The 223,790-nt window shown below is 70.0% G+C and carries 215 protein-coding genes, 1 tRNA gene and 1 pseudogene (2 of these 217 cut by a window edge); 102 read left to right on the forward strand and 115 right to left on the reverse strand.

The genetic code is table 11. The annotated features are described in order from the left end of the window. From ygfZ to QSK34_RS18890, 4 genes are all read right to left on the reverse strand, one after another. Positions 1-301 carry the 5' portion of a CAF17-like 4Fe-4S cluster assembly/insertion protein YgfZ gene (gene ygfZ / locus QSK34_RS18875; protein WP_285585550.1) on the reverse strand. The gene continues 728 nt to the left of window position 1, outside the view, so the window shows 301 of its 1,029 coding nt (coding positions 1-301); the start codon lies at positions 299-301; the stop codon falls past the left edge of the window. A 20-nt stretch (positions 302-321) separates the two neighbouring features. After that, positions 322-732, reverse strand: coding sequence for a Fur family transcriptional regulator (locus QSK34_RS18880; protein WP_030451606.1), 411 nt, complete (start codon positions 730-732; stop codon positions 322-324). Between the two features lie 283 nt (positions 733-1,015). Then, positions 1,016-1,306, reverse strand: coding sequence for a DUF2470 domain-containing protein (locus QSK34_RS18885; protein ID WP_285585551.1), 291 nt, complete (start codon positions 1,304-1,306; stop codon positions 1,016-1,018). A gap of 11 nt (positions 1,307-1,317) precedes the next feature. Then, positions 1,318-1,800: a heme-binding beta-barrel domain-containing protein gene (locus QSK34_RS18890; protein WP_030451608.1), complete on the reverse strand. Its 483-nt coding sequence runs from the start codon at positions 1,798-1,800 to the stop codon at positions 1,318-1,320. Positions 1,801-1,834: 34 nt separating this feature from the next. Here QSK34_RS18890 and QSK34_RS18895 point away from each other — a divergent pair, with 34 nt between their 5' ends. Together QSK34_RS18895 and QSK34_RS18900 are read left to right on the forward strand one after the other, a co-directional pair. Then, positions 1,835-2,197 carry a DsrE family protein gene (locus tag QSK34_RS18895; RefSeq protein WP_030451609.1) on the forward strand — a complete coding sequence of 121 codons (363 nt, stop codon included), beginning with the start codon at positions 1,835-1,837 and terminating at the stop codon, positions 2,195-2,197. Between the two features lie 70 nt (positions 2,198-2,267). Then, complete coding sequence (locus QSK34_RS18900) at positions 2,268-3,785, forward strand: WD40 repeat domain-containing protein (protein WP_285585552.1); 1,518 nt, start codon at positions 2,268-2,270, stop codon at positions 3,783-3,785. Here QSK34_RS18900 and QSK34_RS18905 read toward each other — a convergent pair. From QSK34_RS18905 to QSK34_RS18920, 4 genes are all read right to left on the reverse strand, one after another. Then, positions 3,775-4,482, reverse strand: a complete 708-nt coding sequence (locus tag QSK34_RS18905) for a type 1 glutamine amidotransferase (protein ID WP_285585553.1) — start codon at positions 4,480-4,482, stop codon at positions 3,775-3,777. The two genes, QSK34_RS18900 and QSK34_RS18905, sit on opposite strands and share 11 nt — an antisense overlap. After that, positions 4,472-5,713: a MurT ligase domain-containing protein gene (locus QSK34_RS18910; protein ID WP_161482482.1), complete on the reverse strand. Its 1,242-nt coding sequence runs from the start codon at positions 5,711-5,713 to the stop codon at positions 4,472-4,474. Before QSK34_RS18910 ends, QSK34_RS18905 begins: the two co-directional genes overlap by 11 nt. A 9-nt stretch (positions 5,714-5,722) precedes the next feature. Next, positions 5,723-8,746, reverse strand: coding sequence for an ATP-binding protein (locus QSK34_RS18915; protein ID WP_161482481.1), 3,024 nt, complete (start codon positions 8,744-8,746; stop codon positions 5,723-5,725). 85 nt (positions 8,747-8,831) lie between these two features. After that, a complete protein-coding gene (locus QSK34_RS18920; protein ID WP_285585554.1) occupies positions 8,832-10,745 on the reverse strand; it encodes a hypothetical protein in 1,914 nt (637 codons plus the stop codon). A 157-nt stretch (positions 10,746-10,902) separates the two neighbouring features. Here QSK34_RS18920 and QSK34_RS18925 point away from each other — a divergent pair, with 157 nt between their 5' ends. The 3 genes from QSK34_RS18925 to QSK34_RS18935 are packed head-to-tail and all read left to right on the forward strand — an operon-like array spanning position 10,903 to position 13,009. Continuing rightward, positions 10,903-11,541 carry a hypothetical protein gene (locus QSK34_RS18925; RefSeq protein WP_285585555.1) on the forward strand — a complete coding sequence of 213 codons (639 nt, stop codon included), beginning with the start codon at positions 10,903-10,905 and terminating at the stop codon, positions 11,539-11,541. Further along, on the forward strand, positions 11,541-12,119 hold the full coding sequence (locus QSK34_RS18930) for a DUF4352 domain-containing protein (protein WP_285585556.1): 579 nt from the start codon (positions 11,541-11,543) through the stop codon (positions 12,117-12,119). Before QSK34_RS18925 ends, QSK34_RS18930 begins: the two co-directional genes overlap by 1 nt. Beyond that, positions 12,116-13,009, forward strand: coding sequence for a hypothetical protein (locus QSK34_RS18935; RefSeq protein WP_285585557.1), 894 nt, complete (start codon positions 12,116-12,118; stop codon positions 13,007-13,009). Before QSK34_RS18930 ends, QSK34_RS18935 begins: the two co-directional genes overlap by 4 nt. Here QSK34_RS18935 and QSK34_RS18940 read toward each other — a convergent pair. Further along, positions 12,971-14,215, reverse strand: coding sequence for a hypothetical protein (locus QSK34_RS18940; protein ID WP_285585558.1), 1,245 nt, complete (start codon positions 14,213-14,215; stop codon positions 12,971-12,973). The genes QSK34_RS18935 and QSK34_RS18940 overlap by 39 nt on opposite strands. A gap of 124 nt (positions 14,216-14,339) precedes the next feature. Here QSK34_RS18940 and QSK34_RS18945 point away from each other — a divergent pair, with 124 nt between their 5' ends. Beyond that, positions 14,340-14,780, forward strand: a complete 441-nt coding sequence (locus QSK34_RS18945; protein ID WP_285585559.1) for a MarR family winged helix-turn-helix transcriptional regulator — start codon at positions 14,340-14,342, stop codon at positions 14,778-14,780. A 44-nt stretch (positions 14,781-14,824) separates the two neighbouring features. On the opposite strand, the gene QSK34_RS18950 is transcribed toward QSK34_RS18945, so the two are convergent. The 8 genes from QSK34_RS18950 to QSK34_RS18980 form a co-directional block, all read right to left on the reverse strand. Further along, complete coding sequence (locus QSK34_RS18950; RefSeq protein ID WP_202610564.1) at positions 14,825-15,130, reverse strand: DUF1416 domain-containing protein; 306 nt, start codon at positions 15,128-15,130, stop codon at positions 14,825-14,827. Further along, positions 15,127-15,966, reverse strand: a complete 840-nt coding sequence (locus QSK34_RS18955) for a sulfurtransferase (RefSeq protein WP_161482476.1) — start codon at positions 15,964-15,966, stop codon at positions 15,127-15,129. Before QSK34_RS18955 ends, QSK34_RS18950 begins: the two co-directional genes overlap by 4 nt. Positions 15,967-16,235: 269 nt before the next feature. Then, positions 16,236-16,349 (reverse strand): putative leader peptide, encoded by a 114-nt coding sequence (locus tag QSK34_RS37800; RefSeq protein WP_353051402.1) that lies wholly within the window; start codon positions 16,347-16,349, stop codon positions 16,236-16,238. 3 nt (positions 16,350-16,352) lie between these two features. Further along, entirely contained in the window at positions 16,353-16,667 is a 315-nt protein-coding gene (locus QSK34_RS18960) for a thioredoxin family protein (RefSeq protein WP_407929424.1), read from the reverse strand. Between the two features lie 57 nt (positions 16,668-16,724). Beyond that, positions 16,725-17,645, reverse strand: coding sequence for an anti-sigma factor family protein (locus QSK34_RS18965; RefSeq protein WP_285585560.1), 921 nt, complete (start codon positions 17,643-17,645; stop codon positions 16,725-16,727). Continuing rightward, positions 17,642-18,199, reverse strand: coding sequence for a sigma-70 family RNA polymerase sigma factor (locus QSK34_RS18970; protein ID WP_081898317.1), 558 nt, complete (start codon positions 18,197-18,199; stop codon positions 17,642-17,644). Before QSK34_RS18970 ends, QSK34_RS18965 begins: the two co-directional genes overlap by 4 nt. Continuing rightward, positions 18,180-18,869 (reverse strand): LmeA family phospholipid-binding protein, encoded by a 690-nt coding sequence (locus QSK34_RS18975; RefSeq protein ID WP_161482473.1) that lies wholly within the window; start codon positions 18,867-18,869, stop codon positions 18,180-18,182. Before QSK34_RS18975 ends, QSK34_RS18970 begins: the two co-directional genes overlap by 20 nt. A 35-nt stretch (positions 18,870-18,904) precedes the next feature. Further along, positions 18,905-19,153, reverse strand: a complete 249-nt coding sequence (locus QSK34_RS18980) for a MoaD/ThiS family protein (RefSeq protein WP_062345258.1) — start codon at positions 19,151-19,153, stop codon at positions 18,905-18,907. 269 nt (positions 19,154-19,422) lie between these two features. Between QSK34_RS18980 and QSK34_RS18985 the strand changes: the two genes are divergently transcribed. Next, positions 19,423-20,136, forward strand: coding sequence for a winged helix-turn-helix transcriptional regulator (locus tag QSK34_RS18985; protein ID WP_161482472.1), 714 nt, complete (start codon positions 19,423-19,425; stop codon positions 20,134-20,136). 55 nt (positions 20,137-20,191) lie between these two features. On the opposite strand, the gene QSK34_RS18990 is transcribed toward QSK34_RS18985, so the two are convergent. Next, positions 20,192-21,931 carry a bifunctional metallophosphatase/5'-nucleotidase gene (locus QSK34_RS18990; RefSeq protein ID WP_285585561.1) on the reverse strand — a complete coding sequence of 580 codons (1,740 nt, stop codon included), beginning with the start codon at positions 21,929-21,931 and terminating at the stop codon, positions 20,192-20,194. 110 nt (positions 21,932-22,041) lie between these two features. On the opposite strand from QSK34_RS18990, the gene mshD reads away from it, so the two are divergent. Beyond that, positions 22,042-22,950, forward strand: coding sequence for a mycothiol synthase (gene mshD / locus QSK34_RS18995; RefSeq protein ID WP_285585562.1), 909 nt, complete (start codon positions 22,042-22,044; stop codon positions 22,948-22,950). 154 nt (positions 22,951-23,104) lie between these two features. Here the strand turns inward: mshD and QSK34_RS19000 are convergent, their stop codons facing one another. The 3 genes from QSK34_RS19000 to dcd form a co-directional block, all read right to left on the reverse strand. Then, entirely contained in the window at positions 23,105-24,103 is a 999-nt protein-coding gene (locus tag QSK34_RS19000) for an inorganic phosphate transporter (RefSeq protein WP_030451630.1), read from the reverse strand. Continuing rightward, a complete protein-coding gene (locus tag QSK34_RS19005) occupies positions 24,104-24,721 on the reverse strand; it encodes a DUF47 domain-containing protein (protein WP_062345265.1) in 618 nt (205 codons plus the stop codon). A gap of 134 nt (positions 24,722-24,855) precedes the next feature. After that, the gene (gene dcd, locus QSK34_RS19010; protein WP_161482469.1) at positions 24,856-25,431 is read right to left on the reverse strand and encodes a dCTP deaminase; all 576 of its coding nucleotides are present in this window, start codon (positions 25,429-25,431) and stop codon (positions 24,856-24,858) included. Between the two features lie 67 nt (positions 25,432-25,498). Between dcd and QSK34_RS19015 the strand changes: the two genes are divergently transcribed. Then, positions 25,499-25,569 (forward strand) — tRNA-Gly (locus tag QSK34_RS19015). Positions 25,570-25,681: 112 nt separating this feature from the next. Here the strand turns inward: QSK34_RS19015 and QSK34_RS19020 are convergent. The 10 genes from QSK34_RS19020 to QSK34_RS19065 form a co-directional block, all read right to left on the reverse strand. Beyond that, a complete protein-coding gene (locus QSK34_RS19020) occupies positions 25,682-26,851 on the reverse strand; it encodes a tyrosine-type recombinase/integrase (RefSeq protein WP_285585564.1) in 1,170 nt (389 codons plus the stop codon). Beyond that, positions 26,851-27,090 (reverse strand): excisionase family DNA-binding protein, encoded by a 240-nt coding sequence (locus tag QSK34_RS19025; protein ID WP_285585565.1) that lies wholly within the window; start codon positions 27,088-27,090, stop codon positions 26,851-26,853. The genes QSK34_RS19020 and QSK34_RS19025 overlap by 1 nt, the downstream gene beginning before the upstream one ends. Then, positions 27,087-28,697 (reverse strand): replication initiator, encoded by a 1,611-nt coding sequence (locus QSK34_RS19030; protein ID WP_502875531.1) that lies wholly within the window; start codon positions 28,695-28,697, stop codon positions 27,087-27,089. The genes QSK34_RS19025 and QSK34_RS19030 overlap by 4 nt, the downstream gene beginning before the upstream one ends. An 8-nt stretch (positions 28,698-28,705) precedes the next feature. After that, a complete protein-coding gene (locus QSK34_RS19035; RefSeq protein ID WP_285585566.1) occupies positions 28,706-28,855 on the reverse strand; it encodes a hypothetical protein in 150 nt (49 codons plus the stop codon). Next, the gene (locus tag QSK34_RS19040) at positions 28,848-29,036 is read right to left on the reverse strand and encodes a hypothetical protein (protein WP_285585567.1); all 189 of its coding nucleotides are present in this window, start codon (positions 29,034-29,036) and stop codon (positions 28,848-28,850) included. Before QSK34_RS19040 ends, QSK34_RS19035 begins: the two co-directional genes overlap by 8 nt. Further along, positions 29,033-30,487: an FtsK/SpoIIIE domain-containing protein gene (locus QSK34_RS19045; RefSeq protein ID WP_285585568.1), complete on the reverse strand. Its 1,455-nt coding sequence runs from the start codon at positions 30,485-30,487 to the stop codon at positions 29,033-29,035. The genes QSK34_RS19040 and QSK34_RS19045 overlap by 4 nt, the downstream gene beginning before the upstream one ends. A gap of 86 nt (positions 30,488-30,573) precedes the next feature. Beyond that, positions 30,574-30,900 (reverse strand): hypothetical protein, encoded by a 327-nt coding sequence (locus tag QSK34_RS19050; protein ID WP_285585569.1) that lies wholly within the window; start codon positions 30,898-30,900, stop codon positions 30,574-30,576. Continuing rightward, a complete protein-coding gene (locus tag QSK34_RS19055; protein WP_285585571.1) occupies positions 30,897-31,328 on the reverse strand; it encodes a plasmid replication, integration and excision activator in 432 nt (143 codons plus the stop codon). The genes QSK34_RS19050 and QSK34_RS19055 overlap by 4 nt, the downstream gene beginning before the upstream one ends. A gap of 109 nt (positions 31,329-31,437) precedes the next feature. After that, positions 31,438-32,130, reverse strand: a complete 693-nt coding sequence (locus QSK34_RS19060; RefSeq protein WP_285585572.1) for a GntR family transcriptional regulator — start codon at positions 32,128-32,130, stop codon at positions 31,438-31,440. A gap of 255 nt (positions 32,131-32,385) precedes the next feature. Next, the gene (locus QSK34_RS19065; RefSeq protein WP_285585573.1) at positions 32,386-32,670 is read right to left on the reverse strand and encodes a hypothetical protein; all 285 of its coding nucleotides are present in this window, start codon (positions 32,668-32,670) and stop codon (positions 32,386-32,388) included. 349 nt (positions 32,671-33,019) lie between these two features. Here QSK34_RS19065 and QSK34_RS19070 point away from each other — a divergent pair, with 349 nt between their 5' ends. Beyond that, complete coding sequence (locus QSK34_RS19070; RefSeq protein WP_285585575.1) at positions 33,020-34,276, forward strand: NsdA family TPR-like regulatory protein; 1,257 nt, start codon at positions 33,020-33,022, stop codon at positions 34,274-34,276. 113 nt (positions 34,277-34,389) lie between these two features. Then, entirely contained in the window at positions 34,390-34,587 is a 198-nt protein-coding gene (locus QSK34_RS19075; protein ID WP_285585576.1) for a hypothetical protein, read from the forward strand. A gap of 1,320 nt (positions 34,588-35,907) precedes the next feature. Here the strand turns inward: QSK34_RS19075 and QSK34_RS19080 are convergent. From QSK34_RS19080 to QSK34_RS19090, 3 genes are all read right to left on the reverse strand, one after another. Beyond that, positions 35,908-36,804 carry a hypothetical protein gene (locus tag QSK34_RS19080; protein ID WP_285585577.1) on the reverse strand — a complete coding sequence of 299 codons (897 nt, stop codon included), beginning with the start codon at positions 36,802-36,804 and terminating at the stop codon, positions 35,908-35,910. Between the two features lie 632 nt (positions 36,805-37,436). Further along, a complete protein-coding gene (locus QSK34_RS19085; protein ID WP_285585578.1) occupies positions 37,437-39,104 on the reverse strand; it encodes a UvrD-helicase domain-containing protein in 1,668 nt (555 codons plus the stop codon). Further along, positions 39,101-41,053, reverse strand: coding sequence for an ATP-dependent nuclease (locus tag QSK34_RS19090; RefSeq protein ID WP_285585579.1), 1,953 nt, complete (start codon positions 41,051-41,053; stop codon positions 39,101-39,103). The genes QSK34_RS19085 and QSK34_RS19090 overlap by 4 nt, the downstream gene beginning before the upstream one ends. A gap of 2,403 nt (positions 41,054-43,456) precedes the next feature. On the opposite strand from QSK34_RS19090, the gene QSK34_RS19095 reads away from it, so the two are divergent. The 4 genes from QSK34_RS19095 to QSK34_RS19110 all read left to right on the forward strand — a co-directional run bounded on the left by QSK34_RS19095 (position 43,457) and on the right by QSK34_RS19110 (position 45,823). Then, positions 43,457-43,885, forward strand: a complete 429-nt coding sequence (locus tag QSK34_RS19095) for a hypothetical protein (protein ID WP_285585580.1) — start codon at positions 43,457-43,459, stop codon at positions 43,883-43,885. 29 nt (positions 43,886-43,914) lie between these two features. Then, complete coding sequence (locus tag QSK34_RS19100; RefSeq protein WP_285585581.1) at positions 43,915-44,391, forward strand: hypothetical protein; 477 nt, start codon at positions 43,915-43,917, stop codon at positions 44,389-44,391. A 507-nt stretch (positions 44,392-44,898) separates the two neighbouring features. Further along, positions 44,899-45,279: a hypothetical protein gene (locus QSK34_RS19105; protein ID WP_285585582.1), complete on the forward strand. Its 381-nt coding sequence runs from the start codon at positions 44,899-44,901 to the stop codon at positions 45,277-45,279. A 313-nt stretch (positions 45,280-45,592) separates the two neighbouring features. Then, positions 45,593-45,823 (forward strand): hypothetical protein, encoded by a 231-nt coding sequence (locus QSK34_RS19110; RefSeq protein WP_285585583.1) that lies wholly within the window; start codon positions 45,593-45,595, stop codon positions 45,821-45,823. Positions 45,824-46,510: 687 nt separating this feature from the next. Here the strand turns inward: QSK34_RS19110 and QSK34_RS19115 are convergent. Beyond that, positions 46,511-47,809 carry a tetratricopeptide repeat protein gene (locus tag QSK34_RS19115; RefSeq protein ID WP_285585584.1) on the reverse strand — a complete coding sequence of 433 codons (1,299 nt, stop codon included), beginning with the start codon at positions 47,807-47,809 and terminating at the stop codon, positions 46,511-46,513. Positions 47,810-48,141: 332 nt separating this feature from the next. On the opposite strand from QSK34_RS19115, the gene QSK34_RS19120 reads away from it, so the two are divergent. Beyond that, entirely contained in the window at positions 48,142-48,672 is a 531-nt protein-coding gene (locus tag QSK34_RS19120) for a DUF1707 SHOCT-like domain-containing protein (RefSeq protein WP_285585585.1), read from the forward strand. A 624-nt stretch (positions 48,673-49,296) separates the two neighbouring features. On the opposite strand, the gene QSK34_RS19125 is transcribed toward QSK34_RS19120, so the two are convergent. Further along, positions 49,297-49,845, reverse strand: a complete 549-nt coding sequence (locus QSK34_RS19125; RefSeq protein WP_285585586.1) for a hypothetical protein — start codon at positions 49,843-49,845, stop codon at positions 49,297-49,299. 106 nt (positions 49,846-49,951) lie between these two features. On the opposite strand from QSK34_RS19125, the gene QSK34_RS19130 reads away from it, so the two are divergent. From QSK34_RS19130 to QSK34_RS19140, 3 genes are all read left to right on the forward strand, one after another. After that, on the forward strand, positions 49,952-50,521 hold the full coding sequence (locus tag QSK34_RS19130) for a TetR/AcrR family transcriptional regulator (protein ID WP_285585587.1): 570 nt from the start codon (positions 49,952-49,954) through the stop codon (positions 50,519-50,521). Between the two features lie 443 nt (positions 50,522-50,964). After that, positions 50,965-51,351 (forward strand): hypothetical protein, encoded by a 387-nt coding sequence (locus QSK34_RS19135; RefSeq protein ID WP_161482446.1) that lies wholly within the window; start codon positions 50,965-50,967, stop codon positions 51,349-51,351. A gap of 248 nt (positions 51,352-51,599) precedes the next feature. Then, on the forward strand, positions 51,600-52,295 hold the full coding sequence (locus tag QSK34_RS19140; RefSeq protein WP_285585588.1) for a class I SAM-dependent methyltransferase: 696 nt from the start codon (positions 51,600-51,602) through the stop codon (positions 52,293-52,295). A 68-nt stretch (positions 52,296-52,363) separates the two neighbouring features. On the opposite strand, the gene QSK34_RS19145 is transcribed toward QSK34_RS19140, so the two are convergent. After that, entirely contained in the window at positions 52,364-53,323 is a 960-nt protein-coding gene (locus QSK34_RS19145) for a DUF1152 domain-containing protein (RefSeq protein WP_285585589.1), read from the reverse strand. Positions 53,324-53,376: 53 nt separating this feature from the next. On the opposite strand from QSK34_RS19145, the gene QSK34_RS19150 reads away from it, so the two are divergent. Next, complete coding sequence (locus QSK34_RS19150; RefSeq protein WP_285585590.1) at positions 53,377-54,057, forward strand: NADPH-dependent F420 reductase; 681 nt, start codon at positions 53,377-53,379, stop codon at positions 54,055-54,057. 165 nt (positions 54,058-54,222) lie between these two features. On the opposite strand, the gene QSK34_RS19155 is transcribed toward QSK34_RS19150, so the two are convergent. After that, on the reverse strand, positions 54,223-54,648 hold the full coding sequence (locus tag QSK34_RS19155) for an HIT family protein (protein ID WP_285585591.1): 426 nt from the start codon (positions 54,646-54,648) through the stop codon (positions 54,223-54,225). Further along, a complete protein-coding gene (locus QSK34_RS19160; protein WP_285585592.1) occupies positions 54,639-55,457 on the reverse strand; it encodes a sugar nucleotide-binding protein in 819 nt (272 codons plus the stop codon). The genes QSK34_RS19155 and QSK34_RS19160 overlap by 10 nt, the downstream gene beginning before the upstream one ends. Positions 55,458-55,516: 59 nt before the next feature. Between QSK34_RS19160 and QSK34_RS19165 the strand changes: the two genes are divergently transcribed. Then, on the forward strand, positions 55,517-56,413 hold the full coding sequence (locus QSK34_RS19165; RefSeq protein WP_285585593.1) for an aminoglycoside phosphotransferase family protein: 897 nt from the start codon (positions 55,517-55,519) through the stop codon (positions 56,411-56,413). Between the two features lie 2 nt (positions 56,414-56,415). Here the strand turns inward: QSK34_RS19165 and QSK34_RS19170 are convergent, their stop codons facing one another. After that, a complete protein-coding gene (locus QSK34_RS19170) occupies positions 56,416-56,571 on the reverse strand; it encodes a hypothetical protein (protein WP_285585594.1) in 156 nt (51 codons plus the stop codon). A 104-nt stretch (positions 56,572-56,675) separates the two neighbouring features. Between QSK34_RS19170 and QSK34_RS19175 the strand changes: the two genes are divergently transcribed. Together QSK34_RS19175 and QSK34_RS19180 are read left to right on the forward strand one after the other, a co-directional pair. Continuing rightward, entirely contained in the window at positions 56,676-57,449 is a 774-nt protein-coding gene (locus tag QSK34_RS19175; protein ID WP_285585595.1) for a HEAT repeat domain-containing protein, read from the forward strand. After that, on the forward strand, positions 57,425-58,111 hold the full coding sequence (locus QSK34_RS19180; RefSeq protein WP_285585596.1) for a phosphatase PAP2 family protein: 687 nt from the start codon (positions 57,425-57,427) through the stop codon (positions 58,109-58,111). The genes QSK34_RS19175 and QSK34_RS19180 overlap by 25 nt, the downstream gene beginning before the upstream one ends. On the opposite strand, the gene QSK34_RS19185 is transcribed toward QSK34_RS19180, so the two are convergent. After that, entirely contained in the window at positions 58,053-59,306 is a 1,254-nt protein-coding gene (locus QSK34_RS19185) for an SGNH/GDSL hydrolase family protein (protein ID WP_285585598.1), read from the reverse strand. The genes QSK34_RS19180 and QSK34_RS19185 overlap by 59 nt on opposite strands. Before the next feature lie 146 nt (positions 59,307-59,452). Between QSK34_RS19185 and QSK34_RS19190 the strand changes: the two genes are divergently transcribed. Together QSK34_RS19190 and QSK34_RS19195 are read left to right on the forward strand one after the other, a co-directional pair. Further along, entirely contained in the window at positions 59,453-59,662 is a 210-nt protein-coding gene (locus tag QSK34_RS19190) for a hypothetical protein (protein WP_161482436.1), read from the forward strand. A gap of 5 nt (positions 59,663-59,667) precedes the next feature. Beyond that, positions 59,668-60,588 carry a phosphotransferase gene (locus tag QSK34_RS19195; protein WP_285585599.1) on the forward strand — a complete coding sequence of 307 codons (921 nt, stop codon included), beginning with the start codon at positions 59,668-59,670 and terminating at the stop codon, positions 60,586-60,588. A gap of 205 nt (positions 60,589-60,793) precedes the next feature. Here QSK34_RS19195 and QSK34_RS19200 read toward each other — a convergent pair whose 3' ends face one another. From QSK34_RS19200 to QSK34_RS19225, 6 genes are all read right to left on the reverse strand, one after another. After that, on the reverse strand, positions 60,794-67,375 hold the full coding sequence (locus tag QSK34_RS19200) for a discoidin domain-containing protein (protein ID WP_285585600.1): 6,582 nt from the start codon (positions 67,373-67,375) through the stop codon (positions 60,794-60,796). Beyond that, positions 67,372-69,885 (reverse strand): glycoside hydrolase family 2 protein, encoded by a 2,514-nt coding sequence (locus tag QSK34_RS19205; protein WP_285585601.1) that lies wholly within the window; start codon positions 69,883-69,885, stop codon positions 67,372-67,374. Before QSK34_RS19205 ends, QSK34_RS19200 begins: the two co-directional genes overlap by 4 nt. Next, the gene (locus QSK34_RS19210; protein WP_285585602.1) at positions 69,882-70,694 is read right to left on the reverse strand and encodes a carbohydrate ABC transporter permease; all 813 of its coding nucleotides are present in this window, start codon (positions 70,692-70,694) and stop codon (positions 69,882-69,884) included. The genes QSK34_RS19205 and QSK34_RS19210 overlap by 4 nt, the downstream gene beginning before the upstream one ends. Then, positions 70,691-71,560: a carbohydrate ABC transporter permease gene (locus QSK34_RS19215; RefSeq protein ID WP_285585603.1), complete on the reverse strand. Its 870-nt coding sequence runs from the start codon at positions 71,558-71,560 to the stop codon at positions 70,691-70,693. Before QSK34_RS19215 ends, QSK34_RS19210 begins: the two co-directional genes overlap by 4 nt. Before the next feature lie 65 nt (positions 71,561-71,625). After that, entirely contained in the window at positions 71,626-72,906 is a 1,281-nt protein-coding gene (locus QSK34_RS19220) for an ABC transporter substrate-binding protein (protein ID WP_285585604.1), read from the reverse strand. 122 nt (positions 72,907-73,028) lie between these two features. Next, positions 73,029-73,871 carry a LacI family DNA-binding transcriptional regulator gene (locus tag QSK34_RS19225; protein WP_285585605.1) on the reverse strand — a complete coding sequence of 281 codons (843 nt, stop codon included), beginning with the start codon at positions 73,869-73,871 and terminating at the stop codon, positions 73,029-73,031. Between the two features lie 77 nt (positions 73,872-73,948). Here QSK34_RS19225 and QSK34_RS19230 point away from each other — a divergent pair, with 77 nt between their 5' ends. Continuing rightward, the gene (locus tag QSK34_RS19230; protein ID WP_285585606.1) at positions 73,949-75,151 is read left to right on the forward strand and encodes an ROK family transcriptional regulator; all 1,203 of its coding nucleotides are present in this window, start codon (positions 73,949-73,951) and stop codon (positions 75,149-75,151) included. Here the strand turns inward: QSK34_RS19230 and QSK34_RS19235 are convergent. Further along, positions 75,148-75,648, reverse strand: a complete 501-nt coding sequence (locus tag QSK34_RS19235) for a hypothetical protein (protein WP_285585607.1) — start codon at positions 75,646-75,648, stop codon at positions 75,148-75,150. The two genes, QSK34_RS19230 and QSK34_RS19235, sit on opposite strands and share 4 nt — an antisense overlap. A 56-nt stretch (positions 75,649-75,704) precedes the next feature. Here QSK34_RS19235 and QSK34_RS19240 point away from each other — a divergent pair, with 56 nt between their 5' ends. Then, entirely contained in the window at positions 75,705-77,087 is a 1,383-nt protein-coding gene (locus QSK34_RS19240; protein WP_285585608.1) for a WD40 repeat domain-containing protein, read from the forward strand. Here the strand turns inward: QSK34_RS19240 and QSK34_RS19245 are convergent, their stop codons facing one another. The 7 genes from QSK34_RS19245 to QSK34_RS19275 all read right to left on the reverse strand — a co-directional run bounded on the left by QSK34_RS19245 (position 77,088) and on the right by QSK34_RS19275 (position 83,881). Continuing rightward, positions 77,088-78,443: a sensor histidine kinase gene (locus QSK34_RS19245; protein WP_285585609.1), complete on the reverse strand. Its 1,356-nt coding sequence runs from the start codon at positions 78,441-78,443 to the stop codon at positions 77,088-77,090. Further along, positions 78,440-79,123 carry a response regulator transcription factor gene (locus tag QSK34_RS19250; RefSeq protein ID WP_285585610.1) on the reverse strand — a complete coding sequence of 228 codons (684 nt, stop codon included), beginning with the start codon at positions 79,121-79,123 and terminating at the stop codon, positions 78,440-78,442. Before QSK34_RS19250 ends, QSK34_RS19245 begins: the two co-directional genes overlap by 4 nt. 42 nt (positions 79,124-79,165) lie before the next feature. Next, entirely contained in the window at positions 79,166-79,696 is a 531-nt protein-coding gene (locus QSK34_RS19255) for a hypothetical protein (RefSeq protein WP_285585611.1), read from the reverse strand. Positions 79,697-79,772: 76 nt separating this feature from the next. Continuing rightward, a complete protein-coding gene (locus QSK34_RS19260; protein WP_285585613.1) occupies positions 79,773-80,522 on the reverse strand; it encodes a neutral zinc metallopeptidase in 750 nt (249 codons plus the stop codon). Positions 80,523-80,567: 45 nt separating this feature from the next. Further along, positions 80,568-81,341, reverse strand: coding sequence for a neutral zinc metallopeptidase (locus QSK34_RS19265; protein ID WP_285585614.1), 774 nt, complete (start codon positions 81,339-81,341; stop codon positions 80,568-80,570). 63 nt (positions 81,342-81,404) lie between these two features. Further along, positions 81,405-82,187: a neutral zinc metallopeptidase gene (locus tag QSK34_RS19270; protein ID WP_285585615.1), complete on the reverse strand. Its 783-nt coding sequence runs from the start codon at positions 82,185-82,187 to the stop codon at positions 81,405-81,407. Positions 82,188-82,273: 86 nt separating this feature from the next. Beyond that, positions 82,274-83,881: a glucuronyl esterase domain-containing protein gene (locus QSK34_RS19275; protein WP_285585616.1), complete on the reverse strand. Its 1,608-nt coding sequence runs from the start codon at positions 83,879-83,881 to the stop codon at positions 82,274-82,276. Positions 83,882-84,096: 215 nt separating this feature from the next. Between QSK34_RS19275 and QSK34_RS19280 the strand changes: the two genes are divergently transcribed. Beyond that, positions 84,097-84,648, forward strand: a complete 552-nt coding sequence (locus tag QSK34_RS19280; protein WP_285585617.1) for a hypothetical protein — start codon at positions 84,097-84,099, stop codon at positions 84,646-84,648. Between the two features lie 19 nt (positions 84,649-84,667). On the opposite strand, the gene QSK34_RS19285 is transcribed toward QSK34_RS19280, so the two are convergent. Both QSK34_RS19285 and QSK34_RS19290 read right to left on the reverse strand, forming a co-directional pair. After that, positions 84,668-84,826, reverse strand: coding sequence for a hypothetical protein (locus QSK34_RS19285; RefSeq protein ID WP_285585618.1), 159 nt, complete (start codon positions 84,824-84,826; stop codon positions 84,668-84,670). 71 nt (positions 84,827-84,897) lie between these two features. Next, a complete protein-coding gene (locus tag QSK34_RS19290; RefSeq protein ID WP_285585619.1) occupies positions 84,898-85,653 on the reverse strand; it encodes an inositol monophosphatase family protein in 756 nt (251 codons plus the stop codon). A gap of 45 nt (positions 85,654-85,698) precedes the next feature. Between QSK34_RS19290 and QSK34_RS19295 the strand changes: the two genes are divergently transcribed. Beyond that, positions 85,699-87,546 carry an AMP-binding protein gene (locus QSK34_RS19295; RefSeq protein ID WP_285585620.1) on the forward strand — a complete coding sequence of 616 codons (1,848 nt, stop codon included), beginning with the start codon at positions 85,699-85,701 and terminating at the stop codon, positions 87,544-87,546. A gap of 99 nt (positions 87,547-87,645) precedes the next feature. On the opposite strand, the gene QSK34_RS19300 is transcribed toward QSK34_RS19295, so the two are convergent. Next, on the reverse strand, positions 87,646-88,194 hold the full coding sequence (locus QSK34_RS19300; RefSeq protein ID WP_285585621.1) for an NUDIX domain-containing protein: 549 nt from the start codon (positions 88,192-88,194) through the stop codon (positions 87,646-87,648). Positions 88,195-88,352: 158 nt separating this feature from the next. Between QSK34_RS19300 and QSK34_RS19305 the strand changes: the two genes are divergently transcribed. The 3 genes from QSK34_RS19305 (at position 88,353) to QSK34_RS19315 (ending at position 92,575) form a co-directional block, all read left to right on the forward strand. Next, on the forward strand, positions 88,353-91,505 hold the full coding sequence (locus QSK34_RS19305) for an amidase family protein (protein ID WP_285585622.1): 3,153 nt from the start codon (positions 88,353-88,355) through the stop codon (positions 91,503-91,505). A 189-nt stretch (positions 91,506-91,694) separates the two neighbouring features. Next, positions 91,695-92,018 (forward strand): ArsR/SmtB family transcription factor, encoded by a 324-nt coding sequence (locus QSK34_RS19310; RefSeq protein ID WP_285585623.1) that lies wholly within the window; start codon positions 91,695-91,697, stop codon positions 92,016-92,018. Beyond that, entirely contained in the window at positions 92,015-92,575 is a 561-nt protein-coding gene (locus tag QSK34_RS19315; protein ID WP_285585625.1) for an SRPBCC family protein, read from the forward strand. The genes QSK34_RS19310 and QSK34_RS19315 overlap by 4 nt, the downstream gene beginning before the upstream one ends. Before the next feature lie 9 nt (positions 92,576-92,584). Here the strand turns inward: QSK34_RS19315 and QSK34_RS19320 are convergent, their stop codons facing one another. Then, entirely contained in the window at positions 92,585-93,304 is a 720-nt protein-coding gene (locus QSK34_RS19320; protein WP_285585627.1) for an SDR family NAD(P)-dependent oxidoreductase, read from the reverse strand. Between the two features lie 10 nt (positions 93,305-93,314). Between QSK34_RS19320 and QSK34_RS19325 the strand changes: the two genes are divergently transcribed. Continuing rightward, positions 93,315-94,166, forward strand: a complete 852-nt coding sequence (locus tag QSK34_RS19325; RefSeq protein ID WP_285585856.1) for a 3-methyladenine DNA glycosylase — start codon at positions 93,315-93,317, stop codon at positions 94,164-94,166. Positions 94,167-94,316: 150 nt separating this feature from the next. Here the strand turns inward: QSK34_RS19325 and QSK34_RS19330 are convergent, their stop codons facing one another. Continuing rightward, a complete protein-coding gene (locus QSK34_RS19330; protein WP_285585628.1) occupies positions 94,317-95,063 on the reverse strand; it encodes an NAD(P)H-binding protein in 747 nt (248 codons plus the stop codon). Positions 95,064-95,132: 69 nt separating this feature from the next. Continuing rightward, positions 95,133-96,056: an ankyrin repeat domain-containing protein gene (locus tag QSK34_RS19335; RefSeq protein ID WP_285585629.1), complete on the reverse strand. Its 924-nt coding sequence runs from the start codon at positions 96,054-96,056 to the stop codon at positions 95,133-95,135. 177 nt (positions 96,057-96,233) lie between these two features. On the opposite strand from QSK34_RS19335, the gene QSK34_RS19340 reads away from it, so the two are divergent. After that, positions 96,234-97,106: a hypothetical protein gene (locus QSK34_RS19340; protein WP_285585630.1), complete on the forward strand. Its 873-nt coding sequence runs from the start codon at positions 96,234-96,236 to the stop codon at positions 97,104-97,106. A 162-nt stretch (positions 97,107-97,268) separates the two neighbouring features. Here the strand turns inward: QSK34_RS19340 and QSK34_RS19345 are convergent, their stop codons facing one another. Further along, positions 97,269-99,878, reverse strand: a complete 2,610-nt coding sequence (locus tag QSK34_RS19345; protein ID WP_285585631.1) for a glycoside hydrolase family 3 protein — start codon at positions 99,876-99,878, stop codon at positions 97,269-97,271. Between the two features lie 335 nt (positions 99,879-100,213). On the opposite strand from QSK34_RS19345, the gene QSK34_RS19350 reads away from it, so the two are divergent. Next, the gene (locus QSK34_RS19350) at positions 100,214-102,946 is read left to right on the forward strand and encodes a glycosyl hydrolase family 95 catalytic domain-containing protein (protein WP_285585632.1); all 2,733 of its coding nucleotides are present in this window, start codon (positions 100,214-100,216) and stop codon (positions 102,944-102,946) included. A gap of 207 nt (positions 102,947-103,153) precedes the next feature. Then, a complete protein-coding gene (locus tag QSK34_RS19355) occupies positions 103,154-103,720 on the forward strand; it encodes a hypothetical protein (RefSeq protein WP_285585634.1) in 567 nt (188 codons plus the stop codon). Here the strand turns inward: QSK34_RS19355 and QSK34_RS19360 are convergent. After that, a complete protein-coding gene (locus tag QSK34_RS19360) occupies positions 103,717-104,901 on the reverse strand; it encodes an FAD-dependent monooxygenase (protein WP_285585636.1) in 1,185 nt (394 codons plus the stop codon). The genes QSK34_RS19355 and QSK34_RS19360 overlap by 4 nt on opposite strands. Positions 104,902-104,969: 68 nt before the next feature. Between QSK34_RS19360 and QSK34_RS19365 the strand changes: the two genes are divergently transcribed. Both QSK34_RS19365 and QSK34_RS19370 read left to right on the forward strand, forming a co-directional pair. After that, positions 104,970-105,494 carry a TetR/AcrR family transcriptional regulator gene (locus tag QSK34_RS19365; protein WP_285585637.1) on the forward strand — a complete coding sequence of 175 codons (525 nt, stop codon included), beginning with the start codon at positions 104,970-104,972 and terminating at the stop codon, positions 105,492-105,494. 50 nt (positions 105,495-105,544) lie between these two features. Then, on the forward strand, positions 105,545-108,382 hold the full coding sequence (locus tag QSK34_RS19370; protein ID WP_285585638.1) for an AfsR/SARP family transcriptional regulator: 2,838 nt from the start codon (positions 105,545-105,547) through the stop codon (positions 108,380-108,382). Here QSK34_RS19370 and QSK34_RS19375 read toward each other — a convergent pair. After that, the gene (locus QSK34_RS19375) at positions 108,310-108,729 is read right to left on the reverse strand and encodes a DUF1877 family protein (protein ID WP_285585639.1); all 420 of its coding nucleotides are present in this window, start codon (positions 108,727-108,729) and stop codon (positions 108,310-108,312) included. The two genes, QSK34_RS19370 and QSK34_RS19375, sit on opposite strands and share 73 nt — an antisense overlap. 32 nt (positions 108,730-108,761) lie before the next feature. On the opposite strand from QSK34_RS19375, the gene QSK34_RS19380 reads away from it, so the two are divergent. Further along, on the forward strand, positions 108,762-109,385 hold the full coding sequence (locus QSK34_RS19380) for a hypothetical protein (protein WP_285585640.1): 624 nt from the start codon (positions 108,762-108,764) through the stop codon (positions 109,383-109,385). An 18-nt stretch (positions 109,386-109,403) separates the two neighbouring features. Here QSK34_RS19380 and QSK34_RS19385 read toward each other — a convergent pair whose 3' ends face one another. The 4 genes and pseudogenes from QSK34_RS19385 to QSK34_RS19400 form a co-directional block, all read right to left on the reverse strand. After that, the gene (locus tag QSK34_RS19385) at positions 109,404-109,934 is read right to left on the reverse strand and encodes a tetratricopeptide repeat protein (RefSeq protein ID WP_285585641.1); all 531 of its coding nucleotides are present in this window, start codon (positions 109,932-109,934) and stop codon (positions 109,404-109,406) included. 227 nt (positions 109,935-110,161) lie between these two features. Further along, entirely contained in the window at positions 110,162-110,287 is a 126-nt protein-coding gene (locus QSK34_RS19390; RefSeq protein ID WP_285585642.1) for a hypothetical protein, read from the reverse strand. A gap of 24 nt (positions 110,288-110,311) precedes the next feature. Beyond that, entirely contained in the window at positions 110,312-110,929 is a 618-nt protein-coding gene (locus tag QSK34_RS19395) for a hypothetical protein (protein WP_285585862.1), read from the reverse strand. A 404-nt stretch (positions 110,930-111,333) separates the two neighbouring features. Continuing rightward, positions 111,334-111,387 (reverse strand): annotated as a pseudogene (locus tag QSK34_RS19400) (hypothetical protein); the annotation flags it as partial. Positions 111,388-111,498: 111 nt separating this feature from the next. Here QSK34_RS19400 and QSK34_RS19405 point away from each other — a divergent pair. After that, a complete protein-coding gene (locus QSK34_RS19405; protein WP_285585643.1) occupies positions 111,499-112,485 on the forward strand; it encodes a DUF4279 domain-containing protein in 987 nt (328 codons plus the stop codon). A gap of 588 nt (positions 112,486-113,073) precedes the next feature. Here the strand turns inward: QSK34_RS19405 and QSK34_RS19410 are convergent. Next, complete coding sequence (locus tag QSK34_RS19410) at positions 113,074-113,202, reverse strand: hypothetical protein (protein WP_285585645.1); 129 nt, start codon at positions 113,200-113,202, stop codon at positions 113,074-113,076. 111 nt (positions 113,203-113,313) lie between these two features. On the opposite strand from QSK34_RS19410, the gene QSK34_RS19415 reads away from it, so the two are divergent. From QSK34_RS19415 to QSK34_RS19425, 3 genes are all read left to right on the forward strand, one after another. Next, the gene (locus QSK34_RS19415; protein ID WP_285585646.1) at positions 113,314-114,297 is read left to right on the forward strand and encodes an AraC family transcriptional regulator; all 984 of its coding nucleotides are present in this window, start codon (positions 113,314-113,316) and stop codon (positions 114,295-114,297) included. Between the two features lie 101 nt (positions 114,298-114,398). Further along, the gene (locus QSK34_RS19420; RefSeq protein WP_285585647.1) at positions 114,399-115,622 is read left to right on the forward strand and encodes a styrene monooxygenase/indole monooxygenase family protein; all 1,224 of its coding nucleotides are present in this window, start codon (positions 114,399-114,401) and stop codon (positions 115,620-115,622) included. Then, on the forward strand, positions 115,619-116,104 hold the full coding sequence (locus QSK34_RS19425) for a flavin reductase family protein (RefSeq protein WP_285585648.1): 486 nt from the start codon (positions 115,619-115,621) through the stop codon (positions 116,102-116,104). Before QSK34_RS19420 ends, QSK34_RS19425 begins: the two co-directional genes overlap by 4 nt. Here QSK34_RS19425 and QSK34_RS19430 read toward each other — a convergent pair. Together QSK34_RS19430 and QSK34_RS19435 are read right to left on the reverse strand one after the other, a co-directional pair. Then, entirely contained in the window at positions 116,101-116,862 is a 762-nt protein-coding gene (locus QSK34_RS19430; RefSeq protein ID WP_285585649.1) for an SDR family NAD(P)-dependent oxidoreductase, read from the reverse strand. The genes QSK34_RS19425 and QSK34_RS19430 overlap by 4 nt on opposite strands. A 69-nt stretch (positions 116,863-116,931) precedes the next feature. Then, entirely contained in the window at positions 116,932-117,693 is a 762-nt protein-coding gene (locus QSK34_RS19435) for a helix-turn-helix transcriptional regulator (protein ID WP_285585650.1), read from the reverse strand. A 124-nt stretch (positions 117,694-117,817) separates the two neighbouring features. Between QSK34_RS19435 and QSK34_RS19440 the strand changes: the two genes are divergently transcribed. Beyond that, the gene (locus QSK34_RS19440) at positions 117,818-118,531 is read left to right on the forward strand and encodes a calcium-binding protein (protein ID WP_285585651.1); all 714 of its coding nucleotides are present in this window, start codon (positions 117,818-117,820) and stop codon (positions 118,529-118,531) included. 4 nt (positions 118,532-118,535) lie between these two features. Here the strand turns inward: QSK34_RS19440 and QSK34_RS19445 are convergent, their stop codons facing one another. After that, on the reverse strand, positions 118,536-119,624 hold the full coding sequence (locus QSK34_RS19445) for a winged helix DNA-binding domain-containing protein (RefSeq protein WP_285585857.1): 1,089 nt from the start codon (positions 119,622-119,624) through the stop codon (positions 118,536-118,538). A 64-nt stretch (positions 119,625-119,688) separates the two neighbouring features. Here QSK34_RS19445 and QSK34_RS19450 point away from each other — a divergent pair, with 64 nt between their 5' ends. Then, complete coding sequence (locus QSK34_RS19450; RefSeq protein ID WP_285585653.1) at positions 119,689-119,943, forward strand: hypothetical protein; 255 nt, start codon at positions 119,689-119,691, stop codon at positions 119,941-119,943. Continuing rightward, positions 119,940-120,104: a hypothetical protein gene (locus QSK34_RS19455; RefSeq protein WP_285585654.1), complete on the forward strand. Its 165-nt coding sequence runs from the start codon at positions 119,940-119,942 to the stop codon at positions 120,102-120,104. Before QSK34_RS19450 ends, QSK34_RS19455 begins: the two co-directional genes overlap by 4 nt. A gap of 47 nt (positions 120,105-120,151) precedes the next feature. Here the strand turns inward: QSK34_RS19455 and QSK34_RS19460 are convergent, their stop codons facing one another. After that, positions 120,152-125,170: a PxKF domain-containing protein gene (locus QSK34_RS19460; protein WP_285585655.1), complete on the reverse strand. Its 5,019-nt coding sequence runs from the start codon at positions 125,168-125,170 to the stop codon at positions 120,152-120,154. After that, positions 125,167-126,585, reverse strand: coding sequence for a hypothetical protein (locus QSK34_RS19465; RefSeq protein WP_285585656.1), 1,419 nt, complete (start codon positions 126,583-126,585; stop codon positions 125,167-125,169). The genes QSK34_RS19460 and QSK34_RS19465 overlap by 4 nt, the downstream gene beginning before the upstream one ends. 145 nt (positions 126,586-126,730) lie before the next feature. Between QSK34_RS19465 and QSK34_RS19470 the strand changes: the two genes are divergently transcribed. Beyond that, a complete protein-coding gene (locus tag QSK34_RS19470; protein ID WP_285585657.1) occupies positions 126,731-127,423 on the forward strand; it encodes a Clp protease N-terminal domain-containing protein in 693 nt (230 codons plus the stop codon). A gap of 56 nt (positions 127,424-127,479) precedes the next feature. Continuing rightward, positions 127,480-128,985 (forward strand): serine/threonine-protein kinase, encoded by a 1,506-nt coding sequence (locus tag QSK34_RS19475; RefSeq protein WP_285585658.1) that lies wholly within the window; start codon positions 127,480-127,482, stop codon positions 128,983-128,985. Here QSK34_RS19475 and QSK34_RS19480 read toward each other — a convergent pair. Together QSK34_RS19480 and QSK34_RS19485 are read right to left on the reverse strand one after the other, a co-directional pair. Continuing rightward, positions 128,972-129,646: a FadR/GntR family transcriptional regulator gene (locus QSK34_RS19480; protein ID WP_161482393.1), complete on the reverse strand. Its 675-nt coding sequence runs from the start codon at positions 129,644-129,646 to the stop codon at positions 128,972-128,974. The genes QSK34_RS19475 and QSK34_RS19480 overlap by 14 nt on opposite strands. Before the next feature lie 17 nt (positions 129,647-129,663). Continuing rightward, a complete protein-coding gene (locus QSK34_RS19485; RefSeq protein WP_285585659.1) occupies positions 129,664-130,737 on the reverse strand; it encodes a C45 family autoproteolytic acyltransferase/hydrolase in 1,074 nt (357 codons plus the stop codon). Positions 130,738-130,942: 205 nt separating this feature from the next. On the opposite strand from QSK34_RS19485, the gene QSK34_RS19490 reads away from it, so the two are divergent. From QSK34_RS19490 to QSK34_RS19560, 15 genes are all read left to right on the forward strand, one after another. After that, positions 130,943-131,695, forward strand: a complete 753-nt coding sequence (locus QSK34_RS19490; protein ID WP_285585660.1) for an SDR family NAD(P)-dependent oxidoreductase — start codon at positions 130,943-130,945, stop codon at positions 131,693-131,695. Between the two features lie 169 nt (positions 131,696-131,864). Then, positions 131,865-132,323 carry a GlcG/HbpS family heme-binding protein gene (locus tag QSK34_RS19495; RefSeq protein WP_285585661.1) on the forward strand — a complete coding sequence of 153 codons (459 nt, stop codon included), beginning with the start codon at positions 131,865-131,867 and terminating at the stop codon, positions 132,321-132,323. Then, entirely contained in the window at positions 132,324-132,749 is a 426-nt protein-coding gene (locus QSK34_RS19500; protein WP_161482389.1) for a DJ-1/PfpI family protein, read from the forward strand. Positions 132,750-132,754: 5 nt separating this feature from the next. Continuing rightward, a complete protein-coding gene (locus QSK34_RS19505) occupies positions 132,755-133,795 on the forward strand; it encodes a phosphotriesterase family protein (protein ID WP_161482388.1) in 1,041 nt (346 codons plus the stop codon). A gap of 8 nt (positions 133,796-133,803) precedes the next feature. Further along, positions 133,804-134,469 (forward strand): type 1 glutamine amidotransferase domain-containing protein, encoded by a 666-nt coding sequence (locus QSK34_RS19510; protein WP_285585662.1) that lies wholly within the window; start codon positions 133,804-133,806, stop codon positions 134,467-134,469. 2 nt (positions 134,470-134,471) lie between these two features. Continuing rightward, positions 134,472-135,407, forward strand: a complete 936-nt coding sequence (locus QSK34_RS19515) for an amidohydrolase family protein (protein ID WP_285585663.1) — start codon at positions 134,472-134,474, stop codon at positions 135,405-135,407. Between the two features lie 4 nt (positions 135,408-135,411). Continuing rightward, complete coding sequence (locus QSK34_RS19520; protein WP_285585664.1) at positions 135,412-136,365, forward strand: acetylxylan esterase; 954 nt, start codon at positions 135,412-135,414, stop codon at positions 136,363-136,365. Between the two features lie 108 nt (positions 136,366-136,473). Continuing rightward, complete coding sequence (locus QSK34_RS19525; protein ID WP_285585665.1) at positions 136,474-137,490, forward strand: alcohol dehydrogenase catalytic domain-containing protein; 1,017 nt, start codon at positions 136,474-136,476, stop codon at positions 137,488-137,490. After that, on the forward strand, positions 137,487-138,260 hold the full coding sequence (locus QSK34_RS19530) for a class I fructose-bisphosphate aldolase (RefSeq protein ID WP_285585667.1): 774 nt from the start codon (positions 137,487-137,489) through the stop codon (positions 138,258-138,260). The genes QSK34_RS19525 and QSK34_RS19530 overlap by 4 nt, the downstream gene beginning before the upstream one ends. Before the next feature lie 41 nt (positions 138,261-138,301). Continuing rightward, on the forward strand, positions 138,302-139,345 hold the full coding sequence (locus tag QSK34_RS19535) for a zinc-dependent alcohol dehydrogenase (RefSeq protein WP_285585669.1): 1,044 nt from the start codon (positions 138,302-138,304) through the stop codon (positions 139,343-139,345). 15 nt (positions 139,346-139,360) lie between these two features. Then, positions 139,361-140,671: a xylulokinase gene (locus QSK34_RS19540; RefSeq protein ID WP_285585671.1), complete on the forward strand. Its 1,311-nt coding sequence runs from the start codon at positions 139,361-139,363 to the stop codon at positions 140,669-140,671. 83 nt (positions 140,672-140,754) lie between these two features. Next, positions 140,755-142,062 carry an extracellular solute-binding protein gene (locus QSK34_RS19545; RefSeq protein ID WP_285585672.1) on the forward strand — a complete coding sequence of 436 codons (1,308 nt, stop codon included), beginning with the start codon at positions 140,755-140,757 and terminating at the stop codon, positions 142,060-142,062. Continuing rightward, complete coding sequence (locus QSK34_RS19550; RefSeq protein ID WP_285585674.1) at positions 142,059-143,003, forward strand: carbohydrate ABC transporter permease; 945 nt, start codon at positions 142,059-142,061, stop codon at positions 143,001-143,003. The genes QSK34_RS19545 and QSK34_RS19550 overlap by 4 nt, the downstream gene beginning before the upstream one ends. Beyond that, positions 143,000-143,815, forward strand: a complete 816-nt coding sequence (locus tag QSK34_RS19555) for a carbohydrate ABC transporter permease (RefSeq protein ID WP_161482378.1) — start codon at positions 143,000-143,002, stop codon at positions 143,813-143,815. The genes QSK34_RS19550 and QSK34_RS19555 overlap by 4 nt, the downstream gene beginning before the upstream one ends. A 16-nt stretch (positions 143,816-143,831) precedes the next feature. Then, the gene (locus QSK34_RS19560; RefSeq protein WP_161482377.1) at positions 143,832-144,947 is read left to right on the forward strand and encodes a Gfo/Idh/MocA family protein; all 1,116 of its coding nucleotides are present in this window, start codon (positions 143,832-143,834) and stop codon (positions 144,945-144,947) included. Here QSK34_RS19560 and QSK34_RS19565 read toward each other — a convergent pair. Genes QSK34_RS19565 through QSK34_RS19580 form a run of 4 tightly spaced genes read right to left on the reverse strand, consistent with a single transcriptional unit; the run spans position 144,934 to position 148,389 of the window. Then, positions 144,934-146,199: a PP2C family protein-serine/threonine phosphatase gene (locus QSK34_RS19565; protein WP_285585676.1), complete on the reverse strand. Its 1,266-nt coding sequence runs from the start codon at positions 146,197-146,199 to the stop codon at positions 144,934-144,936. The genes QSK34_RS19560 and QSK34_RS19565 overlap by 14 nt on opposite strands. Then, entirely contained in the window at positions 146,196-146,966 is a 771-nt protein-coding gene (locus tag QSK34_RS19570; RefSeq protein WP_285585677.1) for an anti-sigma factor antagonist, read from the reverse strand. The genes QSK34_RS19565 and QSK34_RS19570 overlap by 4 nt, the downstream gene beginning before the upstream one ends. A gap of 50 nt (positions 146,967-147,016) precedes the next feature. After that, a complete protein-coding gene (locus tag QSK34_RS19575; RefSeq protein ID WP_285585858.1) occupies positions 147,017-147,610 on the reverse strand; it encodes a TetR/AcrR family transcriptional regulator in 594 nt (197 codons plus the stop codon). After that, complete coding sequence (locus QSK34_RS19580; RefSeq protein WP_285585678.1) at positions 147,610-148,389, reverse strand: class I SAM-dependent methyltransferase; 780 nt, start codon at positions 148,387-148,389, stop codon at positions 147,610-147,612. Before QSK34_RS19580 ends, QSK34_RS19575 begins: the two co-directional genes overlap by 1 nt. 55 nt (positions 148,390-148,444) lie before the next feature. On the opposite strand from QSK34_RS19580, the gene QSK34_RS19585 reads away from it, so the two are divergent. Further along, positions 148,445-149,752 carry a glycosyltransferase family protein gene (locus QSK34_RS19585; protein WP_285585679.1) on the forward strand — a complete coding sequence of 436 codons (1,308 nt, stop codon included), beginning with the start codon at positions 148,445-148,447 and terminating at the stop codon, positions 149,750-149,752. Between the two features lie 30 nt (positions 149,753-149,782). Here QSK34_RS19585 and QSK34_RS19590 read toward each other — a convergent pair whose 3' ends face one another. Next, positions 149,783-150,496, reverse strand: coding sequence for a choice-of-anchor P family protein (locus QSK34_RS19590; protein ID WP_285585680.1), 714 nt, complete (start codon positions 150,494-150,496; stop codon positions 149,783-149,785). 169 nt (positions 150,497-150,665) lie between these two features. Here QSK34_RS19590 and QSK34_RS19595 point away from each other — a divergent pair, with 169 nt between their 5' ends. Genes QSK34_RS19595 through QSK34_RS19605 form a run of 3 tightly spaced genes read left to right on the forward strand, consistent with a single transcriptional unit; the run spans position 150,666 to position 152,566 of the window. Continuing rightward, complete coding sequence (locus QSK34_RS19595; protein WP_285585681.1) at positions 150,666-151,325, forward strand: LuxR C-terminal-related transcriptional regulator; 660 nt, start codon at positions 150,666-150,668, stop codon at positions 151,323-151,325. Beyond that, complete coding sequence (gene wecB / locus QSK34_RS19600) at positions 151,322-152,401, forward strand: non-hydrolyzing UDP-N-acetylglucosamine 2-epimerase (RefSeq protein WP_285585682.1); 1,080 nt, start codon at positions 151,322-151,324, stop codon at positions 152,399-152,401. Before QSK34_RS19595 ends, wecB begins: the two co-directional genes overlap by 4 nt. A gap of 9 nt (positions 152,402-152,410) precedes the next feature. Beyond that, positions 152,411-152,566: a hypothetical protein gene (locus QSK34_RS19605; RefSeq protein WP_285585683.1), complete on the forward strand. Its 156-nt coding sequence runs from the start codon at positions 152,411-152,413 to the stop codon at positions 152,564-152,566. A 20-nt stretch (positions 152,567-152,586) separates the two neighbouring features. Here QSK34_RS19605 and QSK34_RS19610 read toward each other — a convergent pair whose 3' ends face one another. Together QSK34_RS19610 and QSK34_RS19615 are read right to left on the reverse strand one after the other, a co-directional pair. Next, positions 152,587-153,954 carry an XrtP-associated glycosyltransferase gene (locus QSK34_RS19610; protein ID WP_285585684.1) on the reverse strand — a complete coding sequence of 456 codons (1,368 nt, stop codon included), beginning with the start codon at positions 153,952-153,954 and terminating at the stop codon, positions 152,587-152,589. Next, positions 153,954-154,457: an archaeosortase/exosortase family protein gene (locus tag QSK34_RS19615; RefSeq protein ID WP_285585686.1), complete on the reverse strand. Its 504-nt coding sequence runs from the start codon at positions 154,455-154,457 to the stop codon at positions 153,954-153,956. The genes QSK34_RS19610 and QSK34_RS19615 overlap by 1 nt, the downstream gene beginning before the upstream one ends. 170 nt (positions 154,458-154,627) lie before the next feature. Between QSK34_RS19615 and QSK34_RS19620 the strand changes: the two genes are divergently transcribed. From QSK34_RS19620 to QSK34_RS19640, 5 genes are all read left to right on the forward strand, one after another. After that, complete coding sequence (locus QSK34_RS19620; RefSeq protein WP_285585687.1) at positions 154,628-155,359, forward strand: septum formation family protein; 732 nt, start codon at positions 154,628-154,630, stop codon at positions 155,357-155,359. Further along, the gene (gene wsfD / locus QSK34_RS19625) at positions 155,356-157,005 is read left to right on the forward strand and encodes a glycan biosynthesis hexose transferase WsfD (protein ID WP_285585688.1); all 1,650 of its coding nucleotides are present in this window, start codon (positions 155,356-155,358) and stop codon (positions 157,003-157,005) included. Before QSK34_RS19620 ends, wsfD begins: the two co-directional genes overlap by 4 nt. Before the next feature lie 132 nt (positions 157,006-157,137). Further along, a complete protein-coding gene (locus tag QSK34_RS19630) occupies positions 157,138-157,875 on the forward strand; it encodes a FadR/GntR family transcriptional regulator (protein WP_030451737.1) in 738 nt (245 codons plus the stop codon). Between the two features lie 177 nt (positions 157,876-158,052). Beyond that, entirely contained in the window at positions 158,053-158,406 is a 354-nt protein-coding gene (locus QSK34_RS19635) for a DUF6247 family protein (protein WP_285585689.1), read from the forward strand. Beyond that, positions 158,399-158,662, forward strand: coding sequence for a hypothetical protein (locus tag QSK34_RS19640; RefSeq protein ID WP_285585691.1), 264 nt, complete (start codon positions 158,399-158,401; stop codon positions 158,660-158,662). Before QSK34_RS19635 ends, QSK34_RS19640 begins: the two co-directional genes overlap by 8 nt. Before the next feature lie 69 nt (positions 158,663-158,731). Here the strand turns inward: QSK34_RS19640 and katG are convergent, their stop codons facing one another. After that, positions 158,732-160,939 carry a catalase/peroxidase HPI gene (gene katG / locus QSK34_RS19645; protein WP_285585693.1) on the reverse strand — a complete coding sequence of 736 codons (2,208 nt, stop codon included), beginning with the start codon at positions 160,937-160,939 and terminating at the stop codon, positions 158,732-158,734. A 20-nt stretch (positions 160,940-160,959) separates the two neighbouring features. Further along, positions 160,960-161,394 (reverse strand): Fur family transcriptional regulator, encoded by a 435-nt coding sequence (locus tag QSK34_RS19650; RefSeq protein WP_030451740.1) that lies wholly within the window; start codon positions 161,392-161,394, stop codon positions 160,960-160,962. A gap of 71 nt (positions 161,395-161,465) precedes the next feature. Here QSK34_RS19650 and QSK34_RS19655 point away from each other — a divergent pair, with 71 nt between their 5' ends. Further along, positions 161,466-162,182 carry an alpha/beta hydrolase family protein gene (locus QSK34_RS19655; protein WP_285585694.1) on the forward strand — a complete coding sequence of 239 codons (717 nt, stop codon included), beginning with the start codon at positions 161,466-161,468 and terminating at the stop codon, positions 162,180-162,182. 50 nt (positions 162,183-162,232) lie between these two features. On the opposite strand, the gene QSK34_RS19660 is transcribed toward QSK34_RS19655, so the two are convergent. From QSK34_RS19660 to QSK34_RS19670, 3 genes are all read right to left on the reverse strand, one after another. Further along, on the reverse strand, positions 162,233-162,970 hold the full coding sequence (locus tag QSK34_RS19660; RefSeq protein ID WP_285585696.1) for a neutral zinc metallopeptidase: 738 nt from the start codon (positions 162,968-162,970) through the stop codon (positions 162,233-162,235). Between the two features lie 84 nt (positions 162,971-163,054). Next, entirely contained in the window at positions 163,055-165,358 is a 2,304-nt protein-coding gene (locus QSK34_RS19665) for a transketolase-like TK C-terminal-containing protein (RefSeq protein ID WP_285585697.1), read from the reverse strand. Positions 165,359-165,395: 37 nt separating this feature from the next. Then, complete coding sequence (locus tag QSK34_RS19670) at positions 165,396-166,058, reverse strand: TetR/AcrR family transcriptional regulator (protein ID WP_161482358.1); 663 nt, start codon at positions 166,056-166,058, stop codon at positions 165,396-165,398. Positions 166,059-166,370: 312 nt separating this feature from the next. Between QSK34_RS19670 and QSK34_RS19675 the strand changes: the two genes are divergently transcribed. Further along, the gene (locus tag QSK34_RS19675; protein ID WP_285585699.1) at positions 166,371-167,222 is read left to right on the forward strand and encodes an LLM class F420-dependent oxidoreductase; all 852 of its coding nucleotides are present in this window, start codon (positions 166,371-166,373) and stop codon (positions 167,220-167,222) included. Between the two features lie 106 nt (positions 167,223-167,328). Then, positions 167,329-167,700: an STAS domain-containing protein gene (locus QSK34_RS19680; RefSeq protein WP_285585700.1), complete on the forward strand. Its 372-nt coding sequence runs from the start codon at positions 167,329-167,331 to the stop codon at positions 167,698-167,700. Here QSK34_RS19680 and QSK34_RS19685 read toward each other — a convergent pair. The 3 genes from QSK34_RS19685 to QSK34_RS19695 are packed head-to-tail and all read right to left on the reverse strand — an operon-like array spanning position 167,697 to position 170,033. Then, positions 167,697-168,083, reverse strand: a complete 387-nt coding sequence (locus QSK34_RS19685) for a TOBE domain-containing protein (protein ID WP_030451747.1) — start codon at positions 168,081-168,083, stop codon at positions 167,697-167,699. The genes QSK34_RS19680 and QSK34_RS19685 overlap by 4 nt on opposite strands. 10 nt (positions 168,084-168,093) lie before the next feature. Next, positions 168,094-169,047: a helix-turn-helix domain-containing protein gene (locus tag QSK34_RS19690; RefSeq protein WP_285585701.1), complete on the reverse strand. Its 954-nt coding sequence runs from the start codon at positions 169,045-169,047 to the stop codon at positions 168,094-168,096. A gap of 41 nt (positions 169,048-169,088) precedes the next feature. Next, positions 169,089-170,033, reverse strand: a complete 945-nt coding sequence (locus QSK34_RS19695) for an alpha/beta hydrolase (RefSeq protein WP_285585702.1) — start codon at positions 170,031-170,033, stop codon at positions 169,089-169,091. A gap of 134 nt (positions 170,034-170,167) precedes the next feature. On the opposite strand from QSK34_RS19695, the gene QSK34_RS19700 reads away from it, so the two are divergent. Then, entirely contained in the window at positions 170,168-170,599 is a 432-nt protein-coding gene (locus QSK34_RS19700) for a hypothetical protein (protein ID WP_285585704.1), read from the forward strand. Here the strand turns inward: QSK34_RS19700 and QSK34_RS19705 are convergent. Then, positions 170,538-171,359, reverse strand: coding sequence for a class I SAM-dependent methyltransferase (locus QSK34_RS19705; RefSeq protein ID WP_285585705.1), 822 nt, complete (start codon positions 171,357-171,359; stop codon positions 170,538-170,540). The two genes, QSK34_RS19700 and QSK34_RS19705, sit on opposite strands and share 62 nt — an antisense overlap. 24 nt (positions 171,360-171,383) lie before the next feature. On the opposite strand from QSK34_RS19705, the gene QSK34_RS19710 reads away from it, so the two are divergent. From QSK34_RS19710 to QSK34_RS19720, 3 genes are all read left to right on the forward strand, one after another. Beyond that, complete coding sequence (locus QSK34_RS19710) at positions 171,384-172,559, forward strand: alpha/beta hydrolase (protein WP_285585706.1); 1,176 nt, start codon at positions 171,384-171,386, stop codon at positions 172,557-172,559. Between the two features lie 91 nt (positions 172,560-172,650). After that, positions 172,651-175,152: an ATP-dependent Clp protease ATP-binding subunit gene (locus tag QSK34_RS19715; RefSeq protein WP_285585707.1), complete on the forward strand. Its 2,502-nt coding sequence runs from the start codon at positions 172,651-172,653 to the stop codon at positions 175,150-175,152. 123 nt (positions 175,153-175,275) lie between these two features. Further along, complete coding sequence (locus tag QSK34_RS19720) at positions 175,276-176,406, forward strand: FUSC family protein (RefSeq protein WP_285585708.1); 1,131 nt, start codon at positions 175,276-175,278, stop codon at positions 176,404-176,406. On the opposite strand, the gene QSK34_RS19725 is transcribed toward QSK34_RS19720, so the two are convergent. After that, a complete protein-coding gene (locus tag QSK34_RS19725; protein ID WP_285585709.1) occupies positions 176,348-179,557 on the reverse strand; it encodes an nSTAND1 domain-containing NTPase in 3,210 nt (1,069 codons plus the stop codon). The genes QSK34_RS19720 and QSK34_RS19725 overlap by 59 nt on opposite strands. Before the next feature lie 110 nt (positions 179,558-179,667). Between QSK34_RS19725 and QSK34_RS19730 the strand changes: the two genes are divergently transcribed. Continuing rightward, complete coding sequence (locus QSK34_RS19730) at positions 179,668-180,015, forward strand: YciI family protein (RefSeq protein WP_161482347.1); 348 nt, start codon at positions 179,668-179,670, stop codon at positions 180,013-180,015. 4 nt (positions 180,016-180,019) lie between these two features. Further along, positions 180,020-181,216, forward strand: coding sequence for an RNA polymerase sigma factor (locus QSK34_RS19735; RefSeq protein ID WP_285585712.1), 1,197 nt, complete (start codon positions 180,020-180,022; stop codon positions 181,214-181,216). Here the strand turns inward: QSK34_RS19735 and QSK34_RS19740 are convergent. After that, the gene (locus QSK34_RS19740; RefSeq protein ID WP_285585713.1) at positions 181,197-182,390 is read right to left on the reverse strand and encodes an epoxide hydrolase family protein; all 1,194 of its coding nucleotides are present in this window, start codon (positions 182,388-182,390) and stop codon (positions 181,197-181,199) included. The two genes, QSK34_RS19735 and QSK34_RS19740, sit on opposite strands and share 20 nt — an antisense overlap. Then, positions 182,387-183,190: a PIG-L family deacetylase gene (locus QSK34_RS19745; protein WP_285585714.1), complete on the reverse strand. Its 804-nt coding sequence runs from the start codon at positions 183,188-183,190 to the stop codon at positions 182,387-182,389. The genes QSK34_RS19740 and QSK34_RS19745 overlap by 4 nt, the downstream gene beginning before the upstream one ends. 109 nt (positions 183,191-183,299) lie before the next feature. Between QSK34_RS19745 and QSK34_RS19750 the strand changes: the two genes are divergently transcribed. Next, on the forward strand, positions 183,300-183,764 hold the full coding sequence (locus QSK34_RS19750) for an ATP-binding protein (RefSeq protein WP_285585715.1): 465 nt from the start codon (positions 183,300-183,302) through the stop codon (positions 183,762-183,764). Positions 183,765-183,770: 6 nt separating this feature from the next. On the opposite strand, the gene QSK34_RS19755 is transcribed toward QSK34_RS19750, so the two are convergent. The 5 genes from QSK34_RS19755 to lanKC form a co-directional block, all read right to left on the reverse strand. Continuing rightward, complete coding sequence (locus tag QSK34_RS19755) at positions 183,771-185,666, reverse strand: prolyl oligopeptidase family serine peptidase (protein ID WP_285585716.1); 1,896 nt, start codon at positions 185,664-185,666, stop codon at positions 183,771-183,773. Next, positions 185,663-187,306 carry an ATP-binding cassette domain-containing protein gene (locus QSK34_RS19760; RefSeq protein ID WP_285585718.1) on the reverse strand — a complete coding sequence of 548 codons (1,644 nt, stop codon included), beginning with the start codon at positions 187,304-187,306 and terminating at the stop codon, positions 185,663-185,665. The genes QSK34_RS19755 and QSK34_RS19760 overlap by 4 nt, the downstream gene beginning before the upstream one ends. Beyond that, positions 187,303-188,904, reverse strand: coding sequence for an ABC transporter transmembrane domain-containing protein (locus tag QSK34_RS19765; protein ID WP_285585719.1), 1,602 nt, complete (start codon positions 188,902-188,904; stop codon positions 187,303-187,305). The genes QSK34_RS19760 and QSK34_RS19765 overlap by 4 nt, the downstream gene beginning before the upstream one ends. A gap of 88 nt (positions 188,905-188,992) precedes the next feature. Further along, on the reverse strand, positions 188,993-189,139 hold the full coding sequence (locus QSK34_RS19770; protein ID WP_156046157.1) for a SapB/AmfS family lanthipeptide: 147 nt from the start codon (positions 189,137-189,139) through the stop codon (positions 188,993-188,995). 63 nt (positions 189,140-189,202) lie between these two features. After that, the gene (lanKC, locus tag QSK34_RS19775; RefSeq protein WP_285585720.1) at positions 189,203-191,713 is read right to left on the reverse strand and encodes a class III lanthionine synthetase LanKC; all 2,511 of its coding nucleotides are present in this window, start codon (positions 191,711-191,713) and stop codon (positions 189,203-189,205) included. Between the two features lie 160 nt (positions 191,714-191,873). On the opposite strand from lanKC, the gene QSK34_RS19780 reads away from it, so the two are divergent. Then, the gene (locus QSK34_RS19780; RefSeq protein WP_285585722.1) at positions 191,874-192,287 is read left to right on the forward strand and encodes a CoA-binding protein; all 414 of its coding nucleotides are present in this window, start codon (positions 191,874-191,876) and stop codon (positions 192,285-192,287) included. Here the strand turns inward: QSK34_RS19780 and QSK34_RS19785 are convergent. The 7 genes from QSK34_RS19785 to QSK34_RS19815 form a co-directional block, all read right to left on the reverse strand. Next, a complete protein-coding gene (locus QSK34_RS19785) occupies positions 192,276-192,668 on the reverse strand; it encodes a hypothetical protein (RefSeq protein ID WP_285585723.1) in 393 nt (130 codons plus the stop codon). The genes QSK34_RS19780 and QSK34_RS19785 overlap by 12 nt on opposite strands. Before the next feature lie 134 nt (positions 192,669-192,802). Continuing rightward, positions 192,803-193,798, reverse strand: coding sequence for a LacI family DNA-binding transcriptional regulator (locus QSK34_RS19790; RefSeq protein ID WP_285585724.1), 996 nt, complete (start codon positions 193,796-193,798; stop codon positions 192,803-192,805). Beyond that, positions 193,795-195,168: a GH1 family beta-glucosidase gene (locus tag QSK34_RS19795; protein WP_285585725.1), complete on the reverse strand. Its 1,374-nt coding sequence runs from the start codon at positions 195,166-195,168 to the stop codon at positions 193,795-193,797. The genes QSK34_RS19790 and QSK34_RS19795 overlap by 4 nt, the downstream gene beginning before the upstream one ends. After that, the gene (locus tag QSK34_RS19800; RefSeq protein WP_285585728.1) at positions 195,165-195,989 is read right to left on the reverse strand and encodes a carbohydrate ABC transporter permease; all 825 of its coding nucleotides are present in this window, start codon (positions 195,987-195,989) and stop codon (positions 195,165-195,167) included. The genes QSK34_RS19795 and QSK34_RS19800 overlap by 4 nt, the downstream gene beginning before the upstream one ends. Then, positions 195,986-196,951, reverse strand: coding sequence for a carbohydrate ABC transporter permease (locus QSK34_RS19805; RefSeq protein WP_285585729.1), 966 nt, complete (start codon positions 196,949-196,951; stop codon positions 195,986-195,988). Before QSK34_RS19805 ends, QSK34_RS19800 begins: the two co-directional genes overlap by 4 nt. Before the next feature lie 56 nt (positions 196,952-197,007). Continuing rightward, positions 197,008-198,315, reverse strand: coding sequence for an ABC transporter substrate-binding protein (locus QSK34_RS19810; protein ID WP_030456970.1), 1,308 nt, complete (start codon positions 198,313-198,315; stop codon positions 197,008-197,010). A gap of 540 nt (positions 198,316-198,855) precedes the next feature. Then, positions 198,856-199,059 (reverse strand): hypothetical protein, encoded by a 204-nt coding sequence (locus tag QSK34_RS19815; protein WP_161482334.1) that lies wholly within the window; start codon positions 199,057-199,059, stop codon positions 198,856-198,858. Positions 199,060-199,241: 182 nt separating this feature from the next. Here QSK34_RS19815 and QSK34_RS19820 point away from each other — a divergent pair, with 182 nt between their 5' ends. Both QSK34_RS19820 and QSK34_RS19825 read left to right on the forward strand, forming a co-directional pair. Further along, the gene (locus QSK34_RS19820) at positions 199,242-199,643 is read left to right on the forward strand and encodes a hypothetical protein (RefSeq protein ID WP_161482333.1); all 402 of its coding nucleotides are present in this window, start codon (positions 199,242-199,244) and stop codon (positions 199,641-199,643) included. A gap of 112 nt (positions 199,644-199,755) precedes the next feature. Next, positions 199,756-200,631 (forward strand): sugar kinase, encoded by an 876-nt coding sequence (locus QSK34_RS19825; protein WP_161482332.1) that lies wholly within the window; start codon positions 199,756-199,758, stop codon positions 200,629-200,631. On the opposite strand, the gene QSK34_RS19830 is transcribed toward QSK34_RS19825, so the two are convergent. After that, on the reverse strand, positions 200,614-202,953 hold the full coding sequence (locus QSK34_RS19830; protein WP_285585730.1) for a GcvT family protein: 2,340 nt from the start codon (positions 202,951-202,953) through the stop codon (positions 200,614-200,616). The genes QSK34_RS19825 and QSK34_RS19830 overlap by 18 nt on opposite strands. A gap of 72 nt (positions 202,954-203,025) precedes the next feature. Here QSK34_RS19830 and QSK34_RS19835 point away from each other — a divergent pair, with 72 nt between their 5' ends. Both QSK34_RS19835 and QSK34_RS19840 read left to right on the forward strand, forming a co-directional pair. Then, positions 203,026-203,931: a protein kinase family protein gene (locus QSK34_RS19835; RefSeq protein WP_285585731.1), complete on the forward strand. Its 906-nt coding sequence runs from the start codon at positions 203,026-203,028 to the stop codon at positions 203,929-203,931. A gap of 30 nt (positions 203,932-203,961) precedes the next feature. Next, on the forward strand, positions 203,962-205,491 hold the full coding sequence (locus QSK34_RS19840) for an amino acid permease (RefSeq protein WP_285585732.1): 1,530 nt from the start codon (positions 203,962-203,964) through the stop codon (positions 205,489-205,491). Here QSK34_RS19840 and lipB read toward each other — a convergent pair. From lipB to QSK34_RS19860, 4 genes are all read right to left on the reverse strand, one after another. Further along, positions 205,484-206,119, reverse strand: coding sequence for a lipoyl(octanoyl) transferase LipB (lipB, locus tag QSK34_RS19845; protein ID WP_285585733.1), 636 nt, complete (start codon positions 206,117-206,119; stop codon positions 205,484-205,486). The genes QSK34_RS19840 and lipB overlap by 8 nt on opposite strands. A gap of 15 nt (positions 206,120-206,134) precedes the next feature. After that, positions 206,135-206,329 carry a PspC domain-containing protein gene (locus tag QSK34_RS19850; RefSeq protein ID WP_030456978.1) on the reverse strand — a complete coding sequence of 65 codons (195 nt, stop codon included), beginning with the start codon at positions 206,327-206,329 and terminating at the stop codon, positions 206,135-206,137. A gap of 86 nt (positions 206,330-206,415) precedes the next feature. Further along, a complete protein-coding gene (locus tag QSK34_RS19855) occupies positions 206,416-207,393 on the reverse strand; it encodes a lysylphosphatidylglycerol synthase transmembrane domain-containing protein (protein ID WP_285585859.1) in 978 nt (325 codons plus the stop codon). A 2-nt stretch (positions 207,394-207,395) separates the two neighbouring features. Beyond that, positions 207,396-208,304 carry a hypothetical protein gene (locus QSK34_RS19860; protein ID WP_285585734.1) on the reverse strand — a complete coding sequence of 303 codons (909 nt, stop codon included), beginning with the start codon at positions 208,302-208,304 and terminating at the stop codon, positions 207,396-207,398. A gap of 72 nt (positions 208,305-208,376) precedes the next feature. On the opposite strand from QSK34_RS19860, the gene QSK34_RS19865 reads away from it, so the two are divergent. From QSK34_RS19865 to QSK34_RS19925, 13 genes are all read left to right on the forward strand, one after another. Next, entirely contained in the window at positions 208,377-208,967 is a 591-nt protein-coding gene (locus QSK34_RS19865) for a TetR/AcrR family transcriptional regulator (RefSeq protein WP_285585735.1), read from the forward strand. A 34-nt stretch (positions 208,968-209,001) separates the two neighbouring features. Further along, on the forward strand, positions 209,002-209,580 hold the full coding sequence (locus QSK34_RS19870) for an LURP-one-related family protein (RefSeq protein WP_030456982.1): 579 nt from the start codon (positions 209,002-209,004) through the stop codon (positions 209,578-209,580). A gap of 24 nt (positions 209,581-209,604) precedes the next feature. Beyond that, complete coding sequence (locus QSK34_RS19875) at positions 209,605-209,853, forward strand: type II toxin-antitoxin system RelE/ParE family toxin (RefSeq protein ID WP_285585860.1); 249 nt, start codon at positions 209,605-209,607, stop codon at positions 209,851-209,853. A gap of 38 nt (positions 209,854-209,891) precedes the next feature. After that, positions 209,892-210,149, forward strand: coding sequence for a helix-turn-helix domain-containing protein (locus QSK34_RS19880; RefSeq protein WP_353051405.1), 258 nt, complete (start codon positions 209,892-209,894; stop codon positions 210,147-210,149). Positions 210,150-210,163: 14 nt separating this feature from the next. Further along, the gene (locus tag QSK34_RS19885) at positions 210,164-210,544 is read left to right on the forward strand and encodes an NUDIX domain-containing protein (protein WP_285585737.1); all 381 of its coding nucleotides are present in this window, start codon (positions 210,164-210,166) and stop codon (positions 210,542-210,544) included. A 165-nt stretch (positions 210,545-210,709) separates the two neighbouring features. Next, positions 210,710-211,771: a transcription termination factor Rho gene (rho, locus tag QSK34_RS19890; RefSeq protein ID WP_285585738.1), complete on the forward strand. Its 1,062-nt coding sequence runs from the start codon at positions 210,710-210,712 to the stop codon at positions 211,769-211,771. 10 nt (positions 211,772-211,781) lie between these two features. Further along, on the forward strand, positions 211,782-214,127 hold the full coding sequence (gene hrpB, locus QSK34_RS19895; RefSeq protein ID WP_285585739.1) for an ATP-dependent helicase HrpB: 2,346 nt from the start codon (positions 211,782-211,784) through the stop codon (positions 214,125-214,127). Positions 214,128-214,263: 136 nt separating this feature from the next. After that, positions 214,264-215,175, forward strand: coding sequence for an SCO4651 family lipoprotein (locus tag QSK34_RS19900; RefSeq protein ID WP_285585740.1), 912 nt, complete (start codon positions 214,264-214,266; stop codon positions 215,173-215,175). A 63-nt stretch (positions 215,176-215,238) separates the two neighbouring features. Then, positions 215,239-215,532 (forward strand): hypothetical protein, encoded by a 294-nt coding sequence (locus tag QSK34_RS19905; RefSeq protein ID WP_051760988.1) that lies wholly within the window; start codon positions 215,239-215,241, stop codon positions 215,530-215,532. A gap of 31 nt (positions 215,533-215,563) precedes the next feature. After that, entirely contained in the window at positions 215,564-216,415 is an 852-nt protein-coding gene (locus QSK34_RS19910; protein WP_285585741.1) for an SPFH domain-containing protein, read from the forward strand. Continuing rightward, positions 216,408-216,590 carry a type II toxin-antitoxin system antitoxin gene (locus QSK34_RS19915; RefSeq protein WP_030456990.1) on the forward strand — a complete coding sequence of 61 codons (183 nt, stop codon included), beginning with the start codon at positions 216,408-216,410 and terminating at the stop codon, positions 216,588-216,590. Before QSK34_RS19910 ends, QSK34_RS19915 begins: the two co-directional genes overlap by 8 nt. Before the next feature lie 57 nt (positions 216,591-216,647). Beyond that, positions 216,648-217,958, forward strand: a complete 1,311-nt coding sequence (locus QSK34_RS19920; protein ID WP_285585742.1) for an amidase — start codon at positions 216,648-216,650, stop codon at positions 217,956-217,958. A gap of 44 nt (positions 217,959-218,002) precedes the next feature. After that, positions 218,003-219,091, forward strand: a complete 1,089-nt coding sequence (locus QSK34_RS19925) for a helix-turn-helix domain-containing protein (protein ID WP_285585743.1) — start codon at positions 218,003-218,005, stop codon at positions 219,089-219,091. A 306-nt stretch (positions 219,092-219,397) separates the two neighbouring features. Here the strand turns inward: QSK34_RS19925 and QSK34_RS19930 are convergent, their stop codons facing one another. The 3 genes from QSK34_RS19930 to deoC are packed head-to-tail and all read right to left on the reverse strand — an operon-like array spanning position 219,398 to position 222,616. Then, complete coding sequence (locus tag QSK34_RS19930) at positions 219,398-220,261, reverse strand: aldehyde dehydrogenase family protein (protein WP_285585744.1); 864 nt, start codon at positions 220,259-220,261, stop codon at positions 219,398-219,400. Then, on the reverse strand, positions 220,258-221,685 hold the full coding sequence (locus tag QSK34_RS19935) for an aldehyde dehydrogenase family protein (protein WP_285585745.1): 1,428 nt from the start codon (positions 221,683-221,685) through the stop codon (positions 220,258-220,260). The genes QSK34_RS19930 and QSK34_RS19935 overlap by 4 nt, the downstream gene beginning before the upstream one ends. A gap of 1 nt (position 221,686) precedes the next feature. Continuing rightward, complete coding sequence (deoC, locus tag QSK34_RS19940; RefSeq protein ID WP_030456996.1) at positions 221,687-222,616, reverse strand: deoxyribose-phosphate aldolase; 930 nt, start codon at positions 222,614-222,616, stop codon at positions 221,687-221,689. A gap of 217 nt (positions 222,617-222,833) precedes the next feature. Here deoC and QSK34_RS19945 point away from each other — a divergent pair, with 217 nt between their 5' ends. Both QSK34_RS19945 and QSK34_RS19950 read left to right on the forward strand, forming a co-directional pair. Further along, positions 222,834-222,992: a hypothetical protein gene (locus tag QSK34_RS19945; RefSeq protein WP_156046160.1), complete on the forward strand. Its 159-nt coding sequence runs from the start codon at positions 222,834-222,836 to the stop codon at positions 222,990-222,992. Between the two features lie 102 nt (positions 222,993-223,094). Then, positions 223,095-223,790, forward strand: partial view of a helix-turn-helix transcriptional regulator gene (locus tag QSK34_RS19950; RefSeq protein ID WP_285585746.1) — the beginning only. Its footprint extends 2,151 nt past the window's final position; the window shows 696 of its 2,847 coding nt (coding positions 1-696); it begins with the start codon at positions 223,095-223,097; its stop codon lies off the right edge, out of view.

A 223,790-nucleotide genomic window follows, 5' to 3' on the forward strand; every position in this document is an offset into this window, starting at 1 on the left:
TCTCGCCGTCGTCACGCAGGTGGAGGTGGTGTTCGAGCCGCCCCTGCGGGTCGAGGAACAGCGTCTGCGTCCACACTCCGGGGGGCAGGTCGTCGAGCTTCTGGGAGCTGAGGCTGTTGAGCCAGCTCAACCGGTCGGGCCCGGACACGGTGATCACGGGACGGTTGCTCCGGTCGACCACGGCCCGGCCGGCCGCCAGGGCGCGCTGTTCGCCGTAGGGGTCGCCGTAGTGGGCCGCGACGGTGTCGTCGGGCGACGATCCGGGGACGGCTCCGGAGACGTCGAGCAAAGGGCTGCGCATACCTCTCAGGCTAAGCCCGCTCAACGGCAGTCGCGGCACCGCCCGAAGATCGTCAGATGGTGGACGTCGGTCTGGAACCCCATGTCGCGGTCGAGCCGGGCCACCATGTCGCCGACCAGCTCGGGAGGCGCCTCGATGATCTGCCCGCAGCTGCGGCAGACCAGGTGGACGTGGTCGGCGTCGGCGGCCAGGTGGTAGGTCGGCGCGCCGTGCCCGAGGTGGGTGTGGGTGACGAGGCCGAGCTCTTCGAGCAGTTCGAGGGTGCGGTAGACGGTCGAGATGTTCACCCCGCGCGCGGTCTCCTGGACCTTGGCGCAGATCTCCTCGGGAGTGGCGTGGGTGAGCGCGCTGACCGCCTCGAGGACGAGCTGGCGCTGCGGAGTGACCCGGTAGCCGCGGGCCCGGAGCTCGTCGTGCCAGGTGTCGGTCATGACGAAATCCTACGGCCCGATATTGACTTGCCCACCCCCGAGAAGAGCGCCTAGCGTACGAAGCACGCAGAAAGGAGGTGGTCCGAATAATGATTAGTCATGATTGGGCTAGCGAGGTGGCTGTCCGCTAGGACAACCGATCCGGACCAGCTCCGGGTCGGCGCGTCAGAGCGCAGATCCAGGCAGACACCGGAACCCCGGGCAGCCGGCGGGTGCAGGGTGCAGACCCTCTCCCATTGGTCCAGCCGGCCCGCTCAACCGAGCGGAAGGCGCCCGGGGTTTCTCAATGCCCGCGTGCTTCCACGCCGAGGATCTCGCACGCCCGCCGATAGAGCACGACGACCTCTTTGCGCACCTGCGCCCGCTCCTCGATGGGCGCGGACCACTTGACCGTGACCGGCTCGCCGTCGGCCTCGAAGTAGATGGCCTCGGCGTCGACGCCGGTCGTGCGGGCCGACGTGGCGCCGGGCTTTCCGCCGAGGGCCCGCACGATCAGCAGCGCGTCGTCCGCGTGGTCGTCGTTCATGTGCTTCTTGATCGCTTCGACCGCGTCCGGGGTCAGCGGGGTGCTCATGGCGCCCGATCCTAGTCGGCGACCTTCTTGAGCTCCGCCGAGGCGTGGTCCTGCAGCGGGAGGCCGACGGCGGCCATCTCGTAGGCGTACATGAGATTGCCGTTGACCAGGCCGTAGAGGCGCTTGCCTGCCGAGTAGTCCTTCGAGGTGACCGTGCGCGCGACGACGTCGGTGATCAGCTCGATCTTGTGGAAGACGACCTCGCCGACGTAGATCTCGATGATCCCGGTCGGGTGGGACAACATGACCTCGACCTGGCGTTCCGGCTGGACGCGCCAGAAACCGGACTCGCTCGCGAGGGGGCGGACCTTCTCGCCCTGCTGGTCGAGCAGCCAGGTGCGGCTGCGGTAGCTGAGGAACGGCTTGCCGTTGTGTTCGAAGATGATCTCCTGGCCGAAGTTGGCGCTCTCCATCGTCGGGTAGCCGATGACCCCGGCACCCTCCCAGTGGCCCAGCAGGAACGCGATCGGCTCAAGATCGGGATGTACGTCCATGCCGTCAAGGCTAGTGCGGGTTTAGGCTGCGGGCATGGCACGCCAACTGGTGATCAAAGTGACCGCGGGCAGCGACGCCCCCGAGCGGTGCAACCAGGCCTTCAACGTCGCCGGGGCGGCGATCGTCAGCGGGGTCGGGGTGTCGCTGTGGCTGACCGGCGAGTCGTCGTGGTTCGCCCTGCCGGGCCGGGCCGAGGAGTTCAAGCTCGCCGAGGCGGCCCCCCTCGAAGACCTGCTGGCCGCGGTCCTGGCCGGCGGGCGGGTGACGTTGTGCACCCAATGCGCGGCCCGGCGCGGCATCACGCTCGACGACGTGATCGACGGAATCCGCATCGCCGGGGCGCCGACATTCGTCGAGGAGATCACCCAGGAAGGCGTTCAGGCGCTGGTCTACTAACACGGCGCGGGTGTCATTAGGCTTCGGCCTGAGCGCGGCAGGTCCCCTTATTTCGGGACGGGACGAATAAATGACATCCGGCGACCCACTGGCCGAATTACGGTTACTCCTCCAGGAGCGTTATCGCATAGCCGGGAAACCGAGCTACCGCGAACTCGCCAAGCAGACCGGAATGAGCCACACGTCGGCCCGCACGGTCATCCTCTGCGAACGCCTCCCCCGCTGGGGCGCCCTCGAACTGATCGTGGAATCCCTGAACGGCGACACGGCGGAATTCCACCGCCTGTGGCTCACCGCCGACGCCGCCACGACCACGCCTCCGCGCGGCCCAGATCACGAGATTTCCGGTATGGGCGTTCCTGCGCCCGCCGCGGGAGGGCGATCGGACCACACGGACACGGGTATCCCCGCGCCGCCCGTGGGAGAACGATCAAGCCATGGGGACATGGACATCCCCGCGCCGGTCACCGGCGAGCGATCAGGCCACGACGAGAGGTCTCCCGGCCGGCTCGGCGGGATCCTGAGGTCACGGCGGGCCGTGCTCATCTCGCTCTCCTCGGTCGCCGTCGTGGCCGCCGCCGCCGTGGCGGCCCCTCGTCTGTTGAGCGGCGAGCCGCCGCCAAGGACCGGCGTGATGTTCGGCGGGCCGCTCTCCGGCGGGAACGGCGCCGTCTGGTCGGTCGCCCACGGCGTGCTGGGCGGGCGGCCGGTCGTCCTCTACGGCTGCCAGAACGGCACGGTGCACCTGCGCGACCTCGTGAGCGGCGAACGCATCGGCGCGGTGCTCACCGGGCACACCCGGGCCGTGTTCGCGGCGAAGATCGCCGACGTGGGCGGCCGGGCCACCGGGGTGACCGGGTCGGCCGACGGGACCGTGCGGATGTGGGATCTGGCCTCGGGGCAGGGCCGGGTGCTGAACGCCGGGAAGGAGTCGGGCGGGATCAACGCCCTGGGCGTCACGACGATCGCCGGGCGGCCCTGGGCGTTCACGGCGGGCGACGACCTGACGATCCGCCGCTGGGACCTGGCCGCGTCCGCCCCCGAGGGCGAGGTGGTCGGGCAGCCGCTGGCCATGTCGCCCAAGGCCATCGTGGTGGGCGAGGTGGCCGGGAAGCCGACCGCGTTGTCGGGCGGCGACGACCGGCTGGTGCGCCGGTGGGATCTCACCGAGCCCAGCCCGTCGGGTGTGCCCATCGGCGGTCACGACGGCACGATCTGGAACCTCGCCATGGGCCACGCGGACCGGCGGCCCATCGTCCTGTCGGCCGCCGAAGACGGCACCACCCGGCTCTGGGACCTGTCGGAGCGCCAGCCCATCGGCCACCTGCTGGGCGAGCGGCTGCCGAACCCGGTCAAGTGTGTCGCGCTGGCCGTCGCCGGGGGGACCACGATCGGGTTCTCCGGCGCCGACGACGGCACCCTGCGCGAATGGGACCTGACCACCACCAAGCAGGTCGGCCCACCGGCGGAGGGGCCGACCTCCGGTCCCGAGGGGTTCGCGGTCGCGACCCACCAAGGCCGGACCTACCTGTTCGCCGGGACCTGGGACGGCTACGTCTGGCGGTTCGACCTCGGCCCTACGGCTTGAGCACCGCGCTCAGGCGTTCGTTCCGGAGGCGTTCGTACCAGCTGTCGTCCATCGCGGGCAGCGGACCGGCGGCCCAGCGGAGCAGCAGGTCGGCCAGGGCGGGGTTGCGGGCCAGGGCCGGGCCGTGGAGGTACGTACCGATGATCTTGCCGGCGAAGCAGCCCTCGGTGCCGTCGCCGTTGCCGGTGCCGACGAGGGTGCGCGACAGCGGGGTGACCCCCGGGCCGAGCCGGGTCACGCCCATGTGGTTCTCGAAGCCGGTGAGGGTCGGCAGGCCCAGCGACGGGTCGACCTCGGCCGCCAGCTCGCCGACCGAGCGGCGCTCGCCGCGGCCCGAGCTGATGTCGAGCAGGCCGATGCCGGGCACCGGCTGGCCCTCCTCGCCGCCGAACACCGAGCCCATGATCTGGTAGCCCGCGCACACCGCCAGCAGCGACGCGCCCCGCTGGATGGCCCGGTGGAGGCCGCCGTCGCGGCGCAGACGCTCGGCGCCGAGGATCTGGGGCCGGTCTTCGCCGCCGCCGATCAGGTAGATGTCGCCCTGCTCGGGGACCGGGTCGGAGGAGCGGACGTGGACGACCTCGACGGGGATGCCCCGGCGGCGGGCCCGCTGTTCGAGCACGAGCACGTTGCCCTGGTCGCCGTAGGTCGACAGCAGGTCGGGGTAGATCCAGACGATGCGGAGGCTAGACTGCACGGCCGAACTCCGTCCGGATCGACTGGAACGCGGTGTAGTTGGCGATGACGTCGATGTCGCCCGGCGGGAGCGCCGACACCGCCTGGCTGAAGTCGTCGACCAGGATGAAGCCGACCCCGGCGACGTCGAGCCGCAGGGCCAGGTCGAGGCGGCGCTCGCCGGTCACGTAGACGTGGCGGCCCGCGAGGATGCGGTAGTCGACGTCCCACAACCACGAGGTGTCGCGGCCGTCGGGCCCTTGGGCGTTGACCGACAACACGATCGGGCGGTCGGGGCGGGTGACGTCGAAGGCCTCCAGCCAGCCGGCCGGGTTCTTGGCCAGCAGCAGCTTCATCACGCGGCCGTCGCGCTCGACGGTGGTGTAGCGGCCGGCGACCGACTTGACCTCGCGCAGCCTCGGCAGCGCACGCTGCGGTTCGAGGCCGAACGCGGCGGCGGTGGCCAGGGCGACGACCGCGTTGGAGCGGTTGGCGGTGCCGGGGAGCTGGAGGTCGAGCCGCCAGCGGTGGCCGTAGGGGTCGATCGCGTCTTCGCCGTCGAGGATCCAGTTGGGCTCGGGTCGGCTGAAGGTGCACTCGCGGCAGGCCCAGTCGGCGTTGACGATGCCCTCGGCGCGGTCGAGCGGGCCGCCGCACTCGGGGCAGCACCACGAGTCCTCGTGCCAGCGCTGGCCGCCGGCGACCCAGGTCACCCGGGCGGCCGTGGAGGCGCCCCAGGTGACGAGCGGGTCGTCGCAGTTGGCGATCACGTGGGCGGGCCGGCCGGCCAGGGCGCGGCGCCACTTCTGGGCCAGCAGCCAGATCTCGGCCGCCCGGTCCATCTGGTCGCGGCTGAGGTTCATCAGCACCACGACGCCGGCCTCGGTCGTGTCGAGCACCTCGGGGAGGTACTTCTCGTCGACCTCCAGCACGCCGTAGGGGGCGGCCTTGTTGGACGACAGGGCCGAGACGTGGCCGGCGGGCATGTTGGCGCCGAACGCGTTGGTGGCGACCTCGCCGAGCTCCTGGAGCGCCGAGGCGATCAAGCGGGTCGTCGTGGTCTTGCCGTTGGTGGCGCTGACCAGTGCGAGCTTCTTCTCGTGGGCGAGTTTGCGCAGGAGGTCGGGCTCCAGGAGCAGGCCCACCCGCCCGCCGATCACGGACCCGTCGCCGCGCCCGGTCGCCCGGGAGAGCGTCGCGGCGGTTCGTCCGAGCGCGCTGGCGAGCTGAGCGCGCAACGGCAACTGACTCATGCAGTGATCCTAAGGGTCGGTGAAGGACAGCTCGGCAGGGGCGTCGCCGTCGAACGGGAGAACGAACCGGCGAGGCCAGGAGAGTACCGTCTCCAGCCACGCCGCCCCCATCGTGTGGGCGACGTGCCGGATGCGCTCCCGGGGTTCGACGCCGACCGCGACGGTGGCGATGTCGCGCTGGATGCCCTCGTGCTCGTCGTCGCCGAGGATGACCCGCCAGGCCAGCGGGCGGTTGCGGTCGACCTCCATCGACAGCGGATGGTGGCGCAGCGCCTTGGCCCGGTGGCCGAGCAGTTCGGTCCTGGTCTCCACGGCGAGCCCGCCGCCGTTGACCCCGGCGTGCAGGTAGGGGCGGCCGGAGGGGTCCGTGCCGAAGAGGGCGTATTCCATCGCCGGGGCCGGGCTGCGCAGGTTGGGCGCCGGGTGGCCGTAGGGGAACAGCCGGTCGACCTCGTGGAGCCAGCGCATCTGCGGGATCACCCACGCCGGGCCGGGCTTGTCGCCGGCGGGCGAGCCGGCCAGCAGCCCGGCCGCGACCTCGGCGGCCTTCTCGGTGAGCAGGGTCGGGTCGAACCAGGTGCGCAGCGACCAGGCGCGGCGGGCGACGCTGCGCTCCACCAGCGTGGCCAGCAGGCACTCGCGGCGGCGCGGCGGCAGCTCCGACCAGATGTCGGCCAGGATGCGCGGCACGCCCGGCAGCGACCGGTTGGCGACGAACGACAGGATGACGGTGTCGGTCCAGATCCGCAGCCACGCCCACTCGGGCGCGACAGCGAGCAGGTCCGCTTCGCGGACCTCGAAGAGCGTGCAGGCCTTTCCGGTACGGCACTCGCGCCCGCAGGCGGCCGACCGACGTCCCTTGATCGGCGGCGCCGGTGACTGGAGCACGCGCTCGCGGTCCTCCCCCAGCGGCACCTGGATGCGCAGCGGCCGGTCCATGCCGTCGGCGAAGACCGCCGCGAAGCCCGGCTGGAGCGAGACCACCTGGCGCGACTGCTCCTCCGACAGGTTCATCGCCGCCCCGACGAGGAACCGGTCGTCTTCGGCCGGCAGCCGGTGCACGACCTTGAGCGCGGTGTTCTTGACGACGTCGGAGACGAGCTTGGTGGGGATCTGCTCGGCCACCACGATGCCCTCGCCGTAGGCGCGGATCTCGGCCAGCATGCCCGCGAGCAGCTCGACCGCGTGGGTGGAGGCCCGCTGGGCGCCGCGGTCGCGCAGCAGCCGGTGGGCCTCCTCGATCACGATGACGTGCTGGAGGCCGGTCGACTTCTGCTGGCGGGCGCGCATCCGCAGGTGCTCGACGATGCGGATGATGAGGGTGCCCATGAGGAACGCCTTGTCCTCGTCGTTGGCGACGTCCTCGATCGCGAGCACCACGTTGCGCTGGAGCAGGCCGCCGATGTCGGCGGGGTGGCCGCCCTCGAAGAACCGCCCGGCCGAGCCGACCCGCAGCGACCGCAGGCGAAGCGAGATGAAGCCCTCGACGTCGGCCTGGACCTCGTTGCCGTAGCCGATCTCCTCGATGACCTCCAGGGCGTGCTGCTGGAGCTGTTCGAGGGTCGGCACCTGCGGCTGGACGGCCGCGCCCGGGATGCCGCCGCCGGTGACGACGTCCCAGCCGTTGGCCTCGTAGACGCGCTGGAGGGCCAGGGACATGATCTGCGGGAACGGCTCCTCGGCGTCGAAGGCGGCCATGAACAGGGCCCGGACCATGTCGATGTGGGCCTGCACCGGGTAGCCGGGCTCGGGGGCCAGCGGGTTGACGCTGAACGGCACGGCGTCGGGGGCCGACGGGTTGATCACGGTCAGCGGGGCCTGGCCTTCGAGGCGGCCGGCCATGGCGGCGTACTCGGACTTGGCCGGTTCGATGGCCAGCCACGGTATGCCCGCCTTGGTGAGCTGTTCGAGCAGGTGGCGGACGGTCTGGGACTTGCCCGACCCGGTCGCGCCGGTGACGAAGGCGTGCCGGTTCAGGGTCGCCAGCGGGACCCGGAAGGTACCGACCGCCCGGTCCTGGCCGTCGACGATGGCGCCCAGGTCGAGCATGTCGCCGCCGGTCGAGTCGGCCTCGCTGGTGACGTCGAAGAAGCCCGTGTCGAGGACCCGCACGCCCGGGACCTCGCGCCGGGGCAGCCCGGCCAGGGCCGCGAGCGCGCCCGCGGTGGCGGCGAAGGGGGCGGCGGCGCTGTCGGTCGGGTCCTGGAAGTTGACGTTGAGCGCCTCGGTGAAGCTGTAGACGGGCTCCTGCGCGCTCGGCCGGGCCGGGCCCGCCATCGCGCTGCGCAGCCGGTAGGGGTGGTGGCTCATCTCCACCGAGCCCACCAGGACGGGCGCGATCTGGCGGAGTTCCTCAGGGCCCGCCGCGCCCGCCAGGACGCGCACGTTCCACAGGCCCGCCTCGCGGAAGGCGTCGAGTTCCTGCATGCGGCGCTCGGCGCGTTCGGCGTCGTAGCGGGAGCGCTCGGAGGCGTCGCCGTACTGGCGGAGCACGTTGAGCTGGGTGCGGAGGTGGCCGACCTCCTGGTCGAGCAGGTCGGTCGGCTCGGCGACGACGACCCAGCCGAACGGGCGCGACATCAGCGTCGTCAGGGTCGACTCGAACAGGGTCGGCTGCTTCGGCTCGTCGGGCTCCGGCTCGCGCCGCCCGTTGAGCGGCGGGGCCTGGCGGCCCGGACAGGGCGTCCACACCAGATCGGCGAGGTCGGCGAGCCAGTCGTCGCCGATCTCGACGCCCCGCGCGCCACCGGGGAACAGCAGCGGCTGCGGCCCGGTCGGCACCACCTCGATCGCCGCGACGGCGGCCCGCCGCGGAGCGCGGGGCGGGGTCAGCGGCCCGGCGTTGGTGATCAGTTCGAGCGGCGCCCCGGAGCCCCGGGACAACCAGCCGATGACGAAGGGCCGGTCGCGCTGCGCGGCGGACAGCACGGCGGGCAGCACGTTCACGAAGTCCCACTCGGCCGACGACGTGCGGGACGGAGCGGTGATCGCCTGGATCCGATACCACGGCCCGCTCAGGGGGAACGGTTGCATGAGACCCCTCTCTGCCAGGCTTTCACGGTCCTTTGCCGATCATGCTCACACATCCCCGTTGACGAACCTCTTACCGGAGTGAGCGTCAGGGTTTGCGCCAATCAAGGCGGGGCGGCGGCGGGCCGAGGTTGGGCGGGGGCGCCTTCTCGTCCGTTTCGGGCGGCACCACTGGCGGGGTCGCCGAGAGCGACTTGACCTCCTCCAGCGTGGTCTTCGGGAAGGTCAGGATGGCCGGGTTGGCGTCGGCGAGGCGCACCTCGCGGCCGTCGGCGGTGGCGTGGGTGACGATCACCGAGGTGGTCGGGAGCTGCTGCAGCTGGTGGGGCTCGACCAGGAACTCCCGTGACCGCTGCATGACCCCCTCGGCGACCCTCCCGGCGCTGCGGCCCCACTCGGTCGACTCGGTGATGCCCTCTTTCAGGTCGCCCTCGGCCAGGGCCTCCATCTCGGTACGCCCCTCGCCCACCGTCGAGGTGTAGGTCCCCCCGGCCCCGTTCACCACGGAGCTGACCGACTCGGTGAGCTGGGCCAGTTCGAGCCGGTGCTCGGTGCCGACGTGCTCGCTGGCGACCCGGGCGTCTTCGGCGTTGCCCAGGCGCATGAACGCGACGGCGGCATGGCCCCGGCCGAGCCGCTCCCTGACGGTCGGGGTGAGGGAACGGTAGGTGAGGACCAGCCCGGTGCGCGAGGTCTCGCAGGCGTCCATGAGCCGGTCGAGGACGTCGCCGCGTAACTTGTCGGCCCCCGCCACGATGATCGTGTGGTACCAGGGCCGTTCGCTGGCCGGCGACTGCCGCAGGATGTGGGTCAGCGCGGTGGCCACGTAGGTGCCGAGCACCCGGTTGCCGAACACTCCGGCCTGGCGGTCCATGCTGACCACCCGCAACCGCGCCGGGGGCAGCCGCACGGCGTCGGAGCCGAGGGTCTCCAGCTTGCGCAGTTGCGACTCCAGCGCCCAGGCCCGTTCGATGACGACCCGGTCGGCCACGCCGCGGCCGAAGAGGGTGCCGATGCGTTCGAGCTGGATCGCGGTGAGCCGCCCCGACTTGAGGTCTTCCCGCGGGTCGCCGACCTGGGCGAGGGCCCGCAGCGCGGCGGTGACCTGGCTGATCGTGGCGGTCTCGCCGAGCACTTCCAGGACCCGTTCGAGGATCGCGTTGTCGAACCCGATGTCGCGGCTGGTCTCCTCGCTGACGCTGACCACGTGGGCCAGCACGTCGGCGAACGCCTCGGGCTTCAGCGTCGCCCCGAGGTCGAGCTTGGGCAGGTCGGAGGGGAGCACCCAGACGAGCGGGTCGTCGCCGCCGCGTTTGGCGAGCTGGATCAGGTCTTTGGCGATCACGCCCTCGGACAGGTCGAGCACGGTGAGGTGGCCGCCGCTGTAGAGGCGGGTGGCGCCGATCAGGGTGATCAGGGCCGACCAGCCCGGGAGGGTGCCCCCGGCCACGTCGACGCGGTCGATGTCGTCGGGGACGGCGACGGCGTACCAGCTGATCTGCTTGTCGTAGATCGCCTTGCGCTCGGCCCAGTCGCGGTAGCGGGCGGCGTGCTCCTCCTGGGCGCGGACGTTCTCGCGCTCGCGCTTGGCCCGATCGCGCTCGGTCTGGGCGAGGCGTTCCTGGACCCGGAACCGGACCGCCTTGTTGCCCTGGTGGATGGCGTACGAGCAGACTCCGGCGACCCCGGCGGCGGCGATCACACCCATGCCCACGAACGGCCAGCCGATCACCCCGGCGAACCCGAGGCCGGCGACCACCACAGCGAGCCCGGCCACCACGTTGCGGAACAACTTGACCGGACGGTTCAGGAGGTCTTCCTGTAGGCGTTCGTTGCGTAACAGTTCGGGGCCCGGATCGGGCGGCAGCTCGGCGTCGTCGCGCGGCGGGCGTTTCGGAGGCGGGCCGGGGTCGGGGTGCAGCAGAAGGTACTGCCACCCCAGGTAGATGCGGTCGGCGCGCAGCTCCGCGTGCTCGGGGTGCGCGTCGGTCAACCTCGCCATGGTCGCGCCTGGCCCCTCCGTATTCGTCGTAAGGTCAAAGCGTAGGAGCTAGGCACCCCGTCAGGGCAGGGTTCTCGGCATTCGGACGGGTTTCCCACCAAAGATAGGGACGATTGCGGCGGATGGGTCACGTGTGGGCGTACTACCATCCATTGCCATGAGTCGGCGACCGGTGCTCGTGCCCGTGGTGGCGCTGCTGTCCGTGTCCGGGCTCGGGGTGACCGCCGGCACGGGCGGGCTCGACACCGAACCCGACTCGCCTCCCAAGCAGTACCAGGCCGGCGCGACGATCGATCAGAAGCTCTTCAAAACCCAGTTCGTCAAGGCGGTCGACGTTGCCGAGGGCGACCGCCACGCGGTGGAATTAGTCCTCAAGGTCACCAACGAGGGCGACACGACCGAGAGTGTCGGCGCGATGGCGACCGGCCCCAAGGTCAGCCGGCACGGACGCCTCGGCTCGACGATCCTCAAGACCACCCCGCCGCTCGGCAAGCCCGACTCCTATCCGGAGATCGGCGTGTGGAGCCACGGCGTCCGCAGCTTCCAGCTCCACCCGGGCATCACCCACACCGTCGTCATCCGCTACGACCTCCCCGAGGGCGCAGCTCCCCCCGAGAAGGTGACGATCGACGTCGGCGGCTTCGTCGAGGAGCCCGTCAGCCGCCGCGACCCGCGCGAGCTCTGGCAGGTCGAACCGGACAAGGACCTGCCGACCGGCGCCGGCGACGAGATGGCCCTCATCGAGCCCAAGGTCATCGCCCAGGTCACCCTGCCGATCCGGCCCGAGGAGGCCTGATGGCCGGCTTCCTCCGCCGATTGGGCGCGCTGACGCTCGGACTGAGCCTTGCCGCCGCGGCCGTCTACGCCCAGACCTTCGCGCTGGAGCCTGATCAGAAGAACGCCTACCTCACCACCTCGGGGACCTCCGGTGAGGAGGTCGACGCCGGCCGGTTCTCGGTGAAGGTGACCAAGACGGCCGTCGCGACCTCGGTCGACGTGGCCGACAAGACCATCGAGACGGGCAACCTGTTCCTCGTCGCGCACGTCTCCGCGACCTCCCCGGCCGAACCGCTCCAGTTCCGCCGCCACGAGGCCTGGCTGCTGACCGAGGGCGACAAGAAGTACGAGGTCACCGACAAGGTGGCCGACGATGCCATGCTCCTGGGCAAGTGGGTGCAGGCCGGCTGGTGGATCGACGCCCCGCTCGTGTTCGAGGTGCCCAAGGAGGCGCTTCCGGGGGCCGAGCTCGTGCTGATCACGCCGAACAACCCGCTGGTGGTCGACAACCTCGCCCCGGACGTGCAGATCGATCTCGGGCTGACCGGCGGCGAGTCGCCGGTCGAGCACTACTCGCTGGCCCCGGAGGGCACGTGAACCAGCAAGAGCCACCCCGCGACTGGTTTTCCCCGCCGCCGTCGCAGCCGACCGAGATCGACGACACGACCTATTCGGGACCGCTCCCGCCGATGATCCCGGCCTACATCCCGCCGCTGGCGCCGCCCAGCGACGTGCTGGTGTGGCCGCCACCGCCGCCTCCCCCGGCTCCGGAGGAGGACGACGAGGGCTTCTCGACCCAGCCCTTCCCGGCCATCGCGGCGGGCCGTCCGCTGCCGCGCCCCCAGCCGTCCTTCCAGGACCCGGAGCCCTATCCGCCGTTCCCCGACCCGCCGCCCGTCTCGGAGCAGCCGCCCCCGGCTCCCCCGGAGCCGGAGCCGAAGAAGAAGGGCTGGGGCCGGTTCTTCGCCGGGGCCGCCGGTTCGGTGGTGCTCGCCGTCGGCGCGCCCGCCGCCGCCAACTGGTCGACCTATGTGTACGCCACCGGCGAGCCCGACACCGTCCACGTCGTCCCGGCGGGCGAGACCTACGAGTTCGAGCACGTCGCCTGGCGGTCGACGATCGAGCCGATCCCCAACCCGGCGGGCGCGGCCGAGAAGCCCGGCCGCCAGTGGGTCAAGATCATGCTGACCCGCACCGCCCTCGACCGCGACGGCACGTTCCTGACCGGCGTGCCCGACGTCGAGATCCGCGACGGCTCCGGACGCAGATGGCGCACCGAGGTGCTGGAGAACGCCACCCCGCTCGACCCGTCGGACGACCAGATCGGCAGGGCGTTCCCGATCGAGATCTACGGTGTCGTGCCGACCGACGTGGCCGGCACGGCCGAGTTGTTCGTCCGGCCCAAGTCCTACCGCTCCGACACCCCGACCGAGGACCTGACCGACGACCTAAGCGCCGACCTCGACGTCCTCCGGTTCCTCCGTTAGCCGCTTGCGGGTCGCGGCCTGGTCGTAGGTGGCCGCGATCAGGCACATCGACAGGACGGTCACCAGCAGGTCCACGACGAACGAGGTGCCCACGCCGGTGACGATCCACAGGTAGGGGCCGCCGGCGGTGGCGTAGTCGAGGAGCCTGCCCAGGTAGTCGCCACCGACGTGGAGGCCCACGTAGAGCAGGGCGTACAGGCCGAAGAGGGCCGGGCCGCCCTTGGCGGTCAGGCGCAGGGAGTTGAGCAGCGGGATCCAGCGGGAGGTGAACCCGCCGGTCAGCTTGGCCAGGGTGACCTGGGTCCAGTTGTGGCTGCGCTCGACGCGGGCGCCGACGCCCTCCAGGCGGGTGCCCCTGATCGTGGTCTGGGTGTCTTCGGCGTAGGCGCCGTACACGAGGATGCCGACGGTGAGCCAGGCCAGCGGGAGCACCAGCGCGTCGAGGAGCAGCGGCCACACGTCGCCGAGCCACTCGAAGAACGGCGACTCCCGCACGTCCTCGGTGGCGTCGCTGACGCCCATGACGAGCGCCCGGTGCTCGATCCAGTCCTCACGGAGCTTGAGGGCGGCGACCGTGGCGGTCAGGCCGTAGAAGACGAAGGCCAGTTCGCCGAAGGTGGTCAGGACGCCGGTGAACCTCCCCGGCTTGTTCTCGTGGCGGCGGCCGGCGAACCACTTGATCGCGTACGCGACGACCATGGCGGCGACCGAGATCCGCACGTCGAGGCCGGTCAGGCCGTCGCCGATGGTGCTCTGCACACCCTGGAGCTGGTCGACGAACTGCCGGTCGGGGTTGAGGGTGCGGTCGATGTTCTCGAAGTCGCGCATGTCCTGGTCGACCAGGCCCCAGGTCATGTAGAGACCCGCGAACGTCAGGGCGGTGCGGTTGAGCGCCCCGAAGATCGTCTCCTGCGCCTCGTCGCCCGCACGGCGGGCCCGCGTCTCGGCCAGCGCCTCCCGGACGGTGTAGAGCATGCCGACCACGGTCGCCAGCGACACCATGACGACGAGGGTGAAGATGAACAGCACGCCCACGATGCGGAGCTGGTACCACGAGCCGTGGGACAGGTGCGCGGCGGCGTAGAGCAGCGCCCAGCGCACGAACCGGCCCAGCGAGAACCACATGATCAGCGGCAGCGCGCACGACCTGGCGATCCTGAGCGCGTCGAGGGGTAAGCGCGCGGCCTTGGCGGACGTTCCGGACATCTTGCGCATGCTAGCGGTCAAGGAGCCGGAAAGGTCAAAGATCGGCCGTCCGGGCTGGTCAACGGCGGATATGCGGGAGGCGAGGTGGGACACTCCCTGAAGTCGTAGATCGGGGAATCAGACAGTGAGCGCGGAACGGGACGCCGGTCCAGGCCGGAGCCCGGGTTTCCTGCTGTGGCGGGCGACCCTTCGATGGCAGCGGGAGATCACCACGGCGCTGAAGACGATGGGGCTGACCCACGTGCAGTTCGCCCTCCTCGTCGACCTGTGGTGGTTCGACAGTCAGGGCGTCCGCCCCAGCCAGCGCGAACTGGCCGAACACGCCACCGTCGACGTGATGATGACCAGCCAGGTGGTCAGGGTGCTGGAGGTCAAGGGCCTGCTCGGCCGCGAGGACGACCCCGCCGACATGCGCAAGAAGGTGCTCGTGATCACCGACGAGGGCCGCCGGCTGGCCGAGCGCGCCGCCGGGGTGGTGGAGAACGTCGACCGCGAGTTCTTCAAGGTCGCCGGGGAGCACAACGCGCTGATCGACGTGCTGGAACAACTGGCGGGCGTCAACTGAGAAAGCCCGGCCTCCTCATGGAGACCGGGCTTTCGCGATGCGGTTTAGACGGCCACCGCGAGCTGGGCGACCTCGCCCAGCTTGGCCTCGACCGCGACGTCCTTGGTCCGGCCGCCGCCCGCGATGATGCGGACGGTCCACGAGCCGGGGGCGGCGAAGAAGCGGAAGATGCCCTCGTCGGAGACGACGACCTCGCCGGTGAACTCACCGGAGTGGTCGAGAAGGCGGGCGTAGGCGGTGCCGGCGCCGGTGACGACGCCCTGGATCACGGCCTGCTTGGACAGGTCGATTCCGGTCGGCAGCGCCACGGTCTGCTCGGGCGCGGCGCACCCCTGCTGGATGGTCGTCATCGGGCCTCTCCCAGTTCCACGGGCACGCCCACGAGCGAGCCGTATTCGGTCCACGAACCGTCGTAGTTCTTGACGTTGGCCTGGCCGAGCAGCTCGTGCAGCACGAACCAGGTGTGCGCCGAGCGCTCCCCGATGCGGCAGTAGGCGATGGTGTCCTTGCCGAAGTCGACCCCCGCGTCGGCGTAGAGGGTCTTGAGCTCGTCGTCGGAACGGAAGGTGCCGTCGTCGTTGGCGGCCTTGCTCCACGGGATGTTGCGGGCGGTCGGGATGTGGCCCGCACGCTGCGCCTGCTCCTGCGGAAGGTGGGCCGGCGCGAGCAGCTTGCCGGTGAACTCGTCGGGCGACCGGACGTCGACCAGGTTGAGCTTGCCGATCGCGGCCACGGCCTCGTCGCGGAACGCGCGGATCGACAGGTCCTGCTCCTGGGCGGTGTAGGTGGTGGCCTCCCGGTTCGGGACGTCCTTCACCAGCTCGCGGGAGTCGAGCTCCCACTTCTTGCGACCGCCGTCGAGCAGCTTGACGTTCTCGTGGCCGTAGAGCTTGAAGTACCAGTAGGCGTAGGCGGCGAACCAGTTGTTGTTGCCGCCGTAGAGGACCACGGTGTCGTCGTTGGCGATGCCGCGCGACGAGAGCAGCGCCTCGAAACCGGCCTTGTCGACGAAGTCACGGCGGACCGGGTCCTGCAGGTCGTCACGCCAGTCGACCTTGACGGCGCCGCGGATGTGACCCTTGTCGTAAGCGCTGGCGTCCTCGTCGACCTCGACCAGGACGACGCCGGGCGTGTCGAGGTTGGCCTCGACCCAGTCGGCGTCGACCAGAGCGGCGGAGCGACTCATGAATTTCTCCCAGGTTGTAGACGGCTGATGAGCGGTGGTGATGCGGGGGAAAGGCGGCCAGCAGTGCCGCTGCTGTCGCACCCAGGGCCGGAGGGACGATTCCAGAGGCGGGAACGATGCGAATGATGCCCAGGCCCCGGGACGTACCGGGGCGGAACCAGAGTGGTGTCGGCCGCGCCAGAGCGGGGGCCACGGGGATCGACCTGCATCGCCTGATGCTCCTGATGGGTTTCGCGTGATGCGGCTTCAGACGCCGCCGGAAATCACCCTCAGGCCATGCGACAGAGAGCCGTCGCGACGCGGCAGAAGTCAACCGCCCGCCGCTTCGTCAGCATCTCTGTCGTGGGAGTCATGGGCACGACAGTACCCTTTCGTCTCGCCATCTGTCACATGCCGTCCGATTGCTGAGACCCGCTTTGAGACACGCTGTCCAGGGTCAGGGCGAGGGCCGCGATGACGTCTGCTTTCCTGGGCTGCCCTGATGCCTTTTTCACGACATTTCCAGCACTGTCGAGAACTAACACCGTTGGGGTTTTCGTAACTTCATGGGCATGTACGAGGTCCAACCGCGACTCCGCGTCGACCTCGACGTGGCGGACCCCGGGAACGATCGCGGCGACCTCGGCGAGCACCCGCCGGGTGGCCCGGCAGGGCTGGCAGAAGGCCGTCGAGAAGTGCACGAGCGTCGCCCGCTCGCCCAAGGGCGCACCCAGGTCCATACGATCGGCAACCACCGGCGGCGACCGGGAAATTCCCGGTCAGCCGACGGGGATCGTGATGAGCGCGGTGCCGTTGGCGGCCCGCAGCTCGAACCGGGCGATCTCGGCGATCGGCAGGCTCGTCGAGCCGGGGAAGGTGGCGCCGTCGGCGTCGTCGGCCTTGACCTCCCAGCTCGCCACCGACGTGCGCGGGCCCTCCCGGGAGACGGCGAAAAGCTCGGTCTTGGTGTCGACGGGCACGCCGGTCATGGTGGCGACCACCTCGGTGCCGCCCTCGCGCCCGGTCAGGTCGAGGCGCAGCGTGACCTCGCCCCGCGACCGCTCCAGCGTCATGGTCTCGGGCGCGATCTTGGTGGTCGCCGGTTCGTCGGCCTGGGCCGACTCGGCTGCCGGGCTCTCCTTGGGCTGCGGGGCCCTGGCGGCCTTCGAGGGCGTCGGCGCCGGCTGCTCGGTAGGAGCGACGCCGGTCTCGGCGGGGCCGGTGCCCGCCGAGACGTCGCGCGGGGGCTCCTCGGTCATCATCGGCTGGGCCTCGACGGCGGCGTAGCCGCTCCGGTCCTGGGCGGTGGTATCGGGAATCTGGGCCGATTCGGGGGCGCCCCCGGCGGCTGGGGCGGCTGTGGTGTCGGCGGCGCCGTCGATGAGCACCGCGCCGCCCCACCCGAGGATCGCCACGCCGGCGGCCAGGCCCAGCATCGTGCGGGTGATCCGGCCGCGCCTGCGGCGCTTGGCCGAGTCGGCCAGCAGCCGGTCGAGCACCGCCCGGGGCGGGGCCGCGGCGTGTTCGACGTCGGCGGCCGACACGCGGGCCAGCATCGGCGGCAGGCCGGAGAGCTCGGCGAGTTCGGCCGTGCACTCGTCGCAGGTGTCGAGGTGGGCCTCGACCATGGCGGTCTCCCGGGCGTCGAGGGCGCCCAGGGCGTACACCCCAAGAGAGATCTTGACGTCGTCGTGGTTCACGGCGCGAGCCCCCGCTCCTCCAGCGCCAGCTTGAGCGCGCGCAGCGCGTAGTAGGTGCGCGACTTGACGGTGCCCGGCGGGATGCCGAGCGACTCGGAGGCCTCCTTGACCGACTGGCCGCCGTAGTAGACGGCCAGCAGGACCTCACGGTGGTCGGGGCGCAGCGAGGCCAGCGCGTCGGCGATGGCCCACGACTCGACGGCCTTGTCGAGCTCGTCGTCGGCCGGGAGGATCGCCAGCGCCTCGTCGCCGGTCTCCTGCGGTCGGGACTTGCGCGCTCTGGCCTGGTCGACGACCAGGTTGCGGGCCACGGTGAACAACCAGGCCCGGACCGGGCGGTCGGCGATCGGGTTCTTCCAGGCCCGGAGGATGGTCTCCTGCACGATGTCCTCCGCCCTCCCCGGGTCACCCGTCAATCGCAGTACGTAACCGTAGAGCGGCCCGGCGTGGTCGTCGAAAAGGGCTCTCACCAGCTCTTCGTCGGCCGTCCCGGCTGCGCTCACATCCTCAGAACGCAACCGGCGGCGCTTCGGTTCACCGCGAAAGAGGGACATCGGTCGCAGTCGCGTCGACGACCAGGCCGCCCCCGGGGGCGGACCGGACCTCGTCGATCTTCAGATCGAGCGGGAGGCCCTGCACGGGCACGGTGAAGGTGATCAGGCGCTCGGCGTTGGGCACGGTGAACCCGCCCGCGATCGTCACCTTGGCCGGGGTGAGCCGCAGCACCCCGTCTTTGACCTCGATCTTCATGTCGGCGGTCACCGGCACCTGGTTGCCCAGCGCGGTCACCTCGCCGGAGACGCGGACGGTGCCGTTGCCCCCGCCGCCCTCGATCTTGATGCCGCGCGGGGCCCGCGAGTTCAAGGTCTCCTCGGAGATGGTCACCGTGCCGCTGACCCGCTCGGCGACGATCTTCGTGCCCGTGGCGTTCTGGATCAGGTCCATCAGCGGCGCCTCGACCCCATAGAGGGTCGCCTGCACGTCGCTGAGCCGGATGCCCTCACGCTGGATGTCGCCGATGTCGATGGCGATCTCCTCATAGCGTCCGCCGATCGCCTGGGTCAGGAACGGCACGCCCCTGACCTGCACGGTCGGCGGAGCGTCGAGATCGGCACTGGCCTGGACCTGCTTGGCGATCTCCCGCTGCACGCCGGCGACGGCCACGCGGTCGAGAACCACGGCCAGCACGACGAGCACGAGCAGCGCCACCACCAGCTTGCGCACCGCATCCTCCGTTGGCCGGGGGGTTTCGGATCAGCCTATCCGCCGGCAAACGGCGGCAAAACCTCAACCGTGGCACCTTCGGGCAGCTCCACGGTGTGGGGGTCGCGGGTGCCGGCCGGGTTCCCGTCGACCAGGAACGAGCACCGCGGAAGCACCCTGGCCAGCGCGTCGTTCCTTGTGATTTTGGTAACAAGCTCTCCAAGGGTTTCCGCGTCGAAAGTCTCCTCGGCGACTCCGGCCGCTTCCTTCGCCGCGGCCCAAAAGCGCACCGTTCCCGTAGCCATACGCCTCTCCAGCCCCAGATCCGCACACTCACAGTGAGCGTTTGGATACGGTGATTCTCCACGTGAAGTGCTGTTCACACGGTGGACGCACATTGGACGCAAAGTTGCTGTGGGCTAATCTACGAGCAACGGGACCTGGGCGACGTAGCCCCCGGGTCCTTACGTGTTTCTACGGCCCTGCCGTTGACGCGGATCGAAGGAGGCGAGCCTGTGATCGTGCACAGCGCGGTGCTCTCCCGGCGCGCCCGCCCGTTTGGCGAGGAGGCCTCATGAGCAATCTGCTTCTGCTGACCAACGCATTGGAACCGTCCGCCGAAGTCCTGCCGGCGCTCGGGCTGTTGCTCCACTCGGTCCGGGTCGCCCCCGCCGAGGGGACCGCTCTGCTCGACGCCCCGCCCGCCGACGCGATCCTGGTCGACGCCCGGCGTGAGCTGGTGCAGGCCAAGAGCCTGTGCCGGCTGCTGCGGACCACGGGGATCGACTGCCCGCTCATGGTCATCGTGACCGAGGGCGGCCTCGCGGCGATGACCGCCGAGTGGGGTGCGGACGACGTGATCCTCGACTCCGCCGGCCCGGCCGAGGTCGAGGCCCGCCTCCGCATGGCGATCGGCAAGCTGTCGCTGGCCGCCGCCGAGGAGGTGCCCGACGAGATCCGCAGCGGCGATCTGGCGATCGACGAGGCGACCTACACCGCGCGCCTGCGCGGCCGGGCGCTCGACCTCACGTTCAAGGAGTTCGAGCTGCTCAAATACCTGGCCCAGCACCCCGGCCGGGTGTTCACCCGGGCCCAGCTCCTCCAGGAGGTCTGGGGTTACGACTACTTCGGCGGCACCCGGACCGTCGACGTCCACGTGCGGCGCCTGCGCGCCAAGCTGGGCGCCGAATACGAGGCGCTGATCGGAACCGTCCGCAACGTCGGCTACCGCTTCGTGCCCGACCGCGGCAACGAGATGGCCCAGGAACTGGAGTCCGCCCGCCGCTGAGACATGGAAAAGCCCCCGGTCGCCATCGACCGGGGGCTTCCTGCTTCTCTCAGCCCTACGGCAGGACCGTGATGTGGTTGGCGACCGGGGGCGCCACCGGGGAGTTCGCGGTCAGGTAGTCCTCGAACGCGTCGATGTCGAGGGGGCCGCTCCACAGGTCGGTGCCCTGGGTGAAGGCCGCGAAGGCGTCACCGCCGCCGACGAGGAAGTTGTTGGCCGCGACGCGGATCGACTGCGTCGGGGTCACCGGAACACCGTCGATCTTGATGTCCGACACCTTCGAGCCCCAGGCGGCGCTGTTGCTGTAGGAGTAGGTGAGGTTCGACGACGGCTGCAGGATCTTGGTGAAGGCCTGGTTGTTCGGGCCGCCCACCCACTGCTGCTCCAGGACCAGCTTGAGCTGGGCGCCGGTCAGCGTGACGACCTGCACGAGGTTGTTGAACGGCTGGACCGCGAAGATCTCGCCGTAGGTGGTCACACCGGGGCCCTCGCCGGCGGGCGAGCTGGCGTAGGTGAGGGTGGTGCGGATGCCGCCCGGGTTCATCAGGGCGATCTCGGCGTCGCCGCCGGCCTTGGCCGATTCGAGCTGCGAGTCGGCGATCAGGTTGCCCAGCGGGGACTCGCCCGACGGACCGGCCACGTTGGTGATGTCGGCGGTGATGTCGCCGACCTTCTTGTTGGCGACGGTCGCGACGCGGGCCTTCCAGTCGTTGATGAACGTCACGGTGGCCGGGTCGGGGGTGACGGTGCGGCGCACGACGGTGTTGTCGGCGACGACCGACGAGCGCACGATGTCGCCCGTGCCCTTGTCGATCTGGAAGTCGATCTGGGTCAGCACGCGGCCGAACGACGAACCCTGCGTGTAGACGCGCTGCTGACCGGCCGGGTCGGTGGCCTTGCAGATGTAGGCCTGGTGGGAGTGGCCGCTGATGACGATGTCGATCTCGGGGTCGATGCCCTCGGCGATGCGCGAGCCGGCGCCCTTGGTGATCGGGCAGGCGTCGGGGCTCTGGTTCGGGGTGACCTGGTCGCCCTCGTGCACCAGGACGACCTGGGCCTTGATGCCCTTGACGTCGCGGAGGTAGGCGGAGGTCTCGTTGGCGGCGGCGACCTCGTCGGTGAACTCGAGGCCGGCGATGCCGGAGGCGGTCACGATCGACGGGGTGGTCTTGGTGACCAGGCCGATGAAGGCGACCTTCTCGCCGTTGATTCGTTCCACATAGTAGGGCGCGAGAGCCGGCTTGTTCTTCTTCGTGTCGATCACGTTGGCCGCGATGAACTCGAAGTCGGTGCCCTTCCACTTGCCGGCGGGCGAGCACCCGTCGACCGGGTGGCACTTGCCCTCCATGACACGCTTGAGCTCGGCGTAGCCCTCGTCGAACTCGTGGTTGCCGGCGCTGGAGGTGGCCAGCTCCAGCGAGTCGAGGAACGCGACCGTGGGCTCGTCGTGGAAGGCGGCCGACAGCAGCGGGGAGGCGCCGATCAGGTCGCCGGCCGCGACCAGGACGGTGTCGCGGTTGCGCTGCTGCTTGACGTAGGTGGCGAGGTAGGCCGCGCCGCCGACGCCGTCGACGACGGTGCCGGTCTCGTCGGCGATCCGGCCGCTGGACCCCGTCGGGGGCTCCAGGTTGCCGTGGAGGTCGTTGATCGAGAGGATCCGGACCGGAACCAGCTCGTCGTCCATCTTCTTCGCCGAGCCGCTCGCGCTGGCGCCCGCGGGCCCGATGGCGAGAGCGATGACACCCGCCGAGGCGACGGTGGCCACGGCGAGTCTCTTGAGGGATGCAGGGGTCATGGTAAGTGAGCCTAGAGTGACCACCTGGCCGACCAATGGCGCAAAGGTAACGATTCCCCTCGGCGACACCTGGCGGGATTTGCCAGTCAGGGGTACGTAGAGTGCGTTCCATGAACGCGCACGTGGAGATCAGGGAACGACTCGATGACGACACGGTTGCCGAGGTCAGGCGGCTCGTCCAGGCCGCGACCGACGCCGACGGCGTCCGCCCGCTGAACGAGCACGTCATGCTCCATCTGCGGTACGGGGGCGACCCCGGAGCCAAGACGGCGCTTTTGTATGTATCGGGCATTTTGTCAGGTTTTGCTCACGTGGACCCGACCGACACGGTCGAGGGCCCCAGCGGCGAACTCGTGATCGACCCCGCCGCCCGCCGCCGGGGCTACGGCCGCATGCTTCTGGACGCGATCCTCATGGAGACCGGCGGGCGGTTGCGCCTGTGGGCCCACGGCGACCACCCGGGCGCCGGGCGGCTGGCCGCCTCGTCCGGGTTCCAGCGGGTGCGCTCGCTCTGGCAGATGCGCCGCAGCCTGTTCGCGCCGTTCCCGGCCGCGCGGGTGCCGGAGGGCGTGCGGATCACCACGTTCGAGACCGGGCGGGACGAGAAGGAGTGGGTGGCCCTCAACGCCCGCGCGTTCGCCCACCACCCCGAACAGGGCGCGTGGACCGTCGAGGACGTGCGGCGGCGCGAACAGGAGCCCTGGTTCGACCCCGCGGGCTTCTTCCTGGCCTTCCGCGACGGAACCATGACGGGCTATCACTGGACGAAGGTCCACGGCGACGGCGGCCACGGGCACGAGCCCATCGGCGAGGTGTACGTCGTGGGGGTGGATCCGGCGGAGCAGGGGTCGGGCCTGGGGAAGGCGCTGACCCTGACGGGCCTCGCGCACCTGCGGTCGCTGGGGTTGTCGCAGGTCATGCTGTACGTGGACGAGGAGAACCGGGCGGCGATCCGGCTCTACGAGGGCCTGGGCTTCAGCCGGTGGGACGTCGACGTGATGTACGCCCCGGCCCGGTGAGCTTGCCCGTGACGGCGGGCGCCGGGAGCGCGGGCCTGGCGCCGGATGCCGGGGAGCGCCGGGGGCGGCGGGCAGTGCCTAGGTGGGCGGAGCCGTAACGGGAAAAGAAACAGGCGCGTGATCGGGGATCACGCGCCTGAATCCTTGGGTGGGACTACTCGATGATCGCGTGGGCGATCCAGTAGGTGATCGCCGCGACGATGCCCGCCGCCGGGATCGTCAGGACCCACGCCGTGACGATGTTGCCCGCGACGCCCCAGCGCACGGCCGACAGGCGCTTGGTCGCGCCGACGCCCATGATCGCGCTGGTGATCGTGTGGGTGGTGGAGATGGGGGCCTGGAAGCCGATGGCCGCCACGTAGAGGACCGTGGCGGCGGCGCTCTCCGCCGCGAAGCCCTGGGGTGGGTTGAGGGCGATGATGCGCCGGCCGAGGGTGCGCATGATGCGCCAGCCGCCCGCGTAGGTGCCCAGGGAGATCGCGGCCGCGGCGGCCAGGATGACCCACTGGGGGATGTTGTCGCCGGGCTGGTTGTAGCCGCCGACGACCAGTGCGAGGAAGATCACGCCCATGGTCTTCTGGGCGTCCTGCAGACCGTGGCCGAGGGCCATGGCCGCGGCGGACACCGTCTGCGCGTAGCGGAAACCCCGGCCCGTGGAATGGGGATTCGACTTGCGGAAGATCCACAGAATCGCGATCATGATGCCACCCGCCAGGGTGAACCCCACGAGCGGCGACAGGATCATCGGCACGACGACCTTCTCCAGCACCCCGTCCCAGTGGACGGTCGTGCTGGCCGCCAGCGCCGCCCCCACGAGCCCGCCGATGAGCGCGTGGGACGACGACGAGGGCAACCCGAAGTACCAGGTGATCAGGTTCCACGTGATCGCGCCAACGAGCCCGGCCCCCACGATCACCAGGCCGTGGGTTCCTTCAGGCGGCTCGATGATGCCGCTGCCGACCGTCTTGGCGACCTGCTCCCCCAGGTGGGCGCCGATGAAGTTCATCACGGCGGCCATCAGCAGGGCGGCCCGCGGCGTCAGCGCCCGCGTCGAGACCGAGGTCGCGATCGCGTTCGCGGCGTCGTGGAAGCCGTTCGTGTAGTCAAACACCAGTGCGATGACGACCACACTGATGACGAGCGCAAGCTCCACTTAACTTTCCTTGACCGCAATCGACTCGACCGTGTTGGCGACATGCTCGAACGCGTCAGCCGCGGACTCGAGCTGGTCGATGACCTCTTTCATCTTGAGGACGGTCAGGGCGTCGTACTCGCCCGAGAACAACTTGGCCAGCAGGCGCCGATAGACCTGGTCGGCCTGGTTCTCGAGACGGTTGATCTCGATCCAGTACTCGTTCAAGTTGTTGAGCGACCGCAACCGGGGCATCGCCTCGGCGGTCAGCTCGGCCGCGCGTTCGAGCACCTCGACCTGACGCACGACTTCCTTCGGCAGGTGGTCGATCTGGTAGAGCACGATCAGATCGGCCGCCGCCTCCATGAAGTCCATGACGTCATCGAGGTTGGAGGCGAGCTTGTAGATGTCCTCCCGGTCGAACGGTGTGATGAAGCTCTCGTTCAACCGGTTCAGAATCGCGTGAGTACGCTCGTCGCCCGCGTGCTCACACGCGCGCATCTTCTCAGCGAGAGCCTCACGGTCGGAACCGTCACTGATGATCTCGACCAGCAGCCGTGACGCTGTGACGAGGTTGTTCGCCGAGTCGGCGAACAAGTCGTAGTAACTGTCCTCACGGGGCGTGAGACGCAGACGCACGTGGATCTCCAGATGTGCGGGGACTGTCCGCAGAGAAGAGTAGAGGCAACCAGGCAGAACGTGAACTTAAGGTAGATGTCACCTAATGGTTGCCCAACGGTCTTCCCCTGACACATAAGGTTTTTCGCTCGTTCTCAGATCTTGGTGCGGTGGAAGTTGAGGAAAGACCGCGACGGCGTGGGTCCACGCTGCCCCTGGTACCTCGAACCGTACGCGGCCGAGCCGTACGGATGCTCAGCGGGGCTGCTCAGCCGGAACAGACAGAGCTGACCGATCTTCATCCCCGGCCACAACTTGATGGGCAACGTGGCGACGTTGCTGAGCTCCAGGGTGACGTGCCCCTCGAACCCCGGATCGATGAAGCCTGCCGTGGAATGGGTCAGCAGCCCCAGCCTGCCCAGGCTCGACTTGCCCTCCAGGCGGCTGGCGATGTCGTCGGGAAGCTTGATGACCTCGTAGGTACTGGCCAGGACGAACTCCCCCGGATGGAGGATGAACGGTTCGTCCTTCTCCGGTTCGACGAGCCGGGTCAGGTCGGGCTGCTCACAGGACGGGTCGATGTGGGGGTAGCGGTGGTTCTCGAAGACCCGGAACATCCGGTCGAGCCGGACGTCGATGCTGGACGGTTGGATCATGGCGGGGTCGTAGGGGGTGAGACGGACTCTTCCGCTGTCCACCTCGGCCTTGATGTCGCGATCTGAAAGCAGCACGACGACAGGGTAGTGGGAACGGGGGCGTGGGCTTGGCGTGGATCATGTAGAGTAGGCGGAGCACCTTGCGGGTGTAGTTCAATGGCAGAACATCAGCTTCCCAAGCTGACAGCGCGGGTTCGATTCCCGTCACCCGCTCTTACCACTAAGGCCCAGGTCAGGGGATAGATCCCGACCCGGGCCTTGATTGTTTTCTGGGGTGGTTCTCGCCGTCGTGCCAGATCCGTGCCAGAACAAGTGATCTTGCTGGTCAGGCGCTCGGCACAAGTGCCCCCGCTTGGCCCTCGTCGCCTTCCTCGCCGTTGGGCCTGAGACCCTTCTCCACGATCTTGCCGAGGCCGTCGGCGATCTCGCGGTCACGTTCCTTGGAGCCGTGGAGGTAGATCACGGCCGCCTTCGTACTCGCGTGGCCCATGCGTGCCATGAGCTCTTTCAGGGTGGCCCCCGTGAGTGCGGCCAGTGTGTTGCCGGTGTGTCGGAGATCGTGAATGTGGATCTTCGGGAGGCCGGCCTTCTTGAGTGCCTTCGCCCACACGCGCGAGAAGTTGCTCCGGCGCAGTTGCGCGCCCTTCTCCCCCACGAAGATCAGGCCATCGTGTCGCTTCTCGCTGAAGCGCTGGACGTGCCATGCCAGTTCTCCGGTGATCACCTCGGGGAGGTTGACCGTGCGGGTTCCGGCGTCCGACTTGGGTGGGCCGGTCAGCAGCTCACCTGTCTTCATCTCGGAAACGGCGACCGCGATGCGGACCGTTCGGGCGTCGAGGTCGAGGTGGTCCTTCCGAAGCGCCGCCAGCTCACCCCAACGCATACTGCCGAACGTGGCGAGGAGCACCAGGGCGCGGAAGCGGGGCGGCATCGCGTCCGCCAGCCTGAAGACCTCGGGCACGGTGAGGACGGGTCGTTCTTCCGGACGCTCGACACCCGCTTTCTTGATCTTGCAGGGGTTCTTCCTGATCAGCTCGTCGTCGACGGCGGTGTTGAGGATGCCGCGAAGGAGGCGGTACGCCTTGGCGATCGTCGACGCGCCCAGGCCGTTCTTGGTCAGGCCGGTGTGCCAGACGCGGACCTGGCGGGACGTGATCTCCGTGAGCATGCACTCGCCGAAGGTCGGGGTGATGTGCAGCCGCAACAGCCCCTCGTAGAGCTGTTCCGTCTTGGGGCGGAGCGTCCTCTCCGTGAGCCAGGTGGCCGCGTAGTCGCTGAAGAGGACCTTCCCGGCGTCGGGGTTGGTCCACTCCTGCTGGAGTACTTCCGCTTCCGCCTTGGACAGCCACTTCTCGGCGTCGGTCTTGGTCGCGAAGGTCTGCGGTGCCGTGTACTCCTGTCCGTCCGGACCCTGGTAGCGCGCCTGGAAGCGGCCCGAGGGCAGCTTGCGGACGGCACCGAAACGGCGACGGGATCCCTTGTTGTTGCCGCCCATCAGGCAGCCCTTCCCTTCCGGGTTGCGATCGGTTCGACGAGACCGGCTCGGATGAACTCTTCGAGGGCCGATTCAGGGATGCGCACGCTCCGCCCGATGCGGACGAACGTGATCCGGCGCTCTGCGATTAGGCGCCGGGGGAAGCGGGTCGAGGTGTTGAGACGAGCGGCCACCTGGTCGACGGTCAGCAGGTTGCCCCTGATGGCGTTCGGGTCATCAGCCTTGCTCTGTCGTCTCATGCCGCCCTCCCCGCCGTTGCCGAAAGATCTAGGCCGTCTGCTGCGGCTTGGAGTTGGTTCATGTGGGCTCGCCAGCGGAGGCGTTCGCGGATGGAGCGCAGGAGGCGGACGCGGATCGGTGGGAGGTCGGGGTCTCCGGCCTTGACGGGTGACCAGACGTAGCGGCCGATGTCGGCGGGTTCGTCGGTGACGCCGAGGGCTTCCAGGACCCAGGTGCGGCGGTCGGCCTTGTGTTCGGTCAGCGTCTTGTTCGACCACTTGCGAGAGACCAGGACGCGGCGCCCGCCGTAGCCGAGGTGTTCGGGACGGTGGGCCTTGCCCCTGCACCGGCCGGGGATCATGCCCGGCTTGGCGTCCTTGGGCTGGACGCCGTAGCGGAGCCAGTTCGGGCAGGTCGGCGTGCACGGTTCGTACCGCAGGACCTCAGCGAGGCGGGCCGCGTGGTCCCGGGCGGCTTGGGAGTCGGCGGCCTGACCGAGTGACTTGGTCAGGTACTTGGACAGGTAGCGGATCGCCTGGTCGGCGTCCGGGGTGCCCGAGAGGATGCCTTGGGCGTCGACCTGGCGGCCGAAGCGGACGACGTGCAGTGGTTGGGCGTCGGGGTTGGCGTCGAGCTGGTCGAGGGCCTCATCCCAGGTGGGGAGGATCTCGCCGCTGTCTGGGTCGAGGTAGCCGGCCTTCTCGTCCCAGACCGGCAGGTGCCCGCCGTCGAATCGGACGGTGTCGCAGGAGGGCCACCAGACCTGGTGGTAGGTGGCCGCAGCTACGGCGCGGATGTCGGCGCGGGACATACTGCCGCGCATGGCCATGTGCAGGTGCGGTGCGAGCCGCTTTTGCATCTCGACCGTGGCGAAGTACTGGACGTCATAGCCCGCGACGCGGCGAAGGTTCTGCACGAAGCGGTCGATCAGCTTCGAGAAGTGGAGAGCATCCCGAGCCGCTCGAACGTAGTCGTAGCTCGCAGGGTCGACGGGGACACCCGCGTTCACTCGCCCGTAGGTGTCGAGCGTGAGCGTGATGAACATTGAGGGCCGGTAGCTACGGCCGTCCGGGCTTTCGTACGTGCGGCCCAGCGTGGTCGCCGTCATGGCCCGCTTCGGCAGGTCGGGAGCGTCCTGCCGCCGACGAGTTGAGCGGGAACGCTTGGATGTAGTCCGGCCGAGGACGTTGCCGCGCACTCCGGCGGCGTTGATCTCGACGTCGAGCTCGGCGATGGCCTGGTCATAGTCGTCGGTGGGGAGCCCCGCGGCTTCGCATTGGTCGCGAAGGGCCTGGGCGTCGGCGCGCCACTCGACCAGGTGCCGTTGGTAGTCGTTCGGCTCGTCCGGGGTGATGGCCGGTTCGGCGGTCAGGTGCCAGCCCTCGCGGCATTGGGCCTTGCGCAGAGCGCGGTTCCGCTTGGCGCACGGAGGGCACTTGGCCTCAAGGGTCGCGCCGCAGGGCGCGTTGATGATGTCGCTGATCCCGGTCTTCAGGTCCATCCGGCGCAGCCCCACCGGGCGGATGCACACGCCGTTGTCGATCGCGAGGGCCTCGACCACCTCGTGCGCCAGGGGCATGGACTGCTTGGCGGCGCGTGGGGTGTGCCGGTCGTTCGGGTTGGTCAAGGCACCTCCTACTGGTCGAGGGGGTCGAGGATCACGACGGCCTTGGTCCCGCACTCGCGGCACTCGACGACGCCCCGGACGGGATAGATCCACAGGCAGTCGGTGGTGCCGCAGGACGCGCAGGTCAGGTCGTCCAGGGCGCAGGCCAGTTCAGCCATTGGCGTCTCCCTCGACGAGGTCGGCGGTCAGCCGGACGAGCCCCGTGTAGGGCTGGGTGGTGATCTGGACGTCGGCCAGGTGCAGGAAGCGCACCACGCCCGAGGGGGTCAGCCGGGCGAAGACGAGTTGTTCGGGGACGCGAGTGATCTCGGTGCGGGTGCCGGTCAGGGTGAGCCTCATGCGGCCCTCGTCTCGTCGGTGGTGGCGGTCGAGAGGTGGGCGACCATGTCCCTGATGTCGTCGTCCGAGACGTAGGTGGCGCGGACGCGGATCGGGTCCGGGGAGGTCTCCAGCCGGACGTAGCCGATGCCGGCGCCCTGGGCCGGGTTGGGTGAGATGAGGTCGGCCAGGGCGCCCCGGTCGCGTGCGCCGTCGCCGAGGACCATGTCGACCTGTTCGGACTCATCCAGCCTGAGCGCGATCTTGTCGGGGAACAGGTTGCGGATGTTCATGACCTCTTTGCGCGGGTCCTGAAGAGCGGCCAGCACCCCGAAGCCGACCGCGCGGCCCTGGGTGGTGAGCGTGGCCAGAGCAGCGGTGATGCGCTGCTTGAGGTGCTTGTCGGACTGGTAGGCGGTCAGGAACGCCACTTCGTCGACGACCACCAGGACGAAGGGCTCATCCGGCGTTGCGGTGTGGCTGCGGCGCACACCCGCGTACTTGTCGGCACGCTGTTGCATCTGCGCGACAGCCGTCTCCAGCAGGTCGGCGCACTCCTCTGGGGTGGCGGCGTACTTGCCTCGGAAGAGGTCCTTGCCGAGGGACAGTTCCATGCGCTTGGGGTCCAGCGCCCAGACCTCGACCAGGCCCGAAGCCATCGCAGAGAGCAGGCCCCGGATGACCGACCAGATCCACGAGCCCTTGCCGGCCCCGGTCGCCCCGGCGACGAGGACGTGTGTTCCGTGGACCTTCAGCCGGTAGGGCAGGCCGTCTTCACGCTCGCCGATCTGGACCGGCTCGACCTCGGACGGAGGTTCGTCGGCATGGTCGGGGAGAGGAAGCGCGGGGATGGGATCGGCGAGGGGATCGCGTCGAGGCAGCACCAGCAGCACGACGCCAGGAGCGTGGAGGGTGACGCGGGAGCTGGTTGCGCCGAAGCCCTGGGCCAGGTGGTCAGCGCGCTTGGTCCAGTCCTCCAGACATTGGCCCTTGAGCATGCGGACGACGACCAGGTCAGCCCACGGAGTGCAGGCCACGCTGACCAGGCGAGGTAGGTAGTCGCGGCCGTGCAGGTGACGGCCCAGGCCGGACACGACCATGACGGGTTGCCAGTGCCGCCGGTAGATCCAGAACCTTCGCCAGGAGGCCAGCAGCGGCCAGGCAATCCACGAGCAGAAGGAAGGCCGGTGGATCATCGCCCAGCTTGCGAGGACGGGCAGCGCCAGACCGACCAGAAAGACGCTCCCGCGCCAGTCGACCAAGATTGCGAGCGCGGCCAGGCCGCCGACCAGGGTGACGGCGATCGGGTGTCGCCAGATCAGCCGGACCAGAGCGGCGATGAGGCGGATGATCCACAGGCCGATGGTGAGGAAGGCCGGGGTGTTGACCACGACCGGCTTAAACACGATCTTCGTGTCGGGGGTGGTGGTGACGAGGTTGCGTGCCTCGTCCCCCGGGAGCTTGCGAAACACTAGGTTGGAGTCCTCTCGGAACATATGCAGTGGGCTGGGAGAACCGGGGCGGCCGGAGGGTCCAAGCTCCAGCCGCCCCACCGGAATCAGGCCGCCTTCGTCTTGTCCGGAACCGGGTCCTCATCCAGGTCGGGAAGCGGAAGCTGAGTAGCCGACTCCTGGGTTTCGGCGAGGAGGCTGGTCACGGCCTTGGCCAGCTCGCGGAGGAAGTCGGCGTCCGACTCCGACCTCACCGACGGCAGCGCGATCGTGAGACCGACGCGGTCCTGGTCGATGGAGATGAAGCCCGGCTTGCCGTCGCTCCCGGGGAAGTGCTTGACCCTGGCGTTGGCACCCGCGCAGATCGAGGCGCTCACGTGGGTTTCCCGGCCGGGGTGAACGATGACGGTCGCGGCGCCGTAGCCGTCGCTCATGCCGCGTTCTCCTTGCCGTTGGTGGCCGACTTGCCAGCGCCCGAGGTCGCCAGCGGACGCGGGGCGTACATCTCGCGGACCTTGATCGACCAGGCCAGGCGGCCCGCGCCGTTGACGTAGGCGGTGACCGCCATGCCGTCGAACTCGACCGGCGTGAAGGGCAGGCCCGGCATGGGCGCCGGGGGAACCGGCTGAACCGGGGCGAGGATCTTGACGGACACCGTCTTCTGGGCGGGCTTGACCTCGGGGTCGGCGTCCAGAACGGCGACCTGCCACACGAGTTCGCCGCTCTTTTTGTCGCGGGTCTGGACGAAGCGGCCGTTGGTCGAGGCGTCGAAGTCCTTGACCGGCTCGACCTCGCCGACGACGTAGCAGCCGTGCGGGAAGACCTGCGCGAAGGTGACCGGGATGGGTCCCTGCAATGCCATGGATTCCTCCTGTTGTCTGACAGACACTTAACCTGTCAAGTGATGCGAGCATAAGAAGAGCCCGCTTGCTACGTCAAGTGACTAGGCGGGCTCGGTGAGTAGCAATCGGCTAACCGATCGGATAGGCGTCTTCCAGCTCGTGGCGATCGGCCGGCAACAGCACCTCAACGGCCGCCAGCGGACGCCCCGACGCATCGCGCACCGCCCCGTATACGACCAGCAGTGGAACGCCCTTGGGCATGCCGAGCTGCTTTGCCTCCGTCGTGGTCGGCATTCGGGCCGTCACCTGCTCCACCACGTGATCGAAGCGGACACCCTTCCGGCTCTCCAGGTGTGTGCGGATCCCCTCGGGCAGGGGTGTGGCGCTGGTCAGGTCGGTCCCCTCGGACAACTCCAGCGACACCCACAACGAGACGATCTCTGTTGGCTCACCGTCTCGACTGACCAGGCGGCGACGCACGAACACGCGACTCTTGGGCTCGACGTCGAGGAGGGCGGCCAGCCGGTTCGGGACGGCGACAGCGGCCGACTCGACGACTTCCCCCTCAGTGAGGGTCTCCGGGTTGGTGAGGTAGGCGCGTCCCGGCCGGGAGCCTTCAAGAGAGGAGAGCGCTGGGCGCCCGAGGACGAAGCGGCCCTTGCCCTGCCGGGAGTCGATCCAGCCCTGATCCTTCAAGATCCGCAGAGCCGCCACCACGGTGGGTCGGGATACGGCGAACTCCTTCATGAGTTCGTTCTCGCTGGGCAGGGTCGAGCCCGGGGCGTACTCGCCCGACTCGATGCGCCGCTGAAGGTTCTGCACAAGTTGCGCATACTTCGGCGGAACGGACTCTAGCGACATCTCGACCGTCCATCACCCGACAGGTTGTTTTACCAAGTTTGAGAGTATCCCGGCGGTAGACCACTGTCCACGCCGCCGCCTGAACCCGCATAACGCAGAAGACCCGGCAGGTGGGAGCCACGGAGTCTCTCCACCTGCCGGGCCAGACACGGACCGGACGAGCCATTGCCCACGTCGGCTCCCTCGATCCGACGCGACCGTCCAGCCGTGCCCGCTTTACCGGGTCACGTACTCCTTCAGGGCGTCGGCCGCGCCCTTAATGTCCGCGACCGGGTGGCGCTTCTCGGCGTTGTTCCACGAGAAGCACGTGCCGCCGTACCCGATGAAGACCGCGACCGGCAGGCCGGGGCCGTTCGGTGGGTAGACGAGAACCATCCGGTTCTCCTCCCGCAGTTCCGCGCGGATCGCGATCTCGGTCAGTTGACCGGCCAGCAGAATCAGGTAGTTCTCGGTCGCCGACTGGTCGGCCTTTGCCGGCGCTCCCGCCACATTGGGGTTCATCTCCCGCTCCTTTCGGCCCGGCCGCTTCCGAGGCAGTCCAGACACATCCGCTCTCCGCTTCCGTCGCGCTCCTCATCCACCGGCCCGACCAGCAGTTCACGCCGTGACACCCGCAGCTTCGCGCCACGGCCCCGACATGCGGAGCATGGAAATGCCTGACTGAACTCGATTGGCCGGGTCACCGTCGCCAACTCCTCATTGATCCGGCACACCCACTCTTTTGGGGAGGCCGCTGTGACGTACCGTGGTTGCTTGATGACAAGTCCACCGGCCAGCGCCTGAACACAGGACCCCCGAACGCGCCCCTCTTACCCCCCTCATGCACCCCCGCCTGGGAGGAAGGCACCGGATGCCCGACCACATCCCAAACGTGCAACTACGTGCGTGGAGGAACGAGCACCACCTGACCCGCGCCGAACTCGCCCAACTCATCAACCAGACCCCGACCGGGATTAGGGAACGTCTCGCGGTCGACGAGGAACGCATTCGGCGGTGGGAGGCAGGCGAGGTCTCATGGCCACGCACTCCGCTACGCCTCGCCCTTGAGCAGGCGACAGGGCTCTCACCCGAACGGCTGGGCTTCTCGCAGGGTGGGCGGAGCCGGTTGGTGGAGGCGCGTGTGATGCCCGTTGACGCGCTCCGCGCCGAAGCTGACTTGTACGGGACCATGGAACTGGCTCAGCAACTTCAGGCGTCGGACGTCGGCCCTGGAACATTGGAGGCCCTGGCCGAGGCCGTCGACCTGCTCTGCCGCGCCTATCCCGTCGTGCCCGCCGCCACCTTGCGTGATCGCACTCAGAAACGTCTCGCGCAGGTCACCCAGCTTCTTCGGGGACGTCTCACCTTCGACCAGCACCGCGAAGTGCTCGTCATCACCGGCTGGTTGACCGCTCTTCTTGGATGCGTGCATTACGACCTGGGCGAGCGGGAGGAGGCGGAGACATCACGACGGGCCGCCTTCGAGATGGGCCGTCAGGTCGGTCACGGCGAGCTCATGGGGTGGGCGCATGAGATGTCTGCCTGGTTCGCCCTGGTCGAAGGCCGGTTTGAGGACGTTGTGAAGTCGGCCCGCATGGGCCAGGCCGTGGCCGGCAATAGCAGCGCGATGGTGCAGCTCACCTTGCAGGAAGCCCGCGGATTGGCTCGCATCGGCGACCGGCGCGAGGCAGATCGAGCGCTCACCCGAGGCGCGGACGTCCTGGGCACGCTCGCGATGCCCGAGAATCCTGATCACCACTTCGTGTTCGATCACGCCAAGTGGGTCTTCTACGCGGCTAGCTGCTACACCTGGCTCGCGGACGACGACCGCGCCGAAGAGCACGCGCGGGAGACGATCCAGATGCATACACGGCCGGATGGCAGCTCGAACGCACCTATGCGAGTCGCTGACGCGCACATCGATCTCGGGATCGTCCACGCTCGACGGGGCGACCTCGACGCTGCCACAGAACACGGCGCGATAGCGCTCGACATCGACCGCAAATCGTTGACCGACCTGATCACTCGCGCGGAAGATCTCGACCGACTCCTGAGACAGAAGTACCGCAAAGAATCAGCCACGAAGGAGTTCAACGAGCGGCTGATGAGCTTGCGACACGGCAGGTGAGACGCCGTAGGCTCCGGTGACCAGCCGCAGACCGCGTGCTTCTCCGGGCTGCCTGAGTCGAGCGGTGTGGTCCACTTGGCAAGTTCCATAACCCAGCAGAGAAGGAGATCGACATGCCTTGGCCCGCCGACCGCGTTAATCCGGTCGAGATCGATCCGAACAACCCGCACGAGAAGCAGTGCGACTGCTGCGGGAACAAAGTGGTTGAGATAGCCCGAGGCACCTGGGTTCACATCGATCCAGACGAGATCGAGGAGTACGAGAGAGTGATGCGCGAAGACCGTCAAGCCGACGGCCTGTTAGAGAACTGACTGACAACACCCGGCGAAGGACGAGGCTAGAGCCGTTCGAGCGGCGTCGCTCAGCCCTCGGCGCCGCCACGCGGCCCTCCGCTCATCCCGCGAACGGTGGTGCCGCCGCCATGCAAGAGTTGAGCAGGACGCGCCGAGGTATTCGGTCAGCCCTCCATGCAGCGCGGGTGAGCGTGAACGACTCGGCGAAGCGTTAGGTGGATGGAATTCCCTCGACGCGCTCAGAAAGCCGACTGCTTCCCGTTTCCGCTGCATGGGAAATTCGCTCATGCCGCGAAGCGAGCGGTCTACAAACTGTTACGTCGTCGTTCGACCTTTGTCGCAGAACGTGAACTTCGCCTGGTTCGAGACTGTCAAGTCTCTGGTGGGACCGAAGTGTCAAGCCTATTCCGGGGCAGGACAGTGAGACAGCCGGGATGGTTGCCGAAATGTTCTTGTGTGGATCAAGACGGCGGCGCGCCGCGCCGCCGTAACCGGCCCTCTGCCGCCTGCCGCCCGGGCTGCGGCCTGGGGGCCGGTCCCGGCCGGCTGCGCCCCGGGCCGCACGCCGACCCGCTCGGGCGCCGTTGCCGAACGAACGCGCCGCAGGTCGGCACGCCATCTTCCCGTAACTCCTGCACCCGCTGCCCGATTTTCCGGGGCAGGCAGAACCCGTCAAGGACGGCTGTGCAGGCAGGACAACCAGCACAGGCGGAAGGTCACCGGCGAAGGTACACGCGAAGCCATCCTTGACAGAACCTGCCCGACAGTCCCGGACCTGGCAGCTAGCGGGAGCAGGAGGAGGAATGCCACCTGCTTTCACAATTGATCTTCCGCGCCATGTCTGGGCAGTCGCCGGACCCGCACGTCTTCGACCGATGTCTAAAACGGCGCAATCAGGCTAACTGACCTCTGGCCTGTCGGCTTTCCCCCAGGCGCCAACTGCGATGTGGGCTAGGGACAGAATATGGACGCGATAGCCCACGCCTAGATGGTTCAGGAAGCGGAGTAGCTAAGGCTCGTGCGTGCCCGTGGTGTGCCCGATGAGGCAGGAATCACGGGGAATCGAAGCCATCTGGGGGAAGTGCGATCACGCCTATGAGCTGCGTCTTCACAGACCAATCAAGATCTCTCAGCTATGGTGCGATCCCTTAGCCCTAGCCATGAGCCAACCGGCAATGTAGGTCCGCCTGACTCGGCTGGGCTGATTGATATAGCCCTCGAGCCTCCACATTCCGGAGCGCTTCAAAGCCGCATGTGTCGTCTCCCTCAACCGCAGCTCATCCGAATCGGGCAGTCGTTCAAGCTGAACCCAGCGGCTGCTATGCCCAATTGGAAACACTAATCATCAATAGCATGAGGATTTCTCCATACGACATCGCACGTGGTGTGTTTGAAGTGCTCAACATCGCTAGGCGTAGGATTGTCTGCCGATGGACTTAGTTCAATATAGATTTGTCTGCCATGCACTGACGGGAGTGGAAATTGCGATAGATCAACACTGGGCTGCTCGACAGTTAGTGTCCGACTGACAATTACGCCATTTTCACTTGGCCCCCACCATGTAACTTGGTCCGTTGGGTGTTGACATGATTTTCTCTCAATGAGCCCACCAAGTCGATCGAAATCCCCGTCCGCAAATAGGTTGATTTTCCAAGGGCCACTTAAACTTTGACTTGACAATGCTTTCCAGGTCCAAATGACTCCATTGCCGGAATTTTCCTGAGAATTTGGATATGGCTCACCAATTACTCTCAAGGTGACCGGACCCGTCGTGGAGTTAATGGCGTAAATTCCACCAGAAATTACTACCACAAGAACGATAAAGACATAAGCAAAGGTCCGCTTCTTGTGAATTCGTCGAAGGATCTTATTTTCCGCCACATCCGCAACTGCTCCAATATTGTCCGACTCAATTGGCGGACCGGTTTCAACTGAACGCAGCTCATACTGAGAGAGCTTGGCTTTTTCCCATATGGGCTTGATGGCACCAATAGCCCTAGTAACTCCTTCTTTGTCATTCTGAAAGCAGGCTGCGCAGAAGCTTTGCACGGTTGCCCATTCGGGGAATGGATGGCCAGCAAGTAGTTCAGAAATTCTTTGTGGATCTAGGCTAGGGCGCATGGCTTTGCCGATCTCTTTGGAGGTCGCGAACCTAGATTCTTGAGCGAACCCTCGAAGCTTCTCCGCCAACTGGGCCGCTTCGGGGGTTTTTGCCCGAATCTCTCCAAAACGCACAGTTCGTCCCTTCGTAGCTACATATCCGATGATCACATCGGGCCTACCGGATCCGGTGGATCCGATTTCTCCACCTCCACCACCTGGGCGGATGCGATCAGCCCTCAGCAGACACAGTCCAGCACGACTACACCTGAATCGAACGACATAACCCCCAGGTGTAAGGAAAACGAGACATGACCACCCCCGCTAAGCATGCAGTATCCGCCAATCCAGAAGGACCGGCACCTGCTGGCGGCGAAAGCGCTAGTCATGAGAAGACCGTAGAACAGCGAAGCGCTGCGCCCACACGCAAAAATCGTCGGCGCACAAATATGCGGCGAGCGGTACGGCAGCTAGCGCGTGCAGCAATGTTCGCTTTCGTGCGCGGCCTAGCTTATGGAACTGGCCGCGGCCTTATTGTGCTACTTATCTGGTGGCTCATCAATCACTAGCTAGCTATCTTGAACCAAGATTAGGGCCGCACGGATTTGATCTGTGCGGCCCTAATTTTTGGTCGGGCGAAATTGACCCCACGAAACCGTGCGAGCGTGCAAGGAAATGGCCCGGGCTCGCCGGGGAGTCATTCGTGCCTCAACGCGTGGCGCTTCCCGATCTCAAGGCTGCCACTAGATCTCTTCGCCCTTAATCACTTAATCTGATCTTGCGAAGTTCAAGAATTTTTGGTGCGGTGTGCGTTGTTCATCCCAACGCTTAATGGCCAATGCCGGCTTCTCCCGGTAACTCGCGAAGGTAAGCACAAGGTGCTGCTTCCCGCGCGATATGGCCACGAAGAATTCGGACATCGCCACGGTGGGGGTGCCCCAGAAAAGTTCTCGTTCGACGCCAAGAACCACGACTTTCTCGAACTCCAAGCCCTTGCATTTGTGGATAGTCAAGAATCGGATCGCGTCCAGTTCCGAGAGGCGCCGGAGTGATTTGACAGGGTCTGCGTCAACGCCAAGTTCCCGCCCAAACGCCTCAATTGCTTGCTCGATCAAGTCGTCGAGCCGTTTGCCCTGCTGGTATGCGGGAGACAACGCGGTCAGCACTGGTCGCGTAATCAGCTGAAGGAACTCTTCGATCAGGGCCCTCCAGGCCGCCAGCTCAGCCGGCTTGAAGTCCGGACTACGGATGGCCGCTCGGGATCTGCGGATCATGCGCTTCAACTGGCTATCGAAGCGCGAAGCCTCGTCCTCGGAGGCACCCGTTCGATTCGCGATCCTCATGAGTTCGGCGTACGCGTCGGGCTGCCTTTCGCTAGCGATCACCCGAATGTAGTTGAAGATAAGCCCAGGCACCGGTTCTGCGGTGAGATCTTGGCTCTCTTGCTCGTTCCGGAAGGGAACTCCACGCTCCGTGAGTTCATTTCCGAGCGCGGCTCCGACAAGATGGGGCTGCTGGCGAATCAGGACGGCGATCTCGCTTGGCGCTGTGCCTGCGTCGAGCCAACGCTCGATGAGGTCGGCCACTGAACGTGCCTCGTCGTGCTCAGTGTCGAAGTCGAGCACCTCAATGACGCCGTCGTCCCCAGCCAGGTCCTCGTCTGGGCTGACCGCGCCGGGATCCATCTGGCTGATCATCCTGTTCTGCATCCGTCGCAGCCGAGGAGCTGCGCGGAAGTTCTGATAGAGGGGAAGTGGCCGAGCGGAGAAGTCCTCAGCGAAGGTCTGCAGCACCCCTTCCAAGGCTCCAGCAAAAGCCATGATCCGCTGCTTGGTGTCTCCGACTGCGGTCAGCGTCGCACCGGTGTTACTGAAAGCTTTTTTGATCAGCTGGTACTGCTGCTTGGTGCAGTCTTGGAATTCATCGAGGAATATGTGGCTGTATGTCTGCCGGATTCCACCGATTGCGTAGGGGTTTGATTCGACGATTTTTAGTGCCAGGGGAACCAAGTCGTTGAAGGTGATCTGCCTGCCCGGAATCCGGATGCCGGGATTGGAATCGTCTATTCGGTAGTCCGGGTCAAGGGCGTCATGTCCGGTGAGGGCGGGGCGGAAGTTGTCTAGGATTCGCTTGGCGAAGGCGTGGAAGGTGAAGCTGTCGAATCGGGCCGCGAGTTGTTCGCCAGAGCGACGGCGAACTCGATCTCGGATGTTGCGGGCGGCGTCGGTCTTGAAGGACACGGCCAGGATGCGGCGCGGGTAACGACAGTGGCCGGTACGTAGCAGGAAGTCCGCCCGTTGGGCGAGTAGTTCGGTTTTCCCTGCCCCTGGGCCGGCTGAGACGACCACGTTCTCATCCAGGATCGTGGCGGCCTTCAGGGCGTTCGGTTCGAGAACGAGGCCATCGACCGGACGCCATTTATCGGAGTGAATCATTCCGAGAGCCCGTCCAGACTTACACGTACATAAGTGACCAGCCGATCTAGCACGGCGGGGAGACCTCCTAGAAGGTCCTGGTCGCTCAAGGCTGCCAGTGCAGCCAAGTGAGCAGCGGGCTTACTGCCGAGGTCAAATTTGGTGTGGTAGTCGTCGAAGAGCGCCAGGACGCCAGCAAGGCGGCCCTCGTTCACGTGGCTCTTACCGAGCACAGCCACGATGGTGTTCTCGTCCGGTTCGGTGGGCTCGTCCGGCGCGGCCGGCTCGATGTCGTAGGCATCGGGATACGAGGCCAGCATCATCAGATCTAGGTCGACCGGAGTGGAGAAGAAGACCCCGCGCCGCTCCAGCAACTCAACAGGGTTCTGTCCGTCCGCGAAAGCGGGGTCGACCAGCGCCGGGAAGTCTCGGTCGTCTTTCCACGTCGGCAGCTTCTCGATCATGTCTTCTGCGTATGTTCCAGGCTGGATGGCGTTGACCTGGTTGAGCGCGTTGCGCACTCGCCCCCAGCCGCCGTGATATCGGCCAGCGTCGAGGTCCAATAGCGTGGCGTGCGGGATTCTCAGCTCATTGAGGAGCCGCCAAAAGTGATTGACGTGCCGACCGCCTAGCGGGGCCACGCAGACGGACGCGTCATCCTCGGCGATGCCGACGGCAGCCAGGATCCGCGGCAGGACAACCTGCTCGCTATCACCCTCGCCGAGTACGACAAACCTGGCGAAGTAGAGCTCGGGGAAAGCCTGGATCGCCTCCCGGACGTACTTGGCTGCTGCCTCTCCGTCCTTGGGAAGGACGATGCGGTGCACGGTCGTCTTACGCGCAGTGTCTAGGCGCAGGAAGCGGATCGAGTGAGGGTCGACACGACGCAACAATGTGGGTGCGTGCGTAGCGATCAGGGCTTGCGCGTCGCCGTGCTCGCACACTCCACGTAGCTGACGGATGATCCGCCCGAGGTACTGCGGCGCAAGGCTGTTCTCAGGTTCCTCCAGGGCGATCACGGTGTGCACGGGTGGGCGCAGACGGTCCGCGTCGAGGGAGGTCTCCTCGCCGTTGAGAACCCGCCGCGCCAGCGACTGCCAGGCCAGTACGAGCGAGATATAGAGCAGGGACTTCTGGCCGTCGCTCAGCCGGTCGAAAGGCAGCGGTGTCCCTTCGTGGGTGGGCGAAAAGCTCACGGTGAGCTGGCGCAGTACGCTTTCCACCTCGCCGTTCCCGAAGGCGATCGACGGGTCCTTAAAGAACCCACCGCGATGTAGCCCCTGCCACTGATCGGTCAGCCGAACACCTATGCTCGCGACGGTGGTGTGGGCGACGAGCGATGCGGTGATCTGAGCAGCGAGGCCGTTCAGCGTCGCTCGTTCCGCTGTCCAGTCAGCTGCGCGGAGGGTGCGCCCAATGAGGGACGCCGTCGTGTACGAGATGTGGTCGGCCGGGTCTCGGCGAGCAGGGAGGTAATACACCTCGATGTGTCCACGGTCGTACCGTGACATGTCAGAGCGGCTGGTCGGCTCACCTGCCTTATCCACCTCCAGCACATACTCGATCTTCTCGTCGATGACGCCATCCGGGGCCAGCTTGGCTGTCAGGCGCACACGAGTCCGGGGGACACCGTCGGGCGTCTTGATCGACATATGAGAGAAGTTCGGAGGAACTGAGGCATGCTGCCCTTCGTCTCCGGTCTCCGGGTACTCGACGTCGACTTCTAGCCACAGAACCGGCCCCTTGGCCTGCGCTTCGCCCACGGATTGGTTCACAGGAACGTGGAAATCCTCAAGAAGGATCTTGCGCTGCGCCGGCAGCGGGCTGAACAGCCGCGATAGCGCCTGTAGGACGGCGGTCTTACCCGAGCCGTTGGGGCCGAGAACGTAAGTCAGATCGTCCAGGTCGATCACCGTCGGCTCCGGCCCGAAAGACTGGAAGTTACACAGCCGCAACGTCACGATCTTCATTGACGCCCCACCGTCTCCTTGCTGTATCCATCCTGACGGCTTGAGCTGCGGAGGCACTGGGGTATTCCCACCTCAAACGCAACAAACGCACGTGATGTTACTCCCCGCAGTCCCTTGATTGCTCTCGATTCCCTAGAACTGCACAGAAATCCGGCGAGTCGGCGTCCACGGCCGCCTGTGCTTACCTGGCCGAGCCGGGCCGCCGTCGTGTCCGCTGCGAAAGCCGAGGACCTTGATCACTGGGTTCAGGAAGCCACTCAGCATGGTCAGGGCACGATCCGTTCGTGGGAGCCACCTGAGGGAACGATCACAAACGTGCTGTATGAGATCAAACAGAGAGCTTGTCATTCGCCGCACGGCGCACGGCCCTGAAGGCCTGTGGAGATCGTTTGGAGGCTTGCGAATCAGAAGGCTCCCGAACTGAGCGTGCCAGATGCGTGCCAGAACGGTCGGTCGGTCACGGTCAATGATGGTCACGGGTGTCCAGGCTCACGCCCCTACGCTGGGCGTTCGTTTCCGCAGGTCAACAAGCCAAGATCAGTCGATGTTTCCCAAGCTGACAGCGCGGGTTCGATTCCCGTCACCCGCTCTCGGCGAGCCCTGCTCGGTGGCCTTACGACCACCTTCGCGGGGCTTTCGTATTTCTGGGGGGCGACCCCCAGACCCCCGATGTCAGGGGGCTTCGCCCCCTCACGCTCCCCCGGTCCGCTGTCGCGTCCCCGTCGTCGCTTCGCTCCGGATCGCTGCGCTCCTGGCGAAGGGCTCCGCCCCTCGCGCTCCCTGGAAAGGCCTCGCTTCGCTCGGGCTGCTGCTCGCTTCGCTCGTTCAAGCTTTTCCGTTACGGCTTCGCGTGGCCGGCCATCCGACCAACTCCAGCCGTGGCGCATCTTACGAGACCGGATCCCAGCGCACCGTTAGGTCGGCGCAGGTTATGAGCATTCTCGCTGTCGTGAAGGCCAACTCGTGGGTACACCCGGCAGGGTGAGGCAAGACCTCATCCAAGCGCAGGCTGTTGTAGTCCGATAGGTCGAAACGACCGCCATCTTCGGTCGTCACATCAAAGCTTGTTACCCCGATGTAGTCGATAGTGGCTCCGTATGCCGGTCGGAGTCCTCGCTCGAAGCGGAGGCTAAGGCGGGAGTCGACGGCACTGGGCACATCAACGAGGCGCAGGTCCTTCACACAGCGAACTGCGGTGAAGTCGTAGTGGTCAGGGTCGGTAGCGAAGGCGCGAGCCCCTGTGGGAAGCCTGGCTTCCAACTGAGGAAGCATTTCCAAATAAGGCTCAGGATCGTGCCAATACGTGCCCCTGCCAGTACGCTCCACAACCACGTACTGCAACAGTCCCCCACTCAAGAAGATGGCGCCAGACGGGCAACCAGGCATGGTCGGATTGTCTCCGACAACGCTGCCCGATCATGATTCCCGGAAGACAGCACTCATCGGCACGTCCCCCTTGATCACAATTTACGCCGTTCTGCTCATCCAGGGTGTCGCGGCTGCCGGTGTACCAGTCTTCCTACCAGTTGGGCACCCAGGCCGTCGTGCCATTAGCGTGCCATTAACTGGGGAACGAGGGGGCAACCACGGTCACTCATGACCGGCCCTACGCCCAGGTCAGCGCCTCTACGGGCCATGATCCATGCAATTCCCAAGCTGACAGCACGGGTCCGATTCCCGTCACCCGCTCTCGGCGAGCCTTGCTCAGTAGCCTTTGGGCCACCTTTCGCGGGACTCTTTTCGTTTCTTGGAGCGACCCCCAGCCCCCCGACGCGAAGGGCCTTCGCCCTCTCGCGCTCTCCCCGGTCCGCTGTCGCGTCCGTCGTCGCTGCGCTCCTTGCGAAAGGCTCCGCCCCTCGTGCTCCCTGGAAAGGCCTCGCTTCGCTTGGGCTGCTGCTCGCGTCGCTCTCAAAGCTCTTTCCTGTTACGGCTTCGGCGTGGCAATCGCTCGCGAAGCTGGGGCGGCTGTCGTGGACATCGACGGCAGCCCTCACACCATGGCTTCAAGTGTGACCCTCGCCGCAGGACCCAAGCTTGTGGCTGACCTCATCGGGCTGATGAGCAGGCGCACCAAAACTAAGCGTCCGACTTGCCGAACAGCACCGTAGGTATCAAGCTGCGGCCGTACCCGGACCTCTGCCAGCCGCCGTCCAGGCGTGCGGCCTGGGCGCCGGTTACGGACGGCAGCGCCCCGGGCCGTCCACCGACCTGCCCAGACGACGTTGTCGAACGAACGCCCCGTAGGGCGGCCCGCCGCCTTCTCGCCGAACCTGCCTGACAGTTCCGGAGATGACAGCTATCGGAAGCAGGGCAACTATGACGCCGGCTTGCACGAGTGAGGATCGGCGACGCCTGGAGGTCGACTATTCGGAGATGTGAGGCAGTTGAGGCAGCCTTGGCCGTGTGTCCACCGTCCACCCATGTTCGAGAGGCGGCCATCAAGTGGCGGGAAGCGGTTTGACCTTTCAATGTTGGCGCGAGGAGGGTCTCCTCACCCTCGCGGATCTTCTTACATCTCTGGGTTCGATGGTCGAGGGATACCGGTGGCGGTTGGTGATAGATGAACTGTTCAGCCCTCGCTACCAGGAGATCACCGAAGCTGCAGAAATCTTTCTCATGAGTACTGAGCAGCTGGTCGCCATGTTCGGAGACGATGCTCAGCTCATCGACGGAGAGTTGACTGCTCACAATGCGGATGAGTCGACTGCAGATCTGACCATTCGCGCCCTGGACAGCACGTGGTGGGACGTGGAAACGACCATTCAAGAGGTTTTGGACGAGATATTGCGGCTTTATCCCGATGCGGAGGCGCTGCCCTTGCGATCACCTTAGGAGGGCTAGGGCGATCGACGATAATCTCGATGTTCACCCCAGCTCTTTTTGATTTCGGTCTACTCATCGTCCTCATCAAGAGGGTCAAGGAGACCACAGGCTCCTTCGATATCTCCCGAGGAGATCAGGTCGCGGATCGCCGCCGCCATGCATTCGAACCCGACATTCCTGATGATGATCAAGTCCGAGCACCAGAAATACCGGCCACCGCCAGACTCACCCGTGCACGCATCCTTGTCCATGAGCCGTCTGACTACATCCAAGGTCATGAAAGTCGCGTATCGCGGGGAGCCGTCGGGGAAGGTTATCGTCGCATCAGCCTCCTCGGCGGTCTCCGGTTCATGCCCTTCCCATCGCGGGATCAGCATTTCGAAACCGGGCTCGCTCACACGGTAGCAGGGACCGTCGATCTCGATTATGCAGTCCACTCTGTTCTTCCCTCCAAGTACTGCAAGCCACTGATCGAGCCTGGCGTGATCATGGAAAAGAAGCGGCCAGAACCTTGATCGTGCCAGAGGCTTGCCAGAAGAGGCGGGAAACCACGGTCACTTACGGGCAAGCACGGGGGCTCGCCTTGCCCTGACCTGCACCGTGGTTTTCTGCTCCGGTCAGCAGGATCAATCGATGTTTCCCAAGCTGACAGCCCGGGTTCGATTCCCGTCACCCGCTGTCGGCGAGCCCCGCTCCGTGTCCTCTTCCCCCAGTGCACTTATCAATCGGACAGTGCGAGATTTCGATATCCCGTCAACCGCTCCAACGCACGAAGGCTCATGCACGGACGCTCGCCGGGCATGCGGCCTGGGGACCGGTCCCGTCGCCAGTGGCTCGTGTACCGTTTTATCCTTCCTCAAAAGCCCAACTGGAGCAGACCGCGTGGAACGCTGAGCGCATCTATCTCCGACTTGCGGCCCGCCCACCATCAACGCGGGACAAACCGAGACCGGGGCCGCTCCTTGCGGACAAGTCGACGGCAGACGGGGCGAACAGACGGGCGGCCGCGGCACAATGAACGTGTGCGATACGAGGAGGCGGAAATGCCGGCCATGGGTAATTGGAGGCTCATGCGCGAGGCATTGGGCCATCTCGGCTGGTCTGCCTCGGATCAGATCGAATGGCTTGGCTCAGTGATGTGCCCAGACGAGTTGGCTCTTGATTTCGACGCCGCGTATCAGGCGTCGTGGTTGTCGAGGGAGGCCGGCTGGATCAGTGAGGAGCTGTCCGAGTACCTCGACGCGATTGATCAGCACACTGCGGAACTCACGGAGGAAGGCTCAGCCCCTTGGAGTGCTGAAGGGTTGCGGAACCATCCGACATGGGAGCGGGTGAGGAACGTCGCCCGGAACGCTCTGACTCTCATGCCGCCCGAGCCGTGGACTGCCAGCTCAGCCAGCTGATCGTCATGCAATTGGCATGTGATCAGACGAGGAGTCGATCACGGTCCCTTAGGACCCCGGCCTTCCACCCAGTTCAACGCCCAAACTGCTGTGATCGTTGCAGTCCCCCAAGCTGACGGCGAGAATTCGATTCCCGTCACCCGCTTCATCTTCTGAGCCAATTCGCTCGGAACGGTGTCAGTCAACCCAAGGTCGAGCCAGCAGCACCACGCGATCAGCGTCGACATCGAACCCCAGCACCGGATTATCCAGATCCCAGTCTCCCTCCGGAGACATCACCACCGCCTTGCCTAGTCTTCGCCCTATCACGGTGATGAAATCGCAGAAGATGTCGTTCGCCGAATACACCCATCAAGAGGGTGATCCCAGTGTCCTGGCCGAATTCCGAGCCATGCTGGACAGCCTGGACCCGCAGGATTACCGCGGTAAACGCAGTGCGGCGCTTGCCTTCATCGAGGCGTCGACTGGCATGGGCATCGAGGCCGAATGGCTGGATGTGGAAGAGGCACCCGTCATCATCCTCGACAACTGTAATGAGGCCTGAACCACAGCACTCGGCTCTAGCGTCGGCGAGCGTCAAACGATACCTACGGCGCGGGACCGGCTCCAGGATGATCGCCGCGTCCGCTTTCGGAGCCATACGCGGCGGAGGTGAAAGCCTGATCACCCCGCCCGCGATCGACCGGGACAAGTTGAGCAGCCCGCAGGAGCCCGCGTCCCCTGCGGGCGGGTCGACGGCAGACGGAACGATCAGGCCGGCGGTGTGCGCGTCGCGCGTGAAGCGCCAGCTCGCGGGCTGATCGTCGTGCCATTAGCGTGCCATTAGGGGCGGAGACGAGGGTCAACCACGGACACTCACGACCGGCCTCGGTTATAGGTCCATGCGATTCCCCCGCTGACAGCGCGGGTTCGATTTCCGTCACTCGCTCGGCGAACCGTGCTCGGCGCTTTGGCGCCCTCGCGGGACTCTTTCGTTTCCGGGGGCGGCCCCCAGACCCCCGCTGCGAAGGGGCTCGTGCCCCTCGCGCTCCCTGGCAAGGCCTCGCTTCGCTCGTCAAAGCCCTTTCCGTTACGGCTTCGCCTGGTCTGCCATCCGACCAAGTCCGGCCACCCGATCATTGCGATCGACAAGGGCAAGTCTGCGGAGCCTCCTAGGAGCCTCCTACGGGATGCCCATACGAGCCGGCAGACTTGACGACCCTGAAAGTGCAGGCTGAAGGCCGTGGGGCCGTTACTCGGGAGGAATTCGTCCACTCCTGCCCCGGCGGCGGGCAAGACGCGCAGCGATGATCAGTGGGCCCAGCCCGGTTATGAACCACACGAAGTGCAGCACCATCAGCGCGGTCCATACCGCCTTGTCGGACACCTCCGCCCAGCTCAGTAGCACGGTACCGACCACGATGACGTAGCTGGTCAGCAGGCAGCCCCTCAAGATTCGGCTGACCCTCAGTGCCCGTTGTACCTGCCCCGGCCCGAACCACCACCGTACGGCCGACCAGCCGACGACCGATACAGCGATCGCGCCCGCGAGGGGCAGAAGTGTGCTCCCCGCAGACAGGGGCGTGCCGTCTGCGGCTTCGGCGGCAAGGGATCCGGTCAAGACGAAGGGCGCCATGCAGACGACGGCCGCCGCGGTGGTGGCCACGATGCGCAGACTCTCCTCGTCGGCCAGATGGAGGTCACGTGAGAGGGCCTTTCTCCTGCCGATCGCCACCTGCGGCCGGTCACCTCTCCGCTTGATTCTGACAAGGCGTACAAGGCTCCAGACCACGGCCACTATCGCGACGAGAATCAGTAAGCCTGGTATGGATTGTTCGCCCTCTGGACGGTTCTGGTCGATTTTCAGCAGATGAGCGATGCCGTCCCCCGCCATTTCGAACAACCTGTGACCAGCCACGAACAGGGCGATCACGGCCGGCAACGCCAGGCAACCCAGCCAAGCGGTGCTCTCCTTGCCCGGACGAACCTCGGCCAGAGCCTTCTGGATCTCGGCGTTGCCAGGTGCCAGCTCTGCGGCGCGTTCCAGGGCCTCGACGCCTTCCTTGCAGGTGCCAATGCGTTGAGGCGGGTAAGCCCGCAGGGCCTCCCCAAGAGCCAGATAGGCGGTTGCCTCACCTGGCGCGAGCGCGACGGCTCGGCGTGCCGCGCGCTCGGCCTCATGCTGATGCCCTCGCAGTTGATTCGCTGCCGCGGCGCGGGCCAAGGCCACATGTCCCCGCCAGTCATGCGGGTTCGACGTGCTCGCGCGCAACCCGTAGGAGATGCCTTGAGTGGTGTCGCCCAGTTCGCGGAAGATCATGCTGGCCAGAGCCAGGCAGTCAGAGCCTGGGGACGAGGTCAGGTTCATGGCGCGCTCGATCAACTCACGTGCGGTCCTGGCGTCGGCCTGGCGCGTGTGGATGAGCGCTTGGAGCAGGAGGGGCAACGGCTCCCCGGGGCGTTCGACGCCAACGCGTCGTACGAGAGCGGAGGCTTCGGCGAACGATCCTCTGTCGCAAAGATCGATTACCTGGCCGAGTTCATCTGACACCGGGCAAGATTATGACTCCGGTCCCCCGGAGAGTATGACGGGCTCATGCGGGTCCAGGTCAGCTGCCGCCGGAGCGATGCTGACCGTTCTCGCCGGCCGACAGCCCGCCTCCCCCATGACGTCATGGCACGTCGGCGTCCGCGACGACGAAGGCGATCAGGACCGACTTCCCGAACTTGATGCGCGGTTTCGCGATCAGGCGGCGGACGGAGCGCACGGAGGTGTGGAGCAGTGTGACGGATTCGGGGACGAAACGCGGTCTGTGGCGCGACGACCTTCTCACAACTCTGGGTCGCTTGTGTGAGTGGCCGGCCCGACATAGCCTCGCGAATGTGAGCAGCCCAGAGATCGGCGAAGTGTCCGACAGTGAGCGGGACGCCGTTGTCGAGCGATTACGGGCTGCCTCGGCTGAGGGACGGCTCACGCCAGAGGAACTGATCTCCCGGACCGAGGCCGTCGGCAGTGCCCAGACACGCGGCGAACTGGAAAGGATCATCAGCGACCTTCCCGAACGGTCGTCCAGGACCACGAGCGTCCAGGACAAGCGACGATTCCGGATCTTCGCCCTTCCCGCTCAATCGGGGTGGCGGCGGGCGGAGGGGAGAATCATCGCCCGGCCATGGTTGACCGGGGGATTCACGTTCGATCTGAGCGAGGCGGTCGTACCCCCTGGAGCTGAGCAGATCAGGGTTGCCACCCTGTTCGGGGAGATCGAAGTCATCGTTCCTGACGGGGTCAGCGTCGAACTGACCGGGTTCACCTTGTTCGGCCGGAGGCAGATCCACCTGCGTCAGGGCGAGTCCTTGCCCGTAGTTCGGGTGTGGGCGTTCACCGCTTTCGGGAACGTCCTGATCCGGAACTGAGCGGATTTCCTGCTTGCAGTGTGCTTCGACGGGACTACCAGCCCGGATCCCACGGTAAGGAATGGTCGTCGGACACTTCCTCGGCTGCTGGGTGACTCTTCGATCACGTCGTGCAGCGTACGGGTCCCCGTGAGCATCAACGACCGGGAATTTCGGAACAGGTTGGCCACTCCGCGATCTCAACGCCCATGACCGACGCGGTTCCCGGCTTCATGTCCGCCACATAACCGTCGGAGACCTTCGGTGGGTTCCGCGGCTCCTCCAGAAACGATTCCTGTGGTGCGAGGTACTCGGGGCCTGTGAGAAGTCGCACTCGGCAAGTCGGTGCGGCAGCGGTGGCGAGTGCCGACACCGCTGCCAATGCCACAACAAGCGGGAAAACCGTGATTCGCCTCTTCACGACGCCTCGTCGGGTGCGCTGCTGAAAGGAGAAGCCGTTCGCGTGGAACCGGCAGTGCTCGTCTTCTTCTCCGGTCCGTGGAGGCACATGGTCTCTCGCGCGACCTCTTCGGCGTCTTCGCCGCGCGCAGGTCGTTCCACGTGTTCGCCCGACCGGTATCTGCTCACCCAGGATGCCACGGCGGACGATGCTAGATCAGCGGGTGGAATGCCTGCCACTCCGTGTCAGCGGCCTCGGGTGGCTCGGCCGAGGCGGAGGGCCGAGGCGAGGAAGAACAGGCCGCCCAGAGTCGCATAGCCAGCGAGGTTGAGCAGGGATGCGCCCTCCTGACCGGCTTGCAGGATGAACGAGGATCCGGCGACGACCGAGATGCCGCCGCTCAGGATCATGGGCCAGTGGCCGTCCAGGTGGCGGCGGATCACGCCGACGGCCAGCTGGGTGACACCCGACACGATGGCCCAGGCGCCCCACACGCGCAGCACCGCGGGGATGCCTGACGACGTGGCGACGGCCAGGCCTGCCGCGGTCAGCCAGCTGATGGCGATGTTGGCGTACAGGCTCAGGGTTGGGCCTTTGTCCTTCGACGAGCGGGCGTCGACGACGGCGGCGACGCCGTCGAACAGGGGATAGAGCACCAGCAGGGCGATGCTGATCGGGGTCAGGCTCGACGCGGTCGCGGCCAGCAGGCCGGCCCAGATGAGGGCGAAGGCGAAGCGGGTGAAGTACAGCCGTCGCAGGGAGACGGCGACGGTGGAGGGGATGACAGCGGTCACGGGAGATCCTTCGCATATGAGGTAGAACGTTCGGTATCGCTGCAAGCCTGACACCAGGGCGTCTTGGACGTCAAGACCGAACGTTCTGTCTGCTAATCTCTCTCGGGTGAGGAACACGCGAGGTCAGGTGTCCGAAGCGCGGGCCCGGCTGCTCGGCACCGCGACTCGGCTCTTCTACATGGAGGGGCTGCACTCGGTGGGGATCGACCGGATCGTCGCCGAGGCCAAGGTGACCCGGGCGACGCTCTACCGGCACTTCACCGGCAAGGACGAACTCGTCGTCGCCTATCTGCGGGAGGCCGATCAGGCGATCCGCGATCGGGTCGACGAGGCTATCGCCAGCGGGCGGCCGGCGGCCGAGATTCTGCGGATCGTCGCCACGGCCATCGCCGAGGACATCGGGTCGCCCGGGTTTCGCGGGTGCGCGTTCCTCAACGCCGTGGCGGAGTATCCGGATCCCGAGCATCCCGTGCACCAGGCCGTTCTGGCACACCGCCAGTGGTTCCTGCGCACCGTCACCGACCTGCTCGCGCAGAGCGGGAAGACGCCGCCCGAGCTCGCGGGGCGGCATTTCGTCATGCTGCGCGACGGTGCGATGGCGTCGGGTTGTCTGTCCGATCCGGCCGCGGTCTGCGAGACGTTCCTTCAGGGAATCGAGGGCATTCTGACTGCCTGAGCGCCTGGTCTCTGCCGTCGGGCGCTTTCCTCCGCGTCACGGAAGGCCGGACCTTACGGCCACACGCCTCGTGTGGGCACTCCGGGATGGGTCGTTCCACGGGATCGGCGCATGAATGATCGCCGGCATGTGCGCGCGGGGACCTCGATCACGAGCGGTCGCCGAGCAGCTCACGACTGCCGTCAGTGAAAGACGGACATCGTCAGGCGGGCCAGGGGCGCCGTCCGCAACAGTCCGCCTGTGCTCCGACGGGGTGGCGTGCGGCTCACGGGCCACGTGAAGACCGGGGACGTCTGGGTGCGCTACCGCCGTTCCTGAAAGGCTGGCCTCGCTGGCGTTTATGCCTATCTGTGCCAATCGTCCAAAACATAAGGCATTGCGAGATTCGCGTGTGACTACAGTTGTTACTCGCCAGTACCGACCAATCTCAAAGGATGTTCGGCATGGAATCTCGCACCAAGCGGCGTACCGCCGGCTTAGCGACCGCGATGCTGATCGCCGCAGGTCTCAGCGTCGTCACGGCCGGGCCCGCGTCCGCCAGTGCCTGCACGCTTCCCCCGTGCGGACGGGTGGAGAACAAGACCACCACCTATATCGGGGTGCGCTGGAAGAACAACGACAGCGACCCGTGGTCGACCGCCAGCCTCGCCCCCGGCACCGGGATGGGGGGTTACACCTACAGCCCACGCAGGGATATCGACGGGTTCTACAGCGTCCAGGGCTGCCGCACCACTTATTCGGTCCGTGCGGGTTCGCAGTACTTCGCGTACGGCGGCTGGGTGAAGGTGAGCTCCAACGAGACCGCCAAGGTGCTGTCCGTTACCTGCTGAGCCGGCGCTCCGTCCGGCACACGCGAGGAGCCGCCGCAGGCGGCTCCTCCTGGTTTCTCTCCTGGATGGGCAGAGTCTCTCCGTCGCCCTGGAAACCATCGCGTCTGGAGCCGGCACCACGGCCTCCTAATACTGGAACGGCACTTGGATGGTGGATCGCCGGCTGGTTCGCTTCGCTCGCGTGTTCCTATTTGCCATTCCGGCAAGAACCGTTGCGTCCCGGGACATCATCGAACGAGGGTGTGCCCATGACCGACACCGCCCCGCAGCGGCCGCCTAGTGCGATGCCCGCTCCCACGCCGACTGACACGCCGCACACCTACTGGGAGGGCTTCTACCAGGGCCTGCGGCCGCCGGCCGACTGGGTGCCGCGACCGAACCCCCTGCTCGCCGACGAGGCACGTGATCTTGTGGCGGGCACGGCCCTGGATCTCGGCTGCGGAGCGGGCGGTGACGCCATCTGGCTCGCGGAGAACGGCTGGCGGGTGACCGCGGCCGACGTATCGGCGACCGTGCTGGCCAGAGCCGCCACCGCCGCGGCGCGGGCTGGGGTGGCCGACCGGATCGACTGGCAGGTACACGATCTGACCCGCTCGCTCCCGGAAGGCACCTTCGATCTGGTGACCGCCCAGTATCTGCACTCGCCCATCGCCGACGCGCCCGCGCGGGAAGCGGTCTTCGCCTCGGCTGCCGCCGCCGTCGCCGTTGGCGGCACGTTCCTGATCATCAGCCACGCCGGCTTCCCTTCCTGGATGTCCGAGCAGCCACCGAGCTACCTGGCCGAGCAGTTGGTACCCAACTCGATGATTCTCGGCTGGGTACGGAGCGGAGGAGGTGACTGGGTGGTGGACGTCGACAAAGTGGTCACGCGGGACCGGCCCGGCCCCGCCGGCGAGGCGGGAACAGCGGACGACGCCGTGCTGAGGCTCCGCCGTCTTCGCTGATTCAGCACGCTGCGCGGCTACGTGATCGAGCACCTCGCCGTTGCAGTACCAAGGTCCACGCCTGGCCGTCAGTGCGGATATGCCCGGGGTGGGCGTATCCGGGTGATCTCGGCGCGGAAGCCCTCGATGATGGAGCTGATCTGGCGCATCAGGAAGGTGTCTTCGAGGCGGTCCAGGTAGAGCGAGCGGCGGGCCAGGGCGTCGGCGTCGATGGCCCAGTAGAGGGCCATCAGGGGGTTGACGAACAACTCGCTGCCCCTGGTTCGGCTGGTGAACTGGACGTCGCCGAACGCGCCCGTCAGGGCCGCCGCGATCGAGCCGTTCACGATGCTCGGATGTTCGGGGGTGTCGGCTTGGGCGCGTGCGACGGCGTCCAGATAGAGCTCCGCTCCCCGGCTGGCCCTTGGGAGGGAGAAGGCGCCGAGATAGGCGCCGTCCCGGTCGAGGGCCGCCAGGTTCTCCAGCACCTGGACGTGGTTGACGCCGTGGTAGGCGTCCACGCCGAAACCCAGGCAGACGACGATCTTCTCCGGTACGTCGAGCCCGTGGACGGCGGCCAGGCTGGCCATGTCCTCCTCGGGGGTGCCCAGGCCCGCCTCGTCTCCCCGGAGCAGGATGTCGGTGCCGCCGTCGACCAGCACGACGGCGTCGAGGTCCAGGCGTTCGACCAGCACCTGGTAGGCCGCGCGTAACGGGGTGACGCCGACCTTGGGGAAGGCGTAGACCGTGGAGGGCAGGCCGTGGGCCTCCAGGCAGCGGGCGAGTGACCGTTCGGGGAAGTAGGAGTCGCGGGCGACCGTCCCGGGGACGATCGCCGCCACGTTCTCCTCCACCCAGACGTCGAGGTCGAGGCCGTGGAGGCGGCTGAACGACAGGTTGGCGAGGTGGACCTCCTTGCCCGCCGCCCACAGTTCCGCGGCGAGCGGGAGCCCGGCGAAGACGTCGAATCCGCCGCCGGCGCCGGCCACCAGGATGCGACGGGCCTGCTTGAGCCGGGTGAAAAGAGGGGGTTCGGCCAACGAGAACACGTCCGGAACCTACCGGTGGAATGCCCGGCGGGACTCGGAAGTTGGTGGCTCGTATGACAACAGTTGCATTCATCGGCAGCGGGCACATCGGCGGCACGCTGGCCCGGCTGGCCGTCGCGGCCGGTTATGACGTCGTCCTGAGCAACTCGCGCGGCCCCGAGACGCTGCGGGAGCTGGTCGACGAGCTCGGGCCGAAGGCCCGCGCGGCGACCGCCGCAGAGGCGGCCGAGGCGGGCGACCTCGTGGTCGTCAGCGTCCCGCTGGGCGCCTACCGCCAGGTTCCGGTGGAGCCGCTCGCCGGGAAGACCGTGCTCGACACGAACAACTACTACCCGGACCGTGACGGGGTCTTCCCGGAGCTCGACGCCGCCACGACCACGTCGAGTGAGCTGCTGCAGGCGCATCTGCCGACGTCCAAGGTCGTCAAGGTGTTCAACAACATCTACTTCGTGCACCTGCGGGCCCTGCCGCGGCCCTCGGGCGCGGCCGACCGCAGCGCGCTCGCCGTCGCGGGCGACGACGCCGACGCGAAGGCGGAGGCGATCACGTTCCTCGACCGGATCGGCTACGACGCGGTCGACGCCGGGAAGCTCGCGGACGGCTGGCGCTACCAGCCGGGCACCCCTGCCTACGGCGGCCTCTACGCCGGGGACACCGAGAACTTCTGGGAGTCGCCCGGCGTGCCCAGCGACGCCGCGTCGGTCCAGGAGAAACTGGACGCCGCCCGGCGTTGACGGCCTTCATGGCCTCGTGTTCGGGCGCGGCCTTCCGCTGCTGCTCCTGATCGTGGGGGCAGGCCGAGCCGGGGACGGCCGTGGCGTCGCGGGAGCCGGAGCTGGGGTGGCCGTCTTCGTTCGATGACAAGGAGCACGGCTCTCGACGCGTTTTCTGAAGAGGATCTAGCCGGGCAGGACGGCCCTGATCGCCTCGGCCTCCCGATCGAGCAGGCTCCGCTCCCGGGTGGCCCAGGTGGCCTCGATCCGGAAGCCGTCGCCTTCGTACCGGGGGAAGACGTGCAGGTGGACGTGGAAGATCTCCTGGAAGGCAGCCGCGCCGTCGGCGAGGAAGACGTTCACGCCGTCGCAGCGCAGCCCGGAGCGGCGCAGCGCGCGGGCCATGCGGTGGCCGATCCGCCAGATGTGCGCGCCGGTGTCCTCGTCGAGGTCGTCCAGGCCCACGGCGTGGACGCGCGGGATGACCAGGAGATGCCCGGGGGTGACGGGCGCGATGTCCATGATCGCCATGACCTGGTCGTCCGCGTAGGGCACACTCGCCTCGGCCTCGCCGCGGACGATCGCGCAGAACACGCAGTCGTCTACTGGCATGAGAGGAACTCCCGGGCGCCGCGCAACCTGGTCTTCAGGTGCCGCTGGGTCAGCTCGCAGTCGAGCCGCACGTCCCGCCGCCCCGCCAGCCCGACGTCGGCCCGCGCGCCGGACGGCAACCGGGCCGGGTCGATGCCGTCTCTCTCGGCGATGAGCAGGCCGAGTTCGTAGCGGCTCAGCGCGTCGGTTCCGGCCAGGTGGTGGACGCCCGCGCGACCCGAGTCCGCGAGTTCCAGCAGGGCCGCCGCCAGGTCGGCGACGTGGACGGGGCAGCGCACGTCGTCGGTGAACAGGATCCCGGGCCGCTCGCCCGAGGCGAGGGCGTGCACCAGGGCTTCGTGCGGCGAACCGCCGTCGCCGATGATCAGGGAGGTCCGGGCGATCACGGCGCTCGGGTTGACCGTCTGGGCGGCGACCTCCGCCGCCGCCTTCGCCGCGCCATAAGGGCTGTCGGGGTCGGGGACGGCGTCCTCGGCATAGGTGACCGCCGCACCGGAGAAGACGGCGTCGCTCGACACCAGAACCAATCGGATGCCGTCGGTCGCGACGGCGACGTTGGCGGCTCCCACGGCCGTGGTGGCCCAGTCGGACTGGACGTAGGCGGCGTTGACGACGACGTCGGGGGCGACCTCGGCGACCAGACGCGCGACGCCGACGCGGTCACGGACGTCGAGCGACCGCCAGTCGGCTTCGGGCGCCGCTCCTGGACGGGAGAAGTAGGTGGCGGCCACGACGTGGCCGTGGGCCGTGGCCTGCCGGACGAGTTCGGCGCCCAGGAAGCCGGTGCCGCCAACGACCAGGATCTTCATGGCAGTGACCGTAACAAATGGGTTGCACGACCGGCCGGGCGGCCGGAAGGGTCGTCGAAATGCATGCCAGCCAGCTGACCGTGTCGACCCGGATGGTCCGTGTGTTGGTCGACGAGCAGTTCCCTCAGTGGCGCGGCCTCGCCGTCACGGGCGTCGTCTCCCACGGCACCGTCAACGCGATCTTCCGCATCGGCGACCGCTACACGGCGCGCTTTCCCCTCCAGCCGCCCGGCGGCGTCGAGTCGACACGGCGCTGGCTGGAGGCCGAGGCCGAGGCGGCCCGTGAGCTGGCCGGGCGGACGCGGTTCCGCACGCCTGAGCCGGTCGCGCTGGGGGAACCGGGGGCGGGTTATCCGGTGCCGTGGTCGGTGCAGACCTGGTTGCCCGGGGTCGTCGCGACCGACGACCATCCCGGGGAGTCGGTCGGGTTCGCGCACGACCTGGCCGATCTCGTCACCGGCCTGCGCGCGATCGACACCCGTGGGCGGACGTTCTCCGGCGGCGGCCGGGGCGGTGACATCGACGTACACGACGAGTGGGTGGAGACCTGCTTCCGGCAGAGTGAGGCGCTGCTGGACGTGCCGAGGCTGCGCAAACTGTGGGCGGACTTCCGCGTGCTGCCGCGCCGGTCGGCCGACGTGATGACGCACGGCGATCTGCTGCCGGGCAACGTGCTGGTGTCCGGTGGACGGCTGACCGGTGTGCTCGACGTCGGCGGGTTCGGGGCGGCCGATCCGGCGCTCGATCTGCTGAGCGCGTGGAACCTGCTGGAAAACGGGCCGCGCGAGGTGTTCCGTGAACTGCTCGGGGTCGACGACCTCGAATGGGAGCGGGGGAAGGCGTGGGCGTTCGTGCAGGCGATCGGGTGTGTCTGGTACTACGTCAGGAGCAATCCGGTCATGGCGCAGCTGGGCCGGCGCTGCCTCGACCGGCTGCTGGACGACACGCGACCGTAGCGTCAGAACATCAGCAGGTCGTGGCGCACCTCCTCGACGACCTTCGGGGGCACGGCGAGCGCGTCGTGGCCGGGGAAGCCGCCCCAGGCGAACGAGATGCGCACGTGGTCGACGAGGGTGACGCCAGGGCGAGTGCCCAGCAGCTCGACGTCCTGCACGCCCCCGCTAACGTTGGCCGTGTGGATCTCGTCCGGGGCGAAGGAGAAGGTACCCCTTCACAACTCGCTTTACAGGACGTGTGCCCATTTTTCACACTTGTGGCATGACCATGCCCTTCGAGGAACTGATCTCCAGGGCCCTCGTCTCGGACACCGACGACGAACGGTGGGAGATCGTCGCGGCACTGCACAGGCGCGGTGACGCCGGGATCTTCGAGGCGGCGGCACGACTGTGCGCCGGCGACCTGAGCGGAGAGCGCGAACTCGGCGCCGACGTTCTGGCGCAACTCGGTCACCGAGGCGACGCCAAGCCGTTCCTCGACCGCAGTCTGCCGATCCTGCGGGAGATGGCGCGGCGGGAATGCGATCCCAAGGTGCTCCGTTCGGTGCTGTTCGCGCTGGGGCATCTCGGCGACGGGCGGGCCCTTCCCGAGGTGCTGAACTCGGCCGGCCATTCCCACAACGGCGTTCGCTACGCCGCCGCGTGGAGTCTGCCGAACGTGATGCGGACCGACGACGCCGAGGCCGTCGCGGCGCTCGTCCGAATCAGCCGGGAAACGGACGACGACGAGAACCGGGAGTGCGCGACGACCGGTCTCGCGGGGCTCGACGCGGACGACACGGCCATCCGCGAGGCGCTGTCGGTCCGGCTCGACGACGCGGTCGTGGTCGTCGCCGCGGAGGCGGCGTACGGGCTGGCGAGACGGGGTGACCGGCGGGCGGAGCGGGTGGTTCGCCGTTATCTCGCCGCGCCTGACGGCAACGACTACACGTGTTCGCTCATGGAATGGACCGCCGAAGAACTGGGCGACGCTGAACTGCTGACCCAGGTCCGAGCATCTAGGGTCTCCGTATGCGCGGAACCCCCCGCCTGCTGAGGATCGTCGGCGAACTCGCCTTATTGGTCTTCATATTTCTGCTGTTCTCCCGCCTGCACGCCGCCGCCGGAGAAGGCGTCGCCGGCGAGGCCACCGCCAACGCGCTTGTTCTCCAGTCGTGGGAACGCGCTTTGGGGCTGGACGTCGAGGCGGCCGCGAATCAGTGGCTCACCGCCCATCCGGCGTTCATCCAGCCGGCGATTCTTTATTACCGCCTCTATTACATCGTCCTGGCGGCCGTTCTCGTCTGGCTCTTCCTCCGCCGTCCGGACGTCTACGTCAGAGCCCGCGGCACCATGGTGCTGATGCTCCTGCTCGCTCTCGTGGTCTTCTTCACGATCCCGATGTCGCCGCCGCGCTTCGCGCTCCCGGGAATCGCCGACGTCGTCGGGTCGCGGGGCGCGAACCTCTATTCCGCGTTTCCCAGCCTCCATTTCGGCTGGTCGCTCTGGGCTGCCTACGCCGTCTGGGCCGCACGCCCACGCCTGGCGGTCCTGGCGTGGGCGTTTCCCGTCGGGATGGCGGTGGTGGTCGTCGTCACGGGCAACCACTACGTGCTCGACCTCGTGGCGAGTGTCGTGCTGCTCGCCGTCGCGGCCGGGGTCAGGAGATGGTCAGAGTCCCGTTGGCGTTCCGTGCGCACGTCACGACCGTCCGGGTAGCGGCGGTCAGCGCGCCCGAGAGGCACTGGCCGAGGACGTTGTGCCCGGCGGCGTTGGGGTGCCACGACTCCTGGCAGGTCTGGAAGTAGGTCACGCAGGCGTTGGCCGCACGCTGGATGCGGATCTTGTCCCAGCCGGACAGGCTCGTGACGTGGTTCCCGGTCGGGCCTTCCATCACCCTGACCGGCGTGGCGAGGGTGCCCGACGGGCTGCCGGGGTTCTCGCACAGGCGGGCGCCGTCGAAGGCGCGCTGCACGTCGAGCACGCGCAGGTTCGCGGCCGGGCGTTCGGCGGCCAGGGTCGTGTACACGTTCTTGACCAGGTCACCGAGGTTGGACGAGAAGACGTGCCCGGGGGCGAGGCTGGCGCGGTGGATGGGGCATCCGGCCGCGTACCGTTCCGCGCCGAGGTCGCGGAACTTGTCGCGGGTGTCGGTGCGGCCGTCCTCGTCGCGGTACTGCGGGGCGACGTCCAGAGGCAGGGGGTTCGTGTACGTCTGGAGCACCACCTGGTGCACGCCGTCGGCGTCGACCTGGGCGAGGGTGTCGAGGATCTGGCGCAGCGCGGCGGTGGTCTCGTCGGTGGCCGTGGTGACCTCCGCCGGGCTGGCGAGGTCGGACACCGTGCACGGCTCCTGCGGCACGTCTCCCCCGAGGTAGGCCCAGAACTCCCACCAGCCGGTCCAGGCGTCGGCGATGAAGCGGTTGGCGCACAGGGTGGCCACGTCGCCGAAGGTGAACTGGGTGTTGTTGGAGCCGAGGCCGATGAGGACGACGTCGATGTCGTGCGTCTGCGCGACGGCGCGAAGCTGGTCGAGCTGCGACTTGACGGTGCGGCCGTTGGCGCGGGCGCTGGAGGCGTTGGCGACGTCGTGCGGCTGGCCGCCGGAGCAGGCCAGGTTGAACCGGTCCTGGATGCCGGGGAGATCGGCCTTGAACAGCGAGGCGTTGGCGGAGCGGTGGCAGAAGTAGGCGTTGTTGTTGGGCGCCGACCAGCCGGGGAAGCCCTGCGCGGTGCCGTTGGCGTCGACGACGGGCTGGTAGTCGCCGGCGCCTTCGCCGCTGACGAAGCTGTCGCCGAGCGCGACGGCCGCGGTCGGAAGCGCGGCCTGCGCCGCGCCGCTCTGGATGACGTGGAGGCCTGCCGCCGCTAAGAGGAGTGCGGTCGTGATCGCTGCCCGACGGAGTGTGCGCATGCGGAATTTCCTATCAAACTGGCAGGTAATGGAGGGTATCCCGATGACAACACGACTCACTCACCGAGTCAAGATCTTGTGAAAACCGCTTCACCCACAAGACCGCGTTCCGGCCCGATCGTCAAGGGGTGCTGTACCGTGCCGTGATGGACGCCATCGCCTTGCTCGACTGGCTATTGGAGTGTGACGTCGACGCGCTCCTCCGCGTGGACGCCGGCCGGGGCGGCGTCCGGCCATGGACCTTTCACGCGACCAATGGCGAGTGGTCAGTGCGCGTGGACGCGTTCTCGGCCGACGAATGCATGGAAAAGGCCCTCAAGGCCCTTGCGGACCACGGCCTGGTCCCGCCCGAATGACGTCCATGAGAACGCAGCGCGTCGCCTGGACCGAGCTTCCCGCCGCCGTCATCGACGAAGTCGGGACCCGGCTTGGGACAGCGGTCGTCGGGTTCGAGGAGCGGCAGGGGGGTTTCTCGTTCGGTGTTCTGGGGGTCGCCTTTCTGGCCGACGGTGACCAGGTCTTCGTGAAGGCGGTTCGGGACGACGCCGGGAACGTCCAGGACTATCGGACCGAGGCCGTGGTGGCCGCCGCGCTCCCCTGGGCCGTCCCCACCCCGCGGTTGCGCTTCGCGTTCGAGGTGGCCGGGTGGTTCCTGCTCTGTTTCGACGTCGCGCCGGGGGCGCTGCCGCACGAGCCGTGGCGGGCGGACGAACTGGCCGCCGCGCTCGACATGCTCGCGATCTGTGCGCGGGAGCTCACGCCTTCACCCGTCGACGGTCTGCCGACGCTGGGCGAGCGGATGGCCGGGCGGTGTGAGACCTGGCGGGGGCTCGAACGCGACGGCCGGTGGGGGCCGGTCGCCGTCGAGGACGTCGGGGAATGGGAGCGGCGGCACCTGGCGCGGCTGGCCTCCGTCGAGGCGGTCTGGAGCGACATCGTCGTCGGTGACTCGCTGGTGCACTTCGACCCGCGTTTCGACAACATCGTCATAGATCCGGAGACCGGCACGGCGCGGATCGTCGACTGGGGGCGCTCCTGCGTCGGGCCCGCATGGACCGACCTGGTTCTCCTGCTGCTGCAGTCAGACCTCGGCGGCCAGGACCCCGAGTCGCTGTTCGGTTCCGGCGCGGAACATGACCACGTCGACGCCTTCCTCGTCGCGCTCGCCAGTTATTGGACCCACACCGCCGCGCTCCCCGGCCTGGCGCATGCCCCGCATCTGCGGGAGCGGCGCGAACACGGACGGCGCGCGACAATCAACTGGCTCCGAAGCCGCTGGTGATCAGTACCGGCGTCCTCCGGCGTGTCCCGGCGCGGTCCGAAAGCGGCGAAGAATCTAGCTGACGGGCGCATCGGGTGAATCTCCTTGGCGGGTGGAACGTGAACGTCCCCGCCGCTGATCGCTCAGCGGCGGGGACGCGCCGACCGCCGGGTCTCGGTGACGGGACCCGGCATCCGGTGTGGTGGCGGCCCACCGCGCCGGACTTCTACTCAGGCCGGTTGGCCTCGATCAGGGTGGTGGCGTCGCGGAGGAAGGTCGCCTTCACGACCGGGTTGGTGACGAGCTTCGGGTCCTCGACCGCCTCGGTGAAGCGGGTCAGTTTCTTGACGATCTTCTTCTGGTCGCGTTCGCGGCCCTTGTCCTCCGAGACCATGACCTTCGAGATGTCGTCCGTCAGCTTCAGCGCGCCGGTGGCCGACAGGTCGCCGGCGGTTTTGAAGCGCACGATCAGGGCCGCGATCTCGTCGGTCGTGGTGACCGTCGTGAACGTCAGCGACTGCTCGAACCTCGCGCCCCCGCTCGTTTCGGCCGTCACGGTCAGGGTGTGCTCGCCCAGGCCGAGCCGGTAGAGCGGCTGGACCGTGCCGCTGGTCAGGGGCTGGTCGTCGAGGGTGCCGGTCACGGTCGTGACGCCGCTGCCGGTGACCACCCAGCCGATCGTGAGGTCCTGGCTGTCGCCGTACGACGCGCCGTCCTCGACGCCGGAGACGAGGATGGTGTTGCCGGTCTGCGGAATGGAGCCGTACACCTTCATCTCGTAGATCGAATAGCCCCACTGGCCCGACTTCGTGACGCCCTGCATGCGGATGAAGCGGGTGTTCGTCGCGAGGTCGACGACGTCGGTGCCGCCGTTGCCGTTCGTCTCGGTGAACACATCGGTCCACGCCTGGCCGTCGGGCGAGGTCTGGATCTTGTAGCCCTTGGCGTAGGAGTCCTCCCAGTCGATGGCCACGCGGTAGACGCGGTAGGTCTCCCCCAGGTCCACCTGGAGCCAGTTGTCCGCCGCCTCGCTGGCGCTCCAGCGGGACGAACCGTCGCCGTCGAAGGCCGCGGCGGCGGTCTGCGAGGCGTTGGAGGCCGAGGAGGCCGAGGCCGTCTTGCCGAGCGCGATGTTGGGCGCCTCCTGGCCGTAGACCTCGAACTCGTAGAGCGAGTAGCCCCACTGCGTGGCCTTCTCGACGCCCTGCATCCGGACGTACCGGCCCTGGACGTTCACCGGGATCTTCTCCGTGCCGCCGGCGCCGGTGTTCTGGGTGAACACGTCGGTCCACGCCTGGCCGTCCATGGAGACCTGGAGCCTGTAGCGCTTGGCGTAGGCCGCCTCCCAGACCAGGTCGACCTCGGTGAGGGCGTAGACGCCGCCCAGGTCGACCTGCACCCAGTTGGCCGGGTCCTCACCGGCGGCCCAGCGGGAGACCGGGTCGCCGTCGAAGGCCTTGGCAGGGGCCTGGTCGGCGTTCGACTGCGACGAGGCGGTCGCGGGCTTGTTCAGGGCCAGGTTCACCCGGCTCACGTCGCGCAGGGTCAGGTCCAGCGTCACCGGCCGGCCTGCTTTCAACGGGACGACCCGGGCGATGCCGCCCAGCGGCGAGTTCTGCACCGGGGCGCCGGTGATCTGCTCGATGCCGGCGCGCTGGATCAGGGTGAGGTTCTGGTCCACGTCCGAGGTGATGGTCACGCGGGCCTTGTGGGTGTCCAGGTCCCAGGTGAGCTCGTCGATCGTGAAGCGGCTCTTGCCCTTCAGGCCCGAGATGCTGCCCTTCTTCAGGCCCTTCGGCAGGGCCGGGAGCAGTTCCAGGGAGCCGGGGTCGCTGAGAGCCAGCATCTCCATCATGATCGTGGGCACCGAGTTGACCACGTCGGTCGCGAAGACGCCCTTGTTGTTGTAGTGGCTGGTCGCGAGGCTGCTGTAGTAGTAGTCGTCCTTCGCGAAGCGCATCAGTTTCGCGTTGACCGAGTCGGCGTTGTTGAGGTTGGCCGCGATCAGTGCGCCGTGCAGCAGGCCGTGACCGGCGTTCTCGTAGTTGCCGCCGTCCTTCTTCTGCAGGAAGACCCGGGCCGCGTCGTACAGGGCCTTGCTCTTCTCCGGGGTGACCTCGCCGTACGGCCAGACCGGCATCAGGCCGCTGGAGTGGCGGTGCTGGTAGGCGTTCTTGTTCGCGAGGTCGGGCCAGGCCCATTCGGCCAGCGCGCCGTCGTCGTTGATCAGGTAGGGCGGGAGGTTGTCGAGCTTCTCCTGCCAGACCGGGATCTTGTCGGCGTCCCTGCCCAGCGTCCTGCTGGTGGCGATCAGGGTCTCCAGCGCGAACCTCGCGCCGGCGATGTCGTACACGGAGTTGACCGAGAGAGGCACCCCGCCCGCCGCACGGTTCTCGGGCGAGATCGACCCGGCGAAGACGTACTTGCCGTTCTGGTCCTTGGAGACCAGGAAGTCCTCGTAGAAGTCGCCCATGTCGCGGATCAGCGGGTAGTACTGCTGCTCCAGGAACGTGCGGTCGCCGCTGATCTGGTAGTACTCCCAGAACGGGTAGAGCAGCCACGACTCGCCGCCCGTGACGTACTGGTACGGGTAGTCGAAGTTGATGTTGGAGATCAGGCCCTCGCCGTTGGGCGTGTTGCCGCCGGTCAGCATCCCCCGGGTGCCGAGCAGTTTCTGGGCGTTGGTGCGGAAGTCCTTCTGCCAGGCCTTGTTGATCGCCCAGTAGCCCCGCATGACCTCGGGCAGGTTCCCGATGTTGCCGCCGGAGATCTGCAGGTTGAGGTTGGCGTCGAGGTGGTAGTAGCCGTCCCAGCCCACGTTGCTGTCGCCGGTCCAGTTGCCGAGCAGGTCGGGCGGCGCGGTCGCGCTGCTCGACCCGATCAGGTGGTAGCGGCCCGAGTTGAACATGCGCTCGAACAGGGCGAGGTTCGGGGTCGTGGACGTCTTCTGCTCGGCGAGCAGGTCCTCGTTCGACTTCGAGCGGTCGGCGGCCGAGGCGCCGAAGTCGACGGCCACGCGGTCGAACATCTCGCTGTGCTTGGCGACGTGCCGGTCCCGCAGGACCGTGTAGTCGCCCGGCAGCGCGGCCAGCCTGGCCTGGAGGAGGTTCTTGTTCCAGTCCTGCTCGGCCGGGACCCCGCCCTCGTAGGTGCCGTCATAGCGCTGGGTCAGGGTCAGCAGCAGGACATAAGTGGCCCCGGTGACCTGCACCTCGTTGCCGACCTTGGACCGGACGCCGTCGGTGACGATCCGGGTCACGCCCTCGTACCCGGCGTCGTAGCTGCCGTTCGGGTACTTGACCCGCAGGTTCAGGTAGTCGACGGACGAGTTGTCCGTCGCCACCAGACCCTTGTTGAGCAGGTTCATCCCGGGGTCGATCGACAGGCCGAGCCGGACGTCGAGCTTCTGGCCCGCCGGCGCGGGGAGGTACTGCACGGCCACGTGGTCGGTCTGCGACACGAACGCGTCGCGCCGCCAGTCGCCCTTGTCGTCGGTCCAGTTCACCGACACGACGCCGGCCGAGTAGTCGGTCGAGCGGGCGTAGTTGACGACGTCGCCGGTCCCGGCGACGTGCATGGTCATCTTGAAGCCGGGGTGCTTGGAGCCCTCGCCGCCGCCCTGGTAACCCTGGACGTCGGCCGCGAGCTGGTTGGCCTGCTGGTACTGGCCGCCGATCAGCAGGTCGCGGATCCGCTGGAGGTTGCCCTGGCTGACGGTGTTGAAGGTGCGGTGCGGCCGGGCCTCGGTCCGGGCCATGAAGAAGTCGCGGTCGGTGAAGACCGTCGTCTCGTCGCGCGGGTCGCCGAAGACGATCAGGCCCTGCTTGCCGTCACCGGCGAGCAGCCCCTCCTCCCAGTCGGCGTAGGCACGCGGGTAGGTCGTGGAGATGGCCCGCGTCGCGGGGTTGCCCGGGGTGGTGAAGGTCCGGGTGAGCCCGGCGCCGTCGACGGAGCCGACCGGGACGATCTTGACCGTGTAGGTCTGGCCCGCCGAGAGGCCGGACAGGACGTAGGTGCGCGCGTCGGCGCCCAGCGTCGCCTTCAGCGCCGCCCCAAGGTAGACCTTGTAGCCGGTCACGTTGCCGGACGCGGCGGGCCAGGTGGCACTGCCCGCTGTGCCGGTCAGGTTGGAGATCGACAGTTGCGCCGAGGGCGGCCAGGCCGGGCCCGTGTCGGCGGGCTTCGCCTTTCCGTACACCTCGAACTCGTAGAGCGACAGGCCCCACTGGGTGGCGGCCTTGACGCCCTGGACCCGGAAGTAGCGGCCCTCGACGGGCTGGGCGAAGGTGATCTCGTCGGTGCCGCCGTCACCGGTCTGAGCCGACACGTCGGTCCACTGCGTGCCGTTCGCGGAGGTCTGGATCTTGTACTGGGACGCGTAGGCCGCCTCCCATTTCAGCAGCACCCGATCGACGATTTGCGCCTTGCCCGTGTCGACCTGGAGCCACTGCGTGTCGCCGCCGTCGGAGCCCCACCGGGTGGCGTCGTTGCCGTCGAAGGCGCGGAACGCCGACCGGTCGTTCTGCGGCTGACTGTTCACCGGCCCGCTGCCGTCGTTCGACTGCGAGGAGGCCGTGTAGGCCGACGGCGCCAGGTTCAGCACGATGTTGACCGGGACCTCCGGCTGCACAGGGGTGCCGTAGATCTCGAACTCGTAGATCGAATAGCCGTACTGGGTCTGTGGCAGGACGCCCTGCATGCGCACGTAGCGCGCCTGCTTGCGGACCTGGATCGTCTCCACGCCGCCGGCCCCGGTGGTGGTGGAGAACGCGTCGGTCCACTGGTCTCCGGTGTTGGAGATCTGGAGCTTGTACGACCTCCCGTAGGCCGCCTCCCACTGGAGCACGACGCGCGAGACGTCGTAGACGTCGCCGAGGTCGACCTGCACCCACGCGTTCGGGTCGTTGCTGTGGTCGCTCGACCAGCGCGAGGAGCCGTTGCCGTCGATGGCGTTCTTCGCGACGTACGTGCCGTCCTCGTAGGAGGCGGTCGCCTTCGCGTCGGCGCTGCGCGACAGGTTCGTCGGCACGTCGACCGGCGGCGCGGGCGGCTCCGGCACGGTCTGGCCCGCCGGGGGCCACAACGTGAAGGAGTTGGCGCCCTGCTTGGCCTCGGCGAACGGTCCGGCGACCCCGCTGAACGGCTTGCCGAAGAAGTCGGTGGTGACGTCGGCGGCGATCGACTCGTTCGCGAGCGGGATGGTCCCGACGCGGGCGCGGGTCGCCGGGGTGGCCCCGGTGCCGCCGGTCAGCGTGAAGTCGAGCTTGACGTCTTTGTTGGTGGCCGCGACCTGCACGTTCGAGAGTGCGCCGGTGGCGTTGCCCTCCTTGACGTGGGTCTTGTCGGTCGCATCGGACGGCAGCGTCATGCCCTGGACCAGGTTGTTGAACCAGAAGAACTTCTGGACCGGGTTGGGCGCGCTGGTCTCGTTCATCGTGCCGGGCTGGAAGTAGTAGTTGTCCCGGCCGCCGCCGTCGACCGCGAAGCGCCCGCTGTCGAGGAAGAGGTTGTTGGCGTAGACGACGCCGGTGGCGTCGAGCATGCGGATGTCGTTGTCGCCGACGAACACGTTGTTGTCGACGAGGATCGGGCCGTGCACGGCCTCGGCGTAGTAGCCCCACGGCGTGTTCATCACGATGTTGCCGGTGACGCGGACGTTCTGGTTGCCCCAGTCGGTCCAGATGCCGGCCGAGTTGCCGCCCTTGGAGTTCCGGACGTAGTTCCCCTTGATCAGGCCCTCGTTCATGTAGTGGACCTTGATCGGGGCCGTCTCGGCGCCGCTGAACTCGCCTCGGTAGTTGGTGTCCTCGATCAGGTTGTAGAGCAGCTCGGAGTTCCACGAGAACACGCCCGCGATGCCCGACTGTCCGGCCTTGCCGATGTAGTTGTTGCGGACGATGTGCGAGCCGTACTTGGCGACGTCGCGGAAGTGGGTCCGGGTCGTGCCGGGCCGGTTGCCCGCCCACTCGTCGCAGCCGAGGCCGATGTCGATGGCGATGGTGCGGGCGTTGATCACCTTGTTCTGCTCGATGATCCAGCGCAGGCCGCCGTTGACGCTGATCGCGCCGGCCTGGCGGCGTTCGGGGCTGCTCGGGAAGTCGGAGTAGGTGCCGGCCGCGTGCTTGACCGTGAAGCCGTGGACGGTGATGTAGCCCAGGCCCCACGCCTCCGGCGCGAAGATCTGGCGGCGCACGTTGATCTCGGCGAGCTTGGCGTTCGGGTCGGCGCCGTCGAAGTTGGCGTAGATCGTGGTGGTGCCGCCCCCGGCCTCGGCGAACCAGGTGTTCGCCGCCGCCGTGACCGCGCTCAGCGACGGCTTCTGGTAGTAGGCCTGCTCGTTCAGGTAGACGTCACCGGCGCTGTACCCGGGGAACGAGCCGCCCTCGCCGCCCTGCCACTGCTTGGCGGTGTAGGGGTTGAAGGAGCCGAAGTAGGAGTCGGGGAGGGTGACCTTCCAGACGTCGCCGCCGTGCGGCGTCCAGGTGTCGATCTCCTCGGAGCCCTTGATCGTCACCTCGCCGTCACCGGCGCTGGTGTACGTGATGCGGGTGTCCTCGCCCGTGCCGCCGCGGACCGGGCGCACCCATTCGCGGTAGAGGCCGGCGTGCACGACGACGGTGTCGCCGGGTTGCGCCTCCTGGGCGGCCTTGTTGATGGTGAGGTAGGGCGCCTGGGCGGTGCCCGCGTTGGTGTCGTCGCCGGTCTTCGCCACGTGCAGCTGGCGCCCGGCGGCCGCGTGCGACGGCGTGAGCGTCGTCGCGACCAGGACGGCGCTTATCAGGCCGCCGAGTATGGCCTTGAGTCTCATCGGATTCCTTTGCGATGCGGCCCGGTGACCTCTCCGAAGGACCGGACCGCTGCGTCGAGCAGGGGGTGGGGGAGGACGGCATGGCCGATCACATGACCGTCTCGGCGGGTGACTCTGAAGGTGTGGCTCTCGCCGGGCAGCAGCGTGACGAGAGCGGTGTCCACCGAGAGCGCGTGCGGTTCGAGGCCGAGTTCGCCGGCGAGCCGGTCGGCGGCCACGCACACGTCGCGCAGGGTGGTCACGGCGGTGACCGTGAGGTGCAGTTCGCCGTCGGCGACGGTGACGCCGACGGTGCGGTCCGGCCGCGGAGCGGTCAGCTCGCGGTCGGGCTTGAAGGTCCAGGTGGTGCGCGTCCCGTCGGCCTCGACGACGAGCATCTCGGCGGCGGGGTCGTCGGGGGTCAGGTCGATCGCGCGTTTCACCAGGTCACCGGCCGGACAGGCCAGCCGGAGTTCCGTCGCGGCGAGCTCCCGTCCGTCGAGGGAGACCCGCCGCACGACCACGTCGGTCTCCCAGCCGGTCGCCGTGTCGTTGACCAGCACGACCTCCAGGCCGGCGTCGCCGCTGGGGTCGTGGGTCGGGCCGGGACGCACCGGCTGCACGGTCACCAGCCTCGGGGCGAAGGCGTGGCGGAGGGCGTACCAGAGCGGCTTCTCGATGCCCGCGCTGTCGACGGCCGACCAGCTGATCACCGGCCAGCAGTCGTTGAGCTGCCAGACCACCGCGCCCGCGCAGCGTTCCCGCGACCGCAACCACTCGACCCCGGCCGCGACCGCGCGGGCCTGCACGACCTGGGTGGCGAAGTGCCAGTCGGCGTCGCTGCGCGGGGCCGGCACGTGCGGCTGGAGGCCGCGGGTCAGCTTGTGCATGCCGTCGATGGCGCGCAGGTGGTGCCTGGTCAGGGGCGAGCCGGGGCCGGGCTGCTCCCCCGGCACGGCGCGCTGCAGCGTGGTCCACGCGGGCGGGCCGCACCAGCCCATCTCCGACACGAACGACGGGTCGTGATAGCGATAGCAGGCATAGTCGCGCTCGTTCCAGGCGTCCCAGAGATGGCTGACGCCGTGGGTGTCGGCGGCGGGGTCGCGGTCGATCGTGCCCGACCAGGGCGAGTTCGCCAGGTAGGGCCGGGTCGGGTCGAGCCGTTCGAGCACCTTCGGCAGCAGGTCGAGGTAGTAGCGCGCGCCCCAGCCCCGGACGCCGACCTGGTCGGCCCAGCCCCAGTGGTGCCAGCCGAGCACGGTCTCGTTGCCGCCGCACCAGATCACGAGGCTGGGATGCGCGGCCATCCGGGCCACGGCCTGCTCGGCCTCGGCGGTGACCAGCTCGACCATCTCGTCGTCCTCGCAGTACGCGGCGCACGCGAAGAGGAAGTCGTGCCACACCAGGACGCCCCGCTCGTCACACGCGTCGAGGAACTCTTCGGTGACGAAGTGACCCCCGCCCCAGACGCGCAGCAGGTTCGCGTTTCCGGCGACGGCCTGGTCGATGCGCTCGGCGGTGCGCTCGGGCGTGGCCCGGCTCGCGAAGGTGTCGTCGGGGATCCAGTTGTAGCCCCGGATCTTCACCTTCCGGCCGTTCACGACCAGCGCCCACCGGGTGCCGAGCTCGTCGGGGCTCTCGTCGATCTCCACGCTGCGCAGCCCGAGGCGGGTGGTGACGGCGTCGAACTCCCCCAGCGTCACGTCGAGGCGGTAGAGCGGCTGGGCGCCCAGCCCGACCGGCCACCACAGTCGCGGGTCGTCGACCTCGACGAGCAGCCGGGCCTCGTCGCCCTCGACGAAGCCGATCGCCGGCCGCACCCGCCCGGACGGATCGGTCAGTTCGGCCCGGACCTCGGCGCCCTCGGGCGCGTCGACCCGCACCCGCACGTCGACCAGGGCCTTTCCGCCCGCCAGCGTCACCAAGGGCCGGACGTGGTCGATCCGGGCCGTGTACGTCTCCAGCCGGATGTCCCGCCAGATCCCGGCCGTCACGAAGTGGGGCCCCCAGTCCCAGCCGAAGTTCGCGGCGGCCTTGCGGACGTGGGCGTAGGGCTCGTCGTAGGGGCTGGGCAGCGGGCCGTGCTCGTGTTCGTGCGCGAGCGCCGCCTCCCAGGCGGAGGCGAACCGGATCTCGACCGTGTTCTCGCCGTCGACGAGCACGTCGTCGACCCGCCAGCGGTAGGCGAGATGCTGGTCGCGGGCGCTGCCGACCTTCCGGCCGTTCACGTAGACGTCGGCGATGGTGTCGAGGCCGTCGGCCACCAGGTCGGTCCGGCCGCCCTTCACATGACGGAAGGTGCGCCGGTAGGTCCACTGCGAGTGGCCGACCCAGTGCTGGGCCAGCTCGTTGAGGCCCACGTCGGGGTCGTCGAGCAACCCGGCGGCCATCAGGGCGGTGTGCACCTCGCCCGGCACCGTGGCCGGGATCGTGATCGAGCGTTCGGGCCCCGGGCCGCCGGCCCAGGTCAGCTCCCACACGCCGCCGAGGTCACGGCGCGTGGCGGTCGACGTTTCGGTTGTCTGAGTCATCCCTTGACCGCCCCCGCGGTGAGTGCTTCCTGCATACGACGGTTGAGCAGCGCGTACGCGACGTACACCGGCAACACGGTGAGCACGGTGCCCGCGGCGAGCACGCCGAGGTCGGTCGCGTCGGAGAGCAGAGTCGGCAGAGCGACCTGCACGGTACGGACGTCCGGCGCGGTGCCGGTGATCGTCAGGGCGAACAGGTACTCGTTCCAGAAGGTGAGGAGCTGGAGGATGGCCACGCTGACCACCCCGGGCATCGCGATCGGCACGTAGACCCTGGTCAGCAGCACCCAGTGCCCGGCGCCCTCCATCGCGGCCGACTCCGCCAGGGCGGGCGGCACGGTCAGCATGAACTGCGTCAGCAGCAGCACCGACAGGGGCAACGCGCTGGCCGGGAGGAACACCATCTGGAACTCGCGGGTGCCGTACAGGCCCAGTTCGATGGCCAGCACCACGGTCGGGATCAGCGCCGCGAACGGCGGGATCAGGAACCCGGCCGAGAAGGCGCCGGTGACGATGCGGGCGAGCCGGTTGCCGGTCCGGGCCAGCGCGTAGGCGGCGGGCACCGCCAGGCCCAGCGTCAGCACGATCGCCACACCCGACACCAGCACCGAGTTGAGCAGCGCCGGGCCGAGCCGCGCGGTCTCCCACGCCTCTTCCAGGTTCTGCCACAGCCACTGGGACGGCAGCGCGAAGGGCTCGGTGAAGATCTCGATGTTGGTCTTGAACGCGCTGACCAGGAGGTAGTAGAGCGGCGCCGCCAGCATCAGCGCGTAGAGCCACGACAGGACGGTCGCGAAGCGCGGCTTCACCGGCTCTCCTCCTTCGTCCGGAACAGGGCTCTGATCAGGACCATCCCGGCGATGCCGACCAGCAGCAGCACCACGCCCACGACCTGGCTGTAGCCGAGGTCGCGCTGCGAGAAGGCCTTGGCGTAGACGAGGTAGGACAACGTCGTCGAGGAGGTGCCCGGCCCGCCCTTGGTGAGCAGCAGGATCAGCGCGGCCGACGTGAACAGCGTCCAGAGGAACTGGAGCATGGTCAGCGTGCGGACGTAGTCCTTGACCATCGGGAACGCGACCCGCCACATGGTGCGGAACCGGCCCGCGCCGTCGATCTGCGCGGCCTCCAGCACCTCGCCGTCCAAGCTGGCGAGCCGGGACGCGAACAGCACGGCCGTCCACCCGACGCCCCGCCACAGGTCGACGGCGATGAGGGCCGGCAGCGCGGTGGCCGGGTCGGCCAGCCACGCGGTGGCCAGCGAGTCGAGCCCGACCGCGCCGAGCAGGCCGTTGACGCCGCCGTTCGGCGAGAGCACGCCGTAGAAGATCATGCCGGTGGTGGAGATCGAGATGAGGCCGGGCGAGAAGTAGAGCACCGACAGCACACGATGGCCGCGCGGCCGGGTGTTCAGGTGGTAGCCGAGCATGAAGGCCAGCGGGATCATCACCGGGACGGCGACGGCGACCTGGATCAGGCTGTTGCGGACGGCGGCGTGGAAGACCGGGTCGGCGAACACCTTGGTGACGTTGCCGAGGCCGATGTACGTGGGCTCGTACAGCAGCCCCTTCCACTTCAGCGTGGCGATGACGAACATCGCGACGAGCGGGCCGACGGAGAAGACGGCGAACCAGAGGAGAGACGGGACGGTCAGCCAGAGCAGGCGGGACCTGGGCATGGGATTCCTCGAAGCGGGGTGGGGCCGCCGCGGCGCACGGCGGCCCCTACTCGGCGGGTGACTACTCAGCCCTGCGTGGCACTGTCGAGGCCCGCGCAGATCTCCTGCGGCGTGGCCTCGCCATAGGCTCCGGCCAGGACGGTCGTGATCGGGTCGGAGGCCGACCCGATCCAGACGTCCGGCAGGACCGCGTAGTCGACGGTCCCGTCGAGGTCGAGTGACGCCTTCAGCAGCGGGTCGGTCGCGTAGGAGGCGAAGTCCCCGGTGGTGGGCGGCAGGATGCTGCTGTCCTTCACGAAGTCGCCCACGGTGGCGTCGTCGTAGAAGCGGGTGACGAGCTGCTTGACCAGGTCGATCTTCTCGGGCGAGGCGCCCTGCTTGGTGATCATGAAGCCGACGCCGGTGAAGCCCTGGTAGGCGGTCGGCTTGGTGAAGGTCGCGCCGCTCGGCACGGGGAACCCGCCGAGGGTGGTGCGGGTCTCGATGCCGGTGCCGGCCGCCTTCGACTCCGTGTACGCCCACGACCCGGCAGACATGATCGCGGCCTTGCCGGAGTAGAACGACGCGTACATGTCGTCGGCCGACAGGCCCGCGACGTTGTCGACGAAGACCTCGTTGTCACGCAGGTCGGTGAACAACTCGATGCCCTTCAGCACCGTGGGCGTCGCGCAGTAGCCGCCCTCCCGCATCACCTTCTGCATCGTCGCCGCGTCGGTGAACGACTGGGCGATCTGGTAGAAGAGCTTCTGGCCGGTCCAGTCGTTGCCGCCGACGGTGACCGGGCCGATGCCGGCCGCACGCAGCTTCTTGGCGGCGTCCTTCAGCTCGTCGGTGGTCTTCGGCGGCGCGGCGACCCCGGCCTTGGTGAGCAGTTCGGTGTTGTACCAGAGCGGCCAGCTGAACCCCGAGTAGGGCAGGCCCTGGATCCCCCCGGCCGCCTTCCACTCGTCCAGCGCCTCGGGCTTGATCTTCCCTTCGAGGCCCCAGTCCTTGACGTACTGGTCGACCGGGACGGTCACCCCGGCGTCGAGCCAGCCGACGGTCTTGTCGAAGAGGTTCACGATCACCAGGTCGGGCGACTTGCCGGCCGCGACGGCGGTCTCGACCTGGTCGTCGATGGCCTCCAGGCCCTCGGTCAGGTTGATCGTGATGCCGGTCTCGGCGGTGAACCTGTCGAAGAGGCGCTTCTGGGCCGCGGCGGCCGAGTTGCCGGCCGTCCAGCGGGTGACGACGTCGATGGAGCCGCCACTCGTGGCGCCGGGGGCGGCCGAGGGCTCCTCGGCGGAGGTGCCGCAGGAGGCGAGGGCGAGAACGAGAGCTCCGGCCGCGAAGGCAAAGCGACGCATGGGGCTTCCTTTGCTGATGTCCCCGGAGTTACTCAGGGGTTGCGAAGACATTGCTGGGGTGTGCTGAACCACAGCAAACAGGACAGGAAGCCCCTGCGTCAATAAGAAAGATTAGTAATCTATTAAATGCTCGACCCCCGAGTGACGAGGGCCGCGGGCACCGCCCTGATCACCGTCGCCGGGGCCCCCGACAGGATCTCCCGCAGGGCCTCCCCCACCAGTTCGCCGAGGGCCTGCACGTCGTGGCTGACCGCGCTGAGCGGAGGTTCGGCGAGCTGGCAGAGCGCGGAGTCGTCCCAGGCGACGAGCGACAGATCGGCCGGCACGTCGAGGTCACGTCTCCCCGCCTCCTGGAGCGCGCCCAGCGCCATCACGTCGTTGTCGAAGACCAGCGCCGTCGGCCGGTCGTCCATCTGGGCCAGCGCCGCGACGGCCCGCACCCCGGCCGCCTCGGAGTAGTCGCCGTCGAACGTGGTCGTGCGGACGCCGTGCCCGGCCGCGACCTCGTCGAACGTGCGGCGGCGGATGATCGTGTGGGCCATCTCGGCCGGGCCCGCGACGTGACCGAGATGCCGGTGCCCCTTCTCGACCAGCTTCGCGACGACCTCGCGCATGGCGACCTCGTCCTGCGTCCACACCGTCGGCAGTCCCCGCGCGGTCTCCGGGTCGCCGATCACGATCGCCGGCATGCCCAGCTCGCCGACCAGCGCCACCCGCTCGTCGCCCGGCAGCAGGTCGATCAGGATGACCCCCTGCACCTGACCCTCGGCCGCCCACCCCCGCATCCGCTCGGACGCCTGCCCCACCGTGGCCACCACCTGCAGCAACACCGGCACGCCGAGCGGCACCAGCACCCGCTCCACGCCCGCGATGAACTCGTGGAAGAACGGCTCGGCCCCGAGGACCTCGGCGTCCCGCACCAGGGCCAGCCCCACCGGCGTGCCCGCCCGCGGACCAGGGATCATCGGTGTCCTCCTCGTGAACTAACCTCGTGCGCAGATGCCGCCGCGTCCGGCGGCAAGGATAGAGAGGCGGTCAGGCCTTGGCCAGGCGAGAGTCCGCGGCGGCGGGACCCGGGAGCCGCGCGCTCGTCGTCGACCTCATCAGGTCGTCGGGCCCGATCAGCCGGGTCGAACTCGTCAAGGCGACCGGCCTGACCCAGCCGACGATCTCCAACATCGTCCGCCGCCTGCTCGACGACGGGGTGGTGCGGGAGACCGGTGACACCGTGGCGACCGGCGGCAAACCCCGCACCATGCTGGTGATCAACTCGCGCTCAGCATACGGCGTCGGCATCCGCGTCGGCGCCGACGCGTTGACGTGCGTGGTGACCGACACCCGCGGCGGCACCATCGGCCGCGAACTCGTCGCGGTCTCCGACGACCTGGTCTCCCAGCTCGTCGCGCTCTACCGCCACGTCACCGCCGGGCTGGGCCTCGCCCCGCAGAGCGTGGCCGGGCTGGCCGTCGTCGCCCCCGGCCCGGTCGACGTGGCGCGTGGCCGCTTCCTGGCCGTGCCCGGCCTCGAACAGCTCGACCTGCGGCACGAACTGTCGGCCCTCGGTGTCCCGGTGCTGGTCGACAGCGACGCCGCCGCCGCCTCGGTCGGCGAGTTCTGGGGACGCCAGGTCTCCCGCGACCGCACCTTCGGCTGCCTCTACATGAACTCGGGCATCGGCTCGGGCGTCGTCCTCGACGGAGCGCTCCAGCGCGGCGCGAGCTCCAACGCGGGCGAGATCGGCCACGTGTCGGTGGTGCGCGACGGCGCCCCCTGCCGGTGCGGCAACCGCGGCTGCCTGGAGCTCTACGCCGCTCCCGCGGCCCTGGTCGCCCGCGCCCGCTCCCTCCCCGGCCTGCCCGACCGCCTGGGCATCCGCCCCGACGACCCCTACCCGCGCGCCTTCGACGTGCTCGCCCGCGCCGCCGTCTACGGCGACGACCAGGCCCGCGCCCTGATCGCCGAGTCGGCGTCCCTGCTCGCCGACGGCGCGCTGACCCTGGCCAACCTGTGGGACCTCGACACGCTGGTGCTGGCCGGGCCGGGCTTCGCCGTCGCCGGTTCGTTGTACGTGACCGAGATCCGCCGCCGGCTCGGCGAGAGCGCCTTCTCCCGGCAGGTCCATCCCGTCCAGGTCGACCTGTCGAGCAATCCGCGCGACGCGGCGGCCATCGGCGGCGCGGCCTTGGTGCTGCAGGGGTCCGTCGCGCCCGGGCACGGACCGCAGGTGGCGGCGCCCCGGAGCTAGACCTGGCTGACCAGGTGCTTGTAGTAGCGGCTGGTGGCCTTGACCACCTTCGGCTCGGCCGGTTCCGAGGGCCAGATCTGCAGGTGGTGGTCGCCTTCCATGCAGCTCTCCCAGTCGGCGCCGCGGACGTGGTAGCGCAACCGGTAGTTGCCGGGACCGGCCGGCAGCGGCGGCAGAGCGGGCGCCCTCTCCTCCATCCAGTCGTAGGAGAACCCGGCCATCACCAGCCGCCCCGACGGGGAGAAGTAGTCGATCTCGGTGATGTCCTCATAGTCCTCGATGCCGGGGTCGCGATCGGCGACGGTCACGGTGAACGGGATGTCGTCTCCCCACTGGGTGTTGATCATCAGGTCGACGACGCCTTCCCGGATCTCGACGTCGCCGAACCGGCGTGCCGGGTTGGGGCTCTCCCCGCCGTCCTGTTCCAGCAGGTGGACGATGGCGCAGTCTTCGACGTAAAGCTCCAGCTGGACGGTCTGGATTCCTTCTTCGATCATGGTCGCGCAGCCTAGAAGCCACCACCGACAAACCCCGCTGCGTCCTGGAGGTTGGAATGAAGGACCTGCTCGGAGCAGCGCGGCGGAGAATCCGCATGACCCCGCCCGTTACGGTCGCGGTGCTTGTGGCCGTCACACTGGCCCTGGGAGTCGGCTGGATGCGCGAGCACGCCGACGCCGCGTCCCAGCGGCATGAGGCACTAGCCTATCGGCTCGCGTTCCACGCGGCGGAGTTGGTCGACACCGACCGTGCCGCCGCCAGAACGCTGGCCATCGCGGCCTTCGAGATCCACCCCGCAGAGGAGATCCGGGCGCAGCTGATCGACACGCTGGTGTGGGGGGAGAACCTGAACTTGCGCACGGGCTCTGCCTGGCAGACGGCCCTGAGCGCCGACGGCCGGGCCGCCCTGATCGGTGACGGCGCAGCAGCCGGAGTCTGGGACCTCACCAGCCGGCTTGATCCGAAGACCGGCGAGGTGACCGGAGCGTTCGCCACGTTGAAGGGTGGCCGGAACGGTCAGACAGCGGTGGAACTGACGCCCGATGGGCGGAACGCGATCACCGCCGGCGACGAGGGCGCGACCGTATGGGACCTGGGCGATCCGGCCAAGCCCGTCCGGAGTGCGACCTTGCCGAGCCAGGACGGAGTTTCCGTCGAAGCGGTGGCGTTGTCGGCCGACGGGCGACGGGCGGTGATCGCCGACTTCCACGGCGAGCTGGCTGTGTGGGACCTGTCCGACGGCGCTCGTCCGAAGCGGAGGTCGACGACGAGGGCACACAACTCCTACGCCGTCGACCTGGGCCTCAGCTCGGACGGCCGGGTGGCCGTCACCTCGGCCGACGACGGCACGGTGCGGAGCTGGTACCTCACCGACCCGGCGAATCCGGTCAAGACAGCCGATCTCTCCGACCCCACGAACACCCCGACCGCCGTGGCGGTGAGTGCTGACGGACGGACGGTACTGGTGGGGGCGGCCGCCCAGCTCGAGGTGTGGCGCCTGGAGGGCTCGTCGCCGCCGAGGCGGGTCACCCGGTTCGAAGGGCCATTGGCCGGAATCAGCAGCGTGTCCCTGACCTCGGACGGCGGGACGGCCCTGGTGACCGGCGAAAGCAGTTCCGGCTTTCTCTGGAATCTGTCGAACCCGTCCGCCCCGGTCCTGCTGGCCAGATTGAAGGGAGACGACCACGACATCGACTCATCCGCCCTCAGTGCCGACGGCGGCGTCGCGCTGACCGCCGGTGCGGGCGGGAGCACGATGTGGGATCTCCGCAGCCTGGCTGAGATCGTCGCCGACCCCGAAGCGGTGGCCTGCGACGGTAGACACGGCGCGGAGATCAGCAGGGCCGACTGGATCCGCTTCACGGGACAGGCCGACTGGTCGGACTACGGTCGAGCAGACTGGGACGGCCTTCCCGTCTGCCGCATCAGGAACACCTGATCAGGCCTTCTGGTGCAGCGACAACCACGACAACCCGTCGCTGGGCCCGTCGGGACGCCATGCGATCGGCATCTGGACCAGCACCGACAACCCCCGTCCCGGGGACGGCTCGATCTCGACCGTGCCGCCGTGCAGCACCACCTGCTGGTGGATCAACGTCAAGCCGAGGCCCGTGCCCGGGCTGCCCGCGCGGCGGCTGAACCGGTTGAAGGCCTCCTGGTGCAGCTCACGCGGCATGCCGGGGCCGTCGTCGGCGACGCGCAGCAGCGCCACCGTGCCCTCGACCCGCACGCTCAGCTCGACCCGGACCGTCCCGTGGGGGCCGACGCCGTGGACGGCCGCGTTCTCCAGGAGGTTGTCGACGATCATGCGCAGGCCCTCGGGCCAGCCTCTGACCATGGCCGCGTCGGGGAGGTGGGCGACGAAGCGGGCGTGGCGGTGCCTGCGGGTCGCCTCCTGTACGGCCACCTCGCACACCCCCGCCAGGTCGACGTCCTTCAGCGAGTCGGGTTCCATCAGTTCACCCCTGGCCAGCTGGCGGAGCATCGTGATGAGGCGTTCGAGGCGGGCCTGTTCCATGGCCAGGTCGCGGATGACCTCGACGCGGTCCTCCGGCGGCAGGGTCGGGTAGCCGAGCAGGGCGATGTTGCCGCCCATGCTCGTCAGCGGGGTGCGCAGTTCGTGGGCCGCGGTGGCGGCGAAGGCGCGGGCGGTCTCCAGGGCCTCGGCGGTGCGGTGGACGGCCTCGTCGCGGCGGTCGAGCAGGCCGTTGACCAGGCCGGCGAGCTCGTCGATCTCGCGGGCCCGGGTCTTGCGGGTCAGCCGGCCGTTGCCCGCTTTCACGTCCTTGGTCAGGCGGGTCAGCGGGCGGAGCGTGAACCGGCCGAGGGTGAGGCCGGCGGCGGCCCCGGCGACCAGCGCGATCAGGGTGGTGATCAGGAGCCGGTCGTACAGAGCGGAGATCCGGGAGTCGAGCGGGCCCTGCTTCTCGAAGATCCACAGGCGGCCCCGGCGGCCCAGGTCGGTGCTGACGTAACGCCAGGTCCCGGTGGTCGCGGGGGCGGTCGCCGGGGGCGGCAGCTCCGGCGGGACCGCGCCGATGACCAGGGGCTGGCCGCGGACCGGATCGACGTACACACCCTCGGCCGGGTCGCCCTCCGCCGGGCGGACGCGGACCGGGCGCTGGGTGTGGTTGACGGCCAGGGGGGTGAACGCCTGGAGGCGCTGCATCAGCCGTTCGTCGCGGGCGGTGTGCAGGTCGTCGGCCGACAACCGGACGAAGAGCAGGCCGGACAGCCCGACCAGCAGCGGCACCAGCACGGCCACGCCCAGCGCGAACCGGGTCGACAACCTCACGACCGGACCCGCAGCACGTAGCCGACGCCGCGGACCGTCTCCAGGATCCTCGGCTCGCCCTCGGCCTCGAGTTTCCTGCGCAGGTAGCCGATGAACGTTTCGACCGCGTTGGCGGTGACCGCGAAGTCGTACCCCCAGACGCGTTCGAGCAGCACCTCCCGCGACAACACGATGCCGTGGTTCCTGGCCAGCACCTCCAGCAGGTCGAACTCCCGCCGGGTGAGCGCCAGCGGCCGGCCGTTGAACACGGCGTCGCGGCCGTCGGTGTCCAGCACCAGGCCGCCGGCCCGCACACCCGACCCGACCGGCGCCGCGGCACCCGCACGGCGCAGCAGCGCCCGCAGCCGCAGCGCCAGTTCGGTGAGGTCGAACGGTTTGACCATGTAGTCGTCGGCCCCCGCGGTGAGACCGGCGACGCGGTCGGCGACCTCGTCGAGGGCCGACAACATGAGGATCGGCACCTCCGAGCCCCGGCGGCGCAGTTCGGCGCACACCTCGATGCCGGTCACGCCGGGCATCGAGACGTCCAGGACGATCGCGTCGACCTGGTCGGCTATCTCCAGCGCGGCCCGGCCGCCGCCGGCCGCCTCCACGGTGAAGCCTTCCAGGGTGAGCCCTCGCCGCAGCACCCGCAGGATCGCCGGGTCGTCGTCCACGGCGAGAATCCGGTGTGCGCCCATCTGCTTTACCTCCTCCGGCCATATGTGGCCGGACCTGGCAGTTTAGGCCTTACGGTGCACGGTGAAGGGGATGGAGGCCGGGTGGGCCTTGGTCTTGCCCAGGTAGACCTTGCCGGCCGGCAGCGGCTTCGAGTTGATGGTCAGCGCCGAGACGGTGAGGCTGTCGGCGCACGAGGTGCGGAACGAGAAGCCGTCGACCCAGCCGTGGTTGACGACCTTGAAGGTGATGGTCAGCTTGTCCTCGGACAGCACGACCGAGTCCTGCTTCTCCTCGAGCTTGACCCACTTGAAGTCGCGGATCGGGGTGTTCGAGGTGATCGTGCCGGTGTAGACCGTGGCCTTGCGCGGCTTCTTCTGGGTGATGCGCAGGTGGAAGCCGGCCTTGTCGTGCCAGAAGTAGTCACCGGCCCGCGCCCCCGGGGTGAGACCCTTGGGCTTGCCCTGCACCTGGCCGATCCACGGCGCCTTCTCGCACGGGGTGCCGGTGGTCGCCGAGGCGGGGGCCACGCCGACCAGGGTGGCGCCGGCCAGAGCCGCGCCGAGCAGAGCGGGGACGAAGGTACTACGCCGCATGGGAGGGATTCCCTTTCGTGTGAGCGGTTGTGGCGCTCGGGACGATAGGGACCCTTCTTGGCAAGAACCTGAGATTTCAGGCGACCTTGGCCTTGGGGGCCGTCCAGGTGTTGCAGTACTTGGGGTCACGCGACTTGAAGCCGCGGTTCATCCAGTACGCGATGCTCGCCGGCCTCCCGTAGAAGCGGTCCTGCACCACCTTGCCCCGCTGCTTCACGATGAACTTCCAGTCGCCCACATCGCGCGGCATGGACTTGTAGACGCTACCGGTGAAGGCGCCGGAAAGGCAGAGACTCTGCAGGAGAGAACGCCGGAAGTCCGTGTAGGGCTCACCCGAGTCCTCGAGCCTGGCCTCCTCGATGCCCGCCAGATATTGCACGTGCTCGCCGTAGAACCCGGCGAGCATGGTGAAGATGTACAGGTCGTCTGGGTCGATGTTGAGCAGGGTCCGGTCGAGGACGACCATGATCTCTCTGTTGTCATAGCAGTACCAGGCGTACTCGTAGTCCGCCCAGTCCACGCCGCAGTACTTCTTCGGGTCCTTGGTGAGCAGCTTGAGCTTGGGCTTCTTGTACGGGATGCCAGCCTCGGCGAGGTACTTGGACCAGACCCGGTCGAGGCAGCCCATCACGAAGGTCACGTACTTCCGAGCGGTCGGCGCGTGGTTGCGCCGGTTGATCGGCTTCTCGGCGCAGGAGGAGCGGGGAATCGGTCCCGCGTCGTAGAGGGCGTTGTCGATGAGCCTGTGGTCCCTGGACGGGTCGGCGTGGGCCGGGGTGGCCGTCACCAGGGATAAGAGCAAGGCGGGGAGCAGGATTCGTCGCATAGGCCCACGATCGTGGCGGTCGCCGCACGATCATGCAAGGCGGGGCTACGCGACCCGCCAGTTCTCCGCCCGCCACGTGTTGCAGTCCTGCAGGTCCCGTGAGGCGAAACCCTGGTTCATCCAGTATGTGATGTTCTCCGCTCCCCCCATGTGGCGCTCCTTGGCCCTCTTGCGCACGACGGCGGCCCAGTCGGCCCGGTCACGCGGCATCGACCCGTAGACGCTGCTGGTGAAGGCGGCGCCGAAGCACTCCGCCTGCAGCAGCACACGGCGGATGATGTCGTCCACGTCCTCCTCGTAACCGAGGTCGGCCGGGTCGGGGAGAGCCCGCACCCACGCCTTCTCGATCCCGGCGAGCCGCTGCACGTGCTGGCCGTAGAGCGCGGCGGTGAGAGTGAAGAGGGACAGGTCGTCGGGGTCACGGAGGAGCCGCCGGTCGAGGACGACGGTGATCGTCCGGTGGTCCCCGCAGTAGCTGGACGTCCAGCACTTGTCCCATTTGAGGTCGCAGTGCCACACGGGGTTCTTGGCGAGCAATTGGAGCTTCGGCTTCCTGAACGGCAACTTCGCCTTGGCGAACTGTTTCGCCCAGACCCGGTCGAGACAGGCGGCGACGAAGGTCACGTAGGCCTTGGCGGTCGGGTAGTGGTTGCGCCGTTTGACCGGCTTCTCCGCGCAGGAGGAACGCGGGATCGGCCCCGTCGAGTAGAGGGCGTTCTCGGCCAGCAGGGGGTCGGACTGAGGGTGGGCGCCCGCGGGTGACGCGAGCCCCGCGAGGGCGAGGGCGGACACCAGACCGGGGATGAGGGCTCGTCGCACAAATCCCCGATCGTGGTGGTTCGCCGAAGATCGCGCAAGGGCCCGCGGCGAGGTCCGTCGTGGTCAGGCAACCTGCGCGTTGGAGGCCGTCCAGGTGTTGCAGTACTTGGGGTTGCGCGAGTTGAAGCCGCGGTTCATCCAGTACGCGATGGTCTTCGCCGAGCCGTAGAAATCGTTCGCCTCCTTGCCCATCTGACGGACGACGTCCTTCCATTCGGCCGCCTTGCGCGGCATCGACTTGTAGACGCTCCCGGCGAAGACACCCGAGAGGCAGAAGGTCTGCAGGTAGGTCCGGCGGCCCAGTTCGCTCAGCGACGCGGCGAACTCGGGATCCCCGCTTTCCGGGATGGCGTCCCGCATCGCGTCGTCGATCCCCGTGAGGACCTGGACGTGCGTGCCGTACAGAGAGGCGACGTGGTTGAAGATGTACAGGTCCCACGGCTGGAGGTTCAGCAGGGTCCGGTCGAGCACGAGCGCGATCGTCTGGTTGCTCTCGCAGTAGTCGGAGAACGACGACTTGGGCCACTTGTAACCGCAGAACCGCGCCGGGTCCTTCGACAGCAGCGAGACCTTCGGCTTGCGATACTTGACGCCCGCCTTGGCGAGTTGCTTGGCCCAGACGCGGTCGAGGCAGCCCATCACGAAGGTGACGTAGGCCTTGGCGGTCGGATAGTGGTTGCGCCGCTTGATCGGCTTCTCGGCGCACGAGGAGCGGGGGATCGTCCCACTCGTGTAGAGGGCGTTCTCGGTGAGTTTGGGGTCGTCGGACGGGTCGGCGTGTGCCGGGGTCGCGAGTCCTGCCAGGGCGACGGTTAAGACCAGTCCGGGGATGAGGGTTCGTCTCACAAGCCCCACATCGTGCCGATGTTGCTGTAAACCGGCAAGTCATGAAAAGGGCCCATGTCGCCACGGGCCCTTTCATCGGGTACGGATCAGGGGCTGGTGCAGGTCAGATTGGGTGTGACGGCCGCACCGCCGCCGTTGAAGCCGAACGTGGTGCTCGCGTTGGCGCCGAGGTTGCCGTTGTAGGTCTCGTTGCGGACGGTCACGTTCTGACCGGCGCCCGAGCGCAGGCCGCCCCAGATCTGGGTGATGGTCTGCGAACCGGGCCAGGTCCAGGTCACGGTCCAGCCCTGGATGGCGGCGGTGCCGGCCCGTACCGTCACCTCGCCCTGGAAGCCCTGCGGCCACGCGTTGACCTGCCGGTACGTCGCCGAGCACGCCCCACCGGGGTTCGGGGTGGGCGTGGGGGTCGGCGTGGGAGTCGGGGTCGGGGTGGGCGTGGAGGTGGGGGTAGGACTGGGGGTCGGGTTCGGGCCGTCGGTCAGGGTGGGGGTGGTCCAGTCGCGCCACTCCGCCAGGTTGCCCGACGCCCGCGACGAGACGCGGATCGCGCCCGCGTCATTGCCGGTCTTCAGCAGGTGCTTGCGCAGGTTCTTGTTGAGCTGGTCGCGCCACTCCGCGCGGTTGGCGCAGTGGGTGCCGTCGGCGACGTCCGACCAGTAGGAGATGTCGTCGCCCGCGCCGAGCGCCTTGTAGACCTCGGCTCCGGCCAGGGCCGCGACGCTGGCCGAGCGTGGGCCGAGGTTGGCGATGTGGGGGTTGTCCATGACGTACAGGCCGCGCGGAGCGATCATGGCGACCACGCTGTGCGTGTCGACGGGGAGCCGGGCCGGGCTGCCGGTGAACGAGCCGAACGCGTCGCCGAACCAGGGCTGTTCGCCGTAGGCGCTGCTCAGGCTCTGCGCTCCTTCTCCCGGGACCCCTCTCAGGATCGGTACGCCGGCCGTGCCCGACTCGATCGGCATGGTCAGCGCGATGCGCTGGTCGAACGCGCCCGCGACGAAGGCGCCCTTGCCGAAGCGGGAACATCCGGTCACGCCGGTGGCGTCGGCCTTCAGGATCGAGCTCCCGGACGACTCGATGACGTCGATGATGCGGGAGACGCCCCAGCCCCAGGCGACCAGGAGCCCGGTCTGGCTCTGCGCGCCGTAGATGCTGTAGAAGGCGCCCTGCTTGTTGTTGCGCGGGGTGCCCTCGCGGCCGACCGTGTAGGGGTCGTACCTGATGACGGCGACCCCGGCGGCCTTGATGGCGTTGATGTCGGCGCCGAATCCCCCGTACACGACGACCACGGGGAACGGCCCGGTCCCCGTGGGCACCTCGACCGGGGCGGAGAAGCTGGAGCTGCGGCCCTGGTGGGAGACGTTGACGGTGATGCTGGTCCGCGAGACCGTGCCCGTCACGCTCGACGGCTTGCCCGGCTTCTCGCCGTAGATGAAGCGCTCCGAGAGGCGCTTGATCTCCTCACGGCGGCAGCGCCAGTCGGCCTTGCTGGTGATCCGGGTGTTGTTCAGCCGTCTGAACGGATCGGGCAGCCGGGAGTTGGTCGGCAACGATCCGGCGTCGGGCAGGGTGACGGCGCAGTCGGCGCCTTCGTTCTCGACCGTGGAGGCCGCCGAGGCGGGTGAGAGTGCGACCGCTCCGGCGATCGTGAGGACGGCCGTCGTGAACACGACGACCGTCGAGCGGAGAGACACTGGGTGCTCCCTTCGAAGGGGGGTCTTGGGTGGCTGGCCCAGTGTGTGAAGGGGTCCGAAAGCCGTCAACGTTCCGGCGAAACCTTTCGAACAACGAGAGGCCGCTCAGCTGCTTCGATGCTTCTGCACGTCGCAGCACCGGGCGAAAATAGCTGAAATCACGGATTCCAGACGGGCTTCGGTTCGAAAAGTTTCGGCTTCGCTAAGATCGTCTGGTGTACTGGGACCCCCTGCCCGAGGCTCTCGAACGCATCGCGGGCAACATATGTCTGTCAGACCGTTTCCGCGGCACCTGGGAGAAGCGGAACCCGCTGAACGTGCCCGGCCCCTTCTACGGCGCGGACACCGACACGTGCGCGGCCGGACCGATCGTCGCGCCCCGGCATGTGTTGTGCGATGCCGAAGGACAGGAGTTCGTCTACCGGCAGGCGCGGGACCGCGACGGGCTCACCGAGATCCTGGACGCCGCCGAGGAAGAACCGTTCGGCGACTACGCCCACGACGGAGACGACCATTGGACACCCGAGTCGGTGCGCGAGTGGTGGGCCGGACGCGGGCAGGTTCGCGCGTTCGCCGAGAAGCTGGCAGAGGAGTACACGAAGAGCGAGGAGGAATGGGACCGCGACCGTGTGCCGGCACTACGAGATTTCGCCGCGTCGATCGACAACGGGGAACTCGAGGAATATCTCCGGAACTACCTGTTCTGGCTGACCGAACGGCGATCACCCCGAGAAGGCGAAGCGCTGCCCGACCTGTCTCAGCCCTGACGGAACTCCCACGCCGCCTTCAACGGTCAGCTCGGGTGGTCTCCGAATACTGCATGATCTGGAATTCGCTGAGATCCGGCTCCGACGACCCCGCCACCAGAAGACCGCCCGTCGCGACGGCCACCCCGATCGCGACGAGGGCGAGGACAAGACGGGGAGAAGTGATCGATCGCCGCATGAAGGGCAGGTTATAGGGCCCGCCTCCTCATCGTTCGCGGCGCAGATCGGGACCCCGCCGGAGACATACTTCTATCGGCCGAGAAGGATCATCCCGAGCAGCGCCTCATGCGTAGCCCGGTCGGCCGCCACCAGCAGGCCCTCCCCCGTCTCGAACGGTCTCCCCTTCAGGTCGGTCACCACGCACCCGGCCGTCCGGCACACCGCCAGTGCCGCCGCGAAGTGCACGCTGTCGCGCTTGTCGCCGTCGCTCAGATAGGCCGCCCGGCGGCCCGCCGCCACCCAGAAACACGCCAGCGACGTCGACATCACCCGAGGGCTGAACCTCTCGGCGAAGCCGGGCGCCGCGATCACCGACAGCAGGTCGCCGTAGGGCGGGTCGAGGTTGAAGTCGACCAGCTTGGAGTCGGGGGACGGGGTCAAGGGCTGGTCGTCCACCTGGGCGCGGACACCGTCGGTCCAGAAGACCTCGCCGCTGATCGGGTCGGCCGCCGCGGCGGCCACGTCCCGGCCGGCGGCCCGGAGGGCCACGTTCACGGCGATCAAGGGGGTCTGGGCGGCGAAGTTCAGGGTGCCGCACAGGGGGTCGACCATCCAGGTCCGGTCGGAGGCCCCGCTGAGGCCGGTCTCCTCGCCCAGGAAGGCGTCGTCGGGGCGGTGTTCCCTGATCACGTCCAGGATGGCCTGTTCGGCCTCCAGGTCGGCCTGGGTGGCGAAGTCGACCGACGTCTTGTCGTATCGGGGCACCGGCTTGCCGTAGAGGGAGCGGACCACGGCGGCGCCCGCCTCGGCGGCGGCTACGGCCAGTTCCGCATCAGAAAGACTCATATGTCCATCCTGACCCGGAAAGAGGGCAGGCGTACTGTGAAGTTCATGGCCGACTATCGAGACGTGTACCGGCGCAGCCTGGCCGATCCGGAGACGTTCTGGCTGGAGGCCGCCCGCGCGGTCGACTGGGTCGTGCCGCCCTCCCGGGCGCTCGACGACTCGGCCGCCCCGCTCTACCGCTGGTTTCCCGACGGGGAGCTGAACACGGCGTACAACTGCCTCGACCGGCACGTCTCCGGCGGGCGGGGCGGGCAGACCGCGCTCATCTGGGACAGCGCGATGACCGGGGAGGTCAAGCGGTTCACCTACGAGCAGCTCACCGACCAGGTCGCCCGGTTCGCCGGTGGCCTGCGGTCGCTCGGGGTGGGGGTGGGCGACCGGGTCGTGATCTACATGCCGATGGTGCCCGAGGCCGTGATCGCGATGCTGGCCTGCGCGCGGATCGGGGCGGTGCACTCGGTGGTGTTCGGCGGGTTCGCGCCGCGGGAACTGGCCGCCCGCATCGACGACGCGGCCCCCAAGGCCATCGTGGCCGCCTCGTGTGGTCTTGAGCCGAACCGTACCGTCGAATATCGGCCGATCATCGACCAGGCCCTCGAACTGTCCCGGCACCGGCCAGACGTCATCGTCATGCTCCAGCGCGACCAGGGGGTCGCCCGCATGGATGAGCGCGACGTCGACTGGTTCGAGCTGATCTCGACCGCGTCACCGGCCGATCCGGTGCCGATGAAGGCGACCGACCCGCTCTACATCCTCTACACGTCGGGCACGACCGGCCGGCCGAAGGGCATCGTCCGCGACACCGGCGGCCACGCGGTCGCGCTGGCCTGGTCGATGCTGAACGTCTACGACGTCGCGCCGGGCGAGGTCTGGTGGACCGCCTCCGACGTGGGCTGGGTGGTCGGGCACAGCTACATCGTGTACGCCCCCCTCCTCATCGGCGCCACGACCGTCCTGTACGAGGGCAAGCCCGTCGGCACCCCCGACGCCGGGGCGTTCTGGCGGGTCGTCGCCGAACACGGCGTGGTCACCCTGTTCACCGCGCCCACCGCGCTGCGGGCGATCAAACGCGTCGACCCCGACGGCACGCTGATCGGCGACCTCAAGACCTTCCGCGCCCTCTACCTGGCGGGGGAACGCCTCGACCCCGACACCTACCACTGGGCCGGTGAGCGCCTGGGCGTGCCGGTCGTCGACCACTGGTGGCAGACCGAGACGGGCTGGCCCATCGCGGCCAACCCCCGCGGCCTGGAGTCCCTGCCCACCAAACCGGGCTCGGCGACGGTGCCGCTGCCCGGCTGGGACGTCCGCGTCCAGGACGACGGCGCGATCACCCTCAAACTCCCCCTGCCGCCCGGATCGCTGCCGACGTTGTGGCACGACGACGAGCGCTACATCCGCGAATACCTGACCCGCTACCCGGGCCACTACCTGACGGGCGACGGCGGTTTCCTCGACGACGACGGCTATCTGTACGTCATGGGCCGCACCGACGACGTGATCAACGTCGCCGGCCACCGGTTGTCGACCGGCACCATGGAGACCGTGCTCGCCGCCCACCCCGCCGTGGCCGAATGCGCGGTCATCGGCGTGGCCGACCAGCTCAAGGGCCAGGTGCCGCTGGGGCTGGTGGTGCTCAAGGCGGGCGCCGACATCCCACCGGCGCGGCTCGTCGACGACCTGGTCCACGCGGTCCGCCGCGAGATCGGCCCGGTGGCGGCCTTCCGCGACGTGGCGATCGTGCCGGCCCTGCCGAAGACCCGGTCGGGCAAGATCCTCCGCCGCTCGATGCGCGCCCTCGCGGACGGCCGCGAGGAACCGGTGCCGTCGACGATCGAGGATCCGTCGGTGCTGGAGAACCTGCGCGCGGTGCTGCGGCCGGATGTTTCCTAGGGGAGCGTCTCCGGCGACAGGCCGAATGCGGGCATGTGACGGGGCCGCGCCGGCCCGAAATCCCGCCGATCCAGGGTCGCCATCTGCCTGACACCCAGGTCAGGAACCAAGCCTCAGGCGGTAGAGGCCGTAGGCCGCGACCGATGACGCGTCGGTGACCTCGCCGCGCAGGATCATCTGCTCGAATTCCGCGCGTGACACCCACTTCTGCCGCATGTCCTGCTCGGTCGGCTCACGCGCGGTCTCGCCGGCGGTGAGGCCCGTCCCGACGAAGACGTGCATCGACTGGTCGCTCAGGCCGTGGGAGTTGTCGAGCCGCCCCAGGAACCGCATGTCATCGGCCCGGAGCCCGGTCTCCTCCGCGAGTTCGGTCCGGGCCTCGTCCTGGCGCGTGGGGGCCTTCGCCGAGCCCTGCGGGAAGCTCCAGGACCGGCGGCGGATGGGGTAGCGGTATTCCTCGACGAGGTGGAAACCGTCGTTCTCCTCGGGGATGACCAGCACGAAGTCGGCCCGCTGGATGTAGCCGTAGATGCCGGGGGTGCCGTCGGGATGGACGATCTCGTCCTCACGGACGCTCATCCACGGGTTCCGGTAGACCTCCCGGGTCGAGATCGTGGTGATCGAACGGCGTTGCTGCTGGTCATCCATGGTCGTTCACCCTAAGCGCGCTGGAAGGTTCCAGGTTCTCGGACGTCCGTTAAACCGGTCGGTACGTCCGGTTTCGCCCAGGGAACATATATGACATATCACCGTAACGGATGATCTATAGCGTCCACCGCATTACCGGGTTCCTCAAGGAGCACGTGGTGCGCAAAGTCCTGATCTCCCTCACTTCTCTCTCCCTCACCCTCGTCACCCTCCATGCCCAGCCGGCAGCCGCCAAGGTCGAGCTCGACCTCGAAACGCTGACCGGCGCCGAGGCCATCTCCCTCATGGCCGCCGGCAAGCTCACCTCCGTCGAGCTGACCAAGGCGTACATCGACCGGATCACCGCGCTCAACAAGCGCGGCCCCGGGCTGAACGCGGTCACCGACCTCAATCCCAACGCGTTGAAGGAAGCGGAGGCGTACGACCGCCTGCGCAAGAAGGGCAAGTCGCTCGGCCCAGCCATGGGCCTGCCGATCCTGCTCAAGGACCTGATCGACGTCGAGGGCATGGCCACGACGGCGAACAACTGGTCGCTGCGGCAGTCGTTCCCGGCCACCGACGCCGGGATCACCAAGAAGCTGAAGGAACGCGGTGTCGTGATCCTCGGCAAGGTGGGGCTGTCGGAGTACGCCAACAGCTTCGGCAACCAGCCCTCCGGCTTCGGCAACTACGGCGGCCAGGTCCTCAACGGCATCGACGCCGACCAGAACCCCTCCGGGTCGTCGTCGGGCACGGGCGCCGCCATGGCCGCCGCGCTCTCGACGCTCGGGATCGGCACCGAGACGTCCGGGTCGATCATCTCGCCGTCGAACGCGCAGTCGCTCGTGGGGCTGCGGCCGACCGTGGGTCTGGTGCCCGGCTACGGCATCGCGCCTATCTCGGCCTCGCAGGACATCGCCGGGCCGATGGTCCGCACCGTCTCCGACGCCGCGCTCACGCTGGCCTCGATCGCCGGGCCCGACCCGGTGGCCGACGCCGGGTACAAGGCCATGTTCGGCGACGACTACATCGAGAAGGGCATCATCCCGGCGCTCCCCGCCACGCTGCCCGACTACATGAAGGCCCTCGACCCGAACTTCGTGGCCGGTAAGAAGATCGGTTACAACGGCAACCTCACCGAGGGCAGCCCGCTCAAGATCGCGTACGACGCCCTCGTCGCCGCCGGCGCGATCATGGTGCCCCGCCCGACGGCGACGGTGCCCTCGTTGCCCGCGCTGCCCAGCGGCTACGAGCAGCACAAGAGCATCAACTCCTACTACGAGCGGCTCGGCCCGCAGGCGCCGATCAAGTCGCTGCTCCAGGAGATCCAGGTCAACCAGGCCGAGGCGCACCAGGCGCTGAAGTTCGGCAACAACTCCCACCTGAACGCCTCGCAGGCGGACGTCACCCCGGGTGGGGCCAACGAGCAGCTCTACCGGACGAACCTGGCGATCCGTAAGGCCGCCTGGCACAAGGCCATCGACGACATGATGACGTACACCAACTCGGACCCGGCGCAGCCGGCCGACCCGGTGATCGCCATCCTGGGCAGCACGCCGAGCGCCCCGCAGGCCGGTTACCCGACGATCACGATCCCGATGGGCTACACCGCGACGCAGCGGCGCGCCCAGAACGTCGCGGTCCACGGCGGCGCCTACGACGAGTTCGACCTCCTCGGCGTCGCCTACGTCATCGAGCAGGCCACCAAGCTCCGGCAGCCGGCCTCGCTGGTCAACCCGAGCATGTACCGCTGCGCGAAGACGACCCCGGCCCCGCCGTTCGCCGCGCGTGGCGGCTGCAACCCCGACTACGACGCCGTCCTCAAGGTCACCGGCTACGACTCCCGTGCGCTCCCGTTCTCGCTGGAGACCGAGACGGCGACCAGCCTGCTGGCCAAGCTGAAGGCCGACGAGGTGTCGGCCGAGGAGCTCACCCGCGCCTACCTCGACCGGATCGCGCTGACCAACGCCGAGGGCCCGGCCATCCAGGCCGTGCGCGAGATCAACGTGGACGCGATCAAGGAGGCCCGCAAGCTCGACCACGAGCGCGGCAAGTACCGCAGCCCCGACGCGCGTCCCCCGCTCTGGGGCCTGCCGGTGCTGGTGAACGACACGATCGACGCCAAGGCGCTGGCGACCACGGGCGGCTCGATCGCCCTCCAGGGCACCAAGCCGGCCGACGACTCCGCCATCGTGGCGAAGCTGAAGGCGGCGGGCGCGATCGTGCTCGGCAAGACCAACGTCACCGAGCTGAACGGCGTCTTCGACGCCAACCTGCCCAAGGGCTACTCCTCGCTCGGCGGCCAGGTCCTGCTCCCGAACGACACCGACAAGACCCCGGCGGGTTCGTCGGCCGGCGCCGCGGCGGCCACCGCCTCGGGTCTGGCCGCGATCACGATCGGCATGGAGACCTCGCCCGACTCGGCGCAGCTCCTCGCCCCGGCCGACGCGGCCGGCGTGGTGGGCCTGAAGCCGACCGTCGGCCTGGTCAGCACCGACGGCGTGCTGCCGGTGGCCAAGTCGCAGGACGCCCCCGGCCCGATCACCCGCAGCGTCGGCGACGCCGCGACGATCCTGAACGTGATCGACGACTCCGACGCCGACTACACCAAGGATCTCAAGGCCGACGCCCTCGCCGGCAAGAAGATCGCCGTAGTCTCCAGCACGAGCGCGCCCTACCAGGACGCGATCGCCAAGCTCCAGGGCCTCGGCGCGACCGTCACCCAGGTGAGCATCGCCACGCCGACCGCGACCGATAGCATCGTCGGCACCGAGTTCAAGCGTGACGTCAACGCCTACCTGGCGGAGACCAAGCCCGGCACGACGCTGCAGAGCATCATCGACTACAACGTCGCCAACCCGGTCGAGGGCCTGAAGTACCAGCAGGGTCAGCTCCTGGCCGCCCAGGCGATCGACCTGTCCGACCCCGCGACGAACGCCAAGTACACGGCCGACCTGGCGAACGGCAGGGCCGCCAACCGGGCGGTCCTGGACACCGTGCTGGGCTCGTACGACCTGATCCTGGTACCGAGCGGCAGCAACGTGATCGGTTACGCCGACCGCGCCGGCTACCCCGCGCTCACCATCCCGGCCGGGTATGGCGTGCAGGCCAGCTCGGCGGGCCGCAACCCCATCGGGGTGACCCTCATCGGCGGCGCCTTCTCCGAGGCGAAGCTGCTGGCGGGCGGCTACGCGCTGGAGCAGGCGATCGACGACCGCCTCGCGCCCAGCTACACCAACCCCAGCATGTGGCGCTGCGTGCCGGAGAGCACCTTCTTCACGGGCGAGTTCTGCCTTCCGGGTGACCGTCAGGCGCCTCGCTACAAGGGATAACCGCTCACCAGCCGAGAAGGGCCCGCGTTCCCCGCGCGGGCCCTTTTCCTTTCTCGCTGTACGTCGTGAGCCACTCGCCCCGGTCTCAGGGCGGGCGGAGCCGTAAGAAAAGGGCTCGTGGAAGACCCGCGCGGCCGAGCACTATGTCTGTGTTGACTTATATAAACCAGAACTGACATAGTCGGCCACGTGAACGCCTTCGACGTGTTGGGCGATCCCGTGCGCCGCCGCATCATCGAGCTGCTCAGCGAGGGCGAGCAGGCCTCGGGCGCGATCACCGCGACCGTGCGGGCGGAGTTCGGGATCTCGCATTCGGCCGTGGCCCAGCACCTGCGGGTGCTGCGCGAGAGCGGCTTCGCGACCGTGCGCGCCGAGGGCACCCGACGCCTCTACGTCGTCGACTCCACCCCGCTCGCGGAGGTCGACGTGTGGCTCGAACCGTTCCGCCGCTTCTGGTCGCAGCGCCTCGACGCCCTGGAGACCGAGCTGGCCCGTACGAGGAGAAAGAAATGATCGACATCGGCTGGACCTCACGCGAGGTCACCCGCGACGACGAGACCGTGGCCGTCGTCCTGCGCCGCGACTTCCCCTCCCCCGTCGACGACGTGTGGGACGCCCTGACGGACCCCGAACGCCTCAAGCGCTGGTTCCTCCCGGTCAGCGGCGACCTGCGGCCCGGCGGCACGTTCGCCACCGAGGGCGGAGCCGGGGGCACGATCCTGACCTGCGAGAAGCCGCTGCTGAAGGTCACCTACGGCGACGAGACCAGCATCGTGACGGTCACCCTGACCGCGAAGGACGACGCGACCACCCTCGAACTGACCCATTCGGTGCCGGTCGCGATGGCGCAGAGCGGCGCGGGCGCGCTCTGGGTGGGCCCCGGCTGGGACGAGGCGTTCCTGGCGCTGGAGCTCTTCCTCACCGGCGAGGAGGTGCGGGGCCCGGTCACCCCGGAATACGGGCAGGCCACGGTGGCGGCGTGGGTCGCCGCGATCGAGGCGTCCGGCACGGCGACGCCCGACGAGATCGAGACCGCCCGGCAGATGGCCCTGCGGCAGTACGCCTCCTGAACCCTCCGCCTAGACCTCCTCGGGATCACGCCCGAGCACCGATCGCCCGCCGTCCACCGGGACGACGGCCCCGCTGACGAACGAGGCGGCGTCGGAGAGCAGGTAGGCGACGGTGTCGGCGACCTCCTCCGGGCGGCCGACCCGCCCGATCGGGTGCAGGCGGCGCATCTCCTCCTCCGCCCGGTCGTTCTCCTTCGTGTACGCCGCATAGCGCTCGGTCCAGATCGATCCCAGCGCGACCGCGTTGACCCTGACGCCGTGCGGCCCGTAGTCGACGGCCAGCGCCTTCGTCAGGCCCTCGATCGCGGCCTTCGCCGTCGAATAGGCCATGGCCCCCCTGACCGGCCGCTGGGCCTGGTGGGAGGAGACGTTGACGATCGCCCCGCGGTTCTTCGGCAGGAACCTCCTGATCGCCGCCGCGCACCCGACGACGACGGGGTTCAGGTTGAGCCCGACGGCGTCGAGGACATCGCGGGGCGGATCGTCGTGCAGGGACACGTCGCGGAAGACCGCCGCGTTGTTGACCCAGCCGACGAGGTCGCCGTGCTCCTCGGCGAGGTCGGCGGCCCTTTCGGCGACGGCCGGATCGGCCACGTCACCCCGTACGGGGATGCCGACCGCCCCCGGATCGAGGTCGACCACCACCACCCGGCCCTCACGTGACAACCGCTCGGCGATGGCCCGGCCGATCCCCCGGCCTCCTCCGGTGACCACATAAGTACGTCGCATGTCTAGCATGATGCGCGTGACAAGGCTGGAGGAGCGAGAGTGGCGGGCCCGGCAGGAGGCCCACCACGCACGGGTCGACGCGTGGATCGAGCCCCACCTCGAACGCCGCAGGCGAGCCCAGGCCCACCCGGTCGAGGACTTCCTGTTCAGCTACTACGGCTACCGCCCCAGCCGGTTGCGGCGCTGGCACCCCGGCGCGTTCACCGTCCTGGAGGGCGCGGCCGACTTCGGGACCGGCTACGTCTCCGTCCCGGGCGGCCAGACCCTCGACGTCGCCGACCTGATCGCCCGGCGCCTCGACTCGATCACCTGGATCGCCGACCTGCTGCGCCGCACCGCCTCCCGGGCCGGCCAGTTCGGCTGCTTCGGCATGCACGAATGGGCCATGGTCTACCGGACCGACGAGGTCCGGCATTCTTCCCAGCCGCTCCGCCTGTCGCCGCAGCGGGTCGCCGCGGCCGTCGAGGAACGGCCGTTGAAGTGCACCCACTTCGACGCCTACCGCTTCTTCACCGAACCCGCCCGCCCGCTGAACACGCTGCCGCTCTCCCGCGAACTCCAGCCCGCGACCGAACAGCCCGGCTGCCTGCACGCCAACATGGACCTCTACAAGTGGGCGGTCAAACTCTCCCCGCTGGTCCCCGGCGAACTGGTGGCCGACTGCTTCGAACTGGCCTGGGACATCCGCGCCGTCGACATGCGCGCCAGCCCCTACGACCTGCGGCATCTCGGCTACGAGCCGATCCCGATCGAGACGGCCGAAGGACGCACGGCCTACGCGGCGACACAGCGGGAGTTCGCGGGCCGGGCGGCCCCGCTGCGCGCCGAGCTGATCGCCTGGTGCGACCGCCTTCTCACCTGATCTTCCGGGCCGGTGCGGTCCAAGTGCCGCAGGCGCCGGGGTCGCGCTTGGTGTGGCCGCGCTTCACCCAGTAGACGCTGCTCTCGCTGTCACCCTCATGGGTATGGCCGGCCATATCCATGAGGGCGGGCGGGTCGGGCTTGCCCTGGATCAGGTCGTCAGCCTCTCGGCCACCGTCTCCGCCGGGCGGCCCAGCAGTGACTCCAGGTCGCCGGTCTGGCGTTCGAGCGCGCCCGCGCGGACCAGCCCGTTCAGCCAGGCCATCGGCCCGGGGCCGGCGTCGTGGACCTCCTCGTAGGCGACGCCGAGGGCCGCGGCGACCTCGGGGTAGCTCCACAGCGGGCCGGTCAGGTCGTAGGCGCGGCCGAGGTGGCCCTCGCCGGTCAGGGCGTTGGCCGCCGCTTGGGCCAGGTCGTCGCGGAAGGCGGTGTTCAGCCCCCGGCCGCCGGTGCTGCTGCGGATGACGCCGTCGGTGACCTGCGGCAGGAAGGCCTCGCCGTAGAAGGGGTTGCGCAGGATCGTGTACGCCAGCCCGCTCGCGACGATCGCCCGCTCGGTGGCGTGGTGGGCCTCGGTCATCCCGGTCGTGACGTTGTCGGCGCCGAGGAAACTCGTGTAGACGACGGCGGTCACGCCCGCCGCCACGGCGGCGTCGAGCACGTTGCGGTGCTGGGCGGTCCGGCGGGCGGCGTCGAGTTCCGGAGAGGAGATCAGCAGCAGCCGGTCGACCCCGGCGAAGGCCGTCTGGAGGCCGTGGGGGTCGTCGTAGTCGCCGTGCCGCGCCTCGACGCCCACCGGGAGGCGGGACGGATCCCGCACGACGGCGACCACGTCACCCTTGAGCCGGTCGAGAACCAGGCGGCCGAGCTGGCCGGTGGCGGCGGTGACTGCGTACATGAAACTCCTCGGTGTGCGGAAACCCGCCGGACAGTGAATCGATCCGTTCCGGCGGGGCGCCACTGGTTTTCAGCGGGTGGGATCGAGGCGGATCCACAGGTCGGGCGGGCCCAGGATCGGCCGCGCGTCGGTGAGGCGGAGGCCGGCGTAGCCGCAGCAGTAGGCCTCGGCGTCGTCCTGGTAGAGGAACTTCAGGAGCAGTTCTTCGGCCGAGTCGGCCGCGGTGGGAGGAGCGAGGCCCAGGATCGTGTCCCAGTCGGTGATCTCGCCGTCGACCGCGCCGACGCCCTGCTCGCCGCTCTTGGGGTTGGCGAACATGGCGTAGCCGCGGGTGCCCCGGGTGAGCTTTCTGAGCAGCCGCTCATCCGAGGCGTGCCAGCCCCACGGCTGGGTGACCACACAACCGCCCGTCACGTCGGTGACGCCGACGACCCCTTCGAGACGATCGTCGTGCCAAGCGTCGCCCGGGTCGTCGAAGCCCGGGCCTAGTTCGTCTTCGGTCACGACCGTGCCGCCCAACCGGCGCACCGCCTCGGCGGCGGTGACGCCCGCGACGCAGGCGATGCTGTGGCCGTCGTCGTCGATGGCCTCCAGCGCGGTGAACAGGTCTTCGGAGAGGGCCACCGCCGCCAGCTCGCCGGGCGAGAGGGCGAGGTCGCTAGGCGGGAAGAGGCCGGGGGTGGGGCCCGCGAGGGCGAGCCGGGCCGGGGACCAGCCGTTCATCATCACCCGCCACGGATCGGCGCCGGCCTCGACCAGGGCGCGGGCGTTGCCGGGTTGGCGGTGGAAGACCGCCGCCCACAACGCGGTGTGGCCCTCGTCGAAGGCGTCGACGTCGGCGACCCGATCGGCCAGTTCGGCGACCACCTCGGGGCTGCCGAACGCGGCCGCGCGGAACAGGACCGGGCCCCAGTGGTCAGACCCGTCCGGATCGGCTCCGGCTGCCAAGCGGGCACGGACCCGGCCCAGATCGGACCATGTGCTCTCCCCCATGCCAGACCATTCGGCGCCCACCGCGAGACCTCCACCTCGAATCCGATCGAACGCCCGAACGCTAGCGAGCACGAACGACAGATCTGTTGAGACAGATGACAATTCAGGAGTCATCGTCAACCACAGGGCGAACCAGGCCGTCTCCGTATACGCCTTTGCGGGAAACGAGGAGTAGCGGTGCGCCTTCGACGACTTTTATTCGCATCAACCGGCTTACTGGGCCTCTTTTCGCTGTGCCCACCGGCCTATGCCGCGACCGACGTCGTCGAATACGCGTGCACTCCCGCAGGGGGAACCACCCAGATCGTGAGAATCCACGTCGAACTCACGATGCCGACCGGTGCGCAGCCGGGCGTTCCGCTGACTTTCCTCCATCGCGCCACCTACGCCGACTCCGGCAGAATTCGGGCCACCACCGCGCTTCCTGCCGGAACGAAGATGTACGCCTATGTCGGCATCAGCGAGTTTCCCCGGTTCACCTCGGGCACCGGAGAAGGCGTCGTCGTCGGCCCGGTTGCGGCCGGTGGAGAGATCACGCTCCCTGCGGGCACCACCCGCGTGAACTCGACACCGCCGGGCGAGGGAACGGGTGTCGTCCGGCCGGCCGCGATCAACTTCGGCCTCACGACGTCAGACCCGTTGATCGAGTGCGAGGTCCGCAACAAGGACGACCTCACCACCTACCGCGTCGTCGTCGGCGCCGGCGGGTCGACCACCACGCCGAGTCCGCCCCAGACGCCGACACCGACCCAGACGCCGACACCGACACCAACACCGACTCCAAGTGGCACTCGCACTCCGATTCCGACCATGACCGTCACCCGAACGGTCGACCCCGATCCGGTCGGCGTCACCCAGACCGTCACGACCGTGCCGACGATCTATGAGACCTTCGTCGACGAGGTCGAAACTCCCGTGGGCGGTGTCGCGACCGGAGGCGGGGGTTCGGCGGGGCCCGACGGCCGGGTGATCACTCTCATCGGCGCGACGGTGCTCGCCGCCGCCCTGACCGGTCTGGCCCTTCGCCGGAGCCGCCGTTCACTGCCGTAGTGACGCAGGCCGGTCGTGGCGTCTAGGGGTGGGCGGCAGCCGTAAAGAAAACGGATATGAGCGGGACCCGGGGCTCTGAACGAGCGACGGCCATGAGCGGGACCTCGGCGGGCACGAAGAAGCCGGGCCGGTCGTCATGAATCGGCCCGGCTCTTCATGCGGCTAGGACAGTTCCGAGCACGCCAGCGCGTCCGGGTCGTCGGCCGCCTGCGGCACCCAGCGCACGTTGGCGAACGACGCCGAGAACGCGCCTTCCGTGTACACGAGGAAGGGCGTGTTCACGTTCTCGAAGTCGAGGCCGTTCGCGAAGCACGACACCGGGATCTTCACCGTCGACTTGCCGTCTCCGGCCAGGCCGGTGAACAGGTCCGTGGCGACGACCTCGGCGAAGCACGGGTAGACGCAGTGGGCGCTGATCACCGTCCGGGCCGCGGGTGCGGAGTGGACGATGGTGTCGAACACCAGGGCGGCGTCCGCGTTCAGGTATCCGCGCAGGTCGGTGCCTGCGGGGCTCTGGTAGTAGACCTGGCCGGGGCCGCCGCCGGTCCAGGTCACCTTGAGCGCGTCGCCCTGGACGTTCACGTCGGCGGGCACCGTGTTGATGTTGGCGTGGGCGGCGGCGCCGTCGGGGCCGATCTCGGTGCCGCCCCAGTTCTCGGGGGAGCCGATGAAGCTCTTGTACGGCGCCACGTCGGTCCGGACGAAGACCTCCAGGTCTTCGGTGGCGGTGCCGCCGCCGCCCGTGGAGGTGCACGAGGGGAACTCGTGGGAGGCCTCGTCGAGGGTGCCCACGTTGCCGGTCTGGCCGTTGGTGAGGCCGTAGCCGGCCGGGAAGAGCGGGTCGTAGCCCGGGTCGCCCGGGTTCAGCGGCGACTGGCAGGCGCTCTTGGGCCAGGAGTAGGAGAGCTTGCCGGTGAAGGGGTGCCGCCCGACCAGCACGTCGGCGACGCCGCCTCCCTCGGTGCCGGGGAGCCAGGCCGCGACGAAGGCGTCGGAGCGGTTGAGCTCCTTGTTGACGTACAGGGGACGGCCGGTGACGTAGACGGTCACCACGGGGGCGCCCTTACCGGCCACCTTGTCGAGGACCGCCAGGTCGCCGGGGTAGAGCTTGGCCGCTTCGAGGGTGCGCCTGGCCAGGTCGCCGACGCCCTCGGCGTAGGGGGTCTCGCCGAGGACGGCGATCACCGCGTCGAACTGCGACGGGTCGACGCCGTCGGCGGTCTCGCTGAAGGTCACGTTGGACGTGCCGAGGGCCTGGCGCAGGCCCGCGAGGATGGTCGTGCCGTTCGGGAAGTCGGCGTTGGTGTTGCCGGTGCCCTGCCAGGTCAGCGACCAGCCGCCGGTCTGGTTCGGCAGGTTGTCGGCGCTCTTGCCGACGACCAGGACCTTCGCGTTCTTGGCGAGCGGGAGCACGTTGCCGTTGTTCTTCAGCAGCACCTGCGACTTGCGCACGGCCTCGCGGGCCAGCTTCGTGGCCTGGAGGCGCGACTCGTCGCCGGCCAGCACCCGGTCGGAGGGGCGGCGGCCGTCGAAGATGCCGGCGCGGTACTTCACGCGCAGGATGCGGGTGACGGCGTCGTCGATGCGGGACATGGCGATCTCGCCCGACTCGACCTGGGCGATGGTGTTGGCGATGAACGCCTTCCACTCGTTGGGGACCATCACGATGTCCATGCCGGCGTTGATCGCCTGGGCGCAGCTGGAGTTGGTGCAGCCGGCCACCTGGCCGATGCCGTTCCAGTCGGACACGACCAGGCCGTCGAAGCCCATCTTGCCCTTGAGGATGTCGGTGATGGCCTTCTTGCTGCCGTGCAGCTTGCCCTCGTCGATGCCGAGGTCCTCGTTGGTCCAGCTGTTGAACGACACCATGACCGACTGGGCGCCGGCCGCGAGCGCGCCGTAGTAGCCCTGTCCGTGGATGTTGATCATCTCGGCCTCGGACGACGGGTTGACGCCCTGGTCGACGCCGTTGCGGGTGCCGCCGTCGCCGATGAAGTGCTTGGCGGTGGCGATGACGCCGCGGTTGCCCATCCGGCGCCAGCTGGAGTCCTGGAGCCCCTGGACGGCCTCGTATCCGTAGGCGCGGGCGAGGTTGGGGTCTTCGGCGTAACCCTCGTAGGTGCGGCCCCAGCGGTCGTCGCGGACGACGGCGAGGGTGGGCGCGAAGGCCCAGTCCTGGCCGGTCACGCGGAGCTGCTCGGCCGTGGCCTCGCTGATCTTGCGGATCAGGCACGGGTCGGCGGCGGCGCCCAGGCCGATGTTGTGCGGGAAGATCGTCGCGCCGTAGACGTTGTTGTTGCCGTGGACGGCGTCGATGCCCCAGATGACGGGGATCTTCGTGCGGGTCGTCACGGAGGCGTCGTAGTAGGCGTCGGCGAGGCCGAGCCAGCTGCCGACCGGGGCGTGCTTGTCACCGCCGGGCCAGGAGCCGCCGCCGTTGAGGACCGACCCGATGAAGTACTGCTTGACCTCGGCCGGGGTGATCGCGCTGATCTCGGGCTGGGTCATCTGGCCGACCTTCTCGGCCAGGGTCATGTCGGCGACGAGGCGGGCGACCTTGCGCTCGATGGCCGGGTCTTTCTCGATCTTGCTCTCGACCTTCGGCCAGTCGCTGTAGGTCGGCAGGGTGTCCTCGATCTTCGCGCACCCGTTCTCGAGGGCGGGCGGACCGGCGACCGGGGGTTCGGCGGCCGTCGCGGGCCCCGGCGAGGCGACGACGGCGCTTAACAGCAGGGACAAACCACTGAGGACGGCGAAGCGTCTCTTTCGCATGGAGGGCTGCACACGCGAAATCCTGACCGTGTTACCGGACCGAGTCAATACGTTCACAAGAGCGCTCTCTCACCAGAGAAGTCGCAGCACATCAGCTTGATCACGCCAATACCACGCCATGAATTAAGTCATTGGGAGAGCGTTCTCCAGCAGGTCGGGCTGACATCGGCAGAAGTTTTCACCAGTGGGACGCGTGATGAAGCCGTTATGGGCGAACGTCTTCAGAAACGTGCGGGAAACACTCTATGGTTTTGAGATAACGTTATCTCGACCGGTCCACGCCCGGCCGGACGAGGTCTTTTGCCTGCTCAGGCAGGGGCAGAAAGGCACCCCCCATGAGAACAACCCGAGGCATCCTGGCGGCGGCCGTCGCCGCCTCCCTCCTGACGGCGCTCCCCGCCGACGCGGCGGTCCCGGCGGCCGACCAGCAGTGGGCCGAGATCCAGCAGCTCGTCGGCGCGGTCAAGGGCCGCTGGACGAACCAGACCTACTCCGGCGCGGTCAACCGCACCATGCCCGACACGGCCCTCCTCGGCAACGGCGACATCGGCGTGACCTCCGGCGGCAGCCAGGGCACCAAGACCTTCTACATCTCCAAGGGCGACTTCTGGACGTCCGCCGGCAGTCCCTCCCTGGTGGCCCTCGGCAACGTGACCATCCAGGCCGACACCACGGTCACGGCCACCAACCTGGCGCTGGGGTCGACCGCGACGGCGTCCAGCAGCCACCCGTCCTTCCCGCCGTCGCGCGCGGTCTCGGGCGCCTGGGGTTCCGGCTACGAGGGCTGGGTCTCCGACGTGGGCAAACCCCAGTGGCTGCGCCTCGACCTCGGCTCGGCGAAGACCTTCCGCCGCTACATCCTCAAGCACGACCAGGCCGCCCGCCCCGGCGAGGCCGCCAACAACGGCAAGAACTGGACGCTCGAAGCCAGCACCGACGGCCAGAGCTGGACCACGATCGACACCGTCACCGGCAACACGGCCGCCACGACCGACCGCACGTTCGCCCCCGTGACCGCCCGCTACCTGCGCCTGAACCTGACCGAGCCGACCCAGGGCACCACCGCCGACTCGATCAACAACCCGCGCGCCCGCGTCGGCGCCTTCGAGCTGTACGACGCCGAGGGCCCCACCCAGCCCACCGGGACCTTCCTGGAGGAGCAGAACCTGCTCAAGGGCGACGTCGACACGTCGATGCAGCTCGGCGGCGTGCCCGTGACGATGAAGACCTTCACCGGCGCCGACAGCAACGTGGTCGTCACCTCCATCACCTCGCAGGGCGACCGGCCGGTCCGGCTGCGCGCGCAGACCGTCGTGGGCACCCCCGACGCGCGCGGCGGCATGGTGCAGACCTCCGGCGTGCAGGGCGACACCGTGTGGGCCACCCGCCAGACCCCGGCCAGCCCGCGCGGCGTCTCGCGGGCGTCGCTGGCGACCCGGGTGATCGGCGGCGCCCCCACCGTCTCGAACGGCCGCATCGACTTCGAGCTCGCCCCCGGTCAGACGGTCGACGTCGTCACCGCCGTCGCGGGCGGCGGCGTCAACCCGGCCGACCCGGGCCCGGCCGCGATCGCCCTGGCGGGGGCCCAGACCGCCGCGTCGGTCGACGGCCTCTACGCCGCCCACCTCGACTGGTGGAAGGACTACTGGCTGCGCTCCTACGTCGACCTCGACGACGACGTGCTGGAGCGCTTCTACTACAGCTCCCTGTACTTCCTCGGCAGCTCGCTGCGCGAGGGCAAGACCGCCTCGGGCCTGTACGGCATCTGGGCCACCACCGACTTCCCGATGTGGGGCGGCGACTTCCACCTCAACTACAACTGGCAGGCCAACTACTACGGCGTCTACAGCTCCAACCGGCCGGAGCTCGCGCTGCCCTACTTCGACGCGGTCGACGCCTTCGTGCCGGAGGCCCGCCGCCGCGCCGCCGAGGACCTGCGCCGGGTCAAGCCCGACTACGTCGACGCGCGTTTCCCGGGCGGCGGCGTGAAGAGCGGCGTGCTCTTCCCGGTCGGCATCAGCCCGTTCGGCACGACGACCGACGACAACTACCACAACCAGGTCGCCAACGCCCTGTTCACGGTGACCCAGCACATCGAGTACTGGCAGTACACCCAGGACGAGCAGTGGCTCCGCGAGACCGGCTACCCCTTCATGAAGGAGGTCGCCGCGTTCTTCGAGAACTGGGTCGAGGAGGACCCGGCCACCGGCGCCCTGTCCTTCTGGGGCGGCCCCCACGAGATCACCTGGGCGAAGAACCCCGGCGCCGACCTGGGCATGCTCAAGCTCCTGCTGACCACGCTGGAGGACACCAGCACCCGGCTCGGCCTGGACGCCGACCACCGCTGGGTGTGGGGCAAGATGCTCCGCAACCTGCCCGCGATCCCCACGACGACCTACCAGGGCAAGACCGTGTACGCCCTCGGCGAGCCCGGCACGATCAGCGACAACCGGGCGATCCGCCCCGGCGACAACACGGTCAACCTGGAGTTCATCCACCCGGGCGGCCAGCTCGGCATCGGCTCCCCCGCCGCCGAGCGGCAGACCGCCATCGACACCATCAACGCGATGAACTCGTGGGGCCAGGACAACAGCTTCCCGAAGGTCTTCACCCAGGCCGCCCGCGTGGGCTACCCGGGCCAGACGATCATCGACCGGCTGAAGCAGCAGATCACCCAGCGCTCGGCGGCCAACCTGCGGATCTCCGACGGCTACCACGGCCTGGAGAAGGCCGGCGCGATCGAGGCGCTGAACAACCTGCTCCTGCAGAGCTGGGACGGGCTGGTCCAGGTCTTCCCGGTGTGGCCGGCCGGCAAGAGCGGCGCCTTCCACAACCTCCGCGAGAAGGGCGGCCTCCTCGTGAGCGCGTCCCGGACCGGGGACACGGTGGAGTACATCACCGTGAAGAGCGAGCAGGGCGGCGTCTTCGAGGTCAAGAACCCCTGGTTCGGCACGAAGGTGAACGTCTCGGCCGACGACGGGACGGTGAGCAACGTGGGCGCCGGCAAGTCGACGCTGCGGATCAACGCCGCGAAGGGCACGACGTACACGTTCACGCCCGCCCGGTAGCAGCCCGAACGAGAAAGCCCGGCGCGGCCCGCGCCGGGCTTTCCCGTTTCCGCCCCGACCCGCGCTCCGCCCCGACGCGCCGGTCCGCACACTCGCTTCCCCTGGATGAGAAGCCGCTCATCGGCGGCTCATGGAGTGTTCACCCCCGGCCTCGAAGCTCTTTCCCAGGCGGGCGGATCGCCCGCTTCCGAATGGGGAGGGGTTGCGATGAGGAAGAACGTTCTGCTGGGCGGGGTCGTGCTGGGTGTGCTGCTCGGGGGTGCCGGGCTGGTCTCGCCGGCGGTCGCGGAGGAGCGGGTGTGCCGGGCGACCATGCGGGCCGTCACGGTCGACAACCTGCGGGTGCCCTCGGGGGCCACGTGCACGCTGGTCGGCACGAAGGTCAAGGGCACGCTCAAGGTCGAGCGCGGGGCCACGCTGGTCGCCCGGGGCGTCAGGGTGGAGGGCAACGTCCAGGGCGAGAACGCCAGGGCAGTCAGCGTGCTCGCCGGGTCTCACGTCAAGGGCAGCGTCCAGGTCAAGCAGGGCGGGGCGGCCACTGTCACCTCGTCGCGGGTCGACTCCGACATCCAGCTCGACGCCAACAGGCGGTACCTGAAGGTCCGCTCCAACCGGGTCGGGGGGTCGATCCAGGTCGTCGGCAACAGGGGCGGCGTGCAGGTCAGGGACAACAGGATGAAGGGCAACCTCCAGTGCAAGGAGAACTCGCCCCGGCCGACGGGCGGCGGCAACAAGGTCGGGGGCAACAAGGAAGACCAGTGCCGCCGGTTCTAGCCGGGGTAGTCCCTGAGCCGGAACGAGGTGTGGACTCGCAGGCCCACGCTGGAGGCTGTCAGCAGCCGCACCGCCGGAGTGGGAAGGCGGTTGAGCAGGCGCGTTCCGTACATGAGGGTGCGCAGTGCCCGTTCGTTCCCGGGCACCAGCCGCCTGGCCGCACCGATCGCGAAGGCCCTGCTCTTCTGTACGTAGTCCGCCAGCTCCCGCTCGTAGGAGGCGAAGGCGTGGCCGTGGTCGGGGAAGCGTGCGAGTTCGCCGGCCAGGACGTAGGCCCCGACCATGGCGAGGCTGGTGCTGCCGCCGACGGCGGGGCCGGGGCAGTAGCCCGCGTCGCCGACCAGGGTGACCCGGCCCTTCGACCAGGTGTCCATGCGTAGCTGCGTCACCGAGTCGAAGTAGAAGGCGGGGGTGTCGCCGAGGCGGTCGAGCAACCACGCCGCCTCGCCGCCGAGGTCGTCGAAGTGCTCCTTGAGCAGCGACTTCTGCTTCGGCACGTCGCGGTGGTGGTAGTCGAGCGGGGCCGGGGTGCGGAACATGAAGAAGCCGCGCGTGTTGGTGTGGTCGTGGTAGATCATCGCCATCCGGTCGACCGCGACGACGCCGTCGACCCGGCCGGGCGGGCCGGGGTGGTCGGTGACGGTCAGCACGGCGAGGTGGGCGCCGATCCAGGTCGCGTAGTCGGACTCGGGGCCGAAGGCCAGGCGGCGGACGTTGGAGTGGAGCCCGTCGGCGCCGATCACCAGGTCGAACTCGCGGGCGGGGCCGTTCTCGAAGGTCACCACGCGGTCGTCGATGGCCGCGATCGAGTCGCCGAAGACGTATTCGACGTGGTCGCGGCCCGCCTCGTAGAGGATCTCGCTGAGGTCGTCGCGCATGATCTCGACGTGGTCGCCCGCCGCCCGCGCCGTCAGCGCGCCAATGCGGATGCGGGCCGGGCGGGTGTCGCCGGGGCGGCGGAACGACAGCAGTTCGACGCCGGTCCGGCGGGCGGTGATCCGGTCGTACACGCCCATGCGGCGGGCGATCTCCAGTGCCGGGCGGAACAGGTCGACCGCGTGACCCCCGGCTTTACGCAGTTCGGGGGCCTTCTCGACGACGGTGACGGCGTGGCCGCGACGGGCGAGCCAGTAGGCGGCGAGCGGGCCCGCGACGCTCGCGCCCGAGATCAGGATGCGCATCCGGAAAGCTCCTTACTTAACAGTCGGTAAGTTGCTTACTTAACGGATGGTAAGCCAGGGTGAGTTCCATGGCGAGGCCGACCGACACCCGCGACCGCATCCTGGCCACGGCCCGGGAACTCTTCCTGGAGCAGGGGGTGCGCGACACCAGCCTCCAGCACATCGCCGACCGGCTCGGGATCACCAAGCCGGCGCTCTACTACCACTTCTCCTCACGCGGCGACCTGCTGCGCACCATCGTCACGCCGCTGTTCGAGGAGCAGGAGGGCTTCCTCGCCGCCCACGCGGAGACCTCGCGGGAGGAGCTGCTGGGGGCCTATTTCGACCTGGTCTGGCAGCGGCGCGACACGCTGGTGATGATCCTGTCCGACCTGAGCGTGCTGCACGAACTCGACCTGATCGACCGCATGCTGGCCTTCCGCGAAGGGCTCACCACCCTCCTGATCGGCGGCGGGCGGGAGCTCGGCGCGCGGGTGCGCGCCACGGTCGCCGTCGGCGGGCTCTCCGACACGGTGGTGCAGTTCGCCCGCGAGCCCTACGAGCAGGTCAGGCAGGCCGCCGTCGCGGCGGCGGTTATGGCGCTGCGCGGGTGAACATCCCCGACTTATAGTTCCTTCCGGAAGATCCAGCGCCGGGAGTCGCCGTGACACTACGCATCAGGGCGCTCGGGCCGCTGGACGTGCCCGGCGCCGAGGCGCTGACCCGGTCGGGCAACCCCCGGCGGCTGCTGGCCGCGCTGCTGGTGCGCTCCCCCGGCGTGGTCGCCGCCGACACGCTCGCCGACGTCGTCTGGCAGGGCGCCCCGCCCGCGCGGGCCGACGCGGCGCTCCAGACCGTCGTCTCCCGGCTGCGCACGCAGTTGCGCGCCGCCGGCCTGGGCGACGTGCTGCACACCCGCCACCCCGGTTACGCCCTGGTGGTCGACCCCGCGTGGTTCGACGTCACCACCTTCGAAGACCTGGCCGAACGCGGGCGCGGCCTGCTCGCCACCCGGCCGCGCGAGGCGCTCGCGCTGCTCGACGAGGGGCTGGCGTTGTGGCGGGGCGGCGCCTACGCCGAGTACGCCCACGAAGAGTTCGCGATGGCCGAGGTCGCCCGGCTGACCGAGCTGCGGCTGTCGGCCTGGGAGGACCGTGCCGAGGCCGCGCTGCGGCTGAACCGGCCGGAGGAGGCGCTGGCCACACTCGACAAGGTGATCGCCGAGTCGCCGATGCGGGAACGGTCCCGTGGCCAGCTCATGCTCGCCCTCTATCGGCTCGGGCGGCAGGTCGAGGCCCTGAACGCCTACCGGGCCTACCGGACGATGCTCGACGAGGAACTCGGCCTCGAACCCCAGCAGGCGCTGCGCGACCTGGAGACCCGCATCCTGCGGCACGACCCCGGACTGCATCCGCGCGAGACCGCCGAACCGGCGCCCACGTCCCTGGTCGGGCGCGACCAACTGCTCGCCGACCTGCGGGCCCGGCTGGACCGGGCGCGGGTCGTGACGCTGACCGGGCCGGGCGGGGTCGGCAAGACGCGGCTCGCGGCGGAGGTCTCCGAGGGCGGCGCGTTCGTCGACCTGTCGTCGTTGCCGACGGGGGCCGAGGTCGCCGGGGCGATGCTGACCACGCTCGGCGTGCACCTGGTCGACGGGTCGGCCCCGCTCGACCGGCTGGTCGACTATCTGCGGTCCCGCGAGACCGTGCTCGTGCTGGACAACTGCGAGCACGTCGTCGAGTCGGCCGCCACGGCCGCGCAGGCGATCGCGGCGTCGTGCCCGGGGGTGCGCGTCCTGGCCACCTCCCGCCTTCCGCTCGGCCTGCCGGTCGAGCAGATCGTCCCGGTGCCGCCGCTGGGCGAGGAGGCGGTCGAGTTGTTCCGGCTGCGGGCGGCGGCGCTGGCCCCCGGGGTCGACGTGGCCGGCGACGCGGCCGACGAGTTGTGCCGCCGCCTCGACGGGATCCCGCTGGCCATCGAACTGGCGGCCGGACGGCTGCGGGTGATGAGCCCGGCCGAGATCCTGTCGTCGGGGGGCCTGCTGCGCACCTCCTACCGGCAGGCGGCCGACCGCCACCGCACTCTCGACGCGGTCATCGACTGGTCCTACCGCCTCCTCGACGACGACGACCGGCGGTTGTTCGCCCGGTTGTCGGTGTTCCCCGGCGTGTTCACCGCCCACGACGCGGCCCGGGTCTGCGGGCTCGACCCGGTGACCGCGCTCGACCGGATCGGCGACCTGGTCGACCGGTCGATGGTCGTGGCGGTCGCGGGGGGCGACGTGACGGCGTACACGATGCTGGAGACCCTGCGCGCGTTCGCGCGCGACCGGCTCGCCGAGAGCGGCGAGGAGGCCGCGATCAGGCAGGCGCACGCACGTGACCTGCTGGAACTGGTGCAGCGCGGGGCCGAGCGCATCGACGGCGCGTGGGTGGCCGAGGTCGGCCGGCGGTTCGGCGACATCCGCGCCGCCCACCTGTGGGCGCTCGACCACGACCTGACGCTCGACCTTTGGCTGATCGGCGAACTGGCCGACTGGGCCGAGATGCGTATGCCGGCCGAGCTCGAAGACTGGGCCAAGGCGGCGGCCCGCCGCTGGTCGGAGACCGGCCACCCCGACGACGAACCCCTCGCCGCCCTCGCCCTGGGCGTGGCGGCGGGCTGCGCCCGGTTCCGCAGCGACTACGAGGAGGCCCGGCGGCTGGCCGGACTGTCGCTGCGGCTGCTCGGCCCGGACGACCCGTTCCGCCGGTTCGCCGTGTTCGTGCAGGCCGAGCTGGCCCTGCTGAGCGGCGACCTCGACGAGGCGCGAAGGCTCGGCGCCGACGTGCTGCGCTGGGCCGAGGCGGCCGACGACGAGCTGCGGGCCGGTTACATCCGCTCCTCGCTGGTGCTGGTCTCCGCCTACGGCGGCCGGCCGGAGGAGGCCGCCGCCGCGGCCACCGCGATGCTCGACACGTGCCGGTCTGCGGTGGTCAGAGGCTGGGCCCTGTACGTCCTGGGCGAGTCCCTCCTCGACACCGACCCCAGCCGGGCCGGGCGGCTGCTCGCGGAGGCCAGGTCACAGGCCGTGGCGACGGGTGACCGCTACTGCGAGGGCGTCGCGTTGACCTCGCTGGCCTCGGTGACCGCCCGCCACGGCGACCCGGCCTCGGCCGCCGGCCTCTACGTCGAGGTGATCACCCACTGGGAACGCCACGGGAACCGCCTCCAGCAGTGGGCGACGATCCGGGGCGCGGCGTTCCTGCTGGCCCAGCTTGGCGACCTCGCCTCGGCGCTGGCCATCCTCGACGCGGTCGCCGCCCAGAAGGGCGCCACCCCGCTGTACGGCGCCGACGCCGACCGCCTCCGCGAGCTGCGGGCCCACGCGACGTCCACACCGCCCGGAGAGCCGATCGACGACATCCACCGCTTCACCCTCGACCGGCTTCAGAGCAGCGTGACCACGACGGCGTCGCCGTTCTTGGCGCAGGTGGAGAAGAACTCCCAGAGCCCGGCGTAGTGGCGGCGGTAGTAGTCCTCGTCGTCGTCGCCCGGGTAGACGCCGGTCATCGCCGTCCCGTCGTAGCGCAGCACGCCGGGGAGCGACTCGGCCGCGATCACGACCTGCTCGGGCGACAGGTAACGCGGCTGGCCGTAGGGGAACTCGTGGCCCGTCTCCAGGGGCGTGCCGCCGAAGACCACGTCGACCGGCAGGTCCGTCAGGAGGGCGGCCAGCCCGTCCCAGGCCTTGTCGATGTCGAGGCCCCGTTCGACGTCCTCCATGAGCTCGTCGATCCGCTGGGGATGCCGGAGGAGAGGCTCGATCTCCTCCGGGCGCACGTTGAGGTAGTGGCACGTGATTCCCATGCGGGTGATCCTCCCGGGCGTAGGGTCGGCGAATGGGACGTATCGAGAACGCCAAGACACTGTACGAGCAGGCCGTCTTCGCCGGGACCGAAGGCGCGCTCGACATGGCCGACCTGGCCCTCGACAGCCTGGAGGCCGACCTCATGCTGGCCCGGGGCCGGATCACCCACGCCCGCTACCTCTCCGGCGAGGGCGACGGCGACGTGACCGCGTTCGAGCGGGCCGTGGACCTCTACAACTCCCTCGGCGACACCCGGGGCGAGGGCGAGGCGCTGTTCTGGGTCGGCATCTACCACCAGGTCGTGGCGGGCGAGGACGACGTGGCCCGGCCCTTCTTCGAACGCGCCCGCGACCTGGCGACCCAGGCCGGCGACCGGGAGACGCTGGCGTACACGCTGCGGCACCTCGCCTTCGCGTCCAAGGGCACGCCCGAGGCGCGGGAGCTGCTGGAGGAGTCGACCCGGCTGCGGCGCGACCTCGGGTTTCTCCCCGGGGTGGCGGCGAACCTGGTCGGGCTGGCCTACCTGGCGCGGGACGAAGGACGCGCCGACGACGCGGCCGACCTGATCGCCGAGGCCAGGGAGACGGCGGAACGGGCGGGGGCGCACCGTGTGCTCCAGTGGGCCGACGAGTTCACCACGCCGCCGGAGCCGTGACCGCGCGCTCAGCGCGGGTCAGGTCGCCGGGGGCGCGGACGGGGACCAGGAGGTCGACGGCCGCGCGGTAGAGGGGCTCGGCCTCCTCGTCGTCGGCGACCAGGGCACGTGACCGGGCCAGCACGCCTCTCGCCGGGGGGCGCCGCCGGCGGTGGCGCGGGCGGTGAGCGTGCGGAGGGCCGTCTCGGCGCTCTCCCGGTCGCCCGACCTGGCGGCGGCCTCGACCATGGCGGGGAGCATGCGGGTGTGCATCGCCATCTGCTCGCGTCCGGTCAGGTCGCGCAGGACGGCTGCGGCCTCGGCGTAGTCGCCCCGGCCGAGGTGGAGCACGGACCTGCCGATGTCGCGCATGCTGACGACCGCGCCGACGCCGCGCTTGAGGCAGACCTCTCTGGTGTCGCGCAGGAACTCGGTCACGTTCGGCACGTCGCGCCAGGCCGGCAACTCCGGCATGCGGGTCATCTGCGACTGCTGCTCGGCGGTGCCCACGGCGGTCCGGATCTGGTGGCACTCGCGGACCAGCGCGTCGCTGTGGTCGAGGTCGCCCAACAGGGCGGCGTGGATCGACCACGAGTAGAGATCGCGTCGAGGTGGAACAACGAACCGGCGTGCCGGGCGACGTCGGCGCCGCGGCGCATGATCGCGGCCTGGTCGTCGTCCCAGAGCAACATCGCCAGGGCGATGGTCGGCAGATACTTGCCCAGGACGTACTCGCCCGAAGTCTCCGGGCGCAGGAAGTGGGCGACCGCCTGCCGGATGGGGGTCACCGCCGCCTCCTAGCCGTCGAGGATCAGCGTCGAGAAGACGCGCGTCACCGGGTCGGGGTAGCCGAGCGACCGGGATGACTCGGCGATCTCGGTGAGCGGGTGTCGCGGGTCAGGTGCTCGGCCGTGATCGCCCACGCGGCGGCCCTAGTCAGCGCGTCGTCAGCGCCGGCCCCGGCCGACGTCGTCGAGCCGGGCGAGGTCGATCCTGTCGAGCAGCGTGCGGGCCTGCCTCCGGGCGCTCGCCGCCAGCGCGGCCTCGGCGGCCCCGAGCCGCCGCCGGTCGCGGTCGCTCGCGCCGGGTGTCAGTTCGGCGGCCCTGACGAGATAGGTCGCCCGCGCCGCGGAGCCGCCTCGGGCGCCCGCGCGGTCGGCGAAGCGTTCGAGTTCGGCGGCCACCGTCTCGTCGAGGCCGACGCAGGCCGAGGCCCGGTGCCAGGCCCTCGTGTCCACGTCGGCGGCCAGGGTCGTCACCTCCGCCAGGGCGGCGTGCGCCCGTCTCCGGTCGGCGCCGGTCGCGCCCCCGTAGACGGCCGACCTGATCAGCGAGTGGCGGAAGCGGGCGGTCGTACCGATGAAGACCAGCCGTTCCGATTCGGCCGGGCCCAAGGCGTCGGGGCCGACCGACAGCAGCCGGGCCGCGGCCGTGACGTGGCCCAGGTCGCCCGCGGGCTCAGCGGCCGACAGCAGCAACCAGGTCTGCGTGTCGCCCGGCAGGCCGCGGACCCGCCGCAGGTAGTGCTCCTCGAGCCGACCGCCGACCGGCAGCCCGGCCAGCACTTCGAGTCGGTACGGGTGGCGAACACCAGCCCGATGCCCTCGGCGTGGGCGCGGCGGCCGACGAACGCCAGCATCCCGAGCGACTCTGCGTCGACCCCCAGGGCGTCGTCGACGCAGCACAACACCGGCTGCCCGGCCGCGACCTTGGCCAGCAGCATCAGCGTGACCAGCCCGACGAGGAACCGGTCGGCGGGCGGCCCCTCCTCCAGCCCGAACGCCACCCGCAACGCCTGCCGCTGCGCCGCCGCCAGCCGGTCGGCCCCGCCCAGGAACGGCGCCAGCAGCCTGTGCAGCGTCCCGAACGCGAACGCCGCCTCCTCCCGCACCCCCGCGACACCCACCGTCCGCAACCCGGCGGCCCCGGCAACGTGGTCGAGCAGCACCGTCTTCCCGGCGCCGTTGGGCCCGAGGAGTCCGGTGATCTCGCCCTGCCCGACGGTGAGACTGACCCCGTTCACGCCATGGACCGCCCCGAACCTCTTGGTCAGTGATTGGGCTTCAAGGACGGCCAGCGGGCCACGATCCGCTGCCGCAACGCATTTTCACCACGCTTCGGCGAAGATGATCAGGTGCTCCGCGACTACGTACGTGTCATCAGCGACGACGGTGATCCGCACGAGGTCACCGCCCTGATCGGGATCACCCCCGACCGGACGTTCCGGGCCGGCGAGATCGGGCCGTCGGGCGAGCCGCGCACGTCCACCGTGTGGTCTGTCGCGCTGACCGGCGTGCCGGAGGTGCCGCGCGACGAGATACTCGGCTGGGCCCCCGACATCGTGGCCAGGTTCCGGACGCTCGTCGACCGGGGCTGGCGGCTCTCCGTCGTGCTGGGCCCGGCGTCCGCCGACGACGATCCCGACATGGCTCGGGGCTTCGTCCTCCCCATGGAGGAGATGTGGTCGTCGCTCCGCGTCGAGATCCCGCAGTGGCCTCCCGTTCCCGGGATGAACGAGGAGTTCGTCGCCCGCGACCTGGCGGCCTGCGGCGTCCGGCTGATCGGGATCCGGCGGTACACCGGGGTGCCGCCCCAGATGGCCGCCCGGATCGCCACGGTCGGGCCCGAGGACGGCAGGCGGGACCAGATCTTCGAGGCCGACGACCCCGATCTGGCCGCCGCGTTCAACCGCGCCTGGTACGCCACGGCCGTCGAACACGGCTTGTTCTCCGAGGGGGAGCGGTTCCTGATCGCGATGGACCAGGGGAAGGACCCCGACTTCTTCCAGGCCCGCGAGGAGTCGGACGCGTGGCGCAACCCTCGCTGGTGGGAGTTGGTGTGGGCGCTGGTCGAACTGGAACCCGGCTGGGACCTGGGCGGAGCAGGCTCGCGGTCCCGAATTCTGGGGAGTGGCGGCCATCCGGCCTTCGACCTGTCCTCGGTCGACGGCTCGGTTATCGTCGGCGCCACCTGGTGGGAGGACGACACCGTGAGCCTGATGGTGCTGACCGAGCCCCATCGCGTGGAGACCCTCCGCGCGCAGGCGCTCCGGATCCTTGAGGGGTCGACCCTGGATGCGGAGAAAGAGGAGCTCACGGCGTGGCTGGCACGGGAGCGGTGAGCCACACGCGCTCCAGCAGGTGGACGCCCGCCGCCCACCAGCGCCCCCACACCCAGGTTCCCCGGCGCGATCCCGACTCCCGCGATCGAGTTGTGGAGCCCGTAGTGGGTGGCCACGAGACGCCCCCGGACAGCGCCACCACCGTGTCCATCTGAACGGGAACGCCAGCGCCATCCTCACCCCGAGCAGCGCCGCGCACATTTATCAACGGTGCCCGGTTGGAGCTCACCGCGTTGCGTCTCTATCGCTCCGCTTCCTATCCCAGCACCATGGTTGCTCACCTGCTCCCGCTGCCCAATTGTCTGGGGGCGTGGACGCGACCCTCAAGGGCTGCCGTGCACGACGCGCACTCAGCGCGCGAGGAAGCGAACGGACAACGTCACGTGAGGCAGCCGTTGACCGCCGCCGCCACGCATGGCCCCGGACCCCTTGCAGCCATCCGGGAGTCGGAGAGGAGCGGCCAGGCGAAGGCCCGCGCCAACACTCGCATCCCGAAGGACAGGAGCAAGTCAGGGCCACCCGGTCAGAGCGGGCACCGGCAGCTAGACGTAGGGATTCCCGCAGGTCGCATCAGGTCACAAGTGCTCGTCAATTCCGTATTCGGCTTGCCCACCCGGCCTCGCCCCGCAGGACGACGACCCCGCTCAGGCCGTTGCGCAGATGCCCGGCGAAACGATCGAGACCGGCCTGCTGCCGGACGCGGCCCACGATGGTCACGGCTGCTCATCCTGCCGGAAACGGGAGAAACCGTCACCGCCACGAGAATGTGGCGCCAGGTGTGCGTCTTTTTTCATGGAACGCCACGCCCGAAAAGGCCGATCATCTGGTGTGCTCCTCAGCAATCGTGCCGTCTTCGCCAGCTCGGACCTCGACGAGGTCCGCGGCGAGGTCGCCAAGGTGTTCTGCCCTCACCGGCTGGACCTTGCCGGGCAAGCGAACCTGCTGTCGGCCCGGTTCAACTCGGTCCAGCTCGGCTCGGTCCGCGTCAGCTACCTCGACTACGGGGGCGACGTGCACATCGAACCGGGTGACCTGGACACCTTCTTCCTCGTCATGATCCCGCTCGCCGGGCGGAGCCTGATCCGCGCCGGCGCCAGTGAGATCGTCTCCACGCCGGCGCTGGCCGCGCTGCCCTCGCCGACCCGCCACCTCGACATGCGCTGGGCGGCCGGGTGCCCCCAGCTCGTCATCAAGTTCGAGCGTGCCTCCATCGAGCGGTCGCTGGAGCAGATGCTCGGCGAGCCGATCGGCGATCCGGTCGTCTTCGACCTCGGCATGGACCTGACGACCGGCTGGACCCGGTCGTGGCGGGACATGGCCGACCTGCTCGTCAGGGAGGGCGAACGCGACGACGGGCTGACCGGCCATCCGCTGGCCATCGCCCATCTGGAGAACGCGCTGATCAGCCTGCTGCTGACCATGCAGCCGTCCAACTACCGGGAGCGGCTGACGGCGCCGAGGCGGCCCGCGCTGCCGAAGGTGGTGCGCCGGGCGATGGAGTTCGTCGAGGGGCACGCGCACCTCCCGCTGACCACCGCCGACATCGCCGGCGCGGTCGCGGTCAGCGGCCGTTCCCTCCAGGAGGGCTTCCGCGCGCACCTCGGGCTGACCCCGATGGCCTACCTCCGGAAGGTGCGGCTGGCGCGGGTGCACGAGGAGCTCAGGGCGGCCGATCCCGCCCGGGTCACGGTGACCACGGTGGCCGCGCGGTGGGGGTTCCTGCACCAGGGACGGTTCGCCGCCCAGTACCGCGAGCAGTACGGGCTGCCGCCGTCGGAGACGCTGCGGAGAGGGCCCGCGTCAGGTGGATGACATCCGCGCTCAGCGGATGGCTGGAGTGGCGGCGCCGAACGTACCGTTCTTGTCAGGCGCCGATCGAAACTCCACTCCTCCCCCCGAAGGGACTCACCACCATGCGCGACATCCTCATCGTCGGCGCCGGGCAGGCCGGCCTCCACCTGGCCATCGGCCTGCTCCAGCAGGGTTACGACGTCACCGTGGTCTCCAACCGCACCGCCGAGGACATCCGCGACGGCCGGGTCATGTCCGGCCAGTGCATGTTCGGCACCGCGCTCTCCCATGAACGCGAACTCGGCCTCGACTGGTGGGCCGACCTCTGCCCGCCCATCGAGGGCATCGCCCTCGCGGTCCCGAACCCGGAGGGCGGCAAGTTACTCGACTGGGCCGGACGCCTCGACGCCCCGGCCCGCTCGGTCGACCAGCGGCTGAAGATGCCGGCCTGGCTGGGCGAGTTCGAGCGGCTCGGCGGCAAGCTCGTGCTGCACGACGCCACCCCCGACGACCTGGAGACCTACGCCGCCCGCTACGACCTGGTCCTCGTCGCGGCGGGCAAGGGCCAGATCGCCTCGTTGTTCGAGCGCGACCCCGCCCGCTCCCCCTACGCCGCCCCGCAGCGGGCCCTCGCGGTCACCTACGTCACCGGGCTGACCCCCCGGCCCGGCCACTCGGCGGTCTGCTTCAACCTGCTGCCCGGCGTCGGCGAGTACTTCGTCTTCCCCGCCCTCACGACCAGCGGCCCTTGCGAGATCATGGTGTTCGAGGGCGTGCCCGGCGGGCCCATGGACTGCTGGGGCGACGTGCGCGGCCCCGCCGAGCACCTGGCACGCAGCCGGCAGGTCCTGGAGACCTTCTTCCCGTGGGAGGCCGAGCGCTGCGACGGCATCGAGCTCACCGACGACAACGCCGTCCTGACCGGCCGCTTCGCCCCCACGGTCCGCAACCCCGTCGCCGTGCTGCCCTCCGGGGCGCCCATCTTCGGCGTCGCCGACGTCGTGGTGCTCAACGACCCGATCACCGGGCAGGGCAGCAACAACGCCGCCAAGTGCGCCGCCACCTACCTGCGGGCCATCGTGGAGCGGGGAGAGCAGCCGTTCGACGCCGACTGGATGCGGGCCACCTTCGACCGCTTCTGGGACCAGGCCCGGCACGTCACCGCCTGGACCAACACCCTGCTGGCGCCGGCCGAACCCCACCACCTGGCGCTCCTGGGCGCGGCCGGGCAGCACCCCGAGGTCGCCCACCGGTTCGTCAACGGGTTCGACGACCCGTCCGACTACGCCGAGTGGTTCATGGACGCCGACCGGGCCGAGGCCTACCTCAGGAGGGTCGCGGCATGAGATCGCTCCGTGAGGCCCTGGGGCAGTTCGCGACCGGGGTGGCGGTGATCACGACGGCGACCGGCGAGGGCGACCGGGCCGGGGTGACCGTCAACTCCTTCACCTCGGTCTCGCTCGATCCGCCGCTGGTGCTCTGGTGCCTGTCGAACCGGGCGCCCAGCGCGCCGGTCTTCCTGCGGGCCGGGCGGTTCGCCGTCAACGTCCTGGCCGCCGGCCAGGACCACCTGTCGAGACGGTTCGCCACGCCCTCGCCCGACAAGTTCGCCGGGGTGGACCTGCTCTCCGCCGCTCCCCTGCCGATCCTCGCCGGGACACTGGCCACCTTCGTCTGCCGGACCGAACGGGTGCACGACGGCGGCGACCACCACATCTTCATGGGGGCGGTGGAGGGCTTCCAGCGCACCGAAGGGGAGCCGCTCGTCTTCCACTCCGGCCGCTACCGGGAGTTCTGGCCCGAGATGACCATGGACGGGGCCGCCTAGCGGCCGGTCGGCGCGATGGCGGCGACCAGGCCGCCGTCGACGACCAGGTCCTGCCCGTTGACGTAGGACGCGGCGTCGGAGGCCAGGAAGGCGACCGCGTCGGCGACGTCGTCCGGGGTGCCGAGACGGCCGGAGGCGACCGAGGCCAGGGCGACGGCCGCGGCCTCGGCGGAGATGTGCTCGTGGAACATCGGCGTCTCGATGTAGCCGGGGCTCACCGAGTTGACGCGCACGCCCCTCGGGCCCAGTTCGGCCGCGAGGGTGCGGGTCAGGTTGTGGACGGCGGCTTTGGAGGCGGCGTACAGGGCGGCGCCGGACAGGCCGCGATGCAGCGCCCAGGAGGCGTTGACCACGATCGACCCCCCGCCGGCCAGCAGGGGGAGGGTCTTCTGGATGGTGAAGAAGACGCCTTTGACGTTGGTCGCCATGACGTGGTCGAAGCCGGCCTCGGTGACCTCGCCGAGCGGCTCGAACACGGCGGTGCCCGCGTTGGCGAAGACGACGTCGAGCCGTCCGTACCGGCTCTCGATCGTGGTCGCCAGCCGGTCGAGGTCGGGCAGGCTCGCGGCGTCGCCCTGAACGGCCAGCACGCGGTCGCCGCCAGCCAGGCGCCCGACGGCGGCGTCCAGCTTCGCCTTGTCGCGGCCGGTGACGACCACGTGGGCGCCGCCGGCCAGCAACCTCTCGGCCGTCGCCAGGCCGATGCCGCTGGTGCCGCCGGTGATGAGAGCGATCTTGCCGTGGAACGTGTGGGTCATGGATCCAGCGTGCCGACGGGCGCGGAGGACGAACAGTGCGCAGTGATCCGGGGTGTGGCACCACCACCCTCACCGGGGGGTGTAGAGCTCCAGGTACCACGACGGACGGTCGGCCACCACCAGGGTCGTCATGTCGAAGAACAGGTCTCCGGCCTCGGGATGCCGGATCGCCTTGATCGCCTGGACCGGCGGGCCCACGTCGTGGCGGCCCCAGAGCTCGGCGAACTCCGGGCTCACCGCGCTCAGGTCGGCGACCACGCGGGCGAACTCCGGATCGTCGGGGGCGTGCCCGGCGTCGGCGCGGTAGGCGGCCACGACGGCCGGGGCGACCGACTCCCACTCCACGTGCATGGCCCGGTAGCGGGCGTTGGTGAAGAACGCGACCAGGCAGTTGTGGTCGGTGTCGCCGTAGCGGAACAGGCGCTGCGCCGCGTCGTTGGTCGCGACCAGGTTCCAGTAGCGGTCGCGGACCATCGCGGGCGGCGTCCAGGTGTCGAGCAGGCGGCGCAGCTCCGGGGTGATCTCGGCGTCGCGGGCCGCCTTCGCCTGCGGCGGGTTGAGCCCGGCCAGCAGGTAGACGTGGGCGCGCTCGGACTCGCTCAGGCGCAGCGCGCAGCCGATCGCGTCGAGCACCTCGGCCGAGACGTTGATGTCGCGGCCCTGCTCCAGCCACGTGTACCAGGACACCCCGACCCCGGCCAGCACGGCGACCTCCTCGCGCCGCAGCCCCGGGGTGCGGCGCCGGCCGGCCACGGCCATGCCGACGTCGCCGGGGGTGAGCCGGGCCCGGCGGGTGCGCAGGAAGTCGCTGAGCTGCTCGCGGCGGGCCATACGTCATGGTAGGCGCCCGCGCAGGAGGGCTGGCCCTCCCTCGTCTCTAGGGACTGCTCGGCTGATCGGGGCCCGCCCCGTTTTCTAGCGTGATGGCGAAGCCGAAACCCGAGCAGGAGGAACCATGACGAGTCTCAGAAGATCGGCCCTTCTGGTGGCGGCCGCGCTGGCGGTCGTGCCCGCGCTCGCCGTCCCCGCCGAGGCGGCCGCGGTGACCGCCGGAACGTGCGTCGAGGAGACCGGCGGGCAGGTCATCTACACGGCGGAGCCGGGCGTCGCCAACGACCTCACCATCACCCAGGTCGGCGACAACGTCCGTTTGGAGGACGAGGCCGGTTCCATCAAGGGCTGCACCCCCGAGAGCCCGGCCACCGTGCTGGCCAGGCGCGGCACGAAGATCAAAGTGGTGGCCGGCGACGGGGACGACGTGGTGGTCGTGAACGTCCTGCCGCTGGGGCAGAAGGTGGTCGTGCTCGGCGGCGACGGCGACGACGAGCTGCGCGGCAGCGGGAACGCCGACGACCTGCGCGGCGGAAAGGGCGACGACGCCCTCCGGGGCGACGGCGGCGACGACAAGCTGCGCGGCGACGGGGGCGACGACGAGTTACGCGGCGGCTCGGGGGCCGACGAGCTCCAGGGCGGAACGGGCAGCGACGACCTGAGCGGCGGCGCGGGCGCCGACGAGCTCAACGGCGGCAGCGGCGACGACGACCTGCGCGGCGACGCCGACGCCGACGAGCTCAACGGCGGCACCGGCGCCGACGAACTGAACGGCGGCCCCGGGCTCGACTCCTGCAACGGCGGCCCCGGCACGGACACCACGACCCGCTGCGAGTGACCCGTCAGGCGATCTTGACGGCCCGCGTCTCGCCGTCGGAGAGGAACGACGCGAGCCTCTCCCCCTCCTCGGCCACCTCGTCGCGGTCGGACCGGGAGAGCTCGCGCAGCGGGGCGACGGTCACGGCGCCGTCCGTGACCGTCCAGGTGGCGGCGACCCGGCCGTCGACCAGGACGACCCGGACGCCGGCGATCGACACGCCGCGATGGGCGTCGTCGACGATCCGGGTGCGGTCGTCGTAGCCGAGGAGCGCGTTGTCGAAGGCGGGCAGGAAGCGCACCGGCGCGGGGGTGCCGGGGTCGGGGCGCGGCGCGTCGGGGAGGTCCAGCAGCTCGCGGCCCCGCTCGTCGCGGAAGGAGACCAGTTCCCCGCGCACCGCGGCGACCGCGGCCGGCAATCCGGCCAGCCCGCACCAGGCGCGCAGGTCGGCCGTGGCGGCGGGGCCGTAGGCGGCCAGGTAGCGCCGCACGAGCGTCTCACCGACCGGGTCGGACCCGTTCGGCGTCGGCGGGTCGAGCTCCCGTCCCAGCCAGAGGGAGATCGGGACGTTGCGCACCCCCGCCTTGGCCCGCCACACCCCGCGCGGCGGCAACTGCACCATCGGGACGAGGGCGGAGACCAGCATCTCGCCCAGCGGCCGGGGCCGCGGCATCGGCCACCGCTCGGCCATCGTCCGCGCCAGCTCGCCCATCGTCCACGGTTCGCCGTCGGCCATCAGGGCCCGGCCGGCCGCCGCGAGCTCGTCGAGGTCGACGCCGGCCAGCTCGCGCCGGTAGACCCCGAGCACCCGCTGGCGCAACATCGTGTCGTGCCGGGCCCGCCACGCCACGACGTCGTCGGCCGTGACCAGGTGGACGGTCCGGCGCATGAGATGGGTGCGCACGACCTTCCGCCCCACCAGCAGGCCGGAGAGCGTCGCCGGATCGAACCCGCGCAGCCGCGACCAGAGCCCGACGAACGGCTCCTGCGGCTCCTGCGCCTGCATCCCGCACAGGTGCGCGACGGCGTCGAGGACCGGCAGGCCGGCGCGGTCGAGCAGCAACTGCCGGGCGAGCGTGGCGCGGTTGAGCGCCCGGGTGTCGAGAACGGTCATCGCCATATGACCACGATCCCAGCCATAGCGGCCAGAAACCGTCCTCTTTCCGACACGAGCGGGCGTGGCCAAGGCGTTCGTGTCACGCGCCGCGACCGACCCCGGCTTCGCCGCCCACTACCGCGCCCAGCGCAAGATCCTGCTCGACCTGCTCGGCGAACAGTTCGCGCGCGCCGACGTCCCCGACCCCTCGGCCGCCGCCACGATCCTCGTGCAGGTCATCGAGGGGATGCGGACCGACTGCCTGCTCCTCGGCCCGGACGCCGTCGACGTCGACGCCGTCCTCGACCGGCTCCTCCGACCCGGGGACATCCCATGAGAAGCGTCGAGTTCAGCACCACGACCACCCTGCCCGCCACCCCCGGGAAGGTCTTCGACCATCTGGCCGACCCGATCGGGCTGCTGCGCTTCTCGATGGGGCAGGCGAAGAAGGTGCAGGCGGCCCGGGGGCGGGAACTGGCCCGCCGGTTCGCGGCCTGAGACGGCGCTGCCGCGCCCGCCGGGAGGGCGGGCGCGGCAGCGGCGCGTCAGAGGGATTCGTTGCGGGTGAAGCGGAACAGCGCGGTGTGCGACGCCGCCGCACCCTCCCCCGTGTCGACGTGGAGCGTCAGGCACTTGTCGAGGTAGGACGCCGGGGTGCGCCAGACCACCTGGTAGCTGCCGTGCCCGAGGACCTGGAGCGACGAGGCGCCCTCGGCGGGCGTGCGCTCCTGGCCGGTGGGCAGGCCGGTCCGGCAGTCGAAGGGACTGACCGTCAGGGCCGCCGTGGTGAGGCCGTTGATGGGGGCGCCGTTCGCGTCCGTCAGCCGCCACTTGACCTGGATGCCCTGGCCGGCCTTGGCCACGTTGACGACGCCGTCGTTCTTGACCGGCGCGGCGAAGCCGGTGAAGACGTACGCCACCGAGTAGGTCGCCGACACCGGCGGGGTGAGGTTGCCCTCGTTGTCCTTCGCTCCCGCGCAGGTGGCGGTGTAGACCCCGACCCCGGCGGGGGTGCCGCCGGAAATCGTCAGCGTGGCCTCGGTCGCCACGCCGGAGCCCCGGTCGACGGTGACGCACCCGGCCGTGGGCACGCCGTGCAGCCGGTAGGTCGCGCCGTCGGCCACGCCCATCACGCTGACCTGCGGTCCGGCCGCGTCAGGGCCGGTCCACCGGACCTGGATGGTCTTCTCCACGCCTTCGGCGATGGCGCGTCCGCCGTGGTCCTGGAGCAGGCCGTCGACCTCGACGTTCACCTCACCGGTGTGCTTCTCGCCGGTGAAGCGGAACGCCATGGCCAGCTTCTGGTCCGGGTACGGGTGGCCGGCCGGGGGCGACTGCGGGGACACGGCCGTCCACTGGCCACCCGCGCCGGTGACCTTCAGGGCGCCGCCGAGCGCCTGGGCCACCCGGGTCGGCTGGCTCATGGTGACCGTGAGGCCCTCGCCGTCGGCCTCGATCTTGGCGACCTCGGCGGGTTCGGCCTTGAAGAGGTTGACGTCGACGTCGGTGTGCGGGGGCAGCACCTTCAGTGCCTTCGACTCGGCGGGCAGGTAGCCGTTCTTGGTGTAGACCACCTTCCACCAGCCCTCGGGCACGTCCCAGCCGTAACGGCCCTCGGCGTCGGTGATCAGCGGGTTCTCGTCGCCGTAGACCGAGGCGTCGTACGTCTGCCACGGCCCTTCGGGGGCGGGGGCACGCAGCAGGGTCGCGGTGACGCCTTCCACACGGCGGGCGTCCAGGCCCTCGTAGAGGTAACCGGAGGGGTCGAAGCGGTAGTCGATGTCGGCGTCCGGAAGCGGGGCGTGCGGGTCGCGGTAGGGGGCGTCCCGCTCGGTCCACCGGCATTCCTGGGCGCTGTTCATCTCGCGCCGCAGCGCCGCGATCTCGTTGTTGAGGGGGATCTCCAGAGCCTTGCCGATACCCCAGCTCACCGCCCAGATCGCGACGGTGCCCAGGCCGAAGGTCGCCGGGGTGAGCGCCAGGCCGACGGCGGCCGACACCCCGTTGTAGATGTCGAGCATGACGGCCCGCCGCATGAGCTGCTGGAGGTGGTGGCGGTAGACGCCGCCCAGCGATCCGTCCATGCACCGGTTGGCCATGTCCATCATCTTGTTGAGCTCGGTGTACTTCTCGTCGCCGCTCTCCGCCGAGTTGATGGCGTCCCAGTTGGTGACGTTCCAGAAGGACGTCTGGAAGATGGCCCGCGCCGGTCCGCCGACGAACCCGGCGGCGTTCAACGACCTGACCACCGGCGAGTCCGGCGACATGCTCGCCAGCACGCCGATGTCGACGATCGCCGCCGCCTCACTGGTGTAGCGGCCGGTCGTGGCGTTGGGGTCGCTGCCCGACAGGACGGGCTCGTAGACGGGCACGCCCGAGGCGCGGGCCGCCTTGACGGCCGCGGGGTCGGGCTCGTAGCCGGGCAGCGGCTCGATGGTCAGCTTGATCCGCCCCTGGGCGGCCGGGCCCATTTTCGGCACCGGCACGGTGAACTCCTGGCTGACGGCGTCGCCCTCGGTCACCGGGTCGGCGACCACGGCGGCCTCCGGATCGAAGAGGCCGCCCGCCGGGTCGGGCGCCGGGGGGATCTGCAGCAGGGGCCGGTCGTGCTCCGCACCGTAGGTGATCGTCAGGTCGCCGACCTCGTGCGCCTTGGTCTTGGTGGTCAGGGTGTAGACGTTCTCCTGGCCCTCCACCGGCGTCAGGGGGAGGTCGAGTGTGCCGAGCCGCGCCCGGGGGCCGCCGACCGGGCCGCTGAACTCCGCCCTGACGGTGACGGCCAGGCCCGGGTTCCACACCCAGGGGAAACGCGCCACGCCGTCGGCGGGGCGGAAGGTCTTGGTCATGCCCGTCTGGGACATGGTCACCTTCTCCAGCACGCTGGCGTACGGGTCGACGACCACGGTCACCGGGTCGGCGGCCAACTCGGCGGAGCCGACGGTGGCGGAGGCGCGCAGGACGTGCCTCACCGCCTCGTCGCCCGCGCCGAGGTCCACGACGGCGTGCCACCGGCCGCCCTCGCCGGCGTCGGCCTCGGCGACCACCGTGTCGCCGTCGCGCACGACGACACGCGCACCGGCGGGCGCCAGGCCCGAAGCGGTGAACCGCCCGGTCTGGCTCGACGACGGCGCCCGCAGCGTGACCGTGCCCACCCGGACCCCGGCCGACCCCACGACCTCGGTGAGGTCGCCGGAGGACACCGACAGGGAGAACGGCAGCTCCTTCCCGGCCGTGGCCGGGGTGCGGACGTACACGTCGATCTTCCGCGTCGTCGCGGCCGGGAGCGGGATCACCACGGCGTCCTCCTCGCGGGTGAACGCCACCGGCGTGCCGTCCCGCAGCACCGCGTCGTCGGGAACCGTGACGCCCGGGGGAAGCGTCAGCCGGGCCGCGCCGCTCCGCGTGGTGTTCTGGAACTCGACGTCGGCGCGCAGGTGGGCCAGCTCGCCGGGCAGCACGGCGTCGGTGACGGCGTCGAAGCCGCTGCGCTCCCCGCGGACGAGGGTCGTCATCGGGGCGAGCCGCAGGTCGCCGAGGTCGAGCTGTTCCCCCGCGCCGACCGTCACGACCCGCTGGACCGAACCGCTGAGCTTGTCGCGGCACGCCACCACGGTGAGCACGTACGTGCCCGCCGCGGGCGCGGAGACCCGCAGGTCCGGACCGGCGAAGTCGGCGACCGCCGAGGCGTCCTCGCCCTCGATCCGCGAGCAGGTCCGGCCGGTACGCGGGGTGCCGTCCGGTTCGAGGATGCGCGCGGTGATCCTGGACTTCTCGTGGATCTCCACGGTCAGCGGGATGTCGGGCGACTCCCCCGCGACGGCCTCGGCGCACGCCCTGCTCAGGCCCCGCTTCGAGCCGTCCGCGCAGAAGGTCACGGTGGAGCCCGGGGGCACGTCGACCGGCACCTCGCCGTCCCAGGCGATGATCCTCCGGCCGCCGGCCAGGACCTCGGGCCTGAGGGGGCCGACCGTCTCGGTGTTGAGCTCCTGCTCGGTCCGGTCGCCGTCCATCGAGACGATGACGACCTTGGGCCGCACGACGTAGCCGGACACGTCGGGGAAGACCAGCGCCGCCGGGGCGTCCGGACCGGCCACGACCTCGGCGGTCGTCTGGCCCGCGCGGGCGGCCGTCGCGACGGTGCCGGTTCCCCCGCCGAACACCTGGGCCGACCATGTGCCGTCGGCGGCCGACTCGACCCGCGTGGGCACCCCGACGCCGCCGATCGTCTGCCGCAGCGTCACCGTCGCCCGGAGCGGGCGGCCGTCGTCGTCCTTGACCGTGCCGTGCACGGTGACCTTGGGCAGCGCGTCGACGTCGACCACGAGCGTGTTGTCGCCGGGCACCAGGGTCGCGGTCCTGTCCTGGACGGCGGCCAGGCCGTAGGTCGCGAGCGTCTGCGCGGGGAGGGAGATCTTGGCGGTCACGTCGGTGGCCGCGTCCAGGGCGCCGAAGGTCACCCGCCCGTTCCCGTCGGTGCGCCCCGACCGGGGCCCGGTCCGGGTGGTGAGCACGACCGGGACGTCGGCCAGCGCCTCCCTGCCCGGCCGGCGCAGCGTCAGGGTGAGGGACGCCGGGGCGTGCGGGGCAACGGTCACGTCCACGGCCTGCCCGGAGGCGACCGGCACCGTGCGCGGCGGAGTGCCGTCGAGGCCGTCGGAGCGGCGGGTGGTGATCCGGTGATCGGCCGCCGGCGCGACCGGCACGGCCAGGGTGCCGTTGGCCTTCAGCTGGGTGACGTAGCCGGTGCCGGTGGTGTCGCTCCACACCTGGAGACGGACGCCGTCGGGCTCCCCGCCCGGCACGGTGACGCCGACCCGGACGAGACCGCCCACCGTGGCGGGCAGGCCGGTGACCGGCCGGGAGATCGCGTGCCCCGTGCCGTCGGCGAGCCGCAGGACGCCGGAGACGATCTCGGTCACGCCTTCCGGCAGCGGCCAGGAGCCCCGGTACCGCCCGGCGCGCTCCTCCGCGAGCGGCACCGTCATCGGTTTCGCCGGGTCGTCGGCGGTGCGCACGACGAGGTCGGCGGTGGCGGTGAAGCCCGCCGCGCCGACCACCGCGAAGGTGGCCTCACGGCCGAGGGCGAGCACCGCCGACCCGGCCACCTTGGGCAGGTTGGCGGCCGTCTCGGTGACGGTCAGCTCGTCGACGCGGACCCGGGCGTCCTTGGTCAGCCGGATCTGCTCGGTGCCGCGCAGCGCGGCGACGGCATAGGTGTACTCCGTGCCCGCGGCGACGGCGGTGTCGTCGTGGGTGGTCGCGCCGGGTGCCAGGTCGGCCAGCTTCACGCCGTCGCGGAGCACCCGGTAGCCGGTCAGGCCGCTCAGGCCGGAGGCCTCCCACTGGAGGCGCACCCGGGCGCCGGGCCCGGCCACCGCCGAGAGCGGGGCCTCACCGGGCGGCACGTCGTCCAGCAGGGTGACGCTCCTGGTCAGCGGGGCCGAGGCGCGGCCGGACGTGTCCTTGGCGACGACCGCGACCTCGACGGTCGAGCCGGGGGTGAGCCCCGACGGCGTCGCCCGCGTCGTGGGCGCGGTCACGGTGGCGACCTTGGTCCCGTTCACGCTGACGTCGTAGGTCGTGGCCGTGGCGCTCGCGGCGGGCCACGAGAGGGCGACGGAGGTCGTGCCGGGTTCGGCGGCCAGCGCGGCGTTCTCCGGCCAGGTCGGCGCGGGGGCGTCGGCCGGGACGGCGCGGTAGAGGTGCGAGGGCTGCGGCGTGTCCGTGCGGGGGCGACGAACGCGGTGCTTGCCGACAGGAAGGTCAGGGTGGCGGCGTCGCCGCTCATGGCGTAGGCGTTCACGTAGTCGGGATAGGTGGCCATCTCACCGGGGAGGGGGTCGGCGATCCGGCCGTCCAGACCGGCGCTGACCAGCACGGGAGCCCGCCCGGCCTGGGCGGGTTGGGTCCACACCGCGCCCGCGCGCCGGAACGCGACGGTCCCGCCGTCGGCGCTCAGCCGCGCGGCGGAGGGCAGGTCGTCGGAAGGGAAGGCGGCGTCGCCGGAGACGTATGGGACCGTTCCCGAGGCCGCCAGCGTCACGTCGGCCGAAGGGCCGGTGACGAGGTCGGCCACGACCACACCGGCGTCGCCGCCGAGGGCGGTCCGGCGTCCGGCCTGGTCGAGGTTGGGGGTCCAGGCCGTGTGCTGGGCCTGGGTTAGCTCACGCTCGCCGGGCAGCCGGTCGCCGGAGGCGGCGTCGAAGCGCAGCAGCGTCCGTTCGTCGCCGCCCACGTTGACGGCGAGCACCTTCCCGTCACCGGACAGGGCGAAGCCCTTCACGTCGGGCTCGCCGTCGGAGAGGTCCTCCGGGCGGACGACGTGCGACACCGGCGCGGCGTCGGCCGGCAGCGTGACCAGCAGCACGCCCTCCGGGGAGGTGATGTCGTCGTACTCGGGCAGCGGCAGCGACAGCTCGGCGGCCAGCCGCCTGCCGTCGGCGCTCAGGGCCAGTTTGCGCAGCGTGTGGTACGAGACCGGGACGCCGAGGTCGGGCACTTGGACCCATACGGTGGCGTCGGTGAGCCGGTCCCTGACGAAGATCGCCTCCTGGATGAAGGGGTCGGCCGAGGCCGGCAGCCGCAGGTCGGCGGCGTTGGAGCCACTGGCCAGGAAGGCGACGGTCCGGCCGTCGCCGCTGATCGCGGCGTCGATCACCTGCGCCACGGGCAGCCCTTCGAGGTCGATGCCGACGACCTCCTCTCCGCCGTCGCGCAGGTCGGCCGCCACCAGGAGCGGCGGGTCGTCTCCCCGTGGAGACAGGTGTAAGGCGGTGGTTCCGTCGGCCGACAGCGCCAGCCGTCCGGGATGGATCTGCAGGTCGGGCACCTCGGCCCGGCTGTCGATGTGGTAGGCCCTGGCCAGCGGATCGGCGGCCTCGGCGGCCAGGGCCGCCTGCGGCACCGTCGTGAGCTGGACGACGGTGCTGAGCACCAGCGTCCCGACGAGGAACGGCAGGGCACGAAAGGACGTTCGCACGGGAATCTCCTTCGATCGGCGATCACCCGGACGATGTCAAGCGGCCCTTGGGGCTCGATTGGACCCGACTTGGGGTCTCCGCTGGAGTTTCCAAGCGTCAACAGAGGGTTGACGATTCCCTTGGCGTCAACCTACTGTTGACGGCATGAGCGATTATCCCGTCGTACGGCTGGACGATCTCATCAACGGGATCAAGGCGGCCAACCCCAACGTTCTCGAACAACTCTCCGGCGCCGTGCTCATGGCCGAGCACATGGGCGACGTCGCCGACCACCTCATCGGCCACTTCGTCGACCAGGCCCGCAAGTCGGGCGCCTCCTGGACCGACATCGGCCGCAGCATGGGCGTCACCAAGCAGGCGGCGCAGAAGCGGTTCGTGCCCAAGCTGGAGGACAACCAGCAGCAGTTCTCCCGGTTCACCCCGCGCGCGAAGACGGCCATCGGCGAGGCGCAGAAGCTCGCCAAGGAACTGGGCCACCCCATGGCCGGGCAGGAGCACCTGCTGGTCGCGATGCTCGCCGACGCCGACGGCCTCGCCGTGAGGGCCCTGGTCGAGATCGGCCTCGACCTGGACGCGGCCCGCGAGGCGGCGCGGGGGGCGCTGCCCGAGACCGGCACGGCGCTGGACGGCAACGCCGAGCTCGGGGAGGACAACAAGCGCCTCCTGGAGCTCACGTTCCAGGAGGCGCTGCGGCTCGGGCACAACTACATCGGCACCGAGCACATGGTGCTCGCGCTGCTCAGCGCGGGAAACCCGGTCCTCGCCGAACTGGGGGTGACCAAGGAGCGGTTCGAGGAGGCGGTGGTCGCCTTCCTCAAAGGGCTCGCGCCGAAGTAGTCCCCGCAATCGCCAAACCCCGGTAGGGGGTGATGGCGTCCAATGGGATTGTGGACATGGCGTTGCGGGCCGGCGATCCCCGGTCGATCGGGCCCTACACGGTGGTCTCCCGGCTGGGCGAGGGTGGTCAGGGCGTCGTCTACCTGGGCGAGTGGAACGGGGAGCCGGTCGCGGTCAAGGTGCTGCGGCACGGCGCCGACGACGCGGCGGTCCGGGAGGTGAACTCCACCCGGCAGGTCGCGGGGTTCTGCACCGCGCGCATCATCGACGTGGTGCTCGACCACGATCCGCCGTACATCGTCAGCGAGTACGTCGCCGGGACCCCGCTCGACCGGGTGCCGCCCCGCAGGGGGGCCGAGTTGCAGCGGATCGCCATCGGGACCGCGACGGCGCTGGTGGCGATCCACCGGGCGGGGGTGATCCACCGTGACTTCAAGCCGGGCAACGTGCTGCTGGCCCCCGACGGGCCGCGGGTCATCGACTTCGGGATCTCGCGGCTGAGCCACAGCGAGACCACCGGGCGGGCCATCGGCAGCCCGCCCTACATGGCGCCCGAGCAGTATTCCGGGGAGCGGGTGACGGCCGCGGCCGACGTGTTCGCGTGGGGCGCGACCATGGTGTTCGCGGCGACCGGGCGGGTGCCGTTCGAGGGCGACAACATCGCGGCCGTCGCCTACCGGGTGCTGCACGCCGAGCCCGACCTGACCGGGGTGCCGCGCGGATTGCTGCCGCTGGTGCGCCGCTGCCTCGCCAAGTCGCCCACCGAGCGGCCCACCTCGAAGGAGGTGCTGCTCAGCCTGCTCGGGCACGAGGAGGAGGACGACCTCGACGCGCTGGAGTCGGGCCGGCTGGAGGCGACCCGGCCGGTCACGGGCAGGGCGGTCCCGTGGCGGGCCGCGGTGGCGGCGCTGGCCGGGCTGGCGGTGATCGCGGCGGCCGTCGTGCTCTGGCCGCGCGGCGACCGGCCGCCGCAGACCCAGGCCGAACTGGCGGCGGCCCTGTCGGAGGTGTACCGGAAGACGCCGACCGCCACGTTCACCAGCGAGGGCGGCATGGGACAGGGCGACAACCTGGCCACGTCACGGGGCACCGTCACCGTCGCGGGCGATCCGGGGCTGCCGCACGACGACTTCGTCGCCGACATCGTGTACGGCAGCGAGGAGACCCGGCGCTACACGATCGAGGACCGGCGGGTGAAGGAGACCGGCGAGCCGCTCGGGGAGTTCGGCGACGGGAGCAACGAGCCGCCGATCCTGCTGATGGCCACGGCGGGGCTCACCGTGATCCGGTCGCTGGTCGTCCAGGGCAACGTGACGTTCGAGCGCGACGGCCGGGTCTACCGCGGCATCGTCCCGGGCAACCTGACCGGCGACGCGCTGAAGCTGCTGCTGATCGAGTACGCCGGGGACGCCGTCGACCGGTCGCTGGTCACCTACACCCTCACGATCGACGAGCATGACCGGCCGGTCTCGTTCGTGCTCGACGTGGGCCGGCCGCTCGGCGACGCGGGGTTGTTCACGACGACCTTCCGGTCGACGTACACCGACTTCAGGAGTCGCTGAGCGCGGCCGAGGTCGCGACGACCGCCTGGAGGTGGCGGCGCATCGCCAGGGCGGCCATCTCGGCGTCGCCGTCCTTGATCGCCTCGTAGATGGCCCGGTGCTCGGCGCGGGCCTGCGCGGCCCGGCCCGGCGAGGCCGACACGGCGAGCGCCTGGTCCTGGAGGACCGCGCGCAGGTCTTCGACCAGGCGGGAGAAGAGCGGGTTGCCGGTGGCCTGGGCGATGGCGATGTGGAACCGGGCGTCGATCTTGTTGCGCTCGGCCGGGTCGTCGTTGTCCTCGAAGGCGGCGACCAGTTCGGCCAGGCCGTCGAGGTCCTCCTGGGTGCGCCGTTCGGCCGCCAGCCGGGCCGCTGGGACCTCCAGGTAGCGGCGCACCTCGTTGAGCTGCGAGGGCAGGTACTGCCCGCTGAGCAGGTGGGACTGCACGCGGGTGGCGGCGACGAAGGTGCCCTTGCCCGCGTAGGACTTCGTCAGGCCCAGGGCGTTCAGGCTGTGCAGGGCCTCCCTGATGACCGAGCGGCTGACCCCGAACGACGCCGCGAGCTCGGCCTCGGAGGGCAGGCGGTCGTCGACCGCGAAGTGACGCGACTCGATCAGTTCGATGAGCTGCGTGCGCACGTGCTCCGCCGCGCTCTTCTGCTCGACAGGGACGACCTTCATTACGGATAGGTCCTTCTTCATCTCGGCGCCAGGGTTCTCGTCTCCCACCGTGCCACGCAGGGCCGCCCCGCGGCGATATGCATCGTACGGCCGGACACGTCCATGATCACACCGGCGATCGTCGCGGTGCGCTCACGTTCGTGCACATTCTCGTCGGGGTGCTGGCAGACGCTCGACGGGCTGTCCTGGTGGTCGGCGAGCACCTTCTTGAGGTCGTCGACCGACAGGCCGGACCGTTCGCCCAGGCTCTCGGTGACGTTGCGCAGCCGCGTGAACGTGTGGGGCTTGCGGCGCGCGTACAGATCCTCGCCTGTCAGGTCGGGAGATCGGAAGTGGTTGGCGTGCGTGATCTGGCCGTCTTCGGGGGTGAGAATCCGCACACCGTCGGGGCGGGGGGCCGTTTCGAGGTCGGCGGCGAAGCCGGTGTCGTCGGCGAGCAGGTAGTTGGCCGACAGGGCGCGCTCGGCGCCGGCGATCGTGCGGGCGGCCTCGCGGCCCGACCCGCTGTCGAGGGCGGCACGCAGCAGGACGTGGTAGGGCACCCCGATCCGGCCCTCGTCGCCGTCGCTGATCAGGGTGTTGGTGCACAACCCGACGCCCGCGTCGTTCATGCCGACCTTGGCGAGCAGACCGGCCTCGACCAGCGTGACGAACGAGGGGCCGTCGTCGCGGACGACCTCCAGGATCATGGCGGTGTCCATCGAGTGGAGCAGCCAGTCCCAGTTCTGCGCGATGAGCGGGGTGCCGGTGGCCGAGCGGTCCGGGAGCAGCGTCAGCGACGTGCACTCGTGGGGCATCTCCCGCTCGCCGGCGTGGAACATGATCTCGCTGCGGGTGTTGAGCGCGAGGATCTCCGCGACGTCGAGGCCGGCGCCCTCGGCGATGCCCCGCATCTCGGTCAGGGACGCCGGCGAGAAGTCACCGACGACGTCGCGATACCGGGCGGCGTGGGCGCACACGGTGGCCCAGTCCCATCCCGCGTAGTGGTCGAAGACGCGCTGGTAGGCGGAGATCGAACGGTGGATCCGGGTGCGGGCCAGCGCGCCGTACCGCCTGCCGCGCTCGGCGGGCGGTCCGGCCACGCGGACCACTGGGAACTCCCCAGAAAAGTGCATGGAACGGGCCGCTCCCTCACATGAGGCTGGACAACCGTCCAGGGTGCCTGGCTGTCAGACATGTTGATTGTGGGAGCCTGGGTCCAAAAGTGTCAACTCGCCGGTTTTTCGGGCATAACGCCTTGCCAGAACTCAAAACACAGGTTCATGATGTCAGGCAGCCCTACAGGTTGGAGTTGTGGTGACATCTGTGCTGATAGCCGGTGGCGCGAGCGGCATCGGGGCCGCCACGGCCGCCCGGCTGCGCGCGGCGGGCGCCGACGTGCACGTGGCCGACATCGACGCGGCCGGTGCCGCCGAGGTCGTCAAGGCCCTCGACGCCCACCCCGGTTCGGGGACGGCGAGCCACGTCGACCTGGCCACGGCCGACGGACCCGCCCAGGCGGTCGCCGACGCCGTCGAAGCGCACGGCCGCCTGGATGCCATCGTCTTCTGCGCAGGGCTCCTCGTCGAGACCGAATTGGCAAATTTCTCCGCGTCCGAATGGGACCGAACGATGGCGCTCAACCTCCGGGCGCCCTTCTTCATGACCCAGGCCGCGGCCCCCCATCTGGCGGCGTCGGCCCACGGCCGGGTGGTGCTCACCGGCTCGACCGCGGCCTTCCGGGGCGGCGGCGGAAGTTTCGCGTACGCCGCCTCCAAGGGCGGCCTCGTCGCGCTGACCAGGTCACTCGCAGTCGCGCTTGGCCCCGGCGGGGTCTGCGTCACCTGCGTCTGCCCCGGCTGGATCGACACCCCCTTCAACGACCCCTACTGGACGCGCGTGGGCGGCAAGGACAACACGACCGTCGCGGCGCTGGAGTCGCGTATCCCCCTCGGCGGCCAGGGGGTTCCGGACGACGTCGCCGCCGTCGTCGAGTTCCTCGTCTCCCCCGGCTCCCGCTACCTGACCGGCCAGGCCGTCGTCGTCGACGGCGGCCTCCTCGCCTCGTGAAACCACCCGCCGACCCGCGCCTTCGTGAAGGCCACGCTCACCTCGTGAAACCGCCCCCCGACCCGCGCCGAAACCCGTCTCTCCCTCGAACGCCGCGCCCGCCTCGTGAAACCGCCCGCCGACCCGCGCCGAATCCGTTCCGCCACGCTCACCCCGTGAGGCCGCTCCGATGATCCGCACCGAATCCGTCGTCACTCTCGAACTGGCCGAACGCCTGGTCAGAGCCGCCCGGGACAGCGCGGGCAAGCCGATGGCCATCGCCGTCACCGACCGGCACGGCCACGTCGTCGCCGCCGTGCGCATGGACGGCGCCTCGCACGTCGCGCTCACCCTCGCGATCGACAAGGCGTTCACCGCCGCCGCGTTCAACGCCCCGACCGACGCGTGGGGCGAGGTCACCAAACCCGGCGCGGCCGACTGGGGCCTGACCTCGGCACTCGCCGGGCGGATCGTCGTCCTGGCCGGCGGGTTCCCGCTGCGGTCGGACGGCGAACTCATCGGCGCCATCGGAGTGAGCGGCGCCGCTCCCCAGGTCGACAACGAAACCGCGCTGACCGCCCTGCGGGCCTGTGCCGAGGTCGTCGACTCCTTCGCCGCGTCCCATCCCGCCGAACACCTTGGAGCGTAAATGTCGCTGGCCCAGCAGAAGGTCGTGGTCCTCGCCTACCCCGGCTACCAGGAGCTCGACTTCTGGTACCCGGTGCTGCGCGGCCGCGAGGAGGGCGCGACCGTCCACATCGTGGCCGCCGCCGCGGGGGCGGAGAGCATTCTCGGCTACCCCGTCATCCCCGACACCGACGCCGCCGACCTCGACCCCGCCTCCGTCGACGTGATCATCGCCCCCGGCGTCGCGCCGTGGGACCTCCCCCAGCCGAGCGGCGCGCAGGTCGCCCTGGTCACGGCCGTGCACGCGGCCGGCGGCCGGGTCGCCTCCGTCGGCAACGGCGCGTCGGTGGTGGCCCAGGCCATCGGCGACCAGAACGAACGGGTGGTCTCCGCCGACGGCACGAACGATCTCTCCGAGTTCTTCGCCACCATTCGCAGAGGAGTCTGAATCCGATGGAAGTCTTCAGGACCGTTCTGGGCGACGTCTCACCCGAGACGTCGGGCCGGTTCCTCACCCACGAGCACCTCCTCTACGGCTACCCGGGCGCGGAGCTCGACCACCGGACCGTGCTCGACTACGAGAACAACGTCGCGTTCATCGCCAAGCAGGTCGCCGACGGCATGCGGGACTGGGGTTTCGGCACGCTCGTCGACATGACCCCGCCCGAGGTCGGCCGCCACCCCGAGCTGATGGCCGAGGTCGCCCGCCGGACCGGCATGAACGTCATCGCGATCACGGGCTTCTTCCCCGAGCGCATGGGCGTGCCCTACTACTGGCGGCGGCAGACGGTCGAGGAGCTGACCGACTTCTTCGTGCGGGACCTGACCGAGGGCATGGTCTTCGCGTGGCAGCAGACGCCCTACAAGGCGGGCGCCATCAAGATCGCGACCGGGCAGGAGAGCGTCACGCCGCAGCCGAGCCCGATCGGGCCCAACGGCCGGCGCATCCACGAGGTCGAGGACCGGGTGATCCGGGCCGCCGGGCGGGCCTCCCGCATCGTCGGCTGCGCGATCAACACCCACACCGACCCGATGGACTACCGCGTCACCAACCCCGGCATCGAGCAGCTCGACATCCTCGAGGAGGAGGGCGCCGACCCGGCGAAGGTGATCATCGGGCACGCCTTCGTCGAGCCGGACGAGGGCCAGCTGCACGAGATCCTCAACCGGGGCGCCAACCTCCAGCTCGACCACATCGGCATCCCGTGGCGCGTCGACACCGTCGAGGAACTCGACGAGCGCATGGCGAACGCGTTCGTGGGCCTGATCAACGAGGGCTTCACCAGCCAGCTCGTGCTCTCCTACGACCGCTGGTTCTACAACCCGCGCTCCGACGTCACGGAGTCCGACCCGCAGCTCGCCAACGAGCGCGTCGACCTCGGTTACATGTGGACCTCGTTCATCCCGCGCCTGAAGAGCAAGGGCGTGACCGACGAGCAGATCGACGCCATCACCCGCGACAACGCCGCCCGCATCTTCTCCATCAAGGTCTGAGGGACAACGTGGAACTGTCACAGGCACGGATCGTCGTGCTGGTCGAGAACCTCTACCAGGAGCTGGAGCTCTGGTATCCGGTCCTGCGTTTCCGCGAGGACGGCGCGCAGGTGCGGGTGGTGGGCCCGTCGACGGACGAGGTGTACGCCAGCAAGATCGGCTACCCCGCCCGCGCCGATCTCACCGTGCAGGACGTCGACCTCGACTCGGTCGACGCCGTGATCATCCCGGGCGGCTTCTCGCCCGAGTACCTGCGGCGCAATCCCGACATGGTGAAGCTGGTCAGGGACGCCGACGCCCGCAACCTGGTCGTGGCGGCCATCTGCCACGCCGGCTGGATGCTGGCCACCGCCGGGATCGTGGCGGGACGGCAGGCGACCTGCGTGGCGACCATCAAGGACGACGTCATCAACGCCGGCGCCCTGTTCAAGGACGAACCGGTCGTGGTCGACGGCAACCTGATCACCTCCCGGCTGCCCAACGACCTGCCGGAGTTCTGCGCGGCCATCAAGGACGCGCTCGAAGCGCGGGAGCCGGCCAAGGGCGGCCCGCTCCCGGCCCTCAACGAACCGCCGAACTCCTCGCCCGCCTACACGGCCACCGCGATCATGAAGAACCGCGCGGCGGGCCCCGGCTCGTCCAACTACCGGGCCTACGCGGTCCTCGATTCGTGACCATGCGCGTCGACGTCCACCACCACGCGATCTTCCCGGCCTACGCCGAGGTCCTCGAAGGCCTGGGGATCGGCGCGCAGCCCGGTGTCGGCCTGCCCGCCTGGTCGGCCGTCGCCTCGCTCGCGATGATGGACGACCTGGGCATCGACCTGGCGGTGTTGTCCGCCGGGTCGCCCGGGTTCTTCTTCGACGGCGATCAGGCGCTCGCCCGCGAGTTGTGCGAGCGCACCAACGCCGACCTGGCCGCGACGGTCGCCGAACACCCGACCCGGTTCCGGGCGTTCGTGGCGGTGCCGCTGCCGTCGGTGGGCGACGCGCTGCACACGATCGAGCGGTGGGCCGGCCACGACGCGTTCGCCGGGGTCGGCCTGCTGACCAACTACGCGGGACGGTATCTGGGCGATCCGGCCTTCGAGCCGGTGCTGGCCGAGCTCGACCGGCGGGGGGCCGTGGTGCACGTCCATCCCCAACTGCCGGTCCACTATCCGGCCGCCGAGATCCATTTGCGGCCGTCGCTGATCGAGTACGTCTTCGACACCACCCGGGCCGTCGTCAACCTGATGCTGAACGGCGTCCACGACCGCTATCCCGGCATCACCTGGATCTTCTCCCACTGCGGCGGCACCGCCCCCTACCTGGCTGGACGCCTCGCCATCGCCGAACCGCTGCCGGAACTGGAGCAGGTGGGCGAGGGCGGGATCTACCGGGCACTACGCCGCTTCCACTACGACTTCGCCCTCGCCACCACCCCCTACGCCCTCGGTTCGACGCTGGCGCTGGCCGGTCCGGAACGTCTCCTCATCGGCTCGGACTTCCCGTTCGTCGACGCGAAGACGGTCGCGGCCTGCCTCCACGAGGCGGCCGAACTCCTGGGCCCCGACCTGACCACCGTCGCCGAGACCAATCCCGCCCGGCTCTTCCCGAACCTCAAGGGGTGAGACAGTGCCGCAGTTCGACCTCCCGCTCCCCCAGCTCCGCGAATACCGCTACCCGGAACCGGAACCGGCCGACTTCGACGACTTCTGGGCCCGAACCCTCAGGGAGCAGCCGCCGCTGGACGTCGTCTTCGAGCCTTACGACGCGGGTCTGACCACGGTCGACACCTGGGACGTCACGTTCACCGGCTACGGCGGCGACCCCATCAAGGGGTGGTTGCTGCTGCCCGCGAACAGGTCCGGCCCCGTCCCGACGGCGGTGGAGTATCTCGGGTACGGCTCGGGCCGCGGCATCCCGATCGAGTCGCTGGCCTATGTGTCGTCGGGTTTCGGCCACTTCATCATGGACACCCGGGGTCAGGGCAGCTCGTGGCGGGCCGGCGACACGGGAGACCCGTCGGCGACCGGCCCGGCCGTGCCCGGATACCTGACGCGGGGCATCCTCGATCCCGACGACTACTACTACCGCCGCCTCTACACCGACGCCGTGAGAGCCGTCGACGCGGTCCGACGACATCCGGGCGTCGGCGAGACCGCCGTCACCGGCAGGTCCCAGGGCGGCGCGTTGTCGCTGGTCGTGGCCGGTCTGCGCGACGACGTGCGGGGCGCGATCCCGCACGTCCCGTTCCTGTCGGCCTTCCGCAGGGGCACCGCGATCACCGAACGGGAGCCCTACGCCGAGATCGTGCGCTGGTGCTCGATCCACCGCACGAAGTGGGAGCAGGCGTTCGCCACGCTCGCCTACTTCGACGCGACCGCCTTCGCGGCGCGGGCGACCTGCCGAGGGTCGTTCTCGGTCGCGCTGATGGACGGCGTCTGCCCGCCGTCGACCGTGTACGCCGCCTTCAACGCCTACCAGGGGCCGAAGGACATCACGGTGTGGCCGTACAACAACCACGAGGGTGGCGGTCCCGAGGACCAGCTCAGAACCATCCGCGTGCTCCGCGAACTCTTTCAATAACACCAAATCGTGACAAATGGAGCCTTGTTCGGCTCTGTGACACAAGGCACCATTTCAAACCTGCCAGACAAGCAGGCAGCCTGACCGGCTGCTGGGAAAGGGGTCGGCGTGAAATCAGCTCTGCTGTACGGCCACAACGACCTGCGTGTTGAGGAGAGGCCCGACCCGAAGGCGGGCGAGGGCCAGGCCGTCATCAGGATTCACGCCTCGGGCGTCTGCCCCAGCGACATCCGCAGCTACACCGCCGCGACGGCCGCCAAGCGCGACCCGTGGACGCCCGGCCACGAGATCGCCGGCGTCGTGACCGAACTCGGCAGCGGCGACACCGGCGATTTCCAGGTCGGCGACCGGGTCGCGGTCGACTGGCGCGGCGTCTGCGGCCGCTGTCACCAGTGCGTACGCGGCGCGGCCAACTTCTGCGAGAACCTCGTCAAGTACCCGATCGCCGGCTTCGCCGACGCGACGGTCATGCCGGTCGCGCAGCTCACCAGGCTCGCCGACGGCGTGAGCTTCGAGGCGGCGAGCTTCGCCGAGCCGCTGGCCTGCGTCGTCAACGCCCACCGCGCGCTGCCGCTGCCGCTCACCGAGAACGTGCTGGTCGTCGGCGCGGGCCCGATCGGCCTGCTGCACACCCAGGTCGCCAGGGCCAGGGGCGGCCGGGTCATCGTCACCGACATGAAGGCCGATCGGCTGAAGGCAGCCCGGGAACTCGGCGCCCACGACGTCGCCGAGGTGGCGAACCAGCGGGAAGCGGTCCTCGACCTCACCGACGGGCGCGGCGCCGACATCGTGATCGTCACCGTCGGCATCCCGGCGGTCATCGAGGCCGCGTTCGGCCTGGTGGCCAAGAACGGCGCGGTCAACCTGTTCGCCGGCACCCACCCGAAGGGCGCCATCGCCCTCAACCCCGACGTGCCGCACTACGACCAGGTCGCCATCAACGGCAGCCACGACTTCATCCCCAACGACTTCGCGACCGCCCTGCGCCTGCTCCGGTTCGGCCAGGTCGACGTCGCCCCGCTGATCAGCCACCGGTTCCCGCTCGCCGCGGTCGCCGAAGCCTTCGAAACGACGAGACAACAACTGGGCCTGAAGTCCCTGGTTGTCGCAGAAGGAGAGAAATGAGCACCCACTGGCCCCGTCGTCGCATGCACCACGTGTTCGCCCCCGACGGGCGGGCCGTGATCGCCGCCATGGACGCCGGGATCACCAAGGGCGTCGCCCCCGGCCTGGAGCGGGGCCGCGCGGCGGTCAGGCGCGTCGTCGACGGCGGCGTCGACGCGATCCTGGCCACCATCGGCCTGGCCCGCGCGGCGGCCGACGAGCTCGGCGGCACCGGTCTCATCCTGGCCCTCGACAGCGAGATCCCCTCGGCCGGGTACGGCGTCGAGCAGGCCGTCCGCTGGGGCGCCGACGCGCTGGAGCTCAAGGTGTTCCCGGGCAACCCCGAGGTCACCAAGATGGGCGAGCTGCGCGAACTGTGCGCCGAGGCCGACAGGTGGGGCATGCCGGTGATGGCCGAGCCGATCCCGGTCGGCTTCAAGGCCCTGGAGGCCCACACGCTGGCCAACATCGCCCACGGCGCGCGGGTGTCGGCCGAGGCGGGCGCCGACTTCGTGAAGGCCCAGTACACCGGCACCCCCGAGGAGTACCGCGAGGTCGTCGAGGGCTGCCTGGTCCCGGTGCTCGCGCTCGGCGGCCCGATGAAGCCGACCCCGCTGCACGCGCTGCAGATGGCCCACGACGCCATCCAGGCGGGGGCCAGCGGCATCGTCTACGGCCGCAACATCGTCGAGGCCGAACGGCCCGACCGGATGGTCGCGGCCCTGGTCGAGATCGTGCACGGCGGCGCGAGCGTCGACGTGGCCGCCAAGCACCTCAACGTCCCGCTGTGAGCCCGCGCCAAGAATCTGCCCAGAGAACAGGAGCCTGAGAGATGATGCGTGCGGCCGTCTTCCACGGCGGCCGGGACATCCGGATCGAGGAGATGGCGATCCCGCTGCCCGGCCCCGGCGAAGTGCTGGTGCGGGTCGGCGCGGCCGGTGTCTGCGGCAGCGACGTGCTGGCCTTCCGCGGCCAGGGCCCGTGGCAGCACAGCCCCGACAAACCCGGCCGGGACGGCCACGAGCTGGCCGGCGAGATCGCCGCGCTCGGCGACGGCGTCACCGGTCTGCGCGTGGGCCAGCGGGTCGCCGTCGAGCCGAAGCACCTCATCGCCTGCGGCCAGTGCCCGCCCTGCCGCAACGGCCGGTCGCACCTGTGCCGCAGGCGAGGCTACGTCGGCGACGTCCACGTGACCAGCGAGGGCTTCGCCGAATACGACCTGGCCCCCGCCGAACGGGTCCACGTGTTGCCGGACTCGGTCTCCCTCGCGGCGGGGGCCATCCTCGACTGCTACGCGTGCGGCGTGCACACCCACAACCTGGTGCGGACGCCCGCCGGGAGCAGGGCGGTCGTCCTGGGCAGCGGCACGATGGGCCTGACCATGGGCCAGGTGCTGCGTGCCCACGGGGTCAAGGTGCTGCTGACCGGCACGGCGAAGGAGTTCCTCGACCTGGCGCTGGAAGCGGGCGCGGCCGACGAGGTGGCCTTCGCCCACGACGCCCGAGCCGGCATCGAGGACTTCACCGACGGGAAGGGCGCCGACCTGGTCGTCGACGCCGTCGCGATCCCCAACGTGACGCTCCAGCAGGCGGTCGAGTCGGCGGCCGAGGGCTCCCCGGTGTGCGTGCTGGGCGTCTACCCGACCCCGCCGCGCCTGGAACCGCACGTCGCCTACGTGCGCGAGGTCTCCGTCCACTGGTCCAACAGCTACGGCCCCGGCGCGTACGCCGAGGCGCTGCGGCTGGTGGCCGGGAACCAGGTCGCGGCCGACGCGCTGATCACCCACCGGTTCCCGCTCGACCGGATCGTCGAGGCGTTCACCGCCGCCGACGAGAAGGAGCGGTCTCTGGCGATGAAGGTCCTGATCGAGCCCTAGAAGGGGGTGACCGGCATGCACGTCCTGGCGATCGACCAGGGGTCGAGCGGCGCGAAGGCGGCCGTCGTCGACGGCGAAGGGCGCATCGTCGCCATGACCTCGCGGCGCACGCCGGTCGAGCACCCCGAGACGACCGCCGCGCAGGCCGACCCGGAGATGTGGTGGCGGGCGCTGGTGTCGTGCGTCTCCCGGCTGCCCGTCCACGACGTGCGGGCGGTCGCGATCTCCGGTTTCATGCACACGGTCGTGCCGGTCACCGACGAGGGCAAGGTCCTCGGGCCCGCGTTGTTGTGGCCCGACCAGCGTCCGGACGGGCCGAGCGCGGCCGAGCGGGTGGCGTGGTGGGCCGAACGCGACCCGCTGGCCGTGCTGGCCCGGTGGTATCTGCCGGTCAAGGACTTCCTGCGGATGCGGCTGACCGGCGAGGCCGCCACCGACCGCTACGAGGCGGGCGGCACCGGCTTCCTGCGCGACGGCGCCTGGTCGCCGGCGGTCGCCACCCAGGCGGGCATCTCGGCCGACCGGCTGCCCCCGATCGGCGAGCCGCTCGACGTCGCCGGAGCGGTCACGAGAGAGGCCGCCGCCGCGACCGGCCTGCCCGAGGGCACCCCGGTCGTCATGGGCACCGGCGACTGGATGGCCACCCTGCTCGGCTCGGCGGCGGTGCTTCCGCGACGGGCCTGCGTCTATCTCGGCACGGCCGGCGCCGTGGGCGGCTTCGCCTCAGCGGAGTCCGCCGCCGCGCTGACCGACCCCCTGTGTTTCGCCGCCGCGACCTCGACGGGGTCGGCGCTCGACTGGATCGCCGAGCTGACCGGCAGAGGAGCCCCCGAAGCGGTCGCGGCGGCGGAGTCGGTCCCGCCCGGCGCCCGCGGGGTGGTCGTCCTGCCCCACCTGATGGGCGAGCGCGGCATGGGCCACGACCGGTCCGCCCGGGGGTCCGTACACGGCCTGACCCTCGCCCACGGCGCCGCCGACCTGGCGAGAGCCGTGATGGAGGGCACCGCCTTCTGGCTCCGCGCCATCGCCGGGGCCGCGCTCGACCAGCGCGACCCGGCGGAGCTGGTCGCGGTCGGCGGCGGCGCCCGCAGCGACCTCTGGCTGCGCATCCTCGCGGCCGTGCTGAAGCGGGACCTGACGGTCCCCGAGACGACCGAGGCCGGGATCCTCGGCACGGCCATGATCGCCGACCGAGCTCTGTCCGGACGGGCGTCCCACGAGCGGTGGACACGGGTCGCCAGGACCGTGCCCGCCGATCCGAACCTGGCGAACGTGTACGAACCGCTCTTCGAGGAGTTCCTCCACCTGGAGGAACGCCACCGGTAGCCCACGGGCTGCCCGACCCAGGACCAATGCGCACGGGGGGCGCTCATACACCGCTTTCGCGACCGCCATTGCCAGGAGAAGAAATGCAACGACCGTGGAAAAGCGCACTGAAGGTCATCACCGCCACGTCGGCGGCGGCCGCACTCATGCTCGCCTCGGCCTGCGGCTCGGACGACGCCGCGGAGGGCAATGCGACCGGTGAGGTCACCGGCCCCATCGACGTGTGGATGGGCGACCCGATCGGCGCCGCCCAGCAGCCGACGATCGTCCAGCTCGCCAAGGACTACGAGACCGCCCACCCCGGCACCAAGGTGAACCTGCGGTTCCTCGGCGCCGACGCGCACAAGACCTACCTGACCAGCATCGCCGGCGGCACCGTGCCCTGTGTCGCGCTCATCGGCAACACCTGGAGCCCGGAGTTCGCCGGCCTCCAGGCCCTGGAGCCGATCGCGCAGGACCCGGCGTCGATGAAGGGCGTCTACACCCAGAGCATGATCGACTCGACCGTGCTCGACGGCGTCTCGTACGCGGTGCCCTACGACACCGGCGTGCGGGCGCTCATCTACCGCAAGGACCTCTTCGACAAGGCCGGCCTGGCGGCCCCCAAGACCTGGGACGAGGTGCTGAGCTCGGCCACGAAGGTGCAGCAGGACAACCCCGGGGTCAACGGCTTCGGCATCATCGGCGGCAACCAGTGGTACTGGCTGCCGATGATCTGGAACTGGGGCGGCGAGATCGCCGTCCAGGAGGGCGGCGCCTGGAAGGCCAAGGTCGACTCGCCCGAGGCGGTCGCCGCCTTCACCTTCTACGCCGACCTGCTGACCAAGCACAAGCTGGCCCCCGAAGGGGCGGCCACCTGGCAGGGCGCCGACGCGTCCAAGGCGTTCGCGCTCGGGCAGATCGGCATGATGGTCGGCGGTTCGTGGGACCTGAAGACGATCCTCGCGCAGAACCCCGGGATGGAGCAGCAGCTCGCCACCGCGCCGCTGCCGGCCGGCCCCGGCGGCAACAACGACACCTTCGCGGGCGGCAGCAACCTGGCCATCTTCAAGGGGTGTGACAACAAGGCGACCGCCAAGAGCTTCGTGGACTTCCTGATGAAGACCGAGAACCTCGTGCCGGTCACCACCAAGATCGGTCTCCTCCCGGCGACCGTCGACGCCCTGGAGAAGGAGCGCACCAGCGGTTCGTTCTCCACCCCGCTGCTGCGGGCCTACGCCGAGCAGGCGCCGAACACGCGGTCGATCCCGCCGGTGGCCACATGGGGCAAGGTCGAGGGCACCGGGGCCATCGTCAACGCGATGCAGGCGATCATGAACGGGCAGCAGACGCCCGAAGCGGCCATGCAGGAACTGGCCTCGCAGATTGACGCCGCGATCGGACAACAATGACCTCTACCACCAGCAGGCGGGCACAGCACACCGTTGTGCCCGCCCGCCCGGGAAGCCGGACCCGGTCCCGATGGGACCGGTTCGGCCTGCCGAGTCTCCTGCTCGCCCCCCTCCTGGCGGTGATCCTGGGAGTGGTCGGCTACCCCATCGTGCGGACCGTCTGGCTCTCCTTCCACGAGGGCGAATACCTCATGACCGGGGCCTTCAACGGCGTCGACAACTACACCGAGATCTTCGGCGACCCCTACTTCCTGGCCGCGCTGCTCCGCACGACGGTCTTCGCGGTCGTCTGCGTGGTCACCACCCTGCTGATCAGCCTGGCCATCGCGCTCGTCCTGGACGCCGGGTCGTGGACGGCCAGGATCGTCACGGTGGTCGTGCTGCTGCCCTGGGCGATGCCCCGGGTGGCCAGCGGCATCATCTGGAAGTGGATGTTCAACGACCAGTACGGCATCGCCAACTGGCTGCTGGTCTCCCTCGGCTTCGACTCGTTCCGGGGCTACGCCTGGTTCAACGACGGCTTCGCCTCGCTGGTCGCCATCACGATCGCCGTGGTGTGGCACTCGGTGCCGTTCATCGCGATCTCGATGCTGGCCGGGCTGCGCGCCACGCGCGGTGAGGTGCTGGAGGCGGCCCGGGTCGACGGCGCGGGCTTCTACCAGCAGCTGATCAGGGTCCGGCTGCCGATGATGAAGCCGCTGCTGACCATCCTCGGCGTGATGTCGACGATCTTCGCGTACCAGTCGTTCGACCACTTCCTGGTGATGACCACCCCGCCGGGCGGGCCGAGCCACAGCACCGAGGTGCTGTCGCTGCTGACCTGGCTGCAGGCGTTCACCGTGCTCGACCAGGGGGTCGCGGCGGCGATGGCCGTCGTCACGTTCGTGCTGCTGGCCGGGATCACCGCCGTCTACGTGAGGTTGTCGAAGGAGGGCACATGACCCGGCGGCTGGTCGTCTATCCGGCGATGGTGCTCATCTGCGTGGTGAGCCTGTTCCCGTTCTTCTGGATGATCGTCACCTCGCTCAAGCCGGACACCGAGATCTTCACGGTGTCGCCGCAGTTCATCCCGCACGAGCCGATCCTGTCGCGCTACACCGAGTTGTTCTCCGGGGCGATCCCCCGCCAGTTCCTCAACTCACTGCTGGTCGCCGGGGCCACCACGGTCGTCACCGGGCTGATCGCGCTGCTGGCGGGCTACGCGCTGGCGCGGTTCAACGTGCCGATGAAGCGCTACCTGCTGATCGTGATCCTGTCGATCCAGATGCTGCCGCAGACGGTGCTGGTCATCCCGCTGTTCGTGGTGCTGCGCAACACCGATCTGCTCGGCACCTACCAGGGGCTCGTGTTGTCGCACCTCGCGCTGACGGTGGGGCTGGCGACGTACATGCTGCGGAGTTTCTTCCTGGACATCCCGGTCTCCCTGGAGGAGTCGGCGATGGTCGACGGGGCCTCGCGGATGAAGGCCGTGCGGCTCGTCGTGTTCCCGCTCGTCTGGCCGGGGCTGGCGGCCAGTTCCATCTACGGGTTCATCACGTCGTGGAACGAGCTGATGTTCTCGGCGACGTACATGCAGCAGTCGTCCAGGGAGACGCTCCCGGTCGCGCTGCAGCAGTTCTTCTCCAGCTACTACTCCGACTGGGGCGGCGTCATGGCGGCCAGCGTGATCTTCACGATCCCGGTCGTCGTGTTCTTCCTGCTGGTCCAGAGGCGCCTCATGCAGGGCATGGTCGCGGGCGCGGTCAAGGGTTGAGAAAGGGTTCTGTCTGATGTTGAAGCTCGGGGTCCTCGGGGTCGGGGCGATCGCCACGGTCGACTACGGGGTGCTGCCCAATCTGCACCACATCGCCGACAAGGTGGAACTGGTCGCGTTGTGCGACCCGGTGGAGGAGCGCACCGCCGCCGCCGCGAAGACGTACGGCGCGCGGGAGACCTACGCCACGCTCGACGAGATGCTCGACGCGTCCGACATCGACCTGGTGCTCAACCTGACCCCCATCCCGGCGCACGGCCCGACCTCGCTGAAGATCCTGGAGGCGGGCAAGCACCTGGCGACCGAGAAGCCGCTGGCCACCACGATGGAGGAGGCCGACGCGCTCATCGACCTGGCCGCCGCGAGCGGCCTCAAGATCGTCTGTTCGCCGCCCAACATGCTCTACCCGAGCCGCATCGAGGCGGCCCGGCTGATCCGCGAAGGGGTCATCGGCAAGGTCGCGTTCGCCAAGGTCCGGGCCAGCCACGGGGGCCCGGCCTCGATGATGAACTGGCCGACCGACCCGACGTGGTTCTACCAGGAGGGGTCCGGCCCGCTGTTCGACGTCGGCGTCTACGGCATCCACGAGATGCTCGGCCTGCTCGGCCCGGCCAAGCGGGTGTCGGCGTTCTCGGGCGTCACCGAGCCGACCCGCGTGGTGCGCTCCGGCCCGTACGCCGGCAAGGAGATCACCGTCACCACCGACGACAACACCCTGATCATGCTCGACTTCGGGGGCGGCACGTTCGCCGTCGTCGACGGCACCTTCAACGTGAACGCCGCCAAGGGCCCCCGCCTGGAGGTCTTCGGCCGCAAGGGCACCCTGAACCTGCCGAACAACCTGCCGGTGAACGGCGGCCGGGGCATCGACCTGTTCCTGCTGGAGGCCGCCGCCGGGCTGAGCGGGTGGGTCGACCTCGACCTCGCCCACCTGGAGCCGGCCCAGCAGCGCGTCGACAAGCTGCGCCGGGCGCTGCTGGTCGACCACCTCGCCGACGTCGTGAACGGCACGGCCGAGGAGGTCATGGGCGGCGACGTCGCCCGCCACGCGCTGGAGATCATGCTGAAGGCGCACGAGTCGGCCCGCACCGGTCAGGCGCTGGAGCTCACGACCACCTTCAGCCGGTCGTGACGACCAGCAGGGCGATGTCGTCTTCGTGGGCGCGGACGTCGACCAGCTCCGCGATGAGCCGGTCGGCGACCGCGTCGAGGTCGGCGAGGTCACGGGTGCCCTGCCAGAGCGCCTTCAGCACGCCCATGCCGGCGTCGATCGCCCGGTCGCGCCGCTCGACCAGGCCGTCGGTGTAGAGGAGCAGCCGGGCCCCGGGCGGGAAGTACACCTTGTGCTCGACGTAGTTGTAGTCGACCACGCCCAGGGGCGGCCCGGCGCCGTCGTCGAGGAACCGGTAGGGCCCGCCGGCGACGTCGAGCAGCATCGGGAGCTGCCCGGCGTTGGCCCAGGTCAGAGTCTGGGCGTCGGCGTCGTAGACGGCGAGGCAGCAGGTCACCAGGCGGGCCCGGTCGGCGGCCCGCAGCACCACGGCCGACTGGCGCAGGATCTCGCCCGGCGACATGTGGCTGACCGCCAGGGCCCGTACGGCCGTGCGCATCTGCCCCATCACGGCGGCGGCCTGGATGCCCTTGCCCATCACGTCGCCGACCACGAGCGCGACCCGGCCGTCGTCGATCGGGATCAGGTCGACCCAGTCTCCGCCGACGTCGATGCCGTGGGCCGGATAGTAGCGCCAGGCGTGCCGCACCCCGGGGACGTGCGGTAACGGGGACAACAGGCTGCGCTGGAGCTCCACGGCGGCGTCGCGGTGGCGCTGGTAGAGGCGGGCGTTGTCCATGGCCACGGCGGCCTGCGCGGCCACGCCGGTGGCGAGCTGCTCGTGGCGGACGGTGAACATGCCGGGTTCGGGGTGGCCGAAGAAGAACCCGCCGAGCACCTCGCCCGACGGCGAGACCACCGGCACCGCGAGGTAACTGCGCACGTCGAGGTGGCCCTCGGGCATGCCGTGGTAGGGCGGGTTCTGGCCGTAGCGGGGGTCGGCGCGCACGTCGTTCATGCGGATGACGCCCTCGCCCTGGAACGTCGGGTCGAACACCTTCGTGTTGCGCGGCATCGGGAAGCCCTCGAACGCGCTCTGGGGGACGCCGGAGAGCACGTACAGGAAGTAGCTCTCGCCGTTCATGTCGTAGACGTTGTAGAAGAACGAGCCGAAGGCCGCCCCGGTCAGCGAGGTCGCGGCGTCGCAGGCGGTGCGCACGATCCGGGGGAGGTCGAGGTCGGCGGCCAGCGCGCGGCCCACTTCGTGGAGGGTCTCGACGAGCCGGGTCTCCTCCTGGAGCCGGATGATCAAGTCGTCGAGTTCGTGGGTCATGAGCCTCCCCGGTGCTCGGAGAGGAGTTTCAACGCCTCCTCAGCGTTGTCGCGGACGGCCAGCACGGTGAGGCTTCCGGTCAGCCGGAGCAGCCGGTCGAGCGGGCCGGTCACGCCGGCCAGAACCATCAGCCCGCCCATCTCCCGGGCCGCGACCGTCGAGACGAGCAGCACCCGCAGCCCGCTGGAGTCGCAGAACGAGAGCTCCGACAGGTCGGCCGCGATGTGGGTGTCGCCCGAGGTCAGCAGGTCGGTGACCACGGCGTGCAGTTGCGGCGAGGTGGTGACGTCGAGGTCGCCGGAGACGGTCACCAGCGGCCCGGCCGCCAGTCGCGTCACGGCCACGCCGAGGCGCTGCTGCGTGCCACGGGGCTTGATCGAGTCGTCGGCGTCGACGTTCATGCGCATCTCCACCCGGGAGCCGCCGTCGCCCTGCTCGATCGTCAACTGGTCGCAGACCTCGCTCATGAGCCACAGGCCGAAGCCGCGGCGGCCGTCGAGCGAGGGCCGGGCAGGGCTGAGGTGGGCGGGGGTGAGCCGACCGGCCCGGTCGGTCACCTCCACGACGACCTGGCCTTCTTCCAGCCAGATCCGGACGGTGCCGAGGCCGTCGCCGTGTTCCAGCACGTTGACGACCGCCTCGTTGGCCGCGAAAACGAGGTCATGGAGGCGGGCTCCGGTGAGCCCGGCACCCGAGGCGAACGCGTCGATGCGGTCACGCATCGACCCGACGTCGTCGGTGATCGGCCAGGCCCCGGGCAGGTTCACGGGCACCCCAACGAGCTTCGCACCATTACACGACTGTATCGCGGGCTTCGTCACCGCACCTGGATCCCACCGAGGACGATGGTGACCAGGTCGTCGGCGAACCCCTCGGGCACGACCGCCGGGGCCCGCAGCGTGACCTCGTGACAGGCCCCGATGATCATCGTCGCGGCGGCCTCGACCGGCGCGCCGGCCGCGACGTCCCCCGTCTCCTGCCGCCGCCGCAGGAAGGCGGCGAGCTGGTCGCGCAGCCCCTGCCCGCCGGCGGCGGGGTTGCCGAGCGCGGTGAACCGTTCGAGCACCTCGGGCGCCAGGTTCGCGAACGCCGGAACGATGACCAGGTGCAGGTCGAGGGCCCTTCTCGTGTACGCCAGCAGCGCCCGCCCCAGCTCCTCGTCGTCGGCGGGCAACGGCGGCAGATCCGCTTCGGCGGCCCGCACGTGACCGTGCAGGCCGAGGGCGAGCAGCTCCTCCTTGTCGGCGAAGTGGTTGTAGAGCACCCCGGTGGCCACCTCGGCCTCCCGGGCGATCTCGCGCACGGTCAGGCCGCCGGTGCCGCGCCGGGCGATGAGGCGTGCGGCGGCGCCGATCAGGTGGTCGCGCAGGTCCACCCCGGCCTCGACGGCCCGCGCCCGGCGCGGCGCCATCACGGCCGCACCGCGCCGACCAGCAGCGCCTCGCCGTTGAGCAGCACGCCGTCAGGGGTCTCGAAGGCACGCAGCGCCGGGAGCAGCCTCCCGGCCGCGCCGTCTCCGGCCTGGTGCCGGATCGGCCCCCAGGCCCCCATGAACGCCGCCGCGTCGGCGGCGTCGGCGCCCCAGTTCTGCGGCGCGTCGACCGGCCGGGCCACGACGTCGGCGAAGCCGGCTTCGGTGAGGACGCGGCCCGCCGTCTCGGCGTCGCCGAGCGCGAGGGGGCCGGTGCCCGGCTCGGGCGCGGGCAGGCCGAGGGCCGAGACGACCTGGGCCAGGTCGCCGTAGCCGCGCATCGACAGGAACGTGAGCCGCCCGCCGGGCGCGAGGGCCCGGCCGATGTTGGCGAAGGCGGCGACGGGATCGCCGAAGAACATGATCCCGAATCTACTGAGGGCCAGGTCGAACGACGAATCGGGGAACGGGTGGACCTGCGCGTCGCCCTGGACGAAGGTGACGCCTCCCCCGCCCGTGAGCTCGCGGGCGGTGGCGAGCATCGGCCCCGACAGGTCGATCCCCGTGGCGGAGGCCGCCGTGCGCGCGGCCAGCCGGGTGGTGCGCCCGGTGCCGCACCCGATGTCGAGGACGCGGTCGCCCGGCCGGACGGCGTCGAGGAGGAACGGGTTGAAGGCGTCGTTGACGGCGTTGTAGCGGTCGGGGTGGGCGGCCCAGTGGGCGCCCTCGTAGCCGTTCCAGGCCTCGGCCTGGTGGGTGTTCACGATGTATGAACGCATGTTCATGAACGTACGTTCATAACATGATTCCGGTCAAGTGGTATGAATTGGCGCCATGGCCGTAACCCTGACCGAAACGCCGGTCGCGCCGCTGACCAGGCGCCGCGCCGAACTGACGGCCGCCGCCGTCGCGCTTGTCGTCGGGCTGTGGAACGTCTGGGTGCCGTCGTTCTGGCGGGACGAGTCGGTCTCCGCCCTGGCCGCGTCCCGGCCGATCGGCGAGTTGTGGGACCTGCTCGGCCACATGGACCGGGTGCACGCCCTCTACTACCTGCTGCTGCGGCCGGTGGCGTGGATCTCCACGTCGGAACTGGCGCTCCGGCTGCCCTCGGTGCTGGCGACGGCCGCCGCGGCCTACGGCGTCGCCGCGATCGGACGCCACCTGGCCTCCGCCCGCGCGGGCCTGCTGGCCGGGCTGGTGTTCGCGGCGCTGCCGATGGTGACGCGGTACGCGCAGGAGGTCCGCTCGTACGCGATCGTGACCGCGCTGGCGGTGCTGGCGACCTGGTTGCTGGTGACCCGGCGCAACCAGGTGCTCTACGCGCTCGTGATCGTGCTGCTGGGGTGGTCGCACGTCTACGGGTTGCTGCTGGTGGTGGCGCATCTGGTCGTCGCGCCCGACCGGCGGCGTTTCCTGCACGCCATGCTCATCGCGGCGGCGGGGCTGGCGCCCCTCGCGGTGCTGGCGGCGGGGCAGCGGGGCGTGCAGCTCGGCTGGTTGCAGCCGCCCACGTGGGCGGCCCTGCCGGCGCTGGCCCAGGAGGTCATGGGCAGCAGGTGGGCGATCATCCCGCTGCTGGGGCTGGCCGCCTTCGGGGCGCGGGGCGCGCTGGGCCGGGTGGCCGGGGCGTGGGCGCTGCTGATCCCGTTGTCGATGCTGGTCTCGCTGGTCTACCCGATCTACAGCCCCCGGTACGTGCTGTTCGCCCTCCCCGGGCTGGCCCTGCTGGCCGGGGCGGGGCTCGACCGGCTGCGCCCGAGGCCGCTGTCATGGGTCGCGCTGACGCTGCTGGTCGCGCTGACGGTGCCCAAGCACCTGTGGCTCCGGGCGCCCGACCATCGGCCCGACGACCTGCGGTCGATGGCCGCCGCGCTGTCCGAACGGGCGCGTCCGGGCGACCGGGTGCTGTACGTCGATCCCACCTATGAGTGGTTCGTCGGGGTGTACGCGGAGCCGTACAAGAAGCTGATCAAGCTGACCGGAGAGGCCGAGCGGGTGTGGGTGGTGTCCGGCGGGCGCGAACACCAGAACAGCGCCTTCGTGGAGACCGACCCGGGTTATCTGAATCTGCAGAGGCACTACCGGGCCCGCTACTACAAGGACTTCGGCTACTCCTGGTTCGCCCTCTACGTGCCCAGATGAGAAGGGCGCCCCCGCCGGGGCGCCCTTCGATCAGCCGAACCGGCGGCGGCGCAGCAGCAGCGCGCCGCCACCGGCGGCGGCCAGGCCCAGGGCCAGATAGAGGCCGGCGCCGGAGGCCAGCGGCGCGTCGCTCGGCGCGTCGAGGGTGGCCGGGCCGCAGGTCGCCGAGCTCAGGATGACGTCGCCGTCACCCGACAACGCGCGCACGCGCAGGCCGTGGACGGTCAGGCTGCCGTCGGCGTTGGGGATCTGCTCGTTGAGGCGGACCTCGACGAGCGGCAGCAGCGGCGGGAACAGGAACGTGGTGCCCGCCGCGGGGCTGCTGTCCAGGGTGGTGCCGAGCACCTTCGCGTCGGCCAGCGTCGTCGAGCCCGTCGTGGGCTGACCGGCGACCGCGGTGCACTCCGCCCGGACGGAGCCCGCGGTGAAACCGACGCCCAGCAGGGCCGCGTTCAGGCCGTCGACCGACGCCCGCGCCGACTCGGTCCCGACGGCGGTCTTCTGCTCGACCTCCACCGCCACCGCGCCGGTCGACACGGTGCCGACGTTGACCGAGGCGATCTCCGCGGCCGGGTTGCCGGGTTCGGCCTGCGGCGCGGGGCGGAACCTGAGCCCCAGCGGCAGGGTGATCGAGGCGCCGTAGGCGTTGACCGTGTCGTCGCTCGCGCGGGCGGTGCTCGTCGTCCCCGCGAGCAGCGTCGTCAGCGCCGCCAGGGAAACGGCGAAAGTACGTCCGAGAAACATGTGCGGGCCCTCCGCGGGCTTCTTGTATAAGTCGGTGACGCTCCAAGTTATTCGTGTGCCGAGTGGTAAACGGTAAGGGACCTGTCAGTTCACTCCAGAGAGTGAGTGTTGTGGCCCGTGCCCGGCTCGATTCGCTCGTTACATTGAGCGTCGAAGAACAGGAGCCGAAATGGGGACACGCGGAGCCGTCCGCCGGGAAACGTGCCAGATCGTCGTCGTCGACGAAGGCCCGCTCGCGCATCTCGCATTGCGTGCGTTTCTCCGGCAGGCCCCCGCATTCACGGTCGCCGCCTCCGCAATGACCGGGGCGGAAGGCCGTCGAATAATTTCTCGGCTTATGCCGGAAATCGTGATCTGCGAGGCGCGGATCGGCGACGACTGCGGCCTGGAACTGTGCCGCTGGATCGGCCTGGAGCATCCCGGCGTGATGCCGGTGGTGCTCACCTCGGTCGACGACGTGAACCTGGCGCGCGCGGCGCTCGACGCGGGGGCGCACGCGTACCTGCTGAAGTCCTCGCCGCTGGAGGACCTGCTGTTCCACCTGGAGCGGGTGGTCGAGGGCCAGGTCATCGTCGACGACCGGCTCGGGCGGTCGGCCGCCGGGCGCGGGGGCCACCGCACCCGCTTCGGTCTCAGCCCGCGCGAGCACGAAGTGCTGGAGGAGATCATCCTGGGCCTTGACAACCGGGCCATCGCCGGACGGCTCTGCATCGCCCACGAGACCGTGAAGACCCACGTCAAGTCGATCCTGCGCAAGATCGGCGCACGTGACCGGGCCCACGCCATCGCGGTCGTGCTCGGCGACGCGCGCACCGGGAGCGGCTGGTGAGCCGGGTCTGCGTGGTCGTCGGCACCCGGCCCGAGGCGATCAAGCTCGGGCCGGTCATCCCGGAACTGCGGGCCTTCGCCGGGGTCGACGTCGTGCACACCGGGCAGCACGACGGCGCGGTGGTGGGCGAGGTGCTCGCGCTGTTCGGGGCCGGAGTGTCCCACGAGCTGCGCCGCGAAGCGGCCACGCTGCCCGTGCTGACCGCCGAGGTCGTGCTCGGGCTCGACGAGGTGTTCGCGCGGCTCAGGCCCGATCTCGTGGTCGTCCAGGGAGACACGACGTCGGCGTTCGGCGGCGCGCTGGCGGCCTACCTGCGGCGCGTCCCGATCGCCCACGTCGAGGCGGGGCTGCGCAGCCACCGCCTCACCCCGTTCCCCGAGGAGGCCAACCGGCGGTTGATCGCGCCGCTGGCCGACCTGCACCTCGCGCCGACCGCCTCGGCCCGCGCGAACCTGCTCGCCGAGCGCATCCCGGCCGATCGGGTGCTGGTCACGGGGAACACGGTGGTCGACGCGCTGGCCGCCGTGCTGGCCGACCGGCCCGCGCCCCGGGACCGGCCGGTGGTGGTGATCACCGCGCACCGGCGCGAGTCGTGGGGCGAGCCCATGCGGCGCGTCGCCCGCGTCGCCGACCGGCTCGCCGCCGCCCATCCCGGCGTCGACTTCGTCGTCGCCACCCATCTCAACCCGGCGGTACGCCAGGTGTTCGACCAGGTGGTGCGCCCCCGGGCCAACATCCGGTGCGTGCCGCCGATGCCCTACCGGGAGTTCGCCCGGTTGCTGGCCGTCAGCGCGCTGGCGATCACCGACTCGGGCGGCGTCCAGGAGGAGGCCGCCGCGCTCGGCCTGCCGGTGCTGGTCATGCGCGACTCCACCGAACGCGTCGAGGCCCTCGACGACGGCGGGGCCCACCTGGTCGGCACCGACGAAGAACTGGTCACCAAGACCGCCGGCCTGTTCCTCCAGTCGGCCGTGGCCGGCCGGGTCAGGCACGTCGCCCCCTGCCACTACGGCGACGGCCACGCCGCCGCCCGCGTGGCCAGGGCGTGCGCCGAACTCATCCACTCCGAGAACTGAGGTGTCATCGTGTACGGATCCTGGGGGCACGGCCCCCGCTGGCAGACCGGCGTCCCGTTGGCCGTTCTGCCGTTCACCGGAATTCCCCTGGCCGTGCTGATCGTGCTGGCGGCCGTCCTGATCGTGGGCGGCGCTTTGTTGTTCAGAATGCACAAGGTGCGATAGCCGCCGAAACGGCCCGGGATTCACATCTCCCGGGCCACCGGTGTGCCCGCGACATGGGCCTCGGCGTTTCTCCGGGTTTTCGCCCAGCCGCTCCGGCCGCGAATGATCCGCCAGAACGCGCGCCAGGACGTCAGATAGAAGTTGTAAATGTAGAACGCGTAAGCGATCCCGTAGAGCAGGCTTCTGCCCAGCCCGACCCGGGGTTCGCAGCGCCACCAGTAGAGCGGCCCCCAGATGAGGAACGGCAGAATGCCGAACGTGCCGTAGATGGCGAAAAGGATCCAGCCGCCCTCGACCAGCCACCACGTCATCCTGGCCGGGTCGGCGATCACCCGGCCGGCCAGATAGATCATCGGGATCGGGTAGACGAGCGTGCCGAGGAGCTGCATCCACGGCTGCGCCAGGTAATAGAGCACTTCGAGCGCGCCGAGGCTGCTGAACCGGGCCGACCGCCAGATCCGCGGCAGGTACTTGGCGCACTGCATGGTGCCCTGCCCCCAGCGGGTGCGCTGGGTGATGAGCCGCCGGAACGACCAGAGGCCCTCCTGCTCGACCCATGTGTCGGGGGTGTACTCGTTGCGCTCCCCCGCCAGCAGGAGCTGCACGCCGAGCTCGAAGTCCTCCAGCAGTGAGCCGCCCCACGGTCGTCTTCCCGCACCGGCGACCTTGTCGAGCGCGCTCAGCCGCGTGAGCTGGCCGTTGCCGCCCATCGCGACCGTTCCGCTGCGCCGCCGGCCGAGCTGGATGGCCGAGATCGGGCCGCGGAACTCCAGGTCCTGCATCCGGACCAGCAGCCGCCCGAACGCGTTCCGGAACCGGCCGCGCTCCGGGCACGGGTTCCGGTCGTCGCGGTTGATCATCCACACGTCGATCTGGACGGCCCCGATCGCCGGGTCGGCGAACAACTTCTCGCCCGCGCACACGCTCAGCATGTTCGGGGCGGGCCGCCCGTCGGCGTCCAGTACGCAGACCACGTGCCGGGTGCGGTCGGCGTCCGGCGGGAGGAAGTCGTCGAGCGCGTGGTAGGCGGCGTTCAGGGCGTCGCCCTTCCCGGTCCGCGCCTCCGGGCGCTTTCGCGACACCAGGTGGATCCGGGCGTCGTCCCGGGCGATCTCCTCGACGATGCGGGCCGTGTCGTCGTCGGAGGCGTCGTCCACCACCCACACGTTGACGTGGGAGAACCGTTCGCGCAGGTAGCGCAGGGTCGGCCCGATGACGGCGGCCTCGTCGCGGCACGGGATGAACAGGTGCCACTCGAACGCGGCCGGGTTGCCCGCCGGGTCGGGCCGCTGCCGCAGATAGGGCCGGACGATCGTCAGGACGTAGGTGAGGAAGGTGACGCTGAGGAACAGCGCGAACGCCTGGGTCAGCCCGAGCAGGTAGCCCATCAGCGCCGCACCCCCCGCATCGTCAGCAGCACGTACGCCACCAGCGCCGCCCCGATGCCGAACACGCTGATCATCGAGCCGACCATGGTGTGTCCCCAGTAGTAGCCGGGGTCGAAGCCCAGCCCCTTGATCAGCACCACGAGGGCGAGGATGCGCACCTGGTTGGTGGCGAACAGCAGGACGACGGCGACGGCCAGCGCGACCAGCGGCCAGACGCTCGTCCGCCGCGACAACCAGAGGATCAGGATCGTGACCCCGAGCAGCGGCACGATCAGGAACCCGGACGTGCACTCGGGCGAGATCCGCAACCCGACCGCGTCACCGGTCTCCTCGTTGAACGACATGACCGCCAGCACCGAGTTGACCGCCGTCTCGGTCCGCGCCACCGCCGCGACCACGTGAGAGGCGAGCACCGCCTCCCAGCCCCGCATCCGGTCGTCGATCAGCAGCACCGCCAGGAGCAGCGCCCCCAGCACCCCCGAAAGGCCTACCCGAACGGCCATGTTCCCCCCTCTAGAACGACCTGCAACCTAGCCCTCGCGCCGGTCCGGCCACCTCAGCCGCGCGTGAGGGCTCACTCGGCAGGGTCAGTCACCGCGCGTCCTCCGCGCCCCCGGACTGGTCGGCTTGTTACGGTGCCGCGAGTTTTCCCTGACGCCCCCCAGGAGGTCCCGTGGGCAAGACCGTGTTTCTCTGGGGCAGATTCACCGTGCTGCTGGTCGCGACGGCGTGCGCCGCCCCGGCGACCACACACCCGAGCGCGGCCATGCCCGTCGGCAGCTGCCACGTGATGTCCCAGCCCGAGGAGCTGTACGCCCTGAGCGACGTCCGGCCACCCGTTCCGTGCACCCAGCCGCACCAGACCGAGACCTACCTGGTCACCCGGTTGTCCGGCCCGATGGCCGACACCCCGATCCGCCCCCCGCACGAGCTGCTGGTCCCGATGGTCACGGCCGGTTGCGACTACCGCCCGATCCGCCCCTACCTGGCCGCCGGCCCGCACGACGCCCAGTGGGGCGTCTCGGTCTGGGGCAAGGTCCCCACCCCCGACGAGTGGGCCGCCGGCGACCGCACCCTCCGCTGCGACCTGCTGGTCCCGACGACCCACCCGAACGGCGGCCCGGTCCTGACGGCCCCCCTGCGCGGCATCATGAACCGCCCGGAGTCGGCGGCCATCCGCCGCTGCAACCTCGACGGCCGCGACGTCCAGTGCTCCCTCCCCCACGAGTGGGAGTGGGTCGAACCACAGGGCCTGACCAGAAACCGCTGCCGCGCCAACGCGGCGATGTTCGCCGGACGGCTACGCGGCCTGCGCATCCGCCTCGGCCCGGACCGGTCGTGCTGGGTGGGCCAGGAACGCCACCACATCACGGTCGGCACCCTCCGCGAGGGAATGGCCGCATGACCCTCGACCAGCAGGACACGGGCGGCCCGGTGGCATGGGGCGACCGCTACCCCGAAACCGCCGAACCACGGAGACGCGGGCTGACCCGGCTGCTGCGGCGCTGGAGACGTCCGGGCGGCAGGGCGCGGAAGCGGCGGTTGTCCTCGCTGCTGGCACGTCGGGGCGGCGGTCGAACTCGGGCCGGCTCGGAGGCTCTTCCACGAACCCGACGGGCCGGGGTTCGGCGGCACCCGCAGGTGGCCGTGGTGGTCGGGGTCGTGTGGGCGGCGGTCATGCAGGTTCGGCTGTTTCTCGGGGGACATGTCGGGCTTGCCGGGTTCGGTGAGAACCTGCCCTGCCGGCTCGGCCTGGCCAACTTCCGCAACCCCGCGCTGGCCGGGTGGGAGCACGTACAGCCGACCTGGATCGCGCACACGTGGACGGGTGAGAGCTGCCCGCCCGAGTTCTCGACCGCCCTGTTCGCGCAGGCGGCCGGGAAGTGGCTGACGCCGCTGCTCGGCTACCCGGGGGCGCTCGACCTGCGGGCGCTCGGGGTCGTGTTCGGGCTGCTCGTCGGGGTGGTCTGCGGGCTGCTCGTCGCCGTCGTGCCGGGGCGGCCGCTGGTCCGGGTGGGGTTCGCCTCGGCGGTCGGGCTCCTGTACGCCGACGCCGCGTTCGCCGGGTACCTCATCTCCCCCCACGCCGAACCGACCGCGCTCGTGGCTGCCGGGTTCCTCGTCGTGGCGCTGCTGTCGGTGTGGGAGCGGCCGACGGCGCCGAGGGTGGTGGCGACGGCGGTCCCGGCGCTGCTCGTGATCGGGGCGCGGCCGGAGTATGTGACGTTCGTGCCCGTGATCGCGTTCGCGCTGCTCTGGGTGCCGGGCCGCCGGATCGTGGCGCTGATGGTCGCCACCTGGATCGCCGGTCTCGGCGTCTTCCACGTCGTCACCGAGGCCACGTTCGACGACCACAGGGCCGTGTTCCAGACCATCCTGCACGACGACCCCACGGCCGCCGCCGACCTCGCGTCGCTGGGCCTGGACCCGGCGCTCGCCCCGGCCGCCGGCCTGTCGCGCGACGACGCGGCCTGGGCCTTCTTCGCCGACCGGTATCACCGCACCGCCCACCCCTCCCCTCTCCGGGTCGCCGGGTTCTACGCGACGCATCCGTGGCACCTGATCCGTACCGTCGGATGGGGTCTCCAGGGCGTCGCCGGTCTCCGCCCCAACTATCTGGGCTCCTACCCGGAAGGCGCGGGGAAGCCGGAGGGCGGGCAGGAGCACCGGATCACCGTCTACTCGGCGATCTGGGAGGTCTTCCGCGCGGGCCCGCTGCTGGTGCCGGTGCTCTGGATCGTGACGGCCGGGGCCGGATGGCTGGTGGTGCGCCGCCGCTCCCTGACCCCGTCGGAGAAGGCGACGGGACGCCTGGCGGTGGTCCTCCCGGCGGCCGCGCTGGCCCAGTTCGCCGTGGTCGTGCTCGTCCACGGCCGGGTGGAGACGGTCAGGCACATGGCCATGACGAGCTGGCTCACCGCGATGTGCCTCCCGGTCGCAGCCGTGGCCGTCACGCTGGTGCTGACCCGGCTGCGTCCGGTCCCGCGCTGGCAGCACCGCCACGAATCATGCGCATCGATTCATTCTCAAATGGACGAGATAAAAGGTTGATGCTCCGCCTCATCCCGTATGTGAGAAACTAACGGGGCCCGAGTTGTGACGGCGTCTCCCTCATGGGTGGAAATCCCAAAGCCGTCCTCGAGCGAGGGCGTCATCGCGTTTCGCTCTCGGAGGTCATGAGAAATGGCTCAGGTGTCACTGCGTCCGCAGAAGACGGCCATGCTGGTCGCGCAGCGCATCGTGGCGGACATCAACCGCCGGGGCAACACGATCGGCGACCGGCTCCCTCCCGAACGCGCCATGCTCGACACCTATGAAGTCGGCCGCGGCACCCTCCGGGAATCGCTGCGTTTCCTCGAACTCCAGGGTGTGCTTTCGCTCAAGCCCGGCCCCGGCGGCGGCCCGGTCGTCCAGCAACCCGACGCGACCAGCCTCGTCACCACGCTGACCCTGCTCCTGCAGTTCGAGAACGCCCCCTTCCGCACGGTCGCCGAGGCCCGCGCGGCACTGGAGCCGATGATGGCCCGGCTGGCGGCCGAGAGAATGGCCGACGAACAACTCGCGGCGCTGAAGTCGAGCGTCGACGACATGCGCGCCGGCCTCTCCGACCAGAGCGTGTTCCTGGCCGAGAACAAACGATTCCACGACATCATCGCCCACGGCTCCGGCAACACCATGTTCGGCTACCTGATCGACGCGCTACTGGGAATCCTCGACGGTTCCGCCATCGGAATCGACTATCCGGAAGTGCGCCGTTCGGCCGTCCACCGCGCCCACGTGAAGATTTACGAGGCCATCCGCGACCGTTCCCCCGAGAAGTCGGCCGAGGCCATGGCCGCCCACATCGACGAGTACGTGAAATACGCCGAACGCAAATTCCCCGAGGTGCTGGCCGCCCCGATCGTGTGGGGCACGGTCTAGCGGACGCCGATCCCCAGCCGTGAGATCAGCCCCGAAGCGTCGAGGTCGACTGGCCACGTGTTCGCGGCGGGCCCGATCATGCGCCGCCGCTACGAGGGCGGCGGCGCCCGGTCAAGTGCCTGAACACCGTCGGCCGACGGCGATACGGTGAGATGAGTTCCCAGTTGGAGGTCGCCGATGTCCACTCCGCGTCACGATGACGAGGCCCTCATCCCTCAGCCGCCGATGACGACGGCGGCGCTGCGGGCCGCGGTGGCCCAGATCGCCCCCGCTCATCTGGGTCAGTTCGTCGAACATCTCGATCAGGCGACGGAGCAGGCCGCGCGGCAGAGCACGGTCGCACCGCTTCTCGGGTTCCTCCGGCAATGGGCCGAGTTCGTGGCCATCCACCGCCACCCCGTCACGGCCGCCCGCCTGCACGATCTGGAGCGGCAGGTGGCCGTCGCCACCGACCGGCAGACGGTGACGGTCCTGCTGGCCGAGATCCGCGCCATTACCGACGCCGCCCGCGGTGACGCCACCGATGAGTGACGCCTGGACCTGGGAGTACGATCCCGACGAGGAAAGCGTCGCCCACGGGCTGCCCGCCCCGGTCCTGGCCGAGGTCGAACGGCTGGGCGATCAGCTCGCGATTCTGGGACGGGACGCCGCCACCGCGGGCAGAGGCCCTCTGCACGGCGGAGGACTGCGAACGCTCGACCTGTTCGGCGGCCGGGGCTTCCTGAATTTCATCGTCGCCGACCAACTCCAACTGGTGCTGGTCGTCCGCGTCACCTGGCTCGACTGAAAAACACCCCGGCACGCCGAAAAGGGCCGGCCCGGGTGGATCCCGGGCCGGCCCCTTTCAGATGTCAGGTCAGACCAGGTCGAACCGGTCGAGGTTCATGACCTTGACCCAGGCCTTCACGAAGTCGGCGACGAACTTCTCGCCGGCGTCGTCGCTCGCGTAGACCTCGGCCAGCGCGCGGAGCTCGGAGTTCGAGCCGAACACCAGGTCGGCGCGGGTGCCCGTCCACTTGACCTCGCCGGTCGCGGCGTCGCGGCCCTCGAAGGTGGTCTGGTCCTCCGACGTCGACTTCCACGTCGTGCCCAGGTCGAGCAGGTTGACGAAGAAGTCGTTGGTCAGGGTGCCGGGGCGGGTGGTGAAGACGCCCTGCGCCGACTGGCCCGTGTTGGCGCCGAGCACACGCAGGCCGCCGACCAGGACGGTCATCTCGGGCGCGCTCAGGGTCAGCAGGTTGGCGCGGTCGAGCAGCAGGTACTCCGCCGGGTAGCGGTTGCCCTTGCCGTAGTAGTTCCGGAAGCCGTCGGCGGTCGGCTCCAGGGCGGCGAACGACTCGACGTCGGTCTGCTCCTGGGTCGCGTCGACGCGGCCCGGGGTGAACGGGACCTCGACGGTGTAACCGGCGTCGCGGGCGGCCTGCTCGACGGCGGCCGAACCGGCCAGCACGATCAGGTCGGCCAGGGAGACCGGCTTGCCGAACGACGCCTGGATGCCCTCAAGGGTGCTGAGCACGCTGGCGAGCTGGTCGGGGTCGTTGACCTCCCAGCCGATCTGCGGCTGGAGGCGGATGCGGGCGCCGTTGGCGCCGCCGCGCTTGTCGCTGCCGCGGAACGAGGAGGCCGAGGCCCACGCCGCCGAGACGAGCTGCGGGACCGACAGGCCCGAGTCGAGGATCTTGGCCTTCAGGTCCGCCACGTCGGCGTCGGAGAGCAGGTCACCGGTGCGCGCCGGGAGCGGGTCCTGCCAGAGGAGCACCTCGCTGGGGACCTCGGGGCCGAGGTAGCGCACGACCGGGCCCATGTCGCGGTGGGTCAGCTTGTACCAGGCGCGGGCGAAGGCGTCGGCGAACTCGGCGGGGTTCTCCAGGTAGCGACGGGAGATCTGCTCGTAGATCGGGTCGACGCGCAGGGCGAGGTCGGTCGTCAGCATCGTCGGGGCGTGCCGCTTGGCCGGGTCGTGGGCGTCGGGGACGGTGCCCTGGCCCGCGCCGTCCTTCGGACGCCACTGGTTGGCGCCGGCGGGGCTCTTGAACAGCTCCCACTCGTAGCCGAAGAGGATCTCGAAGAAGTCGTTGGTCCACTGGGTGGGCTTGGTCGTCCAGATGCCCTCGAGACCACTGGTGATCGTGTCGGCGCCCTTGCCGGTGCCGAACGTGTTGCGCCAGCCGAGGCCCTGCTCCTCGATCGAGGCGGCCTCGGGGTCGGCGCCGACGTGGTCGGCCGGGCCCGCGCCGTGGGTCTTGCCGAAGGTGTGGCCACCGGCGATGAGGGCGACGGTCTCCTCGTCGTTCATGGCCATGCGGCGGAAGGTCTCGCGGATGTCGCGGGCGGCGGCCAGCGGGTCGGGGTTGCCGTTGGGGCCCTCGGGGTTGACGTAGATGAGGCCCATCTGGACGGCGCCGAGCGGGCTCTCCAGGTTGCGGTCACCGGTGTAGCGCTTGTCGTCGAGCCAGACCGACTCGGGGCCCCAGTAGACGTCCTCCTCGGGCTCCCACACGTCGGCGCGGCCGCCGGCGAAGCCGAAGGTCTGGAAGCCCATGGTCTCCAGGGCGACGTTGCCGGTGAGGATCAGCAGGTCGGCCCAGGAGATGCTCTGGCCGTACTTCTTCTTGACCGGCCACAGCAGACGGCGGGCCTTGTCGAGGTTGCCGTTGTCGGGCCAGGAGTTCAGCGGCGCGAAGCGCTGCTGGCCGGCGCCGGCGCCGCCGCGGCCGTCGTGGATGCGGTAGGTGCCCGCGCTGTGCCACGCCATGCGGACCATGAAGGGGCCGTAGTTGCCGAAGTCGGCGGGCCACCAGTCCTGGGAGGTCGTCAGCACCTCGGCGATGTCGCGCTTGACGGCCGCGAGGTCGAGGGCGTTGAAGGCGGCGGCGTAGTCGAAGTCGTCGCCGAGGGGGTTCGCGACGGCCGGGTTCTTCGCGAGGATCTTCAGGTTGAGCCGCTCCGGCCACCACTGGCGGTTGCCGCCGCCCTGGGTCGGGTGGGCCGCGCGCACGTGCGCGACCGGGCAGGCGCCCTCATCCTTCGCGTCGGTGACGATGGCGTCGTGGTTCTCGGACATCCAAATCCTTCCGGACTATCTCAGCTCGCAGTGGCGGAACAGCTGGGGCAGCGGCCCCAATAGATGACCTCGGCCTCGTCGATCGTGAAACCGTGGGTCTCGGACGCGGTCAGACACGGCACCTCACCCACGGCGCAGTCGACGTCGGCGACGGCGCCGCACGACCGGCAGACGATGTGGTGATGGTTGTCTCCGACGCGTCCCTCGAACCGGGCCGGGCTCCCGGCCGGTTCGATCCGGCGAACCAGCCCCGCCGCGGTCAACGCGTGCAGGGCCTCGTATACGGCTTGGAGGGAGACGTGACCGACTCGATCACGGACGCCCGAGGCGATGTCTTCGACGCCGAGGTGGTTGCCACCCCGCACGGTCTCCAGCAGCGCGACCCGGGCTGCCGTCACCCGCAGTCCCGCCCCGCGCAACTCCTCCGCGATGGTCTGGCTCTTGGGTGCCGTCATGACGTCCAACTTACCGCCCTAAACACGAACGATACAAGTTTATGAATCATCCAACCGAAGGATTCCGGCTCATGCCCCGACTCGCCGTCCTGATCGTGCTCGCCCTGCTCACCGGGTGTGGCGTCGCGCCCGACAGCCCGCTCGCCGACCAGTGCGACACCGTGCCGCCCGGCGCCGAACGGGTGGTCCTGCGGGCCGCATCGGGTGTACGGCTGGGCGCGGCGGTGGTGGGGCCGCCCGACGCCCCGGTCGGGATGGCGGTCGCCCACGGGGCCGGCCACACGCTCTGCGACTGGTTGCCGGCGATGTCGGCGCTCGCCGAGAGGCTGCGCGTACGGGTGATCGTCCCCGACCGCCGCGGCACCGGCTCCAGCGAGGGCGACGGGGAGGTGGGCGAGCTGGCCGCCGACCTGCAGACGGCCCTGACCTGGCTGCACGACCAGGGCGCGACCAGGCTGGCCGCCCTGGGCAGCTCCTACGGCGGCCCGATCGCGGTGCTGGCCGCCCAGCGGGCGACCTCTCTGCCGATGTGCGTCGCGATCGCGGTCTCGCCGCTGACCGGCATCGAGGGCGGCGTGGCGCCGCTGGCCGAGGACAAGCCGGTCCCGAGCCTGTGGACGGTCGCCGAGACCGCCTTCGGGCCCAACGCGACGGCCCTGTTCGAGAAGATCCCGCAGGCCACGAAGGGGCGGCTCAAGATCCTGCCGGTCGACGACCACAGCCTCGGCCTGCTCCGCGGCCACCCCGAGGCGATGACCTTCGTCGAAGACGCCCTGCGTACCTGCTGAACGGGAAAGGGCGGTCCGCCCGCGGGCGGACCGCCCTCACACGCCTCCCGTCAGGCCACCCGCGAGCGCGGGGCGCCCCAGGTGTTGCACGACCCCGGGCTCGCGGTGGTCCAGCCCCGCTTCAGCCAGTAGGCGTTGTTCGGGCCGTTGCCGTGGTCCGGCGGCGCGCCCGCCTTGTCACCGCCGTTCTTGCGGTACCACTCGAACTCGTAGTCCATGTTCTGGGCGATGCCCGGCACCGAGCCGCTGACGCTGCGCAGGAACGCCCCCGCGAAGCACTGCGCCTGGAGTTCGAGGCGGCGCGAGGTCTCGTTCCCGGGCACCTGCAGGGAGTAGGCCCGGATCCCGGCCAGCCCCTGGATGTGGTGGCCGTACTCGTGCGCGAGCAGCTCCGCGCCCCACAACCCGTAGCCGTTCTTGACCGGCGTGCTCCACAGGTAGATGTAGAGCGTCTCGGAGTTGTAGCAGTAGTAGCCCACGAACCGGGCCGGGAACTTGCCGCACGAGGTGTTGCCGCGCGTGTTGACCACGACCATCTTGGGCGCGCGGAACTTCTTGCCCGCCTGGGCGAACGACTTGCGCCAGGCGGTGGCCAGGCAGGTGTTCACCTTGATCAGATAGGCGCGATAGGAAGCACGGCTGCCGGCCCTCGGCGACCCCGCACCGCAGTTGACCGTGCCGAACTTCGTCTTGTACAGCGGATTCGCCGTCGCCACGGACTTGGGCACGAACGCCTTGGCCTCGGCCTGGGCCGGAGACGCCAGCACGGCCCCCGCCGTGATCAGCATTGCGGCGACAACGAAATAGCGAGTAATTCTCGTCACGAGTCCGAAATGGTAGGGCTTATGACATCGATCCAAGCTGCGAACACCTCAACCTGACACATCCAGGACAGCCCCAACGATGGCGTCCGCGTCGATCCCGTGGTACCGGTAAACCGACTCTAGATCGCCGGACTGCCCGAATCGGGTCACTCCGAGATGACGCGCCTTGACGTTGTTGATTCCGGCCAGGAACGCCAGCGTGTGTGGGTGCCCGTCCAGGACGGTGACCATCGGCGCGGCGCGGTGCGCCGGGAAGGCCGCGTCGAGCACCCAGGTCGCGCCGTCCTCCCGTCCGGCCCTGGCCTGGGTGGCGGTGAACAGCAACCCGGGGCTGGTGACGCAGACGACGTCGGCGCGGATCCCGAGCCGCTGCAGCCGCTCGGCGGCCGAGAGCGCCTCAGGGACGGTCGCGCCCATCGCCACGATCGTGACCGCCGGGGCGTCAGGGGCCTTGCGCAGCAGGTAGGCGCCCGCCACCGCCTGCCTGCGCCGCCGCTCCCGGACCGCCGGGTCGGCGGGCACGTCGGCCAGCGACTGGTCGACCGGGCGGGTCGACAGGCGCAGGTAGGCCGACCTGCCGTCGGGACGGCCCAGCCTGGCCAGCGAGGCCAGCAGGGTCCACTCGACGTCGATGGCGAACGCGGGCTCGTACGTGACGCACCCCGGCTGTTCCAGGCCGAGCGACGGCGTGGTGATCGACTGGTGCGCGCCGCCCTCCGGGGCCAGCGTGACCCCCGACGGGGTGCCGACCAGGATCGACTGGCCGCCCGCGTAGATGCCGAACGACCACGGCTCGTGGGCGCGCTGGACGAACGGGTCGTAGAGCACCCCGATCGGCAGCAGCGGCTGCCCCCACCGCGACCAGGTCGCGCCGAGCTCGCCCAGCAGCCCGACGAGGTTGGTTTCGGCGATGCCGAGTTCGATGTGCTGGCCGGTGGGCCGCTCACGCCAGTGCAGGATCGTCTCGGGGTCGTCGGCGAACCAGTCGACCTGCTCGGTCGCCGACCAGACCCCGACCTTGTTGACCCAGCCGCCGAGGTTGGTCGACGAACTGACGTCGGGGCTGAGCGTCACGACCCGGCGGGCCGCCTCGGGGGCCGACCGCGTGAGGTCGAGCAGGGTGCGGCCCAGCGCCGCCTGGGTGGTCGCGGTGCCGGCCGGGATGCGGCCGAAGTCGGTGGGCACCTCGGGCGGGGTCATCGTGGCGACCGGCGGGCGCTTCAGTGCGGCCCCGACCTCGGCGCAGAACCGGGCCTCGGGCGAGTCGGCGGGGAAGCCCGCCCACGGGTCGCCGGGGTCGGCGCCGACCCGCTCGGCGAGCTCGGCGAGCTGCTCGGCGGTCAGCAGGGAGCTGTGGTTCTGCGGGTGCCCCTCGACCGCGAGGCCGTGCCCCTTGATCGTGTACGCGAAGATCACCGTCGGCCGGGTGTCGTCGATCGCCGCGAAGGCCTGGTTGAGCGCCGGGAAGTCGTGCCCGCCGAGGTTCCTGACCGCGCGGGTGAGCGTGTCATCGTCCAGCGTCTTGAGGAGCGTGTCGATCTCGGGGTCGCCGGCGGGCAGCCGCTCGCGGAGCTGGTCCGGGGTGCAGCGCAGCAGGCGCTGGTATTCGGGGTTGGGCATGGCGTCGATGCGGGTGCGCAGCGCCTCGCCGCCCTCCTGCCGGAACAGCGACTCCAGCAGGGCGCCGTACTTGACGGTGATGACCTGCCAGCCCGCCGCGGCGAACATGCCCTGCAGGCGCGGGGCGCCCAGCGCCGGGACCACGCGGTCGAGCGACTGGCGGTTGAGGTCGACGATCCAGACGATCTCCCCCAGGCCCGCCACCATCGGGTCGCCGATCGCCTCCCAGACCGCTCCCTCGTCGAGCTCGGCGTCGCCGACCAGCGAGTACTGGCGGCCCGCGCCGCCGCCCGACGTCATCGAGTCGACGTAGCGGCGGGCCAGCGCGCCCCAGATCGGGGCGGTGGCGCCGATGCCGACCGAGCCGGTCGAGTAGTCGACCTGGTCGGGGTCCTTGGCGCGGCTGGGGTAGGACTGCAGGCCGCCGAACTCGCGCAGCGTCGTGAGGTAGCGCCGGTCGAGGTCGCCCAGCAGGTAGTTGACGGCGTGCAGGACCGGCGAGGCGTGCGGCTTGACCGACACGCGGTCTTCGGGCCTCAGGTGGCGGAACCACAACTCGGTCATGATCGAGACCATCGACGCCGACGACGCCTGGTGGCCGCCCACCTTCAGGCCCGTGCGGTTGGGGCGCACCCGGTTGGCGTGGTGGACGATCGCCATGGAGAGCCAGAGAACCCGGCGTTCGACGGCTTTGAGGACATCAGTGTCGTTCGACCACAATTCTCGCTGCACGGGCGAAACTATGGCATCAACCAGCACTAACGTCTAATTAGGACCGCTTCCCGCGGCCGCCTTTCGCCCGCGCGGCCGGCACCCGCTCCAGCGCCTCGCGCGACTCCTTCAGCGCGATCGCGCTCTCCACCAGAGAGATGGTCGAGGACACCATCACCTCGAAAAGTTCGCCGGGCGACACCCCGCGCGCCCCGCGCGCCTCCTCCAGCCGGGACACGGCCGGCCCGTCCTCCAGAGCCTTGGCCCCGACCTCCTGCAGGGCGCTGGTCACCGCGAGCAGTTCGAGGCTCTCCGTCACCGGCGCGATGATCCCGAGCGGCACGCCCTCGCGCTGCAACCGCGCCACGAGCGCCTCGGCCTCGGGGGTGCCGCCCAGCGAGGCCCGCCGCAACATCACCGGGATCAGCCCCGGGTGGGCCACCAGGGCGGCGCGGGTGCGATAGGCCGTCAGCGGTAACCAGACCCGCCAGCTCGGATGGTCGGGAACCGGGAACTCGACGCTTTCCAGCGCGAGCTGCGTGACCCCGTCGAGAATCTCGTCCTTGTTCCGGAAGTGGTGGTAGAGGGATGCCCCGTTGACGTTCAGGGCCTCGCCCAGCCGGCGGATGCTGAGAGCGTCGAGCCCCTCCTCGTCGACGATCGCCAGCGCCGTTTCCAGGACCTTTCTCCGGGAGATCAGCGGGACCTTGGGCCGGGCCATGGCACCTCTTCTACTCTGTGAACTTTTGACTTAGAGGGTAACGCCCAACGCCGTTAGACAATGGCCTATCCGTTTACCGCCGCGTCCATTTGCGGAACACCGGTGAAATCGAATTCTCATCCGTCGCCACCTGGGAAAACACACCCGATCGCCACGTTCGGTAAGCGCCGGGTTTGGATTCAACGATATTCATGACCGGCCATCCGTCCACCGACCAGAAGAGGGCGCCGAGGCGGGGTTAAGCAGCTGTTGATCACGGTACGTCACCAGGTAACGCCGTTCACCCCGGCGCGAACACACGAAAGAGGCGACATGAAACCCTACGGCGTTTGGGCCCGGGAGTTCCGGACCGACAACCCGGCCGAGGTCGAGCAGGCGGCGGCCGAGCTGGAGAAGCTCGGCTACGGCGCGCTCTGGGTCCCCGGCGGGACCGGCAGCGGTCTCGACACCGCCGGGAACATCCTGGCCGCCACGACCGACGTCACCGTCGCCACCGGCATCACCAACATCTGGTCCACGTCGGCCCGCGAGGTCGCCGAACGCACCCGCGACCTCAGCTCCGCCCACGGCGGCCGTTTCCTGCTCGGCCTCGGGGTCAGCCACGAGAGCATGGTCGACCGCTTCCGCCCCGGCGCCTACCGCAAACCGCTCACGGCCATGACCTCCTACCTCGACGAGCTCGACAAGGAGGGGGTGACCCCCGACCGCCGGGTGCTGGCCGCCCTCGGCCCCAAAATGGTGGAGGTGGCCAAGAACCGGGCCGCGGGCGCCCACCCCTACCTGGTGACCCCGGAGCAGACCGCCGCGATCCGCTCGGCGATCGGCCCCGGACGCCTGGTCGCCTCCGAGCAGGGCGTCGTCCTGGAGACCGACCCGGCCCGCGCCCGGCAGCTCGCCCGCGAGGCCCTACACCCCTATCTGGCCATGCCGAACTACGTGAACAACTGGCTGCGCGGCGGCTTCGCCGACGACGACGTGAGCGGCCGGGGCAGCGACCGGCTGATCGACGCCCTGTTCGTGTGGGGCACGCCCGAGCAGTGCGCGGCCCGCCTCAACCAGCATCGCGACGCGGGCGCCGACCACGTGTGCCTTCAGGTGCTCGGCACCCCGGCGGGCGAGTTGCCGATGGAGCAGTGGCGCGAACTGGCGACGGTCCTGTTCTAGACGTCCGACAGCCGTCCGCATGACTGGGATCCCACCTTAATGGTCAGAGATTCTCGCAAAGGTGACTATGTGCTGAGACGGTGACTAGCGAGCGAAGGGGGCGCACATGCACCTGGCGGTCGACATCACCGACATCGGCCAAGACACCGTGATCATGTCACTGGTGGGCGAACTCGACATGTTCACCCAGCCGGTCGTCGAGGCCACCCTGATCGGGCTGCACGCCCGGAACGTCAGCCGCGTCGTCGTCGCCGCGGCCGGCCTGACCTTCAGCGATCTCGGCGGCATGCTCACCCTCTGCCGCGCCGACGAGCAGTTACGCGGCCGCGGCGGCGGCCTCACCCTCGCGGCCCCCGCCCGGCAGGTCCTCCGCATCAACGCGCTGCTCGCCGCCGAGGGGTTGCGGGTCTGCCGCTCGGTCTCGGAGGCCCTGGGCGTACGCCTGGCGCGCCACCCCCATCGCAGCCATCGGGCCTAGGAGAGCTCGACCACCACGTTGGTCGACTTGACCACCGCGACCGCGACCGCACCCGGTTCGAGCCGCAGCTCGTCGGCGGCCTGACGGCTCATCAGCGACACCACCCTGAACGGCCCGGCGGCGATCTCCACCTGGGCCATCACGGTGTCGCGCACGACCTCGGTGACGATGCCCCGGAACCGGTTGCGGGCCGACGAGGTGGCCCCGCCGGTCTCCCCGGCGATCTGGGTGCGCGCGAAGGCGGCCAGGTCGGGCCCGTCGATCAGCCGCCGGCCGTGCTCGTCGCGGCTGGCGGCGAGCCGCCCGGAGTCGACCCAGCGGCGTACGGTGTCGGCGCTCACGCCGAGGATCGCCGCGGCCTCACTGATCCTGAACGTGGCCACGCGCGACAGCCTATTCCGGGTGGGCGTGCAGCCGCCGCAGTGCGAACGCCAGCTGCAGCCGGAACCGCCCGCCGGGCTCGCGCACCTCCCACCCGAGCAGGTGCTCGGCCCGCCCGAGCCGGTCGACCAGGGTCGAGTGGTGAAGGGTGAGGTGGGTGGCGGCGGTCCGCAGGCTGGTCGACGTGACGACCGCGTGCAGCGTCTCCAGCGCCCAGGCGGGCAGCGTGCCGAGCGTGACGACGTCGGGCGAGGGCGCCGTCGCCGGGCCGACGGCGGCGGCCACGGCGGCCAGGCCGCCGAGGTCGTCGTAGTGCACCACCCGTGGCCCGAGCACGTCGTCGGCGAACCGGAGCGCGACCTTCGCGTCGGCGTAGGACCTGGGCAGCCGCCCGACCGGCACGACCGGCCCCACCCCGGCCCTGACCTCGCCCAGCGGGTGGCGGGTCTCCCCGTGCGGCTCGACCAGCACGACCCCGTCGGGCAGCGCGATGGCGCGGGCCCGCTCCCCGAGGCGCAGCCTCCTGGCCGCGTGTGACCGGGCGCTCTCCCCGGCGGAGGCGTCCACGACCAGCTCGACGAGGGCGGGGTCGGGCGCCCGGCCCCGCGTCCGGTCGAGCACGTCCCGGGCCAGCGCCACCCCGCGCTCCAGCACCATCAGGTCGACGGGTGAAGGCGGACCGGGCTTCTCCAGGAGGAGTTCCACCTCCCCGGACCGCACCCGCGGCCAGTCGGGGTTCTCCTCAGAGGGGTGGTCATCGCGGTGGCCGTCGGCCAGGACCCGCAGGAAGACGGCGCGCTCCTCGTCGACCAATCGGGCCGCGCAGCCCGCCAGCACCGCGACCCCGCGCACGGTCGCCTCCAGCCCCGCCCGCCCTTCGGCGAGCCGGTCGAAGTAGGCGATGACCTGCACGGCGGCGCTGGCGTCAGGGTCGAGCGCGGCCAATCTTCCGACGAGCTCCCGCATCTCCTCAGTCTCCCTCAGCGGCCGACCGGAATCCGCGCGGCTCAGTGGCCGAGCAGCCGCCGCAGCCAGTCGAGCCGGGCGTGCTTGGCCCGCTGCGACAACGCCGCCTGCGGGACCATGACGTCGAACCCGTGGAAGGCGCCCGGCCACACGTGGAGCTCGGCCTGCCCGCCCGACTGCCAGATGGCGGTCGCGTAGGCGACGTCCTCGTCGCGGAACGTCTCGGCCGAGCCGACGTCGACGAACGCGGGCGGCAGGCCCGACAGGTCGGTGGCCCGCGAGGGCGAGGCGTAGATCGACACGTCCGGGCCGCCGCGGCGGTCGCCGAGGAGGGCCGACCAGCCGGTGTCGTTGGAGGTGTGGTCCCAGACGCCGAGCCCGGACATCTGGTGGCTGGAGACGGTGTCGTTGCGCTCGTCGAGCATCGGATAGATGAGCATCTGGCCGAGCAGGGCGGGGCCGCCCCGGTCGCGGGCCAGCAGGGCGGTGCCCGCCGCCAGGCCGCCGCCGGCGCTGCCGCCCGCGATCACGATCCTGGCGGGGTCGATCCCGAGGTCGGCGGCGTTCTCGGCGAGCCAGACGAGGCCGCGGTAGCAGTCTTCGACGGGGGCGGGGTCGGGGTGCTCGGGGGCGAGGCGGTAGTCGACGCTGACGACGACCAGGCCGAGTTCGACCGCCCACGCCAGCGGATCGGCCAGCCCGACCCGGTGGTCGCCCATGATCATGCCGCCGCCGTGGATCCAGTACACGGCGGGCGCGGGCGTCGGCGCGGCGACCGGGCGGCAGACGACGACCGACACGCCGTCGCCGAGGTCGACGTCGGTGAGGTCGACGATCCCGCCGAGAGTGAGGTCTTCGGAGGGGGTGAAGCCGGTCATCCCCTGGCGGAGCAATGGGATCATTTCGGGCGTGAGCGACGACGGCATGTTCTGCGAGATGACCGCGAGCGCGGCGGCGAGCTCGGGGTCGAACGGTACGGCTGTCATGCCTCACATCCTGATCAGAGGCGCCGTGAGACCCAAGCGCCATGCGGTGGGCGATTCCCGACGAGTGGCGGGAACAGCGCATGTTGAGTAGGCGTACTCATTCTCCCGACGACAAATAACCGGATATTGGCGACATGGGTGTCGAATTGCATAAAAAACGCTCCCGACAGGCGCAGGTCATCACCGCCGTCCTCGTCGGGGCGGCCGTCATGCCGCTCACCGGTGCGGTCGGCCGGTTCCTGTCCTTCAGCGGAATCGGGGAGGGCATCTGCTCGGGCGGCCTGGAGTGCATCCTGCCGGTGCTCCTCACCGCCTATGCCGTCGCGACGGTGGCCGCCTGGGCCGCCCTGGCGCTGCTCGGCGTCCGGCCGGCCTGGCGGGTGACCCTGGGAGGGTCGGTGTTGTCGGCCGTGATCGTCGTGGCGACCCTGCGCCTCTACCCGCCGGGCTACTTCTGGATCATCACCGCGGCCACCGCCGCCTGTTTCGCCCTCGCGGCGTGGGTCAGCTCCAGGAGTAGCGCAGGATCTGCCCGATATTCCGGAACCCCGGCAGACGCGCCATGATCCACATCGCCACCCGCCCGCCCAGTGGATAGTCCTCGACGCCCGGCATGTCGACCACCCGCTGCGCCTCCAGCAGCGTCAGCCCGGGATGCCACGACTCCAGCACACGCGGGTCGTCGACGGCCCAATGGAGGGTCGCGCCGGTCTGCCGGACCGGCCGGTTCAGCTTCTGGAGCCGGATCCCGGTCGAGTTCTGGCAGTCGAAGATGAGCTCGCCCGTCGCGAACCTGCCGGTCAGCCGCTCGATCAGCCGGCGGCCGTCGTCCTCGCGGAGATACATCGACAACCCCTCGAAGACCACCGCGGTCGGCCGGTCGTCGGGCACCGCGCCCAGCCACTTCTCGCTCGTGACCGACGACGCGATGGTGTGGTAGTCGCCGTCGGGCCGGTCGATCACCCGGTCGCGCAGCTCCAGCACCTCCGGATAGTCGAGGTCGATCCAGCGCACCAGGGGGCCGGGGTCGATGCGCTGGGCCCGGGTGTCGAGCCCGCAGGCCAGGTGGAGCACGGTCGCGGTGGGGTGGCGCCGGAGGAAGTCCCTGGTCCACTCGTCGATGCGCAGCGCCCGAAGGGCGACCCCGGCCGCCATCACGGGGGTGATGCCGGTCTTGGCGAAGTCGTAGTCGATTCGCTCGACGGCCTGCTGCGCGACCTCGTCCTTCAGAATCGAGCGGGGGGAGCGACTGTCGAGAGCTCGGCTCCACAGGGTGGCGAGCATCGTCTCCTGGGCGCCGGCGAGGGAGATTTTCTCGCGGTCCATTACTCCATTGTGTACGTTCGCAACGTGGCAGATCGTCTGGATGTATGGACATATGAAATAGATGGCGAATTAGAGGCCGCCTACGACCATTCCGTCACTGACGATGAGCGTGCCGCCGCAGGCCGTGAGACGGTCGCCCAGCACCTGCGGTCGCTCGTCACCGCCAACAAGATCAGAGCGGCCGAGAACTGGTCGGAGAAGCTGCCGCCCGACGCCGAGATCAGGCGGGTCTGGACCCCGCGCGACCCCGCCGCTCTCCGCGCCCGGCTCGACGACGACGACCTGGCGGTTTGGTCGGAGGACGACGTGCTCCACATCGTCTGGCGCGGCACGTGCGAGTACCCCCGGATCTCCGGCGGCGTGCAGTTCCTCATGTGGCCGGTCGACGGCGCCGACGACCTCTGGGAGGCGTCACTGCGCATCCGCCGCCTCGACGAGTCGGTGATCAGCGTGTACGTCTGCCCCGACGCCCCCACGATGGTGGCCGAGCGGGAGTGGCGCGGGAAGCTGGCGCCTCCGGCGCTGCCCGAGGTCTCCGAGCTCCAGGGCTCCCTGGAGGAACACCGGCTCACCTTCCTCGGCGAGCCCCGCACGATCGCCCTTTACGTACCGCCCGGAACCCACGGTCTCATCCCCGCCGTGTGCCTGGCCGACGGCCAGATGCTGGCCGCCTTCGCCCCGGTCGTCGAGGCCGCGATCGTGGCGGGCGCCTGCCCGCCGGTGGCCGTGGTGGGGATCTTCTGCGCCGAGTCCGGCGACGGCGACCCGAGATCGCAGGAGTACCTCCCTGCCCATGACCCCGAGCGGTACGCCGCCCACCTGGCCTTCGTCACCGATGAGGTGATCCCGTGGGCCGACGAGCGGTTCCCCGCCTCGGGCGTCTGGCTGACCGCCGGGGCGTCGAGCGGCGCGGTCTGGGCCCTCAACGCCGCCCAGCGGCGTCCCGACGTCTTCTCCGGCGCGCTCGGGCTCAGCCCCGGCATCCCCCCGGAGACCGAGCTGCACGCCCTGACCAGGAGCTACGTCGGCGGCGGCACCCTCGAATCGGGTTTCCGGTGGGCGGCCGACGACTGGGCCACCAAGCTGACCGCCGCCGGAGCCAAGGTCCGCCACGTCGAGTGGGCCGGCGGCCACGACATCTACTGGTGGGCGCAACACTTCCCGCCCGCTCTAACCTGGCTGACCGTACGCCCTGAGTGAAGTTCGCCGATCGCGTATTCGGTACCCATCACTCCAATTACCGCGTTCTATGGAGTAACAGGGCCCCCCGGACTCCATGGAGCGGCGAGAGATGTTCGAAAGGTTCACCGACCGAGCGCGGCGGGTGGTCGTCCTGGCCCAAGAAGAGGCCCGGATGCTCAACCACAACTACATCGGCACCGAGCACATCCTGCTTGGCCTCATCCACGAAGGCGAAGGCGTCGCCGCCAAGGCCCTCGAAAGCCTGGGCATCAGCCTCGAAGGCGTCCGCCAGCAGGTCGAGGAGATCATCGGCCAGGGCCAGTCGGCCCCCTCCGGCCACATCCCCTTCACCCCGCGTGCCAAGAAGGTTCTCGAGCTGTCGCTGCGCGAGGCGCTGCAGCTCGGCCACAACTACATCGGCACCGAGCACATCCTGCTCGGCCTCATCCGCGAGGGCGAGGGCGTGGCCGCCCAGGTCCTCGTGAAGCTGGGCGCCGACCTCAACCGGGTGCGCCAGCAGGTCATCCAGTTGCTGCACGGCTACCAGGGCGGCAAGGAGGCCGCGGCCTCGGGCGGGCCCCAGGAGAGCGCGCCCGCGACCTCGCTGGTCCTCGACCAGTTCGGCCGCAACCTGACCCAGGCCGCCCGCGAGGGCAAGCTCGACCCGGTCATCGGGCGGGACAAGGAGATCGAGCGGGTCATGCAGGTGCTGTCCCGCCGCACCAAGAACAACCCCGTCCTGGTGGGTGAGCCCGGCGTCGGCAAGACCGCCGTCGTCGAGGGCCTGTCGCAGAAGATCGTCAAGGGCGAGGTGCCCGAGACGCTCAAGGACAAGCACCTCTACACCCTCGACCTCGGCGCGCTGGTGGCCGGCAGCCGTTACCGCGGTGACTTCGAGGAGCGTCTGAAGAAGGTGCTCAAGGAGATCCGCACCCGCGGCGACATCATCCTGTTCATCGACGAGCTCCACACCCTGGTCGGTGCGGGCGCGGCCGAGGGCGCGATAGACGCCGCGTCGATCCTCAAGCCCATGCTGGCGCGAGGCGAACTCCAGACCATCGGCGCCACGACGCTCGACGAGTACCGCAAGCACCTGGAGAAGGACGCCGCTCTGGAGCGTCGTTTCCAGCCGATCCAGGTCGCCGAGCCCAGCCTCAGCCACACGATCGAGATCCTCAAGGGTCTGCGTGACCGCTACGAGGCCCACCACCGCGTCTCGATCACCGACGGCGCGCTCGTGGCCGCGGCGACGCTGGCCGACCGGTACATCTCCGACCGGTTCCTGCCCGACAAGGCGATCGACCTGATCGACGAGGCCGGTTCGCGCATGCGCATCCGCCGCATGACCGCGCCGCCCGACCTGCGCGACTTCGACGAGAAGATCGCCAACGTGCGCCGGGACAAGGAATCGGCCATAGACGCGCAGGACTTCGAGAAGGCCGCCGCCCTCCGCGACAACGAGAAGCAGCTCATGCTCAAGCGTGAGCGGCGCGAGCGCGAGTGGAAGGCCGGCGACATGGACGTCGTCGCCGAGGTCACCGAGGAACTGATCGCCGAGGTGCTGGCCACCGCGACCGGCATCCCCGTCTTCAAGCTGACCGAGGAGGAGTCCCAGCGTCTCCTCCGGATGGAAGACGAGCTGCACAAGCGCATCATCGGCCAGGACGACGCGATCAAGGGCCTCAGCCGCTCGATCCGGCGTACCCGGGCGGGCCTGAAGGACCCCAGAAGGCCGGGTGGCTCGTTCATCTTCGCCGGTCCGTCGGGTGTCGGTAAGACCGAGTTGTCGAAGGCGCTGGCGGAGTTCCTGTTCGGGGACGAAGACGCGCTGATCATGCTGGACATGTCGGAGTTCATGGAGAAGCACACCGTCTCCCGGCTGTTCGGTTCTCCTCCCGGCTACGTCGGCTACGAGGAGGGCGGGCAGCTGACCGAGAAGGTGCGGCGCAAGCCGTTCTCGGTGGTGCTGTTCGACGAGATCGAGAAGGCCCACCCCGACATCTTCAACAGCCTGCTGCAGATCCTGGAGGACGGCCGCCTGACCGACGCCCAGGGCCGGGTGGTCGACTTCAAGAACACGGTCATCATCATGACCACCAACCTCGGCACCCGTGACATCAGCAAGGGCATCGGGGTCGGGTTCGCCAAGAACAACGACGTCGAGGGCAACTACGACCGGATGAAGGCCAAGGTCCAGGAGGAGCTCAAGCAGCACTTCCGGCCCGAGTTCCTCAACCGCGTCGACGACACCGTCGTCTTCCACCAGCTCCGCATGACCGAGATCATCCAGATCGTCGACCTCATGCTGGCCCAGGTGGACGCCCGCCTGAAGGACCGGGACATGGCTCTGGAGCTGACCCCGGCCGCCAAGCAGGTGCTCGCCGACCGGGGCTACGACCCCGTCCTGGGCGCCCGGCCGCTGCGCCGGACCATCCAGCGTGAGCTGGAGGACTCGTTGTCGGAGAAGATCCTCTACGGCGAGCTGCGCCCCGGCCAGGTCGTCAAGGTCGACGTGGTGGGCGAGGGCGAGGCCGCCAAGTTCACCTTCGTCGGCGAGGCCAAGCCGGAGACCGAGATGTACGTCCCGTCGGCGTTCACAGCGAAGCCGTAACAGCGGAAGACCAAGGGCCGGGTGATCCACCCGGCCCTTCGGTTTTGCCGGAACCAGGAAATATCCACCCCCAGGCATGCCGTTTGTCAAGAAATGTCTTATTCGGGGGAGGTGGACACCCGCATGCCGGAACGTCTGACGTCGATCGCCCGCCTGGTCGTCACGGCGATGGCCGCGTATGTGATCGCGCTCGTCCTGCTCGACACCCGGGCGCCCACGCTGGCCCCGCTGACCGCGATGCTCGTCGTCCAGGTCTCGCTGTTCCGGACGCTGAAGCACGCCGGAGGGCGGATCGTCAGCGTCGGGGCGGGCGTCCTGGTGTCGGTGGTCATGAGCGGGCTGTTCGGGCTGAGCTGGTGGAGCCTCGGTCTGTCCGTCGCGGTCGCCCTGGGCCTCGGCCACCTGCTGAAACTGCGTGAACACCTGCTTGAGGTGCCGATCAGCGCGATGCTGATCCTCCAGTTCGGCACCGGCCCGGCCGCCGCCGACCGCATCGTGGAGACCCTGATCGGCGCGGCCGTCGGCCTGGTGACCGTCTTCGTGGCGACGCCGACGCGGCTGCGCCCCGCCGAGCGGGCCATCGCCGACTTCGGCGGCCGGGTGGCGGGCCTCCTCGACGACATGGCCGCGGGCCTGGCCGCCGAGCCCGGCCCCGAGGCCGTCGGCCGCTGGATGGACCAGGCCAGGAAGCTCACCGCGGAGATCCACCGGGTCGAGGCCGCGGTCGACACCGCCGACGAGACGGCCCGCCTGCGCGGCCGCACCCTCACGGGCCACAGCCGCGCCCTGCGCGAGGCCCTCGACACCCTGGAACGCGCGATCCCGACCGTACGCGGCCTGGCCCGGAGCATCAGCGACCGGACCGGCCTGCGGCTGTGGGAACCCGGCGTGCGGGAGCGCCTGGCCAGTGTGCTGCACGACCTGGCCCAGACCACCCGCGACTACGCCGAGGCGGCCACCACCTGCTGCCCCGCCGAGGCCGAGCGCCTCACGGGCGAACTCGACCGCTCACTGACCGAGGGCCGCCGCATGCGCGACGAGCTCGGCGCCGTCCTGCGCGAGGACCCGGGCCACTGGCCGCTGCACGGCGAGTTGCTCGTCCACCTCGACCGTCTCCTCGACGGCCTGCGCGACGGCCAGGACCCGCTCGTCCACCGCCGCAACATCCGCCCGCACGAGACCCGCCGCCCGATCGTCAGCAGAGCCGCCGATAGGGCTGACCGGGTACGTGCACGCGCCACTCTTCGGGTGTGAGAGTGCGGCCGGCCTGGTCGCAGACGAGGTCGCGGGCGTCCGCGCCGTAGAGCGTGGAATCCCAGATCTCCAGGGCCGGTTGGCCCGGGGCCGTGAACCGGCCGCCGCCCACGAGAGTCCCGCCGTCGGGGCTGAAGGCCAGCGCGCTCGCCGCGAAGGCCGGGACGCCGTCGGCGGGGGCCCGGCCGTGGTAGGCGCCCAGCGGCCGGCCGGTCGCCACATCCCAGAAGCGCACCATCCCACTGGCGTCGCCGCTGGCCAGCACGCTGCCGTCGGGGCTGAACGCGACCGACAACACGTCGCCGGTGTGCCCCAGGAGGGCCGGACCGGCGGCCGTCGCCCTCACCGGATCCCACAACCGGATCACCCTGTCGGCGCCGCCGGTCGCCAGCAGCCGCCCGTCGGGACTGAACGCCACCGCGCGCACGTCGCCGTCGTGGCCGCCGAGCCGCCCGGTCAGCCGCCGGGTCTGGTTGTCCCACACCTCCACGTTCGCGCCGTAGGCCAGCGCGAGCGTCCGGCCGTCGGGGCCCAGGACGCCGTGGTTGGTGACCTCCTGGGGCGGGTTGGCCCACAGGGGCTGGCTGGTGCGGCTGTCGACGTCGAGCAGGCTGATCACGTTGTCGGTGCTCAGCACGACCAGCCCGCCGGTCGTGGGGTCGAACACCATCGAGTGCACCCCGGAGGTCCGCGTCTCGATCGGCAGCCCGAGCGGGGTCCGCGAGGCGGTCCGCCAGAGGCGCACCGTGCCGGCGGCGTCGCCGGTGGCGAAGATCGTGCCGTCCTGGGTGAAGGCGATCGCCTCGACTGTGGCGAACCGGCCGCTCTTCGGGTCGGCGACCCGGGTGGTCAGGTCGAGCACGGAGTCGTACGCCGCCGTGTTCCAGACCCGGACCGTCCGGTCGGTGGCCGCGGTGAGCAGGGTGCGACCGTCGGGCAGGTAGGCCACGGCGACGACCGTCCCGGTGTGGCCGGTGATCGTGTCGCCGACGCGGCGGCGGCTCGCGGTCTCCCAGATCCGCACCGCCTCGTCGCCGCCGCCGGTGGTGAACGTGCGGCCGTCGGGGCTGAACGTGATCGTCTCGACCGCGCGGTCGTGCGCGGCGAACTCGCCCCGCGGTGTGAACTCGCGCTCCCCCACCCCCCAGATCTCGACGCCGCCGTCCGCCCGGCCGACGGCCAGGGTGCGCGTGTTGGGGGTGAGCGCGGCCGAGGTGACCCGCTCGGAGGGCAGCAGGCGCAGCCGTTTCCTGGTCGGCAGGTCGAAGACCTCCAGGCCCCGCGCGGTCGCGGTGTAGAAGGTGTCGCCGTCGTTGCCGAACAGCACCAGCGGGCGCTCGCCCGCCGCCGGGAACTCCGCCACCGGCTGGGCCGTGGTGGTGCTCCAGATCGTGACCGGCCGTCCGGCCGCCGCGACGGCGATGGTCCGCCCGTCGGGGCCGAACGCGACGGCCTTGCGGCCGAGCCCGCCGTCGTCGACGGCCACCAGCATGTCGCGGGCCGCGGTGTCCCAGATCCGCACCGAACCGTCGGAGGCGGCGGTGGCGAACCGGCGGCCGTCGCGGGTGAAGGCGAGCGCGCTGATCGGGTCGTCGTGGGCGTGCACGACCGCGAGCCGGGCGCCGTCCCGCCAGAGCGTGACGTCGCCGCCCGACGTGGTGGCCGCCAGCCCGGCGGCGCTGACGACCATGGTCTCCACGCCCGGCGGGCGCAGCACGTCGAGCGCGGGATGCGCCGCCGACGCGCGCAGCCCGGCCGCCGCCTCGGGCAGCGCGGGCGCGATCTCGGCCCCGGCCAGCCGCAGCAGGCGGGCGAGCACCGGCTGGTCGGCGGCCAGCGCGTCGCCCTGGGCCAGCAGGTGGCGGGCCACGGCGACCGTGCTGCGGCCGACGGCGGCGTCGCGGTCGCGGGCGGCCCCGTTGACGAGCAGCGCCAGCGCGCCGGTCGCCCCGAAACTCAGCACGAGCAGCGCCACCGCCGCGATCGAGAACAGGCCGCGCACGAACGTGCGCCTGTCGTCGGCCCGCCGCCCCTCGAACTCCTGGGCCGCGCTCGCCTCCAGGAACGCCACCTCGGCCGGGGTCAGCTCCCGCCGGATGCGCCGCACCGCCGCCCGCGCCGCCGCGAGCCGGGAGCCGGTGTAGAGGTGGGGCGGGGCGAACCCGCTGAGCACCCACCGGTCGGCGTCGGCGGCGAACTCCCGCCGCACCTGACCGGCCGCCCGGTCGGCCTCCGTCCACGCGGTGAACCGGGGCCAGGCCCGGATCACCGCCTCGTGGGCCAGCTCGGCGGTCTCGCCGTCGGTCCGGACGAGCCCGGCCGCCACGAACGGTTCGAGCTCAGGCGTCATCGGACCCGGCCGCAGCGTGCCGTGGGGCCCGGCCAGCGCCGACAGCGCCGCCCTGGCGTCGTTGCGGACCAGCGCCCGTTCGGCGCTGCGGGGGATCGCGCCGGTCACCCGGCCGGTGGCCCGGTAGCCCTCGAACGTCAGCGGGCCGCCCTCGCGCCGGTCCCACATCACCCGCAGCGTGTGGGCCAGCAGCGGCAGGTCGCCGTTGTGGTCGGCGACGATCTCGTCGACCAGGCCCTCTTCGAAGGTCACCCCGTGGGCCAGGGCGGGCCGCTCGACGGCCGCGCGGAGGTCGTACCCGGACAATGGAGAGACGAGCAGCGGCCGGGAGAGGGCCGCGACCAGCTCGGGGTGGGCGGCGGCGTCGCCGGTGAAGTCGGCCCGCAGCACCAGCACCACCCGGGCCCGGGTGGCGGCGAGCGCCGCGACGAAGGTCCGCCGCGCGTCGAGGTCGCGGCAGAGCACGAAGACCTCTTCGAACCGGTCGACCACGACCAGCCCGGGGTCGCCTGACTCGTCGAGGTGATGAGGCGCCGCGGCCAGCCGGTCTCGGTCGATCGCGGTCCCGAACGCGGCCAGCAGCGCGCCGACCGGATCATCGCCGGGCCGCAGGCGCAACCCGCCGAGCCCGACGTCGACCAGCGAGGTCTTTCCCGCCCCCGAGGCGCCCGTGACGACGAGGAGCCGCTCGTTCTCGGTACGCCGCCGCAGCTCGGACAGGAGGTCGTCGCGGCCGAAGAACACGGCGGCATCCGGCGCGCCGAAGGCCGCCAGCCCCGGATAGGGAGGCCTGCTGCTCACCTGACAAGCATGGCCGGAAATCGCAGAAAAGTAACCGGCGGCTGTCGAAACACCCGCCGGCCGTTCGTAGAGGGGTCGTAGGTTCGCACGAGAACGAACGGAGAACACCCATGCGCTACCTGATCACGCTGACCCGCACCGCCCAGCCCGAGACCCCGCCGCCCGCCGAGCTCATGTCGGCGATCATGCGGCTCGGCCAGGAGGCCACCGAGGCCGGCGCCCTGGTCGACCAGAGCGGCCTGCGGGGCCTCGCCGCCGAGGTCGAGGTCGTCGGCGGCAAGCTGACCGTCTCCGACGGCCCGTTCGCCGAGGCCAAGGAGCTCATCAGCTACGCGATCTACGAGGTCCGCGACGAGGCGGAGGCGATCGAGTGGGCCAACCGGTTCATGCGGCTGCACCGCGACATGTGGCCCGGCTGGGAGGGCGTCTCCCGCGTCTTCCCGCTGATGACATTCTGAGGGTGTGGGCTCTCTCGATCCGATCCGCACCGTCGAGGCCGTCTGGCGCATCGAGTCGGCCAAGGTCATCGCGACCGTGGCCCGGATGACCGGTGACCTCGGCCTGGCCGAGGAGTCGGCTCAAGACGCCTTCGTGCTGGCCCTGGAGACCTGGCCGGCCGAGGGCGTGCCGGCGAACCCGGGCGGCTGGCTGACCACCACGGCCAAGCGGAAGGCGATCGACCAGCTCCGGCGGCAGGGCGTGTACGAGGAGAAACTCCGCGAACTCGCCCTGCGGCCGGCCGCTGAGCCCGAACCCGAACTGCTGACGCTGATCTTCACGGCCTGCCATCCGGCGGTGGCCGTCGAGGGGCGGCTGGCACTCACGCTGCGGCTGCTCGGCGGGCTGACCACGGCCGAGATCGCCCGCGCGTTCCTGGTGCCCGAAGCGACCGTCGGGCAGCGCGTCTACCGGGCCAAGACGGCGCTGCGGAAGGTGCCGATCGAGCTGCCGCCCGCCGAGGAGCTGCCCGCCCGCCTGGCCTCGGTCCTCGAAGTGATCTATCTGATCTACAACGAGGGCTACTCGGCGACCTCGGGCGACTCGTGGATCCGGGCCGACCTGTGTTTCGAGGCGCTGCGGTTGGCACGCGTGCTGGCGGCGCTCATGCCCGGGTCGTCGGAGGCGTCCGGCCTGCAGGCGCTGCTGGAGATCCAGTCGTCGCGCCTGGCCGCCCGCGTCGGCCCCGGCGGGGAGCCGGTCCTGCTCGCCGACCAGGACCGGTCGCGCTGGGACCGGCTGCTGATCCGCCGGGGTCTCGAAGCGCTGGCCCGCGCCGAGTCGACCGGGGTCCTGGGGCCGTACGGCCTCCAGGCCGCCATCGCCGCCGTCCACGCCAGGGCCCTGACCTTCGCCGACACCGACTGGGCCCGGATGGCCGACCTCTACCGGCTGCTCGCCCACGTGGCCCCCTCGCCGATCGTCGAGCTGAACCGCGCCGTCGCCGTGGGCATGGCGGAGGGCCCGGAGGCCGGGCTGAAGATCGTCGACGGCCTGGCCCTCCACGGCAACCCCCACCTCGCGGCGGTGCGGGGCGACCTCCTCGAACGCGCCGGACGGTTCGAGGAGGCCAGGGCGGCCTTCCGCGAGGCGGCCGGTCTCACCCGGAACGCGCGGGAGAAGACCGTCTACGAGCGCAGGGCTACCCCCGGGCCTTCCTGAAGGTCCGCCGCAGGTCGTCGACCCACTCCTCCGGGATCTCCCACGGGATGAAGTGGCCGCCCCTGTCGTGGGCGGTGAGGTTCACGTGGTTGTACCAGCCACCTCGGTCGCTGTTCGCGAAGGCGGCCACCCGCTGGTCGGTGGTGACGCCGGGAGGGTTCTCGTAGCCGACGAACGTGATGCCCGTGGGGGCCTCGACGGCCGGGGTGCGGTCGTGGGAGGGGGTCCAGGGGTGGCGGTTGGCGTTGGCGTAGTAGCGCATCGACGTGCCGATCGAGTTGTTCACCCAGAAGATCATCGTATGGGTGAGCAGGTCGTCGGGGGTGAAGGGGTCGCCGCCGCTCCGGTCGCTCCAGGAGTCCCAGCGCTTGAGCAACCAGGCCAGCAGGCCCGCCGGGGAGTCGGACAGGGCGTGGGCGAGCGTCGAGGAGTCCAGGACTTGCACGGCCAGGTGGGAGGCGAACCGCCGGTCGAACGTGATGATCCGGTCTCTGATCTCCGGCGGCAGGTCGTCGGGGAGCACCTGGCCCTGGGCCAGGTCCCAGCCCCGGTCGCCGTTGAACATGGAGAGCTTCTGGCCCGAGCCGATGTGGATGCCGTGGAGGCTGTCGGCGTACTTGTGGCCGAGTTGCCCGGTGACCAGCGCGCCGATGTCGCATCCGGCGGCGGCGTAGCGCTCGTGGCCGAGCACCTCGGTCATCAGCGTGTGCCACAGGTCGGCGACCATCCAGAAGTTGAGCTCGGGCCGGTTCCGCAGCGGGCCGGGGAAGCCGAAGCCGGGCAGCGACGGCACGATGACGTCGAACGCGTCGGCCGGGTCGCCGCCGTGCGCGGCCGGGTCGGCCAGCGCGTCGACCACCTTCGACCAGTGCCAGAACGTCCAGGGCCAGCCGTGGGTGAGGATCAGCGGCGTCGGGTTCGGCCCGGCGCCCGGCCGCCGCATGAAGTGGATCGGCACGCCGTCGACCTCGACCTGCTCGTGGTCGTAGGCGTTGATCGCCGCTTCGGCCTTGCGCCAGTCGTAGCCGTGGAGCCAGTGGTCGACCAGCGGCCTCAGCCGCGTGACCGGCACCCCGTAGAACCCGTCGTCGTTGCCCTCGTCGGCGGGCAGCCGGGTCAGTTCGAGCCGCCGGCGCAGGTCGTCGAGCACCTCGTCGGGCACGTGGATCTTCATCTCAGGCCCGCGAACAGGTCGTCTTCGTGGTCGGGCGCCGGGACCCTGCTGAACACCCGGACGAAGTGTTCGGCCGACATGGCCATGCGCTGGGTCTCCGGCGGCATCGACAACAGGGAGATGCTGTCGCCCTGGCTGCCGTGCGCCCGCAGCGCGGCGAGCTTCACGTCGGCCTGCTCGTGGGTGTCGACCACCGTGGTGATCAGCTCGTCGGGGGTGCCGAAGTCCTCGGGCAGCTCCCATCCCGGGTCCATGCCCTGCGCCTTCATGGCGGCGTACGCCGCCTGGATGACCCGCCTCGGCACGGCCGTGTAGTAGAACTTCACCGGGATCCCGGTCGCCTCGGCCGCCGCCACCGCGACCCGGTGGGCCTGGATGTGGTCGGGGTGCCCGTAGTTGCCGTTCTCGTCGTAGGTCACCACGACCTGCGGCCGATACTCCTCCATCAGCGCCGCCACCCGCGCGACCGCCTTGTCGAAGTCGACGTTGGCGAACGCGTCGGAGCTGGCGTTGCCCGCCCATCCGGCCATGCCGGAATCGTGGTATCCGAGCAGTTCGAGGTGGGTGATGTTGAGATGCCCCACCGACTCGGCCAGCTCGGCGATCCGCTGCTCGGCCACCTGGGTCTCCGAGTGGCCCGGCTCCCCCGGCTTCACCCCGCCCGGCCCGTCGCCCTGCTCTCCGTTCGTGCAGGTCACCAGGACCGTGCGCACTCCTTCGGCGGCGTATTTCGCGAAGCTCCCCCCGGTGCCCATGACCTCGTCGTCAGGGTGGGCGTGCACCGCCATCAGCGTCAGCATGGCTCCCACGCTACGGCAGCGCCGATCGGGGAAGCACAGTCGCACCTTCGCGTGACATCTCGGATCACGTGCCGGCGCGTCTTCTTTGCGCAGTCATCGAGGAGGACGCATGAACGGCTCGGGGAACGTCACCACACTCGACTCCATCGACACGACGAGGGTCGCCCGGCTGGCGGGCGGCCATGACCAGGTCGTCGTGGCCCGCCGCCTGGTCTCGGCCACGATCGGCAGAGACCACCCGCTGCACGACGATTCCGTGCTGCTCACCAGCGAGATCGCCACGAACGCGGTCGTGCACTCCAGATCGGGCGACGGCGGCGTGTTCACCGTGACGGTCTGGTTCTCGGCCGACGAGGTGCGGGTGTGCGTGCAGGACGACGGCTCGCCCGAACCCCCGTGTGCCCGCCACACGACCGCCACCGCGACGAACGGCCGCGGCCTCCCGCTGCTCGACGCCCTCTCGGACCGCTGGGGCATCGTCAGGGAGGGCGGCCGCAACAAGGTCTGGTTCGAGATCTCCCTCACCACCACCCCGCCGTCGGCCCTGGCCCTCCCGCTGCCCCGGTCGGCCTGAGCCGCCCTAGTCGTCGTCGAGACCGCCCAGCTCGCGGGCGAGGAAGGCGAGCATGTCGGCGGCCAGCCCGGCCGCCCGGTCGGCCGAACGGCCCGCGTGGCCGACCCCGGTCTCGTGGCGGAACAGGATCGGCCGCACCCCCGACGTCGCGCCCTGGAGGGCCGCGCACATCTTGCGGGCGTGGAGGGGGTCGACGCGGCTGTCGCCGTCGAAGACCGTGAAAAGCGTCGCGGGGTAGTCGACGCCCTCCTTGACGTGGTGGTAGGGCGAGTAGGCCATCAGCCAGGCGAACTGCTCGGGGTCGTCGGCGGAGCCGTATTCCGGCACCCACGAGCTGCCCAGCCCCGACTTCTCGAACCTGATCATGTCGAGCACCGGCGCCGAGCACACGGCGGCGGCGACCAGTTCGGGGCGCTGCGTGATGAGCGCCCCGACGAGCAGCCCGCCGCCCGACTCGCCGGTGACGCCGAGCAGGGCGGGGGTCGTCCAGCCCGCCGCGATCAGGGTCTCGGCGGCGGCGGCGAAGTCGTCGAACGAGTTCTGCTTCCGCCCCCGCATGCCCGCCCGATGCCACGTCTCCCCTTCTTCGCCACCACCCCTGACCTGCGCGAACGCGAAGACGCCGCCTGCCTCCAGCCACGGCAGCACATAGGAGGAGTAGGAGGGCGTGAGCGGCACCCCGAACCCGCCGTAGCCGTAGAGGATGCACGGCCGGGGGCCCGGCAGGCCCTTGCCGAGCACGACCATCCGGACCGGCGTGCCGTCGGCCGACTGGTAGACGACCTGGTGCGACTCGATCTCGGGCAACTCGGCCCGGCCGGGGGCCGCCTCCCAGAGGGTGGTCTCGCCGGTGCGGGCGTCGTAGCGGTAGACGCTCTCGGGGGTGACGTAGTCGGAGTAGGTGAACCAGACCTCGTGGCCTCGGGCGGACATCCGCCCGAGGGAGCCGAGACCGGGGAGCGGGACCGCTCCTTGACGCTCCCCGGTCTCGGGATCGTGGACGGAGATCTCCCCGATGGCATGGCGCACCCACGCCACCAGGAGGACCCCGTCGAGCAGGGCGAAGTCGGCGATCACGGCCTCGGCGTCTTCGGGCACAAGGTCGCGGAAGTCGTCGGGCGCGGCCGGGTCGGCGACCAGCAGCCGCCCCCGGGGGGCGTCGAGGGTCGTGATCATGTACGCCCTCCCGTCGCCCCCCACCGCCACGGCCGACCGGGCCGCGACGTCCTGCTGGACGACCCGCCGCGACGGGCTCACCAGGTCGCACAACCACACGTCGTTGCCCGCCCCCCGGTTGACCGAGAGGGTCAGCCACCGGCCGTCGGCGCTGAGGGCGATGCCGTCGGCGTCGGCCACGTCGAGGTCGTCGCCGTCGAGGCGGTGGACGCGGGCCCGCCGGTCGCGGACGTAGTAGAAGCCGTCGCCGTCCGGCAGCCAGGCCACCGGCGAGTGGCGCAGGCCCCCGATCGGGCCGTCGACGAGCGCGCCGGTCCGGGCGTCGAGGACGTAGAGCTCGGACCGTTCGTCACCACCCCGGGAGAGCTGGCAGGCGACCAGCGTCCCGTCGGGCGAGGGATGCCAGGCGTCGAGCAGCGTGGTCGCGCCCGGGTCGAGCGCCTCGGGGTCGAGGACCACCCGGTCGTCGGCGTAGAGGACGGGCAGGCGGCGGCCCGGATCACGGCGGACGCGGAAGGCGATGCCGCCCCGCCAGATCGGGGCGCCCACGACGCCGGTGTCGCTCAGTTCGTCGATCCTGGCCCGGAACCGGTCGCGGCCGGGGAGGAGCTGGCTGCGCCAGACGACCTCCTGCTGCGCCTGCCAGGCCCGCGTCTCGTCGGAGGCCGGGTCTTCCAGCCAGCGGTAGGGGTCGGAGACGACGTGCCCGTGAATGATCTCGATCATGACACCTGCCTGAGTCTGGGGTCCCAATGCCCGGCCAGATCCGCATACAGGGGGGAGGCGGCGAGGAGTTCCTGATGGGTGCCGGCGACGACGCGGGTGCCGTCCATGACCAGCACCTTCCGGGCCCTCAGCGCCGAACTGATGCGATGGGCGACGACGACGAGGGTGCCGCCGCGCTCCGCGAAGGCCTGCTCGACGCGGGCCTCGGCCGCCGGGTCGAGGCAGGAGGTGGCCTCGTCGAGGATGACCAGCGGGGCGTCGGCGAGATAGGCCCTGGCCAGCGCGACGAGCTGCCTGTCGGCCGGGCCGAGCTCGGTGGCCTGGAGTTTGACGTGTGCGGCCCCGATGGCGTCGAGCGCCTGCCGCATCCGCCGGGGGTCGTGGTCGCCGAGGTTCTCGGCGACGGTCCCCCGGAAGACGTAGGCCTCCTGCGGGATCAGCACCCGCTGCCCCCGGTCGAGCCGGGCGGCCGGCACCCCGCCGACGGTCACCCGCCCCTGATCGGGCACGACCAGCCCGGCGATCAGCGCGGCGAGGGTGGACTTCCCGATGCCGCTCGGCCCGACGACGGCGAGGTGCTCCCCTTCGGGGATGACCAGGTCGAGGCGGTCGACGACCGGCAGCGCCCGGGGCCCGTAGGCGAAGGTGACCTCCTTCAGCTCGGTGTGCACCCCCTCGGCCCTGCGGGTCTCCTCCTGCGGCGGCGGCAGCGCGGCCCGCAGCCGGGCCAGGGTGACCCAGAGCCGCACTCCGCTCTCCCCCAGCCCACTGGCCAGGTTGAACAGCGCGGGCGTGAGCGACTGCATGACATAGGCGAGGGTCCCGAGCACGACCCCCGGGGTCGCCCCCAGCCGGGGCGCGTAGGCGAGCACCAGCAGGATCGGCGCCCAGGCCCCCGCGCCCAGCACGACGGTCCGGAGCGTGGTGACCGTCGCCAGCCGGCCGGCCGCGCGCCGCTGGCGGTCGAATCGGGCGCCGGCGTATCGGGCGGCGTGGTCTTCGTCGCCGGACGCGGCGATGTCGCCGAGCGCGGCGGTGACCTTGACCAGGCTCTCGGCGGTGGCCTCGTCGGCGAGCAGGTAGGCGTGCTGCCGCCTGGCCAGCTCGGGCAGCGAGAAGAGGAACGCCCCCAGCCCGAGCAGCAGCGGCGGCAGCACCAGCAGGAGCAGCTCGGGCATCAGCGCCACGACCCCGGCGACGGCCCCGAGGAGGGCGAACACGAACGCCTTCACCGATCCGATCACCCCGGTGAACGCGTCGCGCGCCACCTCGACCTGCAGGTTGGCCCGGGTGACGGCGGCGGGGTCGTCTCGCCCGGCCTCCAGGGCGCCCCGGATCGTCGTGGTCAGCAGCTCCTCGCGGACGGGCTCGACGATGGTCGCCAGCGTGACGACCCCCTGCCGCCCACCGACGGCGGCGAAGATCCAGGAGAGGCCGAGCAGGAACGTCCACGAAAGTCCCGCGACGGCCTGGTGGGTGGTGAACGCGTCGACGGCCCGCGCGACGGCCAGCCCGATGACGAACGCCGGCGCCGCCTCGACCAGCGACCACAGGACGAACCGCCGCACCTGGCCCGGCCGGGCGTGGAAGGCCCGCCAGAGGAACACCCCGATCCGGGTGTGAGGGCCGAAGGTGATCACCGCGTCTCCCCGCCCTGGAAGACGGCCCGGTAGCCGGGGTCGTGCCAGAGGACGAGGTGGCGGTCGAAGCCGCGCACCCGCCCGTCGTGCAGCCAGATCACCCGGTCGGCACGCGCCGCGACGGCGGCCCGGTGGGTCACCGTGACGCGGGTGCGGGTGTCGGCGGACAGGGCCGTGGAGACCTGGCGTTCGGTGATGGTGTCGAGGCTGGAGGTGGCGTCGTCGAGCACCAGCAGGCGGTTTCCCTTCGCGAAGGCCCTGGCCAGGCCGAGCCGCTGGCGTTCGCCGCCCGACATGGGGGCCTCGGCGAGGGCGGTCTGGTAGCCGTGGGGCAGGCGGCGGATGAAGTCGTCGGCCCCGGCCGCCACGGCCGCCGCGCGGGAGCCGCCGGTCGCGTCGGCGATGGTGTCGCCGACCAGGTGGGGCCTGGCGACGGCGTAGCCGACGGCGGTTCTGAGCGACTCCCGGGTCAGCGACCGCAGCGGGACCCCGTCGAGCAGCACCTCACCGGTCTCCGGGTCGTCGAGGCGGGCCGCGAGCCGCGCGAACCGGGTGCTCCCCGTGCCGACGACGGCCACCGAGCTGCCGCCCTGGATCTCCACGTCGAGGCCGGGGACGTCGCGGAACGTCAGGGTCCCGGGGCCGGGGGGCAGCGTGTGCACCCCGTGGGCCCTCGGGCACTCGTCGAGGACGTCGGCCAGCCGCGCTCCGGCCGCGCGGGCGCGGGCCAGCCGGCCCAGCGAGCCGATCGCGGGGCCGAGGCCCGCGCCGATGACCACGTAGCGGGTGGCGGCGTAGAGCTCGCCGGCCGACAGTTCACCGGCCGCCAGCCGCCAGCCGCCCACGGCCAGCACCAGCACCTCCAGGAGCGGCACCACGATCGCGGCCCGCACCCCGGCATCGGCGTTGGCCCGCCACAACGCCATCGCGTGGCCGCGCACCGTCGGAAGGGCGGTCAGCACCCGCCGGGTCTCCTGTTCGGCGGTTCCGGCCGCCGCGATCGTACGGGCGCCGCCGACCGCCTCGACCAGGCGCGCGGCGATGTCGGCCTGCGCCTCCTGGTAGCCGCCGGCGATCACCGTGGATACCTTAAGGAACCGCTTCAGCACGAACGCGATGGCGACCAGCCCGCCCGCCAGCGTCAGCGCCAGCCACGGATCGATCAGCACCAGCAGGACCAGCGCCCCGGCCGACGGCACCACCAGCGCCACCGAGGCGACCACGGCGTCGGCCGCGCGCCCGGCCTCTTCGGCGTTGAGGCCGAGCCGGGTCACCAAGTCGCCCTCGGGGATGCGCCGGGTCACGCCGGGACCGGCGCCGAGCAGATGGGAGAGCGCCCGGTGGCGCAACCAGGCCGCCGCCCGCGCGCCACCGGTGGCGCTCATGTAGACACCGAGACCGTCGCAGGCGACGAGGAGCACCACGACGGCCCCGGCGCAGCCCACCCAGGTCGGGGAGAAGGTGTCGACGGCACGGCCGAGCACGAACGGCAGTGCCAGCTCAAGGCCGGCGCCGATGAGGGCGACAGCGGCGAGCACGCCCGCCGCGGGCCCGCTACGCCTGATCGCCTCGGTTGTCAGCCGGTCGGCCGGTCGCAACGCCGACTCCCTCTCTTCACGTGGGCGGAGACTTCGAAAACGGGGAGGGCCCCGGGCTCCCGCGAGCCCGGGGCCCCCGATCGGGTGCCTAGTGGCAGAGCAGCAGGCTCAGGTTGCTGGGCGTCTGGGACGCGCAGCCGAGCAGGGTCAGCGTGCTGCCGCCGCCGCCGTGGCCGCCGCCACCGGGGTAGCCGCCGCCGGGAAGCTCCATCGCCTGAAGGTCGAGAAGAACCATGGTCATGCTCCTTTACGAAGTTTCTCTATCGGGAGGACATTCGAGATCTTTAGAAAGGTGGAGCTAGCTGTTCGGGGCCCCGATCACCTCCTTGGCCGATGGGCGAAGGGGGACACCACCGGGCGCGGCGTAGGGCTCCGCGCCGAGTGGATGCGTGAAGGGCAACGGGGTGCCGCTGAGGGCGTAGAGGACGCCGGCGGTGCCGGTCGCGAAGTCCATCGACAGCCGGAGCAGCTGGTCGCCGGGGAAGGCGATCCCGTCGCGGTAGGGCAGGACGTGCCAGTCGAGGCCGGGGATCAGGGTGCGGTCGGCCAGCACCATGCCGGCCCGCCCGGCGAACAGGCCGGGCTGCACGAAGAACCGGCAGCGGCCCACCTTGAGCAGGTCGGGCAGGGCGTCGGCCAGCGGTGAGCCGGGCCGCTGGCGCAGCAGGTCGGCGAGCACGATCGCGATGCCGACCGAGCCTTCGTCGAGGTAGGGCAGGGTCCGCCAGCCCTGGTTGACCTGCAGCGATCCGTCTGACGTGGTGACGCAGCGCTTCAGGTCGAGGCGCAGCGCCCGTTCGGCCAGGTCGAGCAGCGCGGGGTCGCGGGTGTGGTCGTAGGCGCGCAGGAACAACAGGGCGGGACCGCTCAGGCCGTGGAGCAGACCGGCTCTGGGGTTCGCGCCGCCCGAGATGTCGGGTACGTCGTGAGGCAGCCGCTCGGCGCACAACTCGATCAGCGGGCGGGCGTCGAGCCCCAGGTGGAGCAGGTTGAGCCCGATGCCGGCCAGCCCCGACCACAGACCGAGGTCGAGATCGCGCCACGGCCCGGCCATCGCCCGGTCGACGAGGTCGAGCGCCCGGTCGACGTGGCCGAAGCGGTCGAGCACGTAGGCGACGCCGTGGAGACCGTCGTAGAAGCCGGGCGGCGACTCCGGCCGCTGGCGGAGCAGCCACTCTTCGAACTCGGGGTAGCGTCCGGCCCCGGCCGCGTCGAGCGCGAACAGCACGCCCGCCGCGCCGTGGGCCAGGTTGACCCCGCCGCCGGGCCGGAACTGGGCGATGTCGCCGGGGAAGAGCCGGTCGGTCCGCTCCGGCGTGGCGCTGGCGAGGATCGCCCGCGCCATCGCCGCCATGGGATCGCCCAGGGTCACACTCGCAGTGGGCCCGCCCCCGATGGGCCCGCTGATCGTGTGGACGGCCCGCTTGATCAGCTCGGGCGGCACCGGGAACGTGTCGACGATCAGCCGCCCGAGCTGGCCCGCCTTCGCCCGCGCCAGCGGCACGGTGATCGTGAGCTGCGGCGCGAACAGGCCCAGCGTGAGACACGCGAGGGCGTAGAGGTCGACGTCGGCGCCCCGGCGGTCGGCCGGCGCCTGGAAGGCCGGATGGGCCAGCACCGACCGCCCGCGGTCTTCGATGAAGGTCGCGACCTCGAAGTCGATGAGGACGAGCCGCCCTTCGGGCGTGATCAGGATGTTGTTGGGATGGAGGTCGCAGAAGACGACCCCGCGTTCGTGCAGCGCCTCGATCGCGGCCCGCACCTTGGGCAGCGTGTCGAGCGCCCAGACGGTGTATTCGGCGATCGACTCGGCCGTCGCGTCGGCCTTGGTCAGCGGGAACGTGCGGACCAGGGTGCGCTGCAGCGGCGTGGCGTCGACGAACTCCGTCACCAGGAAGTGGTGGTCGCCGAGCACGAAGTAGTCGCGGTAGCCGGGCGCGCAGTCGAGCCCGTCGAGCCGCCGCAGGACGTCGCGTTCGTGCTGGAGCCGCGCCACCGCGTCGCGCTCGGCCGCGTCGAGCCCCGCCATCGGCCGGGCCTCCTTGAGCACGACCCGCTCGCCGCTCCGCCTGTCGGTGGCGAGGTAGACGCCGCCGCCGTTGGAGAAGTGCATGACGGAGTCGACGGTGTAGGGCAGGTCGGTCGTGGTGACCGCGTTCCTGGCCTCGAGGTGAGGCGCGAGGAAGTCGGGCAGCTCGACCCAGTCGGGCACGGTGAACGACGGCCCCCGGACGTCGGGCACCAGTTCGCCTCGGTCGTTCTCCATCGCCGGCACCAGGTCGCCGTTGGCGGCGACGCAGCGCCGGGCCGTGAACCCGCCGTAGCGGACGAACAGGGGCCCGTCGCCGTAGCGCAGGTCGCTCAGGATGTAGGGCCCGCGCACCCCGGCCAGCAGGCCGTCGAGCTCCTTGAGCGTCAGCTCCAGGCAGTCTTGACGTGGGTAGATGGTGACCAGTTTGCCGCTCGCGCCCCGCGCCGCGCCTTTCGAGTTGAGCATCGTGACGACAGACCGGCTGCGCAGGAATTTGAATGGGATATCACGTTCGACGCAATAGTCCCAGACGATTTCCAGCACCCGCGCCGCGTCGGCCAGCCCGGCCGACACGTGGATCTTCCAGCCCTGCGGCGGGACGTCATGGCCGGTCGGGGCGTAGTGGAACCAGGTGTCGGACGGCTGGTGGGACCAGCCACGCGGAACCTCACGGCCGGCCACGGCGAAATCCGGAATTGCGGTTCCGCGCCGGTCGGCGGTGTCATAGAAAAGCCGGTCCGCGAGGCAATAAAGCTCATACTGGTCATTCACTGCCATCTCCCTGCTTTCTGCTAACAGGAAGAATTCCGGATAACCCCAAGAGCTTCTAGTTACAAGTTCAATCAATCCTGTGTGGGCAAACGTCATGGGTGCCGTCGTGAAACCCGCCCTGACCTGTGCCGGAAGAGACCCGGTGATCGGCTTGTTGCACCAAGACATGGGAGATCGTTTCGCCGACCCGACGGTCATCAGGCGCCTGCTGAACGACACGACGACCTGGGCCTTCGTCGGCCTTTCCGGCGATCCGGCCCGGACCGTCTACAACCAGGCGGAACTCATGAAGCGGCGCGGTAAACGCATCATCCCGGTGCATCCCGACGGCAGGCCGGTCCTGGGCGAGACGACCTACCCGGCCCTCGCCGAGGTCCCCGTCCCGATCGACGTGGTGGCGATCTACCGGCGCACCGCCTTCGCGGGGGGCGTGATCGACGAGGCGATCGCGGTGGGCGCGGGCGCGGTGTGGTTGCCGCTCGACGTGTACGACGAGGCGGCCGGCGACCGGGCGCTGGCGGCCGGGCTCGACGTCGTCATGAACCGCTGCCCGGCCGTCGAGTGGGCGCTACGCCGCTGACCGCAGCAGCCCCGCCAGCCGGCCCCCCGCCAGGGCGCTCAGCACCAGATGCCCGCTGACCAGCACGATCTGGAACGCCCGCTGGCCCGTCGTGAGCTCGGCGGCGTACCCGCCGTCGAAGAAGCCGGAGACGAAGGCCAGCACCCCCGCGACGACCAGCAGCACGGCGGCCGGGATCGCGACGGCGCGGCGCTCCCGGGTGACCGCGAAGGCCAGGACCGCCTGGGCGGCCATCATCGGGAGCGGCGCCGACAACCGGGCCGTCGGGCCGAGGGCCTCCAGGAGGTCGGCGTTGAGCCCGGCGGACACGGAGATGCCGGCGCCAGTCAGGTCCATGACGAGCAGGACGCCGACCGCGATGACGATGGACTTCGGTGACATGGGCTTTCCTCGGGCCGGGTGACGACCCTACGAGGATCCCCGCCGGGGTGGGCGGGTGTCGTGAGGCGACGGTCCCGACCTCGGCGGGACGGGACGCCCCGCGCCGAGAGGACGCCGAACATGACAGGCCCGCCTCAGCTCGACTCCCGGACCACCAGTTCCGTCGGCAGTATCACCGGGTCGGCGCGCCCGTCTTCGAACAGCCCCAGCAGCAGGCTGACCACCGCCAGCGCCTGGTCGGCCATCGGGCTGCGGACCGTCGTCAGCGGCGGGTCGGTGTAGAGCGCGGCCTCTATGTCGTCGAACCCGACCACGGCCACGTCGTCGGGCACCCGGCGACCGGCCCTGCGCAGGGCGTGGAGGGCGCCGATCGCCATCAGGTCGTTGGCGGCGAAGACGGCGTCGAGGCCCGGGTCGTCTTCGAGGAGCTGGCACATCGCCTGGTCGCCCGACACCCGGGTGAAGTCGCCGACCGCGATGATCGACCGGCGGCCGGTGTCGCGCAGCGTCTCCCGGTAGCCGGTCAGGCGGTCCTGCGAGGCGATCATGTCGAGCGGGCCCGAGATGGTGGCGATCCGCCGCCGGCCCCGGCTCAGCAGGTGCTCGACCGCCTGGCGTGCTCCGCCGAGATTGTCGTTGTCGACGTAGGGGACCGAGGGGGCCGAGACGGGCTTGCCGAAGGAGGCCATCGGCAGGCCCATCCGCATCAGGGCCGCGGGCAGCGGGTCGGCCCCGTAGAACGACACCAGCATCACGCCGTCGACGTGGCCGGCGGCGACGTACTCCTGGACCCGCACGCGGCTCTCGTCGGACCCGGCGAGCATGAGGACGACCTGCTTGGACGCCGCCTCAAGGGCCCGCGACGCCGACCGCACCACCGCCGAGAACATGGGGTCGTCGGAGAACAACCCGGCGGGCGGGTCGGAGACCACCAGGGCGATGGAGTTGGTGCGCTGGGTCACCAGGCTGCGGGCGACCGAGTTGGGCACGTAGCCGAGCTCGTTCACCGCCCGCAGCACCAGCTCGCGGAAGTTCGGCGTCACGGTCGTGTCGCCGTTGACCACCCTTGAGACGGTCGACTTGGACACGCCGGCGCGGGCGGCGACCGCCTCCAAGGTTGGACGTTTCACTCGATGCCGTTCCGCTGGATGACGTCCCGGTACCACAGAGCGCTGTCCTTGGGGAGGCGGCGCTGCGTGGCGTAGTCGATCCGCACGATACCGAACCTCTGGTGATATCCCTCCGCCCACTCGAAGTTGTCGAAGAGGGACCACACCAGATAGCCGCGCAGGTCGGCTCCCTGGGCGATGGCATCGTGGCAGGCGCGCAGGTGACCGTCGAGGTAGGCGACCCGGTCGCCGTCGGGCACGCGGTCGCCGACGACCTTGTCGTGGAAGGCCGCGCCGTTCTCGGTGACCAGCAGGCCGACGTCCGGGTAGTCGTGCGACAGCCGGACCAGCAGCCGCGACAGGCCCGACGGGATGATCGGCCAGCCCATGGCGGTCTGCGGGCCCTCGATGGAGACGAAGTCGACGCCGTCCGTGCCGGGCCACGCCAACGGCGCCACCGCGCCGGGCGACGCCTGGATCACGCACGGGTTGTAGTAGTTGATGCCGAGCAGGTCGAGCGGCTGGTTGATGATCTCCAGGTCGCCGTCGCGGATGTGGTCGAGGCCGCCGTGCCGCTCCACGATCTCCAGGACCTCGGCCGGGTAGGTGCCCTTCAGCGCCGGGTCGAGGAACTGGCGGTTGAGCAGGGCGTCGACCAGCCTGACGGCGTCGGAGTCCCCCTGCGACAGGGCGATCCCCGCGTCGAGGATCTGGGCCGGGGTGACCACCGGGGCCATGTTGAGCGTCAGCGCCAGGGTGCCCGTGAGGTTCTGGGCGGCCAGGCCGTGGGCGAGCAGCAGGTGGTGGGCCGCCTTGAACGCGGCCGGGGCGTCGGTGACGCCGGGGGCGTGCACGCCGCTGCCGTAGCCGAGGAACGCCGAGACCCACGGCTCGTTCAGGGTGGTCCACGTCGAGACCCGGTCGCAGAGCCGGGCGTGCACGGCCGCCGCGTAGTCGGCGAAGTAGTAGGCCGTGTCGCGGTTGGCCCAGCCGCCGCGGTCCTCCAGGTTCTGCGGCAGGTCCCAGTGGTAGAGGGTCACGTACGGGGTGATCCCGGCGCCCAGCAGCTCGTCGACCAGGCGGTCGTAGAAGTCGAGGCCGCGCGGGTTGGCCGGGCCCGAGCCGTCGGGGACGACCCTGGGCCAGGCGGTGGAGAACCGGTAGACGCCCAGGCCGAGATCGGCCATGAGGCGCACGTCCTCCGGGTAGCGGTGGTAGTGGTCGCAGGCGACGTCGCCGGTGTGACCGTCGGCGACCTTGCCGGGGGTGCGCGCGAAGGTGTCCCAGATGGACACGCCGCGACCGTCTTCCCGGGCGGCCCCCTCCACCTGGTATGACGCCGTGGCGGCACCCCAGATGAACCTCTCGGGAAACTGGATTTCCGGCGTCATCCCTTGACCGCCCCCTGCATGATTCCTCCGATGATGTGCTTGCCGAGAAGTGCGAACACGATGACGAGGGGCAGCGTGCCGAGCGCGGTGCCCGCCAGGCCCATCACGTAGTCGTTGACGTAGCCGGCCGCCAGGGTCGACAGCGCCACCTGGACCGTCGGGTTCTCCGGGGTCAGCACCATGAGCGGCCACATGTAGTCGTTCCAGGCCGTCATGAAGGTCAGCATGCCGAGCACGGCCGCCGCCGGGCGGGCCGCCGGGAAGACGACGTGCCAGACCAGGCCCCAGGTCGTGCAGCCGTCGACGCGGCCCGCCTCCAGGAGCTCGGTCGGGAGCGCGCGGGACAGGAACTGCGTCATGAAGAACACGCCGAACGCGTTGACCAGGGCGGGCACGACGACGGCGTACAGGGAGCCGACCCACTCCAGCTTCACCATGAGGATGTAGAGCGGGATGATGCCGGCCAGGGTCGGCACCATCATCGTGCCGACGGTCATGAGCAGCAGGATGTTGCGGCCGCGGAAGCGCAGTTTGGCGAAGGCGAAGCCGGCCAGGGTCGAGAAGAACATGACCGAGATCGAGATCGAGCCCGCCACCAGAACCGAGTTGATCATGGCGAGGCCGAACGGCACCGTGTCGAAGACGCGCGAGACGTTCTCGAAGAAGTTGCCGCCGGGGAAGAGCGGCGGCGGCACCGACGCCAGCGACGCGTTGTCGCGCGAGGCCACCACGATCGAGTAGTAGAGCGGGATCGTGAAGAAGAACGCGACCGCGGTCAGGGTGAGATAGGTCAGCCGGTTGTTGACCCGACGGCCGGTCATCGGATGCTTCCCTTCATCCGGTTGGTGAGCAGGTAGTTGATCCCGGCGATGATCAGAATGAAGACGAAGATCATCCAGGAGATGGCCGACGAGAAGCCGAAGTCGAGGCGCATGTAGTTCTCGTAGAAGAACAACGAGAGCGTCTGGTACTGCCGGTCCTGCCCGCCGGTGAGGGTGTAGGCGCCGAACAGCAGCGGCTCGGCGAAGATCTGCATCGAGCCGATGGTCGAGGTGATCACCACGAAGGCGATGGTGGGCCGGATCATCGGCACGGTGACCTTGCGGAGCTGGGTGAAGCTCGACGCGCCGTCGATGGTGGCGGCTTCGTACAGCTCTCTCGGTACGGCCTGCATCGCGGCCAGCAGGATGAGCGCGTTGTAGCCCGTCCACCGCCACATGATCATCGTCGAGATGGCCACATGGGAGCTCAGGGTGCCGTCACGCCAGGCGATGCCGTCGAACCCGAAACTGGTGATGACCCAGTTGATCAGGCCGAAGTCGCGGCCGAAGATCTGCGAGAAGATCACCACGACCGCGACGACGCTGGTGACGTTGGGCAGCAACAGGGTGATCCGGAAGAAGTTCTGGGCCCGCAGCGGCCGGTTCAGCAGATGGGCGAGCCACAGCGCCAGCAGCAACTGCGGCAGCATCGACAGCAGGCCGATCGACAACGTGTTGAACGTGGCGTTCCAGAAGTACGAGTCCGCCAGCAGGACCCGGAAGTTCTCCAGGCCGACGAAGGTGTGCTCGTCGTCCAGCAGCGTCCACTCGTGCAGGCTCACCCAGAGCGTGTAGCCGATGGGGAACAGCCCGAAGGCGCAGAACAGCAGGAAGAACGGGGCGACGTACGCGTACGGGGAGGCTTTGACGTCGACGGCGTGCCGCCAGTGGCGGGCGGTCACCCGGCGCTTGCCTCCCGGTCGCCGTGGCGGCGCTGCACGTTCGGGGGCACGCGTGGCCATGGCGCTCCTCTCAAGGGAAGGCGGGGTGGCCGGACCGGCCACCCCGCGGCGTACGGCTACTTGATCTTCTCGGAGTCCGCGACGGCCTGCTTCCAGGCCTCTTCGGGGTCCTGGCCCTGGAGTTCGATGCGGCCGAGGCCGTTGCCCATGGCGACGTTCACGTCACCGGCCTTGGGGCCCGTGTACTGCGGCTTCAGCGCCTTGGCGGCGTCGGTGAAGATCTTGCCGATGGGGGCGTCGCCGAAGTAGGGGTTCACGAAGTCGGCGACGGCCGGGTCCGTGTAGAGGGCGGGCAGCGACGGCAGGGCCGAGGCGTCCTTCCACAGGGTGAGCTGGCTCTCCTTGCTGGTCAGGAAGTTGATCAGCTCGGCGGCCTCCTTGGGGTGCTTGCCCTGCTTGGGGGCGAGCAGGTGGGTGCCGCCCTGGTTGCCGCCGCCGCCGGGCACGGCCGCGATGTCCCAGGTGCCCTCGCCGGGCTTCTGGTCCTTGATCACGCCGGTCTTCCAGGCGGGGCAGACCATCGTGGCGAAGGTGCCCTTGGCGATGCCGGTGGTCCACTCGGGGGTGAACGCGACGAGCTTGCCCGACAGCTTGTTCTGGATCATGGAGACCGAGATGTCCCAGGCCTTGCGCACGTCGGGGTTGGTGCCGACGACGACCTTGTCGCTGGTGTCGTAGAAGCCGACGGGGGCCTGCTCGACCATGGCGCGGAAGTGCTCACCGGGGCCGTCGGTGAAGGCGGCCTTGCCGCCCGCGGCGACGAACTTCTTGCCGGTCTCGACGTACTGCTCCCAGGTCGGCCACAGGGCGCTGACCTCGTCGCGGTCGGTGGGCAGGCCGGCCTCCTTGAAGAGGTCGGGCCGGTAGCACATGGCCAGGCCGCCGACGTCGGTGCCGAGGCCGATGAGCTGGGAGCCGTCCTTCGACAGTCCGAGCTGCCACTTCCAGTCGAGGTACTCGGACTGGCGTGAGCCCAGGCCGTAGTCGTTGAGGTTGTGGAACTTGTCGGCGACCTCGCGGAAGGTGGCGATGAAGCCGCCCTCGACGGCGACGATGTCGGCGGCGCCCGCCCCGGTGGCGACCTGGGTGACCAGGTTGTTGTGGTGGTCGTTGAACTGCGCCCGGCGCTCGGTGATCTCGACGTTCGGGTGGGTCTTCTTGAACTCCTCGTACAGCGGGCCGTAGTGGAAGTCGCTGAAGAGGGCCACGGTCAGCTTGACCGGCTCGGCGGGAGCGGCGGCACCGCCGCTGGCGGCTCCGGGGGCCGGCGTGCTCTCCCCACCACCACAGGCGGCGGCCAGGAGGGAAGCGGCGATCAGGGGCACCAGCAGCCGCGCGGCACGGCGGCGAGGGGGGTGAGACATGCCGATGGAACCTTCCTATTTTTGATCATGAAGAGAACGTTCCCTGGAGTGAGGGTCGAGCTGGGCCCGTGGGGTTGTCAATGGGCTGAGAGATAACGATCGTCGTGACCTCCAGGGAACGTTCCCTGGAGTTTTCACACGTCTCAGCAGCTCAGAGGCTTGATCCAAGGATCTCCTGAATCAGGTAGAGCGCTTTCTCAAAGTTCTCGCGGGTTTCCTGCAAGTTAAACCTAGTCTTGACAAAAGTCCAGAAGTAGCAGGACGATCCGAGCGCGAGAGCGCTTTCTGTTCTCTCAGGTACGGCTCGCCGCCGTCTTCCGCCGAGGAGGTTCCACGTGGGGATCGACCCAGGTGAGCGGACGTGCGCGGGCCGGACACAGGTTCAGGGCAGAGTCCTGGGCAGGACTCACGGCGGAACGCCCGTCCGGGCGCACCGCCGGGTACGTGGCAAGAAGGTGCAGGCCGTCGGTGCCGGAAGGGTCGCGCCGGACCCGACCGGCACCGAAGGCCGTCAGCCCACCCCGACCGTGGGGGTTCCGGTCAGCCCTGGTTCTTCAGGGTGTCGCGCCGGCTCTCCAGTTCCTCCGCGAGGTTGTCGAGCTGGTCGGCGTTGGCGATGAGGGTGGCCAGCTCCGCCGAGTCGGCCGGGCCGTCGCCGGCCCGGTCGCCGATCTGCTCGCGCAGGGAACGGGCCTCCGCGCGGATGCGGGCGATCTCCTCTTCCACCTGCTGCAGCTCACTCATAACGGCCCCATACCCAAGCAAACGGAGATCATGGACGACCGCCTGTAAAACTCCGAAACCCTCCACGACCGACATGAAAGGCCGAATCGGGGGCAGACAAGTGGACCAAGCCACATCTGCATTCGAGGTGAGAACACATGGTTCTTCTGGGCCTTCTCCTGATCGTGGTCGCGGGTGCAGTCTTGATCGAAATCTCCATTCAGGACACCACCGCGGCGGCGACCACCCCCATCACCGTGCTCGACTGGAACTTCACGCTGACCTCCTTCGAGATGTTCCTGCTCGGCGCGGCCACCGCCGCGGGCGTCCTCATCGGGCTGGCGATGGTCAGCGGCGGCATGCGCCGCAGCGTCGCCAAGCGCCGCCGCATGCGCGAGGAGCGGCTGGCCGAGCGCGACCGCGTCTCCCGGCTGGAGAGTGAGAAGCGGGATCTGGAGCAGCAGCTCGTCGACCGCAACCACAACGGCGTCGACGACCGTGACGAGACCCGTCCCGTCGACCGGGTGGAGGACCGCGACCGGGTGGAGGACGGCGACCGGCTCGTCGCCGGTGGACGCCACTCGCGCCGCGACGACGCCTTCTGACCGACGGCACCATCGATCGGCCCTCGCCTGAGGCAAGGCGGGGGCCGATCGGCGTTCCCCCGTTGGAACGGTTCTGCCATGCTTTTCCCGATCAGCTGCGGAGAAGAGTGCGATGACCGATCTGTTCACGCTCGGCGAGGTGCTGGGCGTCGTGACCGCCGACCGAATCCGGCACGACATGTCCGCCCGGCTCGACCTGGAGGGCCCCGAACTGACCGTCGCGGTCGGCCTGGCCCGGCTCGGGCACTCGGTGGCCTACGTCGGCCGGGTCAGCGACGACGAGATCGGGGTGCGCACCACCACGGTGCTGCGCGGCGAGGGCGTGGACGTCTCCCACCTGCGGGTCGACGAGACCGCCGCCAGCGGCCTGGCGCTGCGCCAGCGCCGCATCGGCCGGGTCGCGCACGCCGTCTTCTACCGGGGCGGCTCGGCCGGGTCGCGGGTGTCGACGGGCGACGTGCCGACGGAGGTCCAGGACGCGCGCATCCTGCACGTCACCGGCATCACCCCCGCGCTGAGCGGATACGCGTGGAGCGCGGTGCACCACGCGGTGAAGCTGGCCAAGGACGCCGGGGTGCTGGTCTCGGTCGACGTGAACCACCGGCCGAACCTGTGGGAGAGCGTGCAGGAGGCCCGCGACGGCCTCCGGGAGCTCGCCGCCTCGGCCGACGTCCTGTTCGCCAACCAGGACGAGCTCGGCCTGGTCGAGAGCGCCATCGCCCAGGTGCCCGAACTCGTCGTGATGCGCGGCTCCAAGGGGGCCAGCGCCACGGTCGAGGGTTTCCGGTACGACACCCAGGCCGCCCCCGTGACGGTCGTCGACGCGACCGAGGTCGGCGGCGCGTTCGTGGCCGGATATCTGAGCGCGCTGCTCGACGGGGTGCACCCCTCCGACCGGCTCAAGCGGGGCATCTCGGTGGCGGCCTTCGCGGTGGCCGCCCACTCGACCTGGCAGGGGCTGCCCACCAGGTCAGAGCTGCCCCCGTGACCTGACCCGCAGGTTCTGCGGATCGTAGACCGGCCCGGCGACGACGTCGGCCCCCACCCAGCCGCCGTTCACGCCGACCTCCACCCGGGTCACGCCCTTGGGCAGGTAGGCGTAGGCGATCGACCGGTCGACCCGGTGGCCGTAGCCGCCTGAGGTGACCCGCGAGGCGGGCACCCCGTCGACCCGCACGGGTTCCCCGCCGAGGCAGACCTCGGCGGGGTCGTCGACGACGAGGCAGGCGAGTTCCACACCTGATTCGGTACGCGGCACCGACTTCCGGACCGCGAAACCGAGCCGGGCCTCGAACGGGGTCGTCTCCGGGGTGATGTCGGCCCCCCAGACCCGGTAGCCCTTCTCCAGGCGCATCGAGTCGATCGCCTTGTAGCCGCCGGGCCGCACGCCGGTCCCGGCCAGCAGGTCCCACAGGGTCAGCCCGAACTCGACCGGCGTGTAGAGCTCCCAGCCGTACTCGCCGACGAAGGTGACCCGCTGGGCCCGCACCGGCACGTACCCCACGCTGATCTCGCGCGACTGCATGTAGCCGAAGCTCAGGTCGTCACTGGTCAGGCTGCTCAGGATGTCGTGGGCGTCCGGTCCCCACAGGCAGTAGCAGGCGTAGGCCGAGGTCACGTCGGTGACGTCGACGCCGTGCCGGCGCAGCAGGGCCGCGTCGTGGCCGCCGAAGGCGGTGCCGGTCACCAGCCGGAACCGGTCGTCGCCGAGCCGGGTGATCGTGACGTCGGCCTCGATGCCGCCGCGCGCGTTGAGCAGCTGGGTGTAGACGACCGTGCCGACCGGGCGGTCGAGGTTCGCCCCGGCCAGTGCCTGGAGCCGCTCGAAGCCGCGCAGGTCGAACTTGGCGAACGAGGTCTGGTCGAACAACCCGGCCGAGTCGCGGGTGGCCAGGCACTCCTCGCGCACGGCGGGCGACCAGACGCGGCCCGCCCAGCCCTTCGGGCGCGGCGCGTCGTCGCCGGTGGGCGCGTACCAGTTGACCCGCTCCCACCCCGCCTTCTCCCCGAACTCGGCGCCCAGTTCGGCGTGCCGGGCGTAGGCGGGCGACCTGCGCAGCGGCCGGACCGCGGTGCGCTCCTGACCGGGGTAGACGATGTCGTAGTAGGCGCTGTACGCGTCCAGCACCTTCGCCCGCGCCCAGGACGTCGACCGGGCGTGCGGCCCGAAGCGCGCGACGTCCATGGCGAACATGTCGTATTCGGGGGCGCCCTCGACGATCCACTCCGCGGTCACCTTGCCGACGCCCCCGGCGGCGGCCAGGCCGTGCACGCAGAACCCGGCGGCGACCCAGAGGCCGCGCACCGACGTCTCCCCCAGCAGGAACTCCCCGTCGGGGGTGAACGCCTCGGGCCCGTGGACGACCTTGACGATCTCCCCGCGTTCGCGCAGATGGGGCAGGCGGTGGACGGCCGAGGTCCACGACTCCTCGAACTTCGGCATGTCGGGCTCGAACAGGTGCCGCGGCGTGGCCAGCGGGTTCGGCTCGTCCCAGACCTGGGGCGTGCGGACGTAGCCGCCGACCAGGATGCCGCCGCCCTCCTCGCGGAAGTAGACGATGTTGTCGGGGTCGCGGACGGTGGGCATGCCGACCGAAACACCGGTCGATTCGGTCACGACGTATTGGTGCTTGATCGGGACGATCGGCAGCTCGACCCCGGCCATCCGCCCGATCACCCCGGACGCCGCCCCGGCCGCGTTGACGACCGTCCCGGTCCTGATCACGTGGTCGCCGAACCGGACGCCGGTGATCGCGCCGTCCGCGGTCTCCAGCCCGGTCACCGCGGCGCCGGTGAAGATCCGCACGCCGAGCTTGCGGGCGCCCTCGGCCAGCGCCTTCGCCAGCATCGCCGGGTCGAGCCAGCCGTCGCCGGGCAACCAGAGCGACGACACGACGTCGCCGGTCTCCAGCAGCGGCAGCCGCTCCTTGGTCTGCTCGCCGGTCAGGAGTTCCAGGTCGAGGCCATAGGTCTCGGCCGCGCCGGCCTGCCGGACCAGCTCCTCGTGGCGTTCGGGCGTGGTCGCCAGGCGCAGCCCGCCGACGCCGTGCCAGCCCGGGTCCAGACCGGTGAGATCGCGGAGTTCGGGGTACAGACCGGCTGAGTACATGATCATGCGGGTCTGGGTGACGGTCGAGCGCAACTGCCCGACGAAGCCCGCCGAGTGCCAGGTCGTGCCCTCGGTCAGGTCGTGCCGTTCGACGAGGACGACGTCCTGCCAGCCGAGCCGCGCCAGGTGGTAGGCGACCGAACACCCGGCCACCCCGCCCCCGATGACGACCGCTCGGGCGTCTGCGGGAAGTTGCACCATCGGTACCGTCCTGTAACAACTGACGCCCAAAATGCGATCAATGGTCTAAACGTAGACCAAAAGGAGCAGCGCATGCCAGATCCCGTCGCGTCCGCGCTGGGTCTGGTCGCGTCCTGGGCCGGCCGACCGGTCACCCACACGAGGATCAAGGGCGGGCTGAGCCACTACATCGCCCGCGTGGAGACCGACGACGGCGACCGCTGGCTGCTGCGGGTGCTCGACCCGAAGATCGCCGCGACCGGCCTGGGTCTCCCCCTCGACCAGGAGATCGCCAACACCGTGGTCGCCGCCGAGACCGGCGTGGGCGCCCGGGTGCTGCACGAACTGCCGGGCGCGCTGATCCTGGAGTACATCGACGGCCTCACCCTCGACGCCCCGGCCGTCCGGGCCCGCATCCCCAGAATCGCCGAGGCCGTCCGCACCCTCCACGCGGGGCCGCGCTTCGCCAACGACTTCTCGATCTTCCGCAAGTACGACGGCTTCGTCGCCCTCTGCCGGGAACACGACCTGCCGATGCCCGACGGCTTCGCCGACTGGGCGGGCACGGTCCGAACAATCGAAGAAACCCTGGCAAAACGTCACATAACGGACGTACCCTGCCACAACGACCTGCTCCCCGAGAACTTCATCGAGGCTCGGGGCCGGGTCAGAATCGTCGACTACCAGCTTTCCGGCAACAACGACCCCTGCTTCGAACTGGGCGACATCGCCGCCGAGGCCTCCTTCGACCCCGACGACGTCGAACGGCTCACGCGAGCCTACTTCGGCACCCATGACGAGGCGCTGATCGCCCGCGTGCGACTGAACGTGATCATGTCCAACCTGACCTGGACACTCTGGTTCGTCGTACACCACCGCCTGGTGGCCCAGCAGCGCGACTTCGACTACAACGCCGAAGCCGCCACGAAGTACGCCAAGGCGACGGGCGATCTCACGGACCCCGGCTTCGGATCCCTCATGGACGCCGCCGGCCGGTAACCCCCCACTGCACGGCATGAGGAGGCCTCGATGGCTCAATCCCTCGACGACGACGCCAAGCGACTAGCGGAACTCGGCTACAAACAGGAGCTGTCCCGGACCTGGAGCGGCTTCTCCAACTTCGCGATCTCCTTCTCCATCATCTCGATCCTGGCCGGTTGCTTCACCACCTTCGGCCAGGCCTGGAACAACGGCGGCCCCATCGCGATCTCGTGGGGCTGGCCGATCATCTCGATCTTCATTCTGATCATCGGCCTGTGCATGTCGGAGCTGGTGTCGGCCTATCCCACGGCGGGCGGCATCTACTGGTGGGCCGCCAAGATGGGCAAGCCGATCCACGGCTGGTTCACCGGGTGGTTCAACCTGATCGGCCTGGTGGCGGTGACCGCGTCGGTCGACTATGGCTGCGCGACCTTCCTGAACATCACGCTGAACCGGTTCTTCGGCCTTGAGTCGTCGCTGACCATGACGTTCATCCTGTTCGCGGTCGTCCTGGCGCTGCACGCGCTGATCAACATCTACAGCCACCGGCTGATCTCGCTGCTGCAGAACGTCTCGGTGTGGTGGCACGTCTTCGGCGCGGCGGTGGTCGTGCTGATCCTGATCTTCGGCCCGGACTCGCACCAGTCGATGTCGTTCGTCTTCACCGAGACGATCAACAACTCGGGATTCAGCGACAGCACCTTCTGGTTCTTCGTGTTGCCGCTGGGCTTCCTGCTCACCCAGTACACGATCACCGGCTTCGACGCCTGCGCCCACGTCTCCGAGGAGACCCAGGGCGCCTCCATGTCGGCGGCCCGCGGCCTGTGGCAGTCGATCTTCTACTCGGCGATCGGCGGCTGGGTCCTGCTACTGGCCTTCCTGTTCGCGGCCACCGACGTGACCGCGATCAACGAAGCGGGTGGCTTCGTCGGAGCCATCTTCGACACCTCGCTGTCGGGGAACCTGGCCAACGCGATCTTCGCGATCTCTACGATCGGGCAGTTCTTCTGCGGTATGAGCTGCGTGACCTCGATGTCGCGGATGACCTACGCGTTCTCACGGGACGGTGCCGTCCCCGGGTGGCGGCTCTGGTCCAAGGTGGACAAGAACCGGACACCGGTCAACGCGATCATCCTGGGCTGTGTCGCGGCTCTGATCCTGACGCTGCCGGCCCTCTACGCGCCGGCCGGATCCGCTACCCCGGTGGCGTTCTACGCCGTCGTCTCGGTGGCGGTCATCGGCCTCTACATCGCCTTCGCCATCCCGATCTACCTGCGGCTGCGCATGGGCGACCGGTTCCAGCCGGGCCCGTGGACGCTGGGCTCGAAATACAAGGTGATGGGCTGGATCGCGATCGTCGAGATCGTGATCGTGTCGATCTACTTCATCATGCCGCTGTACCCGTCGGGGGTCCCGTTCAGCGACGACTTCACCTGGACGTCGGTGAACTACTCGCCGATCGTGGTGGGAGTGATGGTGCTGGCCGTGGGTCTGTGGTGGCAGCTGTCGGCCCGCCACTGGTTCACCGGCCCCCGCCGGACCGTGGACGAGACCCTCGACGAGGAGCCGGTCAGTTAGCTTCGAAGGCCGTCGCCACGGCGGCGGCCACCGAGGCCATGTCACCGGCATGGGTCTCGCGGGACACCGAGGTCATGTCGACGTCGGGCATCCCGCAGGGCACCGCCAGGTCCCACGGGGAGAGGTCGCCGTCGACGTTGATGGCGAACCCGTGGCTGGTCACGCCCTTGGAGGCGCGCATGCCGATCGAGACGATCTTCCGGCCGGTGTCGCGGGTCCAGACCCCGGTGAGCAGCTCGGAGCCGGGCGGCGTGTCGCGCCGCTCGGCGTCCACGCCCACCGCGGCGAGGGCCTCGACCAGCCGGAGTTCGACCTCGCGGATGTAGTCGACGACCCCCTCGCCGGTCCGCAGCTTGACGATCAGATAGCCGACGAGCTGCCCGGGGCCGTGGTAGGTCAGCTGCCCGCCCCGGGTGGTCGTCACCACGGGGATGCCGTGGGAGGGGTCGGGCAGGTGTTCCGTCAGCGTCCGCCGGCCGACCGTGAACACCTTCGGGTGGCTGAGCAGCCACAGGGTGTCGGGGCGGCGATCCTCCTGCCGGTCGGCGATGAGTTCGTCCATGGTGGCCATGGCCTTCTCATAGTCGACCAGCTCGTCGTGGATCAGGGTCAGCGGCCGTGCGTCCATGGAACCGAGGATAGGTCAGTGGTGCGCGTACTTCTGCGCCGGTGCCTTGGGGAAGACCACCCACATGATCAGGTACGCGATGAACTGCGGACCGGGGAGGATGCAGGAGGCGAGGAACAGGAGCCGGACGACCGTCGGGGACATGTTGAACCGCTCGGCGATACCGCCGCAGACCCCGGCGATCATCTTGTGGTGACGGGATCGGTGCATCAGGAGTTCCTCCATCGTGTGGATCGGTTACCGGTTGAACGAACCGGTAACTATCCCCCGTTCCACCACGAACCCTGAGAAAACCCCTAAGGGGTTGGATGCCGGTCGTACACATAGGGACTCAGCGACGATCCGAGCCGGGCCAGCCCTCCGATGGTCGCCTTCCTGACCGGGTCGTGCAGGAGGATCCACGCGATCCACCCGAGGACCAGATTCATCCAGTACGACACCAGCCGGTAGAGCAGCACGACCGCCGCCGCCTGGCCGCCCGACATCCCGGCCGCGATGTACGTGGCCGCCATCCCGACCTCGGCGACCCCGAGCCCGCCCGGCACCACCGCCAGCGCGGCGGCCGTCTTGGCCGCGACGAACCCCAGCAGCACCGTGTGGGGATTGGCGGTCGCCTCGATCGCGACGCACACCGCCCCGAGGCTGACGACGTCGAGCACCCAGTTCAGCAGCGCCAGATGGGCCAGCCGCAGATGGTCGCGGCGGGTGCCGCCGACGGTGCTGAAGGTGGCCCGGAGCTGCCCGGCGACCTTGGGCAGGCGGTCGAGCAGATGCCCGGCCTTGAACACCAGCACGCCGAGCACGACCACCCCGCCGACCGCGATCAGCGTGACCACCCGGGTCTCCGGCGAGAAGACCAGGGCCACCAGGGCCAGCACCCCGAACGTGCCGCCCGAGTAGGCCGCCGCCAGCACCAGCACCGCCGCGATGAGCCGCTTCCCGGCCCCGAGCTTGGTGAAGACCTGCGTCGTGTACGCCACCGACACCACCGGCCCGGCCGGCAGCGACCCCGCCACGGCGTTGCGGGCGAAGGTGACGGCCAGGATGCGGGGCCGGGAGACCCGGACCCCGCCCAGCGCCAGCAGCCTGCGGAAGAACCGCGCGAAGACCGCCATGGCCAGCAGTTGGAACACCGCCGCGACCAGCAGCCAGTTGGCGTCGGCCGCGGCGATCACCTCCCACACCTCGGACGGTGACGGGAGAGCGTCCCGCAGCGTGAGGTAGGCCAGCACGGCCAGCCCCGCCATGGCCGGCCATTTCAACCGGCGAATCATCCTCACCCCGCAAATGATGCACGTTTGACCTGAGACAGGGCTGAGAGGGTCAGGGTCAAGCCCACGACCGCCCAACCGGCAAGGACCAGCAAAGGCAGTCCAAGCGCGGCCCCGTCGAAGAAGACGACGTTCCTGATGGCGGTCGATCCCTGCCCGACCGGGAGCACCTGCCCGACGGCCGCGTACCACTCGGGGATGAACCGCGCCCCGAGCGGCCCGCCGCTGGCCGGCACCCCGATCAGCACGAAGAGCAGACCGGCCAGCCCCGCGCCGGGCGTCCCGATGAGCCGCACCAGCCCCGCGACGACCAGCCCGAGCGTGACGACCACGGCCGCCGAGACGGCCACCAGCCCGAGGAACGCGCCCGGCAGCGCCCCGAACACGACGTCGCCGAGCCAGGCGTTGGCCAGCCCGACGGCGACCCCGGCCAGCACGATCGCCCCGATCCCGGCCAGCGGCCTCTCCCCGGCCGCCGCCACCCCGATCGCGATGCCCGGGATGACCAGCCCGATCACGAAGAACATCCCGGCGATCCCGCCCTGGTCACCGGGCGGCAGCGGGTGGGCGTCCTCGACCGCGAGCGGGGCGGCGGCGGTGAACACCGAGGTGATGACCGTGGCCGCCGACCGGCTCGCGGCACTGGCGACCACGAGCTTCTGCTGCTGCGGCAGCAGGACCGCGTCGACCTCGCGGTCGGCCAGGGCCGTGCGCGCCGCCGCCTCGTCGGCGTAGGCGGTGAGCTCGAACTTCCCGGCGAGCTTCGGCGCGAGCTGCGCGGCGGCCTGCGGGGGCCCGACGACGGCGACCGGCACGTCGTGGGGCTCGGGCGAGTGCAGGGCGCCCACGAACGAGCCGACGAAGAACATCCCGATGAGGGTGGCCAGGACCACCGCCGGGATCAGCCTCTTCATGATTTCTCTCCTTGTTGACTTCAACGCTGTTGAGTTCAACATAGATGAATTCAACATGGTTGAATAGCCCCCATGGAAAGCAGCAAGACCGGCCGCCGGCCGGGCACCCCGCAGACGAGAGAGGCGATCCTGGAGGCCGCCATCGCCTCCTTCGTCGAATCGGGCTACGCCGCCACGACCATCCGCGGCGTCGCCCGCGCGGCCGACGTCGACCCGGCCCTGGTCATGCACTTCTTCGGCTCGAAAGACAGCCTGTTCGACGCCGCCCTGCGCGGCGCCATGCCCGTCCAGGAACTCGCGGTCGCCCTCGCGGGCGACGTCTCCTCGCTGGGCGAACGCCTGACCCGCCGCTACCTGGAGGTCTGGGAGAGCCCGGAGACCGGCCCCAGAATCCGCGCCATCGTCGGCTCCATCGCCTCGACCCCGGCCGCCGCCCAGATCATGCGCGACTTCATGAGCGGCGAACTGGCCACCCCGCTGGCCAAGAGCCTGCCGGGAGACCAGCCCGAACGCCGCGCGATCCTGGCCGCGGCCCAGCTCATGGGCATGGCCTTCGCCCGCTACCTGCTCGCCGTCGAGCCCATGGCGTCGATGACCACCGACGAACTGGTGATCTCCGTAGGCCCGTCGGTCCAGCGCTATCTGACAGGGGATCTTGGGTAATAGGGTGGGAAAGGCCCTGAAAACGGAGGTTCTTGTGGACGCGGCGGCCCTCCAGACCCAGTCGAAGCTGATACTTCGCCAGAAGATCACCCCGATGGTCAACCGTTACGTGGTGAGCGCGACCTCACCCGACGGCTCCGAGGGCCCGGTGGTCGCGTTCGCCGAACAGAAACGCCTGGCCCTGAAAGAGCAGGTGACCTTCTACACCGACGAGAGCCGCGCCGAGGCCCTGGCCTCCTTCAAGGCCCGCAAGGTCATCGACCTGGCGAGCGGCTACGACGTGGTCGACGCGTCGGGCACCTCGATCGGCATGTTCCGCAAGGACTTCGGCAAGTCCCTCCTGCGCTCGACGTGGCACGTCCAGCAGCCCGGCCTGCCGACCTACACCGGGACGGAACGACGGTTGTCGGTGGCGCTGTTAAGGCGTTTCGCCGACTCGCTGGAGTGGCTGCCCTACCACTTCGACTTCAGCGTGGGCGCGTCGATCGCCTTCTCGGTCGACCGCAAGTGGGGCCTGCGCGACAGGTACGCGATCGAGATCAACGACCCGCGACTGGACCGCCGACTGGTGATCGCGATGGCGGTGGCTTTGGACGCCCTGCAGTCCCGGTGACTCTCACTACGCAACGCATCACATCTGTCACGATTTGCTCGATCGCCCCTCCGTTGCACGCGGCAACTCGATGGCAAGCTACGTGAGCTGCGCTTCTATCTGAACAATGACCAGATGCGCATCACCTACTGGATAGCGCCGGAGCGGCAGATCGTGCTCCTCACGGTGTTCCGTAAGACGCGGATGCGCGAGACCCGGCAGGTCGAGCGTGCCCGCCGAGCGCTACGCCTGTATGTCGAAGCAGCGGCGGACCGCGACGACGAGGAGGTCTGATGAGTGGGATGGACTACAGCGAACTCCGGAGCCGACGGATGGCGGAGCCCCGCGCGGCGGAAGCCTACGAGGCGACGCGAATCGCCTACGAACTGGGCAAAACCGTTCGGGCGATGCGTGAGGAGAGGGGCTGGAGCCAGAGCGACCTGGCGGCCGGGGCGGCGATGACCCAGTCGGCGGTGGCCCGCTTCGAGGCCGGAGGGACCGTCCCGACGATCCCCGTCCTCGAACGTCTGGCACGTGCTCTCGACGCCGATGTGAAGGTCCGGCTGACCCCCCGCGTGCCCGCCGCCTGAACATGACGAGCCGGGTGCGGGCGATTCTGCGCACCCCCGGCGGGCACCTGCTGACGATCAAGCGGGTGCGGCCGGGGTGGGCGCCCTACTGGGTTCTTCCCGGCGGCGGCGTCGAGCCCGAAGATCGGAGTCTGGAAGAGGCGCTGCTTAGAGAGGTGCGGGAAGAGCTGGGCGGGGACGCGGTCATCGACTCGCTCTTCCACGTCGCCGACGGCCAGTACTACTATCTGGGCCGCATCCACGCCTGGGATCCCGCCCTCAGGACCGGCCCGGAGTTCGCCGATCCGGCGCGTGGCGAATACCTCGTCGAGGAGGTCCCCGTCAGCCGGCTGGCCGAGATCGACCTGAAGCCCGAGGTGGTGGCGGAACTTCTGGCCGTCCGGCTGATCGTCTGAAGTCGGGGGAAGACCGGCGGCTCTCCCCGTGTTACCGTGTCATCGGGATTGCGTGTTTCTGGCCCCTTCTCGGGCACACGCTCCCAGACCTCACACTCTGATTCACCGAAGGCATCCCACTGGGCCTTCCGTGGCCTGCCTTCCCGTGCTCCCAAGGAGCCCATCATGGCAACCCCCCTCGTTCGCCGTGCCCGGAATGTGCGCGGCATCCTCGACGGTCGTCACCTGCGGGTCGACGGCTACCTCAAATCACCCAACGACGTCGTCGTCCCGCCTGAGCTGCTCGAAGGGCTCCGGCAGGGGGACGTCGTGCACGGCACGGCCCAGGGCGGCAGGCTCGTGTCCGTCGAGACCGGGCCGCCCGGCGGGCGGCCGCACTTCGCGGAGCTGACGCCCGTGCACCCCGAAGAGCGGCTCCGGCTGGAGACGAGCAAAGGTGTTCTGTCCACCCGGGTCATCGACCTGCTGACGCCCATCGGCAAGGGGCAGCGGGGGCTCATCGTGGCCCCGCCCAAGGCGGGGAAGACGCTGATCCTCAAGGCCATCGCCGACGCCGTCAGCACCAACCATCCTGACGTCCACCTCATGGTCGTGCTCGTCGACGAGCGGCCCGAGGAGGTCACCGACATGCGGGCGTCGGTGAAGGGCGAGGTCATCGCCTCGACCTTCGACCGGCCGCCGGCCGATCACATCGCCGTCGTCGAGCTCGCGGTCGAGCGGGCCAAGCGCCTTGTCGAACAGCGGCAGGACGTCGTGCTGCTGATCGACTCGATCACCCGGGTCGGGAGGGCGTACAACATGGTGCTGCCCGGCGGCGGGAAGACGCTCAGCGGCGGGATCGACGTGCGGGCCGTCCACCCGCCGAAGCGGATTCTCGGCGCGGCGCGGAAGCTGCGTGAGGGCGGGTCTCTCACGATCATCGCGACGGCCCTGGTCGAGACCGGGTCGAAGATGGACGACAACCTCTTCGAGGAGTTCAAGAGCACCGGCAACATGGAGCTGCGGCTCAGCCGCGCCCTGTCGGAGCGGCGGGTGTTCCCGGCCGTCGACGTCACCGGGTCGAGCACCCGCCGGGAGGAGCTCCTCCTCGATCCCGCCGAGCTGCCGCTCGTCTGGCGGCTCCGCAAGGCTCTCAACACGCACGAGAGCTTCGAGCCGTTCCTGTCCAAGCTGAAGGACACCGGCTCCAATGCCGAGCTTCTCCTCGGTCTGGCCCAGGCCGCCTAAGCTGACGGGCGTGCTCCCGGTCACCCACGCCCTGCCGCGGCTGCTGGCCGCCCTAGACTCCGACGGCGCGGCGGTGCTGACCTCTCCTCCCGGCAGCGGCAAGACCACGCTCGTGCCGCTCGCGCTGGCCCCCCGCAAGGTCGTGGTGGCCGAGCCCCGGCGGATCGCCGTACGGGCCGCCGCGCGCCGGATGGCCTGGTCCCTCGGCGAGAAGACGGGCGAACGGGTCGGCTACACCATCCGCGGCGAGCGCCAGGTGTCGGCGAGCACCCGAATTGAGGTCGTGACGACCGGCGTCCTCCTCCGGCGTCTCCAGCGGGACCCCGAACTCACCGGGGTCGACGTGGTCATCGTCGACGAGTGCCACGAGCGTCATCTCGACGCCGACACGACACTGGCCTTTCTTCTGGACGTACGCGCCGCGCTCCGCCCCGACCTGCGCATCCTGGCCATGTCGGCCACCGCCGACGCGCCCCGGTGGGCGTCCCTGATCGAGGGGCCCGTGGTCGAGGCCCTGGGTGCGGTGCATCCCGTCGACGTCGTGTGGGCGCCGCCGCCCCGGCCCGCGGTGATCTGGCCCCGGGTCGACGCGGCCTTCCTCTCCCATGTCGCCGACACGGTCCGGCGCGCCTGGCGGGAGCACGACGGCGACGTGCTCTGTTTCCTGCCCGGCGTGGCCGAGCTCGGGGCGGTCGGGCGCCGGCTCGGGGATCTCGACGTGATCCAGGTGCACGGCGGGTCGCCCTCCCACGTCCAGGACGCGGTGCTCTCCCCCGGCCGGGAGCGGCGCGTCATCCTGGCGACGTCGGTGGCCGAGTCGAGCCTGACCGTGCCCGGGGTGCGGATCGTCGTCGACTCCGGGCTGGCCAGGGAGCCTCGGATGGATCACGCCCGGGGGCTGGGGTCCCTGGTGACGGTTCCGGCGTCGCGGGCGGCGGCCGTCCAGCGGGCCGGACGGGCGGGCCGGGAGGGTCCGGGGGTCGTCTACCGGTGCTGGCCGGAGGCCGAACGCCGGGCCGACCACCCGCAACCGGAGATCGCGCTGGCCGACCTCACCACGTTCGCCCTTCAGGCCGCATGCTGGGGCTCCGACCGGTTGTCCCTGCTCGACCAGCCGCCGGCCGGGCCGTTGAGGGCGGCCCGCGAAACCCTGACGCTGCTGGGCGCCCTCGACGACGGCAAGGTGACCGCGAAGGGACGCCGGATCGCCGACATCGGCGTGCATCCCCGGCTGGCCCGGGCGCTGCTCGACGCCGCGCCGCTGACCGGGGCGCGCAGAGCCGCCGAGGTGGTGGCCCTGCTCGGCGGGCAGCTCCCCCGCGACGCCTCCGACGACCTCGTCACGGCGTGGCGGGCCGGGCGCACCCCCGAGTTGCGGCGCGAGGCCGCCCGGCTCGCCCGTGAGTCGTCCGCACCGGCGGAGGCCGGCGAGTTGTCCGACGACCAGGTCGCCGGGACCGTCGTCGCGTTCGCCTATCCCGAGCGGGTGGCCCGGCGGCGGGCCGGGACCGGTTTCGTCATGGCGTCCGGTACGGGGGCCGAGGTGCGACAGGGGTCGCGGCTGGCCGAGGCCGAGTGGCTGGCCGTGGCGGTCGCCGATCGGGCCACCGGCAGGGCCGCCGCGCGGGTGCGCCAGGCCGCCGTCATCGACGAGGGCGTCGCGCTCATGTCGGGCCCCGTCGTCGAGGACGACGAGATCGCCTGGCGGGACGGCGACGTCGTCGCCCGGCGGGTCCGCCGGCTGGGGGCGATCGAGTTGTCGTCCACCCCCCTGAAGACCGACGTCTCGGCGGCGGTCAAGGAAGGGCTGCGGCAGGAGGGCGTGGGGCTGCTCACCTGGACGGCGGCCGCGCGGGCGCTCAGGGAGCGCATGGAGTTCGCCCGGCGGGCGCTCGGCGAGCCGTGGCCCGATGTCGAGAAGGCGCTGGTCGAGGGGCTCGACCTGACCAGGGTCCGGCGGCGGGCCGATCTGGCCGCGCTCGACGTGGCCGCCGCGCTCCGCGGCCTGGTGCCGTGGCAGGTGCGGCTCGACGAGGTCGTACCGGAACGGCTGGAGATCCCCAGCGGGTCGCAGGCCCGCCTCGACTACAGCGGCGAGCGGCCGGTGCTGGCGGCCAAACTGCAGGAGCTGTTCGGCTGGACGGCCACTCCGGTCATCGCGGGGGTTCCGGTCACCATCCACCTGCTCTCCCCGGCGGGCAGACCGGTCGCGGTCACCGGGGATCTGGCGTCGTTCTGGCGGGAAGGCTATCGGCAGGTCCGGGCCGAGCTGCGGGGGCGCTATCCGAAGCACCCGTGGCCGGAGGATCCGCTCGCCGCACCACCCACGGCCCGGACCAATCCCCGGCGTCGCTAGACGATCAGTCAAGATCATGTCCATTTCGGTCAAGCGATCATCCGCGTTATTCCGTAAATGGACATTCCTCTACTTTTCGCCCCATTTGTCCACTTACGGTGCTTGGGACAGCACAAATCGCATACCAGGGGGACAAATGCGACACGCTCGTCTACGGCTCGCCGCTCTCGGCACGGCCTCGGCAGTGGTCACCGCCGCCGCCTGGGCCGGGACGACGACGGCATGGGCAACACCCGTCCCGGACGTCCCCACATCCGCACCCGCGGGGAGTCCTGAGCCGACCCAGAGCCCAACAGGCTCGGAGAGCCCGTCAGCCAGCCCCACGACGACAGCCGAACCGGCGACGGCCCTGCAGGACGCTCTCACGAAGAGCGCCGAGGCCAACACGGCGTCGGGCACCATGCACTTCAGCAGCCAAGGCAAGATCGACGCGCGCGGCACATGGGCCCGCCAGAACAAGCCCAACCTCCTGACCGCGAAGGTCAACAAACTCACGCTCGACGGCAAGGCCAACTCGGCGCAGCCGCAGATCATCGTCAACGGCGACACCGCCTACGTGAACGGCGACGGCCTGATCCAGAACCAGGGCGACACCTGGTGGCGGGTGGCGCTGAACAACCTCCCGGGCGAGCGCGGCAAGATGATCTCCGATCTGCTCACCAGCGGCCGCCTCCAGGACCCCGCGACGGTCAAGCAGATCGCCGGCGCGTACAAGGACGTCCAGAACGAGGGCGAGGAGGAGGTCGGCGGCCAGACCGTCACCCACTACAGCTCCTCCCTCGACACGCAGGAGGCTGCGCAGGCCGCCGGCCTGCCCACGCCGACGGCCTCGCCCGGCAACTGGCCCAAGACCCTGCAGGTGGACACCTGGGTCGACTCCTCGGGCATGGTCAGGCGGCAGCAGTTCCGCAACGAGGAAGGCGGCAAGCCGTTCAACCTGAACCTGACGGTCAAGGAGTACGACAAGCCGGTCACCGTGCAGACGCCGCCGGCCGACAAGGTCAAGGACGTCGACCCGCAGACCCTGAAGAACCTCCTGGGCGAGTAGCCCGGCGGCCATCTAGACGCGCCCTCCCTACGGGGAGGGCGCGTTTTGGCATGATCGCCGGTCATGAGCCAGTGGAGAGTCCTCATCGAGGAGAACGTCGGCAACACCACCCGCAAGGAGTGGCGCGTCTCGGACATCTACGAGGTCAAGGGCGAGCGCGCCGAGGCGCGGTCGATCGCGTACGAGCTCGCCGTGCGGCACCGGCCGCAGCACCCCATGAACGGCGGCGCGCGCAGCGTCTACCGCATCAGCGACGACGAGTACCTGACCACCATCAAAGGGATGACCGCGAAATACCACTACAGAGTCGTCGTGGCCGAGCTCTTGACGCTGGATGCTAGCGAAGAGCTATCTTAGTGATATCACTTCGATAGTCAGGAGGAAGGGCATGGAGCGAGAGGCCTTCCGGATGAACGGGTTTGTCATCCTGGTCGCGCTGCTCGTCGTGGCGGCGGCCCTGGTGCTGTTCGGCATGACCCAGGACGAGGCGTTCTTCATCGTGTGCGTGGTCGTGGCGGCGGTGATCGTGTTCCTGCCGGCGTCCGGCTTCGCCGTGGTCAACCCCAACGAGGCCAAGGTCGTGCAGTTCTTCGGCCGCTACATCGGCACCATCAAGACCGCCGGGTTCACCTGGACGGTCCCGTTCACCGACAAGAACCGCGTCAGCCTCCGGGTGCGCAACTTCGAGACCGCCAAGCTCAAGGTCAACGACGCCGACGGCAACCCCGTCGAGATCGCGGCTGTCGTCGTCTACCGGGTCGTCGACACCGCCAAGGCCTCCTTCTCCGTGGACGACTACGAGAACTTCGTCGCCATCCAGTCGGAGGCCGCCGTGCGGCACCTGGCGACCTCCCACCCCTACGACAGCCACATCGAAGACCGCACCAGCCTCCGCGACGGCGCGACGGTCGCCGAGGAGCTCACCAACGAGCTCCGCGAGCGCACCGACCTGGCCGGCATCGAGCTGCTGGAGGCCCGCATCACCCACCTGGCCTACGCCCCCGAGATCGCCCAGGCCATGCTGGTCCGCCAGCAGGCCGCCCAGGTCGTCGCCGCCCGGCGGCAGATCGTCGAGGGCGCGGTCGGCATGGTCCAGCTCGCCCTCGACCGCCTGAGCGCCGAGCACGTCGTCGAACTCGACGAGGAGCGCCGCGCCGCGATGGTCTCCAACCTCCTGGTCGTCCTGTGCGGCGACCGGGCGACCCAGCCGGTGGTCAACGCCGGCAGTCTGTATGCCTGACGAACGTCCCGCCAAGAAGGAGCCCAAGAAGCTCCTGCTGCGGCTCGATCCGGCCGTCCACGAGGCGATCGCCAAGTGGGCGGCCGACGATCTCCGCAGCGTCAACGCGCAGATCGAATTCGCGCTCCGCATGGCGCTGACTCAGGCGGGACGGGCGCCGAAAAGGTCCGACTAGGCATCGTCTTGGTTACGAGCCTTCTAATGGCAGGTACGTCCGGTCCACACTCTGGACATGTCGTGGGCCGGACGTACCGCCGTGGAGATAGCCGACGCCGTGCGCGCCGGCGAGGCGACCGCGGAACAGGTCGTGGCCGACCACCTCGCGGCGATCTCCGCACGTGACGACGCCGTCGGCGCCTTCCGAACCGTCCTGGCGGAGTCGGCCATGGCCGACGCGAAGGCATTGGGCCACCGCCCCGACCTCCCGCTGGCGGGCGTGCCGGTGGCCGTCAAGGACAACGTGGCCGTGGCCGGCCAGACCGCCACCAACGGCACCCGGGCCGCGTCACCGGAACCCGCGCCGGAGGACCACCCCGTGGTGGCCCGCCTCCGCGCGGCGGGCGCGATCGTGCTCGGCCTGACGAAGTGCCCCGAACTGTGCCTGTACGCCATCGGCGACACCCGCAACCCCTGGGACACCAGGCGAACCGCCGGCGGATCGTCCGGAGGCAGCGCCGCCGCCGTGGCCGCCGGGATGGTCCCCCTGGCCCTCGGGAACGACGGCCTCGGCTCCTTACGCATCCCGGGCGCCGCCTGCGGCGTGATCGCCCTCAAACCCGGCCACGGCCTCATGGAGCCCCCGCCCCACGACTGGTTCGCGATGTCCGAGAACGGCCCGCTGACCACCACCGTGAACGACACGGTCCTGGCCCTGACCGTGATGACCGGCACCCCGATCCTCCCCGAGGCCGAAGACCTCCGCATCGCCGTGGCCCCCAACCCCCTCCCGCCGGGCTTCTCGGTCGACGCGGAGTTCCAGGAGGCGGCACGAGCCGCCGGGGCGACGCTGCGCGAAGCCGGCCACACCGTGGTCGACCACGGCCGCCGCTTCCCCATGTCCCTGGGCTGGTCGACGATCGCCGCCTGGTACTCCAGCGCCGCCACCGACGCCCACGACCTCGACGAACACGCACTCGAACCCCGCACCCGCTCGATGGCCCGCGTGGGCCGGTTCCTGCAGCGGATCCGCCGCGACGGCTCACGCAGGCGCGACCAGTGGCGCGCCTACGGCGCCGACCAGTGGTTCGGCGACATCGACGTGCTGATCACCCCGACCCTCGCCCACCTGCCGCCTTCGGCGGAGGGGTGGGAGTCCCGGGGGATGGCCCGCAACGCCTACGCCGACATCACGTTCGCGCCCTTGACGGGGGCGTGGAACATGGCGGGGTGGCCGGCGATGACGATCCCGTTCGGACGGCACAGCTCGGGACTGCCGATCGGAGTCCAGCTGATCGCGCCGCCCGACGGCGAGGGGCTGCTGCTGAGCCTGGCGGGCTATCTGGAACGCGCCCGGCCTTGGGCCCGGCATGCGCCAACCTTTTGACACATCAGGTATCCGCGTGATTCAGCCCGTGCGATTATCGCACTATGAAGGACCCGGAGCAGTGGGCCGACGTCGGTGAGCGGGTACGCGAAAGCAGACTGGCCGCCGCGTTGTCACAAGAAGAGCTCGCCCGCGCCCTGGGCCTCGACCGCACCATGGTCGCCAAGATCGAGCTCGGGATCCGTCGCATCGACGCCCTGGAACTCATCCGGCTGTCCGACATTCTCGGCGTCCCGCTCGACTATCTGATCAGCACGCCACCACCGGTCATCTCCCGGCGGGCCCAACTGGCCGAAGACACCGCCACCGACGCCGGTCGCCAGTCGTTCCACCTGGGCGTCGCGCTGTCCGCCTGGCTGGCGGACATCAGGCAGCTCGTCGAATTGGGGCTTCTGGCCGTCCCGGCGATCAAGCGATCCCCGGTCACGGTCGCGGACGCGACCAGTGCCCGCAAGGCGGCGCTCTGGGTCAGGGAGATCGTCGATCTCGGTGATCGACCGATCGAATCGCTGATCTCGGTATGCGAGCAGGTCGGGCAACTCGTCGCCGTCGTCGACCTGCCCGGAGACGGCGCTTCCGCGGTCGACGACGACGTGGCGGCCGCCGTGGTGAGCAGACAGGGCGACCCCGGGCGCCGCCGGGCGACCGCCGCCCACGAACTCGGCCACCTCATCGTCGGAGACGAATACTCGGCGGACCTGGGCGTGGGCACCTCCCGCGAAGAACGGGAAGCCGTGATCGACGCCTTCGCCGCCGAACTCCTGATTCCGTCGGCCGTGTTCCGCGACCTGCCGCCGGGCGATACCCGGGAGTCGCTGGTCAGGGTCTCCGCCCGATACCGGACATCGTGGTCGCTGACCGTCCGCCAAGCGGTTCAAGCCGAATTCCTCACGCGAGACGCCGCCAACGTCCTGAAGAGACGGAATGCCACGAAGGCGGAGCTCAAGGAGGCGATCGGCTGGGCGCCCCAGCCCGATCTCGATTCGATCCGGGTGCCGCCCAGCTACGCACACGCCGTGTTCGAGGCATTCCAAAGACGGCTCATCACGACGTCACGGGCGGTGGAGATGATGCGAGGCCATATCGACGCGGATGACCTGCCCCTCCAGGAGGAGTGCGACTCCACACCGTGACGTCGACACCCCTGATCTTCGATGCGCCCTGTCTGAGCCACTTCGCCCGCGCCGAACGCTTGGACGTTCTGCGCGACCTCATGGTCGGAACACCCTGCCTGACGACGCACATCGTCCGCGAGGAGATCCGGAGCGGCTTGCCCGACCATCCGCGCTGCTCGCCATCGCATGCCAGAGGGGCAAACTCACCGAGGTCTCGGCTGGCAACCTCGTGGACGCGTTGACCGCCACGGGGATGCGGTTGCCGTGTTCCGGTTCGGCCTTCGGCGAGTTCGCCCGTCGGCACGGCCTCCTGTAGAGGCCCGGTCAGATCCCGATCGGGTGCCAGACCGTCTTCGTCTCCAGGAACGCCGTCATCCGCCCCGTCCCCGGATCGGCCGCCCAGTCGGACTTCCCGTTGGGCCGCAGCACCCGCTTCAGGTTCTCCGCCGCCAGCTCCTCGCACCTCTGCGCCAGCTCCGCGTCGGCCCCCGTCAGGTCGATCCCGTTGACGTCCATGTGCCCGGCCAGCCACGGCGCCATCTCGGCGGCCGACCCCGTCAGGATGTTCACCACCCCGCCCGGCAGGTCAGAGGTCGCCAGCACCTCGGCGAGGGTGATCGACGGAAGCGGCGCCCGCTCCGACGCGATCACCACGCACGTGTTCCCCGTCACGATCACCGGCGCGATCACCGAGACGAGCCCGAACAGCGGCCCCATCGGGGGAGCCACGATCCCGACCACGCCGGCGGGCTCCGGCGTCGACAGGTTGAAGTAGGGCCCGGCGACCGGGTTCGACGACCCGCGCAGCGACGAGATCTTGTCGGACCACCCGGCATACCAGACCAGCCGGTCCACAGCCGCGTCGACCAGTTCCCCGGCCTTCTTCCCGGACACCCCGTCGGCCTCGGCGACCTCCGAGACGAACTGGGCCCGGCGGCCTTCGAGCATCTCGGCGATCCGGTAGAGGATCTGCCCCCGGTTGTAGGCGGTCGCGGCCGACCAGCCCGGGAAGGCCTTGCGCGCCGCGGTCACGGCGTCGCGGACGTCCTTGCGGGACGCCTTGGACGCGTTGGCGAGGAACTCGCCCTTGGCGCCGGTCACGGCGTATGACCTCCCGCTCTCCGACCGTGGGAACGCACCGCCGATGTACAGCTTGTACGTCTTCCGTACCGACAGCCGCTCGCTCACGAGATCTCCTTCAGGTACGCCTCGAGACCGTGGCGACCGCCCTCACGCCCGTAGCCGGACTCCTTGTACCCGCCGAACGGCGAGGTGGGGTCGAACTTGTTGAAGGTGTTCGACCACACGACCCCGGCGCGGAGCCGGTTGGCCATCCACAACATCCGCGACGCCTTCTCCGTCCAGACGCCGGCCGACAGGCCGTAGGGCGTGTTGTTCGCCTTCTCCACGGCCTCGGCGGGGGTGCGGAAGGTGAGGACCGACAGGACTGGGCCGAAGATCTCCTCGCGCGCGATCCGGTGGGACTGGGAGACGCCGGTGAAGACGGTCGGCGGGAACCAGAAGCCCTTGTCGGGCAGCGGGCAGGCCGGCGACCACCGGTCGGCGCCCTCGGCCTCGCCCGCCTCGGACAGTTCGCGGATCTTGGCGAGCTGGGCGGCGGAGTTGATGGCCCCGATGTCGGTGTTCTTGTCGAGGGGGTCACCGAGCCGCAGCGTCGACAGGCGGCGCTTCAGCGACGACAACAGTTCCTCGGCGACCGACTCCTGCACGAGCAGGCGCGACCCGGCGCAGCAGACGTGCCCCTGGTTGAAGAAGATGCCGGTGACGATGCCCTCGACGGCCTGGTCGATGGCGGCGTCGTCGAAGACGATGTTGGCGGCCTTGCCGCCGAGTTCGAGGGTGACCTTCTTGTTCGTGCCGGCGACCGACTTCGCGATCAGGCGGCCGACCTCGGTCGAGCCGGTGAAGGCGACCTTGTCGACGTCGGGGTGGCCGACGACGGCGGCGCCGGTGTCGCCCGCGCCGGTCACGATGTTGACCACGCCCGGCGGCAGGTCGGCCTGCTGGCAGATCTCGGCGAACAGCAGCGCGGTCAGCGGCGTGGTCTCGGCGGGCTTCAGCACGACGGTGTTGCCGCAGGCCAGCGCGGGCGCGATCTTCCAGGCCAGCATCAGCAGCGGGAAGTTCCACGGGATGACCTGCCCGGCGACGCCGAGCGGGGTGGTGCCGTAGCCGGCGTAGGCGAGCTTGTCGGCCCATCCGGCGTAGTAGAAGAAGTGGGCGGCGACCAGGGGGAGGTCGACGTCGCGCGACTCCTTGATCGGCTTGCCGTTGTCGAGCGACTCCAGCACGGCCAGCTCGCGGGCGCGCTCCTGGATGATCCGGGCGATCCGGAACAGGTATTTGGCCCGCTCGGAGCCGGGCAGCGCCGACCACACGCCGAACGCCTTCCGTGCGGCCTGCACGGCCCGGTCGACGTCGGCCTCGGTGGCCGCGGCGACCTCGGCGAGGGTCTCCTCGGAGGCGGGGTTGACGGTCTTGAAGGGAGTTCCGGACCCGTCCACGAACTCGCCGTTGATGAAGAGCCCGTACGACGGTCTGATGTCGACGACCTCGCGCGACTCGGGCGCCGGTGCGTACTCGAAGATCATCTCAGTCCAGGGTGAAGTAGTCGGGGCCGGCGTAACGGCCGGTGGTGAGCTTCTGACGCTGCATCAGCAGGTCGTTGAGGACCGACGACGCGCCGAGCCGGAACCAGTCGGGGTCGAGCCAGTCGGGCCCGGCGGTCTCGTTGACCAGCACGAGCATCTTGATCGCGTCTTTGGTCGTACGGATGCCACCCGCCGGCTTGACCCCCACCATGCGGCCCTCCCGGTCGCGGAAGTCGCGCACCGCCTCCAGCATGACCAGCGTCACCGGCAGCGTGGCGGCCGGCTGCACCTTCCCGGTGGACGTCTTGATGAAGTCTCCCCCGGCCATCATGGCCAGCCACGACGCCCGCCGCACGTTGTCGTAGGTGGCCAGTTCGCCCGTCTCCAGGATGACCTTCAGGTGGGCCTCGCCGCAGGCCTCCTTGACCGCCTGGATCTCCTCGAAGACCTTCAGGTAGTCACCCGACAGGAACGCGCCCCGGTCGATGACCATGTCGATCTCGTCGGCCCCGGCGGCGACCGCCATGGCCGTGTCGGCGACCTTCACCTCAAGGGAGGAGCGCCCGCTGGGGAACGCGGTGGCGACGGAGGCCACCTTCACCCCCGACGAGCCGACGACGTCACGTGCCTCGGCCACCAGGTCGGGGTAGACGCAGACCGCCGCGACCTTCGGCACCGTGGGGTCGGTCGGGTCGGGGTGGACGGCCTTGGCGCACATCGCCCGGACCTTGCCCCGGGTGTCGGCCCCCTCCAGGGTCGTGAGGTCGACCATGGAGATGGCCATGTCGATGGCCTGGCGTTTGGCCGTGGTCTTGATCGATCGGGTGCCCAGCCCGGCGGCCCTGGCGTCGGCGCCGACCCGGTCGACGCCGGGCAGTCCGTGCAGGGACGCCCGGAGCGAGGCGTTGGACGAGGCAGTCGGAATTGACACCTCCCCAGCATCGCCGACCTGGCTGAACGATGCCAAACCGGGTGCTCACGACACTGCCGGTCCGTTTTTGGCACATCTCACAACCGCCCTAAGCGGGGTCTTAGGTACTAATCCACACCCCGCCCACGGGAGATAAGGCATCCGCCCGATGTGGCGGAGGGGGTCTTAGGACGAATCTTGAGTGTGTAAGGAAGACGAACTGACAGGAGAAAGCCAGATGGCTCCCGAACTGCACTACCAGATCATCATCAACCGGGTCGCCGAGCTCCAGAACGAGGCGACCACCTACCGCCGCGTCCGCGAGGCGGAGAAGACCCGCGAGCGGGGAGGGCATCACCGGCTCCGGGCGAGCCTCGGCAAGTTCCGCTCCCAGTGACGCCCGTCAAGATGCCAGGCCGGAACCTCCCTCCCGGCCTGGCATCTCAACCCCCGTAAATAGGCGCGAATCCCACCGAGTAGGCGTGACATGCTGGACGACATGATGGGTCGGGCCGTTAGCCCCGTCTTCGTCGGACGGGAGACCGAGCTGAAGTCGCTCGGCGAGATCTTCGACCAGGCCCGTGAGCAGGCCGCCGCCGCCGTCCTCGTGGGTGGTGAGGCGGGGGTCGGCAAGACCCGGCTGGTCACGCGGTTCGCCGAGCAGGCCGCCGCCGATGGAGCGCAGGTCTTCGTCGGCGGTTGTGTCGAGTTGTCCACAGAAGGTCTCGCGTACGCGCCCTTCACGGCGGTGCTGCGCCAGCTCGTCCGCGACATGGGGGCCGCGGACGTCGCGGCGCTGCTGCCCGAGGGCGCGGCCCGGGACCTGGCCCGGCTGCTGCCGGAGTTCGGTGAGCCGGGGGGCGACATCGAGACCGACACGGCCAGGGCCCGCCTGTTCGAACAGATACTGACGTTGCTGGAACGGCTCGCCGAGCGCCGCCCGATGGTCCTGGTCATCGAGGACGTCCACTGGGCCGACCGGTCGAGCCGTGACCTCATCGCCTTCCTGAGCCGGAACGTCTCGGCGATCCCGATGCTCATGGTGCTGACGTACCGGTCGGACGAACTTCACCGCACCCATCCGCTCCGGCCGGTGCTCGCCGAACTCAACCGGGTCGACGGGGTCGCCAAGATCGAGGTGCCCCGCTTCACCGAAGACGAGGTGGCCCGCCAGATGGCCGCCATCCTCGGCACC

The organism is Herbidospora sp. NBRC 101105 (genome assembly GCF_030269205.1).
GTDB classification, from domain to species: Bacteria; Actinomycetota; Actinomycetes; order Streptosporangiales; family Streptosporangiaceae; genus Herbidospora; species Herbidospora solisilvae.

What these genes read in the sequence shown, in the direction of transcription:
- QSK34_RS18880 (WP_030451606.1), bottom strand. Translation starts at nt 732, where the DNA reads ATGACCGACACCTGGCACGACGAGCTCCGGGCCCGCGGCTACCGGGTC.
- QSK34_RS18885 (WP_285585551.1), bottom strand. Translation starts at nt 1,306, where the DNA reads ATGAGCACCCCGCTGACCCCGGACGCGGTCGAAGCGATCAAGAAGCAC.
- QSK34_RS18890 (WP_030451608.1), bottom strand. Translation starts at nt 1,800, where the DNA reads ATGGACGTACATCCCGATCTTGAGCCGATCGCGTTCCTGCTGGGCCAC.
- QSK34_RS18895 (WP_030451609.1), top strand. Translation starts at nt 1,835, where the DNA reads ATGGCACGCCAACTGGTGATCAAAGTGACCGCGGGCAGCGACGCCCCC.
- QSK34_RS18900 (WP_285585552.1), top strand. Translation starts at nt 2,268, where the DNA reads ATGACATCCGGCGACCCACTGGCCGAATTACGGTTACTCCTCCAGGAG.
- QSK34_RS18910 (WP_161482482.1), bottom strand. Translation starts at nt 5,713, where the DNA reads ATGAGTCAGTTGCCGTTGCGCGCTCAGCTCGCCAGCGCGCTCGGACGA.
- QSK34_RS18915 (WP_161482481.1), bottom strand. Translation starts at nt 8,746, where the DNA reads ATGCAACCGTTCCCCCTGAGCGGGCCGTGGTATCGGATCCAGGCGATC.
- QSK34_RS18920 (WP_285585554.1), bottom strand. Translation starts at nt 10,745, where the DNA reads ATGGCGAGGTTGACCGACGCGCACCCCGAGCACGCGGAGCTGCGCGCC.
- QSK34_RS18925 (WP_285585555.1), top strand. Translation starts at nt 10,903, where the DNA reads ATGAGTCGGCGACCGGTGCTCGTGCCCGTGGTGGCGCTGCTGTCCGTG.
- QSK34_RS18930 (WP_285585556.1), top strand. Translation starts at nt 11,541, where the DNA reads ATGGCCGGCTTCCTCCGCCGATTGGGCGCGCTGACGCTCGGACTGAGC.
- QSK34_RS18940 (WP_285585558.1), bottom strand. Translation starts at nt 14,215, where the DNA reads ATGTCCGGAACGTCCGCCAAGGCCGCGCGCTTACCCCTCGACGCGCTC.
- QSK34_RS18950 (WP_202610564.1), bottom strand. Translation starts at nt 15,130, where the DNA reads ATGACGACCATCCAGCAGGGGTGCGCCGCGCCCGAGCAGACCGTGGCG.
- QSK34_RS18955 (WP_161482476.1), bottom strand. Translation starts at nt 15,966, where the DNA reads ATGAGTCGCTCCGCCGCTCTGGTCGACGCCGACTGGGTCGAGGCCAAC.
- QSK34_RS37800 (WP_353051402.1), bottom strand. Translation starts at nt 16,349, where the DNA reads ATGGCGAGACGAAAGGGTACTGTCGTGCCCATGACTCCCACGACAGAG.
- QSK34_RS18970 (WP_081898317.1), bottom strand. Translation starts at nt 18,199, where the DNA reads ATGTCCCTCTTTCGCGGTGAACCGAAGCGCCGCCGGTTGCGTTCTGAG.
- QSK34_RS18980 (WP_062345258.1), bottom strand. Translation starts at nt 19,153, where the DNA reads ATGGCTACGGGAACGGTGCGCTTTTGGGCCGCGGCGAAGGAAGCGGCC.
- QSK34_RS18985 (WP_161482472.1), top strand. Translation starts at nt 19,423, where the DNA reads ATGAGCAATCTGCTTCTGCTGACCAACGCATTGGAACCGTCCGCCGAA.
- QSK34_RS18990 (WP_285585561.1), bottom strand. Translation starts at nt 21,931, where the DNA reads ATGACCCCTGCATCCCTCAAGAGACTCGCCGTGGCCACCGTCGCCTCG.
- mshD (WP_285585562.1), top strand. Translation starts at nt 22,042, where the DNA reads ATGAACGCGCACGTGGAGATCAGGGAACGACTCGATGACGACACGGTT.
- QSK34_RS19020 (WP_285585564.1), bottom strand. Translation starts at nt 26,851, where the DNA reads ATGGGCGGCAACAACAAGGGATCCCGTCGCCGTTTCGGTGCCGTCCGC.
- QSK34_RS19025 (WP_285585565.1), bottom strand. Translation starts at nt 27,090, where the DNA reads ATGAGACGACAGAGCAAGGCTGATGACCCGAACGCCATCAGGGGCAAC.
- QSK34_RS19035 (WP_285585566.1), bottom strand. Translation starts at nt 28,855, where the DNA reads ATGGCTGAACTGGCCTGCGCCCTGGACGACCTGACCTGCGCGTCCTGC.
- QSK34_RS19040 (WP_285585567.1), bottom strand. Translation starts at nt 29,036, where the DNA reads ATGAGGCTCACCCTGACCGGCACCCGCACCGAGATCACTCGCGTCCCC.
- QSK34_RS19050 (WP_285585569.1), bottom strand. Translation starts at nt 30,900, where the DNA reads ATGAGCGACGGCTACGGCGCCGCGACCGTCATCGTTCACCCCGGCCGG.
- QSK34_RS19055 (WP_285585571.1), bottom strand. Translation starts at nt 31,328, where the DNA reads ATGGCATTGCAGGGACCCATCCCGGTCACCTTCGCGCAGGTCTTCCCG.
- QSK34_RS19065 (WP_285585573.1), bottom strand. Translation starts at nt 32,670, where the DNA reads ATGAACCCCAATGTGGCGGGAGCGCCGGCAAAGGCCGACCAGTCGGCG.
- QSK34_RS19070 (WP_285585575.1), top strand. Translation starts at nt 33,020, where the DNA reads ATGCCCGACCACATCCCAAACGTGCAACTACGTGCGTGGAGGAACGAG.
- QSK34_RS19075 (WP_285585576.1), top strand. Translation starts at nt 34,390, where the DNA reads ATGCCTTGGCCCGCCGACCGCGTTAATCCGGTCGAGATCGATCCGAAC.
- QSK34_RS19085 (WP_285585578.1), bottom strand. Translation starts at nt 39,104, where the DNA reads ATGATTCACTCCGATAAATGGCGTCCGGTCGATGGCCTCGTTCTCGAA.
- QSK34_RS19090 (WP_285585579.1), bottom strand. Translation starts at nt 41,053, where the DNA reads ATGAAGATCGTGACGTTGCGGCTGTGTAACTTCCAGTCTTTCGGGCCG.
- QSK34_RS19100 (WP_285585581.1), top strand. Translation starts at nt 43,915, where the DNA reads ATGTTCACCCCAGCTCTTTTTGATTTCGGTCTACTCATCGTCCTCATC.
- QSK34_RS19110 (WP_285585583.1), top strand. Translation starts at nt 45,593, where the DNA reads ATGAAATCGCAGAAGATGTCGTTCGCCGAATACACCCATCAAGAGGGT.
- QSK34_RS19135 (WP_161482446.1), top strand. Translation starts at nt 50,965, where the DNA reads ATGGAATCTCGCACCAAGCGGCGTACCGCCGGCTTAGCGACCGCGATG.
- QSK34_RS19140 (WP_285585588.1), top strand. Translation starts at nt 51,600, where the DNA reads ATGACCGACACCGCCCCGCAGCGGCCGCCTAGTGCGATGCCCGCTCCC.
- QSK34_RS19150 (WP_285585590.1), top strand. Translation starts at nt 53,377, where the DNA reads ATGACAACAGTTGCATTCATCGGCAGCGGGCACATCGGCGGCACGCTG.
- QSK34_RS19155 (WP_285585591.1), bottom strand. Translation starts at nt 54,648, where the DNA reads ATGCCAGTAGACGACTGCGTGTTCTGCGCGATCGTCCGCGGCGAGGCC.
- QSK34_RS19160 (WP_285585592.1), bottom strand. Translation starts at nt 55,457, where the DNA reads ATGAAGATCCTGGTCGTTGGCGGCACCGGCTTCCTGGGCGCCGAACTC.
- QSK34_RS19165 (WP_285585593.1), top strand. Translation starts at nt 55,517, where the DNA reads ATGCATGCCAGCCAGCTGACCGTGTCGACCCGGATGGTCCGTGTGTTG.
- QSK34_RS19175 (WP_285585595.1), top strand. Translation starts at nt 56,676, where the DNA reads ATGACCATGCCCTTCGAGGAACTGATCTCCAGGGCCCTCGTCTCGGAC.
- QSK34_RS19180 (WP_285585596.1), top strand. Translation starts at nt 57,425, where the DNA reads ATGCGCGGAACCCCCCGCCTGCTGAGGATCGTCGGCGAACTCGCCTTA.
- QSK34_RS19185 (WP_285585598.1), bottom strand. Translation starts at nt 59,306, where the DNA reads ATGCGCACACTCCGTCGGGCAGCGATCACGACCGCACTCCTCTTAGCG.
- QSK34_RS19190 (WP_161482436.1), top strand. Translation starts at nt 59,453, where the DNA reads ATGGACGCCATCGCCTTGCTCGACTGGCTATTGGAGTGTGACGTCGAC.
- QSK34_RS19195 (WP_285585599.1), top strand. Translation starts at nt 59,668, where the DNA reads ATGAGAACGCAGCGCGTCGCCTGGACCGAGCTTCCCGCCGCCGTCATC.
- QSK34_RS19200 (WP_285585600.1), bottom strand. Translation starts at nt 67,375, where the DNA reads ATGAGACTCAAGGCCATACTCGGCGGCCTGATAAGCGCCGTCCTGGTC.
- QSK34_RS19205 (WP_285585601.1), bottom strand. Translation starts at nt 69,885, where the DNA reads ATGACTCAGACAACCGAAACGTCGACCGCCACGCGCCGTGACCTCGGC.
- QSK34_RS19215 (WP_285585603.1), bottom strand. Translation starts at nt 71,560, where the DNA reads ATGCCCAGGTCCCGCCTGCTCTGGCTGACCGTCCCGTCTCTCCTCTGG.
- QSK34_RS19220 (WP_285585604.1), bottom strand. Translation starts at nt 72,906, where the DNA reads ATGCGTCGCTTTGCCTTCGCGGCCGGAGCTCTCGTTCTCGCCCTCGCC.
- QSK34_RS19225 (WP_285585605.1), bottom strand. Translation starts at nt 73,871, where the DNA reads ATGATCCCTGGTCCGCGGGCGGGCACGCCGGTGGGGCTGGCCCTGGTG.
- QSK34_RS19235 (WP_285585607.1), bottom strand. Translation starts at nt 75,648, where the DNA reads ATGATCGAAGAAGGAATCCAGACCGTCCAGCTGGAGCTTTACGTCGAA.
- QSK34_RS19240 (WP_285585608.1), top strand. Translation starts at nt 75,705, where the DNA reads ATGAAGGACCTGCTCGGAGCAGCGCGGCGGAGAATCCGCATGACCCCG.
- QSK34_RS19250 (WP_285585610.1), bottom strand. Translation starts at nt 79,123, where the DNA reads ATGGGCGCACACCGGATTCTCGCCGTGGACGACGACCCGGCGATCCTG.
- QSK34_RS19255 (WP_285585611.1), bottom strand. Translation starts at nt 79,696, where the DNA reads ATGCGGCGTAGTACCTTCGTCCCCGCTCTGCTCGGCGCGGCTCTGGCC.
- QSK34_RS19260 (WP_285585613.1), bottom strand. Translation starts at nt 80,522, where the DNA reads ATGCGACGAATCCTGCTCCCCGCCTTGCTCTTATCCCTGGTGACGGCC.
- QSK34_RS19285 (WP_285585618.1), bottom strand. Translation starts at nt 84,826, where the DNA reads ATGCGGCGATCGATCACTTCTCCCCGTCTTGTCCTCGCCCTCGTCGCG.
- QSK34_RS19290 (WP_285585619.1), bottom strand. Translation starts at nt 85,653, where the DNA reads ATGAGTCTTTCTGATGCGGAACTGGCCGTAGCCGCCGCCGAGGCGGGC.
- QSK34_RS19295 (WP_285585620.1), top strand. Translation starts at nt 85,699, where the DNA reads ATGGCCGACTATCGAGACGTGTACCGGCGCAGCCTGGCCGATCCGGAG.
- QSK34_RS19300 (WP_285585621.1), bottom strand. Translation starts at nt 88,194, where the DNA reads ATGGATGACCAGCAGCAACGCCGTTCGATCACCACGATCTCGACCCGG.
- QSK34_RS19315 (WP_285585625.1), top strand. Translation starts at nt 92,015, where the DNA reads ATGATCGACATCGGCTGGACCTCACGCGAGGTCACCCGCGACGACGAG.
- QSK34_RS19320 (WP_285585627.1), bottom strand. Translation starts at nt 93,304, where the DNA reads ATGCGACGTACTTATGTGGTCACCGGAGGAGGCCGGGGGATCGGCCGG.
- QSK34_RS19325 (WP_285585856.1), top strand. Translation starts at nt 93,315, where the DNA reads ATGCGCGTGACAAGGCTGGAGGAGCGAGAGTGGCGGGCCCGGCAGGAG.
- QSK34_RS19330 (WP_285585628.1), bottom strand. Translation starts at nt 95,063, where the DNA reads ATGTACGCAGTCACCGCCGCCACCGGCCAGCTCGGCCGCCTGGTTCTC.
- QSK34_RS19335 (WP_285585629.1), bottom strand. Translation starts at nt 96,056, where the DNA reads ATGGGGGAGAGCACATGGTCCGATCTGGGCCGGGTCCGTGCCCGCTTG.
- QSK34_RS19345 (WP_285585631.1), bottom strand. Translation starts at nt 99,878, where the DNA reads ATGCGAAAGAGACGCTTCGCCGTCCTCAGTGGTTTGTCCCTGCTGTTA.
- QSK34_RS19350 (WP_285585632.1), top strand. Translation starts at nt 100,214, where the DNA reads ATGAGAACAACCCGAGGCATCCTGGCGGCGGCCGTCGCCGCCTCCCTC.
- QSK34_RS19355 (WP_285585634.1), top strand. Translation starts at nt 103,154, where the DNA reads ATGAGGAAGAACGTTCTGCTGGGCGGGGTCGTGCTGGGTGTGCTGCTC.
- QSK34_RS19360 (WP_285585636.1), bottom strand. Translation starts at nt 104,901, where the DNA reads ATGCGCATCCTGATCTCGGGCGCGAGCGTCGCGGGCCCGCTCGCCGCC.
- QSK34_RS19365 (WP_285585637.1), top strand. Translation starts at nt 104,970, where the DNA reads ATGGCGAGGCCGACCGACACCCGCGACCGCATCCTGGCCACGGCCCGG.
- QSK34_RS19375 (WP_285585639.1), bottom strand. Translation starts at nt 108,729, where the DNA reads ATGGGAATCACGTGCCACTACCTCAACGTGCGCCCGGAGGAGATCGAG.
- QSK34_RS19380 (WP_285585640.1), top strand. Translation starts at nt 108,762, where the DNA reads ATGGGACGTATCGAGAACGCCAAGACACTGTACGAGCAGGCCGTCTTC.
- QSK34_RS19420 (WP_285585647.1), top strand. Translation starts at nt 114,399, where the DNA reads ATGCGCGACATCCTCATCGTCGGCGCCGGGCAGGCCGGCCTCCACCTG.
- QSK34_RS19425 (WP_285585648.1), top strand. Translation starts at nt 115,619, where the DNA reads ATGAGATCGCTCCGTGAGGCCCTGGGGCAGTTCGCGACCGGGGTGGCG.
- QSK34_RS19430 (WP_285585649.1), bottom strand. Translation starts at nt 116,862, where the DNA reads ATGACCCACACGTTCCACGGCAAGATCGCTCTCATCACCGGCGGCACC.
- QSK34_RS19435 (WP_285585650.1), bottom strand. Translation starts at nt 117,693, where the DNA reads ATGGCCCGCCGCGAGCAGCTCAGCGACTTCCTGCGCACCCGCCGGGCC.
- QSK34_RS19440 (WP_285585651.1), top strand. Translation starts at nt 117,818, where the DNA reads ATGACGAGTCTCAGAAGATCGGCCCTTCTGGTGGCGGCCGCGCTGGCG.
- QSK34_RS19445 (WP_285585857.1), bottom strand. Translation starts at nt 119,624, where the DNA reads ATGACCGTTCTCGACACCCGGGCGCTCAACCGCGCCACGCTCGCCCGG.
- QSK34_RS19455 (WP_285585654.1), top strand. Translation starts at nt 119,940, where the DNA reads ATGAGAAGCGTCGAGTTCAGCACCACGACCACCCTGCCCGCCACCCCC.
- QSK34_RS19470 (WP_285585657.1), top strand. Translation starts at nt 126,731, where the DNA reads ATGAGCGATTATCCCGTCGTACGGCTGGACGATCTCATCAACGGGATC.
- QSK34_RS19475 (WP_285585658.1), top strand. Translation starts at nt 127,480, where the DNA reads ATGGCGTTGCGGGCCGGCGATCCCCGGTCGATCGGGCCCTACACGGTG.
- QSK34_RS19480 (WP_161482393.1), bottom strand. Translation starts at nt 129,646, where the DNA reads ATGAAGGTCGTCCCTGTCGAGCAGAAGAGCGCGGCGGAGCACGTGCGC.
- QSK34_RS19495 (WP_285585661.1), top strand. Translation starts at nt 131,865, where the DNA reads ATGATCCGCACCGAATCCGTCGTCACTCTCGAACTGGCCGAACGCCTG.
- QSK34_RS19500 (WP_161482389.1), top strand. Translation starts at nt 132,324, where the DNA reads ATGTCGCTGGCCCAGCAGAAGGTCGTGGTCCTCGCCTACCCCGGCTAC.
- QSK34_RS19505 (WP_161482388.1), top strand. Translation starts at nt 132,755, where the DNA reads ATGGAAGTCTTCAGGACCGTTCTGGGCGACGTCTCACCCGAGACGTCG.
- QSK34_RS19515 (WP_285585663.1), top strand. Translation starts at nt 134,472, where the DNA reads ATGCGCGTCGACGTCCACCACCACGCGATCTTCCCGGCCTACGCCGAG.
- QSK34_RS19530 (WP_285585667.1), top strand. Translation starts at nt 137,487, where the DNA reads ATGAGCACCCACTGGCCCCGTCGTCGCATGCACCACGTGTTCGCCCCC.
- QSK34_RS19535 (WP_285585669.1), top strand. Translation starts at nt 138,302, where the DNA reads ATGATGCGTGCGGCCGTCTTCCACGGCGGCCGGGACATCCGGATCGAG.
- QSK34_RS19540 (WP_285585671.1), top strand. Translation starts at nt 139,361, where the DNA reads ATGCACGTCCTGGCGATCGACCAGGGGTCGAGCGGCGCGAAGGCGGCC.
- QSK34_RS19545 (WP_285585672.1), top strand. Translation starts at nt 140,755, where the DNA reads ATGCAACGACCGTGGAAAAGCGCACTGAAGGTCATCACCGCCACGTCG.
- QSK34_RS19550 (WP_285585674.1), top strand. Translation starts at nt 142,059, where the DNA reads ATGACCTCTACCACCAGCAGGCGGGCACAGCACACCGTTGTGCCCGCC.
- QSK34_RS19555 (WP_161482378.1), top strand. Translation starts at nt 143,000, where the DNA reads ATGACCCGGCGGCTGGTCGTCTATCCGGCGATGGTGCTCATCTGCGTG.
- QSK34_RS19560 (WP_161482377.1), top strand. Translation starts at nt 143,832, where the DNA reads ATGTTGAAGCTCGGGGTCCTCGGGGTCGGGGCGATCGCCACGGTCGAC.
- QSK34_RS19565 (WP_285585676.1), bottom strand. Translation starts at nt 146,199, where the DNA reads ATGACCCACGAACTCGACGACTTGATCATCCGGCTCCAGGAGGAGACC.
- QSK34_RS19575 (WP_285585858.1), bottom strand. Translation starts at nt 147,610, where the DNA reads ATGGCGCCGCGCCGGGCGCGGGCCGTCGAGGCCGGGGTGGACCTGCGC.
- QSK34_RS19580 (WP_285585678.1), bottom strand. Translation starts at nt 148,389, where the DNA reads ATGCGTTCATACATCGTGAACACCCACCAGGCCGAGGCCTGGAACGGC.
- QSK34_RS19585 (WP_285585679.1), top strand. Translation starts at nt 148,445, where the DNA reads ATGGCCGTAACCCTGACCGAAACGCCGGTCGCGCCGCTGACCAGGCGC.
- QSK34_RS19590 (WP_285585680.1), bottom strand. Translation starts at nt 150,496, where the DNA reads ATGTTTCTCGGACGTACTTTCGCCGTTTCCCTGGCGGCGCTGACGACG.
- QSK34_RS19595 (WP_285585681.1), top strand. Translation starts at nt 150,666, where the DNA reads ATGGGGACACGCGGAGCCGTCCGCCGGGAAACGTGCCAGATCGTCGTC.
- QSK34_RS19610 (WP_285585684.1), bottom strand. Translation starts at nt 153,954, where the DNA reads ATGGGCTACCTGCTCGGGCTGACCCAGGCGTTCGCGCTGTTCCTCAGC.
- QSK34_RS19615 (WP_285585686.1), bottom strand. Translation starts at nt 154,457, where the DNA reads ATGGCCGTTCGGGTAGGCCTTTCGGGGGTGCTGGGGGCGCTGCTCCTG.
- wsfD (WP_285585688.1), top strand. Translation starts at nt 155,356, where the DNA reads ATGACCCTCGACCAGCAGGACACGGGCGGCCCGGTGGCATGGGGCGAC.
- QSK34_RS19630 (WP_030451737.1), top strand. Translation starts at nt 157,138, where the DNA reads ATGGCTCAGGTGTCACTGCGTCCGCAGAAGACGGCCATGCTGGTCGCG.
- QSK34_RS19635 (WP_285585689.1), top strand. Translation starts at nt 158,053, where the DNA reads ATGTCCACTCCGCGTCACGATGACGAGGCCCTCATCCCTCAGCCGCCG.
- QSK34_RS19640 (WP_285585691.1), top strand. Translation starts at nt 158,399, where the DNA reads ATGAGTGACGCCTGGACCTGGGAGTACGATCCCGACGAGGAAAGCGTC.
- katG (WP_285585693.1), bottom strand. Translation starts at nt 160,939, where the DNA reads ATGTCCGAGAACCACGACGCCATCGTCACCGACGCGAAGGATGAGGGC.
- QSK34_RS19650 (WP_030451740.1), bottom strand. Translation starts at nt 161,394, where the DNA reads ATGACGGCACCCAAGAGCCAGACCATCGCGGAGGAGTTGCGCGGGGCG.
- QSK34_RS19655 (WP_285585694.1), top strand. Translation starts at nt 161,466, where the DNA reads ATGCCCCGACTCGCCGTCCTGATCGTGCTCGCCCTGCTCACCGGGTGT.
- QSK34_RS19660 (WP_285585696.1), bottom strand. Translation starts at nt 162,970, where the DNA reads ATGCTGATCACGGCGGGGGCCGTGCTGGCGTCTCCGGCCCAGGCCGAG.
- QSK34_RS19670 (WP_161482358.1), bottom strand. Translation starts at nt 166,058, where the DNA reads ATGGCCCGGCCCAAGGTCCCGCTGATCTCCCGGAGAAAGGTCCTGGAA.
- QSK34_RS19675 (WP_285585699.1), top strand. Translation starts at nt 166,371, where the DNA reads ATGAAACCCTACGGCGTTTGGGCCCGGGAGTTCCGGACCGACAACCCG.
- QSK34_RS19680 (WP_285585700.1), top strand. Translation starts at nt 167,329, where the DNA reads ATGCACCTGGCGGTCGACATCACCGACATCGGCCAAGACACCGTGATC.
- QSK34_RS19690 (WP_285585701.1), bottom strand. Translation starts at nt 169,047, where the DNA reads ATGCGGGAGCTCGTCGGAAGATTGGCCGCGCTCGACCCTGACGCCAGC.
- QSK34_RS19695 (WP_285585702.1), bottom strand. Translation starts at nt 170,033, where the DNA reads ATGACAGCCGTACCGTTCGACCCCGAGCTCGCCGCCGCGCTCGCGGTC.
- QSK34_RS19700 (WP_285585704.1), top strand. Translation starts at nt 170,168, where the DNA reads ATGGGTGTCGAATTGCATAAAAAACGCTCCCGACAGGCGCAGGTCATC.
- QSK34_RS19705 (WP_285585705.1), bottom strand. Translation starts at nt 171,359, where the DNA reads ATGGACCGCGAGAAAATCTCCCTCGCCGGCGCCCAGGAGACGATGCTC.
- QSK34_RS19715 (WP_285585707.1), top strand. Translation starts at nt 172,651, where the DNA reads ATGTTCGAAAGGTTCACCGACCGAGCGCGGCGGGTGGTCGTCCTGGCC.
- QSK34_RS19720 (WP_285585708.1), top strand. Translation starts at nt 175,276, where the DNA reads ATGCCGGAACGTCTGACGTCGATCGCCCGCCTGGTCGTCACGGCGATG.
- QSK34_RS19730 (WP_161482347.1), top strand. Translation starts at nt 179,668, where the DNA reads ATGCGCTACCTGATCACGCTGACCCGCACCGCCCAGCCCGAGACCCCG.
- QSK34_RS19740 (WP_285585713.1), bottom strand. Translation starts at nt 182,390, where the DNA reads ATGAAGATCCACGTGCCCGACGAGGTGCTCGACGACCTGCGCCGGCGG.
- QSK34_RS19745 (WP_285585714.1), bottom strand. Translation starts at nt 183,190, where the DNA reads ATGCTGACGCTGATGGCGGTGCACGCCCACCCTGACGACGAGGTCATG.
- QSK34_RS19750 (WP_285585715.1), top strand. Translation starts at nt 183,300, where the DNA reads ATGAACGGCTCGGGGAACGTCACCACACTCGACTCCATCGACACGACG.
- QSK34_RS19755 (WP_285585716.1), bottom strand. Translation starts at nt 185,666, where the DNA reads ATGATCGAGATCATTCACGGGCACGTCGTCTCCGACCCCTACCGCTGG.
- QSK34_RS19770 (WP_156046157.1), bottom strand. Translation starts at nt 189,139, where the DNA reads ATGGTTCTTCTCGACCTTCAGGCGATGGAGCTTCCCGGCGGCGGCTAC.
- lanKC (WP_285585720.1), bottom strand. Translation starts at nt 191,713, where the DNA reads ATGGCAGTGAATGACCAGTATGAGCTTTATTGCCTCGCGGACCGGCTT.
- QSK34_RS19780 (WP_285585722.1), top strand. Translation starts at nt 191,874, where the DNA reads ATGGGAGATCGTTTCGCCGACCCGACGGTCATCAGGCGCCTGCTGAAC.
- QSK34_RS19785 (WP_285585723.1), bottom strand. Translation starts at nt 192,668, where the DNA reads ATGTCACCGAAGTCCATCGTCATCGCGGTCGGCGTCCTGCTCGTCATG.
- QSK34_RS19795 (WP_285585725.1), bottom strand. Translation starts at nt 195,168, where the DNA reads ATGACGCCGGAAATCCAGTTTCCCGAGAGGTTCATCTGGGGTGCCGCC.
- QSK34_RS19800 (WP_285585728.1), bottom strand. Translation starts at nt 195,989, where the DNA reads ATGACCGGCCGTCGGGTCAACAACCGGCTGACCTATCTCACCCTGACC.
- QSK34_RS19805 (WP_285585729.1), bottom strand. Translation starts at nt 196,951, where the DNA reads ATGGCCACGCGTGCCCCCGAACGTGCAGCGCCGCCACGGCGACCGGGA.
- QSK34_RS19810 (WP_030456970.1), bottom strand. Translation starts at nt 198,315, where the DNA reads ATGTCTCACCCCCCTCGCCGCCGTGCCGCGCGGCTGCTGGTGCCCCTG.
- QSK34_RS19815 (WP_161482334.1), bottom strand. Translation starts at nt 199,059, where the DNA reads ATGAGTGAGCTGCAGCAGGTGGAAGAGGAGATCGCCCGCATCCGCGCG.
- QSK34_RS19825 (WP_161482332.1), top strand. Translation starts at nt 199,756, where the DNA reads ATGACCGATCTGTTCACGCTCGGCGAGGTGCTGGGCGTCGTGACCGCC.
- QSK34_RS19830 (WP_285585730.1), bottom strand. Translation starts at nt 202,953, where the DNA reads ATGGTGCAACTTCCCGCAGACGCCCGAGCGGTCGTCATCGGGGGCGGG.
- QSK34_RS19835 (WP_285585731.1), top strand. Translation starts at nt 203,026, where the DNA reads ATGCCAGATCCCGTCGCGTCCGCGCTGGGTCTGGTCGCGTCCTGGGCC.
- QSK34_RS19840 (WP_285585732.1), top strand. Translation starts at nt 203,962, where the DNA reads ATGGCTCAATCCCTCGACGACGACGCCAAGCGACTAGCGGAACTCGGC.
- lipB (WP_285585733.1), bottom strand. Translation starts at nt 206,119, where the DNA reads ATGGACGCACGGCCGCTGACCCTGATCCACGACGAGCTGGTCGACTAT.
- QSK34_RS19850 (WP_030456978.1), bottom strand. Translation starts at nt 206,329, where the DNA reads ATGCACCGATCCCGTCACCACAAGATGATCGCCGGGGTCTGCGGCGGT.
- QSK34_RS19855 (WP_285585859.1), bottom strand. Translation starts at nt 207,393, where the DNA reads ATGATTCGCCGGTTGAAATGGCCGGCCATGGCGGGGCTGGCCGTGCTG.
- QSK34_RS19860 (WP_285585734.1), bottom strand. Translation starts at nt 208,304, where the DNA reads ATGAAGAGGCTGATCCCGGCGGTGGTCCTGGCCACCCTCATCGGGATG.
- QSK34_RS19865 (WP_285585735.1), top strand. Translation starts at nt 208,377, where the DNA reads ATGGAAAGCAGCAAGACCGGCCGCCGGCCGGGCACCCCGCAGACGAGA.
- QSK34_RS19880 (WP_353051405.1), top strand. Translation starts at nt 209,892, where the DNA reads ATGGCGGAGCCCCGCGCGGCGGAAGCCTACGAGGCGACGCGAATCGCC.
- rho (WP_285585738.1), top strand. Translation starts at nt 210,710, where the DNA reads ATGGCAACCCCCCTCGTTCGCCGTGCCCGGAATGTGCGCGGCATCCTC.
- QSK34_RS19900 (WP_285585740.1), top strand. Translation starts at nt 214,264, where the DNA reads ATGCGACACGCTCGTCTACGGCTCGCCGCTCTCGGCACGGCCTCGGCA.
- QSK34_RS19905 (WP_051760988.1), top strand. Translation starts at nt 215,239, where the DNA reads ATGAGCCAGTGGAGAGTCCTCATCGAGGAGAACGTCGGCAACACCACC.
- QSK34_RS19910 (WP_285585741.1), top strand. Translation starts at nt 215,564, where the DNA reads ATGGAGCGAGAGGCCTTCCGGATGAACGGGTTTGTCATCCTGGTCGCG.
- QSK34_RS19915 (WP_030456990.1), top strand. Translation starts at nt 216,408, where the DNA reads ATGCCTGACGAACGTCCCGCCAAGAAGGAGCCCAAGAAGCTCCTGCTG.
- QSK34_RS19920 (WP_285585742.1), top strand. Translation starts at nt 216,648, where the DNA reads ATGTCGTGGGCCGGACGTACCGCCGTGGAGATAGCCGACGCCGTGCGC.
- QSK34_RS19925 (WP_285585743.1), top strand. Translation starts at nt 218,003, where the DNA reads ATGAAGGACCCGGAGCAGTGGGCCGACGTCGGTGAGCGGGTACGCGAA.
- QSK34_RS19935 (WP_285585745.1), bottom strand. Translation starts at nt 221,685, where the DNA reads ATGATCTTCGAGTACGCACCGGCGCCCGAGTCGCGCGAGGTCGTCGAC.
- QSK34_RS19945 (WP_156046160.1), top strand. Translation starts at nt 222,834, where the DNA reads ATGGCTCCCGAACTGCACTACCAGATCATCATCAACCGGGTCGCCGAG.